The sequence below is a fragment of the Streptomyces lydicamycinicus genome, from assembly GCF_000829715.2.
Classification (GTDB): Bacteria; Actinomycetota; Actinomycetes; order Streptomycetales; family Streptomycetaceae; genus Streptomyces; species Streptomyces lydicamycinicus.
The window spans coordinates 1-230,686 of the sequence record NZ_BBNO01000003.1; the positions used below are offsets into that span (position 1 = coordinate 1).

The following is a 230,686-nucleotide window of genomic DNA, read 5'->3' on the forward strand; positions in this document are numbered from 1 at the left end:
CAGTTGTCCTGCCAAGGGCATGGCTGGTTGGCTACGTTCGGAAAGGATAACCGCTGAAAGCATCTAAGCGGGAAGCCTGCTTCGAGATGAGGGCTCCCACCAACTTGATTGGTTAAGGCTCCCAGTAGACGACTGGGTTGATAGGCCAGATATGGAAGCCCGGTAACGGGTGGAGTTGACTGGTACTAATAGGCCGAGGGCTTGTCCTCAGTTGCTCGCGTCCACTGTGTAGGTTCTGAAGTAACGACCTGTGATTATGCCGGGTTGTCATCTTCATAGTGTTTCGGTGGTCATTGCGTTAGGGAAACGCCCGGTTACATTCCGAACCCGGAAGCTAAGCCTTTCAGCGCCGATGGTACTGCAGGGGGGACCCTGTGGGAGAGTAGGACGCCGCCGAACAATTTTTGAGAGAGCCCCTCGGGAACGAAAGTTCCCGGGGGGCTTTTTCGCGTTTCCGGTGATCTTGGGACCCGCGGCACGGCGCCGCCGGCGAGGCAGGTAAGGTCAGGGGGCATCGTTGGTACATTTCCCCCAGGAGGCTTCCGCGTGGAGGTCCAGGAGACGCGGGTTCAGACGGATCGCGTCCTCACCATCCCGAATATCCTGAGCATGGCTCGCCTCCTCGGCGTGCCGTTGTTCCTGTGGCTGATCCTGTGGCCGGTATTCGGCGGCCCCAAGGCCGATGGCTGGGCGCTGCTGGTGCTCGCGCTGAGCGGTGTGAGTGACTATCTGGACGGCAAGCTTGCCCGGCGCTGGAACCAGATCAGCAGCCTGGGCCGGATCCTCGACCCGGCCGCCGACCGCCTCTACATCCTCTCCACCCTCGTCGGTCTGACCTGGCGCGAGATCCTGCCGGTCTGGCTGACCGCGGCGCTGCTGGCACGGGAACTGATGCTGCTCATCGCGGTCGGATTCCTCGGACGCCACGGTTACGGGCCTCCCCAGGTGAACTTCCTGGGGAAAGCGGCTACGTTCAACTTGATGTACGCCTTCCCGTTGCTCCTCCTGAGCGACGGAGGCGGCTGGCTTCACACCCCCGCTACTGTTTTCGGATGGGCGTTCGCGGGATGGGGTACGGCGCTCTACTGGTGGGCAGGAGTCACCTACGTGGTCCAGGTCCGCCGACTCATCAAAGCGGACACCACGGCCGACTGAGCTTTCCGGACCGGCAGCTGGTGCCAAGGCCCGGCGCCCGTACGCGATAACAGGAACAGTGGGCGCGCTGGACAGGTGAAGTCGGCAAGACCGTCGTCTCTTAGAGGAGGACGCTTCCGACATGAAGGCCGTTGTGATGGCCGGTGGCGAAGGAACACGCCTTCGCCCCATGACGTCCAGCATGCCCAAGCCCCTGCTTCCGGTCGTCAATAGGCCGATCATGGAGCATGTGCTCAGGCTGCTGAAGCGGCATGGTCTCAACGAGACCGTCGTGACCGTGCAATTCCTTGCCTCCCTCGTCAAGAACTATTTCGGCGACGGAGAAGAGCTCGGAATGGAGCTCACCTACGCCAATGAGGAAAAGCCGCTGGGCACCGCGGGCAGCGTGAAGAACGCCGAGGAAGCCCTCAAGGACGATGCCTTCCTCGTCATCTCCGGTGACGCCCTCACCGACTTCGACCTCACGGATCTGATCCGGTTCCACAAGGAAAAGGGCGCCCTCGTCACCGTCTGCCTGACGCGGGTACCCAATCCGCTCGAGTTCGGCATCACCATCGTCGACGAGGCCGGCAAGGTCGAGCGCTTCCTGGAAAAGCCCACCTGGGGTCAGGTCTTCTCGGACACCGTCAACACCGGCATCTACGTGATGGAGCCGGAGGTCTTCGACTATTTCGAGCCCGATGTGCCGGTCGACTGGTCCGGGGATGTCTTTCCGCAGCTCATGAAGGAAGGCAAGCCGATCTACGGCTATATCGCCGAGGGCTACTGGGAAGATGTCGGTACGCACGAGAGCTATGTGAAGGCCCAGGCCGATGTGCTCGAAGGCAAGGTCGATGTGGAAATCGACGGCTTCGAGATCTCGCCGGGCGTATGGGTCGCGGAGGGGGCCGACGTCCACTCCGACGCGGTGCTGCGTGGCCCGTTGTACATCGGCGACTATGCCAAGATCGAAGCCGGGGTGGAGCTGCGTGAGCACACCGTCGTCGGCTCCAATGTCGTCGTCAAGAGCGGTGCGTTCCTGCACCGGGCCGTGGTGCACGACAACGTCTACATCGGCCAGCAGAGCAATCTGCGCGGCTGCGTGATCGGCAAGAACACCGACATCATGCGAGCGGCACGGATCGAGGACGGCGCCGTCATCGGTGACGAATGCCTGATCGGTGAAGAGTCGATCGTCCAGGGGAATGTGCGGGTCTATCCGTTCAAGACCATCGAGGCCGGCGCGTTCGTCAATACGTCGGTGATCTGGGAGTCCCGCGGCCAGGCGCATCTGTTCGGTGCCCGCGGGGTTTCCGGGATCCTCAACGTCGAGATCACACCGGAACTCGCGGTGCGGCTCGCGGGCGCGTACGCCACCACCCTCAAGAAGGGCTCCACGGTTACCACGGCGCGCGACCACTCCCGTGGTGCCCGGGCGCTCAAGCGGGCCGTGATCTCCGCGCTTCAGGCCAGCGCCATCGACGTACGGGACCTGGAGAACGTCCCGCTGCCCGTCGCCCGTCAGCAGACCGCGCGGGGCAGTGCCGGCGGCATCATGATCCGTACGACGCCCGGGGTGCCGGACTCCGTGGACATCATGTTCTTCGACGAGCGGGGCGCCGACCTCTCGCAGGCCAAGCAGCGCAAGCTCGACCGGGTCTTCGCCCGCCAGGAATACCGTCGCGCCTTCCCCGGCGAGATCGGTGATCTGATCTTCCCGGCCAGCGTCTTCGACTCCTATACGGGGTCGCTGCTGCGGGCCGTGGACACCACGGGCATCGGCGAGTCCGGACTGAAGGTCGTCGTGGACGCCTCCAACGGCAGCGCGGGCCTGGTCCTGCCCAGCCTTCTGGGACGGCTCGGCGTCGACTCCCTGACCATCAACCCCGGGCTCCACGAATCCCGGCCGACCGAGACCGCCGACGCCCGGCGTGCCGGGCTCGTCCGGCTCGGCGAGATCGTGGCCTCGGCGCGGGCCGCCTTCGGCGTGCGCTTCGACCCCGTCGGCGAGCGGCTCTCCCTCGTGGACGAGCGCGGCCGGATCATCGAGGACGACCGCGCACTGCTGGTCATGCTCGATCTGGTCGCGGCCGAGCGGCGTACCGGCCGGGTGGCGCTGCCGGTGACCACCACCCGGATCGCCGAGCAGGTGGCGGCGTATCACGGGACGCAGGTGGAGTGGACGACGACTTCGCCCGACGACATGACCCGGGTGGGCCGCGCCGACGGCACGGTCTTCGGCGGGGACGGTATGGGCGGCTTCATCATCCCGGAGTTCAGCAGCGTCTTCGACGGCGCGGCCGCGTTCGTCCGGCTGATCGGCCTGGTCGCCCGTACCCAGCTCACACTCAGCCAGATCGACGCACGGATCCCGCGGGCGCATGTCCAGCGCCGCGACCTGGCCACCCCGTGGGCGGTCAAGGGCCTGGTCATGCGGCATGTCGTCGAGGCCGCCGGCGACCGGGACGTGGACACCACCGACGGCGTACGGATCGTGGAGGCCGACGGCCGCTGGGTCCTGGTGCTGCCGGACCCCGCTGAGGCGGTCACGCACCTGTGGGCGGAAGGGCCGGATGACACCTCCGCCCAGCAGCTGCTGGACGAGTGGTCCGCCGTGGTGGACAGCGCAGGACGCTGACCGGGGTCCCACCGGCGGGCCGTGAATCGGCACGCCGGTGGGGCCATTGGGAGACCGCGCGGCCGACGTGCGACGATGTGCGGCATGTCGCAGCAGCGCCCCGATCGGAGCAACCCGAACACGCCGGCCGCGCGCCCCGATGCGTCCATGTCGCTGCTGACCAACGTGATGGATCACAGTCTCGACGACGGATACGCCGAGGCCGCCGCACGGAAGTCCGAGACCGGGGTGCGGGGACTGCCACGGACCCTGCGGGCGAAGCTGGGCCTCGCGGCCGGTTTGGTGCTGGCCGCGCTCGTGGTGACCGTGGGGGCGGCGCAGGCGCGGATATCGGCACCGACGCTCGCCAAGGAGCGCGAGGAGCTGATCAACCGCATCCAGAAGGGCACCGGCGAGGCGGACCGGCAGCAGAAGCGGGTCGACGCGCTCCGGGACGACGTCAGCAGAATGCAGCGCGAGGCGCTGAAGAAGCACGGCGGTGACAAGGCCGAGCTGCTGGCCCTGCTGTCCGGCTCGACACAGATCACCGGACCCGGCGTGAAGCTCGTCGTGGACGATGCGAAGGGCGCGGCGTCCAGCGGCGGCGGTCCGCGCGAGAGCAGTGGTTTTTCGGACACCGGGCGGGTACGCGACAGGGATATGCAACGCGTCGTCAACGGCCTGTGGGCGTCCGGTGCGGAGGCCATCTCCGTCAATGGACAGCGGCTTACGTCACTCTCGGCGATCAGAGCCGCAGGAGACGCCATACTGGTCGACAACAAGCCACTGGCGCCGCCTTATACGGTGCTGGCGGTGGGGGACGGGCAGCGGCTGAGCACCGCGTTCCAGGACAGCGCCGATGGTCAGTACCTGCATGTGCTTCAGGAGAACTACGGCGTGCGCACCAGGATTTCCGCTGAGAACGAGGTCACGCTGCCGCCCGCGCCCAGCTTGATCGTACGTACCGCAAAGCCGCAGGCCGGTGCCGCCAAGGCGGACGGCGCCGACACAGGGAAGGGCACATCGTGATCGCCGTATTGGGCCTCATCGTGGGAGTCGTGGTCGGGCTTGTCGTCCGACCCGTGGTGCCGACGGTGGTCGAGCCCTACTTGCCGATCGCTGTCGTCGCGGCGCTGGATGCCGTGTTCGGCGGTCTGCGCGCGATGCTGGACGGCATCTTCGACGACAAGGTCTTCGTGGTCTCCTTCTTGTCGAACGTCGTCGTCGCCGCGCTGATCGTCTTCCTCGGCGACAAGTTGGGCGTCGGTTCCCAACTTTCCACCGGCGTCGTCGTGGTGCTGGGTATCCGGATCTTCTCCAACGCGGCCGCGATCCGCCGGCACGTCTTCAGGGCGTGAGGCGGATGACCGAGGACGCGACGCCGGAGCCGGAGAAGACCCCGGAGCCGGAGAAGAAGCCGGAACTGGAGAAGAAGCCGGAGCCGGCGGAGAAGGCGGAGCGGCCGGAGCCGGACCAGGACCGCGGGCCGGCCGACCGTCGGCCGATGCCGCCCGAGAGCCGGAGGACTCCCGAGCCGGCGGAGTCCGGTGACGGAGCCGAAGCTCAAGAATCGGACAGTGCTGGACAGAAGCAGGGCAAAGGGGCAGACTCCTCGACTCCGGACGTCGTTGACGAAGGCGACGGGAGCGCGGAACGCCCGAAGAGCGGTCGGGAACGGCTGGTGGCGAGCCTGTGGCCGCCGCGGCTGACCCGGGCTCAACTGATCGTTGCGCTGCTCCTGTTCATCCTCGGCCTCGGCCTGGCGATTCAGGTACGTTCCACAAGTGACAGCAGTGCGCTGCGAGGTGCGCGCCAGGAGGACTTGGTGCGCATTCTGGACGAGCTGGACAACCGCTCCCAGCGGTTGACCGACGAACAGCGGCGCCTGGAAGGGCAGAAGACCGAGCTGGCGAACAGCTCGGACCAGGCCGAGGAGGCCCGTAAGCAGACCGTGGAGAAGGAACAGCAGCTGGGTGTGCTGGCCGGGACCGTCGCGGCGCAAGGGCCCGGCATCAACCTGACCATCGACGACCCGACGCACTCCGTCGAGGCGGACAAGCTGCTGGACACCATCCAGGAGCTGCGGGCGGCCGGCGCGGAGGCCATCCAGGTCAACGGTGTCCGGGTCGTCGCGGACAGCTATCTCTCGGACGTCCGGGGTGGCGTGGAGATCGATGGCAAGCGCGTCATGCAGCCGTTCCGCTTCAAGGTCATCGGCAAGCCGGAGGACTTGGAACCGGCGCTGAACATCCCCGGCGGAGTGGTCCAGACGCTGGAAAAGGAGCAGGCCAAGGTGTCTGTGACCCGTGAGAGGAAGATCATTGTGGACGCCTTGCGAGAGGCGAAGCGGCCTGACTACGCTCGGTTGTCATCTCAGTGAGGCGTGCACGTATGTCGAGTGCCCGGGAAGGGCATGAGGTAGCGGGGGGTCGACGCACCGTGCGTGTGGTGTGTGGTGGAAACTGTCTGAAGGCCACGGACGTTCACAGGATGTCCGGATGGGTCGGTGTGTGCATCGAGGGTTCGTCCTGCCCCACGGGCGGGTCTATTTCGTTCAAGGGGAATCGCCCGTGAAGTTGTTTGGAAAGCTGTTCGGCAAGAGCGCACGCCAGGAGGGCGGCAGCGGCTCCGCGCGGCACCGCGCTCCGCGCCAGCCCGACGAGAGCGGCACGGCCGAGGACCGTCCGCTCTTCCGTGATGAGGTCAGCGGTCCGTCCGGGGGGTACGGCGCGGGTTCTGTTGACCCCTCCGGTGCCGGCCGCATAGGTTCCCAGGAACCATCAGCCGCACACACGGGTGGAGGGTCGGCCTTGCCGGTTTGTACGAGGTGCGGGAACCAGAACGCCGAGGCGAGCCGGTTCTGCTCCAACTGTGGTGCGCCGCTGCGTGCGGGCGCCCAGCCCGAGCGGGCGTCGGAGACGACGTCGACCATCTCCATTTCGGGGCTGGAGGCCTACGACTCGGAGACCACGGGCCAGAATCTGGCGCCGTCGCTGTCCCCCGAGGCCCAGGCGGCCGTGGACGCTCTCCCGTTGGGGTCGGCGCTGCTGGTCGTCCGCCGGGGACCGAATGCGGGCAGCCGCTTCCTGCTGGACAGCGAGCTGACCACGGCAGGCCGGCATCCGCAGGGCGACATCTTCCTCGACGATGTGACGGTCTCGCGCCGTCATGTGGAATTCCGTCGCGGCCCGGACGGTCTCTTCACGGTCGCCGACGTGGGCAGCCTGAACGGCACCTACGTCAACCGTGAGCGGATCGACTCCGTTGCCCTCGCCACCGGCGACGAGGTCCAGATCGGCAAGTTCCGCCTGGTCTTCTACGCGAGCCAGCGAGGCGCCGGTATCTGACCGGCCGGGGAAGGCATATGCGCGATACACCGAAAGGCGGCGCCGGCTCTGCCGGTGCCGCCTCCTCGGACGGCAGGCCGGTGAGCATCGGTACGGTGCTCACCCTGCTGCACGAGGAGTTTCCCGAGGTCACCATCTCCAAGATTCGCTTCCTGGAGGCCGAGGGACTGGTCGAGCCGAAGCGCACGCCTTCCGGATACCGCAAATTCACGCAGGCGGACGTCGAGCGGCTGGCCGCCGTCTTGCGGATGCAGCGGGACCACTACCTGCCGCTGAAGGTCATCCGGGAGCATCTGGACGCCCTGGAGCGCGGTGAGCAGGTACCGCTGCCGGCTCCGGCCGCACCCTCCCGGGATCTGGTCGAGGGCGTGCACGACCCGGGTACGGAGCGCCCCACGGCTGCCCGGATCGGCCGGGCCGAGCTGCTGGCCGCCGCGGAGGTGGACGAGGCGGCGCTCGCCGACTGGGAGTCGTACGGACTCATCGTCCCCCATGAGGACGGCGGATACGACATCGAGGCCGTCACGGTGGCCAAACTTGTCGCGGACCTGGGCCGTTTCGGTCTGGAGCCGCGGCATCTGCGCGCGGTGAAGGCGGCGGCCGAGCGCGAGGCGGGCCTGGTCGAGCAGGTCGTTGCACCCCTTCGGCGGCACCGTAACCCGCAGACCAGGGCGCACGCCGAAGCGACCGCCAGGGAGCTGGCAACGCTGTCCGTACGGCTGCATGCGGCCTTGGTGCAGAGCGCTCTGCGGGTCCGGCTGTAGCGAGCAAACGAGTGCCCGACTACCCAAACCGGCCGGGCACGTCCTAGGGTTGCTGTGTGAACGAGCTCGACGTCGTGGGTGTCCGGGTGGAAATGCCTTCCAGCCAACCGATCGTGCTCCTGCGGGAGGTGGGAGGCGACCGATACTTGCCCATTTGGATCGGGCCAGGGGAGGCCACCGCCATCGCCTTCGCCCAGCAGGGCATGGTCCCTGCCAGGCCGCTGACGCATGACCTCTTCAAGGACGTGCTCGAAGCGGTGGGCCAGGAGCTGACGCAGGTCCGCATCACGGATCTGCGCGAGGGGGTTTTCTATGCCGAACTTGTCTTCGCGAGCGGGGTCGAGGTCAGTGCGCGTCCGTCGGACGCCATAGCGCTGGCCTTGCGCACCGGAACGCCGATCTTCGGTACCGACGGTGTGCTGGACGACGCGGGGATCGCCATCCCGGACGAGCAGGAGGACGAGGTGGAGAAGTTCCGCGAGTTCCTCGACCAGATCTCGCCCGAGGACTTCGGGACCAACAGCCAGTAATATCGGCCAGGCGAACCGCCTGTTTCCGGCCAAACAGTGAGCCTTTCCCCGCGCGAGGTCACGAGAAACCACTCGTAGGGTGATTATCACTCGGCGTGGCGAGCGCGGCGATCGTTGACGCACCCCGAGTGACTGCATACCGTCGATGTGGCAGGTCCCGTCCGGGACGTGGAGGACGGAGGGCGGCGTGGCAATCACCGGCGACGGTATGGCGGCGGAAGGGGCGTTGCCGCTCCACTCGGGCGCAGCAGCGAACCCTGCCCCGGCACCGGCCGCGGCGGTGTCGGGGGACTGCGAGGCTCAGAACATCGGCTATCGCGGCCCGACCGCCTGTGCGGCAGCGGGCATCACTTACCGGCAGCTCGACTACTGGGCGCGTACGGGCCTGGTGGAGCCGAGCATCCGGCCGGCCTATGGCTCCGGCACCCAGCGGCTCTACAGCTTCCGGGACGTCGTGGTCCTGAAGATCGTCAAGCGGCTGCTGGACACCGGGGTGTCGCTCCAGAACATCCGCACCGCCGTCCAGCATCTGCGCTCGCGCGGGCTGGCGGATCTGACGCGGATGACGCTGATGAGCGATGGCGCGACGGTCTACGAGTGCACCTCGCCCGACCAGGTCGTGGACCTGCTCCAGGGCGGCCAGGGCGTTTTCGGGATCGCCGTGGGCGTGGTGTGGCGGGATGTGGAAGGCGCGCTGTCACAGCTCCACGGGGAGCGGGTGGACACCGGCGAGACGCTGGTCGGGAAGAACCCGCACGACGAGCTGGCGCGGCGGCGCAACCGGGCGGGCTGAGGCCCCGGCGGAGCGCGCGGCCCGGTATCGGGCCGATTGTCAGTGGCATGGGGCAGCATCGGAGATGTGAGACCTGCCCCGACGATCCTGCATCTGGACATGGATGCGTTCTTCGCGGCCGCCGAGCAGGCGGCCAAGCCCAGCCTGCGCGGTAAGCCCGTGGTGGTCGGCGGGGTCGGCGTGCGGGGCGTGGTCTCCACGGCCTCGTACGAAGCCCGGGTCTTCGGGGTCCGTTCCGCGATGCCGACGGCCCAGGCGCGTCGGCTGTGTCCCAACGCCGCCTATCTCAGTCCTCGCTTCACGCTCTACCGCCAAGTGAGTGACGTGGTGATGGAGCTGCTGCATGCGCTGTCGCCGCTGGTGGAGCCGCTGAGCCTGGATGAGGCGTTCGTCGACCTGGAGGCGGGTGGCGTCCCGGCCGAGACGGCGGCCGTGCGTGCCGTGGGGGAGCGGCTGCGGCGGGACATCCGGTCGGCGACGGGGCTGACCGGCTCGGTGGGGCTGGCCGGGGCCAAGATGCTGGCGAAGATCGCGTCCGAGGCGGCCAAGCCGAACGGGCTGGTGGTGATCGAGCCGGGCACCGAACGGGAGCTGCTGGGCCCGATGACGGTGCGGACGCTGCCCGGGGTGGGCCCCGCGACGGCCGAGACGCTGCGCCGGGCCGGGATCCACACCGTCGCGGAGACCGCGGAGGCCGGTGAGGCCGAGCTGGTGCGGCTGCTGGGCAGGGCACACGGTGCGGGGCTGTATGCGATGGCGCTGGGGCAGGACGACCGGCCGGTGGTGGCGGAGCGGGACGCGAAATCCATCTCTGTCGAGGACACCTTCGAAGTCGATCTGACCGACCGGATGCGGGTGCGGAACGAGGTGCTGCGGCTGGCGGACCGGTGCGTACAACGGCTGCGGGCCGCCGGGCGCTCCGGGCGCACGGTGGTCATCAAGGTGCGCAACTACGACTTCTCGACGCTGACCCGTTCCGAGACGCTCCGGGGGCCCACCGACGACCCGGCGGTGATACGGGAGGCCGCTGTGCGCCTGCTGGAGACGGTGGACACCACTGGCGGGGTGCGGCTGCTGGGTGTGGGGGTCAGCGGGCTGGCGGACTTCACGCAGGAGGATCTGTTCGCCCAGGCGGCGACGGAGCGGGAGGCGGCGGAAGCCGCGACCGCGGCGGCGGTGGAGCAGGCCGCCGGGGAGCGGGAGCCGCACGAGGCCGAGGAGGAGCGGCCGCGGCGCTGGTATCCGGGGCTGGACGTGGTCCACGACCAGTACGGCGCGGGCTGGGTGCAGGGGAGCGGGGTGGGAAGAGTGACCGTCCGCTTCGAAACGCCATGGTCCGCACCGGGGAGGGTGCGGACCTTTGCTGTCGAGGACCCGGCGCTGCGGCCGGGGGAGCCCCTGCCGCTGGTGGGCGGGGCGCCGGCCGACGGTCAGTCGTCCGAGCCGGCGATCTTGCCGAAGTTCTTGTCGCCGGAGCCGGGGGACACCGGATCGGTCGGGGAGGAAATATCCAGACGGTAGTGGTGATAGAGCTGAAGTTCCTGCTCAGGGGAGAGATGGCGGCCCACGCCGAAGTCCGGCGCGTCCTTGATCAGCTTGCGGTCGTAAGGGATGTGCAGGCCCTCACCGACCATTTTGCTGGGCTCCAGCGGGACGAACGCATCCCGGCTGAAGAGTCCGGTGCGTACGGCCGCCCACTCCGGTTCCCCCGTCGCATCGTCGAGGTAGACCTCGTCGATGGTCCCTATCTTCGCGCCATTACGGTCGAACGCTTTGCGGCCGATCAGGCTTCGGGGATCGATATCGGTTTGCACGGCCCCTCCAATTGGTCGCAACTGCCCTCTGACAACTACCAAACGGCACATTTCATGCCCCGGCCACTCGAAGGAGCCTTCGAGAGCCACGCTGGTAGGCTGGCGAATGGCCGCAGACCCCGTGCGGGAGAGTCCTTGTCGTTCGCGACCAGGGCGCCGAAGGAGCAAATCCTCCCCGGAATCTCTCAGGCACACGTACCGCATGGACGAGGTCACTCTGGAAAGCAGGGCGGGCCACGGAAGGCACAGCGCCGGGACCCCTCCTCACCGACGGTGAAAGCCGGACCGCCACCCGCGGGCCGGTGAAGCTCTCAGGTTGAATGACAGAGGGGGAGGCCGTCCGGGCACCCGTGCCGTGGTGCCCCTCGTAGGTCGTACCGACCAGGAGGCCCCCGCAGATGACCACCAATCGCATCTCCTTGACCGAGCTGGAACGCGGCACCCCCTTTGAGCGCCGGCACATCGGCCCCGACCACGCGGCGCAGGCGAAGATGCTCGCGCACATCGGTTTCGGGTCGCTGGACGAGCTCACCGCCACCGCCGTACCCGATGTGATCAAGAGCGCCGAGGCGCTCGGCCTGCCGCAGGCCCGTACCGAGGCCGAGGTGCTCCAGGAGCTGAAGGGCCTGGCGGACCGCAACGAGGTCCTGGCGCCCATGATCGGTCTCGGCTACTACGGCACGTTCACCCCGCCGGTGATCCTGCGCAATGTCATGGAGAACCCGGCCTGGTACACGGCGTACACGCCCTACCAGCCGGAGATCTCGCAGGGCCGCCTGGAGGCGCTGCTGAACTTCCAGACGATGGTCGCCGACCTGACCGGACTGCCCACTTCCGGCGCTTCGCTGCTGGACGAGGGCACCGCCGCCGCCGAGGCGATGGCGCTCTCCCGCCGGGTCGGCAAGGTCAAGCAGGGCGTCTTCCTGGTCGACGCCGACTGTCTGCCGCAGACCATCGCAGTGATCGAGACCCGTGCGGAGCCCACCGGCGTCGAGGTCGTGGTCGCGGATCTGTCCGACGGCATTCCGGCCGAGATCGCCGAGCGCGGAGTGTTCGGTGTGCTGCTTCAGTACCCGGGTGCCTCCGGTGCGGTGCGGGACCCCCGCGCCGTCATCGAGCAGGCGCACGAGCTGGGCGCCATCGTCACCGTCGCCGCCGATCTGCTCGCCCTGACGCTGCTCACCTCGCCCGGTGAGCTCGGCGCGGACATCGCCGTCGGCACCACCCAGCGCTTCGGCGTCCCGATGGGCTTCGGCGGACCGCACGCCGGCTTCATGGCCGTCCGTGACCAGTTCGCCCGCAGCCTTCCCGGCCGTCTGGTGGGCGTCTCCGTCGACGCCGACGGCAACAAGGCCTACCGTCTGGCGCTGCAGACCCGTGAGCAGCACATCCGCCGGGAGAAGGCCACCAGCAACATCTGCACCGCGCAGGTGCTGCTCGCCGTCATGGCCGGCATGTACGCGGTCTACCACGGCCCCGAGGGCCTGCGGACCATCGCCCGCCGCACCCACCGCTACGCCGCGATCCTCGCCGAGGGCCTGCGGGCCGGCGGGGTGGAGATCGCGCACGGCACGTACTTCGACACGCTGACCGCGCGGGTGCCCGGCCGGGCCGCCGAGGTCGCCGCCGCCGCCCGCGAGGCCGGTGTCAACCTCCGGCAGGTCGACGCGGACCTGGTCGGCATCGCCTGTGACGAGACCACCGGGCGGGCCCAGCTGGCCGGCGTCTGGGGCGCCTTCGGGGTGTCCGGCGACGTCGAGCAGCTGGACGCGGCCGCCGCCGACGCGCTGCCGCAGGGGCTGCTGCGCAACGACGACTACCTCGCCCACCCGGTCTTCCACGAGTACCGCTCCGAGACCGCGATGCTGCGCTACCTGCGCTCCCTCGCCGACAAGGACTACGCGCTGGACCGCGGCATGATCCCGCTCGGCTCCTGCACGATGAAGCTGAACGCCACCACCGAGATGGAGCCGGTCACCTGGCCCGCGTTCGGTCAGCTGCACCCGTTCGCGCCGGCCGACCAGGCCCAGGGCTACCTCACGCTGATCCAGGAGCTGGAGGAGCGGCTGGCCACGGTCACCGGCTACGACAAGGTCTCCATCCAGCCGAACGCCGGCTCGCAGGGCGAGCTGGCCGGTCTGCTGGCCGTCCGCGCCTACCACCGCGCCAACGGCGACGAGCAGCGCACGGTCTGCCTGATCCCGTCCTCGGCGCACGGCACCAACGCCGCCAGCGCCGTGATGGCCGGGATGAAGGTCGTCGTCGTCAAGACCGGTGAGGACGGCGAGGTCGACACCGACGATCTGCACGCCAAGATCGAGAAGCACCGGGACGAGCTCGCGGTCCTGATGGTGACCTACCCCTCCACCCACGGGGTCTTCGAGGAGCACATCACCCAGATCTGCGCGGCGGTGCACGAGGCCGGCGGTCAGGTCTACGTGGACGGCGCCAACCTCAATGCGCTGGTCGGGCTCGCGGAGCCGGGCAAGTTCGGCGGCGATGTCTCGCATCTGAACCTGCACAAGACCTTCTGCATCCCGCACGGCGGCGGTGGCCCCGGTGTCGGTCCGGTCGGCGTACGCGCCCACCTGGCGCCGTACCTGCCCAACCACCCGCTTCAGCCCACCGCGGGCCCCGAGACGGGCGTGGGACCGATCTCCGCGGCTCCCTGGGGCTCGGCGGGCATCCTGCCGATCTCCTGGGCGTACGTCCGGCTGATGGGCGGCGAAGGGCTCAAGCGCGCCACCCAGGTGGCGGTCCTCAGCGCCAACTACATCGCCAAGCGGCTGGAGCCGCACTACCCGGTGCTCTACACCGGCCCCGGCGGCCTGGTGGCGCACGAGTGCATCATCGACGTCCGGCCGCTGACCAAGGCGACCGGGGTGAGCATCGACGATGTGGCCAAGCGGCTGATCGACTACGGCTTCCACGCGCCGACGATGTCGTTCCCCGTGGCCGGCACGCTGATGATCGAGCCGACCGAGAGCGAGGACCTCGCCGAGCTGGACCGGTTCTGCGACGCGATGATCGCCATCCGCGCGGAGATCGAGAAGGTCGGCTCGGGGGAGTGGGACAAGGACGACAACCCGCTGCGCAACGCTCCGCACACCGCGGGCGCACTCGGCGGCGACTGGGCGCACCCGTACTCCCGTGAGGAGGCCGTCTTCCCGGCCGGTGTCGACGCCGCGGAGAAGTACTGGCCGCCGGTGCGCCGCATCGACGGTGCCTTCGGCGACCGTAACCTGGTCTGCTCCTGCCCGCCGCTGGAGGAGTACGACAACTGAGTCACGGCAGCATCAAGGGCCCTCGGCAGATCTGCCGGGGGCCCTGTGGTACGTGGCAGGCGCGGCGGGTCAGGCAGCGGCGATGACCCGGGCGCGGTGCGGGGCGATGACCTGCCCGTCGGGGAGCAGTTCACCGGTGTCCTCGAAGAGCAGGACGCCGTTGCAGAGCAGGCTCCAGCCCTGCTCCGGATGGTGCGCCACAAGGTGTGCGGCCTCCCGGTCGGTGGAGTCTGCGGACGGGCATGGCGGTTGGTGCTGACACATGGAAGTTGTCTTTCGCTGCGGTGAAGTGAACGTCGTCGTGCGGCTCGATGAGGTGTTCATGGCCGCTCCCCCGTTTCTTTCGGTCGGTCCCAGTGTTGCCCCACGGACGGGATTCCGCAGGGATTTCGCAGCAGCGGTACTCACTCGGTAGGGACGCGTCACCCATGCGGGCGGTTGCTCCCAATTGCACTCCTCCCCAAGAGGGTTGGGAGTGGTATCCCCGGACTAGGCCGCCTGGGTGAGCACGGCAGAGCGCCCCGTGACCGGACGGGGTCGCGGGGCATGCTCGGGCGGGGCGGCGGGCGCCGGAAGCGGGGAAGGGATCCGCGCCGGCCCCGGTGGATCAGGCCGGTTCGGCGAGGAGCGGGGCGGGCGTGAGCCGCAGGGTGAGCCGGGGGAGCAGATCGGCGATGCGCTGCGGACGGTGCGCGGCGATACCGGGCGGGGCGGGCGCCAGCGGGACGAGCAGGTCGCCGGGCGCGGGCAGGCCCTGGGCGCCGTCGGAGGTGAGGTCGTGATGCAGCCACAGCGTGAGCATGTACAGCTCGGGGACGGACAGCAGGCGCGGCTGGTAGGGCGTGGCGAGTGACTCGGCCTGTGCCAGTGCCTGCTCGGTCGCGGCGACGTAGGGGCCGCCGCAGAAGCGCCCGAACGTCCAGCCGTCCGCGGTGAGCACCGCCTCGGCGGTCGCCACGGCCCGCTCCCCGCCCCGGATCAGGAAGCGCCATCCGGCCAGTCGGGTGTGCGGGGTGCCGCCGGCCCGGCTGACGTCGTCCCAGACATGGACGGGCAGCGGGTGGTCGGGGCTGAGCGGACCCTGATGGACGCGCAGCGCGGAGACCGGGGCCTCGCCGACCGCGGTGGGTGAGCCGAGAGCGGTGAGAACGCTGCGCAGGGCGGGCGCGGGGGCAGGGGGGAGGTGCAGCGGCATGATGGGTCGCCTCTCACTTCGGAGACACGGTGCAGCGTGGCTCGGAGACACGGTGGAGCGTGGCGGGTGCAAACGGCGTTGTCTGCGGGCGGGGTCAGAGCGTGGCCGGCCGGGGCGGCGGCCGGGCGGGGGCAGCCGCTGAGCCCGGTGTCGGTGAGATCACCGAGACGCTGGGCGCCAAGTCTCTGCCTCGTTACCGGAGTTTATACGACGTATGTTCTGAAAGTGTTTCTGCTACCGGCCTTGTGGATTTCCGGCAAGGTGAAATCCGGACCGTTGCGGGAGGCGCTTTCCACCGCTTTGTGCGGCGTTTTACGGATGCCGCCTTGTATTGCCTTGCCGGCGTGGTAGGCCGGAACTCGTCGTCGTTTCTCACGAGTGAATTGCCGCGGGCGAGTGCCTCGCGGATATGCCTATGGGCAGTGCCGGACGCTGCATCACTTCGAGCCTATCGGCACCGGCATGCCCCCGCCGCGTTATTGATCAGATTGCCGGGGCATCATCGACCGTAGCGCGAGCCCCGGCGGTGTCGGGGACGGCCCCAAGCGGCCCGTGGCCGCGGGCTGTTCACTCGAGGAGGGATCCTTCGATGGGGGAGAAGGTCGCCGCGGACGGGATCGACCTGGCGGACCGGGAGCGATATCGAAGAAAGCTGCACGACTGTCTTGAGGGATTGCTCAGGCTCCTGGTGGAGAAGAGGTTCGACCGGCCCAGGAATCTCATGGGCCTGGAGATCGAACTCAATCTTGCCGGCGCCGACGGGCTGCCCCGCATGATGAACTCTCAAGTTCTGGAGCGCATCGCCAGCGGTGATTTCCAGACCGAACTCGCCCAGTGCAACCTTGAGGTCAACATCCTGCCGCACCGCCTGAGCGGCCGGGTGCTGGACCAGCTTGCCGAGGAACTCCGTACGGGACTCGGCTACGCCGAGAGGAAGGCCCGGGAGGTCGCCGCCAGGATCGTGATGATCGGTATTCTGCCGACGCTGCACGCCACCGACCTCACGGCCGCCAGTCTCTCCGAGAACGACCGCTATGTCCTGCTCAACGACCAGATGCGGGCCGCCCGCGGCGAGGACTTCCACCTGGACATCCGCGGTGTCGAGCACCTGGTCTCCCGCTCGCCCTCGATCGCCCCGGAAGCCGCCTGTACGTCGGTCCAGCTGCATCTCCAGGTGACACCGGGCCGCTTCGCCGCTGTCTGGAACGCGGCTCAGGCCATCGCCGCGGTGCAGGTCGCGGTCGGTGCCAACTCGCCGTTCCTGTTCGGCCGTGAGCTGTGGCGGGAGTCCCGGCCGCCGGTCTTCCAGCAGGCCACCGATACCCGCTCGCCCGAGCTGCAAGCCCAGGGAGTACGCCCCCGCACCTGGTTCGGTGAGCGCTGGATCGACTCCGCGTACGACCTGTTCGAGGAGAATGTGCGGTACTTCCCGCCGCTGCTGCCGGTGTGCGGGGCGCAGGAGCCGCTGCGGATCCTCGATGAGGGCGGGGTGCCCGACCTGGCCGAACTGGTCCTGCACAACGGCACGATCTACCGCTGGAACCGCCCCGTCTACGCGGTCGCCGACGGCGTCGCCCACCTCAGGGTCGAGAACCGGGTGCTGCCGGCCGGCCCCACCATCCCTGACGTCATCGCCAACACCGCCTTCTACTACGGCCTGGTGCGGGCGCTGGCCGAGGAGCCACGCCCCGTGTGGTCGCGGCTCCCGTTCGCCGCCGCGGCCCGCAACTTCGACACCGCCTGCCGGTACGGCATCGAGGCCGCCCTGGTGTGGCCGCGGCCCGGGCGGGCGGGCGGTACCGCCGAAATCTCGGCCGTACGACTCGTACGCAAGGAACTGCTGCCGCTGGCGGCCCGCGGGCTGGACGCCTGGGGGGTGGAACCGGCCGACCGGGACCACTACCTCGGCATCATCGACGAGCGCTGCCGGCGCCGGGTGAACGGGGCGTCCTGGCAGGCCGCGGCCTTCCACCACGCCCGGCGCCAGGGCCTGGACCGGGACGCCGCGCTCGCCGCGATGACCCGGCGCTACAGCGAGCTGATGCACACCGGGACGCCGGTGCACACCTGGCCGGTCGCCTGGCCGGTCGCCGGGCGTTCGGCCCTACCGGGGGCACGGCAGGCGGCGACGGAAGGGGCGTAGCCGGGGCCGCGAGCCGCTCAGTGGGGAACGTTGCTGCCTGCCGCCATGATGGCCTTGAGCATCACTTGGTGGATCTGCGACGGGTCGCTGACCCGGTGCGTCGAGCCGCCGGTCGGTGCCACGATGCGGTTCAGGGCGGAGGTGTCGGCCTCCGGGCCGATCGCGAGGGCGATCAGCGGCACCGGCCGCTTCGGGTCGGAGAGCTTCTTCAACTCGCCCACCAGGGCGTCGAGACCGATGCCATGGGCGTCGTCGTTGGCGCCGTCGGTGAGGACGACCAGCGCGTTGAACTTCCCGCTCGCATAGGTCGAGCGGGCCTTCTCGTACGCGGCGAGCGTGGTGTCGTACAGGCCGGTGGCGCCCCGGGGCTCCGGGGCCAGCGCACCGAAGGCGTCGGCGAGCGCTGCGCGGTGGGTGCTGCCGTCCTTGTCCCGGCCGCCGAGCCGTTCGGTGGGGGACAGCTCCACATAGTCCTTGTCGCCGTCCAGTGTGGTGGCGAACTTCCAGAGCCCGATCTCGTCCTCGGAGGTGAACGTGGTCAGGGCCTGGAGGAGGGAGTTCTTGGCGAGGTCCATACGGGACCGGCCGCCGTGCCCCGGGACCGGGGCGCCCATGGACGCCGAGGCGTCCACGACGGTGGAGAGCCGGGCGCTCTGCACCGTGATCGTCCACATGCCCATCAGGGCCTGGAGGTCCTTCGCCGTCGGCGGCTCGGCGGGGGCGGCGGAGTACGGCTGGGGGTCGCGCCCGCCGGCCGCTTTGACCAGCTTCGGTTCCGCCTCCCCGGTGGGGGCCCGGAAGCCGAGCCGGCGCAGCGCACGCTGTCCGGCGGGCTCGCTCAGCAGGGTCAGGAAGCGGTTGGCGGCGCGGGAGCGTTCCGGGTCTGTCTCGCTGTTGTCGACCAGCGTGTAGGGGTAGTCGAGCCGGGCCGTGCCGTCCTCGGGGTAGAGCAGGTCCAGCTCCGGCCCACCGTCCGCACGCGTGTTGTGGGCGAAGGCGGCCTGCTCGGACAGCAGCAGCGCCTGGTTGCGGCGCGGATTGCTCTGCTCGGCACCGGAGCCGTCGCGGGGCAGGGTGGCCATGGCCTGCCCGTCGCCGTCCGCGGCGCGCTGGTTGAGCAGCCTCGCGGTGGCGGCGGTGCGGGTGTCGGCCGTGACGCGATCCGGTGCCTTCTTGATGTTGGCTGCGCTGAGGCGGGACAGGGAGAGCAGGCCGGTGGCGCTGCGGGACGGGTTGGCGACGCCCAGGTGCAGTGCGTCGCCGGATGCCGTGGCCCGGGTCAGTTCCGTCCAGGTGTAGGTCTTCTCCGGCCAGCCCAGCGACTTGGCGGCCCGGGGGACGGCGCCCAGCGCGATCGGGGACGAGGCGATGATGCCGGCGGTGGTCAGCGGGGTGCCGCGTTCCGCGCCGACCCGGTCCACCCACAGGCTCGAATCCGGTATCCAGACCTGGAATTCGGGATCGACCGGCCGCTGGCCGAAGGCGTCGGCGATCTCGTGGGCGGACCGCGAGGTGACCCTGACGTCCAGACATCTGCCGTCGGTACGTGCCGCCTCCTCCCGCGCCGACGTGGCCACCGCTTCGACCGCCGGGGCGATATCGGGTGAGGCGGCCACATCGAGCCGGGTCACGTCGCCGCCGCACGGGCCGCCGAACGGGAGCAGACCGCTGTCCAGCGCCACGACGGTGCCGGCGGCGACGGTCAGCACGAGGCCGGTGGCGAGGACGAGTGCGCGGGGACGGGTACCTCGGCGGGCCCCCGCGCGCGCCGGTGCCGAGCCGTCGGGCAAGCTGTGTCGTCCCATTGCGGTAGCGCCTCTCCTTCTCGGAGCTCGACCGGGATGCGCCGGTAGGGGAAAACGCACCATCGCGATGGCGCCCGTCCCCGGCCTGTCGTGCGCGATCTTCGTAGCTGCTGCCGAGACCCTAGCGGGGCGGTGGTGGCGACGAGGCGGTAAATGCGGAAGCGGAGGAAGTGTGCAGTCGGATACAAGTCCCGTGGCTGATGCGGACGTTCCAGGTCAAGGGCCTGGTGACGGGCTCGTCGAGGAGTCGTCCCGGAGCATTCTGCGGAGCGAGACATGGATCGTGCTGGCCCTTTCCCTGGGGGCCAGCGGGGTATCGGCGCTGATCAGCTTCATCGGTTCGGTGACCAAGCCCGGCGGTCTCAAGGACCAGGCGGCGACGCTCAACGGCTCCCATGCGCCCGGCCGGCCCTGGCTGGATCTCGCCTGGCAGCTGTTCGGTATCGCGAGCGCGCTGGTGCCGGTGGTGCTGGTGGCGCATCTGTTGCTGCGGGAACGGGCCGGCGGTCTGCGGGCGATCGGTTTCGACCGGCGGCGGCCCGGCTTCGATCTGAGCCGCGGGGTCGCGCTGGCGGCCGTCATCGGCGGCAGCGGTCTGCTGCTGTACCTGGGCGCGCGGGCGGCCGGATTCAATCTGACGGTGGTCCCCGAGGCGCTGCCCGACGTGTGGTGGAAGATCCCGGTGCTGATCGCCTCCGCGGTGCAGAACGCCGTCCTGGAGGAGGTCATCGTCGTCGGGTATCTGCTGCGCAGACTGGGGCAATTGGGCTGGTCGCCGCTCGCGGCACTCGCGGTCAGCTCGGTGCTGCGCGGTTCCTACCACCTCTACCAGGGCATCGGCGGTTTCGTCGGCAACATGGTGATGGGCGCGCTCTTCGTCCTGCTCTACCGGCGGTGGGGGCGGGTCGGCCCGCTGGTCGCCGCTCATGCCCTGATCGACATCGTGGCGTTCGTCGGCTATGCGCTGCTCGCCGGGCGGGTGGGGTGGCTGCCGACCCCGTGAGGAGGCGGAGGCACGCGGCACCGCCGGTGCCTGCCGCGCCTCCCCAGGGGGCCGCCCGGACGGGCCGGTTCAGTCGGTGGCCAGCAGTTCCCCGTCGATCACCGTGACCGCCGACCCGGTCAGCAGCGTACGGTCGCCGCGCAGCCCGGTCCGTACGAAGCCGGTGCGGGCGGCGCCCTGCAGACCGACCAGGTCGGCACGGCCCAGGCGCGCCGACCAGAAGGGCGCGAGCGCGGTGTGCGCGCTGCCCGTTACCGGGTCCTCGTCGATGCCGATCCCGGGGAAGAAGCAGCGTGAGATGAAGTCGTAGCCGCCCTCGGGGTTTTCGGCCCGCGCGGTGGTGATCACCCCACGGCCGCTGTGCCCGGCGAGCGCCTTGAGGTCCGGGGCCAGCGCCCGTACGGACTTCTCATCGGCCAGCTCGACCAGGAGATCGCCGACATCGGGGCCGGTGTCATGCGCGGAGCGGATCTCGGCGCCCAGCGCGCCCGCGATCACCGGCGGTACCTCGACGGGGGTGAGCGGGGCGGTCGGGAAGTCCATGGTGATCGCGCCGCGGTCGTCGGCCGTCGTGGTCAGCACCCCGCTGCGGGTGCGGAAGCGGACCGTACCGGTGGCTGTCCCCGTGGTGTGCAGGACGTGTGCGGTGGCCAAAGTGGCATGCCCGCACATGTTCACCTCGGCGGCCGGGGTGAGCCAGCGCAGCGCCCAGTCGGCGTCACCGCCCGCGGGCAGCGGATGCGCGAAGGCGGTCTCGGAGAGATTGACCTCGGTGGCGACCCGCTGGAGCCAGGCCGTATCGGGAAAGGCGCCGGAGTCGAGGAGTACTACTCCCGCGGGGTTGCCGGCGAAGGGACGCTCACTGAAGGCGTCGACGATGCGAATCCTCATGGCCGCGAGCGTAGGCGTGCCACAAAGCCGCAGGCCAAGGCCAATCCGGGGAAATTGGCCGGGAAATCGAGCCGCGGTGGTCGGTGCCGGGTGCTCATGCGGCGCTGACGAGATGGGCGCAGGGCCTTGCTCGACGAACAGTCCCGATATATCGTTGAAGCATCGCGACTGATCAACGATAGAGAAATGGAGGACGCCATCATGCGTTCCCAAGGACAAGAACACGGACATGAGCACCGGCACGAGCACTGCGGACCCGGGCGCCACGGCGGCCGCGGTGACTTCGGGGGCGGCTGGGAGCGGCGGCGCTCGGCCTTCGGCCCGTTCGGCCCGCCGTTCGGTGGTCCGCCCTTCGGCGGCGGCCGGGGGCGCGGCGGACCGCGCGGCCGGGCCCGCCGCGGCGATGTGCGCGCCTCGATCCTGGCGCTGCTCAAGGACCGTCCGATGCACGGCTACGAAATGATCCAGGAGATCGCCGAGCGCAGCGGCGGGGCGTGGAAGCCCAGCCCCGGCTCGGTTTATCCGACGCTTCAGCTCCTGGAGGACGAGGGGCTGATCGCCAGCGCCAGTGAGGGCGGCAAGAAGCTGTTCTCGCTGACCGACGCCGGGCGCACCGAGGCCGACAGCGGTTCGGACGCCCCCTGGGAGGACGCCGGCCGCGGCGTCGACTGGGAGGCGATGAACGAGATCCGCAAGGCGGGCGGCGGCCTGGTCGAGGCGTTCCGGCAGGTGTGGGCCACCGGCAGTCCCGAGCAGCGGGAGAAGGCCATGGCGGTGGTCAACAAGGCGCGCAAGGAGCTGTATCTGATCCTTGCCGAGGAGGACTGAGCACGGAGTGCGCGGAGGGGAGGGCTTCGGGGGCCGGGGTGAGGGTCGGCCCCCGAAGCGTCAGGCGACCAGGCCGGCGAGCCTGCGCAGCGACTCGTTCAGCGCGGCGCTCGCCGAGTCCTTGAGTTTGCCCGCCATCAGGGAGACCGCGGCGCCGGTGAACATCCCGTCGATCCGTACGGCCGTCGCCCCGCCGTCCGGCGTGAGTGCGTAGCGCATCCCCAGGCTGACGCCCATCGGGCCCTTGCCCTCGATGTCGAGCAGTCGGCCGGGTTCCAGTTCCCGCACGGTCCAGGCGACCTCCGCCGGGAAGCCCATCAGCTTCATGTTCTCCTCGTAGCCCGCGCCCACTTCGAGCGATTCCGGGCCGCCCTTGGGGAAGGCGGTGTGGGTGGCGTTCCACTCGCCGTAGGAGTCGAAGTCGGTGAGCCGCTCCCAGACCTTCGCGGCCGGTGCCTCGATACGGGCCTGCGCGGTGACTTCGGCCATGCGACCACCCCTTCGGTGACGATCCCTGGCTGGTGCCGCGGAACGTAGCCCCGCCGGGGTGAAGGTTCAATAGCGCGGACCGCACTTTGCTGATGGATCGTCAGTTTTCGGGTGGGCGGCCCGACGGTGGTGGCGAGCGGTTACCCCGCCGCTGTATGTCCGACCTCCACGATTCCTGCACATCTCCTCCGTGAGGATGAGATCGGGTGGCGGCCTGCGCAACCAGCGTGGGAGACGCAAATGCTTCCCGCCGGTGATGTCCCGGTCCTCAGGGGCTGGTGGGGTGGGTGCTGTGCAAAACCGTACTGCGTACAGTGGTGGCGACAGCCCCGCCCCGGAGGACCTCGAGACCCGGCTCACCGTAGAGCTCGCGTCGGTCATATCCGCGGCCCGCAGGCGGGCCACCCGTGATGGCGACCGGCAGGTCGACACCGCGCACCTGCTGCACGGCCTCCTGGAATCGGACCCCGCCGTACGCGCCGCCTTCGACGGCGGACCGCAGGTCGCACGGCTGCTCGGCTACCTCGTCCAACGCAGCATCGGCTACGGACTCCAATGGCACGGCACCGTCGAGGACTCCGGCGCGGTCCCGGTGGTCGCCGAGGGTGCCGTCCCCGGGTGGTCCCCGGCTGCGGCCGCCGCCCTGGACGGTGCGCTGGACCGCGCCCATGCCCGCTACGCCACCCGCGCGGGCTGCCTGGACCTGCTCGCCGCTCTGGTGGACGACCCCGAATCGCGGGCCGTCGAGGTGCTGCGCCGGGCCTCCGTCGACACCGCCCGGCTCGCCCACCGTCTCGACGGGGAGCGCCCCGGCCAGGACTGACAGGGGTCTCGGGGGTGGCGCTGCTGACGACGGCTGCCATGATGGCCGGATGCACGCGTCTTCGGGGAGCCCGGCAGGAGCACCGTCCGGCTCGGGCCAGGGAGTCTCCGGGCCCATGGGGGCCCAGCAGTCATCGCCCGCCCTCGGGGCGCGCCTTCGTCGGGCGCCCGGCGGACGCGGCGCCGGCCTCGGTATCGCCCTGGTGTCCGCGCTCGCCTTCGGCGGTTCGGGTGTCGCCGCCAAGCCCCTGATATCCGCCGGCCTCGAACCGCTCCAGGTCACCTGGCTGCGGGTGGCCGGGGCGGCGCTGGTCATGCTGCCGATCGCCTGGCGCCACCGGAATCTGCTGCTCCGCCGGCCCGTGCTGCTCGCGGGCTACGGGCTGCTCGCCGTCGCCGGCGTCCAGGCGTGCTACTTCGCCGCGCTCTCCCGTATCCCCGTCGGGGTCGCGCTCCTCATCGAATATCTGGCGCCCGCCCTGGTACTGGGCTGGGTCCGCTTCGTTCAGAAACGGCCGGTCACCCGGGCCGCGGCGGTCGGCGTGGTGCTGGCCGTCGGCGGGCTGGCCTGTGTCGTCGAGGTCTGGTCCGGGCTGAGCTTCGATGCCCTCGGCCTCGCGCTCGCGCTCGGTGCGGCCTGCTGCCAGGTCGGCTACTTCGTGCTTTCCGATCACGGCTCCGACGGCGACGATGCGGTGGACCCGCTCGGTGTGATCGCCTACGGCCTGCTGATCGGCGCCGTCCTCCTCACCGCGATCGCCCGCCCCTGGGGCATGGACTGGGCCGTGCTCGGCGGCGGCGCGGACATGAACGGAACCCAGGTGCCCGCCGTTCTGCTGCTCGCCTGGATCGTGCTGATCGCGACGGTGGCGGCGTACCTCACCGGTGTGGTGTCGATCCGCCGGCTCTCGCCCCAGGTGGCCGGGGTGGTCGCCTGTCTGGAGGCCGTCATCGCGACGGTGCTGGCCTGGGTCCTGCTCGGTGAGCATCTCTCCGCACCGCAGATCGTGGGTGGGGTGGTGGTGCTGACCGGCGCCTTCATCGCGCAGTCGGCCAAGCCGAAGGCGACCGAGACCGTACGGGTGGCCGGAGCGGGGACGGGTGTCGGGGCGAGCGCCCCTGGGGGCAACGGATCCCCGGAGGCCCCTGGGGGCAGCGGGTCCACGGAGGCCCCGGCCACCCCGGCGTCCTCGGCCCGGACCGGGGACGACTTGTCGGCCGGCTTCCCCGCGACTTAGGCTGCCGATCATGCATTCGACTGTGCTGCCCCCTCCCGCCGCGTAACGCGGGCGGCGGCCTCCGAGGAAACCCCGGCTCGGGCTGGTTCCCGAGCCGCCAGGGTCTGTCCGATGACGCGCCGGACAGCCCCTTGTCGCTGCCTGCACACGGGACCACGCGACCACTCCACGGCGTATGACGCCGTCCTGGATTTCCCGGAGCACCTCTCCCATGCATGCCACTGTTTCCTCCGCCCTGCCCGTGGGCCGGGGGCTGCTGTACGTCACGTTCGCCGCGACCGCCTGGGGCACCGCGGGCGCGGCCGCCGCCCTCCTCTACCGCGGCAGCGGGCTGGGCCCGCTCGCCCTCACGTTCTGGCGCACCTTCGGCGGGCTGGTCCTGCTGCTCGCCGTACGAGCGCTGCTGCGCCGCCGGTCGCGCACCGCCGCCCCCGCCCCGTACGAACCGCTCGGCCGGCGCCTGGCCCGGATCGTGCTGACCGGCGTCGCCCTCGCCGTCTTCCAGGCCGCCTACTTCGCCGCCGTCGAAGCCACCGGGCTGGCCGTGGGCACCGTCGTCACCATGGGGGCGGGGCCCGTCCTCATCGCCATCGGGGCACGGGTCACGATGGGCGAACGGCTCGGCGCGGGCGGGGTCCTGGCCGTCGCCGGGGCGCTGGCCGGGCTGGCGGTCCTGGTCCTCGGCGGCGACGGCGGCGCCACCGTCCGTCCGGCCGGGGTGGGCTATGCCCTGCTGTCGGCGGCCGGCTGTGCCGCGATGACACTGATCACCCGGCGGCTGGGCAAGGGCGGCGGCAGCGATCCGTACGCCTCGACGGTCAGCGCCTTCGCGGTCGGCGCGCTGTGTCTGCTGCCGCTCGCGGCGGTCGAGGGGCTGTGGCCCCAGGCGCACGATCTGGGCCGCAGCCTGTGCCTGCTGGGCTATATCGCGGCGGTGCCGACCGCACTGGCCTACGGGCTGTACTTCGCCGGGCTGGCCGCCGTGCGCGCCGCGACCGCGTCCGTGATCTCGCTGATCGAGCCGGTGTCGGCCGCGGCCATCGCGGTGCTGTTCCTCGGGGAGCGGCTCACCATGGCGACGGCGATCGGAACGGGCGTGCTGCTGACGGCCGTTGCCGCGCTGGCGGTGACCGAGGCGCGCGGGGCGGTGTCGGCCGCGCGGTCGGCGGCGCCGGTGGCGGGCTGAGGGCGCGGGTGCCCGGCCGGCGGTGGTCGGCCGGGCGCCCCTACGCCCGGCCCGTTGCGACGGCGGGGCAGGGGGAGCCAATCAGGAAGCGGGCTTCCCCCTGGCGGCCGCGGTCAGTCTGCGCTGCTGGTGGGTGCGCGCCGCCGCGTCCCCGGGGCCGTCCCGCTCGGCGAGGCGCTCCGAGACGCGGTGTTGGACGGCCTCGCTCCGCTTGCCCCCGTACTTGAACTTGGCGCGGACTTCCCGCACTTCGAGGCGCAGCCCACGGATGCCGGACAGCAGCCGCCCGTACGGAGCCGCCCCCGCCGCGACCGGCGCCGAGCCGCCGTCCGGCTGGAAGTGCCCCATCTGACGTTGCAGCAGCGCCGCCTTCTCCTCCGGGTCGTCCACGACATGGGCGGTGCAGGTCAGCTGCACCGCGGCGTAGAAGCTGGTGGGGACGCCGTGCTCGGGCGGCTGGTCCTCGGCCGCCTGCCAGGGGCCGGGGATGAAGGTGTAGTCGTCCACCACGCTCAGCAGCACCGTCGGCCGGTCCTCCAGCGCGTTCCAGAGGGGATTGGGCCGGGCCAGATGAGTGACGGCCTCGTGGCGGGCCGGGTCGTAGGCGAAGTGCAGCGGCTGGACCATCGGCGGCTCGCCGGGCCGTCCATTGGCGGCCAGCTGGCCGAAGTCGTGTGCCGCGAGCCACTGTTGCCACTCGGCGTCTTCGGTGGGGGCGTCCCAGGGGTGGATCAGCACGGTGGCTCCTCAGCGGGCGGCGAGATATGCCGGCTCGGGCGTGCCGGGCGCGAGGTCGTCGGACGGTATGGGGGCGCCGTACGCGGGTGCCACGGGCAGGACGCCGCTCCAATACGGCAGCGCGAGATCCTCCGGCTCGTCGTTGGGGCCGCCGGTGCGGATCTTGGCGGAGACCTCGCGCAGGTCGAGACGGATCACGGAGGTGGCGGCCAGTTCCTTGGCGTTGCCCGGCCGGGAGTCCGCGGCGCGCCCGGGCAGCACATGATCGACGAGCGCGTCGAGCGCGGTGGTCTTCTCCTCCTCGTCGGTCACCTGGTGTGCGGTGCCGTGCACCACGACGCAGCGGTAGTTGATGGAGTGGTGGAACGCCGACCTGGCCAGTACCAGCCCGTCGACATGGGTGACCGTCACACACACCTCAAGGCCCGGGTCCGGTGCCGCGCCGGCCATCCGCAGTGGGCGGGATCCCGTGGAGCCGTGGAGATAGAGGCGGTCGCCGACCCGGCCATAGAGCGTCGGCAGGACGACCGGGGAACCGTCGCGGACGAAGCCCAGATGACAGACATAGCCCGCGTCGAGGATGGCGTGCACCGTGTCGTGGTCGTAGGCGGCGCGGTCACGGGCACGGGTGGGGGTCGTGCGCTCGGTCGGTTCGTACGCCTCGGCTCGAGCCATTGCGATCTCCATTGCACTAGTGCATAATCAGGTTTGTGCTAGGAGAGTATCTGATCGAAGGGCGGCGCGCATCGGAGATTGCCGCCAGCGTCGAGCGGGCCGTCGGTGCGGGCCGGCTCCAGCCCGGCGAAGTGCTGCCCCCGTTGCGGGAGTTGGCCGTCTATCTCGAGGTCAATCCGAATACGGTCGCGGCGGCATACCGCTCGCTCCGTGACCGAGGGGTGATCGAGACCGCGGGCCGGCGCGGCAGTCGGGTGCGCCCGCGCCCGGCGAGCACCTCACGTGAGGCGCTGCGGGTGGAGGTTCCGCCGGGAGTCCGGGATGTCTCCGACGGAAACCCCGATCCGTCCCTGCTGCCCCCGCTCGAACGGGCATTGGCCGAGGCCGCCGCGCGCAGCGCACGGCGCCCCGTGCTCTACGGCACACCGGCCGTGGACGACGATCTGGCTGCTCTCGCCCGTGCGGCGTTCGCCGCCGACGGGGTGCCGGAGGCCCCCGTTGCCGTCACCAGTGGCTCGCTCGACGCCATAGAGCGGGTGCTGGCCGCCCATCTGCGGCCCGGCGACGCCGTGGCGGTGGAAGACCCGGGGTGGGGCAGCCTGCTGGACCTCATCCCGGCACTCGGACTGCGCCCCGTCCCGGTCGGAGTGGACGACGAGGGCCCGCTGCCCGAGCAGTTGGCGCGCGCGATCCAGGACGGCGCCCGTGCCGTCGTCGTCACCGACCGGGCGCAGAACCCCACCGGCGCCGCCATCGACCGCGCCCGCGCCACCGAACTCCGCACCCTCCTGGCCGAATACCCCCACCTCCTCCTCATCGAGGACGACCACGGGCACGGCATCGTCGACCTCCCGCTCCATCCGCTCTCCGGGGTGACCGACCACTGGGTCCTGGTCCGTTCGACGGCCAAGGCGTACGGTCCGGATCTGCGGCTTGCCGTGCTCACCGGCGATGCGCTGACCATCGACCGGGTGAGCGGCCGTCAGCGTCTCGGACCGGGCTGGATCAGCCATCTGCTCCAGGACACGGTCGTCCACCTGTGGCGGACCTCCGCGATCGACCCGAAGGCGGTGGCCGGAGCGTACGGCCGCCGGCGGGACGGGCTGATACGGGCGCTGGCGGAGCGCGGAGTCCGGGCCCGCGGCCGCAGCGGTATGAACGTCTGGGTACCGGTCCCCGACGAGACCGGCGCGGTGGCCCGCCTCCTGCATGCCGGCTGGGCGGTGGCCCCCGGCGCACGCTTCCGCCTGCACTCACCACCCGGCATCCGCATCACCGTCTCCGGCCTCTCCGATGACGACATCGTCCCGGTGGCGGACGCCATCGCCTCGGCGACGGGGGTGGGGGAGGCGCGGCGGTATGAGTGAGGGGTGGGGGAGGCTGTCGGGCCGGGCGCCGCATAACTGACCCCGGGCCGCCGGTTCTTGAGCTCACTCAGGGGGTGGAAGGCTCTTCGCCCCGTTCGCCTCGTCCGCCCGTCCGTCCGTCCGTCCGCCCGTCCGCCTCTTCCGCCCGTCCGCGCCGCCGCTTTCGCGCTCGTCGCCCGGATTCCGGCTGGGCCCGGGGGGCGGAACTGTCGCGGTGAGCAGGTCCTTCGGAGCGCGCGGGGGGGAGCGTGCGGGAGCCCCCGAGGCGGGACTCGGGGGCTGTGGCTGGGTACGGACGGATGTCGTCAGGCAGAGGTCGCGTCGCTCCGCGGGGGTGCCGGGCGGCTCGGGCGGGGCCTGCTCTGGGTAAGGGCGGCGCCGGCCAGGACGATGAGGGCGCCGACCGGGGTGTTCCAGCTCAGCTGTTCGTGCAGGAGTGCCACGCCGGCCGCGGTGGCGATCACGGGGATGAAATAGGTGACCATCTGCGCCGTGGTGGGGCCGATCTCGGCGACCAGGCCGTACTGGATGAGGAAGGCGAGGCCCGTCCCCAGGGCGCCCAGGGCGAAGACGGCGAGCAGCGGGATGAGCGGGTAGTCGGCCGGTGCGGTGGTGAACAGGGGTGTCACCACAGCCAGTTGGGCGGTGGCCAGCAGCAGTTGGGTGCTGGACATGGACAGGTGGGAGTGCTGGACGCCCGCCAGGGTGCGGCGGACATAGATCCAGCCGACGGCGTAGCTGAGCGAGGCGCCCAGCGCCATCACGGTGCCGGTCAGATCCGTGCCGGCGAAGCCCTGCCAGGCGCCGAGCACGGTGAGCACACCCAGGAAGCCGAGGCCGAGGCCCGCCACCCGGCGGCGGGTGGGGCGGTCCTCGGAGAGCGCGACGACCGACAGCGCCATGCCCCACAGCGGCGAGGTGGCGTTGCAGATGCCGGCCAGTGTGGAGGGGATGGTCAGCTCGGCGTACGCGAAGAGGGAGAACGGCAACGCGTTGAGGAAGAACGCGGCCACGGTCAGATGGGCCCAGGTCCGGGGGGACCGGGGGAGCCGCTCGCGCTTGACGGCGAGGACGGCCAGCAGCACCAGCGCACCGAACCCGACCCGGCCCAGGGTCACCTGTAGCGGGGCGAAGCCCTGGGTGCCCACCTTGATGAAGAGGAAGCTGAAGCCCCAGACGAGGGACAGGACGGCGAACCGGAGCTGCCAGCCGCGGGCCCGGCCGTCGGGCTTCGGGGCCGCGGTCGCGGTGGTGGCGCGGAGCGAGGCGGCTGCGGTGCTCGCGGTGGTCGCGGCGTGCTTGTCGGCCGCGGCGCACGCGGTCGTGGCCGGGGGGTTGGTGGTGTCGGCGGAGGCGGTGGGTGCGCCGGTGGCGGTGCTCATGAGGTCAACGATGCGGCGTACAACTTCGTAGCACAAGCGAGAATTCGTGGCTGGTATCGCTTAGCATTGCTTATATGTTGAACCTTGATCGCCTACGGACGCTGAGTGCGGTCGCCCGCCATGGCTCGGTGAGCGCGGCCGCCGACGGGCTGCATGTCACGACCTCGGCCGTCTCGCAGCAGATCGCCAAGCTGGAGCGGGAGACCGGGCAGCAGCTGTTGGCGAAGAACGGGCGCGGGGTGCGGCTGACCGACGCCGGCCGGCTGCTCGCCGATCATGCGACGCGCATCCTTTCGCAGGTCGAGCTGGCCCAGGCCGAGCTGGAAGCGCATCGCGGCCAGGCCGTGGGCGAGCTTCGGCTGGGCGCCTTTCCCACCGCCGCCCGCGGGCTCTTCCCGGCCGCGCTCGTCACCCTCCGCGCCGAGCACCCCCAGCTGCGGGCGCGGCTGACGGAGATGGAGCCGGACGAGTCGGTCCGTGGAGTGGTGCGCGGCGACATCGATCTGGCGGTCGTCCTGGACTGGTACAACCGTCCGCTGTCCCTGCCCGACGGGCTGGCGAAGGCCCCGCTGCTGGACGATCCGGCCGATGTGGCGATGCCCTCGGCCCATCCGCTGGCCCGGCGGCGGTCCGTGGAGCTGGAGGAGTTCGCCGACGACGAGTGGATCTCCTGGCCCCAGGGGGAGTTCTGCAATGAATGGCTGATGTTCACGCTGCGCAGCAAGGGCATTGAGCCGCGGGTCGCGCACATGGCGGAGGAGCACGGCACCCAGCTCGCCCTGATCGCGGCGGGACTGGGCGTCGCGGTGGCTCCGCGCCTCGGCCGTGGGCCGGTGCCGGAGGGCGTGAGCGTGGTGCCCGTACGCCATACGATGCGCCGCCATGTCTATGCCATCTGGCGCGCGGATGCCGACCGCAGGCCCTCGATCCGGGCCGCGGTGGGCGCGCTTCGCACGGCGGGGAAGGACCTGGAGGGCTCCTGAGGCAGCCACCGTCGGCAGCCCCCGGCTCTTCTCAGGCCGGTGGGACGATGCCGCGGATGACGCCCAGGTCCAGCAAGTCCTGTGGGCGGATGCGGAGTTGGTCCGCGGTCCCGTGGATCTGGGTCTCGTCGCGTTTGAGGATGGCCGCGGCCAGTTCCGGGGCGATCACGGAGAAGTAGCTGTCCGGGGTGGCCCAGAGCCGGTCCGGTGCGGCCAGGGCCAGTGCGCCGCCCGAACCGCCCTCGCCGATGAGCAGGGAGGTGACGGGGACCCTGGTGGTGGTGAGCGCCGTGAAGGTGTCGGCGATGGCGGCCCCGGCGCCGGCACGCTCGGCCGCCGCGTCGTTGGCGGCGCCCGGCGTGTCCACGAGGGTGAGGACCGGGATGCCGAGCCGGTCGGCGAGCCGGACGAGCCGCGCGGCGGTACGGAATCCGGCCGGGCGGGTGGCCGTACCGCACTGGGCGGCGAAGGCGATGGTGCGCCCCTGGCGGCGACCGAAACCGCACCGTATCCCGGGATCGACGCCGCCGCAGCGGTCGCCGCTGATCTCCTCCCGGTCGTCGAAATAGGCACGCAGATACGCCTCGGCGCGCGGCCGCCCGGATGCGCGGGCACGGACCACCGCACCCCAGCCGGTCTCCGGCAGCTCGGGTGGGCCGAGCGCCTCCGGCGGAGCCGCCGGCTCCATCGTCGCGAACTCCCGTGGCGTTCCCAGGAGTTGCAGCCACCGCTGGAGCGTGGCCCGCAGTCGGTCAGGTGGGACGACGTCGTCAATCTGGCCGGCGGCCAGCTGCCCCTCGGCGGTGTAGGCGGAGGGGTCGGCGTCCGGGGGACGCACCCGCGAGCCCGCGAAGCCGACCTGTGCCCCGGGGAGCGCGAGGATCACATCGGCGGCCGCGCCCAGGGTGGCCCAGCCGCCGCCGGTCGTCGGATCGCGCAGCACGGCGAGCTGCGGGAGCCCCGCGGCGCGGTTCAGCGCTGACTGCCGTGCCACCCGCTGGAGTTGGGTCAGCGCGCGCATCCCTTCCTGCATCCGGCTGCCGCCCGTGGCGATCAGCGAGACGACCGGCAGACCGTGCTCACGCGCATGGGTGTAGGCGGCCTCCAGCCGGTCGCCGGTGCGCTCGCCGAGGGAGCCGCCCAGATAGCGGAACTCGAAGGAGAGCACGACTGTTTCCCGACCGCCTATCGTGGCCAGGGCGGTGACCACCGACTCGTCCTCGCCGGTCCGCTCCCGGGCGCGGGCCCGCGCGTCGTCGTAACCGCGCCAGCCGAGGGGTCCGTCCGGCGCGGACGACGCCCCGGGAGCGGTGCCACGACCGTCGGGCACGGCCGCCTCGCTGTAGGTGTCCGCCACCGCCGCGATGGCTTGACGGGCGGTCAGCCGGGCGCACGGCAACGGCGCGGCACCGGCGCTGCCGCCCGGATCCCGTTCGCGGGCCGCGGTTCCGTCGCCGTCACGGCGGCCGTCGGCCTCTCCGGCGACCGCCTCCCTGTCCCCGGCGCCGTTGCTTCCGCCGCTACGCATGGAGCTCACGCTTGAGGATCTTGCCCATGTCGTTGCGCGGCAGGGCGTCCAGGAAGTGCACGGTGCGGGGGCGTTTGTGGGGTGCGAGCTGGCGGGCGACATGGTCGGCCAGTTCCTCTGCGGAGGGTGCCGGGCCGGCGCCCGGACCGGTTTCCGCCACGATCCAGGCGACGATCCGCTCGCCGAGGTCCTCGTCCGGCGCGCCGGTGACGGCGGCCTCGGCGACACCCGGGTGGGCCAGGAGCGCATTCTCGATCTCGCCCGCGCCGATCTTGTAGCCGCCGCTCTTGATCAGATCGGTGGCCTTACGGCCCACGATGCGGTAATGACCGGCGGCGTCGCGGACCGCCATGTCGCCGGTGCGGAACCAGCCGCCGTCGAAGGCCGCAGCGGTGGCATCGGGGCGGTTGAGGTACTCGACGAAGAGGTTCGGGCCGCGGACCTGGATCTCGCCGACCGTCTCGGCGTCGTTCGCCTCGATGGCCTGGCCCGCCTCGTCGACGAGCCGGACATACACCCCGGGGAGCGGTACGCCGACCGTGCCCGCCGCATCGGGCCCGTCCGCCCGGACGCTGGTGTTCATGAGCGTCTCCGTCATCCCGTAGCGCTCGATCACCCGTCGGCCGGTGGCCGCCGTGATCCGCTCATGATCGGTCAGCGGCAGCGCGGCCGAGCCGGAGACCAGCAGCCGGGCCCGGGAGAGCGCCTTGGCGAGCGAGGGATTCTGCCCCGCCTCGGCAGCCAGGCGGTGGTACATCGTCGGTACGCCGAACAGCATCGTGCCCTCCGCGGCGAGCTCCCGGGCCACCGCCTCGGTGCTGAAGCGGCCCAGGTGGTGAACGCTGCCGCCGCGGCGCAACGGCCCGAGGATGCCAAGGATCAGTCCATGGACATGAAAGAGCGGCAGGGCGTGCACCAGCACGTCGTCGGCGGTCCACTGCCAGGCGTCCGCCAGCGCGTCGAGGGTGTGCGTCAGGGCACGCCGGGGGAGGACCACGCCCTTGGGCGGTCCGGTCGTGCCGGAGGTGTAGACGATCAGGGCCGGTGCCTCATCGCCCGGCTCGTTCGGCAGCGGGGCCGGCCCGGCCTCCTCGGACGGCGCCGTGACCTCGATGTCGATACGGGACAGCGCGGCGAGCGGGCCCGGCAGCTCGGCGCCCGGCTCGGCCAGGACGAGCGAGGGTGCGCTGTCCGCCACGATGTGCGCCAGCTCGCTCTCACCGATCTTCGGATTGACCGGCACCACGGCCACCCCGGCGAGCAGTGCCGCCACCGCACCCACCGAGGTCTCCAGCGTCGGCGTCGCCCAGAGGGCGATACGGGTCTCACCGGCGATCCGCTCGGCGAGCACGCCTGCCACCGAAGCCAACTCGCGATGGCTGAGGCTGCGATCGCCGAAGCGCAGCGCGGGTGCGGGCGAAGCGTCGCGCAGCGCGGGGAAGAGCACGTTCACCGGATCTCCTTCGTCCTCGTCGGCACCCGGCCACCTCACGGCCGGGCCGCCCCGCTCGCGCACCTGCCGGTACCGAACGGGCTGACCCGCACCACTCTCGCAGAGACCACTGACATGACGGCGTTGGTGTTGGTGTTGGCGCGGGAGTCCGCGTTGCGACTTTCCGAGACGGGCGACACCTGATCTTGGTGGTGGACACCACCCGGAGAAACGCCGAAGCCGTACCGGATTTCTGCCATGCCCGTTCCCGCGGCCCGCACAGCGCTAGCGTTGGGCCATGATCGTATGGCTTAACGGCACCCATGGTGCAGGCAAGACGACGACCAGCGCACTCGTGCAGCCGCTCCTCCCGGATTCCCGGGTGTTCGACGCCGAGAAGGTCGGCGAGGCGCTGATGGACATCACGCCTGGGCTGCCCTGGACGGACAATTTCCAGCACTGGCCGCCTTGGCGGCAGCTCGTCGTCGAGACCGCCCGCCGCGTGCTCGAATACACCGGCGGCACTCTGGTGATGCCCATGACCGTCCTGGTCGAGCCGTACTGGCGTGAGATCAGTACGGGCCTTGCCCACCATGGCATCCCCGTGAGGCACTTCGTCCTCCACGCCGACCAGGACACCCTCCGCGGGCGCATCGCGGACGACACCGTTCTTGGCCCCAACTCCCCGTTCCGTCTCAAATACCTTGAGCCCTACGCCGAGGCGGCCCGTACGTGGCTGCACGCCGAGGCCGAGGTCGTCGACACCACGCACCTCACCCCCGCCCAGGCCGCCCTACAGATCGCGGAAGCCGTCAAGGGGTGAGGTCTGTCCGCCACGCGGAGTCCGGCGAAGGCGGCACCAGAGACTGACCTTTCGGTGTCAAGCAGCGCGAACAGGGCTCGTTCACCCGGCCGCTCACTTGGCGCCGCGCGTCGCGCGTGGCCGCCGGCCGTGGCTACCGCTCCCCCCGGGTGCGCGCGCCTCACCCCTGGATCTTGCGGAAGTCCCACGACGTGACGGACTCCGGCGTCAGCCGCAGCCACGCATGCCGGCCGTCGTGCGGCATCGCGGACATCCCGAAGTACTTCGTCGCGAAGAGCCGCTCCGGGGCGTCCAGTTCGGAGCACGGCTCGCCGGTGCGCGGCGCCTCGCCGACGAACTCCGCACGGCCCGCCAACTCGGCCCCGCGCAGCTCGCCGTACGCGTGCCCGTCATCGACGACCACCGCGATCCGCGGGTCCTTGCGCAGCTGTGCCCACCGCTTGCTGCGGGTGATCGAATAGAGCCACAGCGCCGTACCGTCCCAGACGAACCACAGCGCCCCGACGTGCGGCGCACCGTCGCCACCGACCGTGGCGACCCGGCAGGTGCGCTGCGCCGCGAGGAAGTCGTCGAGCTCGCCCTGCGTCATCATGATCCGGCGCCCACGCCGCTGTGTGTCGGCCATCCGTCATCACCCTCCGCCGTGCGCCGCTCGTGCGGCACTGACCCGGTCACCTGACACTGTCCCGTTCAGGTGGCTGACTAAGCGTCAGAAAGCATGCGGGCTCTTCCCGTTGTACGCAATGGCCGCTAGCCTCGGGCGGCCTTTAAGGGGCTCGTCGGGGGAGTGCCGCCAACGGGGCGGGACGGCCGTCGGGAGGCGCGCCGTCAGAGCCCAGACCCCGTGGGAGCCCGGGCCCATCAGAGTCCGGCCCTGCCCGCCCCGGACCCGGGGGAGCCGAGATCCGACACACGGGGACCGGGCCCACCAGAGAGGTACGCGATGCCTTCGGACACTGCACGGCTCACCGGACAACTGGACCCGGCCGGGACGGTACTGCTCACCGTGGAGTGCCAGCGCGGGGTGGTCGGCCCGGACAGCGCACTGCCCGAACTGGCGGATGCGGCACGCGAGTCGGGGGCGCTGGCGAACGTCGCCCGACTGGTGGCGGCGGCCCATGACGCCGGCGTTCAGGTGCTGCACGCGGTCGCCGAACGCCGTCCCGACGGTCGCGGTGCCAGCCACAACGCCCGCCTGTTCAAGGCGGCCGAGCGACTGCCCGTCCAACAGCTCACCGGATCCGCCGCGGTCCATATCGCCGACCCGATACCCGTCTCCGGCGACGACCTGGTGGTGCGCAGACTGCACGGCCTCTCGCCCATCGCCGGCACCGACGTGGACGCATTGCTGCGCAACTTCGAGTGCCGGACCCTGGTCGTCACCGGAGTATCGGCGAACGTGGCCATCCCCAACGCCGTCTTCGACGCCGTCAACCTCGGCTACACGGCCGTAGTACCCGCCGATGCCATCGCGGGCGTACCTGCCGACTACACCCCCGCGATGATCCGCCACACCCTCGCCCTGGTCGCCACCGTCACGACCACCGACGAGGTCCTGACCGCCTGGAGCCAACCGCACCAGGGCGACTGACCGATCTGCGGAATTCGTTGCAAGCTGAGCCTAGTGCAACGAAATCAGAAAGACATCTAGCCATGTACGGATGTGATCAGTAGGCTCCGCCGAAGCTTCCCGGCCCACCCAGCAACAAAATCACGCCCGTTCCCGTACCAGTTACGGCTCAGCCCCCGGCGCCTGCACGCACCGCCACACCCAAGGACAGTCATGCCCCCACCCCCGCACGGCAGGTCGCTGCCGGAGACCGAGCGCACACGCCACCGCCGTCTCCGCGAACAGGGCAGCCTCGACCGTGCCGACCTCGACGCGATCCTGGCGGCAGGCTTCGTCTGCCACCTCGGAGTGAGCGTGGACGGCACCCTCATGGTCGTGCCCACCGTCTACGGCTCGGACGGCAGCACGCTCTACTTCCATGGCTCCGTCGCCAGCCGCAGCCTGGTCGCGTCCCCGGGGGCCGCCGTGTGCGTCACCGTCACCCATGTCGACGGACTGGTACTGGCCCGCTCGGTCTTCGAGCACGGCGTCAATTACCGCAGCGCCATGGTCTTCGGCGTCCCCCGCCCGGTCACCGACCCGGACGAGAAACTCGAAGGCCTGCGGTGCCTCACCGAGCAGGCCACACCCGGCCAGTGGGACTACGCCCGTCGCCCCAGCCGCAAGGAACTGGCCGCCACGACCCTGCTCGCACTCTCCCTGGAGGAGGCGTCGGTAAAAGTGCGCACCGGTCCCCCCGACGACGGCGAAAGCCCTGACGCGGAGCTCCCGGTGTGGGCCGGCATCCTCCCCCTGCACGCTTCCTGGGGCACCCCCGAACCGGACCCCCTGCTCGCCCCGGACATCGTCGCCCCACCCCACATCGCCCAACGCTCAGGGCCCCGGTAACCACCGGCCCCGGCCGGCCGCTCCTCGCTCTCCAGTTGGCTTGCCGAAGATTCAGACCGCTCGCAACTGGGCTACCCGAACCGCCCCACCCACCATCGTCAGGGCCGGGGCATGCGATATCGCTCGGCGCGGTGCGGTTCCCCGATGTCACCCCGCCGGCAAGAAGAAGGGCCATCACCCGCCCCAAAGCGATAAATCGCCACGGCCAATAGCGCAAACCACGTTCCGACGGAGGTCAGATGGATGCGCTGGGCCAGGCCATGGCCACCCGGGTGTCCGAAGAAGGGGCCGACCGTAAGGATTGCGGCAGTCATGGAGACCGCCAATAGCCAGGGCCCCCAGCGGCGCACGAGTTCCAGGGGCGGGTGGCCGTGTCGGGAGGCGGTGATGAAGAGAGCCATCGAGGCGAACAGGGCGAAGTGCACCATGCCGCTTGTTGTGGTGTGCCAGGGGCTGCCCTCCGGACAGCCGCGGTCCACCGAGGGCGCGCAGTGCAGTGGCATCAGCACGTCGGCGATGGAGAACACCCCGAAAGCTGCTGTGGCCACGCCCCCGGCCGAGGCCCAGGATCCGGGCAGAACGGTCCAGGCGAGGGCTCCGCCTGTCACCACCAGCGCCGCGCAAGCGATCTCTACCAGGCTGAAGAGGACCCGGTAGGGCTGGTCGGCGGCGAACAGCTCGCTGACGTAGGAGTCGCGCTGGTGCAGCCCCGTGGGCAGGAAGAACTGGAGCACCCAATCGTTGTAGACCACCGACGCCGCCGTTAACAGCCCTGCCGAAGCCGTCCCCCGCGTCGGCCGCGGCCTCACCGGTACCGAACGGAAGTGGAAGCGGACACCGCACCCTCCTCACGTATCGCGGAAACGCTGTCCGACGGCCGGCCACCACAGCGCGCAAAACCAAGGCCCATATGGTTGCTGCCCGAACCTGTGCGTACGCATCTCTGCCATAGCCACCCTTCACCCGAACAGCCGACGGCTGTCCCATTGCGGCGCCGGCCTGTTTTCGGGTGTGAAGGGGAAAGGTGTGAGGGGCGGCGAATAGAGGACTCTGCTCGGTCCGGCGCGCGGCCGGGCTCTCGCGCTTCTACGGTGAGAAAGGGTCTGTCGATCGTGCAGGGGAGAGGTCTGTGCCGGCCTCCGAGGATTCACCGTCGTGAGGAGTGCGTGATGGCCCGCTGCCGGAGAGCGCATTCTCTGTATGGGCGTGCCGCTGTGGTGACCGGGGCCGCTCGCGGGGTGGGGAATGCCCTGGCTTGGGAGCTGGCTCGGCGGGGAGTCCGTCTCGCCCTGCTCGATCATGAGGGAGAGGCTCTTCGCCGGGTGGCGTCCTCTCTGCCGACCGAGGCGCATTGCTGGAGCGTCGACATTACTCAGGACGGCGCCATGGCCCGGGTGGCGGAGGAGGTTCGCGATCGCCTGGGGGCGGCGAGTGTCGTCGTGGCGAACGCGGGAATCGCGGAAGGCGGGCCGTTCGCGGTGTCCGATCCGATGACGTGGCGCCGGGTGATCGAGGTCAATTTGATCGGCAGCGCGATTACCGCTCGCTCTTTTTTGCCGGACCTGCTGGCCACACGCGGTTACTTTCTTCAGGTGGCCTCACTGGCGTCCATCGGTGCGGCTCCGCTGATGAGTTCGTACTGTGCTTCCAAGGCCGGCGTCGAATCCTTCACACAGTCGTTGCGTGCGGAACTCGCAGGGCAGCACGTCCGGGTGGGAATCGCCTATCTGAATTGGACCGATACCGACATGGTCCGGGGTGCGGACCAGTACCCCGTGCTGCGCGAACTCCGTTCCCATATGCCGCCGCCGGCCCGAAAGGTCTACCGCCCGGACTGGGTGGCCGCCCGGTTGGCAACGGCGGTGGAACGACGCTCGACCGCCGTCTACGTACCCGCTTGGCTCCGTACCGTGCAGGTGGTTCGCGCCGCACTGCCGATCGTCATCACACACCTCGCACGCCGGGAACTCCCGCGGCTGGCGGCCCGTTCCTCCTTCGAAGCGACGGGTCTGCTGGGGGCTGGAGGACGAGCTGATGCCGCTGCCTGGCACCGGGCCGACGCCGAAGAAAGCCCGCGGTGATCGAATACGCCCGGCATTACCGTCCCATTAGGGGCGGTGCGGCGGGCCACCTTCTCGGGGGCCGAGCCATATCAGCGCGCAGCCTCCTGAGCGAGGTGTTCCCTCAGTCGGGTTGATGTGGTGAAGAGGTGACCGTGCATGCCGATCGCCTCGGCGGCCCGCACGTTGTCCTGGCGGTCGTCGATGAAGAGGATGCGGTCCGGTTCCTCGCGCAGGGCCTGCCGGCACCACCGGTACGCGTCCGGCTCGGGCTTGGCGTGGCCGATGCGGCAGGAGAAGGCACGGATCTGGAAGTGGTTGAGCCAGGTATGGCGTGCTTGGTAGTAACTCGCCAACTCCTCGGGAATGTTGGAGAGCAGGGCGAGGCGCCGGCCCTGTGCCGCGAGCTCTTCGATGAGGGCCACCATGGTGTCGTCGACGGCGCTCCAGCCGGCGATGTCGGCCTCGATCAGCTCTGCGATCCGGTGGTCGTCGAAATGAGTGCCCAGGGAGTCGGCCACCCGGCGCCAGTAGCCGGGTCCACGTATCTCACCGCGGTCGTACGGCGGGCGCAGCGCCCAGTAGGCGTCCCAGAAGGCCGGTGCGGAGACGCCCGCCGTCCGCGACAGCCGGTCCTTGCCTTCGGCGGACTGGGGGCGTGCGATGACGCCGAAGAGGTCGAAGAGCATGGTTCGCACAGTGGTTACACCTTCCGTACGGTCACGCCCGCCGCGGTCAGGTGCTCGGTCCGGTCGTCCGGTGCGGAGTCATCGGTGACGACGGCGTGCAGGGCGGGGGCGGGGGCGACGAATGCGAGGGCGGTGCGGGAGAGCTTGGCGGCTTCCGCGACGGCGATTACGCGGCGGGCAGAGGCGATCGCGGCACGTTTGACGGCGGCATCGTCCAAGTCGTAGGCGGTCAGGCCGTTTTCGGCGTTCAGCCCGCAGCAGCCGATGATCGCGGTGTCGAAGCGCAGGGCGGCCAGGGACGCTTGGGTCAGGGGGCCGGTCAGTGCCAGTTCGCCCGGCCGGGGCCGGCCGCCGGGTACCAGTAGCGTCAGCTGCGGCGCCTCTGTCAGTGCGTTCACCGCGTGCAGGGAGAGCGGCATGACCGTCAGCCGGCGGTGCGCCAGCAGACGGGCCACTTCCAGGCAGGTGGTGCCGCTGTCGAGGACCACGGACTCTCCGTCGGCCACCAGCCGGGCGGCCTCGACGGCAATGCGCCGCTTGACCTCCGTCCCCTCCTGGGCCCGCAGCGCGAACGGCGGCTCCTCGCCGCGCAGCAGCAGGCTCCTCGCACCTCCGCGGTAGCGCTCAAGTACCCCCTGGGAAGCCAGCACTTCCAGGTCACGGCGGATGGTCATCTCGGAAGCGCCGGTGAGCCCGGCCAGCTCCGCGACGCCGATGCTGCCCGCCGTCCGTACCGCCTCAGTGATCTGTCTCAGTCGATCTGTGCCAGCCATAGCCAGATTGAACATCGATTGCGTTCGAAACGCAATCTTTCGAAAGCTGAACTTATTCGCTATGTTCGAAGCGTGGAGAGATCACTGCGGCTCGGCCGCCTGGCCACCTTTGCCTACTTCGTCCTGAACGGCTTCCTGATGGGGATGTGGATCGTCCACATCCCCGATATCGAGCACCGCGCAGGGATCAGTCATGCCGTACTCGGCTGGCTTCTGCTGCTGCTCGGCGCGGGAGCTTTCGCCGGTATGCAGCTCGTCGGCCCCCTCACCGACCGCTTCGGCGCCCGTACCGTCGTGCCGCTCAGTGCGGCCCTGTGCAGCGCCGGTGTGGTCCTGCCGGGATGGGCCGCGAACGCCTGGACGCTGGGGGCGGCACTGCTGGTGCTCGGTCTCGGCAACGGCTGCCTGGATGTCAGCATGAACGCCCACGCCATCCAGGTCGAGCGCGGCTACCAACGGCCCGTCATGTCCGCCTTCCACGCCGCCTTCTCCATCGGTGGCGTCCTTGCCGCGCTGGCCGGCGCGCGCATGCTCAGCTGGGGCTGGAGCCCGGTGGCGAACCTCGGCACGGTGGCGCTCCTGGGGCTTACGGTCGCGGCGGTGGCGGCCCCCGCGCTCCTGGGGACCCGCAGCGCCGATGCCCCCGAGACCTCCGCCGGGCCTCCTGCTGCCGCGGAGGGCCGGCGCGGGACCAAAACTCCCAGGCGCATCTGGGGCCTCGCCACTCTCGCTCTGATGATCATGCTGTGCGAAGGCGTGGCCAATGACTGGAGCACGCTCCACCTGCGCAACGTCCTGGGCGCGCCGGCCGCCACCGCCGCCCTCGCCTACGGGGCCTTCTCCACCGCCATGACCATCGGCCGTCTGCTCACCGACCGGGTGGCCGCGCGTTTCGGCTCAGTGGCCGTTCTCCGCTACGGGGCGTCCGCCGCCGCACTCGGCCTGACTGCGGCGTCGCTCTCCTCCTCGATCCCCTTGACCCTGATCGGCTGGACACTGTTCGGAGCCGGACTGTCCGGTTGCGTCCCCCAGCTCTTCAGCGCCGCGGGCCATGCCGACCCGGACGCCGCCGGTACCAACGTCTCCCGCGTCGCCGGCCTCGGCTACGTCGGCATGCTCGCCGGCCCCGCGATCATCGGCCCCCTGACCCAGGTCATGCCGCTCCACCTCACGTTCTTCCTGCCCGTGGCGTTCTGCGCGGTCGCCGCGGCCACGGCCGGCATCCTGCGGCCGCGTGACGCTGCCCCCACACGCCTGGAGACCCGGGACGGTACGACCGACTCCACCGAACGCCCGGCCCACGCGGCCCCTCGTGAGACCGCACCCGGCACCCACTCCGTGGAGCGAAGGCATGAGCATTGAGGCAGAGATCATCCGAGAGGCGAGCCGGGCCCCTGCCCCTGCCCCGTTACTTACGGCGCGTCCACGATCTGGTGACGGAGATGGTCGTAGGCCCAGGCGGCGAGGGTGGTCGGGGTGGTGGTCCGGACGGTGCGGGGCTGTTCGGGCACGAAGTTCTCGCGCAGGCCGGTCGACATTCCGAGCGTGGCCTCGACCGCTTCGTCGGTCATCCCGGCCTGGCGGAGCTGGGTGCGCATGGCGTCGTCAGTGATCCGTTCAACGCCGATCCGCCGGCCGGTGGCGGCGGTGAGGATTGCGGCGACCTGTCGCCAGGTCAGGTCGGCGGGTCCGTGCACTGCTTGTACGCAGCGGCCGGACCAGGCGGGAGAAAGCAGGCGGGTGGCGGCGACCTCGGCGATGTCGCGAGGTGCCACCCAGGCCATGGGCTGGTCGAGCGGGAGGATCACCTGGAGGGTGCCGGCCCGCAGGGCGTCGCGTTGAAGTTCGAGGTTGGTGAAGAAGTAGCCGCAGCGGAGGTGGGTGACGTCGACGCCCATGGCATCCAGAGCAGTTTCGGTGTGTGCCAGGCCGTCGATGTCGCCGGCACCGTGACGTTTCTCGGCGCCGACGCTGCTTTGGAAGACGACCCGGCCGATCCCGTTGTCGGTGACGGCGCGGACGACGCTGCTGGTGGCGCGGGCGTAGGCGGCGAGGGGATCCTCGCCGGGGGCGGGCGGGTCCACCCAGAACAGTGCGTCAATATCTTCGGTGGCGGCCACCACCGCGTCGGCGTCGTACTGGTCGACCTGCACTGCATCCACCTCGTCCTGTACCTCGGGAGCCAGCCGGGCCGGCTGGCGCAGCAAGACGCGCGGGCGGACCCCGGCGCGGACCAGCGTGGCAACGACATGGCGGCCGACGTTGCCGGTCGGGGTGGTGACAGCGATGCGCATGGCTTCCTCTCATTCGGCGACTCCGCATGCAGGCTAGGAGGAGAGGCGGCCTGAACCCGTCCGCCTCTCCTGGAAGGCTGAGGCCATGGACCTTGACCTGACGACCAGGACCTTGACCTTGCTGACCCTGCTGAAGTCGGGGGGTGAGTGGACGGCCGCCGACCTGGCCGAACGGCTCGGCGCGAGCGTCCGCACCGTACGACGCGACGCCCAGCGGTTGCGCCGGCTCGGGTACACCGTCGAGGCCCGTCCCGGGCCGGGCAGCGCCTACCGGCTGAGCCCCGGAGTCAAGGTCCCGCCGCTGCTGTTCACCGCTGACGAGGTCACCGCCCTGGTGGCCGGGCTGCATCTGATCCGCGCCTGGCTCCCTGAAGACCCGGTCGCATCGAGCGCCTTGCTCAAGCTCGACCAGGTCCTGCCCCGCCCGCTGCGCCGCCGCGCGGCCGCCACCGACCTCGCGACCGAGGTGCTCCAGCAGCCCGGCGCCGTGGTCGCGGCAGCAACCGTCGGCGTGATCGCCGACGCGGTGGCCGAGGGCGGCAGGCTTCGGTTCCGCTACGTCGACCAGCACGGCCGGCCGTCCAGCCGCCTGGTCGAGCCGTACCGCCACTTCCTGCGTGCCGGCCAGTGGTACCTCGTGGCCTTCGACGCCGACCGGGACGACTGGCGCACCTTCCGTCTCGACCGGATCACCGAAATCACTCCGGTGCCGGGTACCTACCAGCCCCACGAATTCCCCGATGCGTCCATCGAACACTGGCTGACCACCGACTTCGGCCGCGCGACTGCACGCTCCTCCCGCTCCGCCGACGGGCCCGCCCGGTGACCTCGGCGTTCGCGGGCGAGCCACCCAGCTATGAACGTCTGTCGAGGTCAGAGTGCGCGAGGACGAGCAGGTGAGGTCCGGATCCACGCGCTGAACCGGCGCGTTCGCGTAGCCACCCCGCCCCGGCTACCGCTCCGCCGCCGGGATGAGACCGGGGGCGACCTTGTAGGACATGGCCTCCAGCAGCGGCTTGCGCTGGGTGTTGTGGAAGGCCGCGATGCGCCACCGGCCGTCGTTCTCGCGGATCAGGGTGTACGTCTGGACCTTGCTGAGCTTGCGGGGGAGCCGGCCCTTGTAGGTGTCGCCCCGGCCGTTGACGACCGCCACATCCGGTCCGTAGAAGCGGATGTCGAGGATCTCGTCGGCGAGTTGGGTGTCCTTGAGGAACTTCGCGAAGAGCGTGCGATGGCTCTCCACGATGTCCCGGCGGCCTTGGTAGAAGGTGCCGACGTAGGTGGTGTAGGTGGCGTCCTGGGTGAACAGCGCGCCGTACGCCTCGGCGTCGTGGCGGCCCCAGGCGGCGATGAGGTCGGCCACTACTGCCTTGACCGCCGCGATGTCCTGCTCCTGCTGACCCTGCATGGCGTATCACTCCCTCACTCATTAGAATCATGCAGATACTGAATGAAGGCAGTATCTGCATGCGTGCAGATAAATTTAGCGAGGTGATTCCGGCGATGGCAAGCCCGGCAAGTGGCGAGGACGAGCACGTGATCTTCCGTCAGTACCTGGACGCGGTGGGCCTACAGGGCCTGGCCAGCGCGGAAGCCGCAGGGCTGCATACCTCGGAGTGGTACGCCCTGAGCCTTATCGCCTTCCACGACGGTCTCGCCTCAGGCGAACTCGCCGCCAGGACCGGACTCACGACCGGTGCCACCACCCGCCTCATCGACCGCCTCGAAAAGGCCGGCTTCGCCCGCCGGGCCGCCGACGCGCACGACCGCAGGCGCGTGATCGTCGAGCCGGTGCCGGACGCGCTGGGGCGCATCGAAGAAGTGGTCGGCCCCGCCCGCCGCCACCTCGCCGAGGTGCTTGCGCACTACACCCCCGAGCAACGGGCCCTCCTCTTCGACTACTTCGCCCGCGCCGCACCCGCCTTCCGCGCGGCCACCGAGGAGATCCGGGCGGGCACCACCGCCCGACGAAGCCGGGAACGGAACGCGCGACCCTCGCGGAAATGAGTGCTCTTGCACCGCCCGGGCCGGCGCTGCTTCCGCCGTCCAGTGGCGGCCGACGCGGTCGAGGCGTACGGGAACATGGCCACCGTCCGGTCAGCTCGCTGGCCGGTAGGGCTGACGGTCTGCGGTCCGTCCTGGGATACGGAGCGTAAAAGGCGGCCGGCGCCGACCCACCACGAGGTCGGGTGCCGGGTGCCCGCTGTGCTCGGGCGCAACCCGCCCTTCGCGTGCCCAGGGACCTGCAGATCATGAGAGTGACACTCGGTTCCGGCAGGGCCCTCGGAGGGCGTGGGTGTCTTGCGCCGTCGCGGAGACAGTCCTTGCCCTCCGCCATGACCCGCACCGTACGGAGCCGGGTATCGACAGCGTCGGGAAGGTTCATGCCCGCCTCGATCCCTGAGCGCAGGTAGTGCAGCACGCGTTCGTTGAGGAGTTCGCCCGGCAGTACGGCCGGGATGCCGGGCGGGTAGGGCGTGATCATCTCGGCGGCCACGCGACCCACGGCCTCCTGCACAGGAACGTCTTCCACGGGCCCGAAGAAGGCATCGCGCGGCAGGCAGGTCTGCTGGAGCCGCAGGGTCGCCGGGGGAGGGACGTCGACCGGGGGACCGGGGGGCAGGTCCGGCCCGGCGGCGGACACCGCCCTCAGCGCCTCCAGGAGCACGGTTGCCGTCTCTTGATCGTCAGCGTGGGTGAGCTGGGTGTTGATGCGGCGGTGGTCGGCCAGATGCACATCGACATGCCGGTGCTCGCGAAGCCAGTCGGCCACCCGGTACCCCGTGGTGTGGAGGCCGGTGACGTCCACGACGACAGGAAGCGGATCGAAGTCGTCTGCCAGACCAGGACCGCAGAAGTCCGCACCGTCGTGAACGTGGAAGCCGTCGATCTCCTCGATGGCCCCGCGCACCTGAGTCGCCAGCTGGAGGGCCCTCTCCAACAGGTCATGGCCGTGCTGGGCCATCTGCCGGCGCCAGCCGTCGAGGCCGGCGTAGATCAGCACGGACGGGCTGGTGGTACCGAGCAGATCGGCCCGGGTCTTGAGCAGGGCCGGGTCGATCAGGTCGCCCTGTAGGTGGAAGACGGAACCCTGCTCCAGGCCGCTCCCCATTTTGTGGATGCTGGTGACACAGACATCCGCACCCGCGTCCATGGCCCACATCGGCAGCTCGGGGTGGAAGGGCAGGTGCGCCCCCCAGGCTTCATCAACGATGAGCGGCTCTGCCGGCGGTGGCAGGTGTCCGCGAGGGCGCGGAGGTCCGCGCAGGTGCCGTACGGGGTGGGACTGGTGACCAGTGGCCATCAGCTTCTCGGCGCGTTCGAGGATCCTCCCGCCGGTACGTCGGTCGTCCAGGCCGCCAGAGGCCAGGACATCCCCGTAGAACACCGCGTCGCCCAGCACGTCACGGACCCGCGGATCGGCACCTCGTGCCTGCTTGTGACCAGGAGGGCTGAACGACACATGCTTCGAGGAGTGATACCGGGCGAGAGCTTCCAGCACGGGCGCGTGACGGTGGTCAAGGGGCATAGCGGACGATTTCCCGACTCTCACACGGCTAATCACCTCGCATTCGCCCGGCCGGGCGCAGCTTCAGGGGCTGAGCGGCCGCCGGGGAGCCGGGCGCCCGCGTGCTACCCCAATTGCCGGGCCCAATCGATGAGTTGGCGGTCATCCAAGCCGGTGCCCAGCCAGTCGTGGTCGAGGTCGGCTCCCGGCAGGGACGGTACGACCGCGACGTGGAGCCCGGCGGCACGGGCCGCGGAGATGCCGGTGGCCGAGTCCTCGAAGGCGACGGAGCGCTGTGGCGCCGCACCGAGTGCCTCGCATGCCATGAGATAGAGGTCCGGTGCGGGCTTGGGGGAAGCCACCTCGTCGGCGGCGAACGAGTGGGTGAAGTGAGCGGCGAGGCCGGCCGATTCCAGTGCTGTGTCCAGCAGTTCCCGGGGGCTGTTGCTGGCGACGGCTATGGGCACGGCTGCCCGGCAGGCGCGTACCAGCTCCGCTGCGCCGGGGAGGGCGGCGGCGCCCCCGGCCAGCTCCGTGCGGACCCTTTCGAGGAGCTCGGCGGCGAGGTCGGCACCGGCTCCGGGCCGCCCGAAGTAGTCCGCCATGGCCTCTGCCGCGGCCTCCACGGTACGGCCGATGACCAGCGCTTTCTGTTCGGGGCCGAAGGAGTGGCCGTGCGCGGCGAAAATGGCCGTTTCCGCGACGGTCCAGCAGACCTCGGTGTTGACCAGCAAGCCGTCGCAGTCGAAGACCACGGCCTCCACGCTGGTGGGGAGCGAGCGCATGCAGGTGTCCTTTCACTTCGGGGGAGTGGTTGCCCGTTCAGAGGGTGGGGGCGGGCCGGTCAGCGGTTCATGCGCATACCGGCCTCGTGAACTGATCGTTGGTGTTCCGGAAAGCACCGAGACGCCGAACCGCGGTCGTTCGCCTGCGGTCGCCTCGGACGGTGTCTCACTCCCCGAGTGCGAGCCGGACCCCGAAGGCGGCGATGACCGTACCGGTGACGCGGTCGAGCCAGCGGCGCGCCGTGGGCTGTTGCAGGCGGTCCCGGAGCACGTGCCCGAGGGTGATCAGTACGCCGGCCCATAGGACGGCCAGCAGGATGTGGATGCCGGTCAGGAGCACGCCCGCGGCGAGGTGCGAGGTGTCGGCAGGGAGGAACTGCGGGAGCATCGCGACGTAGAAGGCGCCCATCTTCGGGTTGAGAAGGTTGGTCGTGAGCCCTTGCCGCCAGCCGCCGAGCAGCGAGTCACCGGAGCCTGCTCCCGAGGGGACTTCGGCCCTGTTCCCGGGTGTCTCCGGGGCCTCGTCCGCCGAGCGGCGCCAGGTGGACCGGAGCAGCCTGCCGCCCATCCACACCAGGTACGCGGCCCCGGCCCAGCGGAGGATCTCGTATGCGAGGTGGGACGCGGTGAGCAGCGCGGTCACACCGAGCGAGGTGAGCGTGCCCCAGATCAGGGTGCCGCTCTGGATGCCGAGAACCACGCCCCAGGCACGCCGGCGGTGCCCGAGCGCGGCAGTGCGCAGGACGAGGGCGGTGTCCAGCCCGGGAGTGAGGGTGAGGAGTCCCACCATCAAAGAGAAGGTCCACAAGGCGTCGATGGCGATCATGGGCGCTCACGATACGTCCGGGAGTTATGGAACAGCTACTTTTCTGCCCGGTATCGGGCAGGGTTTGCGCTTTTCGGCTGTCTGGTGCGTGGAAAGTGGCCCGATCGCCGTCTGTGGGCGTCTCCTCGTCGGCCTTGAGTGTCCGGTGAGGCCGGCTCGTCCCGGCGGGGCGAGGGCGGCTGCTCCGGCGGTCGTCCGTGGCACCCGCATCGCGTACGGCCAACTCCCGCGCGCAGTACGTGCGTCAGCGGGACTGGGTGCAGCGCGGCCAGCCGCATGGACGAAGATAGGTGTACCGGAAACGCACCCGAGAGGTCCCCCCATGCCCCACATAACCGTCGATTACTCCGCGCAGCTGGACGGCGTCTTCGACCGTCAGGCGTTCGTGGGGGAGCTGCATCCGATGGTGCTTGAGGGCTCCGGCTCGACGGGTGTGTGCAAGACCTTCTTCCGGCGGGCGACGGAGGTATACGTCGGCCAGGGAGGGGGTGGGCGGGTGGCGTTCCTGCATGTGGACATCGGGCTGCTGCCGGGGCGTCCGGATGAGGCCAAGGCACGGCTGTCGGAGGATGTGCTGGCTCTGCTCGGCAAACACCTGCCGGCGGATGACGGGTGCGAGGTGGTGGCGTCCGCGGAGGTGCGGGACTTGGCCGGCTCGTACCGCTTGAACCACTCGCCGCGCTAGAGACGCCTCCGCCTCCACCCCACGAACGTAAGTGGTGGAAAAGGTGCGATTCCACTGCTGCGCGACCCCTTGACGCGGCCCTGGGGGCCTCTCATACTCGGGGCCAAATCGATTTGGCCAAATCGATTTGGCTCCCCGTCCAGGGCCGGATCGTGGCCGGAACCGGAACGAGCTGGAACGGAGCTCGAACGTGTCCAGATCCCGCCCCACGCCTGCCCCCACCACCCCGACCCCCGGGGGAGCGCCTGTCCCGGACAGGACTCCTCACCCGGTGGACGAAGCCCGCCCCCTGGGCAAGATCGTCCTCTTCGGCCTCCAGCATGTGCTGGTCATGGCCGCGACCCCCATCTCGGCGGTCTTCCTGATGAGCGCGACGCTGGGGCTGAGTCCCGGCGTCACCGTCGATCTGCTGTCCGCGGCCTTCCTGGCCTCCGGAGTCGGATCGCTGATCCAGTCACTGGGCCCGTGGAAGTTCGGCCCGAAGCTGCCGTTCGTGATGCTGCCCGGCGGTGCCCCGCTCGTGCTCTTCCTGGCGATCGCGGCGCAGCACGGCCTGCGGACGGCGACCGGCGCGGTGCTGCTCACCGCCGTGTTCACCTTCGTCGTCCTCCCCCTCTTCTCCCGTCTGCTGCGGTTCTTCCCGCCCCTGGTCATCGGCACGATGATCGTGATCGTCGGCATCAACCTGGTGAAGGTCGGTGCGCTGCTGGTCACCGGACGCCCCGGCGAACCCGGTTTCGCCGCCCCGTCGCACCTCGCCCTCGCCTTCGCGACGATCGGCTTCACGGTGGCGTTCTACTGGCTCTGCACCGGAGTGCTGCGCCAACTGGCGGTGCTGCTGGGCCTGATCGCCGGCACGGTACTGGCTCTGCTGCTCTTCGGCCTGGACGGCGGTCGTATCGCCGAGGGCGGCCTCGTCGGCGTCCCGCATCTCCTTCCCTTCGGCACTCCGCAGTTCAATCTGCTGGCCGCCCTCCCCCTCATGCTGTACAGCCTGGCCTCCATGGCCGAGGCGACCGGGCAGACCGTCATCAACGCGGAGGCGGTGGGCAAGGACATCGAGCCGCGGACGGCCGTCCCCCGGACGGTGCGGGGCGATGCGGCGACCTCGCTCCTCGGCGGACTGTTCGGGCTGCCGTTGATGGTGACCAGCGGCGAGAACATCGGCATCGTCCGCGTCACAGGCGTACGCAGTCGGTTCGTGACGGCCGCCGCCGGGCTCGTCCTCATCGCGCTCGGCTTCCTGGCGCCCGTCACCCGTGCCATCAGCGTGATTCCCTCCGCCGTCATCGGGGGCACCGCCCTCGTGGTGTTCGCCGTCATCACGGTGCTGGGCGTCCAGATGCTCGGGCGGGCCGAACTCGACCGGCACACCCACACGTTCATCTGCGCGGTCGCACTGGCCCTCGGCCTGCTGCCCATCCTCGTACCCGGCGTCTACAGCGGCTTCCCGTCGACCGTACGGATCCTGTTGGAGAGCGGTGTCGGGGTGGGCGCCCTGGTCGCGGCCGTCCTCAACGTCCTTTTCCACCACCTGCGTCCACGCCGCAACGACGCGCCCGATGTCGACGCGTCCGATGTCGACGCGCCCGACGTCGATGCATCCGGCGTCGATGCACCAGACATCGGCACACCGGACGTCGGCACGCCGGACGTCGAGGCACCCGGCGTCCGCCGGCAGAGCGCGCCGTCGTCGTAAGTGCCGCGGTCCGTAAGTGGGCTTGTTCGTACGTGCCCTTGTTCGCCGGCTGCCTGGCACCGGGGTCGGCGCGGCCCCGGAGCTGCGGGAACACACCCGTCGCTCACCCCCGGCCCCCCGTCGGCCGCTTCCCGAAAAGAGAGTTGATGACCGACCTGACCCCGGACCACGTCAGCGCCGACACGCTGCTTCTGGTCCCCGATGTGACGCTGACCCCTGACGGCCCCCAGGAAGGGTACGGAGTGGTGGTGGCCCACGGGACGTTCGTGGGCGTCGGCCCCGCGGAACGCCTGGCGCGGACCCACCCGCAGCTGACTCCCGTACGGCTGCCGGGACATGTGCTGATGCCCGGTTTCATCGACGCCCACCACCACCTCACCCAGAGCTTCGGCGCGGCGCTCGCCTTCGGCGAACCGTCGGAGATCTTCCGCCGGGTGTGGGTGCCCCTGGAGGCCGCGCTGGACGAGGAGTCCGCCTTCGTGGCGACGAAGCTCGCCGCGCTGGAGTCGCTGCGCGGCGGCTTCACCACGGTTGCCGACGCCGGCACCCGCGCGTCGGTGGACGTGGACGTGGTGGCATCAGCGGCCCGGGAGGCCGGCATCCGCTGTGTCCTCGGGCTGGTCTGCAACGACGCCGACGACGAGGGGGACGCAGCAGGAGCCGTGCTCGCCAAGGCGGAGAAGCACCTCGCCCGCTACGACGGCGACGCTCTGATCCACCCGTCACTCGCCGTCTCCGTCCCGGAGGCCGCAACGCCCGGCACCCTGCGGGACACCGCCCGGCTGGCCGCCGCCGCGCAGGCCGTCGTCCAGATCCATGTGAACGAACATCTCGCGGGAGTGGAGCGATCGCTGGTCCGCTTCGGCCTGCGGCCGCTGGAATATCTGCACCACGTGGGCGCCCTCGGGCCGCAACTGGTCGCCGCCCACGCGACCCTCCTCACGCCTGCCGAAGTCGGTCTGCTCGCCGACACCGGGGCGGCGGTGAGCTACAACCCCGTGGCGAGCGCCTGGAAGGGCAACGCGGTCGCCCCGGCCACCACACTGGCCGCGCGCGGCATACGGTTCGGCCTGGGCACGGACGGCACGCGCGGCGACGCGTTCCGCCTGGTCGAGGCGGCGGAGTTCGCACAGCGTCTGATGTACGGGCTGGCCACCGGGGACTCCTCGTGCGGTGCCGGGTGGACCTGGCTGGAGCACGGTGCCGCGGGCGGCGCGGACGCGCTCGGACTGGGCACCCGTACGGGCCGGATCGCCGAAGGTGCCGCCGCCGACTTCCTGCTGGTCGACGTGACCGGCCCCGAGATGCACCCCTCCTGGGACCTGCCGTGGGAACTGGTCCGACGCGGCAACCGCGACCAGATCACCGCGGTGTTCGTGGCGGGCCGGCTGCGACTGTGGCGCGGCTGGCCACCGGACTGGGACGGCCCCGCCCTGGTCCGGCGCGCCGCCGAGCTGGGTCCCGAGGTGGTGCGGCGCGCGTCGGTGGTGCGGGCCCACCCGACCTCGGAGGCCGCGCGGACGCGGGCCGCGGCACCAGGGCCGCCCGGGGGCGCGCCGGTACGAGGTGTGCCGCGAGTGGCGGCCGATGCCCCCGGGTTCCGGAGTGCCGCGCGATGAGCGGCGAGACGCTTGCCGTCCTGGCGGTGGTGGTGGCCGCGGCCGCGTTCGTACAGGGCGCCAGCGGGCTGGGATTCGCCTTGATCGTGGCCCCTGTCGCGGGGCTCCTGGACCCCGGGTTGCTCCCGGTGTTCGTCCTCGCCTCCATGATCCCGCTGAACCTGTACGTGGCCTGGCGCGAACGGCTCAGCCTCGACCTGCGCGGCGCGGGCTGGATCACCGCGGCACGCCTGGCGGCCACCCCGGGCGGTCTGCTCCTGCTCTGGCTGACCCCGGACCGCAGCCTCGGCCTGGTCGTGGGCGCGGCGACGGTACTGGCGGCGCTCGTGAGCCTCGCCGCGCCCGCGTTCACGCCGGGGCGGGGCGCGTACGTCGGTGCCGGAGTCGTCACCGGCCTCACCGAAACGGCGACCGGTGTCGGCGGCCCACCCCTCGCCCTGGTCTACCAACACCGTCCACCGGGCGAACTGCGGTCCACGGTGGCCGTGTGTTTCCTCGTCGGCGAAGCGGCCTCGCTGGCCCTGCTGTTCGTGACGGGGGAGAGCCATCCGGCCCAACTGGGCTGGGCAGCCCTGCTGTTGCCGGCGACTGCCCTCGGTGCCTGGCTCAGCGCACGGGTCCATCACAGGGTCGATGCGTCAAAACTGCGGGTGTTTGTGCTGGCGTTCGCGTTGATTTCGGGGGTTGTGTTGATGGTGGGGGTGTGAGGGGGGCGTCGGGGGATCGGAGCCGGGCGCTTGGGGGCCGGGGGCTCGGTGGCCTTGGCGGGTGCGGGTGCGGGTGCGGGTGCGGGTGCGGGTGCGGGTGCGGGCGGGGCGGAGGATGGGGCGGTGCCCTGCGGCGCTTCGGGGCCGCCGGGCGGCGGTGCGGCTCCGGCGCCGGGGAAGCGGTCGGAGCCGTCGGAGCGGTCGGCGCACGAAGGGGGGCCGTCCCCCGGTCGCGTTCGGCCGCAGGGCGCAGGGCCCAGGGCCCAGGGCGAGCATGCTGGAAGCGCGGCGAGTGGTCGGCGAAGATACAGGTATGCCCAGTATCCGTCCCGGTTCCGGCGCCCGGCCGCCGACGATCGCCGATGTCGCCGAGGCCGCCTCGGTGTCACGGACGACCGTCTCGCACGCCCTCAACGACATCGGCAAGGTCGACCCGCGGACCCGCGCACGCATCAAGAGGGTCGCCGCCGAATTGGGGTACCGGCCGAACCTCCGCGCCCAGCGGCTGCGCCGGGGCCAGGCGAAGGCGATCGCGCTCGCCTCGTCGATGCCGTTCGCCGTGGCCGGGGGCCCGTCCCGGCTCGGCTTCTACATGGAGGTCGCCGCGGCGGCGGCCGAGCGGGCCCTCGTACACGACTACGCGCTCGTGCTCATACCGCCCGTGCAGTCCGGCTCGGCCCTCTACTCCGTGGACATCGACGGCGCGATCGTGGTCGAACCGGACGAGGACGACGCGGCGGTGGCGCAGCTGCGGGGGCGCGGGCTGCCGTATGTGACGCTCGGCCGGCCGGCGCCCGGCGACGACGCGCCGTACGTCGACCTGCACGGTGGCCGTGTCGCCGAGGTGCTCCTGGACCACCTGCGCGAGCAGGGGGCCCGGCACCCGGCGCTCCTCGTCGGAGCGGGTGCCCGGCACTCCGCGGTCGACGCCCGTGCCGCGTATCTCCGGGCCGCCGAGGAACACGGCTGGACTCCGGCCGTCGCGACCGCGCCGGAGGAGGGTGGCGAACAGGCCGGGTACGACGCCTGCGCGGCGCTCCTCGACGCCCATCCGGAAGTCGACGCACTCTGCGCCCTCGTCGATGCCTTCGCGGTCGGCGCCATCCGTGCGGTCCGCGACCGGGGCCGCCGCGTCCCCGAGGACATCATGCTCGTCACCCGGTACGACGGCCTCCGCGCCCGCACCTGCGAGCCGCCGCTGACGGCGGTCGACCTTCAACTGGAACGGGCGGCGGGGGAGGCCGTCGAGCTGCTGCTCAGCAGGCTGAGCGCCGGGGGTGACGAGGCCGCCGCCACCGGCCCGCAGTCCCCGTGGGAGCCCCGCGTCGTCGCGCGCGCCTCGTCCTTGCGTGTCCCGCCCGGGGGATAGCGCTTCGGTCGCCCGTCGCCCGGAGGGTGCGCGGTCCCCCTAGGGGGTGTGGCCTGCGGCCGGCGCCGAAGGCCGTTACTCGCGTTCCGGAGGGCGCCGCGGAACACCCACCCCACTCACCGGCCGACGAAGTCCGACGGCCGGCGCTCAACACGTACAACTGGCAAATCGGGATTTTCCGGGTTTCATGATCCTAGAGTGGCCTGGTGAATGGTGGCCGGCCAGTACGGGATGACGAGGGGAGCGCGGCCCGGCTCCTCGCGTTGGCCGACGGGGTGTTCGCCATCGCGATGACGCTGCTGGCGCTGGACATCGCGGTGCCCGACGGGCTGGACTCCGCCGGTTTCGCGCAGGCGCTGAGGGATGTGATGCCCAAGGTCTGGGCGTACGCCCTCAGTTTGGTGGTCATCGCGGCGTTCTGGCGGGGCCACTACGAGACTTTCCGGTACGTGCGGGACGTGGACGGCACGATCATCAAGCTGGTGCTGCTGGGCCTGGGGCTGATCGCCCTGATGCCGTTCCCCACCACCCTGCTGGCCGAGTACGGCGACGAGCCGCAGTCGGTGGCCGTCTACTCCGGCGCGGTCGCGGCCATGGGCGCCACGCAGCTCGCGCTGACGATCGTGCTGTGGAAGCGCCCATGGCTGGGGAGGGCGGTGCTGTCCGACCCCGTCGCGCGGAACGACGTGGTCGACCTCGCGGCGACGGTGCTGGTCTTCGCCGTCGCCATCCCGCTCGCTTTCGTCTCACCGACGGGCGCGAAGCTGTTGTGGGCGGTGCTGATCCCGATCAGGGTGGCGACGGGCAAACGGGGCAAGCGCCTGCGCGCGGACGCCCGGCGGGACAGCTCTTAGCGGGACGGCGATGCATACGCCCGCCTCACCGCGAGCCTCAGGTCATCCGACTTTGCCCCTGACGCACGTAGGCTGCCCGCGCTGGCCATTCCGCACGAAAGGGGCATCTCGTGACCTCTCGCCTCAACCCGTACATCAGCTTCTCCGGTGAAGCCAAGCAAGCCATGGAGTTCTACAAGGAGGTCCTCGGCGGCGACCTGTCCGTCCACACCTACGGCGCCTTCGGCTCCGAGGCGCCGCCCGGATACACCGACAAGATCATGCACAGCCAGCTGGAGACCGCCGGCGGATTCACCCTGATGGCTGCCGACAATCCGCCCGGGACCGAACACAAGCCCGGGAACAACTTCGCGGTGAGCCTGGCCGGCGACGACTCGGACGAACTGCGCGGCTACTGGCAGAAGCTGTCCGCGGGCGGCACCGTGGCCGTACCCCTGGAAAAGCAGATGTGGGGGGACGTGTTCGGCATGTGCACGGACAAGTTCGGTATCACGTGGATGGTCAATATCAGCGAGCGGCAGAGCTGATCCGGACGTCGGCGCGTCGGTGCCCAACGGGCGCACCGACGCGTGTCCGTGTCCGAGGCCGGCTCGGGCGGGTATCCCGTGGCGCCCGGCCGTCCCTGGCCCGGGCGCGCTTGATGCGGACTATCGACGTTGCGTCAGCGCGGTGTTGGCAGCGTCGAGGATGTTGCGGAAGGTGCCGGTGATCACCGGCCTCGCGAGGCGGCGGGTGAGGAAGGGGCCGAGCAAGGGGACCGGGATCTCGGCGCGGGTGGTCCAGCGCACGTGGGTTCCGCCGTCGACCTCGGTGAAGGTCATGCGGCCGAGTTCGTGCCGGGACGGCGGCAGACTGCGTTCGACGATGTACTCGGTGGCGTACGGCGGGTCGTACTGGGTGATGCGCTCCCGGAACCAGCCGATCAGCCAGAGGTGGTTGCGCACCGCGCCGACGCCATACGGCGCGGACTCGCCGTGCCGGGTCAGACGGCAGCGCAGAATCAGGGGCGAGGCCGTGTAGTTGGTGGTCGTGGTGAGCCAGCTGAACACGTCCTTGATCGGGGCGGCGATGACGCGTTCCACGGTCATGGTTTCCACAGCGGGTGACCTCCTTGGTCGAGTGGGAGCACCGTCTCGGCGCGGTGCAGCTTGTCCGGGTTGCGGACGCCGTAGAGGCCGGTGATCCGTCCGTCGTGAATCTCGAACGCGACCAGCCAGTCGAGTGCCTCACCGGTGACGAACCGTGCCGCGGGCATGCCGTTATAGGTGGCGTGCTCGATGCGGGTCGCCGCGGTGGTGGTGCGGAGCACGCCGAGGACGAACCGGGCGACTTCGGCACGGCCGGTGATCGGGCGGCGGGCCGCGACAACCTTCCCGCCGCCGTCGGATATCTGCACGGCATCGGGCGCCAGCGATGCTCGGTGAAGGCGTCCTCAGCCATGGCCTGACCCCACCACAAGCATGTGTCGGTACCCCGGCAGCACACGCGGCCCCTTTCTTCGGCTGCCCATCGAGACACCGCACATCAGCGATCTGTGACAGCCCCGCCGTTGTGATTCGCTGCACAACGGGCGTGCAAGGCCGCTGCGTTGCGTTGCTGAGCCGCAGGTCATGGCCATGACTCGCCGGAGCTGACGTGCGGGAGCCGCAACCCCTCTGGGCAGGGTTGCGGCTCCGGCTCACCGGTATGGCAGGGGACGTACCGGTGGGATCAGCAGGCGGTCGTGGTCTCCCAGGCGTAGAAGGTGGTTCCGCCGACCTCGTAGCAGGTGTCCTGGTTCGCGGGAGCCTTCCTGGTGTTGATGGTGGACCAGTTCGGTCCGCCTTCCTCAGCCGTCCGCCAGAATCCGGTCCACCAGAAGCCGGTGTATTTGGACATCGTCACATCGACTTCTCCGGTGGTCCCCGGTTCGATCTTGGTGGTCTTGCGCTGTCCGACGGGGAAGGCGCTGACCGGCCAACCGCAGAACGGCTAGGGCTAGATGCTGGAGCTTCTGATGAACACCTCGTCCAGCGATTCGGCCACAAGTGGTTTGAGGCGATGTGGACTTCGGCCTGTCTCTATAGTCGCGCCCATGGATGAGAGAAACAGCGAAGAGCCTCAAGGCCCTCGTACCGTGCGGGTCGCACTGTCTGTGGGCTGCACCTTATTGATTCTGGGACTGTTATGGGTCGCGGCGTGGAAGGTGGGGTGGTGGACTCCCGGCCTCGGGCTCCTGTCGGTAAAGGCGGCCGTCATGCTGTCGATGGGGCCCGCGGCCCTGGTCGCCTGGTTCGCCCGGCGGCGGTAGGCGTTTCGCGCCGGTGCGGGTACCCGTGTCCATCCGCCACCACAGCCATCCATGCGTCACTATGTGCGGAAACATCCCTTTTGCCTGGAGGTCGCGCATGAGCCGTGATGATCTTCCATATCCAGAAGCCGGGCTGCTCCTGACCCACTTCCTGACGGTGGCCGACGTAGCCCGGTCCCGCGCCTTCTACAGCGACGTTCTGGGCGGTGAAGTGGTCCTCGCCGAGAACCCCTGCATCGTCAAGCTCGCCAATGGATGGATCATCATGAACCCCGGCGGCGGGCCGACCCCCGACAAGCCGGACGTCACCCTGCGCCCGCCCACTGACCCGAACACGGTCAGCAGCTTTCTCAATATCCGCGTCGCCGACATCGAGGAATGCCACCGGCGGTGGAGCGCCAAGGGAGCCGAATTCCTCACGCCTCCGCTCGACCGCAAAGCCGAACTGCGCTGCTATCTGCGGGACCCCGACGGCTACCTCATCGAAGTAGGACAAGCCACCGGCATGCAGAAGGGCGTCTTCGCCGACCCACCCGCCGGCAACAACTGACACCGACGAGCCGCGACCGCGACCGATCGCTGCGAAACCCGCGGCGAAACGGTGCAGCAACAAGCTCAGGCAGTGGCGCGGCCTTGCCGGGTGCTACGACAAGACCGCCGCCATTTGCCTCGCTGCCCTTCACCTCGCCGGCATGTTCCTCTGGTCGGCAAGGAGATCCAGAAGAAGTGCCTAGCCTTTCGAGTCCGGCTTCCAGTCCTGGACGAGGAGCCCGAGCAGCACCTCATCCAGGAACTCGCCCATCACCCAGGCCGAGGAGCGCATCAGGCCCTCGCGGACGAAGCCGTTGCGCTCGGCGGAGCGCAGCATCGCCTCGTTGTCCGACAGCGTCTCGATCTGTAGCCGCTGTAGGCCGCGCACGATGAAACCGTAGTGGCAGAGCACCGCGACCACGTCGGTGCCGTAGCCCTTGCCGCGCGATGACGGCAGCAGACCCAACCCGATGTGCGCGGACCGGTGGTGATCGTCGATGCCCCACAGCGTCGCGGTGCCGACCAGCGTGCCGCCCGCCAGCTCCACCACGGAGAACGGGACGTGCCCCTGCTCCGTGTCGTCCACCACGAACTGCGAGTGTTTCGAGCCGGGCGTGAGCGGCCGCCACGGCCTGCCCTGGGCCCGCGCGGCGTTGGCCACGTCGTCGTGGAGCTCGGACTGAAGGATCGGGATGTCGTCCTCGTGCCGAGCCCTGAGCCCGACCTTGTTGCCCTTTAGCATGCAGGCTTCCTATCCGACCGGGCTCGTTTGCGGCAAGCGAATAGCAGGCCGGCGCTGCGTCAGCCGAGGGTGACCGAGCCGCCCTTGACCGTCACCTTGGCGGGGGCCAGGCCCTTTGTGGCGGGGCCGGTCTTGACGCTGCCGTCGGTGATGTCGAACTTGCTGCCGTGGCACATGCAGTTGATGGTGCCGCCGGAGACCTCGCCGACCACGCAGCCCGCGTGGGTGCAGATCGCGGAGAACGCCTTGATGTCGCCGTCCTGGGGCTGGGTGACGACGACCTTCTCGCCCTTGAAGATCTTGCCGCCGCCCTTGGGGATCTCCGACGTCTTGGCGAGGGTGGGGCCGCTGTCCCCACCGGCGGAACCGTCGGCCCCGCTCCCGCCGGTGCCGCCCGAACCGCCGTCGCCGCCTCCGCCGCTCGTCTCCGGGGCGGCCTGATCGTCACCCGCGGCCTTGGAGCCCCCGCTCCCCGCGTCCGACATGCTGCCGCCGCAGGCCGCCAGCGCTGCCGTGAGGCCGGCCGCGCCGACCGCCGCGACGACCGCCCGCCGCCCCGTCCCACGTCCCGCCGGCGCCGGGCCGGCCTCCTCCGCTGCGGTCACCGCTGCGGTCTCCGTCCGCTCCGACGCTGCCTGTCGAGCCATGGTGTGCCTCCGGTTCTTGGTGGTGCTTCGGTGCGCGATGTGCTCCATGGACGTTGCACAAGGTCCATACGGAGCCACCGCCCGGAGCGTTCAATGCGGGGTGTGCCATCCGTGGGAGCGGGCCACGGTCGGCGGACCGTGGCCCCACCCCCGTCAGTCCTTGCCGGTGCCCTCCTCCAACGCGCCCATCAGGAAGTCCCGCTGGAAATACAGCAGTTGTGCGTTGACAGCGTCGTCGGCCGGGAGATGGGTGGCGCCGGGCAGCGGCAGGACACTGTGGGGTTTGCCCGCTGCGAGCAGTTCCGCCGAGAAGCGGAGGGTGTGCGCGGCCGCCACATTGTCGTCCGCGAGGCCGTGGACCAGCAGCAGCGGGCGGCTCAGCAGATGGCCGTGGCCGATCAGGGAGGTGCGCTCGTAGTTTTCCGGCTGCTCCTCCGGGTGGCCCAGGTAGCGCTCCTTCCAGTGGGTGTCGTACATCCGCATGTCGGTGGGCGGGGCACCGGCGACCGCCGCGTGGAAGATCTCGGGGTGGTACAGCACCGCGGCCGCGGCCAGGAACCCGCCGAAGGACCAGCCGCGGATCGCCACCCGCGTCAGATCCAGGTCGCCGCAGTGCGCCGCGGCCGCCCGCAGCGCGTCCACCTGGTCCTCCAGCGCCGGGCCGAGCTGGTCGCCGTGAATGGTCTTCTCCCAGGCCGGGCCGCGGTTCGGGGTCCCGCGTCCGTCGACCACCAGCACCGCGAACCCCTGCTCGGCGAACCACTGCGACACACAGGTGAACCATCCCCGGGCCCGTCCCACGAGTTGCATGCCCGGCCCCCCGTACGGGTCGAGGAGGACCGGGAGCTTTCCGGTGCCCTCCTCGTGCCACGACGGCAGGTAGAGGGCGCCGCGCAACTTCCGTTCGCCGAGCGTGAGATGGACCGGTCGCGGGGTGATCAACGGCTCCTCGGCGAGCGAGGTGAGGGTCTGGTACGGCGGGTCCCCGGCAGCCCCGGCACCCCGCAGTACGCCCGCCTCGTTGCCCCGTGGGGTCAGGCCCGCCAGGACGACCGTGCCGCCCCGCGCCGCCCCCGTGAACCTGCCGGGCTCCCGGCTCAGCCGGCGGAGGCCGTGGCCGGGCTCATGGCACCACACATGGGTCTCCAGCGGGTCGTCGCTCGCGGTGAAGAGCACCCGCTCGCCCTCGACCCCGAGGACCGCGCACAGCTGTAGCCCCTCCGGGGTGACCCGTTGGCCGCCGACGGTCAGATAGCGGGTGTCGCCCTCGTCCTCGGGGAGCACCAGGGCGCCCGATGCCGTACGGGCCGGGGTGCCCTCGGTGATCTCCACCCAGGCCGGGTCGGTCCGCTCATGGAGCACTTCGGTGGCACCGGTCTCCGGATCGACCGCGAGCGTGCGGACTATGCGCTGGTCGCGGCTCTGCACGGTGACGAACGGACCGTGCGCGTCCCAGCCTGCCGCCACGACGTACTCGTACGCCTTACGGTCCCACTCCACCTCGACCCGGTCGCCCTCCAGAGCGCGGATCTCCAGGGTGACCTCCGCATTCGCGGTGCCGGCCGCCGGGTAGCGGATCGCCTGCGGCGGCTTCGTCGGGTCGGCCGGATCGCTGATGTAACGCCGTTCCACGGGGCTGGTGTCGACCTTGGCCACCAGGACGCGGCGGCTGTCCGGCGCCCACCAGTAGCCGCGCGACCGCTGCATGGATTCGGCAGCGGCGTACTCGGCGAGCCCGTAGGAGATCTCCGGGCCCTCCGCACGGGCCAGCTGCCGGTCGTCGCCGGTCAGATCGACGACGTGGAAGCAGCGACGGCTCACATAGGCGACGTACCGGCCGTCGGGGGAGGGGCGGGGGTCGACCACCGGACCGGCCGCGGGGACGGAGAACGGTGTGCCGCCGTCGGTACGCACCGCCCACAGGGCCCCCGACAGCGCGAACGCCACCAGACGGGCCGCATCATCCGTCGCGTACGACACCACTCCCACCGAACGCTCACGGGCGCGCTCCCGGCGCAGCCTCTCCTCCTCGGGGACCGCCCCGGAACCGGCCCCTACCAGGAGCGCCGGATCGGCCAACAGCCTTTCCGCCCCGTCCTCGTACTGCCACAGCCGGCCCACCGGATCGGTGCCCGAGACCGTACGGACGAAGAGCACCCGACGGCCATCGGGGGAGACGGTGAAATGTCTGGGCACGCCGAGGGAGAAGCGGCGGCTGCGGGCGAACTGGCGTGGAAAATCAGCGAAGTTCGTGGACTGCTCGGGTGTCAGGGTGCTGCTGTGCAAGATGCTGTCCTCCAGATGGTGAGGGCGTTCCGGTCTGCGGCGGTCCCGGGGCACGGCAAAGCCTGAGTGAAACCTAGGCATACTTCGGATTCAGGGAACAGGCCCGGCTGTGATGTGTGGATCGGTGCAGCACTGAGCGCCGGTGTCCGACCGGGCGCAGAGGGAAGAAGAGCCGGCGACGGGACGAGGCCGTTGCCGTGGTGGTGCAGAAGTTGGCCGAAGAAGTCCCGGCGCTGGGCTGTGCCGCCGTGCGTGAGGGCGGCCGCTCCCGGAGATCGTCGGATGCCGACGGTCTTGGTACTTCTATCACAGGCGGAGAGTGCTCTGTACCGCGATCAGCCCCCGTACAGCTCCGGGCGGCGGTCGCTGAGGTAGGTCGTGGTGCGGCGCGCCGAGGCCAGGGTGGTGGGGTCCACCTCGCCGAACAGCAGCTGGTCCCCGGCGGAGGCGGTGGCGGGGCCGAGGCACTCCACCGTGCCGTCGGGGGCGGCGATGGTGCTCCGGCCGCAGAAGCGGAGGCCGCCGTGCTCGCCGGTCCAGTTGGCGTAGGCGACGTAGAGCTGACTCTCGAAGGCGCGGGCGGGTACGAGGGTCCGGGCGACGAAATCCCAGGGGCTCATCAGGCCCGTGGGAACCAGCAGCAGATCCGTGCCCGCGAGCGCGTGGGCCCGTACGGCCTCGGGGAACTCGACGTCGTAGCAGATCAGCATGCCCACCGTCAGGCCCCCCAGGGATGCCTGGACCACGCCGTTGCCGCCCGGGGTGAACAGCTCGTGCTCGGCCCGGCCGTAGAGATGTGCCTTGCGGTAGACGGCCAGCGGTCGCCCGTCCCGGCCGACGAGCCGCACCGCGTTGTAGAGATGTGCACCGTCCCGCTCGGGCCAGCCGTGCGCCATCGCGATGCCGGCTTCCCGAGCGATCTCGGAGACCGCGGTGCACTGCGGCCCTTCCGCGGTGCCGGCCGACCGCGCGAGGGCCGCGTGCTGGAGTGGATAGCCGCCGATGGTCATCTCGGGAGCGAGCAGCAGCTCGGCGCCCTCGGCGGCCGCCTTTCCCGCGGCGTCCCGCAGCCTGTCGAGGGTCTGCGGGAAGTCCGTCGGGCCACAGGCGGTCTGAAGACAGGCGATCTTCACTGCGTACGTCCTCCGGGGATGACACCCGCCGGCGGTGCCGGTGCCGCCGGCGGCGACCTCACCGGCCGCGGGCTCGGGCGAGATGCTCCAACTGCCGTTTGTCCGGCTTGCCGTTGCGGTTGAGCGGGAAGTGTTCGAGCACGACGACCCGGTCGGGGTGCTCGTAGGCCGCCAGCATGCCACAGAGCCGCTCGCGCCAGTACGCGTCCTCCTGGCCCTCGTCGTCCTCCACGAAGAAGACGAGCTGGGCGCCACGCCGCTCGTCGGGCAGGGCGACGATCCTGACGGAGCAGCCCTGCGACGCCACGCTGCGTTCGATCAGTTCGGGGTAGAGGGTGTAACCCTTGCGGTGCACCGCGTACTTGCGGCCGAGGACGATGAGATTGCCGTCCGCGTCGAGCCGGCCCAGATCGCCGGTGCGCTGCCAGCCCTGGGGGGCGGGCTGGAGGGTGCCGTCCTCGGCGAGATACCCCTCCAGTGCGTCAGGGGTGTTCACCTCTACCTCGCCGGGCTCGCCCGTGGGGACCGTCCGCCCCTCGTCGTCGACGACGCGCACCTGGATACCGTCCATCGCCTGCCCGCACGCCACCGGGTTGTCCGGTGTCGCGAAGGCGATATTGCCCAGCTCCGTGCTGCCGTAGCTGTCCAGCAGCGGCCGCCCGAACTCCGCCTCGTACTGGCCGACCAGCGGATCGTCCAGCGGCGCCGCGCCGACGCAGAACATCCGCGCCCGCGCCAGCCCGGGGCGCAGACTCGGCTTCCGCGAGGCGAGGTTGAGCATGCTGCGGTAGCTGGAGGGCGTGGCGTCGATGACCGTGACCCCCGACTCCTCCGCCATCCGCAGCGCGCGGTCCAGCCGCCGGTACGGGGCGATCACCAGCGAGCACCGTTTCAGCCAGGCGATCAGCACCATGGAGAGGCCGTACTGGTGGGCGAACGGCAGCAGCGGCAGCAGGACGTCGTCCTCCCGGTGCCCGACCTGCGCGGCGTTCCGTTCGAGGTTCTTCAGGAACTTGCGGCCGGACTTGACCACGCCCTTGGGGGTGCCGGTCGAGCCGGAGGTCCACATGATCAGGCCGTCGGGGAGCTCGCACCAGGTGTCGACGGTCAGCCGCTCGTCCGCGACCTGCCGGCCGGCGGCGGACACCAGCAACTCGTAGAGGTGCACGGCCTCCTGGCTGCTGTCGAGCGGCGAGTCCTCGTCACTGAGGACCAGCTTGGTACCGGTCCGCAGGATGATCCTGCGCGTCGGCTCCGCATGCTCCTGCTGGTCGACCAGCACGATCGAGGCGCCTATGTGCATCAGCCCGAGCAGCGTGGCCACCCAGGCGGGCGAGTTGCCGGCCTTGAGCATGACCCGGTCCCCGGGGCCGACGCCCCGCTCGCCGAGCACCTGCGCGATGCGGAGTGCGTCGTGCTCGAATTCGGACAGGGTCCGCACCGAGTCAGGGGCAAAGATCTTTGCGTTCACTGGTCGCACGCTTCCTTCCTCGTGGGCAGACCTCACATGCGGCATCACTACGGAAAACCAGCGGGAGCCGCCCAGCCGACAGGGCAGGGCACGTGCCTCACCTACGGCGAGTCTGGAAGCGGGGGCGCGGGGAGGGAACCCTTATCCGCACCCCTAAGGTCCCTTCTCTTGCCGCCCCGGACTCGGGGCGTTCCGGCCGGAATTCCGTTGCGGGCCGGGCCCACCAGGGACGTTGCGCGGAGTGCAGCGGGTATCGGCGCCGCCGCGCGCCAAGGCATCCGGCGAACGAGGAGAGAGCGGCGTGCGCGCGGTCGCGTTCACCGTGGCCTGCCCGCCGTCACCGCCGCCTTCGAGGTGCCACCGCGGAGGGCGGCATGCTTGATCTTGATTTCGCGGAGCAATTCCGCCTGCCGGTTTTCCTCCGTGGTTCACCTCCCTGCCCGGCGGCCGTGATACGTCGCGCCGCGCCCCATCCGGTAATTCCTTTCGGCCATCTTCCGCCGTACCGGCTCAGGTGCCCGTGCACCGCCCCTGGCCTCCTTCGCAGCGCGATCCGTGCGGGCGTCGGGCCGGCGGGACGAGCTGACTTTTGCGGGTTACTCAGAGGTCAGTTCTGTACTTACTCTGGGTAGCGCGCCGTGTACGAGAGTCAAGCAGGGTCAAGCGCTGCCACGTCAACTCCCGTCGTCCCGCCGCGGATTGCGCCGATGGGTGGGGTGGTCAGGGGGCGACGGTGCGGAGAAGTGCCCCGCCGGTCGATGGCAGCCACGTGCTGCCGCTCATCCACCCGGGCGTTGCGGGAGTTTCGGCCTGTGGGCTGCGCTGATGGCGCGCGACTCCTATTGGTTGCTCAAGCGCACTTTTACGTGACTCATACTCAGGAGGCCTTGCGGAAGGCTCGGAAGGCCGAGAAGCGCGGTCGGTGCGTCGCGTGAACTTCTGGCGGCGTTGCGTCGTCGACCGCCGGTGGAAGCGGTAGTTCCGGTGGTCGAACGCGGTGTTCCGGATGACCCGGACGGCTCCCGTTTGCGCAGGTAGCAGCAATGGGAACTGCGGAATAATGAATTCCGTGACGGTCCGCCGGCTCCCGGAACCTGAAATTCCGTGGCGGCCGGGTCCGGTTCGGACGCCAAAATTCGCGAGAATGTCACGCCGACCGGTGGCGTACACTTAGCGCCCTCGATGTGACTGCCGTCACGTCGGACCGGCTTGAACCCTAGGGGTGTGATCGTTCATATTATGGCGGTAGTGCCTTTGCGACATGAAAACGCCGACTTTAATGTCTCTTGATGTTCTCTGGTTTTGGATTTCAAGTGCATATTTTCGGCATTCGGAGGGCTGGACTTCCTGGCGGGAATCAGCTTTCCGTGCGCTTTTGAGTTGGAATTTCCACCCTCGCGATGAGCGTCATGCGGCGTGGAATCGCACCTCCGGAGGCGGTGTCGCCTTCTTGCTTTTTGTGGTTTCTGGAATGCGATATTGACTCCTGAGTCAAGTTTTAAAACTGCGGTTGACCGACGTTTGCCGAATTTACTCGGCGGCCGGATTTCACTTGTGTGCTCGGTGTGAAATCAACACTTCTTCATTGCTGGATCCTTATGCATCGCGCGCACTCCAGGGATCCGGACTGGCGAAGTGTCCTGTTTTTCAGACGGCGGGGAAAAGTTGATAACGAGGAGCGTTCCGGTGAGCGGTGTGGTGCTCGCGCCGCCCGGCACTGACGTCGTCCAAGTGAATCGTGTGGGGAATGTGCATTGCCTCGGGCAGGAGAGGTGCGCCCGGGGTTCTTCTTCGGGGAGGAAGAGCTGCATGGGGTTAGTGGAACGAGAAGCAGTGATGTCGGAGCTACGCGCCGCATTGAGCGACAGCGCCAAAGGGTGCGGCAAGGTAGCGGTGATACGAGGGGGAATCGCCAGCGGTAAGACGGCCCTGCTCAGGGCGTTCGAGGAGCATGCGGTGGCGGCCGGCGCCACGCTGTTGCGGGCCTCGGGCGCGCCCGGTGAGCAATCGCTCCGCTTCGGTGTGATCGAGCAGTTCCTCAGCGGGGCGACCACCCCGCCGGGAGCCACCGAGTCGCTGTCCCACCTGGCCGGCCTGACCACGCCCCAGGTGGGGAGCGAGGCGCCCTCTTCTGCGCTGTCCGGGACCAGGGCCGCGCACGACCTGTGCGTCGGGCTGCTCGAACTGAGCAGGCAGGGGCCATTGGTGATCACCGTGGACGATCACCAGTTCGCTGACAGCGCCTCGCTGCAAGTGCTGACCTACCTCCAGCACCGGATCGGCACCGCACGGGTGATGCTGCTGCTCAGCCAGGGGACCGAACCGCCGTCCGAGCTGGTCGCCGAGGTGCTCAGGCAGCCGTACTCCCGGCAGTTCACGCTGTCCCCGCTGTCCCCGGAAGGGGTCGGGCAGCTTCTCGCGCAGCGGCTGGACTCCTCGGTCGCCGTTCAGCAGGCACCCGGCAGTTACGCCGTGACCGGTGGCAATCCCCTGCTGACGCACGCCCTGATCGACGACAGTCTGGCCCCCGACCAGGAAGCGGCCGCCGGAGCGGCGGTCGAACCGGTCGCCGGGCAGGCCTTCACCAGGGCCGTGCTGGCGATCCTGCGTCGCGGCGGCCCGCAACTGCTGCGGACGGCGCGAGCGGTCGCGGTGCTCGGCGAGTTCGCCGCCCCCGCGCTGCTGGCCCGATTCCTGGACGTCCGGCCGTCGGTCGTGGGCGGTGCGCTGGAAACCCTGGAACTGGCGGGGCTGACCACCGACGCCCAGTTCCGCTACCACGGCACACGGACCGCCGTACTGGACGAACTCACGCCCGAGGAGCGTTCCGCACTGAACCGCCGCGCGGCCGAGCTGCTGCACCACGACGGCGTGGCACCCTCGGACGTGGTGGGCTACCTGCTGGCCGCCGGCGAGGCCGACGAGCCCTGGGCCGCCCGGGTGCTGCATGCCGCCGCCGACCAGGCGCTGGCCCACGCGGAGCAGGCGCTGGCGGGCGGCAAGGTGGCGGAGGCCGTGCAGTACCTGGAGTTCGCCAGCCGTTCCTGCGGCGACGAGCACAAGCGCGCCATGCTCACCGCCCGGCTCGCCTGGGTGCAGTGGACGATCAGCCCCGCGGCCGCGACCCGGCACCACGGGCCCTTGCAGACGGCGCTGGAGAAGGAGTTGCTCAGCTCCCGTGAGGTGATGCGGCTGGTCCGTTCGCTGGCATGGCACGGCCGCCCCGAGGAAGCGGTGCGCGCGCTGCAAAGCCTGGGCTCCCTGCCCGAGGGCGACGGCTCCCGCGATCCGGCTGAACGGAGACTGACCCGCCAGTGGCTCGCCCGCTGGTATCCGCAGATCTTCGCCCAGGTCGAACGGCACGCCGCGATGGCCGAACCCATGAGTTCCCCGGGCCCGGTGCGCCGGCCACACCCCGCCGTCCTTCCTCGTGGCACCGCAAACGTCCCGGCCGTGGACGGACCCGAGCAGGTGCTGCAAAGGGCCCGGGTCCGGGAGACCCCGCTGGCATCCGTGCTCTCCGCGCTCCATGAACTCCTCGCTGCCGAGCGGTTCGAGCGCGCGATGTACTGGTGCAATGAGCTGCTCCAGAAGGCCGAGGGCCAGCATGCCGCCGCATGGCGCGGTGTGCTGCTGGACACCAGGGCCGCGGTCAGCCTCCGGCTCGGTGATCTCGCCGATGCGGAACGGGACGCTTCCAGCGCTTTGACGGCCCTCTCCGCACGGAGCTGGGGCGTGGCGATCGGTTCACCGCTGTCGCACGCGATACACGCCGCGACGATGCGCGGCCACTTCGACCGGGCCGAGGCATTCCTCCACCAGATGATCCCGCAGTCCATGATGGACACCCGTTACGGGCTCCAGTACCGGACGGCGCGGGGGCATTTCCATCTCGCGACGGACCGGCCGCATGCCGCGCTGGAGGATTTCGAGGCCGTGGGCGATCTCGTGGTCAAGTGGAAGCTCGATCACCCGATGACGCTGCCCTGGCGCGGGGACCTGGCCCAGGCCCTGGTGCGGGTGGGGCAGACCGACCGGGCCAGGGAGCTCATCAAGGATCAACTACGCATGATCGGGCCGGACTCCACCCGGATGCGCGGGATCTCCCTCGGCATCCTCGCCTCGGTCAGCGACCTCAAACAACGACTGCCGCTGCTCGGCGAGGTGGTCGATCTGTTGCAGGCCGGCGGGGACCGCTACCAGCTGGCCCAGGCGTTCGTCGAACTCGGTCAGGTCTGGCAGATCCTCGGCAAACTGGACCGGGCCCAGCTGATCCGGCGCCGGGCGCTGCAACTCGCCAAGAGCTGCCATGCCGAGCAGTTGTCCCATCAGCTGCTCGCCACCAGGGAGCCGCTGAACAGTGAGCCGGCCACGAGCCAGTGGGAGGACGCCGAGGGCATGGCCGTGCTGAGCGAGGCCGAGCGCCGGGTGGCCGCGCTCGCCGCGCTGGGGCGGACGAACCGGGAGATCGGCCGGAAGCTGCACATCACCGTGAGCACCGTGGAACAGCACCTGACGAGGGTGTACCGGAAGCTGAACATCAAGCGCCGGGCGGATCTGCCGGTCGGGCTCCCGGCGGATATCGCGGATATCGCCTGACCGACGGGGACGAGGCGCCAACTGGCGAGCGCAGCACGGGAGTCGAAGCCGCGTGCCGGTACGGGCGCGGCGGCCGGCTTCCTCAGACATCGGCGCGCAGACACACCGTGTCCAGCGGCACGTCCAGCGGTTTGAGCGTTCCGCAGGGCGGGGTGCCGGCGCCCCAGTCGGCCGGGTCCGGCATCGCCAGCGTGCCGTCCTCCTGGGGGCGGGCGAAGGTCACCCCGTGCGCGCCGACGGCGTCCGCCAGCTCGACCAGCCACCGGGTCGCGGCGTTCCCCGGCGGGGGCGGGATGACGCGGGTGTACAGCTGAGTGGGCAGTCCGGCCGCGACCGTGGCCCGGGTGCCGGAGATCAGGGATCTGAGGCGGCGCTCGCGCTCGTCGGGCCCTAATCGATGCCGTCGGGTGACCGCGGTGTCCACGCAGATGCGCAGCGCGTCGACGCAGTCGGCGAGCGCTTCCGCGTGGCGCTCGGCCGGGCAGCGTTCGGTGGTGAGGCTGACCGTGCAGCCGTCGTCGGTGAGATGGCCGGCGATGTCGGTGAGATCGGGGGTGGGCAGCGGATCGACCTCGTGCAGGTCCACGGTGAGCAGCCCGGCGCAGGCCAGTGCGCGTGCCGCACGGCGGTGCACGGAATTCGCGGGCACCCACGTCGGGGACGGATCGCGCTGCACCACCGGGGACCAGCGCACCCCGAGGGCCGACGATCCGCCCAGCGCCGCCAGATCGGCCACGGGGTGCGAGGCGACCTCACTCGCCCGCAGCATCGTGCGGCCCACCGTGATCAGCTGGTCCCGGTGGTGGGTCGTACCGGTCAGGGGGTCATGCACGACGAGGTGACCGGCGCAGACGCCGACACCGTAGACCCGGGCCGGTGCGACGGATGCACCGCGCGACGACCGCATCGAATACCTCCTGGCGATGAGGGAGGGGAGTCGGTATGGACCTTTGCGCATCGTGAATCGTCGTATGCAGAAAATATGCCGTGACGGTCCATTCCGTGAATCAAGCTACGGCCACACGACGGGTGGAGCTACCTCTACCCCGGTTACCCGATATCTCATTCCTTACCGCGGAGAGATGATCCGGACTCCACGGACAAAGTGCCGGCGGCGGCTTCACTTGGCCATCCTCGAAGGGCCAAGGCGCCTTTTCCAGCCAGCTGTTGGGACTTGGAGCGGAGAGCGGCGGTGATCCGGACGGCCGTGCGGAAGGGGCCGATCCGCTACGGCGCGCGGCGCGGATATGCCCCGGATCGCGGTTAGCGCGCGGGTCCCGGGAATTGAGGATCGATTCCCGGCCAGTCCCTCCCTATTGAGGCGAGGGGTGTCGGCCAAAAGAAACCGGGAACCGCTGCCTCCGGTCGGTATTGTGGCAGGCGGCGAACGCTCCCGCCGGGGGCATCGGAAACACGGGGAGAGCGATGTTCGGACGGCACCTCTGGGCGCCCCTGCGCGGCCTTGTGCTCTTCGGGCTGGGACTCACCGCCGGGCCGATGCTGGCCGCCATCGGCCTCGGCATGCTCTTCGGCATCCAGTCGCTTGCCCAGTGGTACCGCGATCCGCTCAACGTCTACCGCACCTTCGCCGGCCGGTGGTGCGGGGTGGACATCCCGGTGCCGTACCAGCCCCCGCCGCCACCACCCGAACCCGAACCCGACGGCTGGTACCGCTACAAGAACCGGCTCTACCTGACCCCGAAGAAGCTCTCCTACGAACGGCGCTGGGACTGGCTGGTCAAGGACCCGGCCACCTCCCGGGACATCCTCTGGATGCTGATCAACCCCATCGCCGGAAGCTTCACGGCGCTGCTGCCGCTCACCCTGGTCGTGGTGGGCGCCACCTCCCCGTGGTACTGGCCCGGACACCCCGGAATCACCGTCCCGGTCGCCGTGGCGACGGCACTGGCCGGCTTCGGGTTCGGGCCGGCCCTGCTCCATCTGCACGGCCGCTGGACCTGCCAACTCCTCGCGTCCGCCGCCGACTCCGGAATACGCCGTGCGCTGATCCGGATCGGCCGTGGGGGGCTCGCCACCTGGCGGCTGGCCCTGACCGCCGGGCTCGCGGTCGCCGAACTGGCCGCCGCCCTCATGCATCTGCTGGCGATGGTGCCGATCCTGCTGTGGGCCTGGCCGACCGTGCTGGTCGCCGGCCGGCAGCTCACCTCCTGGCGCCGGCAGCAGATCCAGGAGTGGACCGGCATCCGGATCGACCGGCCCTATCTGCCCGAACCGGTGCTGCCACCACCCCGGCCCGACGGCACGTACCAGATCGGCCGCACGCTGTACCGCACCCCGGAGATGGCGCTGCGGTCCCTGCGGTACCGGCAGAACGCCCGGGACCTGGCCACTTGGCGGGACCTGCTGTGGCTGCTGCTCGACCCGGTCGTGGGGGTGCTGCTCGCCGCGGTCCCCGTGCTGGTCACCGGATACTGCTTCTTCGGCCTGATCTGGTCCTGGGCCTGGGCCTCGCTGCTTCAGCTCTTCGTCGACTTCCACACCTTCGAGAGCTGGCCCCTGCTGACCCGTGGCGTCCCGGTCCTCGGCGACTACCCGATCGCCACCGCCCCCCTGATCGGTGTGGTCGGCACCCTGACCGGCAGTCTGCTCGCCATCCCGCTGCTGCGGCTGCACGGCCTGTGGAGCTGGCTCCTGCTCGGGCCCACCAAGTCGGCGCTGCTCGGCCGCCGGGTGGACCAGCTCACCGAGACCCGGATGGAGGCCCGGGAGACCCTCTCTTCGGAGCTGCGCCGGATCGAACGCGATCTGCACGACGGGGCGCAGGCGCAGTGGGTGGCCATGGGGATGAAACTCGGCGCCATCGAGGCCCTCATCGAACGGGACCCGGCTGCTGCCAAGACGATGGTCGGGACCGCCAGGGAAGCCTCCGCGAAGGCGCTCATCGAGTTACGCCATCTGATCCGCGGCATCAACCCGCCGGTGCTCGCCGAACGCGGTATCGCGGACGCCATCCGCGGACTGGCCCTGGACTCGCCGCTCTCCGTCGGTCTGCGGATCGAGCTGCCCGGCCGTCCCGAGCGCCCGGTCGAATCCGCCGCCTATTTCGCGGTGTCCGAACTGCTCACCAATGTTTCCAAACACGCCGACGCGGGCCGTGTGCACATCGATGTGCGCTACACGGCGAACCAGCTGCGGATCGCGCTCACCGACAACGGGGTCGGGGGCGCCGATCCGGCGAAGGGCAGCGGGCTGCGCGGCGTCCAGCGGCGGCTCGCTACCTTCGACGGAAGTCTCGCCGTGCACAGTCCACTCGGCGGCCCCACCACAGTCACTCTGGAGATTCCGTGCGTGTTGTCCTCGTAGAGGACCTCTACCTGCTTCGCGAAGGTCTGACCCATCTGCTCACCGCGCACGGCTTCGAGGTGGTCTCCGCCGTCGAGACCGGCCCGGAGCTGCTCACGGCCGTGGAGGAGCACCGGCCCGATGTCGCGATCGTGGATGTCCGGCTACCGCCCACGTTCACCGACGAGGGGCTCCAGGCGGCGCACGAGGCCCGTCGGCGGATCCCCGGTCTGCCCGTCCTGGTGCTGTCCCAGCACGTCGAGCAGCTCTATGCGCGCGAACTGCTGGCCGACGGGTCCGGCGCCATCGGATATCTGCTGAAGGACCGGGTGTTCAACGCCACGCAGTTCGTGGACGCGCTGCGCCGGGTCGCCGAGGGCGGCACCGCGATGGACCCGGAGGTCATCTCCAAACTGGTGGAGAGCAACGCCCATCAGGAGCCACTGGGCACCCTGACCGCCCGGGAACGGGAGGTCCTGGAGCTGATGGCCGAGGGCTGTTCCAACGCGGCGGTCTCGCACCGCCTCTACATCAGCGAAGGCGCGGTGAGCAAACACATCGCCAGCGTCTTCGGCAAGCTGAATCTGACCAACTCCAATGACACCAACCGCCGGGTGCTCGCGGTCCTCGCCTATCTGAACAGCGCGAACCTGGACTAGTGGGGCCTGCACCCTGCCCGGTAGGCCTGTCCGGTGGGCCGGTGCGGGGGACCGCACCGCCTCACCGGGCCGGCTTCAGGCGGCCCGGCTGCGGAGCTTCGGGGGCCCCGGGCGCAGGGCGTTCTTCGGGTTGACCGTGAGGACGTCGAAGGCACGGGCGGTGCAGTTCAGCCGGTGGAACATGTCATCGGCGCCGGTGACATGGAGCGTGTCCACGCCGAGGCCGGCCATCGAGGTCACCATGGCCGGCCAGTGGATCGCCCGGTCGAAGGTGTCCAGCAGCATGGTCCGCATCGCCTCGGCGGACTCCACCACCGTGCCGTCGGCGTCCGAGATGACGGGGAGCCGGGGCGCCTTGATCCGGTACTTGGTGAAGACCTCGGCCTCCGCCTTGCGGCGCAGTGCGCCGAACGCACGGGCATGCACCGGCGGGCGCATGGTGTACATCGAGTATCCGCCGAGGTCCCGCACCGCCCGGATGAAATCCTCCAGCCGCGATTCCGGCAGGGACACCATGTAGAACCCGCGGTCCAGCTCGCCGGAAATCTCGAACCAGTCGCCCCGCGCCCGCATTTCGTCCAGCAGGGCGTGGAACTCCTCGTCCGGGACGCGGTAAACGGCGTGGGTCACCACGTCCGAGTGCTCGGTGGTGAAGTACTCCTTCTCGCAGCGCGCCAGCTCCGCCGTCATCCGTACGACATCGGGGAAATCGAGCGAACCGGCGTACGCAGCCGCCGCCTTCTGGCCGAAGCTGGCCCCGGCACAGACGTCGGGCCGCATACCGAACCGGTCCTCGGCCCGGTCGGCGGCGGCGAGCGAAGCGATCAGAAAGGCCAACTGGGCGTACTCGGAGTAGTCGGCGCCGGCGTCGTGGAACCGTTCCAGCACGGAGAAGCCGAGCACCTCGTCGGCGACCGCGAGCCGGGCGCGGGCATACCGGTCGAGCACCAGGAACCGGCCGGCGCTCGCGAAATCGAACCGGCCCATGCCGGGGAACAGTACGGCGGTCCGCGACGCCCTGCCGGAGTCTCGCTCGACGGCCGGCGCGATGGGGGAGCCCCCGGCTTGCGCTTCAGTCCGACCCATGGTCAGGCACACACCTTTTTCAGTGCTTTGATGTTGGTGACGGTTCCCTTGACCCATACCGCCACCCGGCCGAAATCGCGGGCGGCCTCCGTGCGTGCCATGCCATATTGATGGGCCACCTGGCGCATGGCCTTCGCGACATCACGGTCACGTACGTCCTTCGCCAGCTCGCGTAATTCCTTGCCCTTTTTCTCGTAGTCCTCGGCCTTTTTCGGGTCCGGCACCAGATCGACGATCCGCAGTGCCTTCACACAGGCCGAGGCTTTGTCCTTGATGTCGGACGCCTTATTGGAATGCCCCTTGTCCGTGCATCCCGCGGTCAGCAGTACCACTGCTAACGCGATGACACGGACGCTGGCCGCCCCCCTGGGCATATGAATCCTCCCCATGTCTCGTGCTGTGGTCGTCAACACCGTTCCGGATGACGGTCCCAGCGGCTTCAGCGTATCCCGTCCGCTCCGCGCCTGTCACCGATGTGCTGCGCAATCGGACGCCGCTGCATGGCGCAAAATTAGGGGGTTCGGGGGTACCGGATAGGGGTAGCCGGCGCGTGGATCCCGGCTCTAACCTGACAGCCGCAAGAGAAGTGGGATTTTGTGCGCTTCGCTCGTTGCCCGGCCCTGGCGCCCAGGAGGCGCCCATGTCTCCGTTGCTGCCGTGAGCAGGGGAAATGGTCGCGCCGTCGCTGCTGAGCGGTACGGCCGTGGGGCTGCCGGCGGGCCTGGAGCGCGCGGGAGCAGCGGCCGGTATTTCGCCACCCGACCTTCCTTGCGACCCGTATCCACGCACGGAACTTCTCCGCTTCACACCCGTACACCGGGTAATTCACCGCGACCCTGACCGGGACCGCCGTATCAACCCCTGATCAGCCATCATCGCCCCACCCTTATCTCAGGGTTGCGCGATATCCCTTAGGGGAGGGCTAGGGGTTGGAGTACCCACCGGCGATTCCGTAGCGTGGCCCGCAGTGAGTCGAAGGGGGATCTGTCGAGCTTGGAATTCTTGGGAAGCCGACTGCTCGGCCTCAATGCGCGCCCTCATCAGGGCGAATGATGCGGCGCCCGGCGCGGCAGGGTCTGCCGCCGCCGTGTGCGCCGCAGCGGTGTCGTGGCGTTCGGTGTCTTTCGGTGTCATCGACGTAAAGGTCCTCCGACCGATTCAGTGGAGTGGAATACGGTGGCGAACAACGAGGGAAAGCTGCTCGAGTACCTCAAGCGGACAACGGCTGAGCTTCGGGATACCCGGGCGCGGTTGACCGAAACCGAGCGGAAAGAGTCCGAGCCGATCGCCATCGTAGGAATGGCGTGCCGCTATCCCGGTGGGGTGTCCTCGCCGGAGGAACTCTGGGACGTGGTGTCCGCCGGGACCGACGGTGTCTCGGAGTTCCCCGTCGACCGCGGCTGGGACGTGGACTCGCTGTACCACCCCGACCCCGAGCACCTCGGCACCTCGTACACCCGGGAGGGCGGATTCCTCCACGGGGCGGCGGAATTCGATCCGGGGTTCTTCGGCATATCCCCGCACGAGGCGGTGGCGATGGACCCACAGCAGCGGCTGCTGCTGGAGGTGTCCTGGGAAGCCATCGAACGTGCCGGAATCGACCCGACCTCGCTGCGGGGCAGCAAGACCGGCGTGTTCACCGGCGTGATGTACCACGACTACGGTTCCGGCGTCTCCGGCGTCTCCGAGGACATCGCGGCGTTCCAGGGCAACGGTGCCGACTCCAGTGTCGTCTCGGGCCGCGTGGCCTACCTCTTCGGCCTGGAGGGCCAGGCGGTGACGGTGGACACCGCCTGCTCCTCCTCCCTGGTGGCGCTGCACTGGGCGATTCAGGCCCTGCGGGCCGGCGAATGCAGCATGGCGCTGGCCGGCGGGGTGACCGTGATGTTCACCCCGGAGACCTTCATCGACTTCTCGCGGCAGCGCGGTCTCGCCGCGGACGGCCGCTGTAAGTCGTTCGCGGCGGCCGCGGACGGCACCGGCTGGGGCGAGGGTGCCGGAGTGCTGCTGGTGGAGCGGCTGTCCGACGCCCGGCGCAACGGGCATCCGGTCCTTGCCGTGGTGCGGGGCTCCGCGGTCAACCAGGACGGTGCGAGCAGCGGGTTGACCGCGCCGAACGGCCCCGCGCAGCAGCGGGTGATCCGGCAGGCGCTGGCCAACGCCCGGCTGTCCACGGGCGATGTGGACGCGGTGGAGGCCCACGGCACCGGCACGCGGCTGGGTGACCCGATCGAGGCGCAGGCACTGCTGGCCACGTACGGGCAGGACCGGCCGGAGGAGCAGCCGCTCTACCTGGGCTCGATCAAGTCGAACCTCGGGCACACCCAGGCCGCCGCGGGTGTGGCCGGGGTGATGAAGATGGTGCTCGCCATGCGGCACGGGATGCTGCCGAAGACCCTGCACGTGGACGAGCCCTCGCCGCATGTGGACTGGTCGGCCGGCTCGGTGGAACTGCTCACCCAGGAACGCGAGTGGCCGGACTCCGGCCACCCCCGCCGGGCGGGGGTGTCCTCCTTCGGGATCAGCGGCACCAACGCGCATGTCGTACTGGAGCAGGCACCGGAGCCGGAGCCGGACGACGCGCAGCCGGCGGACCCGGAGGACGTACCGGCGACCGCGGCGTCCGGGACCGGGCTCGTCCCCTGGGTGCTGTCCGCCCGCTCCCGGGAGGCGCTCGCCGCGCAGGCCGGGCGCCTGGCGTCCCATGTGGCGTCCCGTCCCGAACTGGACCCGGTCGACATCGGCTTCTCGCTGGTGACCACGCGCGCCGGACTGGACTATCGCGCGGCGGTGACCGGCACCGGCCGCGAAGAACTGCTCGCCGGACTCCGGGCGCTGGCCGAGGACACGGAGCAGCCGCGGGCCGTGAGCGAGGGACGGCTCGCCACGCTGTTCACCGGCCAGGGCGCACAGCGGTTGGGCATGGGCCGCGAACTCCACGCGGCGTACCCGGTGTTCGCGCGGGCCTGGGACGAGGTGTGCGCGGAGTTCGACGGTCTGCTGCCGCGCCCGCTGACCGAGGTCGTCTGGGCCGCACCCGGCGGCGGCGAGGAGGAACTCCTCCACCAGACGCAGTATGCGCAGGCGGCACTGTTCGCGCTGGAGGTCGCCCTCTTCCGGCTCGTCGAGTCCTACGGCGTGGTCCCGGACGTGCTGCTGGGCCACTCCATCGGTGAGGTCACCGCGGCCCATCTCGCGGGTGTCTGGTCGCTCGCGGACGCGGCGAAGCTGGTCGCGGCCCGCGGGCGGCTGATGCAGGCCCTGCCGAGCGGCGGCGTGATGGTGTCCGCGGCCGCCTCCGAGGACGAGGTGCGCGCGCTCCTGGAGGGCCGCGAGCGGATCGGTATCGCAGCGGTGAACGGCCCGGCATCGGTGGTGATCTCCGGCGCCGCGGAGCCGGTGGAGCAGGTGGTCGCGGTACTGGAGTCGCGCGGCCGGAAGGTGAAGGGGCTGCGGGTCAGCCATGCCTTCCACTCGCCGCTGATGGACCCGATGCTGGCGGAGTTCCGCACGGTCGTCGAGCAACTCACCTACTCCGAGCCACGGTTGCCGGTGGTCTCGAACGTGACCGGCCGTCTCGCCGACCCCGCCGAACTCCGTGACCCGGAGTACTGGGTGCGGCACGTCCGGGAAGCCGTCCGCTTCCACGACGGTATCCAGGCCGCCCACGCCGACGGCGTCACCACCTTCCTCGAACTCGGCCCCGGCGGCGTGCTCTCCGCCATGGGACGCGACTGCCTGCCCGAGGACGACACCGTCACCTTCCAGCCGAGCCTGCGCACACCGCTCGCCGACCCCGAGGCACTGCTGAAGGCGCTGACCGGGCTGTGGACCCGGGGCGTCCGCGTGGACTGCGCCGCCCTGCTGCCCGGTGGACGGCGGGTGGACCTGCCGACCTACGCCTTCCAGCGCGGCCGCTACTGGCTGGAGGGCGCCGCCGGAGGCGCGGATGTGACCTCCGCCGGGCTCGGGGCGGGAAACCATCCGCTGCTCGGCGCGGTGCTGCCGCTGCCCGGCTCCGACGGCTTCCTCCTGACCGGCCGGCTGTCCCTCGCCACCCACCCCTGGCTGGCCGACCATGTCGTCCTGGGCACCGTCGTGCTGCCCGGCTCCGCCCTCGTCGAGCTGGCCGTCCAGGCCGGTGATCAGGCCGGCTGCACGCTGATCGACGAACTGACGGTGCTCGACCCGCTGGTTCTGCCCGCCCGCGGCGGCGTGCGGATCCAGCTCACCGTGGACGCGCCGGACGAGCACGGCCGACGGGAACTTTCAGTGTTCTCGAAGCCCGAGGACGCCGAGGACACCCGGCCCTGGACCCGGCACGCCACCGGTGTCCTCGCCGCCGGGGCCACCGCGCCCGCGCCCGCCTTCCCGGAGACCGCCTGGCCCCCGGCCGACGCCGAACCCCTCATGGTGGAGGGCCTCTACGACGAGCTGGCGGCGACCGGCTTCGGCTACGGGCCGGTCTTCCAGGGCGTCCGCGCGGCCTGGCGGCGCGGCGAGGACCTGTACGCCGAGGTCGCCCTCCCCGACGAACCGGCCGCCCAGGCGGACACCTACGGGCTGCACCCCGCCCTGCTGGAAGCCGTGCTCCAGACCCTGAGCCGGGCCGAGTCCGCCGCCGACGGCCCCCGGCTGCCCGCCTCGTGGACCGGCTTCCGGCTGCACGCCGTCGGCGCCACCACTCTGCGGGTCAAGATCTCCCCGGCCGGTGCGGACGGCTTCTCCGTAGTGGCCGCCGACGCCGACAACGCCGTCGTCGCCTCCGTGGACCGGGTCACCCGCCGCGCCGTGACCACCGACGAACTCGCCACCGACGCGAACCCCTCGGACTCGCTGTACCGGCTGGACTGGACCCCCGTCCCGGTCGCCGAACGGACCGGCGGCTCCTGGGCGGTGCTCGGCGACGATCCCGCCCTCGCCGCCGCCCTGGGCGCCTCCGTCCTCGACCCGGACGACACCGACGCCCCGGTACCGGACACCGTGGTGCTGCCGGTCATCGGGGCCACGTCCGGCGCCGTGCCCGATGCCGTACGGGAAACCACCCATCAGCTGCTGGCCCGCCTCCAGTGGTGGCTGGCCGAGGAGCGGTTCGCCGGCACCCGGCTCGTGGTGCTCACCCGCGGCGCGGTCTCGGTGGCGGAGGAACCCGTCGACCTGGTGACGGCACCGGCCTGGGGCCTGGTGCACTCCACGCAGTCGGAGCATCCCGACCGGCTCGTCCTCGTCGACATCGACGACGACACCCGGTCCCTGGACGTGCTGCCCGCCGTGACCGACGCCGGTGAACCGGAGCTGGCGATCCGCGGCGGTCTCGTCTCGGCACCCCGCCTCGCCCAACTGCTCGCTCCCGAGCGGGAACCGGAGCCGGTGTGGACGGCCGACGGCACGGTGCTGGTCACCGGCGGCACGGGCAGCCTGGGCGCGATCACCGCCCGCCATCTCGTGGCCGACCTCGGCGTCCGGCATCTGCTGCTGACCAGCCGGCGCGGTATGGCCGCCGAAGGCGCCGCGGAGCTGCGCGACGAGCTGACCGCACTCGGCGCCCGGGTGACCATCGCCGCCTGTGACACCGCCGACCGGGAGGCGCTGGCCGCCCTGCTGGCGACCGTCCCGGCGGACGCCCCGCTAAGGGGGGTCGTGCACACCGCGGGTGTCCTGGACGACGGCGTCCTCGCCTCGCTGAACCCGGAGCGCATGGACAAGGTGCTGCGGCCCAAGGTGGACGCGGCCTGGAACCTCCACGAGCTGACCCGCGACCTCGACCTGTCCGCGTTCATCCTGTTCTCCGCCGCGTGCAGCGTCTTCGACGCACCCGGACAGGCGAACTACGTGGCGGCCAACGCCTTCCTCGACGCCCTGGCCGAACACCGCCACGGCCTCGGTCTGCCGTGTGTCTCGCTGGCCTGGGGCCTGTGGGCGCAGGACGGCGGCGGGATGGCCGGCGGCCTCGGTGAGAACGACCTGCGGCGGATGGCCCGTAAGGGAATCGTGGCGCAGACCCCCGACGAGGGCATGCGGATGTTCGACGGCGCCGTCCGCTCCGGCGCACCGCTGGTCGTGCCGGTCCGCCTGGACATCAACGTCCTCGCCGTCACCGGTGACTTCCCGCCGATGCTGCACGGCCTGGTCCCGTTCCGCCGGCGCACCGCCGCGGCGGCCGGGGCCGGCACCGGCGACTCCCTGCGGGAACGGCTGGCCCCGCTGCCGCAGACCGACCAGGACCGGGCCCTGATGGACCTGGTCACCGCCCAGATCGCCCTGGTCCTCGGATACGCCGGCGGCGGCGCGGTGGAAACCACCCGCGCCTTCCGGGACCTCGGCTTCGACTCCCTGACCGCGGTCGAACTGCGCAACCGTCTGGACACCGCGACCGGCCTGAGCCTCTCCGCGACCCTGGTCTTCGACTACCCCACCCCCGTCGCCCTGGTCCGGCATCTGCGGGAACAGCTGCTGGGCGCCTCGGCCGCGCCCGTCGCCGTGCGGTCCACCGCGCCGGCGACCGACGACGACCCCATCGTCATCGTCGGGATGGCCTGCCGGTTCCCCGGGCAGGTGGCCTCCCCCGAGGACCTGTGGCACCTGCTGGTCTCCGGCGGCGACGCCATCAGCGCCTTCCCGGAGAACCGCGGCTGGGACGTCGAGGGCATCTACGATCCGGACCCCGGCCGCAGCGGAAAGACCTACACCCGCGAAGGCGGATTCCTCTACGACGTCGCCGATTTCGACGCGAGCTTCTTCGAGATCAATCCCCGCGAGGCGCTGGCCACCGACCCCCAGCAGCGGATCCTGCTGGAGACCGTCTGGGAGGCCTTCGAGAACGCGGGCATCGACCCGACCACCCTGCGCGGCAGCAAAACCGGCGTGTTCGCCGGAGTGAGCTACCACGACTACGCCCCGCCGAGCGGCCAGATCCCCGAGGACCTCGAAGGGTATGTCGGGACCGGCAGCGCGGGCAGCGTCCTCTCCGGCCGGGTCTCCTACACCTTCGGATTCGAAGGCCCCGCCGTGACCGTCGACACCGCCTGCTCCTCCTCGCTGGTCGCCCTGCACTGGGCCATCCAGGCGTTGCGCACCGGGGAATGCACCCTGGCGCTGGCCGGAGGCGTATCGGTGATGTCCACTCCGGACACCTTCGTCGACTTCTCCCGGCAGCGCGGCCTGTCGGCGGACGGCCGCTGCAAGGCCTTCGCCGCGGCGGCGGACGGCACCGGCTGGGGCGAGGGCGTCGGCATGGTCCTGGTCGAGCGCCTTTCGGACGCCCGGCGCAACGGCCATACCGTCCTCGCGGTGGTCCGGGGCACGGCGGTGAACCAGGACGGCGCCTCCAACGGCCTCACCGCACCGAACGGCCCCTCGCAGCAGCGCGTCATCGAACAGGCCCTGGCCAACGCGGGAGTGACGGCCGATCAGGTCGACGCGGTGGAGGCCCACGGCACCGGCACCACCCTGGGCGACCCCATCGAGGCCCAGGCGCTGATAGCCACGTACGGCCGGGAACGGATTGCCGACCGACCCCTGTTGCTGGGGTCGATCAAGTCCAACATCGGGCACACCCAGGCCGCCGCCGGTATGGCCGGGGTGATGAAGATGGTGCTGGCCATGCGGCACGGCCTGTTGCCGAAGACCCTGCATGTCGATGAGCCCACCCCGCACGTCGACTGGTCCGCCGGCACCGTCGAGCTGCTGACCGAACTCCGGCAGTGGCCGAAGACCGGTGAACCCTGGCGGGCCGGTGTGTCCTCGTTCGGCATCAGCGGGACGAACGCGCATGTGGTGCTGGAGCAGGCGCCGGTGGCTGAGCCGGTGGCCGTGGAACCGGACACGACCGGGCCTGCCGGGGGCGCGTCTGCCGGCCTGGTGCCGTGGGTGCTGTCGGCGCGTTCGGAGCAGGCGTTGGTCGCGCAGGCAGACCGGCTGGCGTCCTTTGTGGAGGAGCGCCCGGAGCTGTCCGTGGCCGATGTCGGCTTCTCGCTGGTGGCTTCGCGGGCGGAGTTGGAGCACCGGGCCGTGGTGGTCGGCGCCGATCAGGATCAGTTGCTGAGCGGTTTGCGTGGGCTCGCCGGTGGGTTTGCCGGTGGCCTGGATGGTGCCGGTGTGGTCCAGGGCAGTGTGGCGGCTACGGCAGCTTCTGGTGCGGTGCTGGTGTTCCCTGGTCAGGGTTCGCAGTGGCTGGGTATGGCGGATGAACTGCTGGCTGCGTCGCCGGTGTTCGCGGGGCGGATGGCTGAGTGTGGTGCGGCGCTGTCGGAGTTCGTGTCCTGGAAGTTGGATGAGGTTCTGTCCGACGAGGACATGCTGACGCGCGTTGATGTGGTGCAGCCGGTGCTGTGGGCGGTGATGGTGTCGTTGGCCGCGGTCTGGGAGGACTGCGGCGTGGTGCCCGCTGCCGTGGTGGGGCACTCCCAGGGCGAGATTGCCGCGGCCTGCGTCGCCGGGATCTTGTCCCTGCGTGATGGCGCCCGGGTGGTGGCGTTGCGCAGCCAGGCCATCGGCCGAGTGTTGGCCGGACGCGGCGGTATGGTCTCCGTCGCCGGCTCCCGCGAGGCAGTCCAGGAGCGCATTGCCAAGTGGGGTGAGCAGCTCTCCGTGGCCGCCCTCAACGGGCCGTCCGCCACGGTCGTTTCGGGCGACCCCGATGCCTTGCAGGAGTTGCTGGCGGAGTGCGCCGAGCAGGACGTACGGGCCCGGAAGATTCCGGTGGACTACGCCTCGCACGGCGCGCAGGTCGAGTTGCTGCGCGAGGAGCTGGCGACCGTGCTGGCCGAGGTGCGCCCCGGTCAGGGCCGTATCCCGTTCTATTCGGCGGTGCATGCTTCGCTCATATCGGGCGAGGAGCTGGATGCTGCGTACTGGTTCGAGAACCTGCGCAACACCGTGCGGTTCGAGGAAGCGATCCAGGCCCTCCTTGCGGACGGGCACGGCGTCTTCGTCGAATGCAGCGCGCACCCCGTACTGACGCCCGGCATCGAGGACACGGCACAGGAAGCGAGCAGCCCCGTCGTGGTGACGGGCACCCTGCGCCGCGACGAAGGCGGCTGGTCCCGGTTCGCGCAATCGCTGGGCCAGCTCTGGGCGCACGGCGTCCCGGTGGACTGGAGCACCCTGCTCCCGGCCGGTCGGCGGGTCGACCTGCCCACCTATGCCTTCCAGCGACAGCGCTACTGGCTGGAGACCTCGTCCGGCGCCGGGGATGTGTCCTCGGTGGGGCTGGGCGCGGCGGACCATCCGCTGCTCGGTGCCGCGGTGGCGCTGCCGGACTCGGACGGCTTCTTGTTCACGGGACGGCTGTCGCTGGCCACGCACCGTTGGCTGGCCGATCACAGCGTGCTGGACACGGTGCTGGTGCCGGGCACCGGGCTGGTCGAACTGGCCATCCGTGCCGGGGACCAGGTGGGTTGCGATCTGCTGGAGGAACTCACTCTGGAGAGTCCGCTGATCATCGCGCCGACCGGTGGGGTGCAGCTGCGGGTCACCGTCGGTGAGCCCGACGAGAACGGGCGCCGGAACCTCGCGGTGTTCTCCCGTGACGAGGACGCAGCGGCCGGCCAGCCGTGGACCCGGCATGCCACCGGCACTCTGGCCGTCGGCACCGGCACGCCGGCCGCGCGCGGCGAGGAGTCCTGGCCGCCTGCCGGTGCGGAAGCCGTTCCGGTGGACGGGTTCTACGGGGGGCTCGCCGAGGCGGGCTACGAGTACGGCCCGGTGTTCCAGGGGCTGCGAGCGGCGTGGCGGCGCGGGGAGGACATCTTCGCGGAGGTCGCCCTGCCCGAGGAGGCCGTCGGAGAGGCGGGCCGATTTGGTCTGCATCCGGCACTCCTCGACGCCGTGCTGCACACGGTGGGCCTGGGCGAAGCCCACGGCGACGAGGGGCCGGGGCTGCCGTTCGCATGGACCGGGGTCCAGCTGCATGCGGTGGGCGCCACCGCGCTGCGCGCCAGGCTGAGCAAGGCCGGCGAGAGCGGTGTGCGGGTCGAGGTGAGCGATGCCACCGGGGTTCCCGTGGCGACCGTCGAGTCGCTGGTGATGCGTGAGGTCTCGGCCGACCAGCTGCGGGCGGCCGGCAGCGGCCGGGACGCGGTCTTCCGGCTGGACTGGACGGAGCTGCCCGGCCTCACCGGCCGAGTCATCGAGACGTCCATGGCCGTGGTCGGGCCCGCGGCCGACGAGTTCGCCGGCTCCTTGCGTGCCGCCGGTATCGAGGCCGGCACCGCGGCGGATCTGGTGGTGCTCGGCAAGCAGGACACGGTGCCGGAGTACGTGCTGCTGCCGGTCCCGGCGGCCGGCGCGGGTGCGGTGCCGGATGCCGTGCGCTCGGCGGTGCACCAGGTGCTGGGGACGGTGCAGAGCTGGCTGGCCGAGAGCCGGTTCGCCGATGCGAAACTGGTGGTTCTCACCCAAGGCGCGGTCGCCGCGTCCGGTGAGAGCCCGGATCTCGCGCTCGCCCCCGTCTGGGGTCTGGTGCGCTCCGCGCAGTCCGAGAACCCGGGCCGGATCGTGCTCGCCGACGTCGACGGCGAGGTGTCGTCGCTGCGGGCCCTGCCCGGACTGCTGGCCGAGGCGGAACCGCAACTGGCGGTGCGTGGCGGGGTCGCCGCCGCTCCCCGGCTGGCCCGGTTCGGGCCGGTGGACACCGACCGGGAACCCGTATGGGCCGGTCACGGCACGGTGCTGATCACCGGTGGCACCGGCATGCTGGCCGGTCTGGTCGCTCGGCACCTGGTCGCCGAGCACGGTGCGAAGCGGCTGATTCTGGCCGGCCGTCGGGGCCTGGCAGCCGACGGAGCCGCGCGCCTCCGGGACGAGCTGACCGCGCTCGGTGCCCACGTGGAGGTGGTCGCCTGTGACGCGGCCGACCGCGACGCGCTGGGCGCACTGCTCGCCGGGATACCGGCGGACGCGCCGCTGACCGGTGTGGTGCACACCGCCGGGGTGCTGGACGACGGACTGATCGGCGCGCTGACCCCGGAGCGGATCGAGACCGTACTGCGGCCCAAGGTCGACGCGGCCTGGAATCTGCACGAACTCACCAAGGAACGGGACCTGTCGGCGTTTGTGCTGTTCTCCTCGGCCTCCGGGGTGCTCGGCGCACCCGGACAGGCAAACTACGCGGCGGCGAGCACCTTCCTCGACGCGCTGGCCGAGCACCGGCACGCCCACGGCCTCCCCGCGCTGTCACTGGCCTGGGGGCTCTGGTCGGAGCGCAGCGACCTCACCAGGAAGCTCACCGAGACCGATCTGCGGCGGATGAACCGGGAGGGGCTGCCGCCGATGTCCTCGGAGGAGGGCGTGGCGCTCTTCGACGTGGTGGGCGCCGCCGAAACCCCGGTGGTGATCCCTGTCGCGCTGGACGCCAAGAAGGTGGCGGCGGCCGGGGAGGTGCCCGCGGTCCTGCGCGGCCTCGTCCGTGCTCCCGCACGCCGTACGGTGAGTGCCGGGCCCGCCTCGGCGAAGTCCCTGCGCGACCGGCTGGCGGAGGTGCCGCCCGCCGAACGTGCCGCCGTGGTGCTGGAGTTGGTGCGCAACCACACGGCCATGGTGCTGGGGCACTCCGGTGCCGACATGGTCAACGCGGATCAGAGCTTCAGCGAGCTGGGCTTCGATTCACTGACCGCGGTGGAGCTGCGCAACGGCCTCCATGCGGAGACCGGGCTGCGGCTGCCGGCCACGTTGGTGTTCGACTACCCGACCTCCGCGGCACTGGCGAACCACATTCTCACCGGCCTCGTCGATGACGAACCCGATGCGGTCGCCACGGCGCTGGCGACCATCACCAAGCTGGAAAACGCTCTTTTGACGCTGGAAACGGAAAGCCGTGAACGAACGACCATCACGAAACGCCTTGAGCGGGCCTTGAGCAGGTATCGCGACGGCGGCTCGGCAACGGATCAACGCGATACCCACAGCGATATCCGGGATGCCTCCGCCGATGAACTACTGGACTTCTTCGACCAGGAGTTCGGAAAGTCCTGATCGCGATTCTGTCCAAAACTTTCTTTCCAGCCTGAGGGGGCCGGTGCAGGTGACGAACAACGAGAAGCTTGTCGAGTATCTGAAGCAGGCGGCGATCGACCTGCGAGAGAGCCGCCGTCGCGTCTGGGAGCTCGAATCCGAGCCGATCGCGATCGTCGGAATGGCCTGCCGGTACCCGGGCGGGGTGTCGTCACCGGAGGATCTCTGGGACCTGGTGTCCCAGGGCGAGAACGGCATCACCGAATTCCCCGCCGACCGTGGCTGGGACATCGACTCGCTGTACAACCCGGACCCCGCAAGCCGCGGTACTTCCTACGTCCGGCAGGGCGGATTCCTGCACGAGGCCGCGGAGTTCGACCCGGCATTCTTCGGCATCTCACCGCGCGAAGCGCTGGCCATGGACCCACAGCAGCGGCTGATGCTGGAGGTCTCCTGGGAAGCCATCGAACGCGCCGGAATCGATCCCCTTTCGCTGAAGGGGAGCAAAACCGGTGTGTTCGCCGGCGTCATGTACCACGACTACGGCACCGGAGTCTCCGGCATATCGGAGGAAGTGGCCGCCTTTCTGGGCAGCGGTTCCGACGGCAGTATTTTCTCCGGCCGGGTGGCCTATCTGCTCGGCCTCGAAGGCCCGGCCGTGTCCGTGGACACCGCCTGTTCTTCCTCGCTGGTCTCCCTGCACCTCGCGATCCAGGCGCTGCGCTCCGGCGAATGCTCGATGGCGCTGGCCGGCGGCGTCACCGTGATGTCCACCCCGGTCACCTTCGTCGACTTCAGCCGCCAGCAGAACCTGGCACGCAGCGGTGAGGTCAAGGCGTTCGGCACGGGCGCCGACGGCACCGTGCTCTCCGAAGGCGCCGGAATCCTGCTGGTCGAGCGGCTGTCGGACGCCGAGCGCAACGGTCACCCGATCCTGGCGGTGGTGCGGGGTTCGGCGGTGAACCAGGACGGTGCGTCCAACGGACTGACCGCGCCCAACGGCCCCTCGCAGCAGCGCGTCATCGACCAGGCACTCGCCAACGCCGGCGTGACCGCGAGCCAGGTCGACGCGGTGGAGGCGCACGGCACGGGAACGACGCTGGGCGACCCGATCGAGGCCCAGGCGCTGCTGGCCACATACGGCCAGGACCGCCCGGAGGACCGGCCGCTGTGGCTGGGTACGGTCAAGTCGAACATCGGACACAGCCAGGCCGCGGCAGGCGCGGCCGGTGTCATCAAGATGGTCATGGCCCTGCGGCACGGTGTGCTGCCCAAGAGCCTGCACATCGACGCGCCCTCGTCACACGTGGACTGGTCCGCCGGCGCGGTGGAGCTGCTGACCGAGGCCAGGCCATGGCCCGAGAGCGACCAACCGCGTCGGGCAGGCGTCTCGTCGTTCGGTATCAGCGGGACGAATGCGCATGTGGTGCTGGAGCAGGCTCCTGAAGAGGAGCGGGTGGAGTCGGTTGCTCCGGCGGTGGTGGAGCCGGGGCCGGGGCCGGTGCCGTGGGTGTTGTCTGCTCGTTCTCCGCAGGCGTTGGTGGGGCAGGCGGAGCGTCTTGGGGCGTTTGTGGCGCGGCAGCCGGAGTTGGGGCTTGCTGATGTCGGGTTCTCGCTTGCGACGAGCCGTGCGGGGTTGGAATACCGTGCCGTGGTCACGGGTTCGGACCGCGAGTCGCTGCTTGGTGCTTTGGGGGCACTGCCTTCGGTGAGTGGGCCGGTGGCTGGTGAGGGACGGCTTGGTGTGCTGTTCACCGGCCAGGGCGCGCAGCGGCTGGGGATGGGCCGTGAGTTGTATGAGACCTATCCGGTGTTCGCGCGGGCCTGGGATGAGGTGTGTGCGGAGCTGGACGGTCTGCTGCCTCGGCCGCTGACGGAGGTGGTCTGGGGCGGGGGTGATCTGCTCGATCAGACGCAGTATGCGCAGGCGGCGCTGTTCGCGCTGGAGGTGGCGCTGTATCGGTGGGTGGAGTCGCGTGGTGTGGCTCCGGCTGTGTTGCTGGGGCATTCCATCGGTGAGGTCACGGCTGCCTATTTGGCGGGTGTGTGGTCGCTGGCGGATGCGGCGAAGCTGGTGGCGGCTCGTGGGCGGTTGATGCAGGCTCTGCCGGCCGGTGGTGTGATGGTGTCGGTGCGGGCGTCGGAGGGCGAGGTCGCGCCGCTGCTGGAGGGCCGGGAGCAGGTCGGGATCGCTGCCGTCAATGGTCCTGAGTCCGTCGTGGTCTCGGGTGCCGAGGCCGAGGTGGAGCAGATCGCTGCCGTCCTGGAGGCCGAGGGGCGTAAGGTCAAGCGGCTGCGGGTGAGCCATGCTTTCCACTCGCCGCTGATGGACCCGATGCTGGCCGACTTCCGCACGGTCCTGGACCAACTCACGTACGACGAAGTCAAGTTGCCGGTCGTGTCGAATGTGACCGGCCGTCTCGCTGAGCCCGCCGAGCTTCGTGACCCGGAGTACTGGGTGCGGCATGTCCGGGAGGCCGTCCGTTTCCACGACGGTATGCGCGCTGCCTACGACGAAGGCGTCACCACCTTCCTCGAACTTGGCCCCGATGGCGTCCTGGCGGCCATGGGGCAGGACTGCCTCCGCGAGGTCGAGGGCACTCCCGCGGCCTTCCTGCCCGGTCTGCGCAAGGACCGGTCCGAGCCGGAAGCCGTCCTCCAGGCCCTTGGCGCTGCGCACGCGCGGGGTGTCGTGGTGGACTGGGCGACGTTCTTCCCCGGCGCCCGCCAAGTGGCCCTTCCCACCTACGCGTTCCAGCGACAGCGGTACTGGCTGGACCGCACCGGCGCCGGCACCGGCGATATGACCTCGGCCGGTCTGGGCGCTGCGGATCACCCGCTGCTCAGCGCTGCCGTCGCCCTGCCGGATTCGGACGGGTTCCTCTTCACCGGCCGGCTGTCTCTGGCCACCCACCCCTGGCTGGCCGACCACGCCGTCCTCGGAACCGCTGTGCTGCCGGGTTCTGCGCTGGTGGAGCTCGCTATCCGGGCCGGGGACCAGGTCGGCTGTGACCTGCTGGAAGAACTCACCGTGCGGGCGCCGCTGATCCTGCCGGAACGCGGTGGAGTGCAGCTCCGGGTCGCGCTCGGCCAGTCCGCGGTGGACGGTCGCCGTGAGATTGCGGTGTTCGCCCGCGATGAGGAAGCGGTGGACGAGGCGTGGACCCGGCATGCCGACGGAGTGCTGGCCGCGGGGGCACCCGTCGGCAGCATCGACGCTCCGGTATGGCCGCCGGTCGGCGCGGAAGCCGTCTCCGTGGAAGGGCTGTACGGGGAGCTGGCCGCGGCCGGGTTTGAGCACGGGCCGGTGTTCGGCGGCGTGCGAGCGATGTGGCGCCGTGGCGATGAGGTCTTCGCCGAGGTCGCTCTGCCCGAGGAAATCGCCGACCGGGCGGGCGAGTTCGGCCTGCATCCGGCATTGCTGGACGCGGCCCTACAGCCGGTGACTGGTGGGCTGCGGCTGCCGGTCTCCTGGTCCGGGGTGCGGCTGCACGCGGTGGGCGCGGTGTCGTTGCGGGTGCAGCTGACCAAGGCCCGTGACGGCTATGCGCTGACTGCGACGGACGAGGCCGGCGGCCTGGTGGCGTCGGCGGACGGGGTGACGTGGGGCGCGGTCTCCGCCGAGGAGTTCGCAAACGCCGGGGTGCGGCACCGGGATTCGCTGTTCGGGGTGGAGTGGTCGGAGTTGCCGCTTCGGTCTGAGCCGGTGGCGGGTTCGTGGGCGGTCCTTGGTGAGGATGCGGGGCTGGCTGCGGCGTTGGGTGCGGACGTACTGAGCGAGCTGGTGGACGTGCCGGAGCATGTCGTGCTGGCGGTGCCTGGCACGGATGGTGCGCTGGAGGTGCCGGCCGCGGTTCGGGCCACGGTGGGCCGGGTGCTGGAGAGCGTGCAGTCGTGGCTGGCTGATGAGCGTTGCACGCGTTCGAAGCTGGTGGTGGCGACTCGTGGTGCCGTGTCGGTGGCGGGGGAGCCGCTGGATGCGGTGGGCGGCGCGGTGTGGGGTCTGTTGCGCTCCGCCCAGGCCGAGAACCCGGGCCAGTTTGTGCTGCTTGACCTTGATGAGCAGCAGTCCTCGGTGGAGGCCGTCGCTGCGGCGGTTGCTTCGGGTGAGCCGCAGTTGGCGGTTCGCGACGGGGTGGTGTCCGTGCCGCGGCTGGTGCGGACTACGCCGTCGGACAACGCGCCGGTGTGGGGCTCCGAGGGCACGGTGCTGATCACGGGTGGGACCGGAACCTTGGGTGCGTTGTTTGCCCGTCATCTGGTGTCTGAACACGGTGTCCGCAGCCTGGTGTTGACCAGTCGCCGTGGGCTTGAGGCCAATGGCGCTCAGGAGTTGCAGTCCGAGCTGACGGAGCTGGGCGCTCGGGTCGAGGTCGTGGCGTGTGACGCGGCTGACCGGGAGGCACTCGGGGAGCTGCTGGCAAGCATCCCGGCCGACGCCCCGCTGACGGGTGTGGTGCACACTGCCGGTGTTCTGGACGACGGCATCATCGGCTCGCTGACCCCGGAACGTCTCGACACTGTTCTGCGGCCGAAGGTGGACGCGGCCTGGAACCTGCACGAGCTGACCCAGGGCCTGGACCTGTCGGCATTCGTGCTGTTCTCCTCCGCTGCCGGTGTGCTCGGCAGCGCCGGACAGGGCAACTACGCGGCGGCCAACTCCTTCCTCGACGCGCTCGTTGAGCACCGTCGGCTCAGTGGTCTGCCGGGTACCTCCCTGGCCTGGGGCCTGTGGGCCGATGCCAGTGGGATGACCGGGCAGCTCAGCGAAACCGACCTGCGGCGGATGGCGGCCGACGGCGTGCTGCCGGTCTCCGCCGCCGAAGGCGTGGACCTGTTCGACGCGGCGATCGCCGTGGAATCGGCGCTGTCCGTACCGATCCATCTCGATGTGCGGGCCCTCGCCGCCGCGCCTTCGGTACCGGCCATCCTGCACGGCCTCGTACCGGTCCGGCGGCGCACTGCCGCGGCCGGCGGCGGTGCCGGCAGCACATTGCGGGACCGGCTCGTCGTGCTGACGAAGGCCGAGCAGGATCGTGCTCTGCTGGACCTTGTCACCGCCCAGGTCGCCCTGGTGCTGGGCTACTCCGACAGCAGTGGGCTCGATGCGTCCCGGGCGTTCAAGGACCTCGGGTTCGACTCGCTCACCGCCGTGGAACTGCGTAACCGGATGGACAACGCCACCGGTCTGCGGCTGCCGGCCACGCTGATTTTCGACTACCCCACTCCGTCCGCGATGGTGCGCCATCTGCGGGAGGAACTGCTCGGCGGGCAGACCGCCACCCCCGCGGTACGTGCCAAGGCGGCCGTGGACGACGAGCCCATTGCCATTGTCGGCATGGCCTGCCGGTTCCCCGGCGGGATCGACAGCCCCGAAGCGCTGTGGGAACTGCTGGCGCGTGGCGGCGATGCGATCGGTGACTTCCCGGCCGACCGTGGCTGGGACGTGGAGCGGCTGTACCACCCGGACCCGGAGCACAAGGGCACCTCGTATGTGCGCGAGGGCGGTTTCCTCGGCAACGCCGGTGACTTCGATGCCGGGTTCTTCGGCGTCTCGCCGCGTGAGGCGACCGCGATGGATCCGCAGCAGCGGATCCTGCTGGAAACCTCCTGGGAGACCCTGGAGAACGCGGGCATCGACCCGACCACCCTGCGGGGCAGCGACGCCGGTGTCTTCGTCGGCACCAATGGCCAGGATTACGGCTCGGTCCTCGCCCAGGGCACGGACAACGCGGACGGCTACCTGATCACCGGAACCTCGGCCAGCGTGGTGTCGGGCCGGGTCTCCTACTCACTCGGTTTCGAAGGCCCCGCGGTCACCGTGGACACGGCGTGCTCCGCCTCGCTGGTGGCGCTGCACTGGGCGATGCAGGCACTGCGGTCCGGTGAATGCTCGCTGGCCCTGGCCGGCGGTGTCTCGGTGATGTCCACTCCCGACACCTTCGTCGACTTCTCCCGGCAGCGCGGCCTCGCGGCGGACGGCCGCTGCAAGCCGTTCGCCGCCGCGGCGGACGGCACCGGCTGGGGCGAGGGCGTCGGCATGCTGCTCGTGGAGCGGCTCTCCGATGCCCGGCGTAACGGCCATACGGTCCTTGCGGTGGTGCGGGGTTCGGCGGTGAACCAGGACGGTGCGTCCAACGGTCTGACCGCCCCCAACGGACCCTCGCAGCAGCGGGTGATCCGGCAGGCCCTCGCCGGCGCGGGTCTGGAGCCGTCCGAGGTGGATGCGGTGGAGGCGCACGGCACGGGCACGCGGCTGGGCGACCCGATCGAGGCGCAGGCGCTGCTGGCCACGTACGGCCAGGGCCGGCCCGCCGACCAGCCCTTGTGGCTCGGTGCGATCAAGTCCAACCTCGGGCACACCCAGGCCGCGGCCGGCGTCGCCGGCGTCATGAAGATGGTCCTCGCCATGCGCCAGGGCCTTCTGCCCAAGACCCTGCACCTGGACGAGCCCACCCCGCATGTCGATTGGTCCGCGGGTGCGGTCGAGCTGCTCGCCGAGGCACAGGAGTGGCCGGACACCGGCCGCCCCCGCCGCGCCGGTGTGTCGTCGTTCGGTATCAGCGGGACGAATGCGCATGTGGTGCTGGAGCAGGCTCCTGAAGAGGAGCGGGTGGAGTCGGCTGCTCCGGCGGTGGTGGAGCCGGGGCCGGGGCCGGTGCCGTGGGTGTTGTCTGCTCGTTCTCCGCAGGCGTTGGTGGGGCAGGCGGAGCGTCTTGGGGCGTTTGTGGCGCGGCAGCCGGAGTTGGGGCTTGCTGATGTCGGGTTCTCGCTTGCGACGAGCCGTGCGGGGTTGGAATACCGTGCCGTGGTCACGGGTTGGGACCGGGAGTCGCTGCTTGGTGCTTTGGGGGCACTGCCTTCGGTGAGTGGGCCGGTGGCTGGTGAGGGACGGCTTGGTGTGCTGTTCACCGGCCAGGGCGCACAGCGGCTGGGAATGGGCCGTGAGCTGTATGAGACCTATCCGGTGTTTGCGCGGGCCTGGGATGAGGTGTGTGCGGAGCTGGACGGTCTGCTGCCGCGGCCGCTGACGGAGGTGGTCTGGGGCGAGGATGACCTGCTCGATCAGACGCAGTACGCCCAGGCGGCGCTGTTCGCCCTCGAAGTCGCGCTCTACCGGCTCGTTGAGTCGCGTGGTGTGACGCCGGCTGTGTTGCTGGGGCACTCCATCGGTGAAGTGACGGCTGCCTATTTGGCGGGTGTGTGGTCGCTGGCGGATGCGGCGACGCTGGTCGCGGCACGTGGGCGCCTGATGCAGGCCCTGCCCGCCGGCGGCGTCATGGTGTCGGTGCGGGCCTCGGAGGACGAGGTCGCCCCGCTGCTGGAGGGCCGCGAGCAGGTCGGCATCGCTGCCGTCAACGGCCCAGAGTCCGTCGTGATCTCCGGCGCCGAGGCCGAGGTGGAGCAGATCGCTGCCGCCCTGGAGCGGGAGGGCCGCAAGGCCAAGCGCCTGCGGGTGAGCCATGCCTTCCACTCGCCGCTGATGGACCCGATGCTGGCCGACTTCCGCACGGTCCTGGACCAACTCACCTACAACGACGCCCGGTTGCCGCTGATCTCGAACGTGACCGGTGAGCCGGCCGACTCGGCCGAACTCCGCAACCCCGAGTACTGGGTCCGGCACGTCCGGGAAGCCGTCCGCTTCCACGACGGCATCCAGGCCGCGCAGTCCGAAGGTGTCACCACCTTCCTGGAACTCGGCCCCGATGGTGTGCTCTGCGCCATGGGGCAGGACTGCCTGCCAGAGACCGTCACCCTTCAGCCGAGTCTGCGCAAGAAGCGGTCCGAGCCGGAAGCGGTTCTCCAGGCTCTGGGCGCCGTATACGCGCGGGGTGTCGTCGTGGACTGGGCGACGTTCTTCCCCGGCGCCCGACAAGTGGCCCTTCCCACCTACGCGTTCCAGCGGCAGCGGTACTGGCTGGACCGCACCGGCGCCGGCACCGGCGATATGACCTCGGCCGGTCTGGCCGCCGCGGATCACCCGCTGCTCAGCGCCGCGGTGCCGCTGCCCGGATCCGACGGGTTCCTCTTCACCGGCCGGCTGTCCTTGGCCACTCACCCCTGGCTGGCCGACCACGCCGTCATGGACACCGTTCTGGTGCCCGGCACCGCGCTGGTCGAACTCGCCATCCGTGCCGGGGACCAGGTCGGTTGCGATCTGCTGGAGGAGTTGACCCTTCAGGCGCCGATGATCATCCCGTCGGCCGCCGGCATACAGATCCAGATCACCGTGGATGGTCCGGACGCCCACGGCCGACGCGAGCTGTCCATGTTCTCCCGTGGCGAGGACGGTGCGGAGCCGTGGACCCAGCATGCGCTGGGCGTGCTGACCACCGCAGGTGCCACACCCGTCCTGGACCTGGGTGAAGCGGCCTGGCCGCCGGCCGGGGCGGAGGCCGTCTCCGTGGACGGCTTCTACGCGGAACTCGTCGACGCCGGATTCGGCTACGGTCCGGTGTTCCAGGGGGTAAGGGCGGCCTGGCGACGCGGCGCGGAGCTGTTCGTCGAGGTCGCGCTGCCCGAGGGCGCGGCCGAGCAGGCCGCCGAGTTCGGGCTGCACCCTGCCCTGCTCGACGCCGTACTCCAGACCTTCGGTCTCAGCGACGACCTCGGCACGGACGGCCCCGGTCTGCCCTTCGCCTGGGCCGGAGTGCGCCTGCACGCCGTCGGCGCGGCCTCCTTGCGGGCCCGGCTGACGCCGACGGGCGACGGCGGAATGCGGATCCTGGCCGTCGATGACGCGGGCGCCCCGGTGGCCACCATCGACGCCCTGACCACCCGACCGGTGCCTGCCGCCGGGCAGCTGGCGAGTGCTGGCGGCGGACGGCGGGAGGAGTTGTTCGCGGTGGAGTGGGCGCCGGTCGCGCTGCCCGCCGGGGACGTGGACGGCTCGTGGGCGGTGGCCGACGAGGATGTGGTGCTGGCGGCCGGTCTGGGCGTGGCAGTCCTGGATCCGTCGGCAGAGTCGGTGCCGGGTCATGTGGCGTGGTCCCCGGCCGTGGAGACGGGCGCGAGCGCGGTGGTTCCGGGCTCGGTGCGCGGTGCCACGGCTGAGGTGTTGCAGCGGGTACAGGTCTGGCTGGCGGATGAGCGGTGCGACGGTTCGACGCTGGTGGTGGTGACCCGGGGCGCCGTCTCGATGGCGAGCGAGCCGGTTGAGGTGGCGGCGGCCGCGGTGTGGGGGCTGGTGCGGTCCGCGCAGTCGGAGAATCCGGGCCGGCTCGTGCTGGTCGATGTGGACGGCGAGGCGAATTCGCTCCAGGCGGTCCGTGCGGCCGTGGCGTCCGGCGAGCCGCAGCTGGCGATCCGGAACGGTGTGGTCTCGGTGCCGCGGTTGGCACGGACCGTGCCGTCCGGAGTGGATGGTGCGCGGGTGTGGGACCCCGAGGGCACGGTGCTGATCACCGGTGGCACTGGAAACCTGGGTGCGTTGTTCGCCCGTCATCTGGTGTCCGAACACGGTGTCCACAGCCTGGTGTTGACCAGCCGCCGGGGCCTGGAGGCTGTCGGCGCACGGGAGTTGCAGTCCGAGCTGACGGAGCTGGGTGCCCGGGTCGAGGTCGTGGCGTGTGACGCGGCTGACCGTGACGCGCTGGCCGCCGTGCTGGCAAGCATTCCTTCCGACGTCCCGCTGACGGGTGTGGTGCACACGGCAGGTGTTCTGGACGACGGCATCATCGGCTCGCTGACCCCGGAACGTCTCGACACTGTTCTTCGGCCGAAGGTGGACGCGGCCTGGAACCTGCACGAGCTGACGCAGGGCATGGACCTGTCGGCGTTCGTGCTGTTCTCTTCGGCCGCCGGTGTGCTCGGCAGCGCCGGACAGGGCAACTACGCCGCGGCCAACTCCTTCCTCGACGCGCTCGCTGAGCACCGTCGGCTCAGTGGCCTGCCGGGTACCTCCCTGGCCTGGGGGCCGTGGGCGGCGGACACCAGCGGAATGACCGGCCAGGTCGAGGACACCCATCTGCGGCGGATGGCCGCGGACGGGTTCCTGGCGATCTCCGCGGCCGATGGCACCGCGATGTTCGACGCGGCCGTCGGCGCCGAAGAGGCCGTGATCGCACCGATCCGACTGGACGCGCGGGCCCTCGCGGCCTCCGGGGCGGTGCCGGCGATCCTGCGCGGAGTGGTGCGGGTTCCCGCACGCCGCACCGCGGCCGAGGCCACCTCGGCCGGATCGCTGGGCGACCGCCTGCTCGGCCTCCCCGTCGAGGAACGCGATGAGCTGCTGCTCGACCTGGTGACCACCCAGGTGGCGGCCGTACTGGGCTACGAGAACTCGGGTGCGGTCCGTATCGACCAGGTATTCAAGGACCTCGGATTCGACTCGCTGACGGCGGTCGAACTGCGCAACCGGCTCAACTCGGCCACCGGCCTGCGGCTGCCCGCGACCCTGGTGTTCGACTACCCGACGCCGGCCGCGCTGCTGGACCACCTGCGGGACGAGTTGGTCGGGGACCGGGATCAGCCGGCTGTCACCAGCGTTGCCACCAGTACGACGGTGGACGAACCCATCGCCATCATCGGTATGGCCTGTCACCTGCCTGGCAACGTCCACAGCCCCGAGGACCTCTGGCGCATGCTGGAAACCGGGCGGGACGGCATCTCCGCCTTCCCCGGCGACCGCGGCTGGAACCTCGATGCCCTGTACCACCCGGACCCCGACCACCACGGCACCTCCTACACGCGCGAGGGAGGTTTCCTCGACGGCGCCGCGGACTTCGACCCCACCTTCTTCGGGATCAGCCCGAACGAGGCGCTGGCCATGGACCCGCAGCAGCGGCTCCTGCTGGAAACCTCCTGGGAGGCCCTGGAGAGCGCGGGAATCGACCCCACCACCCTGCGCGGCACCCCGACCGGCGTATACGCCGGGCTCATGTACCACGACTACGTCAACCAGTTGCAGTCCGTGGGCGAGGGCGTCGAGGGCTTCATGGGCACCGGCAACTCCGGCAGCGTGACCTCCGGCCGGCTGGCCTACTCCTTCGGGTTCGAAGGGCCCGCGGTCACCGTGGACACCGCGTGCTCGTCCTCTCTGGTGGCCCTGCACTTCGCGGTGCAGGCGCTGCGGTCCGGCGAATGCTCGCTGGCCCTGGCCGGCGGTGTGACCGTGATGGCCACCCCCGATACGTTCATCGACTTCTCCCGGCAGCGCGGCCTGTCCGCGGACGGCCGCTGCAAGCCGTTCGCCGCGGCCGCGGACGGTACGGGCTGGGGCGAGGGCGTCGGGATGCTGCTCGTCGAGCGGCTCTCGGACGCCCGGCGCAACGGTCACCGGGTCCTTGCGGTGGTGCGGGGTTCGGCGGTCAACCAGGACGGTGCGTCCAACGGTCTGACCGCGCCGAACGGTCCCTCGCAGCAGCGGGTGATCCGGCAGGCGCTCGCCGGCGCACGACTGTCCCCGTCCGAGGTGGACGCGGTGGAGGCGCACGGCACCGGTACGAGACTGGGTGACCCGATCGAGGCCCAGGCGCTGCTGGCCACGTACGGCCAGGACCGCCCGGAGGACCGGCCGCTGTGGCTGGGGTCCATCAAGTCGAACATCGGTCACACTCAAGCCGCGGCCGGTGTCGCCGGCGTGATGAAGATGATCCTTGCCATGCAGCAGGGGATCCTGCCCAAGTCGCTGCACGTGGATGAGCCCTCCCCGCATGTGGACTGGGCCGCCGGCGCGGTCGAACTGCTCGCCGAGGCGCGCGAATGGCCGGACACCGGCCGTCCGCGTCGGGCGGGTGTGTCGTCCTTCGGCATCAGCGGGACGAATGCGCATGTGGTGCTGGAGCAGGCCCCTGAAGACGTCCCGGCCGAGCCGGTCGAGGAGTCCCGGCCCGGGGCCCTGCCGTGGGTGCTGTCGGCGCGTTCGGAGCAGGCGTTGGCGGCTCAGGCGGGCCGGTTGGTGTCCTTTGTGGAACAGCGCCCGGAGGTGGGCCCGGCTGATGTCGGGTTCTCCCTGCTGAGCACACGGGCGGAGCTGGAGCACCGGGCCGTGGTGGTCGGCGCCGATCAGGATCAGTTGCTGAGCGGCTTGCGTGGCCTTGCCGGTGGGTTTGCCGGTGGCCTGGATGGTGCCGGTGTGGTCCAGGGCAGTGTGGCGGCTACGGCAGCTTCTGGTGCGGTGCTGGTCTTCCCTGGTCAGGGTTCGCAGTGGCTGGGTATGGCGGATGAACTGCTGGCTACGTCGCCGGTGTTCGCGGGGCGGATGGCTGAGTGTGGTGCGGCGCTGTCGGAGTTCGTGTCCTGGGATCTGATGGCGGTGCTGTCGGATGAGGACGCGTTGGCGCGGGTTGATGTGGTGCAGCCGGTGCTGTGGGCGGTGATGGTGTCGCTGGCTGCGGTCTGGGAGGACTGCGGTGTGGTGCCGTCGGCTGTGGTGGGTCATTCTCAGGGTGAGATCGCTGCGGCTTGCGTCGCCGGGATCCTGTCGTTGCGTGATGGTGCCCGGGTGGTGGCGTTGCGCAGTCAGGCCATCGGCCATGTCCTGGCTGGTCGCGGCGGCATGGTCTCCGTCGCCGGCTCGCGCGAGGCGGTTCAGGAGCGCATCGCCAGGTGGGGCGAGCGGCTGTCCGTGGCCGCTATCAACGGGCCGTCCGCCACGGTGGTTTCCGGTGAACCGGATGCGTTGCAGGAGTTGCTGGCGGAGTGCGCTGAGCAGGAGGTGCGGGCCCGGCAGATTCCGGTGGATTATGCCTCGCACGGCGCGCAGGTTGAGGAGCTGCGCGAGGAGCTCGCGACGGTTCTGGCTGAGGTGGCGCCTGCGGAAGGCCGTATCCCGTTCTACTCGGCGGTGCATGCGTCAGCCGTCTCGGGCGAGGAGCTGGATGCTGCGTACTGGTTCGAGAACCTGCGCAATCCGGTGCGGTTCGAGGAAGCCGTCCAGGCGCTGCTGTCCGACGGCCATGGCGTCTTCGTCGAATGCAGCGCGCACCCCGTCCTGACTCCGGGCATCGAGGACACCGCGCAAAGGGCGGGCAGCCCCGTTGTGGTGACCGGGACCCTGCGTCGTGAAGAGGGTGGCTGGTCCCGGTTCGCGCAATCGCTGGGCCAGCTCTGGGCGCACGGCGTCCAGGTGGACTGGAGCACCCTGGTTCCGGCCGGTCGGCGGGTCGACCTGCCCACTTATGCCTTCCAGCACAAGCGCTACTGGCCCGCCACTGTGGTCGCGGCCGGTGACGCCACCGGCCTCGGCCAGGCGGACTCGCAGCATCCCCTGCTGGGCGCGGCCGTGGCCCTGCCCGAGTCCGACGGCTACCTGCTCACCGCGCGGCTGTCCCTGGCCACGCACCCCTGGCTGGCCGACCACTCGGTACTCGGCGCCGTGGTGCTGCCGAGTTCCGCCCTCGTGGAGCTGGCCATCCGGGCCGGTGACCAGGTCGGCTGCGATCTGCTGGAAGAACTCACCGTGCTGGTTCCGCCTGTCCTGTCGGAAGGCGCCGGGCTCCAGCTCCGAGTCACCGTCGGCGAGTCCGATGCGGACGGGCGGCGGGAGCTGGCTGTGTTCTCCCGCAATGAGGACGCCGAGGCTGATCTGCCCTGGACCCGGCACGCCACCGGTCTACTGGCCGCGGGCGCTGCACCCGTCGGATTCGGCGAAGCGGTCTGGCCCCCGGCCGGCGCCGACACCTTGACGGTGGACGGGCTCTACGACGAACTCGCCGCCGCCGGGATCACCCATGGCCCGGTCTTCGAGAACGTCCGAGCGGCCTGGCGCCGCGGTGCGGACCTGTTCGCCGAGGTCGCTCTGACGGAGGAGAACGCGGGCGAGGCGGGCCGATTCGGTCTGCACCCTGCCCTGCTCGATGCCGCGCTCCAGCCGGTGACGCGCCAGGAAGCTGCGGACGGGACACAGCTCGCCACGCAATGGACGGGTGTGACGCTGTTCGCCGACGGCGCGACCGCGCTGCGGGTCAAGCTCTCCAGCGTGGGGGACGGCTACGCCCTCGTAGTCGCCGATCACGACGGCGAAGTGGTCGCCGCGGCCGAATCCATTGCCTGGACGGCGATTTCCGAAGCGGAAGTGGCGGTCGCCGGCCCGGGGCACCGGGATTCGCTGTTCGGGGTGGAGTGGTCGGAGTTGCCGCTTCGGTCTGAGCCGGTGGCGGGTTCGTGGGCGGTCCTTGGTGAGGATGTGGGGCTGGCTGCGGTGTTGGGTGCGTCGGGTGCGGACGTGCTGAGTGAGCTGGTGGAGGTGCCGGAGTGTGTGGTGCTGGCGGTGCCTGGCGTGGATGGTGCGTTGGAGGTGCCGGCGGCGGTTCGGGCCGCGGTTGGTCGGGTGTTGGAGGGTGTGCAGTCGTGGCTGGCTGATGAGCGTTGCACGCGTTCGAAGCTGGTGGTGGCGACTCGTGGTGCCGTGTCGGTGGCGGGGGAGCCGCTGGATGCCGTGGGCGGCGCGGTGTGGGGCCTGCTGCGTTCCGCACAGACCGAGAACCCGGATCAGTTCGTGCTCATCGACCTTGACGAGTGTGAGTCGTCGGTGGAGGCCATCGCTGCGGCGGTTGCTTCGGGTGAGTCGCAGTTGGCGGTTCGCGACGGGGTGGTGTCCGTGCCGCGGCTGGTGCGGACTACGCCGTCCGACAGCGCGCCGGTGTGGGGCTCCGAGGGAACGGTGCTGATTACCGGTGGCACGGGCACATTGGGTGCACTGTTCGCTCGGCATCTGGTGTCTGAACACGCTGTCCGCAGCCTGGTGTTGACCAGTCGCCGTGGGCTTGAGGCCAATGGCGCTCAGGAGTTGCAGTCCGAGTTGACTGAGCTGGGCGCTCGGGTCGAGGTCGTGGCGTGTGACGCGGCTGACCGTGACGCGCTGGCCGCCGTGCTGGCAAGCATCCCGGCCGACGCCCCGCTGACGGGTGTGGTGCACACGGCAGGTGTTCTGGACGACGGCATCATCGGCTCGCTGACCCCGGAGCGACTGGACACCGTGCTTCGGCCGAAGGTGGACGCGGCCTGGAACCTGCATGAGCTGACGCAGGGCATGGACCTGTCGGCATTCGTGCTGTTCTCTTCGGCCGCCGGTGTGCTCGGCAGCGCCGGGCAGGGCAGTTACGCGGCGGCGAATACGTTCCTGGATGCGCTCGCTGAGCACCGTCGGCTCAGTGGTCTGCCGGGTACTTCCCTGGCCTGGGGCCTGTGGGCCGATGCCAGTGGGATGACCGGGCAGCTCAGCGAAACCGACCTGCGGCGGATGGCCCGGGGCGGGATGATCCCGCTCGGCCAGGCCGAAGGCACCGCGCTGTTCGATGCGGCCATGGCCACGGACCAGCCGGTTGCGCTGTCCGCCCATCTCGACCTGAACACCATTGCCGCCACCGGAGAGGTTCCGTCGCTGCTGCGCAGCCTGGTGCGGGTCCGGCGCCGTGCCGTGACCACCGGCAGCGCGACGGCCGACACCCTCGCCGAGCGACTGCGCCCGATGACCGAGGCGGAGCGTGAGCGGACCTTGGTGGAACTGGTCCGCCGGCAGGCCTCCGCCGTCCTCGGCTACGACGGCGGCGACGCCGTGGGGACCACACGGGCCTTCAAGGAACTCGGCTTCGATTCGCTCACCGCGGTCGAACTGCGGAACCGGCTGAACGCGGCCACCGGGCTGACCCTGCCGGCCACGCTGATCTTCGACTACCCGAACCCGGAGGCCCTCGCCCGCTACGTACGCGAGGAACTGCTGGGCACGGTGGCCGCACCGGTCGCCACGGTCCCGGTGGCCCGGCCCGTCGACGACGACCCCATCGTGATCGTCGGCATGGCCTGCCGCTACCCCGGAGGGGTGGCCTCGCCGGACGACCTCTGGCAGCTCGTGACCAGCGGTGGGGACGCCATTTCCGGCTTCCCCGTGAACCGCGGCTGGGACCTGGACAACCTGTTCGGCAGCGACTCCGCCGAAACCGGCAAGAGCATCACCCAGCAGGGCGGATTCCTTTACGACGCGGGCGAGTTCGATGCCGGCTTCTTCGGGATCAGCCCCCGGGAGGCCTTGGCGGCCGATCCGCAGCAGCGGATTCTGCTGGAGGCCGCCTGGGAGACCTTCGAGAACGCCGGTATCGACCCGTTGGCCTTGAACGGCAGCCAGACCGGGGTCTTCACCGGGATCAACTACCACGACTACGCGCCCGCCGACGGAAACGTCCCCGAGGACATCGAGGGCTACCTCACCACCGGTGGCGCGGGCAGTGTGCTCTCCGGCCGTATCTCCTACTCACTCGGTCTCGAAGGGCCCGCGGTGACCGTGGACACGGCCTGCTCCTCGTCACTGGTGGCACTGCATCTGGCGATCCAGGCGCTGCGCACCGGGGAGTGCTCGATGGCCCTGGCCGGCGGTGTCTGCGTCATGGCCACCCCCGGCAACTTCGTGGAGTTCTCCCGGCAGCGCGGTCTCGCTGCGGACGGCCGCTGCAAGCCGTTCGCCGGCGCCGCGGACGGCACCGGCTGGGCTGAAGGCGCCGGCATGGTGCTCGTCGAGCGGCTGTCGGATGCCCGGCGGAACGGCCACCCGATCCTGGCCGTCGTCCGGGGTTCGGCGGTGAACCAGGACGGTGCGTCCAACGGTCTCACCGCCCCCAACGGCCCCTCGCAGCAGCGGGTGATCCGTCAGGCCCTCGCCAACGCCGGACTCGAACCGTCAGACGTGGATGCTGTGGAGGCCCACGGCACCGGTACGACACTGGGCGACCCGATCGAGGCCCAGGCGCTGCTCGCCACGTACGGGCAGAACCGGCCCGCCGACCAGCCGCTGTGGCTCGGTGCGGTCAAGTCCAACATCGGGCACACCCAGGCCGCCGCCGGTGCGGCCGGAGTCATCAAGATGGTCTTCGCGCTCCAGCAAGGGCTGCTGCCCAAGACCCTGCACGTGGACGAGCCCACCCCGCATGTCGACTGGACCGCGGGTGCGGTGGAGCTGCTCACCGAGACGCGGAAGTGGCCGGAGACCGGCCGCCCGCGCCGGACCGGTATCTCCGCCTTCGGCATCAGCGGCACCAACGCCCACGTCATCCTTGAGCAGGCTCCCGTAGAGGAACTCGCCACTACGGAAGCCACCAAGACGGGACTCGCGAAGACGGAACTCGCGAAGACGGAACTCGCGAAGACGGAACTCGCGAAGGCGGAACCCGGCGAGGCCGCGTCCGCCGCGAGCGGGCCTGCCGATGCGCTGTCCTGGATACTCTCCGCGCGGACGCAGGAAGCCCTGTACGCGCAGGCGGCACGGCTGGTGGCCTTCGCCACCGAACACCCGGAACTGGCCCCGGCCGAGATCGGGTTCTCACTGGCCACCACCCGCGCGGCGTTGGAGCACCGCGCGGTCGTTGCCGGGGCGGACCGGGATGCCCTGCTGGCCGCGGCCGGACGACTGGCCGCGGGCGAGCACCCCACAGCGGTCGCCGGCGATGGCCGGGTCGGCGTGCTGTTCACCGGCCAGGGTGCGCAGCGACTCGGCATGGGCCGTGAGCTGTACGACGCCTACCCGGTGTTTGCGCGGGCCTGGGATGAGGTGTGTGCGGAGCTGGACGGTCTGCTGCCGCGGCCCTTGCGTGAGGCGGTCTGGGGCGAGGATGACCTGCTCGATCAGACGCAGTACGCCCAGGCGGCGCTGTTCGCCCTCGAAGTCGCCCTCTACCGCCTCGTCGAATCCCACGGTGTGACGCCGGATGTGCTGCTGGGGCACTCCATCGGTGAGGTCACGGCTGCCTACCTTGCCGGTGTGTGGTCGCTGGCGGACGCGGCGAAGCTGGTCGCCGCACGTGGGCGCCTGATGCAGGCCCTGCCCGCCGGCGGCGTCATGGCGTCGGTGCGGGCCTCGGAGGACGAGGTCGCCCCGCTGCTGGAGGGCCGGGAGCAGGTCGGGATCGCTGCCGTCAACGGCCCCGAGTCCCTCGTGGTCTCGGGTGCTGAGGCCGAGGTGGAGCAGATCGTCGCGGCCCTGGAGTCTCAGGGGCGCAAGGTCAAGCGGCTGCGGGTGAGCCATGCTTTCCACTCGCCGCTGATGGACCCGATGCTGGCCGACTTCCGCACGGTTCTGGAACAACTCACCTACAACGAAGCCGAGTTGGCGCTGATTTCGAACGTGACCGGCCGTCTCGCCGACCCCGCCGAGCTTCGTGACCCGGAGTACTGGGTGCGGCACGTCCGGGAAGCCGTCCGCTTCCACGACGGCATCCAGGCCGCCCACGCCGAGGGTGTCACCACCTTCCTCGAACTCGGTCCGGACGGCGTCTTGTCCGCCATGGGCCAGGACTGCCTACCGCAGACCGCCACTACTACCGCCCCCGTCACCCTCCAGCCGACCCTGCGCAAGGACCGCCCCGAACCCGGAGCGCTGATGGACGCACTGGGCGGGCTGTGGGCCCGTGGCGTCGCGGTGGACTGGGCCCCGCTGTTCCCGGGGGCCCGCCGGGTGGCGCTGCCCACCTACGCGTTCCAGCGGCAGAACTACTGGCTACCGGCCAACGCGGGGAGCGGCAACGTGTCCTCGATCGGGCTGGGCGCCGCGGACCATCCGCTGCTCGGCGCGGCGGTCAGCCTGCCGGATGCGGTGGTCCTCACCGGGCGGCTGTCCCTGGCCACGCATCCGTGGCTGGCCGACCACACCATCATGGACACCGTGCTGCTGCCGGGAACCGCCCTGGTCGAACTCGCCATCCAGGCCGGCGACCAGGTCGGCTGCGATCTCCTGGACGAACTCACCCTGCACGCCCCGCTGATTCTCCCGCCGCACGGCGGAATGCAGCTGCGCGTCACGGTCGGGGAGGAGTCGGCCGGGGACGGGCGCCGCGAACTCGCGGTGTATTCCCGGAACGAGAACGAACCCGAGCTGGAGTGGACCCGGAATGCCACCGGCACACTGACCGTCGCGGCGGATACACCGGAGCGCTTCAGCGAAACTGTCTGGCCACCGGCCGATGCCGAGCCCATCCCGGTGGACGGGTTCTACGAGGAACTGGTCTCGGTCGGCTTCGCGTACGGGCCGGTGTTCCAGGGGCTGCGCGCGGCCTGGCGGCGGGGTGCGGAGGTGTACGCCGAAGTGGCCCTGCCCGAGGAGCCGGGTGCCGATGCGGCGAAGTTCGCCCTGCACCCTGCGCTGCTCGATGCCGCGCTACAGACCGTGGGCCTGCTCGGGGACGCCGTATCGGGGCTGCCGTTCGCCTGGACCGGTGTCCGGCTGCACGCCGTCGGTGCGACCGCACTGCGCGTCCGGCTCGCCCCGGCCGGTGACGGCGGGGTGCAGGTCCTGGTGGCCGACGAGACCGGTGCGCCGGTGGCCACCATCGATTCCCTGGTGACCCGGCCGGTGCCGGCCGAACAGCTCGGCTCCAGCACGCGGCGCGGAGCGCTGTACGAGCTCGCCTGGACCGTCCTCGAAGAGGAAGCCGCCGAGCCGGTATCCGGTAGCTGGACCCTGGTCGGCCCGGACGCCGAGAAGATCGCCGAAACCCTGCGGCGGGCGGGCGAGGACGTCAGCACCTGCCCGGAGCCGGCGAACGCCGCGGGCCAGGACGTGGCACCGGACTTCGTGGTGCTGCCGGTAGCGGTGCCGGCGTCCGGTGCCGGGACGGAGGCGACGCCGACCGCGACACGTGCGGCGGTGCACCGTGTCCTGGGCACGGTCCAGACCTGGCTTGCCGACGAACGCCTTGCGGACACCCGGCTGATCGTCCTCACCCGGGGCGCGGTCTCACCCGACGGGGCACCGGCCGACCTGGTGTCCACGCCGGTCTGGGGCCTGCTGCGTTCCGCGCAGTCGGAGCACCCGGGGCGGATCGTGCTGGCCGACCTCGACGACGAGGACACCTCGATGGCGAGGCTGCCCGCGCTGATCGCCGCCGGTGAACCGCAGGCCGCGATCCGCCGGGGAGTCCTGTCGGTGCCCCGCCTGGCCGTGCTCGAACCGTCCGGGCAGGACAGCGTCCCGGTGTGGAACACCGGAGGCACGGTGCTGATCACCGGCGGTACCGGTGTGCTGGGCGCCGAGGTCGCGCGGCACCTGGTGACCGGACACGGCGTACGGAACCTGGTGCTGACCAGCCGCAGCGGCCCGACGGCCGAAGGCGCCGAGGAACTGCGGGCCCAACTCACCGAAGCCGGCGCCCGGGTGGAGATCCTCGCCTGCGATGCGGCCGACCGGGACGCGCTCGCCGCGGTGCTGGCGGGGATTCCGGCGGACGCTCCGCTGACCGGGGTGGTGCACACCGCCGGAGTCACCGACGACGGGGTGATCACCTCGCTGACCCCCGACCGGGTGGACCGGGTGCTGCGGCCGAAGGTGGACGCCGCCTGGAATCTTCACGAGCTGACCCAGGACCTGGACCTGTCCGCGTTCGTGCTGTTCTCCTCGGTCGCCGGCATCCTCGGCGCGCCGGGACAGGGCAACTACGCCGCCGCCAACACCTTCCTGGACGCGCTCGCCGCGCACCGGAGGGCGGCGGGTCTCCCCGCGGTCTCCTTGCCCTGGGGCCTGTGGGCGCGGAGCAGCGGGATGACCGGCAAGCTCGGCGAGGCCGACCTGCGGCGCATCGGAAGCGGCGGGCTCGTACCGCTGTCTTCCGAGGCGGGTGTGGCACTGCTCGACGCGGCCACCGTGGCCGGTCCGGCCGTGGTGCTCCCGATGGACCTGGACCCGCGGAAGCTCGCGGCGTCGGGGGACATCCCCGCGGTGCTGCGCGGAGTGGTGCGGGCACCCGCACGACGGGCGGCGGCAGCCGGTCCGGTCGTGGCGGAGGTGTCGCTGGGCGACCGGCTGGGGGCGGTACCGGCGGCCGAACGGTCCGGCATGGTGCTCGATCTGGTGCGCACCCATGTCGCTGCGGTCCTCGGACATGCGGAGACCGGGAAGATGAAGGCGGATCAGCAGTTCACCGAGCTGGGCTTCGACTCGCTGACCGCCGTGGAACTGCGCAACCGTTTGCACACCGCCACCGGTCTGCGACTGCCGGCCACCCTGATCTTCGACTATCCGACCTCCGCCGCACTCGCGGACCACATCCTCGGCGAGGTGGTGGCGAACGAGCCCGACCCCGTCGCGACGGTGCTGGCCACCATCGAAAAGCTGGAAGCCGGTCTCTCGATGCTGCGGACGGAGAGCGGTGACCGAAGGGATATCACCAAGCGGCTGGAGCGTGCGCTGAGCCAGTACCGCGACGGCGATGCTGCGGAATACGGCGACGACACGGACAGCGATATCCGGGACGCCTCCACCGATGAACTACTGGACGTCTTTGACCGGGAGTTCGGTAACTCATGATCTTCCAGAACATTTTTCGTGCCGGTCGAAGGGGCGGAACCAGGTGACCAACGACAAGAAACTTGTCGAGTATCTCAAGCAGGCCACAATCGATCTGCGGCAAAGTCGCCGCCGGATCTGGGAACTCGAATCGGAACCGATCGCCATTGTCGGCATGGCCTGCCGCTATCCCGGTGGAGTCGCCTCTCCGGAAGACCTGTGGACGCTGTTGTCCGAGGGCCGCGACGGCATGTCCGCCTTCCCGGCGGACCGGGGCTGGGATGTGGAGGGGCTTTACCACCCCGACCCGGAAAACCCCGGCACGTCCTATGTCCGGGAGGGCGGATTCCTCCAGAACGCTGCGGAGTTCGACCCGGGGTTCTTCGGAATCTCACCGCATGAGGCGCTCGCGATGGACCCGCAGCAGCGGCTGCTCCTGGAAACGTCGTGGGAGGTCTTCGAACGCGCCGGAATCGACCCGGGAACCCTGCGGGGAAGCAAGACCGGGGTTTATGCCGGGCTGATGTACCACAACTACGCCGCGCGGGTCCTCGATGTCCCCGACGACATCGCCAGCTTTATGAGCACCGGCGCGGTGAGCAGTGTGGTCTCCGGCCGTATCTCCTATCTGTTCGGCTTCGAAGGCCCCGCGATCACCGTGGACACCGCCTGCTCTTCCTCACTGGTGGCGCTGCACCAGGCGGTACTGGCGCTCCGGGCGGGGGACTGCGACCTCGCGCTGGCCGGTGGCGTGACCGTGATGGCCACCGCGGACACCTTCGTCGACTTCTCCTACCAGCGCGGTCTCGCGGCGGACGGCCGCTGCAAGCCGTTCGCCGCCGCCGCGGACGGCACCGGCTGGGGCGAGGGCGTCGGCCTGCTGCTGGTGGAGCGGCTCTCCGATGCCCAGCGCAACGGCCACCCGGTGCTCGCGGTGGTGCGGGGTTCGGCGGTGAACCAGGACGGTGCGTCCAACGGTCTGACCGCCCCCAACGGACCCTCGCAGCAGCGGGTGATCCGGCAGGCTCTCGCCAACGCTCATCTCTCGCCGTCGGATGTGGACGCGGTGGAGGCCCACGGCACCGGTACGACCCTGGGCGACCCCATCGAGGCCCAGGCGCTGCTGGCGACCTACGGGCAGGACCGCCCGGCGGACCGCCCGCTGTGGCTGGGCGGTATCAAGTCCAACCTCGGGCACACCCAGGCCGCCGCCGGAGTCGCCGGCATCATCAAGATGGTGCTCGCCATGCAGCACGGCGTGCTGCCCAAGACCCTGCATCTGGACGCCCCTTCACCCCATGTGGACTGGTCCGCCGGCGCGGTGGAACTCCTCGCCGAAGCCAGGGACTGGCCGGAGGCCGAGCGGCCCCGCCGGGCCGGGGTGTCCTCCTTCGGCATCAGCGGCACCAACGCCCATGTCGTCCTCGAACAGGCCCCCGCCGACGAACGCGCAGAGCCCGGCCCCGCCCCCGTGGCATCCGATCCGTCCGGTCTGGTGCCCTGGGTGCTGTCCGCCCGTTCCCGGCAGGCACTCACCGCACAGGCGGCCGGACTCGCCGCCTTCGTGGACGAGCAGCCGGAGCTGAACCCCGTGGACACCGGCTTCTCGCTGGTCACCACGCGTGCCGCCCTCGACCATCGCGCGGTCGCCCTGGCCACCGACCGGGCCGGACTGCGCACCGCGGTGTCCGCCCTGGCCGCCGGTGACGCCGCGCCCGGCGTGCTCACCGGACTGGTCAGCGACGGCAAACTCGGTGTGCTGTTCACCGGTCAGGGGGCGCAGCGGCTGGGGATGGGCCGTGAGTTGTATGAGACCTATCCGGTGTTCGCGCGGGCCTGGGATGAGGTGTGTGCGGAGCTGGACGGTCTGCTGCCTCGGCCGCTGACGGAGGTGGTCCGGGGCGGGGGTGATCTGCTCGATCAGACGCAGTATGCGCAGGCGGCGCTGTTCGCGCTGGAGGTGGCGCTGTATCGGTGGGTGGAGTCGCGTGGTGTGGCTCCGGCTGTGTTGCTGGGGCATTCCATCGGTGAAGTGACGGCTGCCTATTTGGCGGGTGTGTGGTCGCTGGCGGATGCGGCGAAGCTGGTGGCGGCTCGTGGGCGGCTGATGCAGGCTCTGCCGGCCGGTGGTGTCATGGCGTCGGTGCGGGCCTCGGAGGACGAGGTCGCCCCGCTGCTGGAGGGCCGGGAGCAGGTCGGGATCGCTGCCGTCAATGGCCCCGAGTCCGTCGTGGTCTCCGGTGCCGAGGCCGAGGTGGAGCAGATCGCTGCTGCCCTGGAGCGGGAGGGGCGTAAGGTCAAGCGGCTGCGGGTGAGCCATGCCTTCCACTCGCCGCTGATGGACCCGATGCTGGCCGAGTTCCGCGCGGTGCTGAGTCAACTCACGTACGCGGACGCTCAGTTGCCGCTGATCTCGAACGTGACCGGTGAGCCGGCCGACTCGGCCGAACTCCGCAACCCCGAGTACTGGGTCCGGCACGTCCGGGAAGCCGTCCGCTTCCACGACGGTATGCGCGCCGCCCACGCCGAAGGCGTCACCACCTTCCTCGAACTCGGCCCGGACGGCGTCCTGTCCGCCATGGGACAGGACTGCCTGGCGGAGGATGTGGCCTTCGTCGCCACGCTGCGCAAGGACCGTCCCGAACCCGAGGTGGCGACGGAGGCTCTCGCCGGGCTGTGGGTCCGTGGGGTCCCCGTCGACTGGCAGCCGATGCTCGCCGACGGCCGCCGGGTGGCACTGCCGACGTACGCCTTCCAGCGGCAGCACTTCTGGCTGGAAGGCGACACCGGGGCCGGCGATATGACCGCCGCGGGTCTGGGCGCTGCCGATCACCCGCTGCTCGGTGCCACCGTGACCCTGCCGGACGCCGTGATCCTGGCCGGCCGGCTGTCCCTGGCCACCCACCCCTGGCTCGCCGACCATGCCGTACTCGGCGCCGCCGTACTGCCCGGCTCCGCCCTGGTCGAACTCGCCATCCGGGCCGGGGACCAGGTCGGCTGCGACCTGATCGAAGAACTCACCGTGCGCAGGCCACTGGTGCTGCCGGAGCGTGGCGGAGTCCAGCTGCGCGTCGTCGTCGCGGAGCCCGACGAGGACGGCCGCCGGGAACTGGCGGTGTACTCGCGGCTTGAGGAGTCCCCCGAACAGTCCTGGACCGCGCACGCGACGGGTGCGCTGGCGGCGGGCGCCGGGGCGATGACGTTCGGCGAAGCGGTCTGGCCGCCGGCCGGCGCCGAGGCCCTCTCCGTGGACGGCTGCTATGACGCTCTCGGTGCCGCCGGATTCCACCACGGCCCCGTGTTCCAGGGTGTCCAGGCCGCCTGGCGGCGTGGCGACGAGATCTACGCCGAGGTCACCCTGCCGGACGAAGTCGCCGCCGATGTCGCGAAGTTCGGGCTGCATCCGGCCCTGCTGGACGCCGCGCTGCAACCAGCGCTCGACGGGCTGCGGCTCCCCGCGTCCTGGACCGGGGTGCGCCTGCACGCAGTGGGTGCCACCGCACTCCGGGTGAAGCTGAGCAGGGCAGGTGACGGGTATGCGCTCCTCGTCGCCGATGAGGCCGGCGGCGTGGTCGCCTCCGTAGACGCGGTGCGCTGGGAGCCGGTGGTTCCCGAGCAGCTGACCACGAGCGTCCCGGGCGACCACCACGACTCGCTGTTCGCGGTGGAGTGGGTGTCCCTGCCGGACCTTCCCGAGGCTTCCGACGCCGAGGGCGACGACGACCTCGTCCTCCTGCATCCGTCGGTGGCGGGCGGGGGGACGACCGTTCCCGACGATGTGCGTGCGGTGACCCACCAGGTGCTGGAACAGCTTCAGAGCTGGGTCGCCGATGACCGGAACGCCGCTGCCCGGCTCGTGGTGGTGACCCGGGGTGCCGTCTCGGTCGCCGGTGAGCCGGTGGATCTGGCCATGGCGCCGCTCTGGGGACTGGTGCGCTCGGCGCAGTCGGAGCACCCGGGCCGTTTCGTACTGATCGATATCGACGACCACGAGACGTCCTCCGCCGTGATCCATGCCGCCGTGGCCACCGGTGAAGCCGAACTGGCTCTCCGGGAAGGCGCGTTGTCGGCACCTCGGCTCGCCAGGCTCGAACCGTCCGTACCGTCCGGACCTTCCCCGTCCGGGCCGTCCGGAACGGCCTCGGTCTGGAACCCCGACGGCACCGTACTGATCACCGGCGGCACCGGAACCCTGGGCAGCCTGATCGCCCGGCACCTGGTGACCGCACACGGCGTCCGCAGCCTCCTGCTGACGAGCCGCCGCGGCCCGGACGCCGAGGGCGCAGCCGCCCTCCGCGAGGAACTCACCGCGCTGGGCGCCCAGGTGGAGATCGCCGCCTGCGATGCGGCGGATCGCGACGCCCTCGCCGAAGTGCTGGCGGGAATCCCGGCGGACGCTCCGCTGACCGGAGTCGTGCACACCGCGGGGGTCACCTCCGACGGAACCCTCGGCTCCCTCACCGGGGAAAGCCTGGACACCGTGCTGCGGCCCAAGATGGATGCCGCCTGGAACCTGCACGAACTCACCCAGGACGCCGATCTCTCCGCGTTCGTCCTCTTCTCGTCGGCCGCAGCGGTACTCGGCGCGGCCGGACAGGGCAACTACGCCACCGCCAACACCTTCCTGGACACGCTCGCCCGCCATCGCCGCAACAACGGTCTGCCGGGCACCTCCCTGGCGTGGGGGCTCTGGGCCGAGACCAGTGAGATCACCAAGCAGCTCAGTGACACCGATCTGCGACGGATGGCCCGCGGCGGACTCGTCCCGCTCACCGCGGAGGAAGGCGTGGCACTGTTCGACGCCGCGCTCACCACGGACACCGCGCTCTCCGTCCCGATACGGCTGGATCTGCGGGCGCTTGCCGCCTCCGGGGAGGTGGCGCCCGTCCTGCGGGGACTGGTGCCGGTGCGCCGGCGTGCCGCCACGGCCGGCGTCGGTGCCGGTAACGCGTTACGGGACCGTCTCGTCGGCCTGCCGCAGGCCGACCAGGACCGGGCGCTGAGGGAACTGGTCACGGCCCAGGTCGCCCTGGTACTCGGGTACGCGGGCAGCGGCGCGGTGGAGGCATCCCGTGCGTTCAAGGACCTCGGGTTCGATTCGCTGACCGCGGTGGAACTGCGCAACCGCATGGACACCGCGACCGGACTCAGCCTCCCGGCGACCCTGATCTTCGACTATCCGACCCCGGCCGCTCTCGTGCGGTTCCTGCGGGAAGAACTGCTCGGCGGGCAGACCGCCACCACCGTGGTGCGGTCCCGCGGGGCCGTGGACGACGATCCCATCGCCATCGTCGGAATGGCCTGCCGCTTCCCCGGCGGCGTCGCCTCTCCGGCGGAGCTCTGGGACCTGCTGGCCCGCGGCGAGGACGCGGTCAGCGACTTCCCCGGCGACCGCGGCTGGGACGTCGAGCGGCTCTACCACCCGGACCCCGACCACCACGGCACCTCATACGTCCGAGAAGGCGGCTTCCTGCGGGACGTGGCCGACTTTGACCCCGGGTTCTTCGGCATCTCACCGCGCGAGGCGACCGCCATGGACCCGCAGCAGCGGCTGCTGCTGGAAACCTCCTGGGAGGCCCTGGAAGACGCGGGCATCGACCCGACGACACTGCGCGGTGCCGACACCGGCGTCTTCGTCGGCACCAACGGCCAGGACTACGGCTCCTTCCTGGCCCAGAGTTCCGCCGAGGTGGACGGCCACCTCGCCACCGGCACCGCGGGCAGCGTGGTATCCGGCCGGATCTCCTACACCTTCGGCTTCGAGGGCCCCGCGGTGACGGTCGACACCGCGTGCTCGTCCTCTCTGGTGGCCCTGCACTGGGCCATCCAGGCGCTGCGGTCCGGCGAGTGCTCACTGGCCCTGGCCGGCGGTGTGACGATCATGTCCACACCGATGGAGTTCATCGAGTTCTCCCGCCAGCGCGCCCTCGCTCCGAACGGCCGCAGCAAGGCCTTCGCGGAGAGCGCGGACGGCGCGGGCTGGGGCGAGGGCGTCGGTCTGCTGCTGGTCGAGCGCCTTTCGGACGCCCGGCGCAACGGTCACCCGGTGCTAGCGGTGGTGCGGGGTTCGGCGGTGAACCAGGACGGTGCGTCCAACGGTCTGACCGCCCCCAACGGCCCCTCGCAGCAGAGGGTGATCCGTCAGGCGCTGGCGAACGCCGGTCTCGAAGCGTCGGATGTGGACGCGGTGGAGGCGCACGGCACCGGCACGACGCTGGGCGACCCGATCGAGGCCCAGGCGCTGCTGGCCACGTATGGGCAGGGACGCCCGGCGGAGCGGCCGTTGTGGCTGGGTTCGGTGAAGTCGAACATCGGGCACGCCCAGGCCGCGGCCGGGGTGGCCGGTGTGATGAAGATGGTGCTGGCCATGCGGCACGGTGTGCTGCCGAAGACGCTGCATGTGGATGAGCCGTCGTCGCATGTGGACTGGTCCGCGGGTGCGGTGGAGCTGCTGACGGAGGCCAGGGAATGGCCGGAGAGTGGTCAGCTGCGTCGGGCGGGTGTGTCGTCCTTCGGTATCAGCGGGACAAATGCGCATGTGGTACTGGAGCAGGCCCCTGTAGAGGCACCTGTAGAGGCACCGGCGGAGCCGGTCGAGGAGGCGCGGCCCGGGGTTCTGCCGTGGGTGCTCTCCGCACGCTCCGAGCGTGCGTTGGCCGCTCAGGCCGGCCGGTTGGCGTCCTTTGTCGAGGACCGCAAGGAGTCGGATCCCGTTGATGTGGGGTTCTCCCTGCTGAGTACCCGGGCGGGGTTGGAGTACCGGGCGGTGGTGCTCGGTGCTGACGGTGCGGACCTTCTTGACGGCCTTCGTGGGCTGGCTGCGGGGGTGGATCCCGCGGGTGTGGTGCGGGGTTCGACCGGTACGGGAGCCGGTGGCCGTGTGGTGCTGGTTTTCCCTGGTCAGGGCTCGCAGTGGCTGGGCATGGCGGATGAACTGCTCGCCAATTCCCCGGTGTTCGCGGGGCGGATGGCTGAGTGTGGCGAGGCGCTGTCGGAGTTCGTGTCCTGGAAGTTGGATGAGGTTCTGTCCGACGAGGACGCGTTGGCGCGGGTTGATGTGGTGCAGCCGGTGCTGTGGGCGGTGATGGTGTCGTTGGCTGCGGTCTGGGAGGACTGCGGTGTGGTGCCCGCTGCCGTGGTGGGGCATTCACAGGGTGAGATCGCCGCGGCCTGTGTCGCCGGCATCTTGTCTCTGCGTGATGGTGCCCGGGTGGTGGCGTTGCGCAGTCAGGCCATTGGTCGGGTGTTGGCTGGTCGCGGCGGTATGGTCTCCGTCGCCGGCTCGCGTGAGGCGGTTCAGGAGCGCATCGCCAGGTGGGGTGAGCGGGTGTCCGTAGCCGCCATCAACGGCCCGGCATCGACCGTGGTTTCCGGTGAACCCGAAGCGTTGCAGGAGTTGCTGGCGGAGTGCGCCGAGCAGGACGTACGGGCCCGGCAGATCCCGGTGGACTACGCCTCCCACGGCCCCCAGGTCGAGGAGCTGCGCGAGGAGCTCGCGACGGTTCTGGCCGAAGTCCGCCCTGGTCAGGGCCGTATCCCGTTCTACTCCGCGGTGAACGCCTCGCCCATATCGGGCGAGGAGCTGGACGCCGCCTACTGGTTCGAGAACCTCCGCAACCCCGTACGGTTCGAGGAAGCCGTCCAGGCCCTCCTGGCCGACGGCCATGGCGTCTTCGTCGAGTGCAGCGCACACCCCGTCCTCACCCCTGGCATCGAGGACACGGCGCAGGAGTCCGGCACCCCCGTCGTCGTCACGGGCACCCTGCGCCGCGACGAAGGCGGCTGGCCCCGCTTCGCGGAATCGCTCGCCCAACTCTGGGCGCACGGGGTCCCGGTGGACTGGAGCACCCTGCTGCCCACCGGCCGGCGGACCGACCTCCCCACCTACGCCTTCCAGCGACAGCGCTACTGGCTGTCGGCCTCCGCGGGTACTCAGGATGCGGCCGGTCTCGGGCTGCGACCGGTGGAGCATCCGCTCGTCCCGGCCGCCGTTCCCATGGCCGGTACGGACACGGTCGTCCTCACCGGGCGGATCAGTACGGCCACCCACCCGTGGATCGCCGACCACACCGTCCGGGGCGTCACCATCCTCCCCGGCACCGGCTTTGTGGACCTTGCCATCAGGGCGGGTGACCAGGTCGGCTGTCCCAGGGTCGAGGAACTCGTGCTGGAGGCCCCGCTGATCCTCTCGGATCAGGGTGGGGTGCAGCTCCAGGTCAGCGTCGGCGCTCCGGACGATCAGGGCCGCCGACCGGTCACGGTGCACTCGCGCGCCGACGACGCGCTCGACGGTGAGCCATGGACCGGGCATGCCACCGGGCTTCTCGGACCGGACACCGCCGCCGACAGTGGAACCGGCCTCGACGTGTGGCCCCCTAAGGGAGCCACCCCGGTGGACCTGGACGGCATTTACGACCAGCTGGCCGCCGCCGGAGTGGACTACGGGCCCGTGTTCCAGGGCCTGCGGGAGGTCTGGCGTCAGGGTGACGACCTCTACGCGGAGGTGACCCTTCCGCAGGACCAGCGGGACGAAGCCGAGCGGTTCGGGCTGCACCCGGCCCTGCTCGACTCCGTACTGCACGCCCTGTCGTGGTCCCCGCTCGCGGAGCAGGACGGTGGTCCCTGGATGCCCTTCACCTGGAACGGCGTCTCGCTCTTCGCGACCGGGGCGACCACCCTGCGGGCCCGCCTCAGCACCGCGCCGACCGGGGCCGTGACGCTGGATATCGCTGACGGCCTCGGTGAGCCCATCGCCTCCGTCGACGCGCTGCGGCTCCGGGCCGTCACCGCCACCGCACTGACCGGCGCCGCACCGCGCGACACCCTCTTCCGCCCCGAGTGGACGGCCCTCCACGGGCCGAAGTTCACCGGCTCCTGGGCCGTGCTCGGTGCGGAACGACGGGGCCTGACGGCCGCGTTCACGGGGAACGGCGACACCTACACCGATCTCGCCGCGCTCACCGCGGCGGTCGAGGCGGGCGCGCCCGTCCCCGAGGTCGTCCTGATCGCCGCACCGCGCAGCGACCGGGACGGATTCCTCCCGGGGGTGGTACACGGCGCCGTGCGCGACGCCCTGGAACTCATCCAGCACTGGCTGGCCGACGACCGGTTCGCCGCCTCCCGTCTGGTGCTGGTGACGAGCGGGGCCATGGCGGCCGAGGCCACCGACCCGGTGACCGACCTGCCACATGCCGCCGGCTGGGGGCTGTTCCGGTCCGCCCAGTCCGAGCATCCCGGGCGGTTCGTCCTCGTCGACCTGGACGAGGAGGACTCCTCGGCCGCCGCCCTGCCGGAGGTCATCGGCTCCGGCGAGCCACAGGCCGTCGTCCGGGCCGGCACGCCCCGCGCCGTGCGGCTCACAAGGGTCCACCTGGCCGGCGAGGCCCCGGCCTTCGACGCACAGGGCACGGTGCTGATCACCGGCGGTACGGGAATGATCGGCACCCTGGTGGCCCGTCATCTGGTGACACAGCGCGGGATACGTCATCTGGTGCTCACCAGCCGCCGTGGCGCGGCGAGCCCGGGGGCCACGGAACTGCGGGACGAGCTGGCCGGGCTCGGGGCGGAAGTCACCCTTGCCGCCTGCGACGCCGCAGACCGGACCGCGTTGGCGGAGCTGCTGGCGGCTGTTCCGCAGGCCCATCCGCTGACCGCGGTCGTGCACGCGGCAGGGGTGGTCGAGGACAGTGTGGTCACCTCGCTCACCCCGGGGCATCTGGACACCGTGCTGCGGCCCAAGGTGGACGCGGCCTGGAACCTGCATGAGCTCACCAAGGATCTGGGCCTGTCGGCGTTCATCCTGTTCTCCTCGGCGGCCGCGCACTTCGGCAACGCAGGGCAGGGCAACTACGCCGCCGCCAACGCCTTCTTGGACGCACTCGCACACCACCGGCGCGCCCAGGGCCTGCCCGCCGTCTCGATGGCCTGGAGCGTCTGGGCCGAGCGGGTCCAAGCCGCGGACCAGAGCGAGGAGATGCGGGCGGAGCGGATCTCGGCGGGAGCGATGACCGCGGAACTCGGCATGGTCCTCTTCGACCACGCCCGCCGGGCCGGCGAACCGGTGCTGGTGCCGATTCCGCTGGACATCCCGGCGATCCGGGCCCTGCCGAAGGACCGGGTACCGATCCTGCTGCACGGTCTGATGCCCGGCGACACCCGGCGGTCGGCCGGCACCGAGGGACCGGGCGAGAAGGGCTGGGCAGAGCGGCTGATCGCCATGCCGGCGGACAAACAGCGGGAGACCGTGCTGGCCCTGGTGCGTACCCAGGTCGCGTCGGTACTCGCCTACGAGTCCGCCGATCAGGTCGAGGACCACCGGCCGTTCAAGGACCTGGGGTTCGACTCGCTGACCGCGGTGAAACTGCGCAATCAGCTGGCCGCGGCCGGTGGCCTGACCCTGCCCGCCACCCTGGTCTTCGACCATCCGACCCCGGTCGCGCTCGCCGAGTTCCTGCGGGAGGAGCTGGTGCCGGCCGAGGCGGACCCCTCGGCCCGGCTGCTCGCCGAACTCGACCGGATCGCCGCCGGACTGCCGGAGATCGCCCCCGACGCCGCCGGCCGGGACAAGATCACCGCTCGGCTGCGCAGCATCTTGTGGCAGTGGGACGAGAGCAGGAACGGCGAGAGTCCGGAGAACTCCGACGAGGACTTCGACTCAGCCACCGATGACGAACTCTTCGACGCTCTCGATAACGAACTCGGAATGTCCTAACGCGTGCGGATCAAGCGCCTGACAGTGTTTTGGGGGAAGGTACCGGATGGAGAATGAAGCCAAACTCCGGGATTATCTCAAGCGAGCTACGGCTGATCTCCGCCGCACGCGCCAGAGGTTGCGCGAGGTCGAGGAGAAGCAGCACGAGCCGATCGCCATCATCGGCATGGCCTGCCGGTATCCGGGAGGAGTGAGTTCACCCGAGGAACTCTGGCAGCTGGTGGCCGACGGCCGGGACGCCGTCACCACCTTCCCGGACAACCGGGGCTGGGACCTGGAATCCCTGCACGACCCGGATTCCGGGCGCCCCTACACCTCTTATGTCCGCGAGGGCGGATTCCTGCATGACGCCCTCGAATTCGACCCCGAAATGTTCGGCATTTCCCCGCATGAGGCCTCCGCCATGGACCCCCAGCAGCGGCTGCTGCTGGAGGCGTCCTGGGAGGCGTTCGAGCATGCGGGAATCGACCCGATGGCCCTGCGCGGCAGTTCCACCGGGGTGTTCGCCGGGCTGATGTATCACGAGTACGCGTCGCGGCTGAACCATGTCGCCCCCGAAGCCGCGGGCTTCCTCGGCACCGGGAGCATCGGCAGCGTGCTGTCGGGCCGGATCTCGTACTCCTTCGGCCTGGAGGGCCCGGCGGTGACCGTGGACACCGCCTGCTCGTCCTCCCTGGTGGCCCTGCATCTGGCGATCCAGGCACTGCGGACCGGGGAGTGCTCACTGGCCCTGGCCGGCGGGGTCACCGTGATGTCCACCCCCGATACGTTCATCGACTTCTCCCGTCAGCAGAACCTGGCACGCAATGGGCGCTGCAAGGCATTCGCCTCGGGCGCGGACGGCACCACCCTCGCCGAGGGCGCCGGAATGCTGCTGGTGGAGCGGCTGTCGGACGCCGAGCGCCACGGCCATCCGATCCTCGCGGTGGTGCGGGGTTCGGCGGTGAACCAAGACGGTGCGTCCAACGGTCTCACCGCCCCCAACGGCCCCTCCCAGCAGCGCGTCGTGGAGCAGGCCCTGGCGAACGCCCGGCTCTCCGCCGATCAGGTCGACGCGGTGGAGGCACACGGCACCGGCACCGCCCTCGGCGACCCCATCGAGGCGCAGGCGCTGCTGGCCACGTACGGCCAGGGACGCCCGGCGGAGCGGCCGTTGTGGCTGGGTTCGGTGAAGTCGAACCTCGGACATACCCAGGCCGCGGCCGGGGTGGCCGGTGTGATGAAGATGGTGCTGGCCATGCGGCACGGTGTGCTGCCGAAGACGCTGCATGTGGATGAGCCGTCGTCGCATGTGAATTGGGCCGCGGGTGCGGTGGAGCTGCTGACGGAGGCCAGGGAGTGGCCCGAGAGTGGGCAGCTGCGTCGGGCGGGTGTGTCGTCCTTCGGCATCAGCGGGACGAACGCACACGTCGTGCTGGAGCAGGCACCTCCCGCCTCTGAGCCGGAGGCCGTGGAAACGGCTGACGACGAGCCGGTTGAGGCGGCGGCGCGGGCAGGGGTGGTGCCGTGGGTGCTGTCGGCGCGTTCGGAGCAGGCGTTGTCGGCTCAGGCGGAGCGCTTGGCGTCCTTCGTGGCGGAGCACCCCGAGCTGGACGCAACTGACGTGGGATTCTCCCTGCTGAGCACGCGAGCGGGGTTGGAGTACCGGGCGGTGGTCCTCGGCGCTGACCGGGAGGAGTCGCTCTCCGGAGTTCGTGGACTGGCTGGGGGGCTGGACCCGGCGGGCGTGGTGCGGGGTTCGACCGGTACGGGAGCCGGTAGCCGTGTGGCGCTGGTGTTCCCTGGTCAGGGTTCGCAGTGGCTGGGGATGGCGGACCAACTGCTGGCTACTTCCCCGGTGTTCGCGGGGCGGATGGCTGAGTGTGGTGCGGCGCTTTCGGAGTTCGTGCCCTGGAAGTTGGACGAGGTGCTGTCCGACGAGGACGCGTTGGCGCGCGTTGATGTGGTGCAGCCGGTGCTGTGGGCGGTGATGGTGTCGCTGGCTGCGGTCTGGGAGGACTGCGGTGTGGTGCCCGCTGCCGTGGTGGGTCATTCGCAGGGTGAGATCGCCGCGGCCTGCGTCGCCGGGATTCTGTCGTTGCGTGATGGTGCCCGGGTGGTGGCGTTGCGCAGTCAGGCCATCGGCCGTGTCCTGGCTGGTCGCGGCGGCATGGTGTCGGTCGCCGGCTCGCGCGAGGCCGTGCAGGAGCGCATCGCCAAGTGGGGCGAGCGGGTGTCCGTCGCCGCCATCAACGGCCCGGCATCGACCGTCGTTTCAGGTGAACCCGAGGCCTTGCGGGAGTTGCTGGCGGAGTGCGCCGAGCAGGACGTACGGGCCCGGCAGATCCCGGTGGACTACGCCTCGCACGGGGCCCAGGTCGAGGAGCTGCGCGAGGAACTCGCCACCGTCCTGGCCGAGGTGGCGCCTGCGGAAGGCCGTATCCCGTTCTACTCCGCGGTGAACGCCTCGGTCGTCTCCGGTGAGGAGCTGGACGCCGGGTACTGGTTCGAGAACCTGCGCAACACCGTGCGGTTCGAGGAAGCGATCCAGGCCCTCTTTGCGGACGGGCACGGCGTCTTCGTCGAATGCAGCGCGCACCCCGTCCTGACCCCGGGCATCGAAGACACCGCGCAGGAGGCAGGCAGCCCCGTCGTGGTGACGGGATCTCTCCGCCGCGACGAGGGCGGCTGGCCGCGGTTCGCGCAGTCCCTCGCCCAACTCTGGGCGCACGGCGTCCCGGTGGACTGGAGCACCCTGCTGCCCACCGGCCGGCGGACCGACCTCCCGACCTACGCCTTCCAGCGACAGCGCTACTGGCTGGACGACACCGGCACCGTCGGCGATGTCACCGCCGCCGGACTGAGCAGCGCCGATCATCCCCTGCTCGGTGCGGCCGTCTCGATGCCCGGCACTCAGGTGCTCACGGGGCGGCTGTCGCAGACCAGCCACCCCTGGCTGGCCGAGCGGATCGTCCTCAACACCGCGGTGGTGCCCGAGAGCGCGTTGGTCGACCTTGCCATCCGGGCCGGGGACCAGGTGGGCTGCGACCTCGTCCGCGAACTCACCGTGGAGATACCGCTGGTGCTGCCGGAGCATGCTGCCGTGCTGCTGCGGGTGCTGGTCGCGGAGCCCGACGCGGACGGCGGCCGGGAGATCAGTGTCTACTCGCGGCCGGAGGACGTCCCGGACGAGCAGGCGTGGACCCGGCATGCGACCGGTGTCCTCGCCCGAAGCGCCGAGCCGGCCGGCTTTGACGCACAGAGCTGGCCTCCCACGGATGCCGCGCCCGTCGAGCTGGCGGACTTCTACCGCGAACGGGCCGAGCTGGGGCTGGGCTACGGCCCGGTGTTCCAAGGGCTGCGCGCGGTCTGGCGGCGCGGTGGTGAGCTGTTCGCCGAGGTGGCCCTGCCCGAGGGGGACACGGGTGACACGAGCGGCTTCGGGCTGCATCCGGCACTGCTTGATGCGGCGCTGCAATGCGCCGGGCCGGACGGGGCGCAACTGCCGCTCGCCTGGACGGGGGTGAGCCTGCATGCCGTAGGGGCGACCGCACTGCGGGTGGCGCTGACCCCGGCCGGGGACGGGTACGCCGTTCGGATCGCGGACGTCGAGGGCGCTCCCGTCGCCTCCATCGCCTCCGTGACCTGGGATGACGTGCCGGCGGAACGGCTCGCCGAAGGTTCCGGCCGCCGCGGATCGCTGTACGGGGTGGACTGGGTGGCCCCGGACCCGGCCCCGGCCGCGGCGCCAGTGGACCCCGAGGGGACTTCCCTGGTGGTGCTCGGGGGCGACGGGCTAGGGGTTGGTACGGCACCGGGTGGCGACTTCCTGGACCTGGAAGCCCTGAAGGCGCTCGATCCGACCCCGGAAGTAGTGGTTCTCCCGGTACCCGACTCAGGGGTTGTCGGGGTTTCCGGTGGGGTTCGGGAGGTCGCATATGGGGTGTTGGAGACGCTGCGGGCCTGGTTGGCTGAAGAACGGTTCGCCGGGTCGCGGTTGGTGATTCTGACCCGGAGCGCGGTGTCTGTGACGGGGGAGGAAGTAGATCTGGTGACGGCACCGGTATGGGGGTTGGTGCGTTCGGCACAGTCGGAGAACCCGGATCATTTCGTGCTGGTCGACAGCGATGACCGGCAGGCGTCGCGCGCTGCGCTGATGGCGGCCGTCGCCCTGGGCGAGCCTCAAGTGGCCATCCGTGACGGCGAGTTGGCGGTGCCGCGGCTCACCACGCTGGAGCCGTTCGAGAAGGACGGCGCACCGGTGTGGAAGCCGGAGGGCACCGTGCTCATCACCGGTGGTACCGGCACCCTGGGCACGCTGGTCGCCCGGCATCTGGTCACCGAGCATCGGGTGCAAAACCTGCTGCTGACCAGCCGCCGCGGCCCGGACGCCGAGGGGGCCGACGCCCTCCGGGAGGAGCTCACCGCTCTGGGGGCCCGGGTGACCATCGCCGCCTGTGACACCGCCGACCGGGACGCGCTGGCCGGACTGCTCGCCGGTATCCCGGCGGAGGCTCCGCTGACCGGTGTCGTGCACACCGCGGGCGTGCTGGACGACGGCGTCCTCGGGTCCCTGACCCGGGAGCGGATCGACGCGGTACTGCGGCCGAAGGTGGACGCCGCCTGGAATCTGCACGAGCTCACCAAGGAGCTCGACCTGTCCGCCTTCGTGCTGTTCTCCTCGGCCGCCGGGGTGTTCGGCGCACCGGGGCAGGGCAACTACGCCACCGCCAATGCATTCCTGGACGCGCTCGCCGCATACCGTCGCGCCCAGGCGCTGCCTGCCGAGTCCCTGGCCTGGGGGCTGTGGGAGGAGAGCAGCGGGCTGACCGGCACGCTCAGCGAGGCCGACCGGCAGCGTAAGGCCCGGGACGGGCTGCGTCCGATGTCCTCGGCGGAGGCGCTGGCGCTGTTCGACGCCTCGGTCGCGGGGGAACGGGCGCTCACCGTGCCGGTCCGGTTCGATCTCACGGCGCTCGGCGTGGGCTTGCGTACCGACGAGGTTCCCCCGCTGCTGCGCCGGCTGGTCCGCGGCACCCGGCGCAGCGCCGCGGCCGGCCAGGGCGGTGCGGACGGTCTGCCGGAGCGGCTGAGGACCGCCTCCCCGGCGCAGCGGTCGCGTCTGCTGCTGAACCTGGTGCGTGGCCATGTGGTCGCCGTACTGGGTTACGCCGACGCGGACGCGGTGGAAGCGGGCAAGGCCTTCAAGGACCTGGGGTTCGATTCGCTGACCGCCGTGGAGCTGCGGAACCGGCTCAACCGGGACACCGGGCTGAAACTCCCGGCGACCACGATCTTCGACTACCCCAACTCGCGGGTGCTCGCCGAATACCTCGGCACGCACTTCGCGCCGTACGGGGACGCCGGCTCCGGTGCCGACGACAACGAGGAGACCATCCGCCGGATGCTGACCTCGATTCCGCTGAACCGTCTCGCCGAGGCCGGGCTGATGAGCTCCCTGCTGGAACTGGCCGGGATCACCGAGGAAGCGTCCGAGACCACCGAAGACGACGACCGCGAATCGCTCGACACGATGGACATGGAAGCCATGATCCAGCTCGCGCTCGACGGTTCCGGCGCCGAAGACGACATGACGCGAGGACTGTGAGTTCACGATGGCCGTGCAGAAAGACCGCGTCGCTGAGGCTCTGCGAGCATCGCTCAAGGAGACCGAACGGTTGCGTGAACAGAACCGCAAGCTCGCGGGCGCGATGCGGGAGCCGATCGCGATCGTCGCGATGGCGTGCCGGTTCCCCGGCGCGAACTCTCCCGAGGAGCTGTGGCGGATCCTGGACTCCGGTACCGACGCCATGTCCGAATTCCCGGCCGACCGCGGCTGGGATGTGGCGAGCCTGTACCACCCGGATCCCGACCACCGCGGGACCTCCTACGTCCGGGAAGGCGGCTTCCTGGACGGCGTCGGCGAGTTCGATGCCGGGTTCTTCGGGATCTCGCCGCGTGAGGCGACCGCGATGGACCCGCAGCAGCGGCTGCTGCTCGAAGCCTCCTGGGAGACCTTCGAGCGGGCCGGCATCGACGGGCTCTCGCTGCGCGGCAGCCGGACCGGCGTCTTCGTCGGGGTGAACTACCAGGACTACGCCTCGCAGCTGCGGGTGGCGCCCGAGGTGGCCGAGGGCTACGGCGTCACCGGCGCCTCGGCGAGCGTGCTGTCCGGCCGCGTTGCCTACACCTTCGGCCTCGAAGGTCCCGCGATCACCGTGGACACCGCCTGTTCCTCGTCGCTGGTGGCGCTGCACTGGGCGATGCAGGCCCTGCGCGCGGGGGAGTGCTCGCTGGCCGTGGCCGGCGGTGTGTCGGTGATGTCCACCCCCGATCTGTTCGTGGAGTTCTCCCGGCAGCGTGGTCTCGCCCAGGACGGCCGGTGCAAGGCCTTCGCCGGTGCCGCGGACGGCACCGGCTGGGGTGAGGGCGCCGGGCTGCTGCTGGTGGAGCGGCTGTCGGACGCCCAGCGCAACGGCCATCCGATCCTCGCGGTGGTGCGGGGTTCGGCGGTGAACCAGGACGGTGCATCCAACGGTCTGACCGCCCCCAACGGACCCTCGCAGCAGCGGGTGATCCGGCAGGCCCTCGCCAGCAGCCGGCTGTCGGCCGATCAGGTCGACGCGGTGGAGGCGCACGGCACCGGGACGACCCTCGGCGACCCCATCGAGGCGCAGGCGCTGCTGGCGACGTACGGGCAGGACCGGCCCGCCGACCGGCCGCTCTGGCTCGGCTCCGTGAAGTCCAACATCGGACACACCCAGGCCGCCGCGGGAGCCGCCGGGGTCATCAAGATGGTGATGGCCCTGCGGCACGGTGTGCTGCCCAAGACCCTGTACGTCGACGAGCCCACCCCGCACGTCGACTGGTCGGCCGGCGCGGTGCGGCTGCTGACCGAGGCCCGCGACTGGCCGGAGACCGGCCGCCCCCGCAGGTCCGGGGTGTCGTCCTTCGGGATCAGCGGCACCAACGCCCATGTCATCCTCGAACAGGCCCCGGAAGGCGAACCGGCCCCGGAGGAAGCCCCGGTGGCGCCGTCCGCTCCGTCGGCGGCCGCGGTGCTGCCCTGGGTGCTGTCCGCCCGTTCCCGCCAGGCCCTTGCCGCCCAGGCCCGTGAACTGATGTCCTTCGTGGCCGACCGGCCGGATCTGGACCCGGTCGACATCGGCTTCTCCCTGGCGACCAGCCGTGCCGCGCTGGAGCACCGTGCGGTCGTCTTCGGTACCGGGCGTGACGAACTCCTCGCCCATGTCGAGGAGTTGGCTGAGCGCGGGGCGGAGGCCACCGGTGCGCTGTGCGGGGTCGCGGGCGACGGCCGGGTCGGTGTGCTGTTCACCGGCCAGGGAGCGCAGCGGCTCGGGATGGGCCGTGAGCTGTACGAGACCTACCCGGTCTTCGCGCAGGCCTGGGACGAGGTGTGCGCGGAGCTCGACCCGCGGCTGCCCCGGCCCCTGCGGGAGGTCGTGTGGGGTGAGGACCAGGACCTCCTGCACCAGACCCAGTACGCCCAGGCCGCCCTGTTCACCGTCGAGGTCGCGCTCTACCGGCTCATGCGGTCCTGGGGCCTGACCCCGGACGTGCTGCTGGGCCACTCCATCGGTGAGGTCACGGCCGCGTACCTGGCGGGTGTGTGGTCGACGGCGGACGCGGCGCAGCTGGTCGCGGCGCGTGGGCGGCTGATGCAGGCGCTGCCGGCCGGCGGGGTGATGGTGTCGGTGCGGGCCTCCGAGGACGAGGTCGTGCCGCTGCTGGAAGGCCGCGAGCAGGTCGGGATCGCCGCCGTCAACGGCCCCGAGTCCGTCGTGCTCTCGGGTGCCGAGGACGCGGTGGAGCAGGTCATCGCCGCTCTGGAGGCCGACGGCCGTAAGGTCAAGCGGCTGCGGGTGAGCCATGCCTTCCACTCGCCGCTCATGGAGCCGATGCTCGCCGAGTTCCGCGCGGTCACGGAGCAACTCACCTATCAGGAACCGCAGTTCGCGGTGGTGTCCAACGTGACCGGACGCCTGGCCGAGCCCGGGGAACTGTGCGATCCGGCCTACTGGGTCCGCCACGTCCGTGAGGCCGTACGCTTCCACGACGGCATCCGGGCCGCACACCACGAAGGCGTGGACCTCTTCGTGGAACTCGGTCCCGGCGGGGTGCTCTCCGCCATGGGCCAGGACTGTCTGCCGGAGACCGTCGCGTTCCGGCCGAGCCTGCGCGCGGACCGCCCCGAACCCGAGGCCCTGCGCGACACCCTCGCCGGTGCCCACGTACACGGTGCCACCGTCGACTGGACCCCACACCTCCAGGGCGGCCGGCGCACCGCCCTGCCCACCTACGCCTTCCAGCGCCGGCGGTACTGGCTCGAAGGCTCCGCCGACGCCGGGGATGTGACGGCCGCCGGACTCGGCCCGGCCGGACACCCCCTCCTCGGCGCCGCCGTGGCGCTGCCCGACTCCGACGGCTTCCTCTTCACCGGCCGGCTGTCCCTGGCCACCCACCCCTGGCTCGCCGACCACGCGGTCTCCGGCACCGTGCTGGTACCGGGCACCGCACTGGTCGAACTCGCCATCCGCGCCGGGGACCAGGTCGGCTGCGACCTGCTGGAGGAACTCACCCTCCAGACGCCCCTGACCCTCCCCGGCCAGGGCGCGGTGCAGACCCGCGTCACCGTCGGCGAGCCGGCCGCGGACGGCCGCCGGGAGATCTCGGTGTTCTCCCGCCCCGAAGACGCCGACGGCGATGAGCCCTGGACGCAGCACGCCACCGGCTTCCTCGCCACGGCGGCCGGCACCGGCACACCCGCCGGATTCGAGGAGTCCTGGCCACCCGCCGGGGCCGAGCCCGTCGCCGTCGACGGCTTCTACGAGGAGCTGTCCGCCGCCGGATTCGCGTACGGACCGGTCTTCCAGGGCGTGCGGGCCGCGTGGCGGCGCGGCGACGAGGTGTTCGCCGAGGTCGCGCTGCCCGCGGAAGCGGCCGAACAGGCGGGGCGGTTCGGTCTGCATCCGGCTCTGCTCGACGCGGCCGTACAGACCGTGAGCCTCGGTACGTCCCTCACCAACGGCGGGCCCGGCCTGCCGTTCTCCTGGACCGGCGTCCGGCTGCACGCCGTCGGCGCGGCCACCCTGCGCGCCAGACTCTCCCCGTCCCCGGACGGCGGGGTCGCGGTCCTCGTCGCCGACGACACCGGCGCACCCGTGGCCACCATCGACTCCCTGGCGATCCGGCCCGTCTCCGGCACCCTCAAGTCCGCCGCCCGCGACCACTGGTCCTCGCTCTTCCACCTCGACTGGATCACGCTGCCCGAAGCGGGCGAGCCCGCCCGCCCGGCCACCTGGGCGGCCGTCGGCAGCGGCACCGACACCGTGGCCGGAACGCTGCGCGCCGCCGGCACCGAGGTGGTGACGGCCGAGGACTTCGCGGCCCTCGCCGCGCGGGACACCGTGCCGGACGCCGTGCTCTGGGCCCTGCCGGAGGCCGCGCCCGGCGAACTGCCGGACCGGGTACGGGAGACCACCACCCGGACGCTGGCCGCCCTGCGCGGCTGGCTGGCCGAGGAGCGGTTCGCCACGTCCCGGCTGGTCATCCTCACCCGGGGCGCGGTCTCCGTCACCGACGAGCGCAGCCCGGACCTCGCCCCCGCCCCGGTATGGGGACTGGTCCGGTCCGCGCAGACCGAGAACCCGGACCGCTTCCTGCTCATCGACCTCGACGACCAGGAAGCCTCCTGCCGCGCGCTGCCCGCCGCCCTCGCCTCCGGGGAACCGCAGCTCGCGCTGCGCGGCGGCACCCTGCACGCCACCCGTCTGATGAAGGCCGCCTCCGCCGCCCCGCTGACCCCGCCGGACGGCCGGGCCTGGCAGCTCACCAGCACCGCCAAGGGCAACCTGGACGCCCTCTCGCTGGTGGACAGCGATCGGGCCTGCGGAGCACTGGCCGGGCACCACGTCCGGATCGAGGTACGCGCCGCCGGCCTCAACTTCCGGGACGTCCTCAGTGCCCTGGACATGTACCCCGGTGACGCCGGAGCGATGGGCCTGGAAGGCGCAGGCGTCATCGTCGAGGTCGGCTCCGGCGTGACCGGCCTCGCCCCCGGCGACCGGGTGATGGGTACCTTCACCGAAGCCTTCGGCCCCCTCGCCGTCGCCGACCACCGGGCCATCGTCCGCATCCCCGAGGGCTGGTCCTTCGCCGAGGCAGCGGCCACCCCGATCGTCTTCCTCACCGCCTACTACGCCCTGGTCGATCTGGCCGGAGTGCAGCCGGGCGACACCGTGCTGGTGAACTCCGCCGCCGGCGGCGTGGGCATGGCCGCGGTCCAGCTGGCCACCCACCTCGGCGCCGAGGTCTACGGCACCGCCAGTCCCGCGAAGTGGGACGCCCTGCGGGACCTCGGCCTGGACGACGACCACATCGCCTCCTCCCGGACCCTGGACTTCGAGAACCAGTTCCTGGCCGCCACCGGGGGCCGGGGCATGGACGTCGTACTCGACTCCCTGGCCGGCGAGTTCGTGGACGCCTCCCTGCGGCTGCTGCCCTCGGGCGGCCGGTTCATCGAGATGGGCAAGGCCGATGTCCGCGACGCGGACGAGATCGCCACCGCCTACCCCGGCGTCCGCTACCGCGCCTTCGACCTCCCCGAGGCCGGGCCGGAACGCACCCGCGAGATGTTCACCGACCTGCTCGCCCTGTTCGACCGCGGCGTGCTGCGCCCGCTGCCGCTCACCACCTGGGATGTGCGCCGCGCCCCGGACGCCTTCCGGTACATCAGCCAGGCCCGCCAGGTCGGCAAGGTCGTACTCACCATCCCGCCGGCGCCGCACCCGGACGGCACGGTACTGATCACCGGGGCCAGCGGCACCCTCGCCGCCGTCATCGCCCGGCACCTGGTGGCCGAGCACCGGGTGCGCCACCTCCTGCTGGTCAGCCGGCGCGGCGCCGACGCGCCCGGCGCGACCGACCTGCGTGCCGAACTCACCGCACTCGGCGCCGAGGTCACCCTGGCCTCCTGCGACATCGCCGACCGGGCCGCGGTGGCCGCGCTGCTCGCCGCTGTCCCCACGGAGACCCCGCTGACCGGTGTCGTGCACACCGCCGGGGTGCTCTCCGACGGAGTGATCGACTCGCTCACCCCCGAGCGGCTCGACCATGTCCTGCGGCCGAAGGTGGACGGCGCCTGGCACCTCCACGAACTCACCAAGGACCTCGACCTCTCCGCCTTCGTCCTGTTCTCCTCGGTGTCCGGGATGTTCGGCGGTCCGGGGCAGGGCAACTACGCCGCCGCGAACACCTTCCTGGACGCCCTGGCCGCACACCGCCGCGCGCTCGGCCTGCCCGCGCTCTCCCTGCCGTGGGGACTGTGGGCCGAGGCCAGCGCCATGACCGGGAAGCTGGCCGAGCACGATGTGCGGCGCGCCGCCTCCGGTGGCGTCCTGCCGATGACCTCGGAAGAGGGCGTCGCGCTGTACGACGCGGCCGCCACCGTCGTCCGGGCGGTGGTCACGCCCGCCAAGCTGGAACTGAAGGGTGTCACCGCGGCGGAACTGCCGCCCGTGCTCAGCGGCCTGGTACGCACCCCGTCCCGGCGCGCCGCTGCCGCGCTCACCGCACCGGACGCCGGCAACACCCTCGTCCAGCGGCTCGCCGCACTCTCCACCGCCGACCAGGACCGGACCCTGCTCGACCTGGTACGTACGCAGGTGGCCGCGGTGCTCGGCTATCCGGGTCCCGAGGCGGTGGAGGCCGAGCGCGCCTTCTCCGAGCTCGGCTTCGACTCGCTGACCGCGGTGGAACTCCGCAACCGGATCAACAGCGGCACCGCACTGCGGCTGCCCGCGACCCTCGTCTTCGACTACCCGAACTCGCTCGCCCTGGTGAACCACCTGCGCGGCGAACTGCTCGGCCGGCAGACCGACACCCCGGCGCCCGTACAGTCCTCCGCTGCCGCCGACGACGAGCCGATCGCCATCGTCGGCATGGCCTGCCGGTACCCCGGCGGAGTGGAGTCGCCCGAGGACCTCTGGCGACTGCTCGCCGACGGCACCGATGCGCTGTCCGGCTTCCCCGCGGACCGGGGCTGGAACCTCGACGAGCTGTACCACCCGGACCCCGACCACCGCGGCACCTCCTATGCGCGCGCGGGCGGCTTCCTCGCCGACGCCACCGGCTTCGACCCCGCCTTCTTCGGGATCTCGCCGCGCGAGGCCCTGGCCATGGACCCCCAGCAGCGACTGCTGCTGGAGACCTCCTGGGAGGCCTTCGAGAGCGCCGGAATCGACCCCCAGTCGGTCCGCGGCACCAAGACCGGTGTGTTCGCCGGCGCGACCTCGGATGACTACGCGACCCAACTGGCCCCGGTGTTCGACCAGACCGAGGGGTACGCCAGCACCGGCACCGCGGGCAGCGTCGTCTCCGGCCGCATCTCGTACTCCTTCGGTCTCGAAGGCCCGGCACTGACCGTGGACACGGCCTGCTCGTCCTCCCTGGTGGCCCTGCATCTGGCCATCCAGGCGCTGCGCTCCGGCGAGTGCTCACTGGCACTGGCCGGCGGGGTCACGGTGCTGGCCACCCCGGACGTGTTCATCGAGTTCTCCCGCCAGCGCGGCCTCGCCGCGGACGGCCGCTGCAAGCCCTTCGCGGACGCGGCGGACGGCACGGGATGGGGCGAAGGCGCCGGCATGCTGCTCGTCGAGCGGCTGTCGGATGCCCGGCGCAACGGTCACCCGGTGCTTGCGGTGGTGCGGGGTTCGGCGGTGAACCAGGACGGTGCGTCCAACGGTCTGACGGCGCCGAACGGTCCCTCGCAGCAGCGGGTGATCCGCCAGGCGCTCGCCAACGCCGGACTCGAAGCGTCGGATGTGGACGCGGTGGAGGCACACGGCACGGGAACGACGCTCGGCGACCCGATCGAGGCCCAGGCGCTGCTGGCCACATACGGCCAGGACCGCCCCGAGGACCGGCCCCTGTGGCTGGGCTCGATCAAGTCCAACATCGGGCACACCCAGTCGGCGGCCGGCGCGGCCGGCGTCATCAAAATGGTCATGGCGCTGCGGCACGGTGTGCTGCCCAAGACGCTGCATGTGGACGAGCCGTCGTCGCATGTCGACTGGTCCGCGGGTGCGGTGGAGCTGCTGACGGAGGCCAGGGAGTGGCCCGAGAGCGGTCAGCTGCGTCGGGCGGGTGTGTCGTCCTTCGGTATCAGCGGGACGAACGCGCATGTGGTGCTGGAGCAGGCACCTCCCGCCTCTGAGCCGGAGGCCGTGGAACCGGCTGAGGCTGCGCCTGCCGGGGTGGTGCCGTGGGTGCTGTCGGCGCGCTCGGAGCAGGCGCTGGTTGCCCAGGCGGGCCGGTTGGCGTCCTTCGTGGCGGACCGTCCGGAGCTGGATCCTGCTGATGTGGGGTTCTCGCTCCTGAGTACCCGGGCGGGGTTGGAGTACCGGGCGGTGGTGCTCGGTGCTGACGGTGCGGACCTTCTTGAGGGCCTTCGTGGGCTGGCTGCGGGGATGGACCCTGCGGGTGTGGTGCGGGGTTCGACCGGTACGGGAGCCGGTACCCGTGTGGCGCTGGTGTTCCCTGGTCAGGGCTCGCAGTGGCTGGGTATGGCGGACCAACTGCTGGCCAATTCGCCGGTGTTCGCGGGGCGGATGGCTGAGTGTGGTGCGGCGCTGTCGGAGTTTGTGTCCTGGGATCTGATGGCGGTGCTGTCGGATGAGGACGCGTTGGCGCGGGTTGATGTGGTGCAGCCGGTGCTGTGGGCGGTGATGGTGTCGTTGGCTGCGGTCTGGGAGGACTGCGGCGTGGTGCCGTCGGCCGTGGTGGGGCACTCCCAGGGCGAGATCGCCGCGGCCTGCGTGGCCGGGATTTTGTCGTTGCGTGATGGTGCCCGGGTGGTGGCGTTGCGCAGTCAGGCCATCGGTCGGGTGCTGGCTGGTCGCGGCGGCATGGTGTCGGTTGCCGGCTCCCGCGAGGCAGTCCAGGAGCGCATTGCCAGGTGGGGCGAGCGGGTGTCCGTAGCCGCCATCAACGGCCCGGCGTCGACCGTGGTTTCCGGTGAACCCGAAGCGTTGCAGGAGTTGCTGGCGGAGTGCGCTGAGCAGGACGTACGGGCCCGGCCGATCCCGGTGGACTACGCCTCCCATGGCCCCCAGGTTGAGGAGCTGCGCGAGGAGCTCGCGACGGTTCTGGCTGAGGTGGCGCCTGCGGAAGGCCGGATCCCGTTCTACTCGGCGGTGAACGCTTCGCTCATATCGGGCGAGGAGCTTGATGCCGGGTACTGGTTCGAGAACCTGCGCAATCCGGTGCGGTTCGAGGAAGCCGTCCAGGCGCTGCTGTCCGACGGCCATGGCGTCTTCGTCGAATGCAGCGCGCACCCCGTCCTGACGCCTGGCATCGAGGACACGGCACAGGAAGCAGGCAGCCCCGTCGTGGTGACGGGCACCCTGCGCCGCGACGAAGGCGGTTGGTCCCGGTTCGCGCAATCGCTGGGCCAGCTCTGGGCGCACGGCGTCCCGGTGGACTGGAGCACCCTGGTTCCGGCCGGTCGGCGGGTCGACCTGCCCACTTATGCCTTCCAGCACAAGCGCTACTGGCCCTCCGGTGTGTTCTTCGGCGGGGACGCCTCGGGGCTCGGACTCGATGCGGCCGATCATCCGCTGCTCGGCGCCGCGATGGCGCTGCCGGACTCCGACGGCTTCCTCTTCAGTGGCCGGCTGTCGCTCGCCACGCACCCCTGGCTGGCCGATCACTCCGTACTGGACACCGTGCTGCTCCCCGGGACCGGACTGGTGGAGCTGGCCATCCGGGCTGGTGACCAGGTCGGTTGCGATCTGCTGGAGGAGCTCACCCTTGAGGCCCCGCTGATCATCCCGGCGACCGGAGGTCGGCAACTCCGTGTCACCGTCGGTGAGTCCGATGCGGACGGTCGCCGTGAACTCGCCGTGTACTCCCGTGCCGAGGAGGCTCCGGCAGACCAGCAGTGGACCCGGCACGCCACCGGCACGCTCGCGCTGGGTGCCGGTCCGGTGGACTTCGGTGAGGAGAGCTGGCCTCCCCGCGGCGCTGAGCCGGTCTCTGTGACCGGCGTGTACGACGAGTTCGCCGCGGTGGGTATGACTTACGGCCCGGTGTTCCAGGGCCTGGGCGCAGCCTGGCGGCGTGGTGAGGAGATCTTCGCCGAGGTCGCTCTGCCCGAGGACATGGCTGCCGACGCGGCGAAGTTCGGGCTGCATCCGGCCCTGCTCGACTCCGCGCTGCATGCGATCGGTCTCCACCCGGTCAACGAGGCCGGGGGACAAGCCCAGCTGCCTTTCGCCTGGAACACGGTCCGTCTGCACGCCGTGGGAGCGGCCGCACTACGGGTGAAGCTGAGCCCGGCCGGCGGCGGTTTCTCGGTCCTGGTCGCCGATGGCACGGGAACCGTGGTCGCCTCCGTCGACTCCCTGGTGACCAGGCCGGTGACCGTCGGCCAGCTCAACGAAGGCCCGGGCACGGATGCCCTGTTCACCGTGGAGTGGTCGGAGTTGCCGCTTCGGTCTGAGCCGGTGGCGGGTTCGTGGGCCGTCCTTGGTGACGATGTGGGGCTGGCTGCGGCGTTGGGTGCGTCGGGTGCGGACGTGCTGAGTGAGCTGGTGGACGTGCCGGAGTGTGTGGTGCTGGCGGTGCCTCGTTCGGATGGTGCGTTGGAGGTGCCGGCGGCGGTTCGGGCCACGCTGGGCCGGGTGCTGGAGAGCGTGCAGTCGTGGCTGGCTGATGAGCGTTGCACGCGTTCGAAGCTGGTGATCGCGACCCGCGGCGCCGTGTCGGTGGCGGGAGAACCGCTGGATGCCGTGGGCGGCGCGGTGTGGGGCCTGCTGCGTTCGGCGCAGACCGAGAACCCGGATCAGTTCGTGCTCATCGACCTTGACGAGTGTGAGTCGTCGGTGGAGGCCATCGCTGCGGCGGCTGCTTCGGGTGAGCCGCAGTTGGCGGTTCGCGACGGGGTGGTATCCGTCCCGCGTTTGGCGAGGTCCGTACCGTCGGATGCGGATAGTGCGCCGGTATGGGACCCCGAGGGCACGGTGCTGATCACGGGTGGCACGGGCACGTTGGGTGCACTCTTCGCCCGGCATCTGGTGTCTGAACATGGTGTCCGCAGCCTGGTGTTGACCAGTCGCCGTGGTTTGGAGGCCGACGGGGCTGAGGAGTTGCAGTCCGAGCTGACGGAGCTGGGCGCTCAGGTCGAGGTCGTGGCATGTGACGCGGCTGACCGTGACGCGCTGGCCGCCGTGCTGGCAAGCATTCCTGCCGACGTCCCGCTGACGGGTGTGGTGCACACGGCCGGTGTTCTGGACGACGGCATCATCGGCTCGCTGACCCCGGAACGCCTGGACACTGTGCTTCGGCCGAAGGTGGACGCGGCCTGGAACCTCCATGAGTTGACCCAGGGCCTGGACCTGTCGGCATTCGTGCTGTTCTCCTCGGCTGCCGGTGTGCTCGGCAGCGCCGGGCAGGGCAACTACGCGGCGGCGAATACGTTCCTCGACGCCCTTGCACAGCACCGTCGCCTCAGTGGACTGCCGGGTACCTCCCTGGCCTGGGGATTCTGGGCGGAGCGCAGTGCGATGACCCGGGAGGTCGGCTCCGCCGATGTCCGGCGGATGGCCCGCGGTGGTGCGCTTGCGCTCGACCAGGCCGAGGGTGTGGCCCTGTTCGACCTCGCCTGTGCCGCGCCCGGCTCCGGCCTGCTCGTGCCGATCCGGCTCGATCTGCGTGGTCTGGCCGCTTCCGGCGCGGTGCCGGCGGTGCTGCGGAACGTCGTACGGGTGCCGGTGCGGCGCGCCACCGCAGCGGCCGGTGAGGCCGCGTCCCTGCGGGAGCGGCTGGCCGGACTGCCGGCCGAGGACCGTGCGGAGCTGCTGCTCGACCTGGTGACCACTCAGGTCGCGGCCGTACTGGGCTACGAGGACTCCGGCGCGGTCCGTACGGACCAGGTGTTCAAGGATCTCGGGTTTGATTCGCTGACCGCCGTGGAGCTGCGCAACCGACTGACCGGGGCCACTGGGCTGCGGCTGCCCGCCACCTTGGTGTTCGACTATCCGACACCCCTCGCGCTCACCGACTGTCTGCGTCGCGAACTGCTGGAGGAGGAGACGGCGGTCGTACCCACCACGCGGGCCGCCGGCACGGACGAAGAGGCCATCGCGATCGTCGGTATGGCCTGCCGGTACCCCGGTGGTGTCACCTCGCCCGAGGAGCTCTGGCAGCTGCTGGCGGCCGGGACCGACGCCATCGGAGAGTTCCCCGCCGACCGTGGCTGGGACCTCGACCGGCTCTATGACCCCGAACCCGGTCTGCCCGGCAAGACCTACACCCGTGAGGGCGGATTCCTTTACGACGCGGGCGAGTTCGACCCGGCATTCTTCGGCATCTCCCCGCGCGAGGCACTGGCCATGGACCCGCAGCAGCGGCTCCTGTTGGAGATGTCCTGGGAGGCCGTCGAACGGGCCGGGATCGCCCCGGCCTCCCTGCACGGCAGCAGGACCGGTGTCTTCGCCGGCATCATGTACCACGACTACGGCTTGCAGACCGACTCCATACCGGAGGAGGTCGAAGGCCACCTCGGTACGGGGACCTCCGGCAGTGTCGCCTCCGGCCGGGTGGCATACACCTTCGGCTTTGAAGGGGCCGCGGTCACTGTGGACACGGCCTGCTCCTCTTCGCTGGTGGCGCTGCATCAGGCGATGCAGGCGCTGCGGGCGGGGGAGTGTGAACTCGCGCTGGCGGGCGGCGCCTCGGTGATGGCGACCCCGGGCACCTTCGTCGACTTCTCGCGGCAGCGGAACCTGGCGAGCGACGGCCGGGTCAAGGCCTTCGCCTCGGGCGCGGACGGCACCACCCTCGCCGAGGGCGCCGGAATGCTCCTGGTGGAGCGGCTGTCGGATGCCCGGCGTAACGGCCATCCGGTGCTTGCGGTGGTGCGGGGTTCGGCGGTGAATCAGGACGGTGCGTCCAACGGTCTGACCGCGCCGAACGGCCCCTCGCAGCAGCGGGTGATACGTCAGGCGCTCGCCAACGCCGGACTCGAAGCGTCCGAGGTGGACGCGGTGGAGGCGCACGGCACCGGTACGACGCTCGGCGACCCGATCGAGGCCCAGGCGCTGCTGGCGACCTACGGGCAGGACCGGGAAGAGCCGTTGTGGCTGGGCACGGTCAAGTCGAACATCGGGCACACCCAGGCCGCGGCCGGCGTCGCCGGCGTGATGAAGATGGTCCTTGCCATGCGGCGCGGCGTACTTCCGCGGACCCTGCATGTCGATGAACCCTCCTCGCACGTCGACTGGTCGGCCGGTGCGGTCGAACTGCTCACCGAGGCGCGCGACTGGCCGACCACCGGGCGGCCGCGCCGGGCGGGCGTGTCCTCCTTCGGGATCAGCGGCACCAACGCGCACGTCGTGCTGGAAGAGGCGCCAGGACCGGTGGCCGAGGAGCCCACAGCGACCGGTGCCGACTCGGACACCGGCGCCGGCGCCGGGGTCGTGCCCTGGGTGCTCTCGGCCCGCTCTGGGGAGTCCCTCGCCGCACAGGCCGGACGGCTGGCGTCCTTCGTGGCAGCGCAACCGGACCTGAGCCCGACCGACATCGGTTTCTCGCTGGTCACCACCCGTACCCCGCTGGACCACCGCGCGGTGGTCCTGGGCACCGACCGTACGGAACTCCTCGCCGCCCTCCGGAACGTCACCCCGGACGCGGACGTCATCGGCGACCCACGACTCGGTGTGCTGTTCACCGGTCAGGGCGCGCAGCGACTCGGCATGGGCCGTGAGCTGTACGACGCCTACCCGGTGTTTGCGCGGGCCTGGGATGAGGTGTGTGCGGAGCTGGACGGTCTGCTGCCGCGGCCCTTGCGTGAGGCGGTCTGGGGCGAGGATGACCTGCTCGATCAGACGCAGTACGCCCAGGCGGCGCTGTTCGCCCTCGAAGTCGCCCTCTACCGCCTCGTCGAATCCCACGGTGTGACGCCGGATGTGCTGCTGGGGCACTCCATCGGTGAGGTCACGGCTGCCTACCTTGCCGGTGTGTGGTCGCTGGCGGACGCGGCGAAGCTGGTCGCGGCACGTGGGCGCCTGATGCAGGCCCTGCCCGCCGGCGGCGTCATGGCGTCGGTGCGGGCCTCGGAGGACGAGGTCACGCCGCTGCTGGAGGGCCGCGAGCAGGTCGGCATCGCTGCCGTCAACGGCCCAGAGTCCCTCGTGATCTCCGGCGCCGAGGCCGAGGTGGAGCAGATCGCCGCCGCCCTGGAGGCCGAGGGCCGCAAGGTCAAGCGGCTGCGGGTGAGCCATGCCTTCCACTCGCCGCTGATGGACCCGATGCTGGCCGACTTCCGCACGGTTCTGGAACAACTCACCTACAACGAAGCCGAGTTGGCGCTGATTTCGAACGTGACCGGCCGTCTCGCCGACCCCGCCGAGCTTCGTGACCCGGAGTACTGGGTGCGGCACGTCCGGGAAGCCGTCCGCTTCCACGACGGCATCCAGGCCGCCCACGCCGAGGGTGTCACCACCTTCCTCGAACTCGGTCCGGACGGCGTCTTGTCCGCCATGGGCCAGGACTGCCTACCGCAGACCGCCACTACTACCGCCCCCGTCACCCTCCAGCCGACCCTGCGCAAGGACCGCCCCGAACCCGTCGCCCTGCTGCATGCTCTCGGCGTTGCCTACGCCCGGGGCGTCCCGGTGGACTGGACGCCGCTGTTCCCGGGCGCCCGCGCCGTGGAGCTGCCGACCTACGCGTTCCAGCGTCGGCGCTACTGGTTGGAGGGGACCGCTGGAGCCGGCGATATGACGGCCGCAGGGCTGGGGAATGCCGAGCACCCGCTGCTCGGTGCCACCGTGACGCTGCCGGACGCCGTCGTCCTGAGCGGGCGGCTGTCCCTGGCCACCCATCCGTGGCTGGCCGACCACGCCGTCATGGACACCGTGCTGCTGCCGGGAACCGCCCTGGTCGAACTGGCCCTCCAGGCCGGCGACCGGCTCGGTTGTGACCTCATCGAGGAACTGACCCTTCAGGAGCCGCTGGTTCTGCCGGAGCGGGGTGGCGTGCAGCTGCGCGTGGTCGTCGCGGAGCCCGAGGAGGACGGCCGCCGGCCACTGACCGTGTACTCCCGCCCGGAGGGGGACGCGGAGGAGGACTGGACCCGGCACGCCGTCGGTGTGCTGGCCGCCGGGAGCGCCGTGCCGGCCGGCGAGGGCGCGGAGGTCTGGCCGCCGGCCGGGGCCGAGTCCGTCTCCGTGGACGGCTTCTACGACGAACTGGCCGCCGCCGGCTTCGGCTACGGCCCCATGTTCCAGGGGGTCCAGGCCGCCTGGCGGCACGGGGACGAGGTCCATGCCGAGGTCACGCTGCCCGAGGACGCCGCTGCCGAGGCGGCGAAGTTCGCACTGCATCCGGCCCTGCTCGATGCCGCGCTCCAGACCGTCGGCCTGCTCGACGACGCCGCAGCGGGACTGCCGTTCGCCTGGCGCGGGATCCGGCTGCACGCGGTGGGCGCCGGCGCGCTGCGTACCACGCTGACCCGGGACGGCGACGGGGTGCGGGTGAAGGTCTGCGACGAGACCGGTGCGCTCGTGGCCACCATCGACGGGCTGACCGTCCGGCCGGTGCGTACCGAGCAACTGGCCGGTGGCCGCGGGGAGTCGATGCTCCAGCTGCGCTGGACTTCGCTGCCCCTACCGGGCACCGCAACGGTGTCGGCCGAGAACTGGGCCGTGCTGGACGAGAACGGGATCGGTCTGAAGGCCGTCCTCGACGCGCCCGCGTTCGACTGGTCCGCGCTCGCCGAGCAGGACGAGGTGCCGGACGTGGCGCTGTGGTCCGTGCCGGACATCGCGGGGAAGGGCCTGGCCGAGGGTGCACATGCCCTCGCGCGCCTGGTGCTGGAGCGGCTCCAGAGCTGGCTCGCCGAGGAGCGGTATCAGGATGCGCGGTTGGTGATCCTGACCCGTGGTGCGGTCCTGCTGGACGGCGACACGGTCTCCCCGGCGGCAGCGGCGGTCTGGGGGCTCGTCCGGTCCGCGCAGTCGGAGCACCCGGACCGAATCGTGCTGATCGACGCCGATGCCGACGCCCTTGGTAACGAGGGCGCCGGACATGCCCTGCGCGCCGCCGTGGCGTCCGGTGAACCGCAGCTGGCCCTGCGCGGCGGGAGTGTTCTCGTGCCCAGGCTGGCCCGGTTCGCCGCGCCCGGACAGGTGGGTGCGCCGAGGTGGAATGCCGAGGGCACCGTGCTGATCACGGGGGGAACCGGAGCCCTCGGTGCCTTGGTGGCGCGGCATCTGGCCGCCGAACACGGGGTGCGCAAGCTGCTGTTGATCAGCCGTCAGGGCCCGGCTGCCGAGGGCGCCGGGGAGCTTCGGGCGGAACTCGCCGGGCTCGGTGCGAGCGCGGAGATCGTTGCCTGCGACGCGGCCGACCGGGACGCCCTGGCCCGGGTCCTCGCCGACCTGCCCGCCGAAGCGCCGCTCACCGGAGTGGTGCACACGGCAGGTGTCCTGGACGACGGGGTGTTCGGTTCGCTCACCCCGGAGCGTCTCGACGCGGTGCTGTCGCCGAAGGTGGACGCCGCGGTGAACCTGCATGAACTCACCAAGGGCCGCGAGCTCTCCGCGTTCGTGCTGTTCTCCTCCGCGGCCGGGGTGCTCGGCGCCCCGGGGCAGGCGAACTATGCGGCGGCCAACAGCTTCCTGGACGCCCTGGCCGGCTATCGCCGTTCGCTGGACCTCCCGGCGGTCTCCCTCGCATGGGGACGCTGGGCCGACACCAGTGAGATGACCGGTGGGCTCGACCAGGCCGACCTGCGGCGGATGAGCAGTGGCGGCATCGACGCGCTGACCTCCGCGGAGGGGCTCGCCCTGTTCGACGCCGGGACCGTCTCGGCGGAGAGCCTGCTGATTCCGGTACGGCTGAACACCGCCGCGCTGCACGCCCGTGCGGCCGGAGGGATGCTGCCACCGGTCATGCGGGACCTGGTCCGGACGCGCGTGCGCCGCTCCGCCGCCGGCGGGAAGGCCATGGCCGAGGACCTGAGCCGGCGCCTCGCCGGACTCAGCGACCCCGAGCGGCAGCAACTGCTGCTCACCGTGGTGCGTACGCAGGTGGCCGCGGTGCTGGGCTACTCCGGGCCGGAAGAGGTCCCCGGCGGGCGGCCGTTCAGCGAGCTCGGGTTTGACTCACTGACCGCTGTGGAGCTGCGCAACACCCTGACCGCGGTCACCGGACTGCGGCTGCCGGCCACCCTGGTCTTCGACTATCCGACCTCGGAAGTCCTCGCCGAGAAGCTCCGCGCGGATCTGCTCGGCGAACGGGACGAACAGTCCGGCCTCCTCTCCGTCTTCGCCGGGCTCGACCGGCTGGAACTCTCGCTGCCCGAGATCGCCACGGACGAGGTCGCCCGGGACCGGCTCGCCGTCCGGCTCCAGAGCCTGCTGTCGGGGCTGGGCGGGGCGCAGGAGGACGACGGGGCGGGGACGGTCGCCGCGACGCTGGACGCGGCGAGCGACGACGAGGTCTTCGACTTCATTGAGCGAGAGTTCGGGAGTTCCTGATATGGCACGTGCACACGTCGCGGGCGTCACCTGGAGGGCCGCAGCAGATGGCGAATGAGGAGAAGCTCCGCGAGTACCTCAAGCGGATGACGGCCGATCTCTACGAGACGCGTCAACGCCTTCAGGACGCCCAGGAGAAGAGCCATGAACCGCTCGCCATCGTGGGCATGAGCTGCCGGTTCCCGGGCGGGGTGGCCTCGCCCGAGGACCTGTGGCGGCTGCTCGACGCCGGTGGCGAGGGAATCACCGGATTCCCCGTCGACCGGGGCTGGGACACGGAGGGTCTGTACGACCCGACGGGCCGGGCCGAGGGCACGTCGTACGCGAAGGAAGGCGGCTTCCTGCACGAGGCGGCCGACTTTGACCCCGCCTTCTTCGGGATCAGTCCCAAGGACGCGGCCGCGGTGGACCCGCAGCAGCGGCTGCTCCTGGAGACCTCCTGGGAGGCCCTGGAACGGGCCGGGATCGATCCGGCGAGCCTCCGTGGCAGCCGGACCGGGGTGTTCGCCGGGCTCATGTACCACGACTACTTCGGCAGCACGAGTTCCGGTTCCGCGCTCTCCGGCCGGGTCGCCTACAACTTCGGTTTCGAGGGCCCCGCGATCACCGTGGACACCGCGTGCTCGTCGTCGCTGGTGGCGCTGCATCTGGCCGGACACGCCCTCCGTAAGGGCGACTGCTCGCTGGCCCTGGTCGGCGGAGTGACCGTGATGGCCACCCCGTGGACCTTCATCGAGTTCTCCCGGCAGCGCGGGCTGGCCGCGGACGGCCGGTGCAAGTCCTTCGCGGACGCGGCCGACGGCACCGGCTGGGCCGAGGGTGCCGGTGTGCTGCTGGTGGAGAAGCTCTCCGACGCCCGGCGGAACGGACACCCGGTCCTGGCCGTGGTGCGCGGTACCGCGGTGAACTCCGACGGTGCCTCGAACGGGCTGAGCGCCCCGAACGGCCCCGCCCAGCAACGGGTCATCGAACAGGCCCTGGTCAACGCGGGACTGGCTCCCGGCCAGATCGACGCGGTCGAGGCGCATGGCACCGGTACCACCCTCGGTGACCCCATCGAGGCGCAGGCGCTGCTGGCGTCGTACGGGCAGGACCGGGAGCGGCCGCTGTGGCTCGGCTCGGTCAAGTCGAACATCGGGCACACCCAGGCCGCCGCCGGGGTCGCCGGCATCATGAAGATGGTGCTGGCCATGCGGCACGGCGTGCTGCCCAAGACGCTGCATGTGGACCGGCCCTCCACCCATGTGGACTGGACCGCCGGTGCGGTGGAGCTGCTCACCGACGCCCGGGAGTGGCCGCGGACCGGGCAGCCCCGGCGGGCCGCGGTGTCCTCCTTCGGGTTCAGCGGCACCAATGCGCATGTGGTGCTGGAGCAGGCCGAAGCGGTGGCAGCCGTCGGGACCGACGCCGCGGCCGGGGCGGAGTCCGCCGCGGAGCCGTTGCCGACCGCCGGGCCGGTGCCCTGGGTGCTGTCCGCCCGTTCCGAAGAGGCGCTCGCCGCGCAGGCCGGCCGGATCGCGTCGTTCGCCGAGGGCCGGCCGGAGACCACGCCGGCGGACATCGGCTGGTCGCTGGTCAACACCCGCTCCGCGCTGGAACACCGCGCGGTGGTCCTCGGCGCCGACCGGGACGGACTGCTGTCCGCCGCCCGCGGGCTGGCCGCCGGACGGCGCCCGGCCGGAGTGGTCGCCGATGTCGTCGCCGACGGCAAGCTCGGTGTGCTGTTCACCGGGCAGGGCTCCCAGCGGCCCGGGATGGGCCGGGAACTGTATGCGACGTACCCGGTGTTCGCCCGCGCCTTCGACGAGGTCTGTGCCGCGTTCGACGGCCGGCTGCCGAAGCCGCTGCGCGAGGTCGTGCACGGCGCGAGCGAACTCCTCGACCAGACGCAGTACACCCAGGCCGCCCTGTTCGCCCTTGAAGTCGCGCTCTACCGGCTCACCGAATCCTGGGGTCTGGCACCGGACCTCCTGATGGGCCACTCCATCGGTGAGGTCACCGCCGCCCATGTGGCCGGAGTGTGGTCACTGCCGGACGCCGCCACCCTGGTGGCGGCCCGTGGCCGGCTGATGCAGGAACTCTCCTCCGGCGGCGCCATGGTGTCGGTACGAGCCACCGAGGACGAGGTCCGCCCCCTGCTGGCGGGCGAGGACCAGGTCGGTCTCGCGGCCGTCAACGGGCCCGAGTCCGTGGTGCTGTCCGGCGCCGAGGACGCGGTCGGCCGGATCGCCGCGGAACTGTCGTCGCGCGGCCGCAAGGTGAAGCGGCTGCGGGTCAGCCATGCCTTCCACTCACCGCTGATGGAACCCATGCTCGACGCCTTCCGCGCGGTCGCGAAGGGCATCACCTACGCCGAGCCCCGGATGCCCGTGGTGTCCAACGTGACCGGACGGCTCGCCACCGCCCGGGAACTGTGCGACCCCGAGTACTGGGTGCGGCACGTCCGCGAGGCGGTGCGCTTCCACGACGGCCTGCTCGCCGGGCACGCCGACGGTGTGACCACCTTCCTCGAACTCGGGCCCGGCGGGGTGCTCTCCGCCATGGGCCAGGACTGCCTGCCCGGTCACGACACCGTCCGGTTCCTGCCCGCCCTGCGCGAGAACCGCACCGAGCCGGTGGCACTGCTGGAGGCGGTGGGCGGGGCGTATGCCCGTGGCGCCACCGTGGACTGGAACCCGCTGCTCACCGGAGCCCGGCGGGTCGATCTGCCCACCTATCCCTTCCAGCGGCGGCGGTACTGGCTGGACGAAGCGGAGGTCATGGGCGAGCCGGACCGTCCGGCCGCCGCGGACGACGCCCGGTTCTGGGACCTGGTCGCCCGCGAGGACCTCCCCGAACTGCTGCACACCCTGGAGCTGGACGAGGACCAGCCGCTCGGCGCGATCCTGCCGGCGCTGTCCGCCTGGCGCCGGCGTCAGGAGCACGAGTCCACGGTGGACAAGTGGGCCTACCGGATCTCCTGGAAGCCGGTGCCGACCGGGGCCGCCGCGCTCCACGGCACCTGGCTCCTCGCCGGACCGGACGAGGACGACCCCGTCGCGGAGGCACTCACCGCGCACGGCGCCCACGTGGTACGTCTTGCCCTCGGCGGCGGCCGCGAGGAACTCGCCACCGCCCTGGCGGCACTCGACGGCGAGATCGCCGGAGTACTGGCCCGGCCCACGGTCACCGACGCCCTGGCCCTGGTACAGGCACTGGGCGACGCGGGTATCGGCGCGCCCCTGTGGTGTGTCACCAGCGGGGCGGTGTCGACCGGCGCGGCGGACCCGCTGCGGGAGCCGGACCTCGCCCAGGTATGGGGGCTCGGCCGGACCGTCGCCCTGGAACAGTCCGACCGCTGGGGCGGACTCATCGACCTGCCCGCCGAACTGGACCGGACCGCCGCGGCCCGGCTCTGCGCCGTCCTCGGCGGCGCCGGAGACGAGGACCAGCTCGCGATCAGGCCGGCCGGGGTGTTCGCCCGCCGGCTGGTCCGCGCCCGCCTCGACCGGGACGCCGCACCCTGGAAGCCCCGCGGCACCGTGCTGATCACCGGCGGTACCGGCGCGCTGGGCGCCGCGTCCGCCCGCTGGCTCGCCGCCAACGGGGCCGAGCACCTGGTGCTCACCAGCCGCCGCGGCCCGGACGCCCCCGGCAGCACCGAACTCGCCGCGGAACTCACCGAGTTGGGTGCCCGGGTCACCCTCGCCGCCTGCGACGTGGCCGACCGGGAAAGCCTCGCCCGGCTGCTCGACGGCCTGCCCGAACCCCCCTCGGCGGTGCTGCACATCGCCGGCACCGGCGGTCCGGTCGTGCCGGTCACCGAGCTCGGCGCAGCGGACCTCGACGGGGTCCTCGCCTCCAAGGTCGCCGGTGCGGCCCATCTGGACGCCCTCCTCGGGGACCGGCAGCTGGACGCCTTTGTGCTGTTCTCCTCCGTCGCCGGGATCTGGGGCAGCGGCGGCCAGGCCGGTTACGGCGCGGCCAACGCCTACCTCGACGCCCTCGCCGAACAGCGCCGGGCCCGCGGACTCACCGCCACCTCGGTGGCCTGGGCCCCCTGGGGAGGGGGAGGCCTCGCGGAGGACGCCGCCGTACAGGACCAGCTCCGTCAGCGCGGACTGCCCGCGATGGCGCCGGAACTGGCCATCAGCGCGCTGGCCGCGGCGCTCGGCCAGGACGAGACCTGTCTGACCGTCGCCGATGTCGACTGGGACCGGTTCATCCCCGGCTTCACCTTCGCCCGGCCGAGCCCGCTGTTCGCCGGGGTGCCCGAGGCACGCGGCCTGCTGAGCGGGGGTGACGGCCCGGCGGTCGCCGATTCGGCGCTGCGCCGGGAGCTCGCCGGGCTGACCGACGCCGACCGGGACAAGGCACTGCTGGACTTCGTCCGCACCCAGATAGCGGACGTCCTCGGCTACGACAGCCCCGAACTCGTCGATCCGGCACGGGCGTTCAAGGATCTGGGCTTCGACTCGCTGAGCGCGGTGGAGTTCCGCAACCGGCTCACCACGGCGTCGGGGCTGACCCTGCCGGCCACGATGATCTTCGACTATCCGACCCCGGCGGTCCTCGTCCGCCATCTGCGGGACGAGATCACGGACTCCGCCGGCACCCCGTCGGTCACCCCGGCCACCGTCGCGGCGTCCGACGAGCCCATCGCCATCGTCGGCATGGGCTGCCGGCTGCCCGGCGGGGTACGCACCCCGGAGCAGCTGTGGCAGCTCCTGGCCGAGGGGCGGGACGGGATCACCCCGTTCCCCGCCGACCGGGGCTGGGACACCGAGGGGATGTACGACAGCGACCCCGACCAGGCCGGCGCCAGCTATGTGCGGCACGGCGGGTTCATCGACGGCCTGGCCGAATTCGACGCCGACTTCTTCGAGATCAGCCCGCGTGAGGCGATCTCGATGGACCCGCAGCAGCGGCTGCTGCTCGAAGTGGCCTGGGAGGCCATCGAGGCCGCCGGGATCGACCCGGCGACCGTGCACGGCACCGACACCGGCGTGTTCGTCGGCGCCAACGGCAACGACTACATGAGCGTCCTGGCCGGCGCCGGACAGGGGCCCGACGGGTTCCTGGGCACCGGCACCAGCTACAGCGTGATGTCCGGCCGGGTCGCCTACGCCCTCGGTCTCGAAGGCCCCACGATGACCATCGACAGCGCCTGCTCCTCCTCGCTGGTGGCGCTGCATCTCGCGGCCGCCGCCCTGCGGTCGGGGGAGTGCTCGCTGGCCTTGGCCGGCGGGGTGACGCTGATGACCACCCCCGGGTCCTTCATCGAGTTCAGCCGGCTGCGCGGACTCGCCCCCGATGGCCGGTGCAAGGCCTTCGCCGAGGGTGCCGACGGCACCAACTGGGGTGAGGGCGTCGGTGTCCTGCTCGTCGAGCGGCTCTCCGACGCGGTGCGCAACGGCCATCCGGTGCTCGCCGTGGTCCGGGGCTCCGCGATCAACCAGGACGGTGCCTCGAACGGCCTGACCGCGCCCAACGGGCCCTCCCAGGCCCGGGTGATCCGGCAGGCCCTCACCGCCGCCGGTCTCCAGGCGTCCGAGGTGGACGCGGTGGAGGCGCACGGCACCGGCACCCGCCTCGGCGACCCCATCGAGGCTCAGGCCCTGCTCAGCACGTACGGGGCGGAGCGTGACGTCGACCGGCCGCTGTGGCTCGGTTCGGTGAAGTCGAACATCGGGCACACCCAGGCCGCCGCCGGGGTCGCCGGCGTGATCAAGATGGTGCTCGCCATGCGGCACGGGCTGCTGCCGCAGACCCTGCACGTGGACGCGCCCTCGACCCATGTGGACTGGTCCAGCGGCGCGGTGGAACTGGTCACCGCGCCCCGGGCCTGGCCCGAACTGGACCGGCCCCGGCGGGCCGGGGTGTCCTCCTTCGGCTTCAGCGGCACCAACGCCCATCTGATCCTGGAGCAGGCACCGGACCTTCCGGCGCCTCCCGTGGACGACGCGGTGGCGGACGGCCCGTTGCCGTGGGTGCTCTCCGGCAAGACCCCGCAGGCGCTGGCCGCCCAGGCCGCACGGCTCGCGGAGCACCTCACGACCGTCCCGGACCCCGCGCCCGGCGACCTCGCCTGGTCGCTGCTCACCTCCCGGTCGGCTTTCGAGCACCGGGCCGCGGTGATCGGCACGGACCTCGACGACCTCCGGCGCGGACTGGCGTCGCTCGCCTCCGGTGCCGCCGGGGCCGAGGTGGTGACCGGCACGGCCACCACCGGTGCGCTCGCGGTGATGTTCACCGGCCAGGGCGCTCAGCGGGTCGGCATGGGCGCCGGACTCCACCGCCGTTACCCGGTCTTCGCGCAGGCCTTCGACGAGGCCGCCGCCGAACTGGACCGGTGGCTGCCCCGCCCGCTCCGGGAGATCGTCTGGGCCGAACCCGGCTCCCCGGACGCCGCGTTACTGGACCACACTCAGTACACCCAGGCCGCCCTGTTCGCGGTCGAGGTCGCCCTGTACCGGCTGCTGGAGTCCTGGGGCGTCCGCCCCGACCGGCTGGTCGGCCACTCCATCGGTGAAGTGGTCGCGGCCCATGTGGCCGGGGTGTGGTCGCTGCCGGACGCCTGTGCCCTGGTCGCCGCGCGCGGCCGGCTGATGCAGGAACTGCCCGCCGAGGGTGCCATGGTGTCGGTCCGCACCACCGAGGACGAGGTCACCGCACTGCTCGCCGGGCGCGAGCACGAGGTCGGTATCGCGGCCGTGAACGGCCCCGCCTCCGTGGTCATCTCGGGAGCGGAGAAGGCCGTACTGGAGGTCGCGGCAACCCTCGCCGCCGCGGGGGTCACCACCAAGCGCCTGGCCGTCAGCCATGCCTTCCACTCCCCGCTGATGGAACCGATGCTGGACGCCTTCCGGGAGACCGTGGCCGGGCTGACCTTCCGGGCACCGCGGATGGAGATCGTGTCCAACGTGACCGGCCGGCCGCTCACCGCGGAGGAGGCCTGCTCGCCGGACTACTGGGTCGGCCATGTCCGCGGTGCGGTGCGGTTCTGCGACGGGGTGCGCGCCCTGGAGGCCGCCGGGGTGCGGACCTTCCTCGAAGTCGGCCCGGACGGCGTGCTGTCCGGCATGGGCCAGGAGTGTGTGACCGGCGAGGACACCGTGCTGGTGCCGACACTGCGCCGGGACCGCGCCGAGGACGGGGCCGCGGTGACCGCGCTGGCCCGGCTGCGGCTGCGGGGCGTCCCGGTCGACTGGACGGCCTTCTTTTCCGGACGCGGTGCGCGGCGGGTGGACCTGCCCACCTACGCCTTCCAGGGCGAGCGGTACTGGCCGCGGCCGTCCGGCACGGCCGGTGATGTCACCGCCGCCGGACTGGGCGCCGCCGGCCATCCGCTGCTCGGCGCCGCCGTCGCGGTGGCCGGATCCGACGAGGTCCTGTTCACCGGGCGGATCGGCACCCACAGCCACCCCTGGCTCGCCGACCACGCCATCGGCGACCTGGTCCTGCTGCCCGGCACCGCGTTCGTCGAGATGGCGATCCGCGCCGGTGACGAGGTCGGCTGCGGTCTGCTGGAGGAACTGACGCTGGCGGCGCCCCTGGCGCTGCCCGCACGGGGCGCGGTCCGGCTCCAGGTCGTGGTCGGTGCCGCGGACGAGGACGGCCGGCGCGCGCTGAGCGTGCACTCCCAGCCGGAGTCGGACGCCGCCGGGCAGGAGGACTGGACCCAGCACGCCACCGGTGTCCTGGCTCTCGCCGGCGCCACCGGCGCGTTCGCCGAAACGGCCTGGCCCCCGGCCGGCGCCGAGCCCGTCGACACCGCGGACTACTACCCGCGGCTGGCCGAGGCCGGCATGAACTACGGCCCGGTCTTCCAGGGCCTGCGGGCGGCCTGGCGGCGTGGCCAGGAGGTCTTCGCCGAGGTCGCACTGCCCGAGGCGGCGGCCGAGGACGCCGGTTCCTTCGGGCTGCATCCCGCCCTGCTGGACGCCGCGCTGCACGCGGCCGGGCTGGGCTCCTTCTTCACCGACGAAGGGGGCGCCCGGCTCCCGTTCGCCTGGAGCGGTCTGACGCTGCACGCGGCCGGCGCCGCCACCTTGCGGGTGCGGATCGCACCGGCCGGTACGGACGCCGTCTCGGTGGCCGCAGCGGACGAGACGAACGCGCCGGTCGCCACCGTGGAGTCCCTGGTCCTGCGCAGGCAGGACCCGGCCGCCACGGTCGCGGCGCCGTCCCTGCCCGACTCGCTGTACCGGATCGACTGGCCGACGGTCGCCGCCGAGCCCGCCGGCACCACGACCTGGGCGACCCTCGGAACGCTCGACGAGGCACCGGAGAAGGCCGTTCGGTACGCCGACCTGGCCGCGCTGACCGCCGCGCTCGACAGTGGCACCCCGGCGCCTGAGGTGGTACTCGTCCCCTGCGTCGGCGACACCGGTGTCGACGAACTCTCCGATGCGGTACGGGAGTTGAGCGGCCAAATGCTGAAGCTGGCCCGGGAGTGGCTGGCCGACGACCGCCTGGAGAACACGACACTGGCCGTGGTCACCCGCGGCGCGGTCGCGGTGCACGCCGACGAGGGCATCGCGGATCTCGCCGCCGCCCCGGTCTGGGGCCTGCTCCGGTCCGCGCAGTCGGAGAACCCGGAGCGGATCGTCCTGCTCGACTCGGACGGTTCGGGCGGCCCGGACGCGCTCGCCGCGGCGCTCGGCTCCGGAGAACCCCAACTGGCCGTGCGTGCTGGCGAGTTGCGGACACCGCGACTGGCGTCGCTGGCCTCCGGCGGCACGCTGGTGCCACCGGCCCGGGGCCCGGCCTGGAAGCTGGATGTCACCAGCTCCGGTACGTTCGACAACCTCGCGCTGGTGCCCTCGGACGCGGACCGTGCCCTGGTCCCCGGCGAGGTCCGGATCGGGGTGCGCGCGGCCGGGCTGAACTTCCGCGACGTCATGATCGCCCTCGGGATGTACCCGGAGAAGGCGGCCATGGGCATCGAGGCGGCCGGCGTCGTCCTCGAAGTCGGCCCCGAGGTCACCGCCTTCGCCCCCGGTGACCGCGTGATCGGCATGTTCGCCGGCGCGTTCGGCCCGGTGGCCATCACCGACAGCCGGATGCTGGCGCGGATCCCCGACGACTGGTCCTACGTCCGGGCCGCCTCGGTGCCCATCGTCTTCTCCACCGCCTACTACGGCCTGGTGGAACTCGGCGGACTCCAGGCCGGGGAGTCGGTGCTGGTGCACAACGCGGCCGGCGGTGTCGGCATGGCCGCCGTACAGCTGGCACAGCACCTCGGCGCGGAGGTCTTCGGCACGGCCAGCACCGGAAAGTGGGACACCCTGCGCGCGAGCGGTCTCGACGAGGAGCACATCGCCTCCTCCCGTGACCTCGACTTCGAGGAGAAGTTCCGCCGCACCACCGGCGGCCGCGGAATGGATGTCGTCCTGGACGCGCTGGCCCGCGAGTTCGTGGACGCCTCGCTGCGGCTGCTGCCCCGCGGCGGCCGGTTCCTGGAAATGGGCAAGACCGATGTGCGCACCCCCGAGGAGGTCGCGGCCGCCTACCCCGGTGTGGAGTACCAGGCCTTCGACCTGATGATGGGCGCCGGTCCGCAGCGGGTCGGCGAGGTCCTGCGGGAGGTGGTGCGCCTGCTCGACACCGGTGCGCTGCGGCCGATCCCGGTCACCACCTGGGATGTGCGACGGGCTCCGGACGCCTTCCGGTACCTCGCCAAGGCCCGGCACACCGGCAAGATCGTGCTGACCATGCCGGAGACCCTCGACGAAGGGGGCACGGTCCTCGTCACCGGCGGCACCGGCACCCTCGGCGGACTGGCCGCCCGGCGCCTGGTGCGCGAACACGGCGTCCGGCACCTCCTGTTGACCAGCCGCACCGGCCGGTCGGCGGACGGCGCACCGGAGCTGGAGAGCGAACTGCGCGCACTCGGCGCCGAGGTGGAGATCGCGGCCTGCGACGCGGCCGACCGTACGGCGCTGCGCGAACTGCTCGCCGGCATCCCCGCCGACCGTCCGCTGACCGCGGTGGTGCACACCGCCGGAGTCCTGGACGACGGTGTGATCGGCTCGCTGACCCCGGAACGGCTCGACACGGTGCTGCGGCCCAAGGTGGACGCCGCGGTGAATCTGCACGAGCTCACCGCCGGCCAGGACCTCGCCGCCTTCGTCCTGTACTCCGCCGCCGCCGGCACCTTCGGCGGCGCCGGGCAGGGCAACTACGCGGCGGCGAATGTGTTCCTGGACGCGCTGGCCGCCTACCGGCGCGCCAACGGCCTGCCCGCCACCGCGCTGGCCTGGGGCCTGTGGACGGAGACCAGCGGCATCACCCGGCACCTCGGTGAGGCCGATGTCCGGCGGATGAGCCGGGCCGGAATGCCCCCGCTGTCCACGGAAGAGGGCATGACGCTCTTCGACGCGGCACTGCGGGCCGACGAACCGGCGATGCTGCCGGCCCGGCTGGACGTCTCGGTGTTCCGCGGCGCCCCCGCCGAGGCCGTACCCCCACTGCTGCGCGGGCTGGTGCGGACGCCCGCCCGGCGGACGGTGGCGGCGGCCACCCGCTCGGCGGACGACTTCGCCCAGCGGCTGACCGGCCTGACCGCCGAGGAGATCGACGGCGTCCTGCTGGACTTCGTCCGGGAACAGGCCGCGGCCGTCCTCGGCCACGGCTCGCCGGCCGCGGTGGAACCGGGCCGGGCGTTCAACGAGATGGGCTTCGACTCGCTGACCGCGGTCGAGTTCCGCAACCGGCTGAACGGGGCCGCCGGGCTCCGGCTGCCCGCCACGCTGGTGTTCGACTACCCCAACGCGGAGGTGCTGGCGGCGCATCTCAAGGAGACGCTGGCCCCCGAGGCCGCCGATCCGGCCGCCGTGGTGCTCGGCGAACTCGAACGGCTGGAGAGCGCCCTCGCCGCGCTCTCCCCGGACGAGGGCGCCGGAGCCTCCATCACCAGCCGGTTGCAGGCCCTCACCAAAGCCTGGGAGGACCGGCGGTCCACGGCCGGCCCGACCGATGTCAAGGACAGGCTCCAAGCGGCGAGCACCGACGAGGTCTTCGCGTTCATCAACGACGAACTCGGACTCTCCTGATGCACAAGCCGGAGACCGACAAGGAAGGCGCGCCTGATGGCGGATGAAGAGAAGCTGGTCGACTATCTCAAGCGGGTCGCGGCTGATCTGCACGACACCCGGCAGCGCCTGCGCGAGGCCGAGGAGAAGGGCCGGCAGCCGCTCGCGATCATCGGCATGAACTGCCGCTACCCGGGGGCGGCCAACCCGGAGCAGCTCTGGGATCTGGTCGCCGCCGGTGGGGACCCGATCTCCGACTTCCCCGCCGACCGCGGCTGGGACACCGACGAGCTGTACGACGCCGACCCGGAGAAATCCGGCAAGAGCTATGTGAAACAAGGCGGCTTCGTCTACGACGCGATCGACTTCGACGCCGCGTTCTTCGGCATCAGCCCGCGCGAGGCGCTCGCCATGGACCCCCAGCAGCGGGTGGTCCTGGAAGCCGCCTGGGCGGCCTTCGAAGACGCGCGGATCGACCCGTCCAGTGTGCGGGGCAGCGATACCGGGGTCTTCTTCGGTGCCAGCGGCGCCGAGTACGTCCCGGTGATCCAGCAGCTCCCGGACGCGTCCGAGGGCTACACGATGACCGGCGTGGCCAGCAGCGTGCTGTCCGGCCGGGTCTCGTACTCCTTCGGCTTCGAGGGCCCCGCGGTGACCGTGGACACCGCCTGTTCGTCCTCGCTGGTCGCCCTGCACATGGCGGCCCAGGCACTACGGCAGGGGGAGTGCTCCCTGGCGCTGGCCGGCGGGGTCACGGTGATGGGCACCCCCGGGGTGTTCACCAGCTTCTCCCGGCAGCGCGGACTGTCCCCGGACGGCCGCTGCAAGGCCTTCGCGGCCGGCGCCGACGGCACCGGCTGGGCGGAGGGCGTCGGGGTGGTGCTCGTCGAGCGGCTCTCCGACGCGCTCCGCAACGGGCATCCGGTGCTCGCGGTGCTGCGCGGTTCCGCGGTGAACCAGGACGGCGCCTCGAACGGCCTGACCGCGCCCAACGGGCCGTCCCAGATACGGGTCATCCGCCGGGCCCTGGAGAACGCGGGCATCACCGCGGCCCAGGTCGACGCGGTCGAGGCGCACGGCACCGGCACCACCCTCGGTGACCCCATCGAGGCGCAGGCGCTGCTCGCCACGTACGGCAAGGCACGGACCGGGGAACGGCCGCTGTGGCTCGGCTCGGTCAAGTCCAACATCGGGCACGCCCAGCAGGCCGCCGGTATCGCCGGTGTGATCAAGATGGTCATGGCGCTGCGCCACCGGGTGCTGCCGAAGACCCTGCACGTGGACGCGCCCACCCCGCATGTGGACTGGGAGTCCGGCGCGGTGGAACTGCTCACCGAGGCCAAGCCGTGGGAGAGCGCCGACCATCCGCGGCGCGCCGGGGTGTCCTCGTTCGGCATCAGCGGCACCAATGTGCACCTCATCCTGGAGGAAGCCCCCGCCGCCGAGGCCGTCCCCCCGGCCGCCGAGGAGGCCCCGGCCCGGACCCCGGGCCTGGCCGCGACCGGCACCGTGCCCTGGATCCTGTCCGGTGCGACCGCCGGGGCGCTGCGGGCACAGGCTGCCCGGCTCCGGGCCTTCGTGGCGGACCGGCCGGAGCTGGACCCGGCCACCGTCGGATACTCCCTGGCCACCACCCGGGCCGCTCTGGAACACCGGGCGGTCGTGGTCGGCGCGGACCACACGGAGCTGCTCGGCGGGCTGACCGCCCTGGAACACGGTGAACCCGCCGGGAACCTGGTGGAAGGTATCGCCGGCAGCCGGGGCAAGGTCGCCTTCCTCTTCCCCGGCCAGGGATCGCAGTGGGCCGGCATGGCCGTGGAACTGCTCGACACCGCCCCGGTGTTCGCCGCCCGGATACGGGAGTGCGAGACCGCGCTGTCGGCGTTCACCGACTGGTCGCTGACCGACGTACTGCGGGGCGCCAAGGGCGCACCGGGCTTCGACCGGGTGGATGTGGTGCAGCCCGCGCTGTGGGCGGTGATGGTCTCACTGGCCGCGCTGTGGCAGTCCTGCGGTGTCACCCCCTCCGCCGTGGTCGGGCACAGCCAGGGCGAGATCGCCGCCGCCTGTGTGGCCGGGGCGCTGTCCCTGGAGGACGCGGCCCGGGTGGTCGCCCTGCGCAGCAAGACCCTGATCGAACTGGCCGGCCACGGCGGCATGGTGTCCGTTCCGCTGCCGCTGGACCAGGTCGAGGAGCGGCTGCGGGCCTGGGGCGAGCGGCTGTCCGTCGCCGCGGTCAACGGGCCGGCCTCGGTGGTCGTCTCCGGTGAACCGCAGGCCCTGCAGGAGCTGTTGGACGGCTGCGAGGCCGACGGGGTGCGCGCCCGCCGGATCGAGGTGGACTACGCCTCGCACTCGGCCCAGGTGGAGCAGATCCGGGAACGGCTGCTGGAGGTGCTCGCACCGGTCCGCCCGCGGGCCGCCGACATCCCGGTGTACTCCACGCTCACCGGGGACTGGCTGGACACCACGACCATGGACGCGGACTACTGGTACCGCAGTCTGCGGCAGACCGTGCTGTTCGAGCCTGCCGTCCGCGGTCTGCTCGACGCCGGCTACGGCACCCTGATCGAGGTCAGCGCACACCCCGTGCTCGCGCTCGGCGTGCAGGACACCATCGAGGCGGCCGGCGGATCCGCGCTGGTCACCGGTTCGCTGCGGCGCGACGAGGGTGGCGTGGCCCGGTTCCTCACCTCGCTCGGCCAGGTGCATGCCCACGGGCAGAGCCCGGACTGGGCCGCCGTGTTCGCCGGGGCCGCGCACGGGACGGTCGCCTTGCCGACGTACGCCTTCGAGCGGCAGCGGTACTGGCCGAAGGGCACGCTGACCGCGGCCGGTGACGCCGCCGGCTTCGGGCTGAGCGCCGCCCGCCACCCGCTGCTCGGCGCCGTGGTGACCCTGGCCGATGACGAAGGTGTGCTGTTCACCGGGCGGCTGTCGCTGTCCACCCACGCCTGGCTGGCCGACCATGTGGTCGCCGGGCGGCCGGTCCTGCCCGGCACCGCGTTCGTGGAACTGGCCGTACGCGCCGGAGACGAGGTCGGCTGCGAGGTCCTGGAGGAACTCACCCTCGCGGCCCCGCTGGTACTGCCCGACCGGGGCGGCATCCGGCTCCAGCTCGCCGTCGGCGGGCCCGACGCCGCCGGCCGCCGTGAGCTGAGTGTGCGCTCCCGGCCGGAGGACGCACCCGACGAGGAGCCCTGGACCACCCACGCCACCGGCACCCTCGCCACCGGTGCGGGCGCCGTCGGCCCGCGCGCGGAGTCCTGGCCGCCCGAGGGGGCCGAACCCGTCGAGTGCGACGGCCTCTACGAACGGTTCGAGGGCACCGGACTGTCCTACGGCCCGGTGTTCCAGGGCCTGCGCGCGGTGTGGCGGCGCGGCGGCGAACTGTTCGCCGAGGTCGCGCTGCCCGAGGCGGCCGAGGACGAGGGCGCCGCGTTCGGACTGCATCCCGCGCTGCTGGACGCGGCCCTGCACCCGCTCGCCCTCGGCGGGTTCGTCGAGGACGGGAGCGGGGACCGGCCGTGGCTGCCGTTCGCCTGGTCCGGGGTGCGCCTGCACGCCGCGGGCGCCGGCACCGTGCGGGTGCGGCTGTCCCCGACGGGCCCGAACGCGCTCTCGGTGACCGTCGCGGACGCCACCGGAGCCCCGGTCGCCTCGGTGGCCTCCCTGATGCTGCGTCAGCTGACCTCCGAGACTCTCGACGGAACCGGCCCCACCTTCCACGACGCGCTCTTCCGGGTCGACTGGACCCCGGCGCCGGTCCCGGCGGAGGTCCCCGCCGGCACGGTCGCCCTGCTCGGCGCGGCCGGGCCGGACCACCGCGCGGCACTCGAAGCGGCCGGCTCCCGGGTCGACGAGTACCCGGAACTGGCCGCGCTGCTCCGTGCCATGGACGCCGGTGCGCCGGTGCCCGACGCCGTGCTCGTCTCCTGCGTTCCGCCGGAGGCGCCCGAGGTCACCGCGGCGGTCAGGGAGGCGACCGGCCGTCTGCTCCAACTCGCCCAGGACTGGCTGGCCGAGGAGCGGTTCGCCGACACCCGGCTGGTGATCGCCACCCAGGGCGCGGTGGCGACCGAGCCCGGGGCGGACCTGACGGATCTGGTGCACGCCCCGGTCTGGGGCCTGCTGCGCACCGCCCAGTCCGAACACCCAGGCCGGTTCGTCCTCCTGGACACCGACGGGCTGGAGACCTCTGCCCGCGTCCTGCCCGCCGCACTGGCCCTCGGCGCGGACCAGCTCGCCCTGCGATCCGGTGAGATCCGGCTGCCGCGACTGGCAAGGATGGCCGTATCCGCCGCCCCCGCACCCGAGTTCACCCCCGGCGGCACCGTCCTGATCACCGGCGGCACCGGAACCCTGGGCGCGCTGTTCGCCCGTCATCTGGTGACCGAGCACGGCGTCCGGCACCTCCTGCTGACCAGCCGCAGTGGCCACACCGCCAAGGGTGCGGCCGCGCTGACGGCCGAACTGCGGGAACTCGGCGCCGAGGTGGAGATCGCCGCCTGTGACGCGGCCGACCGTACGGCGCTGCGCGAACTGCTCGCCGCCATCCCCGCCGACCGCCCGCTGACCGGCGTGATCAGCGCCGCCGGCACCCTGGACGACGGGGTGCTGGAGTCGCTGAACCAGGAGCGCCTGGACGCCGTGATGCGGCCCAAGGTGGACGCCGCCTGGCATCTGCACGAGCTGACCCGGGACCTCGACCTGGCGGCCTTCGTGGTGTTCTCCTCCGCCGCCGGTGTCCTCGGCGGCTCCGGGCAGGCGAACTACGCCGCCGCCAACGCCTTCGTCGACGCCCTCGCCGCACACCGGCGGGCCGCCGGGCTTCCCGCGCTCTCCCTGGCCTGGGGCCGCTGGACGGAGACGAGCGGACTGACCGAGGCACTGGACGAGGCCGCGCTCGCCCGGATGTCCCGCTCCGGCATGACCGGACTGTCCACGGAGCAGGGCGTCGCGCTGTTCGACGCGGCGCGCGCCGCGGGGGACGCGCTGCTGGTCCCCGCGCGGCTCGACCTGGCCGCACTGCGGCAGCAGGCCGGTTCCGGGATGGTGCCCGAGCTGCTGCGCGGCCTGGTCCGGACGCCCGGCCGACGGCAGGTGGACGGCGGCGCCGCCGCCACCTCCGAACTGCGCGAGCGTCTGACCGGGATGTCCGCGGCGGAACGGGACCGCACCCTGCTCGATCTGGTCCGCGCCCAGGTCGCGGCCGTGCTCGGCTACGCCGGTCCCCAAGCCGTGGAATCCACCCGGCCGTTCAAGGAGATCGGCTTTGACTCGCTGACCGCGGTCGAGCTCCGCAACCGGCTCGGCGCGGCGGTCGGCCTCCGGCTGCCCGCGACCCTGGTGTTCGACTATCCGACCCCGCTGGAGCTCGCCGGGTTCGTCCGGGACGAACTGCTGGGCGCGGCCGCCGGCACCGCGACCGGTGCACCGGCCGCCGTCCGCGCCGATGAGCCGATCGCGATCATCGGGATGAGCTGTCGCTACCCCGGTGGCGTCGATTCACCGGAGAAGCTGTGGCAGCTGCTGACCAGCGGCACGGACGCGGTGTCCGCCTTCCCCGCGGACCGGGGCTGGGACATGGAGCGCCTCTTCGACCCGGACCCGGACCACCCGGGCACCAGTTACTGCACCGAGGGAGGATTCCTCTACGACGCGGCGCGGTTCGACGCCGGCTTCTTCGGGATCAGCCCGAAGGAGGCCCTGGCGATGGACCCGCAGCAGCGGCTGCTGCTGGAGACCTCCTGGGAGACCTTCGAACGCGCCGGGATCGACCCGGCGACGCTGAAGGGCAGTGGCACCGGGGTGTTCGCCGGGGTGATGTACAACGACTACGGCATGCTGACCGCCGCGTCCGAACAGCTCGACGGCTATGTGGGCGTCGGCGTCGCGGGTGGCGCCGTCTCCGGCCGGATCTCCTACACCTTCGGCCTGGAGGGCCCCGCGGTCACCGTGGACACGGCCTGTTCGTCCTCGCTGGTCGCCCTGCATCTCGCGGTACAGGCCCTGCGGCAGGGGGAGTGCTCCCTCGCCCTGGCCGGCGGGGTGTCGGTGATGGCGACTCCGGGCACCTTCATCGACTTCTCCCGGCAGCGCGGGCTCGCCCCGGACGGCCGGTGCAAGTCCTTCGCGGACGCGGCCGACGGCGCCGGCTGGGCCGAGGGCGCGGGCGTCCTGCTCGTCGAGCGGCTGTCCGACGCGGTGCGCAACGGGCACCCGGTCCTCGCCGTGGTGCGGGGGTCGGCGGTCAACCAGGACGGCGCCTCCAACGGGATGACCGCGCCGAACGGCCCGTCCCAGCAGCGGCTGATCCGCCAGGCCCTGGCCAACGCCCGGCTGAACGCCGACCAGATCGACGCGGTGGAGGCACACGGCACGGGCACCACCCTCGGTGACCCCATCGAGGCACAGGCCCTGCTGGCGACGTACGGACAGGACCGGCCCGAGGACCACCCGATGTGGCTCGGCTCGATCAAGTCCAACATCGGGCACACCCAGGCCGCGGCCGGTGTGGCCGGGGTGATGAAGATGGTCCTCGCCATGCAGCACGGCGTACTGCCCCGGACGCTGCATGTGGACCGGCCCTCCACCCACGTGGACTGGGAGTCCGGCGCGGTGGAGCTGCTCACCGAGGCCCGCGAGTGGCCGGAGACCGGGCAGCCCAGGCGGGCCGCGGTCTCCTCGTTCGGGATCAGCGGCACCAACGCGCATCTGATCCTGGAACAGCCCTCGGCGGCCCGTACCCCGGCCGCCGCCGGCACCGGGCCGGCTCCCGCGGTGCTGCCGTGGGTGCTCTCCGCGCACTCGGCCCAGGCCCTGCGGGCCCAGGCCGGACGGCTGGCCGCCCTCGCCGAGGGCGACCCGGACCCGGTGGACGTGGGCTTCTCCCTGGTGTCGACCCGGTCCGCGCTACGGCACCGCGCCGTGCTGGTCGGGGACCGCGCGGCACTGCTCACCGGCGCCCGGGCGCTGGCCGCGGGGACGCACCCGGCGGGTGCGGTCTCCGGGGTCGCCGGGGAGGGCCGGATCGGGATGCTCTTCACCGGTCAGGGTGCCCAGCGGCTCGGGATGGGCCGGGAACTCCACGCGGCCCACCCGGTGTTCGCCCGGGCCTGGGACGAGGTGTGCGCGGCATTCGACGCACTGCTGCCCCGGCCGTTGCGCGAGGTGGTGTGGGCCGGACCGGGTACCCCCGAGGCGGCCCTGCTGGACCAGACGCAGTACGCCCAGGCCGCGCTGTTCGCCGTCGAGGTCGCACTGTTCCGGCTGGTGGAATCCCTCGGCGTGGTCCCGGACGCCCTGCTGGGACACTCCATCGGTGAGGTCACCGCGGCCCATCTCGCGGGTGTCTGGTCGCTGGCGGACGCGGCGAAGCTGGTCGCTGCCCGCGGCAGACTCATGCAGAGCCTGCCCGCCGGCGGCGTGATGATCGCCGTACGGGCCCCTGAGGACGTGGTCCTTCCGCTGCTCTCCGGCCAGGTGAGCATCGCCGCGGTGAACGGGCCGGAGGCCGTGGTGCTCTCCGGCGCCGAGGCCGCGGTGACCGAACTCGCCGCGACCCTGGCGGACAAGGGGTACCGCACCAAACAGCTCCGGGTCAGCCATGCGTTCCACTCGCCGCTGATGGGCCCCGTGCTGGACGAGTTCCGCACCGTCGCCGAAAGCCTGACCTACGCCGAACCGGGCATCCCCGTGGTCTCCAACCTGACCGGCCGGCTCGCCGAGCCGGACCAGTTGCGCGACCCCGGTTACTGGGTCCGGCACGTCCGGGAAGCCGTGCGCTTCCACGACGGCATGCAGGCGCTGCACACCGAGGGGCTGGACACTTTCCTCGAACTCGGCCCCGGCGGCGTACTCAGCGCCATGGGCCAGGAGAGCCTGCCCGGCGGGGAGTTCCTGCCCGCGCTGCGCAAGGACCGGGCGGAGGACGAAGCGCTGCTCCAGGCCCTGGCCGGTGCCTATGTCCGCGGCGCCACGGTGGACTGGCTCCCGCTGTGCGGCGGTGGCCGCCGGGTCGCCCTCCCCACCTACGCCTTCCAGCGGCAGCGGTACTGGCCCGAGGCCGACGGCCCGTCCGGTGAAGGCCGGCCGGACGCATCGGACCCGGTCGAGTCCCGCTTCTGGGAGCTGGTGGAACGGGAGGACCTCGGCGCACTGCTGCGCACCCTGGACCTCGACGAGAACCAGCCGATCGGCGCGCTGCTGCCGGCCCTGTCCGCCCTCCGCCGCGGCGAGTCCGCGGTGGACGGCACGCGCTACCGGGCCGACTGGCACGCGGTGAGCGAACTGCCCACCGCCGAACTGTCCGGCACCTGGGCGCTGCTCGTCCCGGAGCAGCACCTGGAGGGCGACTGCGCACGGTCGGTCGCCGAGGCGCTGCGGGCGCACGGCGCCGAGGTGCGACAGCTCACCGTGACCGGTGCGGACGCCGGCCGGGAACGGCTGACCGGGCTGCTCGCCGGACTCCCGGCGGGCATCGCCGGGGTGGTCTCCCTGTGGGCGCTGGACGAGCAGCCGCATCCGGAGCACCCCTCGGTACCGTCCGGCGTGGCCGGAACCATGGCACTGAGCCAGGCGCTCGACGAGGCGGCGCCGGGAGCACCGCTGTGGTCCCTGACCCGGGGCGCGGTCTCGCTGACCCGTACGGGCCGTACGGCCGGGACGGCAGCGGCGCTGGTGTGGGGTCTCGGCCGGGCGGTCGCCGCGGCCCGGCCCGGACACCGGGGCGGCCTGATCGATCTCCCGGAGACCTTGGACGCCCGCCAAGGAGCCTGGCTGGCCCAGCTGCTGGCCGATGCCGACGGCGAGGACGAGCTCGCCCTGCGCCCCTCCGGGGTGTTCGCCCGCCGGCTCGGCCACGCGGGCCGCGGCGCCGCCCACCGGCCCTGGCGTCCCACGGGCACCGCGTTGCTCGCCGGTGAACTGGGCGCCGCCGGGGCGCCGGTCGCCCGTTGGCTGGCCCGCAACGGCGCCGCGCATCTGCTGGTGCCGCCGGCGCTCGCCGGGGAGTCCCTCGGCGTCCCGGTGACCGTCATCGACGAGGCACTGACGGACCGCGAGGCGGTGGCCCGGCTGCTGGGCCGCGTCCCCGCGGAGCATCCGCTGAGCACCGTCGTGCACGGCATCGGCAGCGCCGAGGACCAGCCGGTCGGCTCCGCCACCGTCGCGCAGTTCGGCCAGGTGCTGGAGCGGGCCGTGCACGAGTCCGAGATGCTGCACGAACTCGCCCGCGACGCCGCCGCGTTCGTGCTGCTCGCCCCGGCGGCGAGCACCTGGGGCGATCCGTCGCGGGCCGCGGTCACCGCGGCGGGCGCGTACCGCGAGGAGCTGGTGCGCCGGCGCCGGGCCGAGGGGCTCAGCGGAACCGTGCTCTGCTGGGACGGTGCGCTCTCCCCGGAGAGCGTGTTCGTCCGGGCGGTCGAGTGCGGCGAGCAGTCCGTCACCGTCGCCGAGGCGGACTGGGCGGAACTCGCCGTCACCCGGACCGGTTCGCTGCTGCGTGCTCTGCCCGAGGTGCGACGGCCCGCCCAGGAGCCCGCGGCGGAGACCGGCGACGAGGTGGACCCGGAGGCACTGCGGGCCTATCTGAAGGAGCTGGACGCGGCGGGCCGGCAGGAGACCCTGCTGGAAATCGCCCGCGGCGTGGCGGCCCGGGCACTGGGACATGAAAGCGCCGCGGCGGTCGAACCGGACCTCGATTTCCTCGATGCCGGCTTCAATTCGCTGTCCGCGGTCGAATTCCGTAATGCACTGAACCGCATCACCGGACTGTCGCTGCCCGCTGCGCTTGTCTACGATTATCCGACCCCCAACGCGGTCGTCGAGTTCCTGGAATCCGAACTCGCCTGACACCGCCCGGGTGTTGTTCAGGTCCTCGCCGGACGGGCCCGTCCCGTCCGGCGAACCGGCCTTCCCCCTGGGCCGGTTCGGGGTACTAAGGGGTTCCTTAGGGGTGTTCCGGTTGATGGGACGGCCCATACGCTGCGTGCACCGACACGCTCAGCTCGGAGAGTGAATCCACATGGCAGTTCCCGGCTCGTGGAAATCGTTGACTTCGGACGGAAAGGATCTGGTACTCGCGGTCGATTTCGCGGTGACCGGAAGGCCGCAGGCAGGCTTTCCGGAATTCGTCGCGCTCGCCCATCCGCAATTCTCGCTCTGGGAGACACTGCCGCCCGCCCCGGAGGAGGACGCCGGAATGACCGGCGCCGACTACGTCGAACGCTGGGCGGCGGACGTGCTCCGGGAGGGCCGCCCGGTCCGGGCCGTCATGGGCTACTGCGTCGGAGCGGTGTACGCGGCGGCGCTCGCCGAGCGCATCGGGCGCAGCCAGGGCGAGACGCCCGCACTCATCGGCTTCGACCCCGAGCTGCCCCGGCGTGATGTGGTCTGTCACCACTTCCTGACCACCATGGAGGGGATGTCGGGGCTGCTCACGCCGGCGGAGATCGCGCACGCCCAGCAGGCCGCGGGGCAGGCGCTGACCGACGAGGGCGACATCAAGAAGTTCGGTGAGCGGCTGCTGGAGATCTTCCGGGAGGTCGGCGGCGCGGCCTTCGCACGGGTCGGCCTGGACGCCAAGCGCAGCGAGGAATTCGTCGCCACCTTCGGCCTGTTCCTGCACTTCTTCGTACGGGGCAGTGACCTCGACCCGACGGCCGGCTGGAAGTCGCTGACCGCGATGACCTCCGCGACCCCCACCAGTGGCCTCAACCCGCTGTCCGAAGCCGACCGGGCCGACCGGGTGGCCAAGGAGATCCGCTTCCCCGTCGAGCACGCCGATCTGCTGCGCACGCCCGACGTCGCCACCACGGTCACCGGCCTGCTGAGCTGACGGCCCTCACCCCAGCACGTCGAAAGGAACTCGCGCATGCAGCCCATGAGTACGCCCCTCTCCCGGGCCAGTCAGAAAGAGGAGGCGTTGTGGCTGCTCGACAAGCTGGTCCCGGACAGCGGGGTGAACAACATCCCGGCCGCCATCCAGGTGGCGGGCCGGCTGCGGACCACGGCACTGCGCGAGGCCGCCGCCCGGCTCCTGCGCAAGCACGAGGTGCTGCGCACCGTCTTCCATGACGAGGGCGCCGGGCTGCGCAAGGCGATCCTGGCCCCGCAGGACGCCCCGATCGACATCGAGGTGAGCCGGTCGACGGCGGACGGGCTGGCGGACGATCTCACCGCGCTCGCCGCCCGCCCGTTCAAGTTCAACGGCCGGCCCATGCTGCGGATCTGCCAGGTCGAGGCGCCCGAGGGCGATGTGCTCTGCGTCGTGGCCCACCACCTGGTGTTCGATGTGGCGTCCGCGCAGATCGTGATGGGTGAGCTCACCCGGCTCTACGACGCGGTCCTCGCCGGGGAGGACCTCTCCGGCGAGGCGATCGTGCCGGTCGCGGCGGTCGCCGCCGACGAACCCCGGCCGGAGAGCTTCCAGTTCTGGCGCGACCATCTGAGCGGCTTCGACGCCGGCGCGCTGGATCTGTGGATGGACCGGCAGGGGAGTGCGGAGACCACCCTGAAGGGGGCCACCGTCGCGCACGACCTCTCCGACGAGGCCCGGGACGTCGTCCGCCGGCTGCGCAGGGAACTGCGGGCCTCCGAACCCGTCATCCTGCTCGCCGCCTACTATCTGCTGCTCGCCCAGCACGGCGCCGGGCCGGACATCGTGATCGGCTCGCCCGCCGACATCCGCGGGCAGCAGGCCGCCGGTGCCATCGGCTACTACGTGAACATCCTGGCGCTGCGCGTCCGGACCGACCCGGCACAGAGCTTCCGCGCGCTGGTGCGACAGGCCCGGGACGTGTTCCTGGAGGCGGTCTCCCATGTCGATGTGCATGTGGACCTGCTGCTGCCGGAGATCCCGCGGGTCAACTCCGCATGGAGCACCACGCTGTTCCGGCATATGTTCAACTACCTGCCGGGCGGGCTGTCCGCGGAGACGACCATCGGCGGCCTCCCGGCGCGGGCCCTGATGGTCCGCAACGGCTACAGCCGGATGAACCTCGAATTCGACATCCTCTCGGAGCCGGACCGCATCACCGTCGAGGCGCTGTACGGGGTGGAGTCCCACCGCCGCGCCGATGTCGCACTCCTTCTCCAGCGCTATGACGCACTGCTGGTCGCGGCCGGCGCCGAACCGGACCGGCCGGTCGGCGAACTGTCCTCGTGGTCGGAGCAGGACCGTACGGTCATCGCCGCGGCCAACCGCACCGCCACCGACGCGCCGACCCCCTCCGTGCTGCGCACCGTCGCCGAACGGGCGGCCGCCGCCCCGGACGCGGTCGCCGTCGTGCACGGCGACCGGAACGTGACCTACGCCGAGCTGTGGCAGGCGGCCACGGACACCCGGGCGCTGCTGACCGCCTCCGGGGTGAGCGAGGGCGATGTGGTCGCCGTGGCCGCCCGCCGCGGACCCGAACTCGCCGCCGCGGCCCTGGGCGTCTGGCTGGCCGGCGGCGCCTACCTCCCGGTCGACCCCGACCACCCCGCGGACCGGATCGCCTACCAGCTCTCGGATTCCGGCGCCCGTGCCGTACTGGCCGGCGACACGGTCACCCTGCCCGACGGCACCCCCCGCCTGGACATGGCCGGTCTCCGCACCGCGGAGGGCGGGACCACCGGCCTCCCGGCGGCCCCGGACCCCGCCTCCTGCGCGTATCTCATCTACACCTCCGGTTCCACCGGCCGCCCCAAGGGCACCAAGGTCTCGCACGGCAACCTGGCCAACCTCGTCCGGCACTTCCTCGACGAGCTCGCGCCCGGCCCCGGCGATACCACGCTCTGGATGACCACCTTCGCCTTCGACATCTCCGCGCTGGAGCTGTTCCTCCCGCTGACCTCCGGCGGACGGCTGGCCGTCGCCCCCGACGAGGCCCGGGTGAACGGCAGCGTGCTGAGGGACCTGCTGGTCCGGCACGACGTGGGCATCGTGCAGGCCACCCCCACCACCTGGCGGACCGTGCTCGATCAGGTGGGCGACCACCTGGCCGGCCGGCGGGTGCTGTGCGGCGGCGAGGCGCTCCCCGCCGACCTGGCAGCGCGACTGCTGGAGACCGCCGGTGAGGTCCGCAATGTCTACGGCCCCACCGAGACCACCATCTGGTCCACCGCGGGCCGGCTCGACGCCGGTGACGGGGCGGTGCACGCCGGCACCCCGCTGCGGAACACCACCGCCTTCGTACGGGATCCGGCCGGCCGGGAACTCCCGCTCGGTGTGCACGGCGAACTGTGCCTCGCGGGCGCCGGAGTCGCGATCGGCTACCACAACCGCCCGGAACTCACCGCCGAACGGTTCGGCGAGCACCCCGAGTACGGGCGCTTCTACCGCACCGGAGACCTGGCCCGCTGGCGGGACAACGGAACACTGGAGGTGCTCGGCCGGGTGGACCGACAGATCAAACTCCGTGGCAACCGCCTGGAACTCGCCGAGATCGAGGCGGTGTTGCGGGAGCACCCCGAGGTGACCGACGCCGCCGTGGTCACCGTCGGCGATCTCAGTGCGGACGCCGTGCTGGTGGCCTTCGTGGTGGCCCACCCCACCGAGGGCCTCGCCGAGCGGCTGTGGGAACACGCCAGGGCGAAGCTGCCCTCGTCCGCGGTGCCGCACGACTTCGTACTCACCGATGAACTCCCCACCAACGCCAACGAGAAGGTGGACTACCCTCACCTCACCCGGCTGGCCACCGCCCGCCGCGCCGCGGCCGGCCACGGTGCGGCGGCGGAACACCACGAGGACGCCCTGGTCGACGCGCTGCTCTCGCTGTTCCGCGAGCTGCTCGGCCGGGAGGACGTCACCGCCGATGCGAACTTCTTCGTCCTGGGCGGGCATTCACTGCTCGCCGCGCTGCTGGTGCAGCGGATCCAGGAGTCCTTCGGAGCGGAGATCCGACTCGCCGAGTTCTTCGCACTGCCCACCCCCCTGGGGCTCGCCGCGTTCCTGCGGTCCCGCGGGGTGGATCCCGGTACCGACTGATCCCCAGGTACCCGCGCCACCAGGCACAAGATCGGCTGACGAGGAGAGTTGAGACATGCCGGCGATGATCATGAACGGCCATTGCAAATCCTTCAACGGCGACGGAAAGCGGGATCTGCTGGTTCGCCACGACACCAGTGGTGAACTGCTGGTCTTCCCGCACAGCGGAAAGTTCGACGGCACCCGCACCTTTCTCGACCCGGTCAAGATCGGTGAGGACTTCCACTGGGAGAAGCACCTCATCATCCGGACCATCGACATCCGCGGCAACGGACTGGCCAGTGTGCTCGCCGGCAGCGAGGAATCGGTCAACACCGAGCATCCGCACGGGGTCTACCTCTACGAGAACAAGGGCGGGCTCAACGGCCTGAACACCCTGAGCGAGCCGATCCGGATGTCCGGCCGCCGCGACGACGGCCGGATCTGGGAGAGCATCGGCGTCGCCGACGTCAGCGGGGACGGCAAGGACGACACCTTCGGCCGGGAGAGCGAACTCGGTCATGTGGACTGGTTCCGCAACACCGGCAACGTGGTGGAGAACGACACCTTCGACAAGACGCCGCAGCGGCTGACCGTCACCGAGCCCACCGACTTCCCCTTCGGGATGGCCGATGTGACCGGCACCGGCCGGCTCGATCTGCTGATCCTGCGCGACAACGGCGATCTGTGCGTCTACGAGTTCCCGCCCGGACCGGACGGCTTCCTCGGCGACGGAGCCGGTCAGGGCACCTGGTACACCGTCGGCAACCTCGGCGCGGACTGGAACCCGCTGGAGGACGCGCTCGCGGTGACCGATATCGACCTGGACGGCAACCCCGATCTGTTGGTCCGGCAGCGGGACGGCGTCCTGGTGGCGTACGCGCACTCCGGCACGTTCGACCGGAAGAAGCCGATGAACACCTTCCACCCCCCGGTCGCCGTCCTCCAGGACTGCGCGGAGTACCACACGCTCACCTGATCCACAGGCCCTCGGTCGGAGTCCGCGTATGAATGCCCTCGACGAAAACCCCTCACTGATCCAGAAGTTGCACGGGCTGTCCCGGCCCGAGCAGGACCGGGCGCTGCTGGATCTGGTGTGCCACCACGCCCTCGGCGCGCTGCGCCGCGTCCGGCCGGACGACGCACCGCGGACCCTGGCCCCGGACCGCCCCTTCACCGACCTCGGATTCGACTCGCTCACCGCGGCCGATCTGCATGTCCGGCTGGTGGCGGCCACCGGACTGCCGCTTCCGGTCACCGTGGCCTTCGACCATCCGACCCCGGTACGACTGGCCCGGCAACTGCGCGCCGGACTGCTCGGTGCGGACGGCGGGGACGGCACGGAGACCACCTCCGAGCCCCCGCGGCAGGCGGCTGCGGCCGACGACGCGGACCCGATCGCCATCGTCGGGATCGGCTGCCGCTACCCCGGCGGGATCGGTAGCCCGGAACAGCTGTGGCGGCTGGTCGCCGAGGGCGGCGAGGTCATCACCGGACTGCCCGAGGACCGCGGCTGGGATCCGGAGACCCTGTACGACCCGGACCCGGACGCCCCGGGCAAGACGTACGTCCGCCGCGGCGGATTCCTCCACGACGCGGCTGACTTCGACGCGGAGTTCTTCGGGATCGGCCCGCGTGAGGCGCAGGCGATGGACCCGCAGCAGCGGCTCGTACTGGAAACCTCGTGGGAGGCGCTGGAGCGGGCCGGTATCGACCCGACCGCGCTGCGCGGCAGCCGCGCCGGGGTGTTCCTCGGCGCCGAGCCACAGGAGTACGGGCCCCGGCTGACCCGGGCCGGCGGGCTGGAGGGCTATCTCTCCACCGGCAACACCACCAGCGTCATCGCCGGCCGGGTCGCCTACGCCCTGGGCCTGGAAGGCCCCACGATGACGGTGGACACCGCCTGTTCGGGTTCCCTGGTCGCGCTGCATCTGGCCTGCCAGGCACTGCGGCAGGGGGAGTGCTCGGTGGCCCTGGCCGGCGGGGTGGCCGTCATGGCCGCGCCCGGCACCTTCCTGTCCTTCTCCCGGCAGCGCGGCCTCGCCCCGGACGGCCGGTGCAAGGCATTCTCGGCCGACGCGGACGGCACCGGCTGGTCCGAGGGCGTCGGCGTCCTGGTCGTGGAGCGCCTCTCCGACGCCCGCCGCGCCGGGCATCCCGTACTCGCCCTGGTCCGTGGCTCGGCGGTCAACTCCGACGGCGCCTCCAACGGGCTCACGGCACCCAACGGCCCCTCCCAGCAGCGGGTGATCCGCCAGGCCCTGGACGCCGCCGGACTGGACCCGCACCAGGTCGACGCGGTGGAGGCGCACGGCACCGGCACCAAGCTCGGCGACCCGATCGAGGCGCAGTCCCTGATCGCGGCCTATGGCACCGGACGAACCGAACCGCTGTGGCTGGGCTCGGTCAAATCCAACCTGGGCCACACCCAGGCCGCCGCCGGTGCCGCCGGAATCATCAAAATGATCATGGCGATGCGGCAGGAACTGCTGCCCCGCACCCTGCATGTCACCGAGCCCACCCCGCATGTCGACTGGGCGCAGGGCAAGGCCGCACTGCTCACCGAGGCACGCCCCTGGCCGCGCACCGACCGTCCGCGCCGGGCCGGTATCTCCTCGTTCGGCTTCAGCGGCACCAACGCGCACATCATCCTGGAACAGGCCCCGCCCGCCCCCGCGCCGCCGCCCGCCACCGCACACCCCCCGGTCCTCGCGCTGCCGGTCTCCGCGCGCACTCCCGACGCCCTGCGGGCGCAGGCCGCCCGGCTGAAGTCCTTCCTCGACGAGCACCCCGGGCCGGCCCTCACCGATGTCGGCCGCGCACTGGGCACCACCCGGGCACAGCTGGAACACCGCGCGGTACTGGTCGCCGCCGACCGGGAGGAGCTCACCCGCGACCTCGACGCCCTGGCCGCGGGTGCGCCGGGGCCGGGCGTCCGCCAAGGACAGGCAGGGTCCGGCGCGGTCGCCGTGCTGTTCACCGGCCAGGGCGCCCAGCGGCTCGGGATGGGCCGCGAACTGTACGCCGCCCACCCGGTGTTCGCCCGCGCCTGGGACGAGATCTGCGCCGAGCTGGACGTCCATCTGCCCGGCCCGCTGCGCGCCGTGGTGTGGGCGGAACCGGGGAGTCCCGAGGCCGCCCTGCTGGACGAGACGGTGTACGCCCAGTCGGCGCTGTTCGCCCTGGAGACCGCACTGTTCCGGCTGCTGGAGTCCTGGGGGCTGCGGCCGGACTTCCTGCTGGGCCACTCCCTCGGCGAGGTCACCGCCGCGTATGTGGCGGGGGTCTGGTCGCTGCCCGACGCGGCCGCCCTGGTCGCCGCCCGTGGCCGGCTGATGCAGGAACTCCCGGCCGGTGGCGCGATGGTGTCCGTACGGGCCACCGAGGAGGAGGTCACCGCCGAACTCGGCCGATTCGAGGGGCGGGTGGGCCTCGCCGCGGTCAACGGGCCGGCCTCGGTGGTGCTCTCCGGGGACGAGGACGCCGTCACCGAGATCGCCGCCACCCTTGCCGCGCGCGGCCACAAGACCCAGCGGCTGCGGGTGAGCCATGCCTTCCACTCCCCGCGGATGCAGCCGATGCTGGACAGCTTCCGCTGGGTGACCCGGGTGATGTCCTACAAGCCGCCGAAGATTCCGGTGGTCTCCAACCTCACCGGCCGGATCGCCACCGGCGAGGAACTGTGCGCACCGGACTACTGGGTGGACCATGTCCGCGGCGCCGTCCGGTTCGCCGACGGTATCCGCGCGCTGGCGGACCACGGGGTGCGCACCTTCCTGGAAGTGGGGCCGGACGCGGTGCTGTCCGCGATGGCACCGGACTGTGTGCCGGGCGAGGACCGGCCCGTGTTCCTGCCCACCCTCCGCCGCGACCGCGCGGAGACCCGAGAGGCCACCGGTGCCCTGGCCGCTGCCTGGGCGCACGGCGCGGAGGTGGACTGGGCCGCGTTCCACGGCGGTTCCGGCCACCCGGTGGACCTGCCCACCTATGCCTTCCAGCGGCGGCGGTTCTGGCTGGACGCGGGGGACCAGGAGCCGGACGCGGCCGCGCTCGGCCAGGCCGACGCCGGGCATCCGCTGCTCGGCGCGGTGATCGAGTCCGCGCAGGCGGACACCCGCTCGTACACCGGCCGCCTCTCGCTGCGCTCCCACCCCTGGCTGGCCGACCACGCCATCAACGGCGCCGTCCTCCTGCCGGGCACCGCCTTCGTCGACCTCGCACTGCACGCCGGTGACCACACGGGCTGCCCCGTCCTGGCCGAACTGACCCTGGAAAGCCCGCTGGTGCTGCCGGAATCCGGTGCGATACGGCTCCAGGTCGAGGTGGCCGCACCGGACGAACAGGGCGACCGCGGGGTCCTGGTGTCCTCCCGTGCCGAGGACGATCCGGACGAGGTGCCCTGGACCCGGCACGCCACCGGCCGGCTCACCGCCACCGCCCCGGACCACGACGGCCCCGACCTGCGCGTCTGGCCGCCGGCCGAGGCGGAACCGGTCGATCTCGGCGGGCTCTACGACGGTATGGCGCAGCGCGGTTACGACTACGGGCCGGAGTTCCAGGGCCTGCGCGCCGCCTGGCGCCGTGGCGCGGAGGTGTTCGCCGAGGCCGCACTGCCCGAGGGGGCCGCCGGCACGGACTTCGCGCTGTCCCCGGCGCTCCTCGACGCGGCCCTGCACGCCCTGGACCTGGGGGAGTTCGTCCCACGGGACGGACGGCCCTGGGTGCCGTTCGCCTGGGCCGGGGTGACCCTGCGGGCCGTCGGCGCGAAGGCGCTGCGGGTGCGGCTGTCCGCAGCGGGGGACCATGCGGTCGCCCTGGACCTCGCCGACTCCACGGGCGCCCCGGTCGCCTCGGTGCGCTCCCTGGTCTCCCGGCCGGTGGCCGCCGAACAGACCGCGGCGGCCCGGAAGGGCGTGGTGGCCCAGTCACTGTTCCGGCCGGAATGGAGCACCGTGGCCACCCCGGGCACACCGGCCGGCGACTGGGCGCTGCTGGGCGACGGCGACGGCCCCCTCGGCCGCGCGCTACGGTCCGCCGGGGTCCGGATGCGGTGTCACACCGAGCTGTCCGCCATGGACGTACCGGACCTCCTGGTGGTGCCCTGCGCCCCCGCCGAGGGCGCGCCGCCCGAGGCCGCCCGCCACACCGCGCACCGCGTCCTCACGCTGCTGCGGTCCTGGCTCGCCGACGACCGGTTCTCCGGCTCCCGGCTCGCCCTGGTGACCGAGGGCGACGACTTCGCGGCCTCGGTGGTCTGGGGCCTGGTGCGCTCGGCGCAGGCCGAACACCCGGACCGGATCACCGTGCTCGACGTGGATTCCTGGCCGGCCTCCGGCCCGGCCGTGGCCGGTGCACTGGCCACCATGGAGCCCCAACTGATGCTGAAGGACGGCCAGTTGCGCTTGCCGCGGCTGGCGCGGGTCACCCCGCCGGACACCGGTGCGGACTGGGACCCGGAAGGCACCGTGCTGATCACCGGCGGCACCGGCGGGCTCGGCGCTCTCGTCGCCCGGCACCTCGTCAGCGCGCACGGGGTGCGGCACCTGCTGTTGGTCAGCCGCCGGGGACCGGACGCACCGGGCGCGGCGGACCTGCGCACCGAGCTGACCGCGCTCGGCGCCACCGTGACCGTGGCCGCCTGCGATGTCTCCGACCGTGCGGCCCTGGCCGGGCTGCTCGCCGGGATCCCCGCCGCGCATCCGCTGCGCGCCGTGGTGCACGCCGCCGGGGTGCTCGACGACGGAGTCCTCACCTCGCTGACCCCGCAACGCTTCGACGACGTCTTCCGGCCCAAGGCGGAGGCGGCCTGGCTGCTGCACGAACTGACCGCGGATCGGGAACTCACCGGGTTCGTCCTGTTCTCCTCCACCGCCACCTTGCTCGACGGGGCCGGCCAGGCGAACTACGCGGCCGCCAACCTGTTCCTCGAAGCGCTCGCCCGGCACCGCCGAGCCACCGGCCGCCCGGCGACCGCGCTGGCCTGGACGCTGTGGGACGAGGCCGACGGGATGGCCGGCCGGCTCGGCGAGGCCGGTCTGCGCCGAGCCGCCCGGTCCGGTTTCCCGCCGCTCGCCCCGGCCGAAGGCCTGGCACTGTTCGACGCCGCGCTCGCCACCGCGGAGACCACCCTGGTCCCGCTGCGCATCGACCAGGCCGTGCTGCGGGCCCGTCCCGGCGGCGTCCCCGCGCTGCTGGCCGGGGTGGTCCGGGCACCGTCCCGGCCTGCCGCCGACGCCCAGGCACCGGCTCCGGCCGCGGAATCCCTGGCCACCCGGCTGGCGGCGCTCTCCGCCGAGGAGCAGCGGCGCACCCTGCTGGGCCTCGTCCGCGGGCAGGTCGCCGAGGTCCTCGGCTACGACCGCCCGGACGCGGTGGTCAGCGGCCGGGGCTTCCTCGAACTCGGCCTGGATTCGCTCGCCGCGGTCGAACTGCGCAACCGGCTGACCGCCGCCACCGGGGTGACCCTGTCCTCCACGCTGGTCTTCGACCACCCCACGCCCGAGGCGGTCGCGGAGCACTTGGCCGGCCGCCTCATCGAGAGCGAAGCGGACCGGACCGCCTCGGTGTTCGCCGGAATCCGCCGGCTGGAAGCGGAGCTGGCGGCCGTGGCGCCGGACGACGAGGAGTACGCCGGTGTCGCGGCCCGGCTGCGCGGACTGCTCACCACATGGACCGAAACGCATCGCCCCGAAGAGCGGCCGGAGGACTCCGCCCTGGGGGCCGCCACCGCCGAGGAACTCTTCGACATCCTCGACAGCGAACTGGAGGCCGGCAGATAACGACCAGTCCCCCCACGGTCACCGGCCCCGGCCCTCAGGGGGCCGGTGACGCCGGGGGAACGGCTACCAGCGGACCGGCATCGCGTGCAGTCCGAACACGAAGTTCTGGTATTTGAACGGAAGTTCATCCATCGGCTTGTCGAGCCGCAGAGCGGGAATCCGCCGCAGCAGCGTGCCCAGACCGATCTCCAACTCGGCGCGGGCCAGATTCTGCCCGATGCACTGGTGCACCCCGTACCCGAACGCGATGTGGTGCCGGGCCTTGCGGTGGATGTCGAACGTATCGGGGCGCTCGAAGACCCGCTCGTCCCGGTTGGCCGACGCGCTCAGCACGAAAATGCCCTCACCGGCCATGATTTTCCGGCCGTCGATCTCGATGTCCTCAACGGCGACCCGGTCAAAGGCCGCCCAGTCCGACACGGAGTGAAACCGCAGCAGCTCATCGACGGCGCCGGGCAGCAGCGCGGGGTTCTCGCGGAGTTCGGCCAGCTGCTGCGGATGCTCCAGCAGGGTCAGCATGCCCAGCGGAAGCATGTTCGCGGTCGCCTCGTGTCCGGCGGTCAGCAGCAGGAAGGCCATGCCCACCAGCGCCGCACGGGTCAGCTCACCGCTGCCGACCTGTTCGTTGATCAGCCGGCCGATGAGGTTGTCGCCGGGTGCCCGCACGGCCGCCTTGACCAGCTCGTCGAGGAAGTCGATGAGCCCCTCCATCGCCGCCTTGACCTGCTCGGGCTCGGCGTCCAGCTGGACCAGTGTCCTGGTCGCGGACTGGAAGTACTCGTGATCCTCGTACGGGACGCCGAGTAACCGGCAGATGACCAGCGAGGAGAGCGGCAGCCCCAGATCCTCCACGAGGTCCGCCGGGGAGCCCTTCGCCAGCATGTCGTCGACCAGCCGGTCGGTGATGCGCTGGACCTCCGGCCGCAGCTCGTTCATCCGCCGCGCACCGAACTCGGAGATGAGCATGCGCCGGTAGTGACCGTGCCGGGGCGGATCCAGGTTGATGAACTGGCCCTCGTGGAACTGGGCGATCTCCGCCAGCTCGGTGAGCTGCTCGGCGGTGAGCGGTTCCGCCCCGTCCGTGCCCTCGTCGGCCGGCGGCTCCTGGGGCGGCCGGACGCTGGGGAAGCCCGGCCGGCTCGCATCCGAGCTGACCCGTGGGTCGGTCAGCAGCTGCTGGGCCTCCGCGTGCCGGGTCACCACCCACGCGGTACCGCCGTGCGGCAGCTGCACCCGCACCAGCGGGGAGTCCGCTCGCAGCCTTTCGTACTCCGGTGGCGGGGCGAAGGGGCAGCGCCGGGACATGGGGAAGTTCAATTCCCGCACCGACCCGTTGCTGTCAATCTCCGTCATGGAATGCTCCCCTCAAGGTAATTACCAGGCGACAGGCCAGGAACTTATTAGCGAGAGGTAGCGGCGTCAAGATCCAAAAGTTTTTGCCGGGCATTTATGGAGGCGTTCGCTATTGCGCGCCAGACGTCCCGAGGAGCGGCGAGCGGCGGGCGAAGAAATGCCCTCGCATTACCCATTTCGGGCGCCGGTTCGGCGGCGGATGAATAATCCGAAAAACGTCCGCCATGCAGGGTGAAACCCCTGCTCAACTCACCGGACCCGGGTGGAATAGGGCGGCGCTATGCGGTGAATCGTCCGTGCGTATGCGACCGCGCCCCGGCGGTGGGCGAAGCGACCGCCACGGGCACCAGCGGCGACCCGTCAGGCGGCCGGGGGGTAGAGCTACCTCCACCCTTTCTTGGGACCTAGCTGGGATGTCCGAGGGACCGTCTCCGGCCACCATGGAGCATGTTGAAGAGCCTCGTGGGGAGAACGAACCGTGCACGACACCGATCTGACCAGGCCGCGTACGCGCCACCGAGCCGAGGCCGGAAAGTCCACCGGCCACCTGCCGCACCCCTGTGCCGACCACCCCCGACAGGGCAGCCGGCAGCTTCGGACCGGTGATGCCTGATGGTGACTCCTCCACTGCTCTTCCTGCGGGGCCCGGGTCCCGCACAGCCCTTCGACTCTCAACTGGGGGAGACGTGAACCACTCGGCCGAGTCGCATTCCTCGTCCGTGACCGACGCACCGGAAAAGGCTGCCAAGGACGAGCCGAAGAAGGTCCCGGAGAATTTCCAGGACCAGCTGGCCTACGCCTGGGAGTACATCGGCGGGGTCTACGGCACGATCCTGACCATCCTGCCGGTCATCACCTACATCGTGGTCAACGCGCTGACCAGCATGTGGCCGGCGATCTGGGCCTCCATCGGCACCGCGGTCCTGGTGGGAATCTTCCAGCTGCTGCGCAAGGAGAAGCTGGCCGCCGCGTTCGTCGGGCTCGGCACCGTCCTCATCACCTCCGGCGTCGCCGTGTTCGTCGGTGAGGCCAAGGGCTACTACCTGCTGGGCAACTGGATCACCGTCGGTATCGGGAGCATTCTGCTGCTGTCCGTCCTGGTGCGCCGGCCCCTGATCGGTCAGGTCTGGTCGGCGGCCAACCTCCAGGGCACGTTCTGGCGCAAGGACCGCAAGTCGCTCTTCTACTACGACGTGGCGACGCTGCTCTGGTCGTTCCTGAGCTTCTCCCGGTTCGCGGTGGAGCGGTGGCTCTACAACATGGACGAGACCACCTGGCTCGGCATCGCGCGGCTCGTCATGGGCTGGCCGCTGACCTTCTTCGCCGTCATGACCAGTATTTGGGCGGTCCGTAAGGTGGACGGGCGGCGTAAACTGCACGACCCGAATTACAAGGATCCCAAGCAGCAGGAGGAATCCGAGGAGAGCGGCCCGGTGGATACGGAGACCGCAAAAAGCCGCGGAGAATAGCGACGCCGAGCCCATGCAAGACGGTGGGCGAGGCGACCCCCGGTGAATGCCCCTCCCCCGTGTCGGTGGCGGTTCGCGAACGTCGCTGCCAGGGGTATGACACCGCCACGATTTCCGGTCCGTTGTTGCGGATCGGAAATCGTGGTTTCTGCGCCCTTACCGTAGGGGCGTCCGCGGAGGGTTAGGGGTTGCCGACGGCACGGCCGGCAAGCACTGTCGTGCGAGGGGATTCACCCGTACGGAAATCTGAGGGGACGCACACGTGAACGCGCACGCCGATGAGGATCTGTGGATCCGACGGTTCCATCCCGCGCCGGAGGCGGCGACCAGGCTGGTCTGCCTGCCCCACGCCGGCGGCTCGGCCAGTTTCTATTTCCCGGTGTCCAGGGCGCTCGCCCCGGCGATCGATGTGCTGGCGGTGCAGTACCCCGGCCGTCAGGACCGCCGGACCGAGCCCTGCCTGGACGACATCGCGGACCTCGCCGACGAGGTGACCGAGCGGCTGCTGCCCTGGACCGACCGGCCGCTGGCGATCTTCGGACACAGCATGGGCGCCACCCTCGCCTTCGAGGTGGCGCTCCGTCTCGAACAGCGCGAGATCACCCTCCAGGCCCTGTTCGCCTCCGGCCGCCGGGCACCGTCCCGGCACCGCGAGGAGACGGCGCACCTGTACGACGACGCCGCCCTGGTCCGCGAGATCAAGGCGCTCAACGGCACCGAGTCCCAGACACTGGACGACGAGGAGATGCTCCGCGCGGTGCTGCCCGCGCTCCGCAGCGACTACCGGGCCGCGGAGACCTACCGCTATCAGCCGGGGCCGCCGCTCAACTGCCCCGTCTACGCCATGATCGGGGAAAGCGACCCGAAGGTGAGCATCGACGAGGCCCGTTCCTGGGTCGACCACACCATGGGCCGCTTCGAGTTGCAGACCTACCCCGGCGGGCACTTCTACCTGAACGCCCAAGCGCCCCGCATCATCGCCGCCATCTCCCAAGCGGTGTCGGCGACTTCCGGAACCGTCTGACCGCGGAGAGATGACGAGGGCCTGCACCGCCCGGTGCAGGCCCTCCGCACGCGGCCCGAAGACCCCGCAGGCTCACTCCGGCAGCCGGACCGGCGCGATCTCGTGGAAGACATCGCCGGGACCGGGATTCTCCGGGGCCGTGCTGCCGCCGAGGTGATTGACCACGCCCCAGACCGCGTTCAGCGCCGTGGTCACGGCGCCCTCGGCGAATCCGCCGGTCCAGGAGATGTCGTCGCCGCACAGGAAGAAGCCGCGATGCCGCGGATCGAGCTCATGCTGCATGAAGTGGCTGAACAGGCGGCGCTGGTAACGGTAGTGACCGGGCAGGTTGGCCTTGAAGGCCCCCATGAACCGCGGCTCGGTCTCCCAGGTGATCGTCAGCGGTGCGCTGATGAGGTGCGAGCGGATGTCCACCCCGGGATAGATCTCGCCCAGTTTGGTCAGCAGCAGCTCCAGCCGCTGCTCCGCCGACAAGGTGGCGAACTTCAGGGAGTCGTCGTTCCAGGTGTAGGACAGGCACATCACACCCGGCCGGTCCGGGCCCGAGTCGAAGAGGTAGACACTGCGCGGCATCCGGTCCGTGAGGGTCATACCTATCGCCATCCGGCCGGTGTCCGGATCGGTGTCCAGCCAGAACGGCCGGTCCGTCAGCACGAACACCTTGGAGGAACCCATGTAATGGGTGCGTTCGACGGCGCTCCACAGGTCGGCCGGGAGTAGCTCCGGATCGCTGTCCACATGATTGAGCAGGGCCCAGACGTGCGGGCTGAACACCACGGCCGGATACCGGTCCCGGCGTCCGTCGGCGTCCGTCACCGTATAGCCCTCGGCATCGCGCCGGATGCCCACGGCCGCGGTCCGGGGAGCGCCCCCGTGCAGACCGGCCAGCGAGGTGCCGGCCGGCCAGTGCGCGAGCCGGTCGGGCCGAAGCGTCCACAGCCCACGGGGCACTTGCTGGGCGCCGCCCTCGATCGTCATCTGGTCGTCGTCCGCCGCGGTGCAGACGACACGGAGGATCTCGATAATGGAATTCGGGAAGTCCGTGTCCCAGCCGCCGGTGCCGAAACCGACCTGGCCGAAGATCTCCCGGTGCCGGAAGGACGCGAAGGCCGGACTGGTGGCGAGGAAACCGTAGAAGGACTGGTCGTCGTACTCCTTGACCAGCTGATTCCATATCGCCTTCAGTACGGGTATATCGCGGCGGCGGATCGCGTCCTGCAAGCTGGAGAGTTCGGCGCGGTCCTGCAACGCCTTGGCCCAGGCATCCGCGACTTCCTGGAACTCCGAGGGCAGATCGGCCGCCGACCGCGCCCGGTGTGTGCGTCCCTCCAGATTCACCAGAGTGGCGGGAGTGCAGGCCGCCAGGGGATTGGGGAACGGCGAGGTACGCAGCCCGAGCGCGTCGATGTAATGGAACAGCGTGGTCGCCGACAGCGGAAAGCGCATCGCGCCCATCTCGGCCCGTAACGCGGGATATTCCGGGAACGGCACCGAACGCATCCGCCCGCCGAGCTGCTCGGCTTCGTACACCACCGGCCGCAGCCCGAGCCGCATCAGCTCATAGGCCGCGGTCATCCCGGACATCCCGCCGCCGATCACCGCCACCGGAGTGCCGTGCCGATGCCGGGGTACGGCGCCGAGCCCGGCCGGATGTCGCAGCCAGTCGTCATAGGCGAAAGGGAAATCCGGCACGAACATGGTCACTCGTTCCGAACTGGCCAAGGTCATGAGGCAACCTCTCGATCGGTCGCGGTCGGAGCGGATCCCGATACCACTCGGGTCGGCGTTCCCGCAGAGCGGAGTGCCGGCACGCGCCGTACGAAGTTCCCCGTGGGCCACCGGTATTCCCCGGTGGGAACCTAATTTCTGCGCATAACGCGCGGCAACCCCTACCGACCCCGGCTTCGCAAAGCCGGACCCGCAGACCCGTGCGCACCCCCTGAAGGCGATTCAGGGGTATCTGCCCACCGCGTCCGGAGCGTATTTTGCCCGCCTCTTCGGACCGCCGGCCAAGAACTCCACATACCGGAATTCCGTGCCACCGGCCGCGCTGTTTCGCTGCGGGCGGGGCCGGCTTCCAGGCCCCGGGATTACGGTCCGGCGCCATATGGGGCGGCATCCTGGAGAGGGAAGTGCCCCCTCTATAGACTCGTCAGGTGAGCAGCGAAACCGAGGTGCCGCGTCCGGAGCAGCTGGACGAGGACGATCTGCTGCTGGCCAACGCCCTCCAGACCGCGCCCCGCGCGACATGGAGCGAGCTGGGAAAGGTGCTCGGCCAGGACGCGGTGACACTGGCCCGCCGATGGGAGCGCCTCAGCAGCAAGGGCCTGGCCTGGGTCACCCCCGCGCTGGGCCCCGGTCTCCTCTACCGGACGTGCCGGGCCTTCGTCGAAATCCACTGCGAGCCGGGCAGCGCCGCTCAGGTATCGGCCGAGCTGTCCCACCAGCCCCACGTGCTCACCCTCCAGCATGTCGCCGGCACCTATGACCTGTTCGCGATCGCCTTCACCCCGGACTTCGCCTCGATGTCCGACTACCTCCTCACGAGCCTGCCCCGGCAGGAGGGCGTCGTCCGGGTCCGTTCCCATCTGGTGACCCGCAACTTCCGCACGGGATCGCAATGGCGCCTGGGCGTGCTGAACCAGCGCCAGGAGCGGACCCTGCTCCGCACCGGGCCGGAACCGCAGGGCGCCGAGGCCACCGCGTACAGCACCTGGGAGCGCGAACTGATCGTCGCGCTGAGCAAAGACGGCCGGCTCCGCTACTCCGATATCGCCACCGAGCTGGGCGTCACACCCCGGACCGTGCAGCGCCGGCTGAACCGGCTGCTGGGCAACCGCGACCTGCTCCTGCGCTGCGATGTCGCCCGCCCCCTCGCGGGCTGGCCGACCGGCGCCCTGCTGTGGCTCAACGTCCCGGACGAGCGGCTGGAGGAGGCCGGCCGTACGCTCGGTGCCTTCCCGGAGACCCGCAGCTGCGCGGCGCTGTCCGGCGCGAACAACCTGCTGGTCACCGTCACCCTGCACTCGGTGGACGCGCTCCACGACTGGGCGGTGCAGCTGCGCCAGGCGCTGCCGTACGCGCAGATCGCGGACCGTTCCGTGGTGCTGCGCCAGGACAAGCTGTGCGGTCATCTGCTGGATGTGTGGGGACGAAGCCGTGGCGTCGTCCCCCTCGACATCTGGCGGCCGAGCGGCCTCAGCCGGTGACGCGGGCGCTGCCCGTACCGCCGCCGGTGACGCGTACGCCGTCCGTACCGCCGCCGGTGACCGGGAGCGCGACGGCCGGCCGCCGCAGCCCCGCACCGAGCGTCCGCTCGATCTGCCGGGCCAGCCGCAGCACGCCGAGGTCGTCGCCGCTGCGCCCGACGATCTGCACCCCGACCGGCAGCCCGTCCGCCGTGAAGCCGGCCGGCACCGACAGGGCGGGCACACCGAGCACCGTGAACCAGTACATGGAGCGCATGCAGTCGAGATAGTTCTCGCTCCTGGTGTGCCCGATGCGCTCCGGCCACAGCTGATCCGCGCTCCACGGCAGCACCTGGGTCGTGACCGTCACCAGATAGCGGTACTCGCGGGTGAATTCCACGAACCGCTGGAAGAGCAGCCCGCGCAGCTTGTGTGCGCGCATCAGACCGGCCGAGGTCGTCGCCAGCCCGCTCTCGATGTCCTGGCGCACCCTGATGCCGAAGGCCTCCGGGTTCGCGGCGTACCGGTCACCGTAGTTGAGCGCCCGGTACCAGCCGCGCAGTGTGCGAAACGCCTCGTCGGCGCCGGTCATGTCCGGGGCCGCGACGCCGACCTTGCGGGAGATCCCGGCCAGGGCCCCGGGCACCGGCTCCATCGCGGTGCGTACGGCGTCGTCCACCGCCAGTTGGCCGCCGAGGTCCGGACTCCACGCCACCGGTACGTCCGAGAAGTCGTCCTCCAGACCGGCATGGAACCGGGACGGATCGCCCAGGCCCCAGGGGGACCTCGGATCGGCCCGGGTCAGCACCGCCATCTGGAGCGCGACATCGTCGACGGTGCGGCCGATCGGGCCCTGGATGCTCAGCGGCGCGAACGGATCGGTGGCCGGCCACATCGGAACCGTGCCCACCGAGGGCCGCAGCCCCACCACATTGCAGAAGGCCGCCGGGTTGCGCAGCGAGCCGCCGGTGTCACCGCCGTCGGCGAGGGCCACCATGCCCGTCGCGACGGCGGCCGCCGCACCCCCGCTGCTGCCACCGGCCGTCAGGCTCAGGTCGTACGGGTTGCGGGTGGGGCCGAACAGCTCGTTGGTGCTCTGGATGCCCGCACCGAACTCGGGCACATTGGTCTTGCCCACCGTGACGGCCCCCGCGTGCACCAACTGCTCCACGACCAACGCGTCATGGTCCGGCACATGGCCGGCGTAGAGCGGAGAACCGTACGTCGTCCGGATGCCTTTGGTCGGGGCGAGGTCCTTGTGCGCGACCGGGAGGCCGTGCAGCGGGCCCAGCAGCTCGCCCCGTGCGACGGCGGCATCGGCGCGGGCGGCGAGCTCATGGGCGCGGTCCTCGGCGAGCGTGATGATCGCGTTGACCTTCGGGTTCACCGCGTCGATCTGGGCGAGGTGCGCATCAAGGATCTCGCGCGCCGACACCTCACGGCGCCGCTGGAGCTCCACCAGTTCCCGGGCCGGCAGCCACAGGAGGTCATTCTCGGTCACAAAGATCAGCAGTCCTTGCCTTGGTCGAGGGGGGATGTGCTTACGGCAGATGGATGGGGGCGCCGGGGCCCAGCGGCAGATCGAGGAAGTAGAAGCCGGTGAGGATCACGGTCCAGACCGTCGCGAAGGACAGCGCGAACGGCACCAGCCGGGAGATGACCGTGCCGAGTCTCAGCTCGGGCTGGTACTTCTGTGCCGAGACCAGCGCGAAGTACAGGAAGACCTGCATCGGTGTGATCGCCCCGGTCACGGAGTCGCCGATCCGGAAGGCCGCGTGCATGGCGGCGGGCGACAGGCCCAGCAGCATCCCGGCCGGCACCATGACGGTGCCCAGGATCGACCACAGGGCGGAGCCCGAGGTGATCAACAGATTCAGCAGCGAGGTCACCAGGACAACGGCGAGCAGAATCCCGAATCCGCCGAGCCCGACGGACTTCGCACCGTCCGCGAGTCCGATGGCGAACAGCTTGCCCAAGTTGCTCCACGTCAGCAGATTGATGGTCTGCGCGATCGCGAAGACGAGCACCACGAACCCGGACATGTCCCGCACCGCGCCGATGAGGTGCGGATAGACGGCACGCGCCTCCTTGCCGACCCCGCCGCAGCGGGCGTAGACGACACCGAAGACGAAGAACAGCCCGGACAACACGAGGGCGAGGCTGTCGACGAAGGGGGAGGGCGCCAGCACCCCGTCCGCCCCGCGCAGCGGACTGCCCGGCAGCAGCCACGCGGTGACCATCGCCGCGGCGACAGCCAGCGTCACCCCACCGCTGATCAGCAGCGCCCGGCGCTGCGCCGGGGTCGCCAGGGCCTCCGTGGCCGCACCGTCCTCGGCTCCGGAATGCGCCGGGTCGTACTCGGGGTTCCAGGGCGCCAGCCGGGGTTCGAGCACCCGGTCGATGAGGAAACCGCCGACCAGGGGCAGCAGGAGTCCGGCCGTCGCGGTGAAGAACCAGTTCATGGCGATATGAACGTGATAGCCGTCGATGCCCGGCAGCAGATCCGCCGCGCTCTTCGTGATCCCGGTCGTGGTCACATCGAGAGTGCCGAGCAGAATCCCGCCGTCATAGCCGCTCCCCACGCACACAAAGGCACCGAGCAGGCCCGCCACCGGGTTCCGTCCTACCGCCTTGAAGACGATCGCGGCCAGCGACGGCAGCAGGATGTAGGCGGAATCGGCCAGTACGTGCCCTTGACACGCGACGAAGGCGACAAGGTACGGAACCCAGCGCCGCGACACCCGCAGGAACGCGATCCGCATCAGACATTCCAAGGCGCCGGTACCCTGCGCGACCCCTATACCCATCGCGATGACCAGCACCGGCCCGAGCGCGGGGAAGGCCATGAAGGAGTCGATGGCCGTGGCGAGAAGATGACTGAGGCCCTCCGGCGTCAGCGCGCCGAGCACGGGAGTCGGGCTTTTCTCCCCCGGCACCTGAACTGTCACATCGAAGGCGGCGATCACCGTCGACACCACAGCGACCAGCCCGAAAATGCCGGCGAAGAGCACAAACGGATTGGGTAGCCGGTTGACCGATCGCTCCACTCGTCCCAGCAATCCGTCCAGCGGAGGCGCGTTCCGATCCAGTGCCTTCATTGCTGCCTGCCTCTCGTCCCGGAGCGTGTCGACGGTGTGCGTGCGCGCCACTATCGGGTGGGCGGTGCAAGACTCAGGAAAGCTGAAGGAGAATGTCTATCGAAGCCTCGATTTCGCAGAAAAACGGCCATCGAGGCCTCGTCCGTTGGCTCGACTCGACTCGACTTGGCTCGGCTCGACGCGACTTGGGTCGGCTCGGCCGGTCGGATCCGCGGCGCCGCTTGACGGTTACGGCCGACGGCCCGCCCTCAGCAGCCGACGGGTCAAGTGACGGTGCGTCCTTGACCTGGCCTTCCGCTTACCATGTCCCGGTCAACTGATCACGGCGGGGGAGCGGGGGAGAGAGCCGAGGGCTTTCTTCACCCTCGCAGCCGAGGCACCGCCCGCCGTAACCGGTGAGCGCGCGCTCGGCCCAAAGCCACAACTGCAAAGGGACGTCATGCGTTTCCACCGAATACTTGCCACTGCCGGAACCGTCTGCGCCTTGGCGTCGGTCTCCGCTTGCGGCCTGCCCTCCGTGGGTTCGCCCCAGGACGCCGGGGACTTCCTCCGGTCGACGCTCCACTGCGAGAGCGTCGACATCGCCTCGCCTCCCGAGGTGCAGCGGGTGGAAGCCATGGGGATGACGGGCATCAACGGCGGCGGCGAGTGCGAGGACCCGGCGGGCGGCGGCGGTGACGTCGACTTCCTCACCGTCGAGGACATGGAGGCGTTCCAGACCGCCGTCAAGGGAGACGAGGACGAACAGGACGACCTCATGATCGGCGACGACTTCGCCGTCGACCCGAGCAGCGACGACCAGCGGCGCCAACTCCTCAAGGCCGGACTGCTGTTCCTCAACTGCACCCCGGACTTCAAGGCCCCTTCCGGCAATTCGACGGACGACGGCGAGATCGACGGCTGCTTCACCACCGACTACTCGGACGACCTCGACTGACCTTCGCTGACGGATCTGCGCGGTGTCCCGAGTCGGCCTCGTCCGCGCAGATCCGGGCTTCCCCCGGCCACGTACGTGCCGCGCCGCCTGCGACCGGCGGGACCGCGGAGCCCCGGAAGGAACAAGCGCGGAGACCGCGGGAGCCCCGGAAGGAGCAAGCGCCGAGACTGCGGAGCCCGCGGAAGCAACAAGCGCAGTCCCGCAAACCGGCCGGGACGAGACGAGGCCACGCCCGCAGCCACATGCCCTTGCACCCGAACCAGCCCTACCCATCGGCGAACGCGGCACGCAACTCCTTGCCATTGACGCTCACGACCACCCCGGCCAGCAGTAGACCGCACACGCCCTGCTGCATCTTCAGCCACAGCGGAAAAGCTCCGGGTACCACGATGATGACCGCAATGGCCACGAGCATGATGCCGGAGGCCCATCGCAGCCGGAGGTAGGAGCGACGGTGGCCTCGGGCCGCCCGAGCGGCGAAAGATGCCATGAGCAGGGAAGTGGCTACGACGATGCTCGCGCGGACCCAGACGGCATCGGTCACGAGGTCAGGGTGGTTGCGCAGCAGGATGATGGCGAGGAGCGTCAGCGCACTGAAGCCGGCATAGCAGCCGACGAGCAACTTGGCGCTGCGGAACGCCTGCTGTACGCGTGGCCGGCTCAGCCTGTCCTCGGAAACCCCGGCGGGGCGCGACCTGCGGGTGTTCATCATGTCCCTTCCGTTTTCGTGCACCGCCCTCCAGGCGGTCGTCTCCAGGATCCGGCCCACCCGCCGCCAGTTCCTCGTCCACCCGGACGAAGCGCGCTCCCGCCGCTGTCAGGGGCTCGCCGGGGCTGCCCCGTAATGGATGCCCGTCAGTGCTCTAAGGGTTGCGGCGAGAGGCCTGGTCAGGGGCCGCCCGGGTAGCCGCCGTCGGCGATCGTCATGGTGTTTCCGACGGCCCGCCTTCGCCCCGGATTCCTCCCACGTCTTGCAGTCGTTGCGGCTGCCCGGCAGGGGGCGACGACGACCATGGCCGGACTGGTGTCGGCGTCGATGGCGACCTGGTGGTTGGTGGAGTAGCGGTCGTTCCAGAGGCGCGCGCGTTGCCATTACGGCAACAATAGTTGCCGTCCGGGCGTGGTGGTCGCAGCCTGACGCTCGACCAAAGGCCGTCGACAACAATCAGGAGGCCACACCATGACCACCCGCGAAGGCGTTGGATCCGCACTGAGCGCGGACGGCAACGGGCCGCTGGGCAACCGCGTCCACCATGTTCGGGCTGGTGAGCTGGAGGGCCATGCCGCCATCAGCGGCGGCACGGTCGGCTCGAAGAGGCTCTGGATGGGCCTGGTGGAGAATGCGCCGTTGAGCGCAACGGACAACCACCATCACGGCGAGTCCGAGGCGGGGATCTACGTGGTCAGCGGTCACCCCGTGTTCGTCTTCCACGACGGCATACAGGAGGTACGGATCTCCGCCGATCCTGGCGACTTCCTGCTTGTCCCCCCGTTCGTCCCGCATCGCGAAGAGAATCCCGACCCGAACGAGCCCGTGGTCGTCGTGATCGCACGGACCACGCAAGAGCCGATCAAGGTCTCCGTACCCGAGCTGTACCAAGTCAAGGAGACAGGCACGCGATAGGAAGGAGACGTGGACCAGTTGATCGGGTGAAGCACCCGCGCCCCGTTCCAGACAGTCCGGTCGAACTCCTGCCGTGTGGATGATCGGTGCCGGCCGCACCGTCACTCACGGAGGAGCCGGACGCGACGACCCCGGAAGCGCGCTCGTGCGACCGGGGTCAAGCGAACTCCCGCCGGAGACCGCACAGCCCGGACGGGCTGTCGCGTCCCCCATCCCGCCTGGAGATCATTTATGGGGCGGCCCTTAGGGCGAACACACCGATTTCCGCAGCTTCCCGGACCGGCGCCGGCTGGCCGGCCCCGGGACCCTAGCCGGCTTCTGGTTCGGTCGAAGCGAAGTCGTACACGGCCCACTCCGCGATCGGGAGGTATCCGAGGCGCTGGTAGAGGGCGTTGCTGGTGGGGTTGGCCGGGTCGGCGTACAGCACGACGTCCGTGGCGCCTGCGGTCAGCGCGGCCTGGCTCACCGCGGCCGTCACGGCGCCCGCGTAGCCGCGACCCCGGAGGTGAGCCGGGGTGTAGACGGGATCCACCCGGACCATGCCGCCGACCATCGACGTCGCGCCTGCCACGGAGACCGGAGTGCCGTCCGGGGTCTCCCAGAAGGTGAAGTGTTTGTCGGCGAAGCGTGTGCCGGCCCAGGAGGCCGCGTCTATGGTGACGGCCTCCCTGACGTCCGTGGTGAACTCGCGCAGGAAGAGCATGAGTTGCTCACGGTCCCGCTCGCCTACGAGTCGGGCCCGGCCCTCTGGGACCGGCGTTGGTGGGGCGAGGGCGCCGAGGCGGTACAGGCGGATCCGGTCGCGCAGTGTGGGTGTTGCGCCGGTGCGCCGCTGCCACGCCTCGGCGAAAGCAGTGGCGGTGCCGTGGTCCGCGCTGACGAAGGGAAGGGAGTGCCCGAGGGTGGCCAGGTGGGCGGCGAGGGTGTCGGCGTGCTCGGGGGCGAGGTGGGTGAGGCTCAGGCCGCGGATGAGGCAGAAGGTGGCGTGGACCTTGCCCGCTCGCTCCAGTCGGCCTAAGACGGGGGCTGGGGTGCCGAATGCGTCCGTTCCGCGTGTGCGCAGTCTCTCGATCGTTGTCAGCGGTGTGGTGTGCAGGGCGGGGCGCGAGCGCAGGAATTCGCCGGCTCGGGCGAGGAAGTCGTCGACGTCTTCGGTGAGGTGCCAGTCATCCGGGCGCATGCTTCATGATCCCGGATGGACTCGGCTGCGGGGAAGGGAATGCCCGGAGACCAGTCATCGTCATGCCTGAAACATGCTGCCCACCGCGGAGTGTGCGGTGCCCCGGGCCCCCGCTCACTCCCTTCACTCCCTGGTCAACGGGGTGAGCCGGTAGGAGTCGCCGTGTGCGTGCACCAGGCCGCCGGTGGGGGCGGGGAAGTGGGTGCCGAGCAGCAGGGTGTCGGTGTCCGCGAGGGAGGCGAGCAGATGGCGGCGGGTGGCGGTGGCCTGGTCGGGGTCGGTGTCCACGCAGCTTCCCATGGTGGGGTCGAGCAGTTGGACGGGGTGGTGGATGCAGTCGCCGGTGATCAGAGCGGTGGAGGTGCGGCCGCGGAGCTCGACGGCGAGGTGGCCGGGGGTGTGGCCGGGGGTGGGGATCAGACGGATGCTCGGCGCGATGTCGGTGCCGTCCGCCGGGATGTCGATGAGGTCGAGAAGGCCGGCGTCCTTGATGGGGTGGACGGAGTCCCGGAACATCTGCTGCCGGGCTTCGTCCATGTCCACCGCCGCCCAGTGGTTCCACTCCGTGCGGGATGTCAGATAGCGGGCGTTGCGGAAGGTGGGCTTCCAAGTGGCGCCCTCGGCGTATGTGTTCCACCCGACGTGGTCGGTGTGGAGGTGGGTGAGGATCACGAGGTCGATGCTCTGGGGCGGGAAGCCGGCGGCGTCGAGGCGTGCGAGGTAGTCGGTGTCGAGGTTGTTCCAGGCGGGGTTGGCGCGCGGCTTGCCGTTGCCGATACCGGTATCGACGAGGACGCGCAGGCCGTCCACGGAGAACGCGAAGCTGTGGCTGCTCAGCCGCAGGACGCCGGCCTCATCGGCGAAGTCGGGCCGTAGCCAGGGTGCTTGGGCCACCACGTCAGGGGTGGCCGCCGGGAGCAGCCAGGGGCCGGTCTGCGGGGGCAGGGCGACCTCGTCGATGCGGTGGATGGTGAGGTCGCCCAGGTCCCAGGTCGCGGGCGTGCTGCCGGCGGAGGGTGTCGAGTGGTGGTGCATCGGCGTTCTTTTCCGTTCCTTCGCTCGCGCTTCGGAGAGGGGCGGGGCGAGGCGGTGCGGCCCGGCGACGCCCGGTCGGTGCAAGCGGCGGAGGGGGCCAGGGCGGGCGGTGGGCTCCTGCTGTCGGGAGATGCGGGAGCTGACGCCGCTCGTGACGGACCCTCAGCCACAAACGCTATTTATTTGCTTTAGATGACGCTAGCCCCTACCGTCGACTAAGGCAAATCTTTTGCTTTTGCTGGAGACGGCCGGCGATGGTCGCTGGGTGGCCGCTCCACAACGCGCCCTGTATGCAGAGAAAGGGGATCCATGAGCGACGTTGAACTCACCGCTACGGAGGCCGCCCGATGGGCGCTCCGTGCCGGGCTCCCGCTGGAGAGCGAGCGCCACGCCGAGGTGGCCGCCACCGCGAACCACATCCACTCCGTGGTGCGCACCTTGCGCGAACTGGACTTCGGGGAGACACCGCCCGCCACCCACACCATCGAAGGGGCGGCCACCGATGGCTCTCTTTGAACTGACCCTCGCCGAGGCGGCCGACGCCGTGGCGCAGGGGGAGCTGTCCCCGGTGGAGCTGACCCATTCCGTGCTCGAACGACTCGACGCCGTCGAAGAGCGGCTCGGGGCGTACGTCGCCGTGGCGAGTGAAGCGGCGCGAGAGTCGGCCGTATTGGCGGAGCGCGAGATCACGGCCGGCCGGTATCGGGGCCCGCTGCACGGCATCCCGTTCGGGCTGAAGGACCTCATCGATGTCGCCGGTCTGCCGACCACCGCCAGTTCCCGGGTGCGCGCGGGGCATGTCGCGCAGGCCGACAGCGCGGTGGCCCGGCGCCTGTTCGACGCCGGCGCGGTCCTCCTGGGGAAGACGCACACACATGAATTCGCTTACGGGCTGACGACGCCGCAGACGCGCAATGCCTGGGACCAGGGCCGCATCGCGGGCGGATCGAGCGGTGGTTCCGCGGTCGCGGTGGCCGCCGGAGCGGCCACCTTCGCCCTGGGGACCGACACCGGAGGTTCCATCCGCGTACCCGCGGCGCTGAACGGAGTCGTTGGGCTGAAGCCGACCTACGACCTCCTCTCCCGGCACGGTGTGACCTCGCTGTCCTGGTCCCTGGACCATGTCGGCCCCCTCACCCGTACGGTGCGGGACGCGGCGCTCGTGCTCTCCGCGCTGACGGGCAACGACTCCGAGGGCCCGGCCGACTCCGGTGTGGCGCGGCCCGGCTACCCGCTCCCTGGGGAAGGGGACTTGACGGGCCTGCGGATCGGAGTGCCGGTCAACTACTACTTCGAGCGGGTCAGCCCCGCCGTCGAGACCGCTGTACGGGGCGCCCTCGCCCAGATGTCGGACCTCGGGGCCGAGCTCGTCGAGGTCGAGATTCCGCTGGCCCGCTACGTCCAGGCGACCCAATGGGGTCTGATGGTCCCGGAGGCCACCGCCTACCACGAACGTGCCCTGCGGTCGGTCCCCGAGCTGTACGCCCCGGACGTCCGGGTGCTGCTGGAGGCCGGCGAACTCCTTTCGGCCGGTGACTACCTGCGGGCCCAGCGGGCCCGCACGCTCATGCGCCAGGCGTGGGGGCGCGTGCTCGAACAGGTCGATGTGATCGCTGCGCCCGCGGTGCCGATGACGGCCGCCGAGGTGGGCCAGGACACCGTGGAATGGCCGGACGGTACGACGGAGAGTGTCTCCGACGCCTATGTCCGCCTGTCCGCCCCCGCGAACATCACCGGGATCCCGGCACTGACACTGCCGGTCGGCCGCGATCACGCGGGCCTGCCCATCGGAATGCAGCTGATGGGGCCGCCCAAGGGGGAGGCCCTCGTGCTGCGTGCCGGTCATGCCTACGAATCCGTCCAGGACGGGCACGGTGAACTGGCCCCGGGGACGGCCTGAGAACGCGGGACAGGCAGGTGCGCGACAGCCGGTTCAGCCGTGGATGCCGGTGCGCCTCGCCGGAGGCCGGCCGGGCTCCTCGCGGGTGAGGGCTGCTGCTGAGCGACGGACGTCAGAGAGGAAGGACCCACTCCAGATGCAACGATTTTGCTTTAAGGTGGTGGCATGAGTCCCAAGGCCATGGCTCGCCCCGGGGGGCGCAGCGCGCGCGTCCAGGAGGCAGTGCACGCCGCGGTGCGGGAACTCGAAGCCGAAGCCGGCCGGGCCGCGCTGACCGTGCCGGCGGTCGCGGCCCGCGCGGGTGTCACCCCGTCGACGATCTACCGCCGCTGGGGCGACCTCCATGAGCTGCTCTCCGACGTGGCGGTCGAACGGCTGCGTCCCGAGGAGCCGCCCGCCGACCACGGGAGCCTCCACACCGATCTGGAGGCCTGGGCCAGGCAGTTCCTCGACGAGATGGCCTCTCCGTCGGGCCGCGCCTATATACGCGACGCGCTCCTCGGCGACCCCGACGGCAGCAATGCCGGCCAGTGCTCGGCCTACGCCGCCGACCAGATCGAGGTCATCCTCGGTCGCGCGACGGGACGCGGCGAAGCCGCTCCCGACGTCGAAGCGGTCATGGACCATGTCGTGGCGCCGATGATGTACCGCATCCTGTTCCAGCCGGGCCGGCTCACGGCTTCCTACGCGGATCAGCTCGTCCAGGCCGCCCTTACCACACCCGTCCCGCCCGACTGACGGAGCGAGCCGTCGGCCTCGCCACCACCGTCGTGGGACTTTCGTTGCTGCACGTCGCGACGAAAGGTGGTGTCGTCGACGCGTGGGGCTGCTTAACGTGGCTGCGTGACAGGTGTGGAAGGTATGGAGCGTGCACAGCGCGCTCGGCCGACGCCCGCGGTAAGGGTGCGTGCGGGGCTGCGGCGGCTGGCCGAGCCGGGCAGGGCTCTCTTCGGTCCCGGGATGTGGCCGCCCAGGCGCATGGTGCTGGAATCGCTGCTCAGCGTGGTGCTGGCGACGCTGGTGGCGGGAACCGAGGCCCTGCGCGACGGGGGCGCGGTACAGATCGTCGCCGTCGCGCTGGCTGCCGGACTGCTGGTGCCGCTGCGCCGGGTGCTGCCCGGGACCGTCCTGCTGGTGGCCATCGCGGCGTCGTTCCCGTTCGGCGGTTTCGCGCTGCTGGTCCCCGTCGCCAGCTGGTCCGCCGGGCGCCGGATCGACGGGGCGGGCAGGGCGACCGGCACCTTCGCCTTCGCCTACGTCCTCAGCTTCTGCCTGGATCTCTCGCGGGAGTTGCCCCGCGTCTCGCCGGCGCTCCTGGTCGTAGGCGCCCTGGTGACGCTGGTCGCGACCGTCGTTCCCGGCCTCGCCGGCCGCTACTGGTCGCAGCGCCGCACGCTGCTGGACACCCTGCGCGAGTACAACGCCCAACTGCTGCGCGAGCGCGCGATGATCGCCGGACAGGCCCGGATGCGCGAACGCCAGCGCATCGCGCAGGACATGCACGACAGCCTCGGCCATCAGCTCGCTCTCATCTCGGTGCACACCGGCGCGCTGGAGGTGGACCGCGAGCTGACCGGACGACAGCGGGAAGCCGTGGGGGTGCTGCGGGAGGCCTCGGTCGGCGCGATGCGCGAGCTGCGCGAGGTGGTGGGGCTGCTGCGGGACGGCACCCACGCCCCTGGTGACGGGACCACTCCCTCGGCTGTCGCGGGCGGCACGCCCACCCCCGCTCTGGAGGCGATGGGAGAGGAGGACGCCAAGGCGCCGTCGCGCGGAGTGGCAGGCATAGAGCGCTTGGTGGAGGTGTCCCGGAGCGCGGGTACGGCAGTGGAGCTGCGGCGCTCGGGCGAGATGCGTCCGCTCGCCCCGACCGCCGACCACGCCGCGTACCGGATAGCTCAGGAGGGCCTGACCAACGCCCATAAGCACGCCCCGGGCGCCTCGATCACCATTGAACTGCGCTATGAGCCGGACTCGTTGGTCGTGGAGGTCGCGAACGGCCCCGTACCCGAGACCGCGGACGACGGCCGGAGTGTGGTGAGCGGCGGCCAGGGGCTGACCGGGCTCCAGGAGCGGGCCCGGCTCGTCGGCGGCATGGTGCATGTGGGCTCCACGGCGGACGGCGGCTTCCGGCTGGCGGGTGTGCTGCCGTACACCACGCCGGAACGCGGTGCCACCAGCTCCTCGCCCGGCGACGAGACGGCGACGTTCGTTGACCTCACAGGCGACTTTCGACAGCAGATCGCGGCGGGTTCGCTCGGCGAAGATCCGGTCATCGACTGGAACGGATCGCCGAAGGAGCTGGCCAAGGCCATGAGTACGCAGAAGAGAAGCAGCGGTATAGCCATCGGTTGCGGGGTGGCGGCACTGCTCGCCCTGCTGCTGGTGGCCGGCGTCGTCGTCGGTGGGGCCTTCCTCATGACCGAGGCGAACAAGGGCATGATCGAGCCGAAGGAGTACGCAGCGGTGAAGGTGGGCCAGTCCGAGACCGCGGTGCGCAAGCGGTTGCCCGACGGCTCCTCCTTCCTGTCCAACGGCCTGGACAAGGGCGCGCCGCCGGTGCCCAAGGGCGCGAAGTGCCTCAGCCTGAATTCCTCGGAGTTCGGCAGCAGCTGGGAGAAGGATCCGGTCTTCCGGTTCTGCTTCAAGGGCGGCAAGTTGATCGAGAAGAAGTCCTTCGAGGTCAAGACGTAAGGGCGGAACGCTCGTTGTGAGGTCCGGGCGGGCGGCGTGTTCGGGGATGATGGTGAGCGGCCGCAGCTATGACCGTTCAAGAGGGCGCAGGAGACTCGTGATCAAGGTTCTCGTCACGGATGACGAGCCGCTCATTCGGGCGGGTATCAGGATGATTCTCACCTCGGCCGACGACATCGACGTCGTCGCGGAGGCGGCGAACGGTCGCGAGGCGATCGAACTGGCCCGCGCCCAGCGGGTGGACGTCGTGCTGCTCGACATCCAGATGCCGGTCATGGACGGGCTGACGGCCCTCGCCGAACTCCGCCGGGTCGCCCCCGATGCGCGGGTGCTGATCCTCACCACCTTCGGGGAGCAGCAGAACGTGTTGCGCGCCCTGGCGGACGGCAGTGCGGGCTTTCTGCTCAAGGACTCGGCGCCGGCGGAGCTGATGCGCGCGGTACGGGCCGCCGCGGCCGGGGACGCGTATCTGTCCCCGGGGGCCACCCGCCATGTCGTGGACTCGCTGGCGTCCGGCCAGAGCGTGCGCCGCGCCGAGCAGGCCCGCCGTCGGCTGGAGACCTTGTCGGACCGCGAGCTGGAAGTCCTGGCGCTGCTGGGCGAGGGCTTGTCCAATGCGGACGCCGGCCAGCGGATCCATATGAGCGAGGCCACGGTCAAGACGTATGTGAGCCGCATCCTCGCCAAGCTGGGCTGCGAAAACCGGGTACAGGCCGCACTCCTGGCACGAGACGCCGGCCTGGGCACCTGAGCAAGCCTCCCCGGCCCCGCGGAACGAGTCCCTCACGAGCGGCTGCCCTGGCACCGCTCCACCCCCGCAAGTCACCGCCTCAGTGAAGTCGAGGCCCGGTCGGCGTAGCTCCAGTCGCTGCACGCACATCTCCCGACGAGGCCGTGGCGGCACGCCCGCGCCAAGGGCCCCGGCCCGACGCAAGCAACTGCCCCGGCCCGGGTTGCCCCTGGACAATCCAAGCACCCAACTCGCCCTGGGCGCCCAGCACATCACTCTGGGTGCCCAGCACATCCTCCTCTTCCACTCAGCAACAGAAAGACAGCCATGTCCAGATTTCCGACGCTCCGCACCACCTCGCTGCTCTGCGCCTCCCTCCTGCTCACCCTCGGCGCCACCGCCTGCGGCCCGGACAAGGACGCCACCGGCCGTCTGAACTCCTCGCCCGCGGGGGCCGCCGCCCTCCCCGCGTCCCTCGCCTCCCAGAAGCTCAACTGGCAGCCCTGTACGGCGCCGTCCACCGCTCAGGGCGGTGGCGCCGCGCCCGGCAAGCTGCCGGACGGCACGGCGTGGGAATGCGCGACCATGAAGGCGCCCCTGGACTACGCCAAGCCCGCCGGCGACACCATCGATCTCGCGTTGATCCGCGCCAGGGCCGAGGGCGGCGGCAAGCGGACCGGCTCGCTGGTCTTCAACTTCGGCGGGCCGGGCGCCTCAGGCGTGGCCACCCTGCCGGGCTTCGCCCCGGCCCGTACCCTGCGCTCGCACTACGACCTGGTCAGCTTCGACCCGCGCGGCGTCGGCAACAGCGCGGGCATGCGGTGCCTGAGCGACAAGGAGATCGACGCGCAGCGCGCCGAGGACCACGATCTGGCGGGGACGGCCGAGCAGAACAAGCGGACCGCGGCGGCCTGCGCGAAGCACTCCGGGAAGGTGCTGCCACACGTCGGTACCGAGAGCGCCGCCCGCGACATGGATCTGATGCGCCAGGTACTGGGCGATGCCAAGCTCAACTACTTCGGCATGTCCTACGGGACCGAACTGGGCGGCGTCTACGCCCACCTGTTCCCGAAGCACGTCGGCCGCACCGTCCTGGACGCCGTGGTCGACCCGACCCAGAACGCCGTGCAGGAGTCCCTGGGCCAGGCGAAGGGCTTCCAGCTGGCGCTGGACAACTACCTCGCGCACTGCGTCAAAACGCCCGGCACCTGCCCGTACCGGAGCCCCGAGGACGGGCGCCGGCGGATCGCCGGCCTCCTGGCGAAGACCGCAAAGCAGCCGCTGCCGACGAAGAGCGGGCGCAAGCTCACCAAGGAGCAGGCGATCATAGGCATCGTCGCGACGCTCTACTCCAAGGAGGCCTGGCCGGCCCTGTCGGTCTCGCTCGCCCAAGCGGAGCAGGGGAGCGGCGACAACCTCATGATGCTGGCCGACGGCTACATAGGCCGGGACGACAAGGGGCACTACAACACCATGCAGTCCGCCAACACCGCGGTGAACTGCGCCGACACCAAGCAGCGCCGCACCCCCAAGGAGGTGCAGGCCAGACTGCCGGAGTTCCGCAAGGCGTCCCCCGTCTTCGGTGAGCTGACCGCGACGGGCCTGCTGGGCTGCCACGGCTGGCCGGTCACCGGCACCAGCGACACCCCGGAGGTCTCGGCGCCCGGCGCCGCCCCCATCGTCGTCATAGGCAACGCGGGCGACCCGGCGACTCCCGTCGCGGGCGCCCGGAAGATGGCGGAGAAGCTCGGGAAGGGCGTGGGGGTGCTGCTCACCGTCAAGGGCGAGGGCCATGGCACCTACGGCGTCAACCCGTGCGCCACCAAGGCCGTGAACGGACATCTGCTGGACGGCAAGGTCCCGGCGGACGGCACCGTCTGTTCGTGACCATCGCGTAGCGCGCCGATGCGCACGCTCCCGTTGTCGGGGCGTGCGCATCGGCTGACTTACTGCGGTCCTGCGGCACTGCCTGCCGCAGGACCGCGCGGGGGCCGCAGCGATCAGCAGGTGCTCGCTACCAGCCCCTGGCCGGCGCCGCCCTCAGAAAACGCTGGATGTCAGGTACCTGTCATCCATAAGTGTAGAACTTGGTGTGATCCAGCAGGTCCGCCGGAGTGACGTCGTTCCACGGCTTCATGGTGTCGTGGAGGCCGACGACGTTGGGTGTGCTGCCGGTCGGCAGATACCCCGACTTGGGGTGCATCCGCTGCCAGTCGGCCCAGAGCTTGTCGATGAAGCAGTGGTGCAGCCAGAAGACCGGGTCGTTGGGCGAGGCGCCGGTGGTCATCTGTCCGCCGACCCAGACGTGCACCCGATTGTGCAGATTCGGGCCGCGCCAGCCCTCGACGTTGTTGCGGAAGCTGTCGGACGAGCTGTTCCAGGGGGCGGCGTCGTAGACCGTCAGGGCGAGTACCCGGTCCACCTCGGCCCTGGTCGGCAGTTCGCGGACCCCGGCGCCGAGCGAGCGGCGCAGGAACGTCCGGCCGTCCACCCGGATGTTCATCGGCCACTTGCCGCTGGTGAAGGCGAACGGCCCCGAGGTCACCCGGCCGTCGCCGCTCCGCCCGTCACCGCCGAGGAAGTCGTCGGCCCACAGGGAGCTGCGGGGTGTGCGATCGACGGTCCAGTCCCAGTAGGGGAGCATGACCGACGGCGTGATGCTCTGGAGGGCTTGTTCGAACTGGAGCAGGAACCTGCGGTGCCAGGGCAGGAACGACGGTGACCGGTGGCCGGTCCGCTCTCCGTCGTCGGTGTCACCGATGATGAAGGCGTTGTGGGTGCTGATGAACTCGTCGTAGCGGCCGCTGCGCTTGAGCTCCAGCACCGCATCGACGAAGTTCCGCTTCTCGGTGGCGGTGAGGTCCGCCTGGTTCTTCCGGACTGCCATGTCGAGGACTCCTCGGTGGGGGGACGGGCAGGGTCGGGTCTCAGCCGGTGACGACGGGGACCAGGTCGGCGCCCTGGAGTTCGCGGACGGCGGCGCGCGCCAAGGCACGTGGCGTGGTGAAGGTCTCGTAGTGGTTCACCAGGCTTATCCAGGTGCCGTCGGCATTCCGCATCACATGGAGGTCGTCGTTGTCGATGCGGACGACGAAGTCCATCCCTTCGTGGGGGCCGGCGGCCCGGCCGGCGTGGTGACCCCCGTGGCCTCCGTCATCGGCGGGCCAGCCCTCGATATGGCGGCCCTGGTACACCTCGTCGAACGGCTCCGCCATCTGGTGCCCGCCGGACGGCCCATGCCCGGCTGAGTGCCCGTGACCGGCTGAGTCTCCGCGGCCTGCGGCGGGGCGGGCAGTGGCGGTTTCGGCGAAGGCGGCCGGTGCGGCGAGCACCGCACCGGTCACGGCCGCGGCGCTGCCGTACAGCACCTGGCGTCGGGTGGGACGCGACATGTTCCACTCCTCTGTTCGTCTCGGCTCCTCCTCCGGGTCAGGCCCGCAGGGGAGGTTCTTCGAGCCGGCGGACCGACGGTCGGTCCGCGCCGCCACATGCTGGCAGGGACGAACGGATCATCAAGTTGTCCCGGTGAGTGAGGCAAGGAACGAGACAACACCTGTACAGAGGTGCAGGATTCAACGGCGCCGATCGTCTTCCCGTCCCTGTACGGCTCGCCGCGGAACCGGATATTCCGCGATGTCGGCCGCCCTTCGCCGCAGATCCTCCTCTCGCTCGATCGAAACCATGAGCCCCCGCACGGCCGGAACTCGGCGCGAATGCAGGGGGCTCCGGGGTTGGGGGGTTTGCGGCCCCGGGCCGGCCGCGTCGAGCCGCCCTACGGGCACTGGGAGACGGTGCCGGACGACCCGACGCTTCCGGTACGAACGCCAACATCGTTGCCACGGCGAGGGGTTGGCCTGGTAGCTCCCGGCTCAGTGGTGCTGCTCACATGTGCGTGGCGTGCGCTCGTGTGCTGGGCGATCCGGGACAATGAGAGAGATCCGGAACTCTGAAACAGGTGCTGACCTGGGGAAACGATGCCCCCTGCGAGGCCGTTCCGGAATGCCGGAACGAGCAGAGGATCAGGGTGGGGACGGAAACAGACGAGTTCGCACGGCAGTTACGCCGGCTGAAGGAGCGCTCCGGACGCAGTTATGGCGTACTCGCCGGGCAGCTGCACATGAGCGTGTCCACGCTGCACCGGTACTGCAACGGCGATGCCGTGCCGATGGACTTCGCACCCGCCGACCGTCTCGCCAGGCGGTGCGGGGCGACACCGGACGAACTGGTGGAGCTGCACCGGCGCTGGATCCTCGCCGACGAGGCCCGCAGGCGGAGCCGCGCAGGTTCCGCGGCGGCCACCGCGTCCGCCCCGGCCGCCTCCTCGACCGATCAGCCGGCCCCCACGTCGGCCGAGCAGGCAGACACGTCCGCCAATACGGCCGCGGGGACAGCCGCGGCCTCCGCCCCTGCGCCACCCGCCGCCTCGCACCCCCACACCACCGCGGAAAAGCCGGACTCACCGCGCGCCTCGGACGCACCAGCCACCCCGGACCCGCCGGCGCCCGAGCGTGCCCCCTCCCGGCGCCTCACCTATCTCCGTATCGCCCTCGCGGTCGCCGTCGCGGCCGGCCTCGCCATACCGGCGGCCATAGCCGTGGACGCACCCGAGGCGGGCGATGCCGAGCGGCGGAGCGCGCGCAGCGCCGACCCGCGACCGGATGCCGGCGGCGCTCCCGCGCGGCCGCCGAAGAGCCCTGCACCGGGCCGCAGCACAGCGGACCGAAAGCCCACGTCAAGTGGAAAAGCGCGGCACGACGCCACACCGGGCCCGGAACGGTCCGAGGGCTCCGGCGCGAGCGCGGCCCCGGAAGACGAACGGGGAGGAACGGCTCCGCGCGTGGGCGTCAGCTCGTACAACTGGGATCAGCCCTGTGGCGTCAACTATCTGTTCCAGAAGACCCCGGACCATGTGCCGCCACCGCCCCCACCCCAGGACTCCCGTGGCTGGGCACGTGCCGAGGGGGGCATCGACGGCGGCCATCTGCGGCTCCAGCTCACCGCGACGGGCCGTACGGATGACGCGGTCGTGCTGACCTCCCTGCATGTACGGGTGGTGGGCAGACATACCGCGCTGCCGTGGACCGCCTATGGGATGGGCAACGGCTGTGGCGGCGGTGTCACCCCGCAGACCTTCGACATCGACCTGGACGATGCCCAGCCGCTGGCGAAGCCCATGGCCGGGCAGGACGGCGACATCGTGGTGCCCGCGAAGAACTTCCCCTTCAAGGTCTCCACCCAGGACCCGCAGGTCCTGAATCTCGACCTGCACACCGAGGGGCATGACGTCAGCTGGTACCTGGAGGTCGGCTGGAGCAGTGGCGGCCGGCGCGGGACGATCCGCGTGGACGACGGAGGAAGGCCGTTCCGCACGAGCGCGATCGAGGGCCGCAAGCACTATTCCTACCGATGGGACACGAAGCGCTGGGTTTCCGAATGATCCGACGGCCCCGGAGCCGCAGGGCGCCTGACGCATAGTCAGTTCCTCGGCCGGATACGGGGAACGACGACCGGTGCGTTGTGTGAGGGTCGGGACCGGCATGGGCCGTCAGCCCCTGCAAGCGGGCGTGCAGCGGGCCCGCCCCGCACCGGGCAGGGCACCGGGCGAGATATCGGCGGCCAGTCGGTAGGAGCCCAGGCGGTCATGATGGTGCACGCGGCGGGATTCCGCCTCGCGCGGTGGCTTCCAGGCACCCGCGAGGGCGACTCGCGAGACCGATGCCGGCACGTTCGATGTCACGCGAGCGGGGCTGACGTACGGTGACTGTGGCCTGGACGTGGCTGTGGCCCCTGGCGGTGCCCTGGGCCCAGCCGTGCTCTTCCCCTTGCCCTTGCCCTGCCGTGGCCGTGTCCGAGGAGGTGGCTGGTGATGGTGAGGTGGTCCCACCACCGCGACGCCCTGCGTGGCCGTGTCGCTCTGGTGGCCGGAGCGACGCGGGGAGCCGGCCGCGGAATCGCTGCCGCACTGGGGGAAGCCGGTGCCACCGTGATCTGTACGGGGCGCAGCAGTAGCACCGGCACCGCCGCAATCCAGTCGGATTACGCCCGCACCGAAACCATCGAGCAGACGGCCGGGCTGGTGAACGGCCTGGGCGGGGTGGGGATCGCGGTCCAGGTGGATCACCTGGATTCCGCGCAGGTCACACGCCTGGCGGAGCGCGTGCGCGACGAACACGGTCACCTCGATGTGCTGGTGAACGACATCTGGGGCGGCGAGATCCTCAAGGGGCCGCCACCGGAGTGGAACACCCCCGTCTGGGAACACGACCTGGACAAGGGCCTGCGCATCCTGCGACTGGCGGTCGAGACCCACCTGGTCACCTCGCACCACCTTCTGCCCCTGGTGATCAACCGACCCGGCGGCCTGCTCGTCGAGGTCACCGACGGCACCACGGCCTTCAACGCGGAGCACTACCGGATCTCGGTGTACTACGACTTGGCGAAGGTCGCCGTGAACCGCCTGGCGTACTCCCAGGGCCACGAACTCGAACCCCACGGCGCGACCGCGGTGGCCCTGACCCCAGGATGGCTGCGCTCGGAAATGATGCTCGACAATTTCGGGGTGACCGAGGCCAATTGGCGGGACGCCCTGCACGGCACCGTGGAGGGATACCCTGCCGCCCCCGCCGGATTCGCGCACTCCGAGTCACCCCGATACATCGGCCGCGCCATCGCAGCACTGGCCACGGACCCCGCCCGGGCCCGCTGGAACCAGCACTCACTGACCTCCGCCGAACTCGCCCGCGCATACGGCTTCACCGACATCGACGGCTCCCAGCCCGACAGTTGGGCCCACCAGGCGTTCTAGGATCACGCCGAAGGCACTTCCTGGGGGACGCGCATGGCTTTCGAGATGGACTTGCCGCTCGGCGAAGACGCCGACGCGGCCCGGCTCGCCGCTGACCTCGCAGAACTCGGCAACGAGCGCTTCCTGCGGGCGGTACTCTGCGACCAGACGCGTATCCACCACCGCAGCACCGACCGCCTCCTCGGCTGGACCACCGACGCGCCCGGGACCGCCGAGCCCACATCCAGCCTGCTGCTGCGCGCCCTCCACCTGTGCTTCACGGCTCATCTGCCCTTGAGCCTCTCGCCCGATGTGCTGTGGTACGCCGTCGTGCACGAGGTGGCCGTGCACGTCCGGCTCAACTCCGCCACGTACGAGGGACTCTTCACCGAGACAGCCGGGCACCGGCAGACCATCGCCGTACGCGACGACCTGGCCCCGTGCGACTGGGAACACTCGATCAATCTGGTCCAGCAGCCCCTGCGCGCCCGGATCGGCGACGAGGTGGCCGACCTGTTCCAGCCGGCCTTCTCCACCACCACCCCCACCGACGCCACGGCCACGCTGGTGGCGCTGATGGACGTGGTCAGCCCGTACTACCGCTTCCGGTGGCAGACGCTCTGCGGCATTCCCCGGATCCGGCTCGAGGGCACGGACCGGGACTGGCGCCTGCTGACGGCCCGGGTGCGGGAGCTGGCGGAGTGGTTCGACGGGCTGCGGCCGTGGTTTGCCGCCCTGCACCCGGTGCTGGAAAAGATCAACGCGACCGCTTCGGGGTGGGGTGTCGACCACGCCTTCTGGCGTTCGCTCTACAAATGGGAATCGGCCTCCGGCGGTGACCGCGTCACGGGGTGGATCACCGCCTTCTTCGCCCACCGGTACACCGACGACGGCCCGCTTCCCAAGAAGTCCTTCGGCCCGGGCACCCTCGCCGAGGAGGACTTCCCCTCCCACGTTTCCCGTGTCCCGTTCCGCTGGGAGACCCTCGGCGGAACCTCCGAGATGGCATTCCTCGGCGGCGTGCTCGGCATCGACCGCGACGGCGAGTGGGTACGGCCCCGACTCGGCCACGCCGTGGTCGAACTTCTCCCCGAAGCCGGCTCGTGGACCGCGAACCAGCGGATGCCGGGCCGGCCCAGCCGACAGGACGGCGCAGACACCGCCTAGGCGCAAGCCGCGTTGAGATCGTCGTCCTGTAGATGGTGCAGGAGCGAGGCCCGGTGCAGGTCGGCTATGGGGGCGGGGAGGTCCGGGTGGCGCAGCAGTGTCGCCGCCCGGCGGTCGCGAGCGTCGGGACTGGTCAGCCGGCGGAAGTCGAGGGGCAAGTCGGCCAGGTGCTCAGTCTTCGTGAGGGCCGCCACCGCAGTGTCGGCGAGGACCGGCACGGTGAGCAGGCAGGCGGCCCAGCTCGCCACGACCTCATCGACCCAGCTCCGCCACGCCTCCTCGGGCTCGGTGGCGTCCACCGCCTCGGCACCGGTGAGCCAGTCCAGCCGCTCCGAGCCACCCGGGCCGACAAGGGCGAGCAGAGCGGCATCCGCAGCCGTCGGATACCGCAGCCACGCGGCGACCGTTGCCGCCTGCTGAGCCTGGGCCTGGGCCAGAGCTGTGTCCAGGGCGCCGCCTGTGGCGGGGTAGGCGCGCAGCAGCCACTGTGCGGTGGAGGCGATGACGGGGGAGAGATCGGCGGACATCGGCACGGTGTCGTGTCCTTTCTCTGGCGCAGCGGGAAACGGCCCGTAAAGGTGTGGAGGTGCGAATAGGCCTTCGGGGGAGCCTAGGCCCAAGACATTTCCGGCGAAATGATCCAGGTCACGTGGGTGGGAGGGCCGCAAGGGGGGACGCGGCGGCCTGGTCGCGGGTCTCGCGGGCTTCGTTCCGCAGGCTCTCGACTTCCGTGGTGACGGCGTCCAGCCCCCCCCGCGGGGCGAGTCGTCCAGCGCTGCCCTTCAGTTCGGCCGGAACGCCCCGAACAGCAGCTCCCCAACTCACCTAGCCCGAGTCAAGCGCCCTCGTCCCTTCCGAGCCGGCGTTGGCGGGGCCGACCGACAGCAGCGGCCGCGGTGTCGTCGTAGACGAGCAGGCCGTCGGGGCGTAGCCGCAGCCCCGGCGTCGGTGGGTGGGGCATGAGCCGGTTGTCGTGCATCAGGTGGTGGACGGTGACGTGTCTGGACACGGTGGCGAAGTCGGCGATCAGGCGTCGGTGACAGCGCCACCAGACCGCCTCACTGCACATCACCGTCGTGCGGGAATGAGCGGCTTCGTCGAGCAGTCGGTCCATCGCTGCCACGAACGCAGGCTCACGCATATAGGCGGCATAGCCCCTGAACGAGGCATTGCGCCAGATGACGTCCGGGGAGTCGGCCGGTGTTTTGCGGAAGCCACCCAGGTCCGGCTCCCAGCGGTAGCTGATGCCGGCCTGTGGCATCCAGTGGGCGAGGCTGCTGCGGAACAGGTGGGGGTTGCGACGGCTGCCGGGCCCGATCCGTACGTCGACGATCGACTGCACGCCCGCTCCGCGCAGCAGCTCGATCACCTGCTGTTGCTCCGCGGTGCTGTGACCGAAGGTGATCAGCTCCGCATCACGCATCGGGCCCCGGACCGTCGCCGTGCCGGCTGGTCCCCACGTCCGGTCGCCGCTCTGCCAGGACCATGGTTCCGCATGGCTCCAGACTGCCTCCGTACACCGGCTCCCGCACCTGCACCCGCACTCGCCACACGACGCCGGAGGGCCCCACCGTAGGGGTGCCGAAGCCTGGCCGTTTCCGGATACCGTGCGCCGGCCTCGGCCGCTACGGCAGCGGGGTGCCGCCCGTCGCGTTCACGATCTCCGCCGTGATGTAGCTCGCCTGCGGAGAGGCGAGGAAGACATACGCCGGGGCCATTTCCGCGGGCTGTGCCGGGCGGCCCAGCGGTGCTTGTTTGCCGAACTCGACGGTGTCGGGCAGCGTCGCCGGGATGAGGGGCGTCCAGACCGGGCCGGGCGCGACCGCGTTGACGCGGATGCCGTCCGAGGCGAGCATCTGCGCGAGGCCCTGGGTGAAGGTGACGATGGCGCCCTTCGTCATGGCGTAGTCGAGCAGGTGCGGGCTCGGCTTGTAGGCCTGGACGGAGGCGGAGTTGATGATGCAGCCGCCCTTGGGCATGTGGGGCAGTGCCATCTTCGACAGCCAGAACATGCCGTACAGGTTCGTCCGCACCACTCGGTCGAACTGCTCGGTCGTGATGGCGCCGATGCCGTCCGGCTGGGACATCTGGTAGGCGGCGTTGTTGACGAGGATGTCGATCCGCCCGAGTTCGTCGACCGCGCGCTCCACCAGCGCACGGCACTGCTCCTCTTCACGGATGTCGCAGGAGACCGCGACGGCCTTCCGCCCCGCCTCCTCGACCAGCCGCACCGTCTCCCGCGCCTCGTTCTCCTCCGACTCCAGATGGGTGAAGACCACATCGGCCCCCTCCCGCGCGTACGCCAGCGCCACCGCCCGTCCGATCCCGGAATCGCCGCCGGTCAGCAGCGCCTTGCGGTCGGTCAGCAGACCGCGGCCGCGGTAGCTCTCCTCGCCGTGGTCGGGCGGCGGGTCCATCGGCCCGGTCCACCCCGGGTGCGGCTGGTCCTGCTGCGGGAATTCCGGCTGCGGGTGCTTGGTCACCGGGTCCTGCGGGCCGTGGTTCGCTGCCATGGAGACCTCCTGTGCGCATCTGCTCGGCGGGCATCGGGTGCCCTGTCGCCGCCCAATGAATCACTGGCCCGCCGGCCGGCCGGCGCTCGACGCGGCGGGGAGTCCGAAGCTACGCAGGACAGAGCACAGGATCCCGGGGGCCGGGCCCGACGGTGGCAGGCACTGTGCTGCGGCCGGCAGCCGGCGCTTGGCCCCGGGTGCTCAGGCTGCCTGGATCAGTTCGGCGCGGCCGAACAGGAGCGCGTAGCCCGGTGGGAGCTGCGTGAGGATGCGGGTGAGGAGTTCTTCGCCGGCGAGCTGGGCGACCGTGGCGAGGACCGCGCCGGTGTCCCACCGTGCGGTGGCGGGGGAGCCGCCGGTGCGCGCGGCGAGGTTCTTCACGAAGCCCCAGCCGGTGAGCTGTTCCGTGGCGGGGATCTGAGCGGTGAAGACCAGAGCGGCCTCCACGGGCAGGCGGGCGGCGAGGTCGACGCGTTCCTCGCCGGTGAGCTGCCGGCCCAGGTCCGCCAGAACGGCGCGTACGACTTCTTCGGCGCGTTCGCGGGTGGGGTACGCGCCTTCATAACGCACGCGCTCCAGCATCTGCTTGAACGTCATCTCTGGTGCCGGCCGAGTCGGTTCAGGCTGGGTGAACACGGGAGGAGTTGCCTTTCTCGGTTCATGGGAGAGCCCGGGACCGCGGCGTCAGGGTCCCGGTCTCCCGAGGGTCGATTCAGTGGTGGAGGGCCGAAGCGGAGTACGTCACCGGTGGGCGCCGGAGCACCGGGGAGCTCGGAGGGCGGGCGCAGGTGTCAGGGCCCGCCCTCCGTCATGGGGCGGTCTCGCTCAACCCGCGATCTGCTTGTGCGACGCGTCCCCGCCGATAGCGATCTTGCGTGGCTTGGCGCGTTCGGCGATCGGGATGCGAAGGGTCAGCACGCCTGCGTCGTAGTCGGCCCTGATGTGCTCGGTGTCGAGGGTGTCGGCCAGCATGAGCTGGCGGGAGAACGCGCCCAGGGGGCGCTCGGAGAGCTCCATCTGGGCGGTGTCCGCCTTGGCGATCGGCCGACGCTCGGCCTTGACGGTCAGCATGTTCCGCTCGACATCGATATCGATCGCGTCCGTGGAGACGCCGGGCAGATCGAGGGCGATCACATACTCCTCACCCTCGCGATAGGCGTCCATCGGCATCGGGGACGGCCTCGACCAGGTACCGGAGGTCCCCATCAACTGCTGGGTGAGCCGGTCCAGCTCGCGGAACGGGTCAGTGCGCATCAACATTGCGAAACACCTCCAAGGGGATTGGGCAGAAACTGCCAATGCGCTTCACCTGACACCGTTGTAGCATGTCATCCAAACGATGACAACCTCGATGTCGTCTAGGTGACGACAGAACGGAGCGTGCGATGCCCCCAGAGCAACCGCCCCTCGCACCCACCGGCCCCGCCTCCTTTCTTGCCGCCGCCGCGGCCCTCAGGGCGATCGACCAGGCCATGCGCGGCGCCCACACACAGCAAACAGCCGATCCCCTGCGCTCCGAGACGGAGCCCGAGCAGGCCCTGGCCTCCCTCCTGCTGCTGCGCGAGGTCCGCGAGGAGCTCGCGACATGGGAGACGGGCCTGGTCGAAGCCGCCCGCCGGGCCGGCGCCAGCTGGGCCGATCTCGCCGCCCCCCTCGGTGTCGCCAGCCGCCAGGCAGCCGAACGCCGCTATCTCCGCCAGCGCCCCGGCGCGGCCGGCACCACCGGGGAACAACGCGTCCAGGCCACCCGTAACGATCGAGCCGCCGACCGCACCGTCACCACATGGGCCCGCCACCACACCGCCGAACTCCGCGGGCTGGCCGGCCAGATCCTCGCCCTGCCCAACCTGCCCGCCGCGGCCCGTACCCCCCTCGGCCACCTCAACGACGCGCTCGCCGGCAACGACCCCGCCACCCTGATAGAGCCCCTCATCGCCACTCAGCCGCACCTACAGGAAGGCCATCCCGACCTCGCCACCCGCATCAACACCATCAGCCGGCACACGGCCCAGCTACGGCAGGCGAGCCACGACAAGCGCCGTGCCTGATGGGGCGGCCCCCGGCGGTTCGTGGTGATCATGGACCGCGGATCAGTCGGTGACCAGCAGGGCCTGGGCGACCCGGCCGAGCATGATCCATTGACGGTAACGCTCTGTAACGCGCGTCGGCCGGCACCGACCATGAGCTGATGTCCCAGCTGATGCCCCGGATCCCGGGGGAGAGGGTGAGGGGCGGTGCCGGCCCCCCTGACGTGCTGCCGCACCGCCAGTCCTGGTGGTTTTTCCGGCCCGGGAGGACGCTTCGGGCACCCGGCGAAGGAGTGACCGGGTCGGCGCGCAGGGGACGGGAGCCGTTCGATGAGCCCCGGGGCGTGTCCGGCGTAAGGGCGAGGGGCGGGCATGAGTGTCCCCGGCTACCGGGAACCGGCCTTGGCGCGACACCGGCGCTCGCCGCGTGCCCAGGGCAGCTTCAGCCGGGCCCCGGCGGTCCGGTGGGCAGGGCGCCAGGTGGCGACCAGGGCGGCGGCCAGCAGGAGTTCGGCGATATCGCCGCCGTAGTACATGATCTCCGCTGCGCCCTGGACCTGGTCGATGGGGGCGTCGATCTCGACCCAGAAGCCGCCGTACATGAGCTGAGAGAGCACCGCGTGCGCCGCGATCGCGACACCGAGGTAGACCAGCCGGGACCGTACTCCCGGCCGTGACGGCGTGGGGTCGGGGCCGGCGATGACGTACGCGAACAGGTACCCGGACAGCAGGAAGTGGGCGTGCAGCAGCCAGTGGCCCACCGGGCTTCCCGCGGTCGCGTGGTACAGGGGGGTGAAGTACAGCGGCGCCAGGCTTCCGGTCGACAGCAGCAGTGCGAGGGCCGGGTGGGCCAACACCTGTGCGCGCCGGCTGTTCAGCACGGTGGTCAGCTGTCGGCCTCGGGCGGTCGGCAGCGTGCGCAGCAGCAGGGTGGCCGGGGCGCCGAGGACCAGGGCGAGGGGCGCGTACATGCCGATCAGCAGGTGCTGGGCCATGTGGGCGCGGAAGTCGGTGTGCGCCTGGGGCGCGAGCGGAGGCAGCAGTGCGAGGGCGAGCAGAAAGCACCCGGACAGGAAGCTCGCCGTCCGCCACCGCCGCCACCGCCGGGCGGGGTTGCGACGGCCGGCTCGGCGGACGAGCAGCAGGTAGGCGCCGGCGGTGAGCAGCAGCCCGAGTGCGGGGGCCACCGTTTCAGGCCAGCCGCTGGGGGAGGCGTGGGCGTCGTGCGGGGGCATGGCGTGGCCCATCAGGCGCTCCGGGATTCACGGCCGGTGACGGGGGCGTCGGGATCGAAGGGCCGGCCGCTGCGCTGAAGCAGGTAGCCGCCGACGAGCAACAAGCCGCCCAGGACGAGGAATCCGGTGTCCCACCACGCTTGGTAGGGGCCGCCGTGGACGTGGTGGATGCCCAGGAGCTGGTGGTCCAGCAGGCCCTCGACGAGGTTGAACAGGCCCCAGCCGGCCAGGGCCCAGCCCCACAGCACCCGGGAGGCCCACACGCGGCGCCGGTGGTGGGTGACCCGTGAATAGAGGAGGGCCAGGCCCAGCAGTACGGAGATCCAGCACACGGTGTGGAAGACGCCGTCCCACACGGTGTTCATCTCCAGACCGGACACGGTCCGGGGGTTGTAGTACTTCACCCCGATGCGGTCGCGGTGGGTGCTGGTGAGCATGTGGTGCCACTGGAGGAGCTGGTGCAGCAGGATGCCGTCGACGAAGCCGCCGAGCCCCACCCCCAACACGATCCCCGGTAACTGGATGCTGCGTGATGCCACCGCGCCGTCGCGGGCCTCGCCCCCGGGGGTCGCCATCGTTGCCTCCGCCGCTATTGCCCAACTGGTGCTTATTTCCTTCAGAATCCGCAGAACAGCTGCCCGGCGGGAAGTCACGAACCCGCAGACAGCGAAAGCACGCCGGCCCCGATAATTCCCGCATCGGGGCCGACGTGCCGGTGGTCGGCGCACTCACCTCGGTGACACTCGCGCCCTTGGGCTGAGCGGAACCCACATTCCTGGCTCCGCCGCCCGTACCTAACGCCATGTGGTCACTCCTTGACCGCGTCCTTGGCCTTTTCCTTGGCCTCGCGCAGATCGCCCTTGGCCTCCTTGGAAGACCCTTCAGCCGCCATCCGTTCGTTGCCCACGGCGCGTCCCACCGACTTCTCCGCCTTACCGGTGATCTGCTCGGTCTTGGCCTTTGCCTTTTCGTTGCCGCTCACGGTGAAATCCTTTCGTCGATTCATGAAGGGTCGATTCATGAAGGGGGTGGGGGACGGAAACCAGTCGTATGGGTCAGCTCGCGAGCTGGAGGGACGCCGGGAGGGGGCGTCCGTGGGCCGCTTCTGCCAGATCCGCGTCGAGCTGCCGAGCCGCGAAGGCCAGGGCCGCTTCGACGGTCCGAGTGCCGGTGGAGACGCAGAGCGTGTAGGAGAGGTCCGCCAATTGCCGCCGGGTCTCGTAGGAACTCCGCTCCGACTCCCGGGCGCGGAATTCCTCGTACTGCTTCACAAGGTCCCGCAGTATCACCGGATGGGGCTTCAGCACGGTACGTCCTCTCTCGGGGAACTCGACACCGATGTGCCGCTTATCGCCGATAATTGATTCAACACCACGTCTCATCCACCCTTTCATGCCCGGTGATTTCTACGGTCACCAGCGGTACCAGCGGCCTCGCTTGCCGCTGGGGCCCACCGAACGCAGCACAAAGCCCAGCAGCCATGCGGCAAGCACGATCACCGCTACGACCCAGAGCGCCTTGAGCGCGAATCCGGCACCGAAAAGGATCAGGGCGAGAAGAAGAACGAGAAGCAGGGGAACCATAGTTATCAACCTCCGACCACCGTGTGCCCTCACGCCCTTCCGCCACACCATGCATTCATGTGTTTCTTCCACGGCGGGCGGGGCATCCGTAACGGCTTCTCCCGCGTCGAATTCACCGCCGCACTGGGCCTCTTGGCGGGCGGGACCGCTCGTGAAGGGGGCGCGGGCAGTGCCGCCCACCCGCCTGACGCAGGAGTTCCAGCACACCTGCGACGTACTCCGCCGCCATGTCGACCCCTGACGGTGCGGGGGCGGGCGTCAAACGGCGTGCATACCTCTCTCGGGTGCGGGTACCGGACCTCGCGACCGGGGAAGACACAGGAGGGAGCACCACTATGCGTGCCGGCCTTGCGACATCCGCAGTCCACGCCCAGGATTCCGCTGCTGACGTTCGCACGGCTCCGGCTTCGTCGCCGGAAGACCTGCCGCACATCGAAGACCCGCAGGACATCGCGCCCCGGGACGCCCGGGAGCTGACACAGGTGTTCTTCCAGCGGCTGGAGACGCTCGAAGAGGGCACCCACGCGTACCAGTACGCGCGCAACACCCTCATCGAGATGAACCTCTCCCTGGTCCGCTACGCGGCCCGGCGCTTCCGCAATCGCGGCGACGACATGGACGACATCCTCCAGGTCGGCACGATCGGCCTGATCAAGGCCATCGACCGCTACGACGTCTCCCGTGACGTCGAGTTCACCACCCTCGCCATCCCCTACATCACCGGGGAGATGAGGCGCTTCTTCCGCGACACCACCTGGGACGTACGGGTGCCGCGCCGTCTCCAGGAACTACGCGTCGACCTCGCCCGGGCCAACGAGAAGCTCTCCGGCCGGCTCGGCCGGGACCCGAAGGTCAGTGAACTCGCGGCCGAATTGGGCATCAGCGAGGACGAGGTCGTCGAAGGGCAGGTGGCCGCCAACGGCTACAACGCCTCCTCCATCGACGCCACCTTCAACGACGACGGCAACGACACACCGCTCGCCGACCTGATCGGCGAACGCGACGCGGAGATGGACCTCATCGAGGATCTGCACGCTCTCGCGCCCCTCCTGGACCAGCTCGAAGAGCGTGACCGGCACATCCTCGAAATGCGCTTCGGCCAGGAGATGACCCAGGCGCAGATCGGCAAGGAACTGGGCGTCTCACAGATGCACATCTCCCGCCTCCTGACCCGCGCCCTGACCCAACTACGCGCCGGCCTGCTCACCGAGGAGTAACACCTCTGGTGGCGTGCGCGAGTGCCGCTCTGTCTTGCAGGGCACGGGTGCCCTTGCGGGGGCCGAGCCGCCTGCGGTGGTCGCGCAGCTGATGGAGATGATGTCGTCCCATCCAAGTGGAATGACGGGGGATTCATCGCATGATATACAGGCGTAATGCCTTTACAGCGCCCGTTCCGCTTCGGTGTCAACATGTTCGTTCCCGGTTCGCGACGCGAGTGGAGCGCGAAGTGCCGCAGAGCCGAGGAACTCGGGTTTGATGTAGTCGGAGTGGCCGACCACTTGGGATTCCCCGCACCGTTTCCCGCAATGGTGCTCGCAGCCGAAGCGACCGAACGGGTACGGCTGACCACATTCGTGTTGAACACGCCTTTCTACAACCCCGCCCTTCTCGCGCGTGACGTGGCGAGCACCGACCAATTCGTTGACGGGCGTATGGAACTCGGGCTCGGCGCAGGCTATGTGAAGGCCGAGTTCGACACCGCGGAGATACCGTTCCCCAGCGGCGGAAAGCGGGTCGAACAGCTGGAACGGACTGTCACCACGTTGCGCCGTCTGTTTGCGGACACCGAATATCGGCCGCGTCCAGCCCAACCATCCGGGCCACCACTGCTGATTGCGGGCTGGGGCGACCGGCTGCTGCGGCTGGCCGCCACGCACGCCGACATCATCGCCTTCCCCGGAGGCTGGGCCAGCACCACCGGTGATGAACTCCATCTGGCCGGAGTCGCGCAGATGGAAGAACGGGTCGCCTACGTGCGCGGCCTGCTCGGTGACCGCGCCGACGCTGTGGAGCTCAATATCCTGGTGCAGCAGGTGATTCCGCCCGCCGAACGCAGCGCGATACCTGACAGGTTCGCGCCGCTGCCGCCCGATGCCGCGCACAGTCCCGAGGAACTGCCCAGTGTATTGATCGGAACCCCGGCGGAGATGGCGCAACAACTCAAGGAACGCCGCGAACGCTACGGCTTCACCTATTTCACGGTGATGGAATACAACATGGAGAACTTCGCGCCGGTCATCGACGCGCTGCGCTGAACTAGACACTTCGCCACAATGCCGCCGACGACGGGGGCTGTGATGGAAAGGGGTGACCCGATGAGCATCGGCGCCGGAACCAGTCGTGGCACGGCCGGCATGAATATCGCGCTCGCCGACCAGGGAAGCCCCACGACCCTTGTGCTGCTACGCCACGGTGAGACGGCATTGACACCGGAGAAGCGGTTGTCGGGCAGCGGCGGCTCCGATCCGGCGTTGTCGGAGACCGGGCGACGGCAGGCCGAAGCCGCCGCGAGGATGCTCGTGGCACGCGGCGCGGTGCAGGCGGTGGTGTCCTCACCGCTGCGCCGGGCCCACCAGACGGCCGAGACGGCGGCACGACTGCTGGGCCTGGAAGTCCAAGTCGACGAAGGGCTCACCGAGGCGGATTTTGGTGTCTGGGAGGGACTTACGTTCGCCGAGGTGCGCGAGCGCTACCCGGACGAGCTGGCAGCGTGGCGCGCCTCCCCGGCGGCGGTGCCGGGCGGAACCGGGGAGACATTCACCGCGGTGGCGCGCCGGGCCGCGCTCTCGCGGGACCGGCTCCTGGCGCGGTACCAGGGGCAGACGGTGTTGGTCGTTTCGCATGTCGGGGTGTTGCGGACGCTGGTTCGGCTGGCGCTGGGCGCGCCGCCCGAGTCGCTGTTCCGGATGGAGCTGTCGGCGGCCTCGCTGTCGGCCGTGGCCTATGACGGGGAGGGGAATGCGTCGGTGCAACTGCTGAACGACACATCGCACCTGGCGGACCACCACTGACCTCGGCGGCCAATGGGGCGGTGCTCGGTACGGCACCCTCGTCGGTCAGCATCGAATCGTCTTGGTGCGCATGAGGAATTCAGCGAGGTAGCCGTCGTGCGGCAGTCCGTGTTCCATCCACGGCGTCGGATGGTCACCGACGTAGACGTTGGCGATGGTCGGCTCGGCCACCAATGCGTCGATCAGGCTCGCGTCGGTGGTGACGGCAGTGAGGACGAGGGTGTCGCGCAGTGGCCGGATCCCGGCGTCACGGTCCCACGGTGCAACCCACGCACAGGGGAAGCCCAATTCCATCCCGAGCTGTTCCGCGAACGGGCTGTCCAGCTGGTGCACCGCCGGCCGGAGCACCGCTGAACCATCGCCGAGATCGTCGACGATCCCGTCACCGCCGAGCCACGCCTTGGTGCCCGCTGCCCGCTGCCGCAGATACTCCTCCCACCGACGGGCGGGACCGACGGGCATCACGGGCAGGACTGCGCGTTCGTCCGTCGCGGGCAGGCTGGGCAGCGCGGCGAGGCGTTCGGCGATCGCCGCGGCCACGGGGGAGGGGTCGCCCTCGACCAGTACGCCGGTGGCGTTGACGCAACCGACGCCCCCACCACTGCTGATCGACTCCACGAGGGTGTCGACGATCGGCTCCCACTCGGTTTCAGCGGTGATGAGTATCTTGGAGCGCCCGGGACCCTGCGGCAGAATGCGTCCATCGCCCGCGTATTTGCCCACGACATCCGCACCGCCGTAGACCATTCCGAAGTCGGCGTACCGGAGGATGTCGTCGGCCACGTGGTGGTCGGTGGGCAGCAACGCGATTCCCTCGTCGCCGAAACCGGCGTCGCGCAGGGCAGTGATGAGCCGATGCGGGGTGAACGGCTCACGACGGGAGGGACGCACGGCAACGCGATAGCCGAGCGCGAGAGCATCGAACCAACCCTGGTGCACCGCGGGGTGATTGCCCGCCGCATGGACGGCGAACACCTCACCGCGCCGGGTCCACACCGCCGCACCGCCCCGGGCCCGGGGATCGCGCCATGAGCCGACCGCGGCGGCCGGCCGAGCGTTCTCCACGCTGTGGTGAATCCGCTCGGTGGCCCGCGCGATATCGTCGGTGGCATTGCGCACCACCGTGATCGGTATCCCGGTGACCGCGCTGACGGTGTGCTGGTATTCCTCCGGCGTCAGTCCCGCGATCGATTGCGTGGCGAATGCCCGGCCCGCCTGTGCGAACGCCGCGATCCGTGTGTCGACGGATAGCGCCGGCGCTCGGCGCAGGGCCTTTATCGCGCGGGTGATGTAGAGCGAGGGTGCGAGACTCAGTGCCGCGACCGGGTTTCCGGCGAGATCGCGAATGGTCTCCTGGCGCCGGGACCGGTAGGGGCCGCCGGGGCCGAGAACGTCCAGGGACAACATCAGTACACGCCCTCGATCACCTTCGTATCGCCGAAGGACGCCACGGGTGCGACGTCCGCGACCGCATCGCCGAAGCCGCCGTCCACCGGTGCGATCCGGGTTGCGTAGTCCCGCTCGATATTGTTGACCAGCAAGGCAGTTCGGCTCATGTGATGCACCACTATCTGCCCGCGCTCGCCGTACGGAACAACCCGGCCGGTGTCGGCGTCGACCACCCGGAACGTGGTGTACGGAGCGAAGGAGTCGAACACGCACGGCTCGTCGTCACCGAGGCCGGGCCGCTCCACCGATGTCCCCAGCATCATCGTGCCGCCGTACCCGCCGACGAACTTGGCGCTTCCGAATACCTCGTCGCGCAGCAGATCTCGGGTGTCAGCGTCCAGATGTGTACCGCCCCAGATGATTGCGCGAACCTTCCGGTTCACCAGCGCGACCAGATCATCGTGCTGCGCGAGGCGCTCCAGCATCGGCGGGGTGGCGAAGAGGACGCCCACATCCTGGCCGGCCAGAATGTAGCCGACCTGTTCGATGAGGTGATCGGTGTAGGCGTCGGCCACGTCCGTCCGCCCCTGCGCGAGCAGCTTCTTCACCCATCGCGGGTCCAGATCGATGCTGAAGTTCAGCCCACCCCGAGACATCGCGGTGTCGACCGCCATTGCTCCGACATTGTGCGGCCCGGTGGGAACCGCACTGAGCCAGTCGACATTTCGAGGTACGCCGTGAGCATCCAGTCGCTCACTGAACCATTCGACGTTGCGCCGCTGCCACTCCGCGGCGTACGGCACTCGCTTGGGCTGCCCTGTGGTACCGCCGCTTTCGTAGACGGCCGCCCCGTGCTCGTCACCGTAGCCACGGGGGATCAGCTCACGGACGCCGACATCGCGCAGCTCGTCCACCACATTGGGAAACAATCCGAGATCGTCAAAATCCCGCACATCCGTCAGCGGATCAAAGGCGAGGGTCTCGGCCCGTTTCAGCCAGAACGACGACCCGGTCTCCGGGCTGAAGTGCCACCGCATCATCTCCCGAACGAACTCTCCGCCAGTGTGCTCGACCATGGATTTCCCTCCCGAAAGAATTGAACAAATGCCTGGCAACTGCTACGTCGATGACGAAAATGCAGCCTTCGTCCGCCGCCTGGTGGACCGTCCTACCCGGCCTCGGCCGAACCACTGAGGCAGCGAGCGGTGGAGAGGCCTGCCGTGTCGATCCAGGATTTCTTGTCGAGCACGAGGTCTCGGATGATCTCTCCGGCGGCAGGCGCTTGGCACAGTCCCTGACCGGAGAATCCAGCCGCGTACAGGAACGGGCGGGAGCCATCGCGGCCGATGAAAGCCATCCCGTCCGGACTGACATCGAGGTCTCCGCTCCACCCGTTCTCGAGGCCGCTGTCGGCGAGGGTCGGGAAGGTCGTGCCGAGGTGGTGTGACACCCGTTGAAGCCAGGCCTGTCGGGTTTCGTTCGGAGCGGGGCGGCCCATCCCGACGAGAATGCGGTCTCCCCAGCTTCGAATGCGCAGGCTGGAGGGGTGCATGGTCATCGGCAGCGCGTTGCGCGGGGCACTACCGGGGGTGTCGGTCAGGAGCATTTCGACGGGGTATGTGGTCACAGGAAGGCGCACGCCGGCCATGGCGGCGACCGTTCCCGCCCAGGGGCCTGCCGCGCAGACGATGGTGTCGGCGCGGATGCTGCCCGCAGGCGTGTGGACCCGCCCGTCTGGCTCGATGCCGGTGACGGGTGTTTCCGTGCGCAGGAGGGCGCCGGCCTGCTGGGCGGCTATGGCATAGCCGCGCACGATCGCGGCGGGATCGCAGGCGTAGGCCTCGGGCGACCAGGCTGCCGCCAGGATGGTCCGCTCGTCGACCAGCGGGTTGAGCCGCGCTGCTTCAGCAGCGGTCACGAGTGCGACATCCACGCCAGCTGCCTGCTGGGCAGCTTGGGTGTGCCGGAAGTCCTGCACCTGGTGTTCGTCGGTGAACAGCACGAGTAAGCCGATGCGCTTCAAGCCGAGGTCGATTCCGGTCCGTTCGGTGAAGGCGTGGTAAGCCGTCAGGCTCCGGACGGCAAGACTGCTGATGAGAGCGTTGCCGGGAAAGTAGGTACGCACCACGCCCGCAGTGGTCCCGGACGATCCCGATCCGAGCGCGCCACGCTCCAGCAGGACGGTACCGATGCCTGCCTCGGCGAGCCGGCACGCTATGGAGTTGCCGATGACGCCCCCGCCGATGACGACGGCCTCCGTGCGTTCGGGGAGTTGGCTCATGACTGGACCGATTCCTTGGGGCGCAGTTGGCGCAGGTGATCTCCGGCGTCCCACGGGTACAGGTGCAGATTCCAGCCGCCCAAACAGTTGACGTAGAGGGCCAGTTGGCCCACCACACTCAGGAAATCGTCGCGATCGAGCTGGTCGAGGCAGGTCAGGAAGCGCTGGGTGAAACTCCACAGCTGTTCCAGGCCGCAGTAACCCAGAAACTCGGCCGGAATGCCGACCAGCAGGCGCGCCATGTGACGCAATGAATCCATCGGCATGCCCTGGACCGCGGCCCGGACCAGACCACCGTAGGTGGCATACCCCAGCGGGCGGGTCTCACCGTTGACGAACAACAGAGTGGGTAACACCGTCTCAAAACTCCCTGCCCCGGACGGGATCACCCCCTCGTGGAGATCAGCGAGCTCCTGTGGTGCCGACAGCCAAGCCCGCTCGGTCGCGGTGTACACGTCGTGGATGAGACGGCTCGCGTCGGGATCTGCGGCGGTCAATTGCGGAATACGGTGGCCGCCTTCGGTACCCGCCTTGCGGACCTCCGCCAGGATCGGCTTCTTCGTCGAATAGACCGAATCCCAGATCGCCTTCCCGGCCTCCAGCAGTGCGGGCATATCCTCCTGCCGGATCCGGCCCACCGGGGACGCCGGCATCGGTTCGGTCAACGTGCCGTACTTGATGCCTAAATGCTGTAGCGCGGAGCAGAATACGGTCCCGTCGGGCGCCTCGCGTCGATCTGCGATCCGCGTAGACGCGGACAGATGCAGCAGCGACGGTATCGGCGCCGCGTGATATAGATGCTGTCCCGCCACCAGTGCGTGACCCTGGAGACTCTGGTAGGGCAACGCCTCCCACAGTGCGTCGGCGAGTTCAGTGTTGCGACCGTCGAGTTCCGCGGTCACGGTGATACCCAGGTCGGGCCAGGCGATCTCGATATGCCGACCGGAAAACGTTTCAGTCAAGACTTTCCCCTTCGTTCAGTGAGATGTCGCCGCTGACTCATAGGGCTCAGTGAGCAGATCTCATCTACGTCCTTGCGAGTGAGGGCTGTTGCTGTTGCGGGTTGATGGCGAGGAGCGCATGCAGCAGGGCGGTGACCCGTCCGGGACTGATGCGGATTTTGTGCAGCACGCGGCCAGCTCTTGAGCTGGGTGAAGGACCGCTTTTTTTTGCGGGAACTCGCAGGCGTGCGAGGGCGGTATTGTCCGGCTTCTCCCAGCCGTTGCGGGGCTGCCTCGGTGGCCAGGCTGGTGCAGCGTCAGGCGGACATCACGGCGCCGTCCAGCAGCAGGCGCCGCGTTTCCCCGAGGCGGCGAGGGCGTCGGCCAGGCACGGGGGCCGGCGCGGCGAGGGCATCGATGCCCTCATTGACGTAGCGGTTGCGGCGGGCGGTCTCACGAGCACCTGGCCCCACGGCGCCAGGGCCCGCCCCAGATACCGCCCGCGTCATCCCTTCGGGCGGCGGTCATGTTCTTTCGTCGGGAACGATGAGATTCGCTCAGTCGCATGCCGGGAATTCAGCTGGTCAGCGACACGCTTCATTAGCCATTTATGCTGCTCGGGAATGGGCGTGAAAATTTTTCTAGCCCTGCATAAATGGCAGGCTCTACGCAATTTTTAGCAAAACTTTCAAGGATATTGTCGCGCATGCCGGCATCACAAGTCATGCCGAAATGCCGTACCCCAGATTGCCTGGGGATATCTTTACGTGATCACCTCTTCGGTGCGTCGAGGGAAGAGTAAGCACTTCAACGGCTATGCGGTGATGCGCAGGCCCGCTGATGAAACCGTGTACCCCGTGAAGGTAAGCCTCGTTTGTTATAGAGATATCCACTAACAGTAACTGGATTACTAACTTGCAGCTGCCAACCGAACCGGTCTAACAAGCATCCCCCAAGCTGCCGAGGTCTTTTTAAGTGATGCCGTGTCGCAATTAGAGAATACATGTCAGGATCAACTGGTCAACCCTTCGCATCGAATTCGACTCAAGGTGGCTCATGCAGCGCTGGTGGATGTGTGGCAGCCGTCCGGCAGGCCGATGCCGGTGACCGGGTAGGTGCACTCCAATAGCGGGACCAGCATGTGCGGCCCGTAGTGCTCCAGGACGCGGTGGCGGTAGGTCCGCCAGGCGGGGGCGCCGTGGAACATCTCCAGCGCCGCTCCTATCCGCACGCTCGCGGCCGGAAACCCCTCGCCCCCACCGGCGAACAGGCCGGCATCGTAGCGCCGAGGTGACGGCAGCCCCAGGCTGCTGGGGTTGGGGTCGCGTGAGTACGGAAGGCCGACCCTGGTTCCCGTGGAGCCGCTACTTGGCGGAGCTGTGTTCATGGACGGCGTCGACGGGGCCACCACCTGGCAGGACATATGTCATCCCCAGGAGGCGACTCATGGCCCTGCCGGGCGGCCGCCGCCCCTCGTAGGCTTCGCATCATGTTCAAATCTCGCAAAGTTGGACGAGATGACTCCTGGGAAGGCATCGTCATCAAGAGATCCCGGGGCATGCTCGACGGCTCGAATATGTACCACTTCGTCGAGGTCCGCCTTGCCGACGGCGAAGCGGTGAAGGTCCGGATCAGCCGCCGGCTCTGGAAGGCGATCGCGGTCGACGATCGGATCGTCAAGCGGCCGGGCGCCGACCCGGTCAGGGGGTAGCGATGACCTGAATCATCGGCTGCTCGTGGGGTACGGCGGCGCGTCGGACCTCGACAGGCTGAACCCGGCCCGGGTGCGCCGGGCTGCTGCGGGTGCGGTCGCTCACCGCTACCGACTCGGGCGGGATCTCATCGGCGACAGTCGACAGCGCCCTCAAGACCCGGCACAGTGGCTGCCCGTGACGAGCAGTGAGCTGTGGACCCGTGCGACCGCCGACCGCTATGACGCCGAGGAGAGCGAGATGTCCTCGGCCGCCGTTCTCGAACCGACCCTCACCTTCCTCGCCGAGCTCGCCGGAGAGGGCCGGGCACTGGAGTTCGCCATCGGAACCGGACGAGTGGGCGTTCCGCTCCGGGAACGCGGCGTACCGGTGGTGGGCATCGAGCTGTCCGAGCACATGGCAGCGGTCCTGCGGCGCAAGATCGACGAGGACGCGCTCCCGGTGGCCATCGGGGACATGGCCACCACTGTCGTCCCCGGCGAGTTCACCCTGGTCTATCTCGTCTACAACACCATCACCAACCTGCTCACGCAGGACGAGCAGGTCGAGTGCTTCCGCAACGCGGCACGTCATCTGGGGCCCGGCGGCCGATTCGTCATCGAGCTGGGCGTGCCGCCGCTGCGGTGGCTGCCGCCCGGCCAGGTCGCGGTGCCGTTCGACGTCTCGGAGCAACATCTCGGCTTTGACACCTTCGACCTGGTAGAGCAGATTCTCGTCTCGCACCACTTCACCCGCGACGGCGACGATGGCCACTACCGCCGCGGCAACTCCCGGCACCGGTATGCCTGGCCGGCGGAGCTCGACCTGATGGCCCGGATCGCCGGGCTCGAGCTGGAGCGTCGCGTCGCGGGCTGGGACGGGGCGCCGTTCACCCAGGACTCCGCGAAGCACGTCTCCGTATGGCGCAAGCCCACCTGAGGCCGACCACCGGGCCGAGGGTCCCTGGAACATCAGGTCCGGATGCCGCTTGCGTCCGGGATGCCGGGCCCGGCGCTCGGCCTCGGGGAGCAGCGGCTCCAATAATGCCGTGGCCGCGCACACGCGGAATGCGCATACTGGGAAACCGTGGCGTTGGCCGGGGCCGGCATCATCCCGCCGCGCGCCAAGGGGCAAGACCCTGGCAGTGGGAGGCGGCTCCGGGGGACGGTTTTCACGTGCTGCGGCACACCTCCGTGGTGATCGTGCTGGAGGCGGGGGAGTCGGTGGTGACGCCGGCGCGATGGCTCGGGCGCTTCTCGCCGACTGTCACGCTTAGTCACTATGCTCACTTCAGGCCCGGAGGCAGGAAGCAAGGGCCGCACGGTCATTGACGGACTGCTGGGGAGGCAGGGAGACGAGCGTGCCGGTCGAAACTCCCCAGAACCTCCCCCAGGGCTGATCGAGGCCGACTTTCTCCCTCGCGCTTGCCCGCCATTAGTCATCGATTGCAAGGTTCACGACTCGGATTGCCTGGGAATATGCTGCCAGAAGTCACCGCGACTCGTTATGTCACGCCCTTGCGTGAGGGCGGGTCGCTGCCGGGGATCGTCGAGGGCGACGATCTCGGCACCTACATCATGAAGTTCACCGGTGCCGGGCAGGGGCGCAAGACGCTCGTGGCCGAGATCATTTGCGGGCAGCTGGGGCGCCGGCTCGGGCTGCGGGTGCCGGAGCTGGTGCAGATGCAGCTCGACCCCGTCATCGGGCTGAGCGAGCCCGACCAGGAGGTTCAGGAGCTGCTGAAGAGCAGTGGTGGGCTCAATCTGGGGATGGATTACCTTCCCGGATCGCTGGGTTTCGACCCGCTGGCCTTCGAGGTGAGTGCCCGCGAGGCGGGGCGTGTGGTGTGGTTCGACGCGCTGATCAACAACGTCGACCGGTCCTGGCGCAACCCCAACCTGCTGGTGTGGCACGGCGAATTGTGGCTGATCGACCATGGTGCGGCGATGATCTGGCACCACAACTGGCCCACCGCGGAGAAGGCTTCGGCGCGCCCGTACAACGCCTCGGATCATGTGCTCGCCACCTTCGGGCCGGACGTCGCCGCGGCCGGCGAGGAGTTCGCGCCACAGATCACCGAAGAGCTGCTGACCGAGATCGCGGCGGATGTCCCGGACGAATGGCTGGCCGACGAGCCGGGCTTTGACTCCCCGGACGTGCTGCGCCAGGCGTATGTGCGCACGCTGCTGGCCCGGGCCCGGACGGTCAGTGAGCACATCACCCTCGGGGAGCCCTCCGGGGACAAGCCCTCGCAAGCACCGGAATGGCTGGCGGCGAAGCTGCCGCGGAGGGCAGTGAAGTGACCGGACTGCACAACGGCCGCGACGTCTTCGAGTACGCCCTGCTGAAGGTCGTACCCCGGGTGGAGCGCGGCGAGATGATCAATGCCGGGGTGGTCGTGTACTGCAGTGCCCGGCGCTTCGTCGAGGCCAGGACCTATCTGGACGAGGCCCGGCTGCTGGCCCTTGACCCCACGGTCGATGTGGCCGGTGTACGGGCCGCGCTCGGCGCCGTCGAGGGGATCTGTGAGGGGGGCGAGCGGGCCGGACAGGCCGCGGGGGATGACGCGGGACGCCGTTTCCGCTGGCTGATCGCCCCGCGCAGCACCATCGTGCAGCCGGGCCCGGTGCACACCGGTCTGACCGCCGATCCCGCCGCCGAGGCCGAGCGGCTGGTGGAGCTGCTGGTGCGCTGAGGAGCACCGGATCGCTGTTCGGGCGCCCGGCACCGCCTTCCGGCGGGCCGGGCGCTTCGTCATGGAGTGCCCGGGCCCGGCCCGGTCTCACAGGTGGGGTGGGCAACGGCGCGGTGGTGGGGCGTTGACAGCGGGTGGCCGGGCTTCTAGCGTCAGCCCTGCTCAGGCTACTAAGCGGTTGCTCACCCACGGGATCGGTGCGGCGGACCGCTTGTCGAGGTTTCGAGGGTGAGGAGAACCCGCATGTCCACCACCGAGCAGCGCGTCGCCATCGTCACGGGCGCGGCCCGCGGTATCGGCGCGGCCACCGCCGTACGCCTGGCCGCCGAGGGCCGTGCCGTCGCCGTACTCGACCTCGACGAGGCGGCCTGCAAGGACACCGTCGAGAAGATCACCGCGGCCGGTGGCAAGGCCATCGCGGTCGGCTGTGACGTCTCGGACGCCGAGCAGGTCGAGACGGCGGTCGCCCGGGTCGTCTCCGAGCTCGGTGCGCCGACCGTCCTCGTCAACAACGCCGGTGTGCTCCGCGACAACCTGCTGTTCAAGATGAGCGAGAGTGACTGGGACACGGTCATGAACGTGCATCTGCGCGGCGCGTTCCTGATGTCCCGCGCCTGCCAGAAGCACATGGTGGACGCCAAGTTCGGGCGGATCGTCAACCTCTCCTCCAGTTCGGCGCTCGGCAACCGCGGACAGGTCAACTACTCGGCGGCCAAGGCCGGTCTCCAGGGCTTCACCAAGACCCTCGCCTTCGAACTCGGCAAGTTCGGCGTCACCGCCAACGCCGTCGCCCCCGGCTTCATCGTCACCGACATGACGGCCGCCACCGCCGAGCGCGTCGGTATGGGCTTCGAGGAGTTCCAGGCCGCGGCCGCCACCCAGATCCCCGTGCAGCGCGTGGGCCGGCCGGACGACATCGCCAACGCGATCGCCTTCTTCACCGGCGACGCGGCCGGCTTCGTCTCCGGCCAGGTCATGTACGTCGCCGGCGGCCCGCTCAACTGACCGCCCCACCGACCTCAGGAGTTTCGGACATGACCGAGCAGGACAGCGGGCTCCCCGAGCCCACCGGCAAGGTGGCACTGGTCACCGGCGCCAGCCGCGGTATCGGCTACGGCATCGCCGAGGCCCTGGTGGCCCGCGGCGACCGGGTCGTCATCACCGGCCGCAACGAGGACGCCCTCAAGGAGGCTGCCGAGAAGCTGGGCGCCGACCGGGTGCTCGGTGTCGCCGGCAAGGCACACGACGAGGCCCATCAGGCCGTGGCCGTCGAGCGCGCCATGGAGACCTTCGGCCGCGTGGACTACCTCGTCAACAACGCCGGGACGAACCCGGTGTTCGGCCCCATCGCCGACCTCGACCTGGGCGTCGCCCGCAAGGTGTTCGAGACCAACGTCGTCTCGGCGCTCGGCTTCGCGCAGCGCACCTGGCACGCCTGGCAGAAGGACAACGGCGGCGCGATCGTCAACATCGCCTCGATCGCCGGCCTCGCCCCCTCGCCCTTCATCGGCGCGTACGGGATCAGCAAGGCCGCGATGGTGAACCTGACGATGCAACTCGCCCACGAGTTCGCGCCGGGCGTGCGGGTCAACTCCATCGCGCCCGCGGTGGTCAAGACCAAGTTCGCGGCGGCGCTCTACGAGAACCGCGAGGAGGAGGCGGCGGCCGGCTACCCCTTGGCGCGGCTCGGCGTCCCGGAGGACATCGGTGGGGCCGCGGCCTTCCTGCTGTCCGACGCCTCGGGCTGGATCACCGGCCAGACGCTGGTCGTCGACGGCGGTCTGTTCCTCAACGCCGGGGCCTGACGGCACCGGGCGGGCCCGCGCGGCTTGCCTTGGTGTGCGCTCCAAGAGGCAGAGTCCGTGGTGCCGGTCCTCATCAGGGCCGGCACCACGCGCGTCAGCCGACCTGTCAGGGAGACATGCCATGCACTACCGCACGCTCGGCGGCGACCAGGGCCCCCGCATCAGCGCGATGTGTCTCGGGACGCTGCCGTTCGGCACCACCGTCGACGAGCCGACCGCTTTCGCCGTCCTGGACCGCTTCGCCGAGGCCGGCGGCACCTTCGTCGACACCGCGAACCACTACGGCTGCTGGATCCCCGGCGCCACCGGCGACGAGAGCGAGCTGCTGCTCGGCCGCTGGCTGCGCAGCCGGGGCGCGGCCGGCCGTACGGTCGTGGCCACCAAGGTCGGCGCCCGGCCCGACCCGGCCCGCGGCAGCGCATGGCCCGCCAATGCCGAGGGCCTGGGCCGGGCGGCCGTCCGTGCCGGGATCGACGGCAGTCTGCGCCGTCTGGGCACCGACCGGGTGGATCTCTACTACGCGCACCCGGAGGACCGCCACGTCCCCCTGGACGAGACCGTCGAGGCGCTGGCCGGCCTCGTCCAGGACGGCACCGTGGGGGCCCTCGGGGCCGGCGGTCACCGGACCTGGCGGCTCGCCGAGGCCCGGCACACCGCCGCCGGCCGCGGGCTGCCCGGCTTCCGCGCCGTACAGCAGCGGCACACCTATCTGCGGCCGCGCCGGGGCCTGCCGCCCGACATGCAGGGTGAGGCCGACGAGGAGCTCCTCGACTACGCGGCGGCACACCCCGGTCTGACGCTGACCGGCTATGGGACGCTGATGGCGGGTGCCTACTCCCGTACGGACAGACCGCTGCCGGAGCGCTACGACCATCCCGGCTCGGTGGCACGGCTGCGGGTGCTGGCGGAGGTCGCCGCGGAGTGCGGGGCCACGGTGAACCAGGTGGTGCTGGCGTGGCTGATGGGCGACGCGGTTCCCGTGGTGCCGGTGGTCGGCGTGAGCTCTGTGGCGCAGCTGGACGAATGTCTGGCGGCGCTCGATCTGCGGCTGGACGCCGTCCAGCGCGCCCGTCTCGACACCGCCTGAGGGGGTGGACCGCGGCTTCCGGGCCGTCCCGCCCGGCCCGCGGACGGCGTTGTCAGTGGTCGCCGGTAGGTTCGGGGACTGAGAACGCAACGCACACCGGAGGTTGTTGACGTGGTGACCGACATGCTGCCCGAGTCCTGGCGCGGGGTCCTCGGCGAGGAGTTGGAGAAGCCCTATTTCAAGGAGCTGACCGACTTCGTCGAGCAGGAGCGGGCCAATGGCCCGGTCTATCCGCCCCGCGAGCAGGTCTTCGCGGCGCTGGAGGCGACGCCTTACGACCAGGTGAAGGTGCTCATCCTGGGCCAGGACCCGTATCACGGTGCGGGGCAGGGCCATGGCCTGTGCTTCTCCGTGCAGCCCGGCGTGAAGACGCCGCCGTCGCTGCGGAACATCTACAAGGAGATGAAGGAGGAGCTGGGCCACCCGGTCCCGGACAACGGCTATCTGATGCCGTGGGCCCAGCAGGGTGTGCTGCTGCTGAACGCCGTCCTGACGGTCCGCGAGGCCGAGGCCAATTCCCACAAGGGCAAGGGGTGGGAGAAGGTCACCGACGCGGTGATCCGTGCGGTGGCCTCCCGGCCGGACCCGGCGGTCTTCGTGCTGTGGGGGAATTACGCCAAGAAGAAGCTGCCGCTGATCGACGAGGAGCGGCACGCCGTGGTGCAGGGCGCACACCCCTCCCCGCTGTCGGCGAAGAAGTTCTTCGGCTCCCGCCCCTTCACCCAGATCAACGCGGCGGTCGCCGCGCAGGGCCATGCCCCGATCGACTGGCGCATCCCTGACCTGGGCTGAGTCGGCGGGCCCGGGTGGCGGGTCGGACCACCCGGTGCGTCGCACACACCGCGCGCAGCTCCCGTCCGGCGGTTAGCGTCGAGGGAACGGGCCACCGATGGTGTGAGCGGATACGGGAGTGCAGTGGTGGAAGCGCGGCGGGAGGCGACGCCCGAGGACGGGGTGCTGACCCGGATCGGCCAGGCGATCATGCTGCATCGCGGCGGCGACCGGGAAGAGGCACGCAACCGTCTCTCGGCGCTGTGGCACGAGATCGGGCCGCACGGAGACGCCTTCCACCGCTGCACCCTCGCCCACTACATGGCCGACACCCAGGACGACCCCCGGGACGAACTCGACTGGGATCTCCGGGCCCTGGAGGCGGCCGAGGGCTTTGTCACCGAGCGGCCCGCGGGCTCCGCCGCCACGCCGGGGGAGTCCCGGGTGGCCGACGGCCCCGGCCCCCGCCACCCCCTCGTCGCGCTCCGCGCGTTCTTCCCCTCCCTGCATCTCAATATCGCGGCCGATTACGCCGCGCTCGACCGGCCGGCCGACGCCCGTGCCCAGCTGCGGCGCGCGAGGGCCTCGGTCAACGCCCTCGCCGACGGCGAATACCGCCAGGGCCTCCGGGACGCGATCGAACGGCTCCAGCTGCGGATCGACCGGGCGGCGGGGCACACGCCGTAGGGCGTGGCGCCGAGGGGCTCGGCCACCGCGGAGGCACCTCACCCCCGCAGCATCCCGTCGAGCAGCTCCGCGCAGGAGGTGCGCAGTGCGGCGCGGGTGGGGACGGCCGCGTGGAACTGCCCCGCGGTGCAGGAGAACAGGATCCCGTCGCACCAGGCCACCATGTTCATCGCATGCCGCTCGGGATCGGCGGACCCCGCCGCCGCCAGCATCGCCGCCATCGGCTCCCGGAAGGCCCGGCCGGCCCGGTCGTAGACCGCCCGCAGCTCGGGCCGGCGGGTGGCCTCCAGGGCCAGTTCGTACCGGGCGAGGAGCAGCTCACGGTGCCGGGAGAGGTAGCGGTGCAGCGCCAGCGAGAGCGCCTCGGCGACCGCCGCCCCGGTGTCCTCGGCCCCGGAGCCCGCCTCGGCCCGCGCCGCCGCGGGTCGCTCCCGCGCCGTCAGCACCGCCATCTCCCGCTCCGCCAGCCGCCGCACCGCGGCCTCCAGCAGGGCCGCCCGGGTGCGCGCGACATTCGAGGTGGAGCCCTGCGGCAGCCCGGCCTCCTCGTCCACGGCCCGGTGGGTCAGCCCGCGCATCCCGCGCTCGGCGAGCAGCGTCAGCGCCGCGTCGGCGATCAGCTCATGGCGGGGGACGGCGGCGGGTGCCGGGGTGCGGTCACTGCGGGCGTTCATACCGGGAGCCTAGCCGCCGACTACAGGTGTAGTCTCGCCGGCAAGGGCAACTACATATGTAGTTGAACCGCGACACGGGAGGCCGTATGCGGCAGCACACCGCGCTCGTCATCGGCGGCGGAATCGGCGGACTCACCGCCGCGCTGGCACTGGACCGCCGCGGCTGGTCGGTCACCGTCCTGGAGCGCGCCGCCGCCCTGGAACCCGTAGGTGCGGGCATCGGACTCGCCCCCAACGCCCAGCGCGCCCTGGACACCCTGGGCGCGGGCGACGGCATCCGCGCCCTGGCCCCCGCGCAGACCGCGGCGGAACTCCGGCTGCCCGGGGGGCGCCGGCTGGCCCGTATGGATCAGGCCGCGGCCGTCCGACGCTACGGCGGCCCGGTGGTGGTCGCCCACCGCGCCGAAGTGGTCGCACTGCTCGCCGGCCGGCTGCCCGAGGGCGCGGTACGCAATGCCGCCGCGGCCACCCTGGCCGACCCGGGTGATGCCCGGCCGGACGGCCGTCCGGCGCGGGTGCGGATCCACGGGGCGGCAGGTGTCGAGGAGCTCACCGCGGACCTCGTCGTCGCCGCCGACGGCATCCACTCCGCCGTCCGCCGCGCCCTCTTCCCGGGCCACCCCGAACCCCGCTACGCCGGCTTCACCGCCTGGCGCCTCATCGCCCCCGCGCCCGACCGCCCCTTCGCCGCGCATGAGACCTGGGGCCCCGGCGGCGTATGGGGCACCCAGCCGCTGCACGACGGACGGGTCTACGCCTACGCCACCGCGGCCGTGCCGCCCGGCGGCCGGGCCCCCGACGGCGAACGGGCCGAACTGCTGCGCCGCTTCGGCTCCTGGCACCACCCCATCCCTGACCTCCTGGCCGCCGTCGACCCCGCCGCGGTGCTCCGCAACGATGTGTACACCGCGGCCGCCGCACCGCCCGCCTTCCACCGGGGCCGGGTCGCCCTGCTCGGCGACGCCGTCCATCCGATGACCCCCAACCTCGGCCAGGGCGGCTGCCAGGCCATCGAGGACGCCGTCGTGCTGGCCCACCTGGCCGCGCCGGACGCCGGGCTCGCCGCCGCGCTCACCGCGTACACCCGCCAGCGGCTGCCGCGCACCATGGACGTGGTCCGCCGGGCCGAGCGGATCGGCCGGCTGACCACCTGGCGCTCCCGGCCGGCCTGCGCCCTGCGCGCCGCCCTGATGGCCGTCCCCGCACGCCTGGCACCGGATCTGGCGCTGCGGACCATGGACGGGATCGCCGACTGGCGGCCGCCGACCGACACGTATGCTTCCGGCACGCAGGCCACCCCCAACGCGGCACAACCCAAGGAGCATGAGTGAAGGTCGGCTGCATCGGACTCGGCGACATCGCCCAGAAGGCGTACCTCCCCGTCCTGGGCACACAACCGGGGCTCGAACTGCATCTGCACACCCGCACCCCGGCCACCCTGCAACGCGTCGGCGCCACCCACCGGCTGCCCGCGGCCCAGCTCCACCCGGACCTGGACTCGCTGCTCGCCGCCGGCCTGGACGCCGCCTTCGTGCACGCCGCCACCTCCGCCCACCCCGAGATCGTGACCCGGCTGATCGAGGCCGGCGTACCGACCTATGTCGACAAGCCGATCGCCTACGAGCTGGCCGAGTCCCGGCGCATCGTCTCGCTCGCCGAGGAGCGCGGGGTGGGCCTCACCGTCGGCTTCAACCGCCGCTTCGCGCCCGCCTACGCCCAGTGCCGTGAGCACGCCCGCGATCTGATCCTGATGCAGAAGAACCGCATCGGCCTGCCCGAGGACCCCCGCACCCTGGTGCTAGACGACTTCATCCATGTCGTCGACACCCTGCGGTTCCTCGTCCCCGGGGAGGTCGACCACATCGATGTGCGGGCCAGGATCCGCGAGGGGCTGATGCAGCATGTCGTGCTTCAGCTGTCCGGCGACGGCTTCACCGCGATCGGCACCATGAATCGCCTCAGTGGCTCCACGGAGGAGATCCTCGACGTCTCCGGGCAGGACACCAAGCGCCAGGTCGTCAATCTCGCCGAGGTCATCGACCACAAGGGGCAGCCGAGCGTCCGGCGCCGCGGCGACTGGGTGCCGGTCGCCCGCCAGCGCGGTATCGAGCAGATCGTCCTGGCGTTCCTGGACGAGGTACGGGCCGGCCGGCAGCCGTCCGCCCAGGACGCGCTGCGCACCCACGAACTGTGCGAACGGGTCGTCACCGAGGCGCTCGCGCAGACCGACTGCTGAGCGCCCGCAGCCCCGCGTACCCGCCGGCGAGCACCAGCGCGCCGACCGCCCCGTACACCGCCCAGTCGCCGAACCGGGTGTACGGGGTGGTGCCCTCGGCCAGCGGCAGGTCGTAGACGGCCGCCGCGCTGCGGTCGGTGCCGAGCCGCTCGCCGATCTGCTCGCCCCGTGGGCCGTAGACGGCACTGATGCCGGTGAGGGTGGCGTGCACCATCGGCCGCCCGTTCTCCGCGGCGCGCAGCGCGGCCAGCGAGGCGTGCTGCGCGGGCGCCCAGCTCTCCTGGAAGGTCGAGGTCGAGGACTGGGCGATCAGCACCTGCGCACCGTCGCGCACCAGATGGCGGCTCATGTCGGGGAAGGCGCTCTCGAAGCACACCAGCGGCCCCACGCGCAGTCCGCCCGCGGAGGCGACCGGCATCACCACCGTGGCGGTGCCGCGCAGCCGGTCGGTCGGGGCGGCCTTGCCCACCCGGGTCGCCCAGCCGAGCACGGACCGGAACGGGATGTACTCGCCGAAGGGCACCAGCCGCATCTTGGCGTAGCGCTCCCCGGTCGGTCCGTCCGGCCCGATCAGGACCGCGCTCTTGGAGATGCCCGGCCGCTCGGCGTGCGCGGAGTCGGCGTTGATCAGCAGCTCGGCGCCGGTCTGCCGGGAGAGGGCGGCGAGGCGTTCGGCGAGCGCCGGGCGGTCCGCCGGGTCCTGGGTGAGGCTGCTCTCGCCCCAGACGACCAGGCGCACCCCGCGGCCCGCCAGCGACCGGGTGAGTGCCTCGCTCCGGGCCAGCCGTTCCGCCGGGGTGCCGGTCAGGTTGGGCTGGACGACGGCGATCCGTACCGTACCGGCGGGGCGGGGGAGCGGTGCCCACAACCAGGCCGCGGTGACCGCCAGCGCGCACACCAGCAGCCCGGCGACGGCGGGCAGCCGGGCCGCCGGGCGGGCGATCAGCTCGGCCAGTGCGGTGTTCACCGCCACGATCAGCAGGCTGACCAGCCACACCCCGCCGACCGAGGCCAGCCGCAGCGCGGGCGGCACCTGCCACTGGCTGGCGCCCAGCAGCCCCCACGGGCCACCCAAGTACTCCCAGGACCGCACCAGTTCGACCATCAGCCAGCCCGAGGGCACCAGCACCAGCGCGGCGGCGCACCGGCCCGCGCCGGGTGCACCGCCCAGCAGCGCCCGCACCAGCAGCCCCCAGGGCGCCCAGAGCGCACCGAGCAGCAGGGCGAGCACGAGGATGAAGACATGCAGGCTCGGCAGCAGCCACTGGTGAACGGCGAGTATGAAGCCGGTGCCGCCCAACCAGCCGTCCAGCGCCGCCCGCCCGTACGTCGGGGCCGTCCGCACCAGCAGCAGCCAGGGCACCAGGGCGGCATACGCCAGCCACCACCAGGACGGGACGGGAAAGGTCAGGGCCGGTACCGCTCCGGCGAGCGCGGCGGCGACGCCCCGTGACCAGGGGGAGCCCAGCCACCGCGGCTGCCCGCCGAGCGGTCTGTCCATGCCGGGCTCCCTGGTGCCGGTTTCGCCGGTCGGACGGCCAGTGTGCGCGGGTGTGCCGATCAAGGAAAGGGGTTGTCGCCGCAACGGCCGATACCGGATCGCGACGGACGGTGCGGCCCTCAGTCCGCCACCGGCTGCACCTGCCGCCACTTCTCGTGGACGACGACCCCGGTCAGCCGCCAGCCGTCGGTGGTGCGGCGGGCGGCGAATTCATAGCGGCCGGCACAGGTGTAGTTGGGGGCGGTCGGCCCGCCCCCGGCGTCCGAAGCGGGGCCGGCGAGCCGCATCGGATTGAGGTAGTCGGCCTGGACGGTGGCCGTGTCGCCGGGGGCCCCGTCCCGCCGGGCGAGGGTGACCCGGCGGTTGACGATCAGATGCTGCCGTATCGCGAAGTGCCGCAGCATCTCGGCGAGCCAGGCCGCCATCTCCTCGGCACCGCCCTCGATGCCGCCCGCGGAGCGGTAGTCGGCCCGGCCGTCCGGGGTGAACAGGGCCAGATAGCCGGGCCAGTCGCCGTCGTCCACGGCGATGGCGTACCCGGTGATCAGATCGTCGATGGCGAGGCGGTCCATGAGCGTGGAGTGTTCCGCGCGCTGCGTCATCGCCTCAGTTTTCGGCATACCGCGGCCCCCGCCAAGAGGCGGGGGTCCACCGGCGCGGCGTCAGTTCACCAGCGCCGACTCCGGCAGCAGATCCGGGCCGGCGTCCGCGCGCCCGGCTTCCGCGGCGGCGGTGTGCCGGTCCTCCGAGTCGGTGAACTGGGTCCGGTACAGCTCCGCGTAGCGCCCGTCGGCCGCCAGCAGCGTCTCGTGCGTCCCGCGCTCGACGATCCGCCCGCCCTCGACCACCAGGATCAGATCCGCGGCCCGTACGGTCGACAGCCGGTGGGCGATGACCAGTGCGGTACGGCCCTCCAGCGCCTCGGTGAGCGCCTCCTGCACCGCCGCCTCGGAGGTGTTGTCCAGGTGGGCGGTGGCCTCGTCCAGGATCACCACCCGGGGGTGGGCGAGCAGCAGCCGGGCGATCGTCAGCCGCTGGCGCTCGCCGCCCGACAGGCGGTATCCGCGCTCGCCGACGACGGTGTCCAGCCCGTCGGGAAGTCCGGCGATCAGCTCCTCCAGACGGGACCGGCGCAGCGCGTCCCACAGCTCCGCCTCGGTCGCCTCCGGCTTGGCCAGCAGCAGATTCTCGCGGATCGAGTCATGGAAGAGATGCCCGTCCTGGGTGACCATCCCGAGGACGTCGCGCAGCGAGGCCGCGGTCAGATCGCGGACGTCCACCCCGGAGAGCCGGATCGCCCCCGTGTCGGTGTCGTAGAGCCGCGGCAGCAGCTGGGCCACCGTCGACTTCCCGGCACCCGACGAGCCGACCAGGGCGACCATCTGGCCCGGTTCGGCGCGGAAGGAGATGCCGTGCAGGACCTCTTCGCCGCCGCGGGTGTCGAGGGTGGCGACCTCCTCCAGGGAGGCCAGCGAGACCTTGTCGGCGGACGGATAACCGAAGCGTACGGAGTCGAACTCCACGGACACCGGGCCCTCGGGGACCGCCCGGGCGTCCGGCTTCTCGGTGATCAGCGGCTTGAGGTCGAGCACCTCGAAGACCCGCTCGAAGCTGACCAGCGCGCTCATCACCTCGATATGGGCGCCGGACAGCGCGGTCAGCGGGGCGTAGAGCCGGGTGAGCAGCAGGGCGAGCGAGACGATCGCGCCGGGCTCCAGCTGTCCGCGCAGGGCGAGGAAGCCGCCCAGACCATAGACGACGGCCAGCGCCAGGGCGGAGACCAGGGTGAGGGCGGTGACGAAGTACGTCTGGACCATGGCCGAACGGACCCCGATGTCGCGCACCCGGCGGGCACGGGTGGCGAACTCGGCGGACTCCCGGGCCGGACGGCCCATCAGTTTGACGAGGGTGGCACCCGGCGCGGAGAACCGCTCGGTCATCTGGGTGCCCATCGCCGCGTTGTGGTCGGCGCCCTCCCGGCGCAGATCCGCCAGCCGCCGGCCGACCCGGCGGGCGGGCAGCACGAACACCGGCAGCAGCACCAGCGCGATCAGGGTGATCTGCCAGGACAGGCCGATCATCACCCCGAGGGTGAGCAGCAGCGTCACGATATTGCTGACGACCCCGGACAGGGTGTCGCTGAACGCCCGCTGCGCGCCGATCACATCGTTGTTGAGCCGGCTGACCAGCGCTCCGGTGCGGGTGCGGGTGAAGAAGGCGATCGGCATCCGCTGGACGTGGTCGTACACCGCGGTGCGCAGATCCAGGATCAGCCCCTCGCCGATGCTCGCCGACAGCCAGCGGGTCACCAGCCCCAGGCCCGCCTCGGCGACCG

Annotated in this window: 133 protein-coding genes, 2 rRNA genes, 4 pseudogenes and 1 riboswitch (1 of these 140 cut by a window edge); of the genes and pseudogenes, 79 read left to right on the forward strand and 60 right to left on the reverse strand. The window is 70.9% G+C overall.

All coding sequences use genetic code 11. The features are described 5' to 3' along the window. The 12 genes from TU31_RS09255 to TU31_RS09310 all read left to right on the forward strand — a co-directional run. Nucleotides 1–209 (forward strand): 23S ribosomal RNA (locus TU31_RS09255); the annotation flags it as partial. A gap of 73 nt (nt 210–282) precedes the next feature. Beyond that, nucleotides 283–399 (forward strand): 5S ribosomal RNA (rrf, locus tag TU31_RS09260). 147 nt (nt 400–546) lie between these two features. Next, nucleotides 547–1,155 (forward strand): cardiolipin synthase ClsA, encoded by a 609-nt coding sequence (gene clsA, locus TU31_RS09265; RefSeq protein ID WP_042152031.1) that lies wholly within the window; start codon nt 547–549, stop codon nt 1,153–1,155. A gap of 121 nt (nt 1,156–1,276) precedes the next feature. Continuing rightward, entirely contained in the window at nt 1,277–3,772 is a 2,496-nt protein-coding gene (locus tag TU31_RS09270; RefSeq protein ID WP_042152034.1) for a mannose-1-phosphate guanyltransferase, read from the forward strand. Between the two features lie 75 nt (nt 3,773–3,847). Then, a complete protein-coding gene (locus TU31_RS09275) occupies nt 3,848–4,780 on the forward strand; it encodes a DUF881 domain-containing protein (RefSeq protein WP_181018576.1) in 933 nt (310 codons plus the stop codon). Then, complete coding sequence (locus TU31_RS09280; RefSeq protein ID WP_042152041.1) at nt 4,777–5,109, forward strand: small basic family protein; 333 nt, start codon at nt 4,777–4,779, stop codon at nt 5,107–5,109. Before TU31_RS09275 ends, TU31_RS09280 begins: the two co-directional genes overlap by 4 nt. A 5-nt stretch (nt 5,110–5,114) precedes the next feature. Then, complete coding sequence (locus tag TU31_RS09285) at nt 5,115–6,131, forward strand: DUF881 domain-containing protein (RefSeq protein ID WP_181018577.1); 1,017 nt, start codon at nt 5,115–5,117, stop codon at nt 6,129–6,131. A 118-nt stretch (nt 6,132–6,249) separates the two neighbouring features. Beyond that, entirely contained in the window at nt 6,250–7,098 is an 849-nt protein-coding gene (locus TU31_RS36655; RefSeq protein WP_078885656.1) for an FHA domain-containing protein, read from the forward strand. A 17-nt stretch (nt 7,099–7,115) separates the two neighbouring features. After that, nucleotides 7,116–7,862, forward strand: coding sequence for a transcriptional regulator FtsR (ftsR, locus tag TU31_RS09295; RefSeq protein WP_042152048.1), 747 nt, complete (start codon nt 7,116–7,118; stop codon nt 7,860–7,862). A 56-nt stretch (nt 7,863–7,918) separates the two neighbouring features. Beyond that, nucleotides 7,919–8,392, forward strand: coding sequence for a bifunctional nuclease family protein (locus TU31_RS09300; RefSeq protein WP_006606439.1), 474 nt, complete (start codon nt 7,919–7,921; stop codon nt 8,390–8,392). A gap of 187 nt (nt 8,393–8,579) precedes the next feature. Continuing rightward, a complete protein-coding gene (locus TU31_RS09305) occupies nt 8,580–9,185 on the forward strand; it encodes a MerR family transcriptional regulator (protein WP_018093277.1) in 606 nt (201 codons plus the stop codon). A 66-nt stretch (nt 9,186–9,251) separates the two neighbouring features. Beyond that, nucleotides 9,252–10,706: a DNA polymerase IV gene (locus TU31_RS09310; protein WP_078885657.1), complete on the forward strand. Its 1,455-nt coding sequence runs from the start codon at nt 9,252–9,254 to the stop codon at nt 10,704–10,706. Here TU31_RS09310 and TU31_RS09315 read toward each other — a convergent pair. Further along, a complete protein-coding gene (locus TU31_RS09315; protein WP_026170300.1) occupies nt 10,616–10,999 on the reverse strand; it encodes a PRC-barrel domain-containing protein in 384 nt (127 codons plus the stop codon). The genes TU31_RS09310 and TU31_RS09315 overlap by 91 nt on opposite strands. A gap of 114 nt (nt 11,000–11,113) precedes the next feature. Further along, a riboswitch (glycine riboswitch) is annotated at nt 11,114–11,210 on the forward strand. Nucleotides 11,211–11,397: 187 nt separating this feature from the next. On the opposite strand from TU31_RS09315, the gene gcvP reads away from it, so the two are divergent. Next, nucleotides 11,398–14,283, forward strand: coding sequence for an aminomethyl-transferring glycine dehydrogenase (gcvP, locus tag TU31_RS09320; RefSeq protein WP_042152058.1), 2,886 nt, complete (start codon nt 11,398–11,400; stop codon nt 14,281–14,283). A 69-nt stretch (nt 14,284–14,352) separates the two neighbouring features. Here gcvP and TU31_RS09325 read toward each other — a convergent pair whose 3' ends face one another. Both TU31_RS09325 and TU31_RS09330 read right to left on the reverse strand, forming a co-directional pair. Continuing rightward, nucleotides 14,353–14,547, reverse strand: coding sequence for a DUF5999 family protein (locus tag TU31_RS09325; protein WP_042152060.1), 195 nt, complete (start codon nt 14,545–14,547; stop codon nt 14,353–14,355). A gap of 343 nt (nt 14,548–14,890) precedes the next feature. Further along, nucleotides 14,891–15,478 (reverse strand): hypothetical protein, encoded by a 588-nt coding sequence (locus TU31_RS09330; protein WP_042152062.1) that lies wholly within the window; start codon nt 15,476–15,478, stop codon nt 14,891–14,893. A 589-nt stretch (nt 15,479–16,067) separates the two neighbouring features. Between TU31_RS09330 and TU31_RS09335 the strand changes: the two genes are divergently transcribed. Beyond that, nucleotides 16,068–17,621 carry a glutamate-cysteine ligase family protein gene (locus TU31_RS09335; protein WP_042152065.1) on the forward strand — a complete coding sequence of 518 codons (1,554 nt, stop codon included), beginning with the start codon at nt 16,068–16,070 and terminating at the stop codon, nt 17,619–17,621. Nucleotides 17,622–17,638: 17 nt separating this feature from the next. Here the strand turns inward: TU31_RS09335 and TU31_RS09340 are convergent, their stop codons facing one another. Continuing rightward, on the reverse strand, nt 17,639–19,426 hold the full coding sequence (locus TU31_RS09340) for a substrate-binding domain-containing protein (RefSeq protein WP_078885660.1): 1,788 nt from the start codon (nt 19,424–19,426) through the stop codon (nt 17,639–17,641). A 193-nt stretch (nt 19,427–19,619) separates the two neighbouring features. On the opposite strand from TU31_RS09340, the gene TU31_RS09345 reads away from it, so the two are divergent. Beyond that, complete coding sequence (locus TU31_RS09345) at nt 19,620–20,429, forward strand: CPBP family intramembrane glutamic endopeptidase (protein WP_042152072.1); 810 nt, start codon at nt 19,620–19,622, stop codon at nt 20,427–20,429. Between the two features lie 69 nt (nt 20,430–20,498). Here TU31_RS09345 and TU31_RS09350 read toward each other — a convergent pair whose 3' ends face one another. Then, nucleotides 20,499–21,320, reverse strand: coding sequence for a PhzF family phenazine biosynthesis protein (locus tag TU31_RS09350; protein WP_042152075.1), 822 nt, complete (start codon nt 21,318–21,320; stop codon nt 20,499–20,501). Nucleotides 21,321–21,506: 186 nt separating this feature from the next. Between TU31_RS09350 and TU31_RS09355 the strand changes: the two genes are divergently transcribed. Next, nucleotides 21,507–22,148: a PadR family transcriptional regulator gene (locus tag TU31_RS09355; protein ID WP_245698473.1), complete on the forward strand. Its 642-nt coding sequence runs from the start codon at nt 21,507–21,509 to the stop codon at nt 22,146–22,148. 60 nt (nt 22,149–22,208) lie between these two features. On the opposite strand, the gene TU31_RS09360 is transcribed toward TU31_RS09355, so the two are convergent. After that, nucleotides 22,209–22,637 (reverse strand): type II toxin-antitoxin system Rv0910 family toxin, encoded by a 429-nt coding sequence (locus tag TU31_RS09360; protein WP_042152078.1) that lies wholly within the window; start codon nt 22,635–22,637, stop codon nt 22,209–22,211. A 292-nt stretch (nt 22,638–22,929) separates the two neighbouring features. Between TU31_RS09360 and TU31_RS09365 the strand changes: the two genes are divergently transcribed. The 3 genes from TU31_RS09365 (at nt 22,930) to TU31_RS09375 (ending at nt 25,883) form a co-directional block, all read left to right on the forward strand. Beyond that, nucleotides 22,930–23,460 (forward strand): Clp protease N-terminal domain-containing protein, encoded by a 531-nt coding sequence (locus TU31_RS09365; RefSeq protein WP_042152081.1) that lies wholly within the window; start codon nt 22,930–22,932, stop codon nt 23,458–23,460. Between the two features lie 115 nt (nt 23,461–23,575). Further along, nucleotides 23,576–24,697, forward strand: coding sequence for an EamA family transporter (locus TU31_RS09370; protein WP_042152084.1), 1,122 nt, complete (start codon nt 23,576–23,578; stop codon nt 24,695–24,697). A 211-nt stretch (nt 24,698–24,908) separates the two neighbouring features. Next, the gene (locus TU31_RS09375; RefSeq protein ID WP_042152088.1) at nt 24,909–25,883 is read left to right on the forward strand and encodes a DMT family transporter; all 975 of its coding nucleotides are present in this window, start codon (nt 24,909–24,911) and stop codon (nt 25,881–25,883) included. 81 nt (nt 25,884–25,964) lie between these two features. Here TU31_RS09375 and TU31_RS09380 read toward each other — a convergent pair whose 3' ends face one another. Next, nucleotides 25,965–26,621, reverse strand: coding sequence for an FMN-binding negative transcriptional regulator (locus TU31_RS09380; RefSeq protein WP_042152089.1), 657 nt, complete (start codon nt 26,619–26,621; stop codon nt 25,965–25,967). Nucleotides 26,622–26,630: 9 nt separating this feature from the next. Continuing rightward, nucleotides 26,631–27,296: a pyridoxamine 5'-phosphate oxidase family protein gene (locus tag TU31_RS09385; RefSeq protein WP_042152091.1), complete on the reverse strand. Its 666-nt coding sequence runs from the start codon at nt 27,294–27,296 to the stop codon at nt 26,631–26,633. Nucleotides 27,297–27,331: 35 nt separating this feature from the next. Between TU31_RS09385 and TU31_RS09390 the strand changes: the two genes are divergently transcribed. Further along, entirely contained in the window at nt 27,332–28,663 is a 1,332-nt protein-coding gene (locus TU31_RS09390; protein WP_042152095.1) for an aminotransferase class I/II-fold pyridoxal phosphate-dependent enzyme, read from the forward strand. A 305-nt stretch (nt 28,664–28,968) separates the two neighbouring features. Here TU31_RS09390 and TU31_RS09395 read toward each other — a convergent pair whose 3' ends face one another. After that, complete coding sequence (locus TU31_RS09395; protein ID WP_042152100.1) at nt 28,969–30,045, reverse strand: DMT family transporter; 1,077 nt, start codon at nt 30,043–30,045, stop codon at nt 28,969–28,971. Nucleotides 30,046–30,119: 74 nt separating this feature from the next. Here TU31_RS09395 and TU31_RS09400 point away from each other — a divergent pair, with 74 nt between their 5' ends. After that, the gene (locus TU31_RS09400) at nt 30,120–31,028 is read left to right on the forward strand and encodes a LysR family transcriptional regulator (RefSeq protein ID WP_042152102.1); all 909 of its coding nucleotides are present in this window, start codon (nt 30,120–30,122) and stop codon (nt 31,026–31,028) included. A gap of 31 nt (nt 31,029–31,059) precedes the next feature. Here the strand turns inward: TU31_RS09400 and TU31_RS09405 are convergent, their stop codons facing one another. Further along, a complete protein-coding gene (locus TU31_RS09405; protein WP_370682717.1) occupies nt 31,060–32,556 on the reverse strand; it encodes a carboxyl transferase domain-containing protein in 1,497 nt (498 codons plus the stop codon). Beyond that, the gene (locus TU31_RS09410; RefSeq protein WP_042152105.1) at nt 32,549–34,009 is read right to left on the reverse strand and encodes an acyl-CoA synthetase; all 1,461 of its coding nucleotides are present in this window, start codon (nt 34,007–34,009) and stop codon (nt 32,549–32,551) included. Before TU31_RS09410 ends, TU31_RS09405 begins: the two co-directional genes overlap by 8 nt. Nucleotides 34,010–34,286: 277 nt before the next feature. On the opposite strand from TU31_RS09410, the gene TU31_RS09415 reads away from it, so the two are divergent. Continuing rightward, nucleotides 34,287–34,811 (forward strand): AAA family ATPase, encoded by a 525-nt coding sequence (locus TU31_RS09415; RefSeq protein ID WP_042152106.1) that lies wholly within the window; start codon nt 34,287–34,289, stop codon nt 34,809–34,811. 160 nt (nt 34,812–34,971) lie between these two features. Here the strand turns inward: TU31_RS09415 and TU31_RS09420 are convergent, their stop codons facing one another. Beyond that, nucleotides 34,972–35,436 (reverse strand): pyridoxamine 5'-phosphate oxidase family protein, encoded by a 465-nt coding sequence (locus TU31_RS09420; RefSeq protein WP_042152108.1) that lies wholly within the window; start codon nt 35,434–35,436, stop codon nt 34,972–34,974. 318 nt (nt 35,437–35,754) lie between these two features. Between TU31_RS09420 and TU31_RS09425 the strand changes: the two genes are divergently transcribed. Next, nucleotides 35,755–36,402 (forward strand): cysteine hydrolase family protein, encoded by a 648-nt coding sequence (locus TU31_RS09425; RefSeq protein WP_042152110.1) that lies wholly within the window; start codon nt 35,755–35,757, stop codon nt 36,400–36,402. A gap of 192 nt (nt 36,403–36,594) precedes the next feature. After that, complete coding sequence (locus TU31_RS09430) at nt 36,595–37,269, forward strand: pyridoxamine 5'-phosphate oxidase family protein (RefSeq protein WP_042152113.1); 675 nt, start codon at nt 36,595–36,597, stop codon at nt 37,267–37,269. 98 nt (nt 37,270–37,367) lie between these two features. Here the strand turns inward: TU31_RS09430 and TU31_RS09435 are convergent, their stop codons facing one another. Further along, on the reverse strand, nt 37,368–38,021 hold the full coding sequence (locus TU31_RS09435; protein ID WP_063770786.1) for a DUF998 domain-containing protein: 654 nt from the start codon (nt 38,019–38,021) through the stop codon (nt 37,368–37,370). 417 nt (nt 38,022–38,438) lie between these two features. On the opposite strand from TU31_RS09435, the gene TU31_RS09440 reads away from it, so the two are divergent. Further along, a complete protein-coding gene (locus tag TU31_RS09440; protein ID WP_042152116.1) occupies nt 38,439–39,350 on the forward strand; it encodes an SDR family oxidoreductase in 912 nt (303 codons plus the stop codon). A gap of 71 nt (nt 39,351–39,421) precedes the next feature. Here TU31_RS09440 and TU31_RS09445 read toward each other — a convergent pair whose 3' ends face one another. Together TU31_RS09445 and TU31_RS09450 are read right to left on the reverse strand one after the other, a co-directional pair. Continuing rightward, nucleotides 39,422–40,018: an HAD family hydrolase gene (locus TU31_RS09445; protein WP_042152118.1), complete on the reverse strand. Its 597-nt coding sequence runs from the start codon at nt 40,016–40,018 to the stop codon at nt 39,422–39,424. A 14-nt stretch (nt 40,019–40,032) separates the two neighbouring features. Further along, a complete protein-coding gene (locus tag TU31_RS09450) occupies nt 40,033–40,791 on the reverse strand; it encodes a DeoR/GlpR family DNA-binding transcription regulator (protein ID WP_042153616.1) in 759 nt (252 codons plus the stop codon). Nucleotides 40,792–40,863: 72 nt separating this feature from the next. Here TU31_RS09450 and TU31_RS09455 point away from each other — a divergent pair, with 72 nt between their 5' ends. Continuing rightward, entirely contained in the window at nt 40,864–42,153 is a 1,290-nt protein-coding gene (locus TU31_RS09455) for an MFS transporter (protein ID WP_107070657.1), read from the forward strand. A 50-nt stretch (nt 42,154–42,203) separates the two neighbouring features. On the opposite strand, the gene TU31_RS09460 is transcribed toward TU31_RS09455, so the two are convergent. Beyond that, the gene (locus TU31_RS09460; protein WP_042152121.1) at nt 42,204–43,085 is read right to left on the reverse strand and encodes an NAD(P)H-binding protein; all 882 of its coding nucleotides are present in this window, start codon (nt 43,083–43,085) and stop codon (nt 42,204–42,206) included. 85 nt (nt 43,086–43,170) lie between these two features. Between TU31_RS09460 and TU31_RS09465 the strand changes: the two genes are divergently transcribed. Beyond that, nucleotides 43,171–43,911, forward strand: a complete 741-nt coding sequence (locus TU31_RS09465; protein ID WP_042152123.1) for a helix-turn-helix transcriptional regulator — start codon at nt 43,171–43,173, stop codon at nt 43,909–43,911. 126 nt (nt 43,912–44,037) lie between these two features. On the opposite strand, the gene TU31_RS09470 is transcribed toward TU31_RS09465, so the two are convergent. Continuing rightward, nucleotides 44,038–44,493 carry an SgcJ/EcaC family oxidoreductase gene (locus tag TU31_RS09470; RefSeq protein ID WP_042152125.1) on the reverse strand — a complete coding sequence of 152 codons (456 nt, stop codon included), beginning with the start codon at nt 44,491–44,493 and terminating at the stop codon, nt 44,038–44,040. A 29-nt stretch (nt 44,494–44,522) separates the two neighbouring features. Here TU31_RS09470 and TU31_RS09475 point away from each other — a divergent pair, with 29 nt between their 5' ends. Beyond that, nucleotides 44,523–45,092 carry a MarR family winged helix-turn-helix transcriptional regulator gene (locus tag TU31_RS09475; RefSeq protein ID WP_245698474.1) on the forward strand — a complete coding sequence of 190 codons (570 nt, stop codon included), beginning with the start codon at nt 44,523–44,525 and terminating at the stop codon, nt 45,090–45,092. A gap of 322 nt (nt 45,093–45,414) precedes the next feature. On the opposite strand, the pseudogene TU31_RS36660 reads toward TU31_RS09475, so the two are convergent. The 3 genes and pseudogenes from TU31_RS36660 to TU31_RS09490 form a co-directional block, all read right to left on the reverse strand. Then, nucleotides 45,415–46,614: pseudogene (locus TU31_RS36660) on the reverse strand (aminotransferase class I/II-fold pyridoxal phosphate-dependent enzyme); the annotation flags it as partial. 104 nt (nt 46,615–46,718) lie between these two features. Further along, on the reverse strand, nt 46,719–47,378 hold the full coding sequence (locus TU31_RS09485; protein WP_042152133.1) for an HAD family hydrolase: 660 nt from the start codon (nt 47,376–47,378) through the stop codon (nt 46,719–46,721). A gap of 166 nt (nt 47,379–47,544) precedes the next feature. Continuing rightward, nucleotides 47,545–48,204: a LysE family translocator gene (locus TU31_RS09490; RefSeq protein WP_042152136.1), complete on the reverse strand. Its 660-nt coding sequence runs from the start codon at nt 48,202–48,204 to the stop codon at nt 47,545–47,547. Nucleotides 48,205–48,526: 322 nt separating this feature from the next. Here TU31_RS09490 and TU31_RS09495 point away from each other — a divergent pair, with 322 nt between their 5' ends. The 7 genes from TU31_RS09495 to TU31_RS09525 all read left to right on the forward strand — a co-directional run bounded on the left by TU31_RS09495 (nt 48,527) and on the right by TU31_RS09525 (nt 55,664). Then, nucleotides 48,527–48,889 (forward strand): 5-carboxymethyl-2-hydroxymuconate Delta-isomerase, encoded by a 363-nt coding sequence (locus TU31_RS09495; protein WP_042152138.1) that lies wholly within the window; start codon nt 48,527–48,529, stop codon nt 48,887–48,889. Between the two features lie 271 nt (nt 48,890–49,160). Continuing rightward, nucleotides 49,161–50,588: a uracil-xanthine permease family protein gene (locus TU31_RS09500; RefSeq protein ID WP_078885664.1), complete on the forward strand. Its 1,428-nt coding sequence runs from the start codon at nt 49,161–49,163 to the stop codon at nt 50,586–50,588. 146 nt (nt 50,589–50,734) lie between these two features. After that, nucleotides 50,735–52,207, forward strand: coding sequence for an amidohydrolase family protein (locus TU31_RS09505; RefSeq protein WP_078885665.1), 1,473 nt, complete (start codon nt 50,735–50,737; stop codon nt 52,205–52,207). Next, nucleotides 52,204–52,914: a sulfite exporter TauE/SafE family protein gene (locus TU31_RS09510; RefSeq protein ID WP_042152142.1), complete on the forward strand. Its 711-nt coding sequence runs from the start codon at nt 52,204–52,206 to the stop codon at nt 52,912–52,914. Before TU31_RS09505 ends, TU31_RS09510 begins: the two co-directional genes overlap by 4 nt. A 313-nt stretch (nt 52,915–53,227) precedes the next feature. Beyond that, the gene (locus tag TU31_RS09515) at nt 53,228–54,283 is read left to right on the forward strand and encodes a LacI family DNA-binding transcriptional regulator (protein ID WP_042152144.1); all 1,056 of its coding nucleotides are present in this window, start codon (nt 53,228–53,230) and stop codon (nt 54,281–54,283) included. A gap of 203 nt (nt 54,284–54,486) precedes the next feature. Further along, nucleotides 54,487–55,137: a TMEM175 family protein gene (locus TU31_RS09520; protein ID WP_078885666.1), complete on the forward strand. Its 651-nt coding sequence runs from the start codon at nt 54,487–54,489 to the stop codon at nt 55,135–55,137. 110 nt (nt 55,138–55,247) lie between these two features. Then, entirely contained in the window at nt 55,248–55,664 is a 417-nt protein-coding gene (locus TU31_RS09525; RefSeq protein WP_042152147.1) for a VOC family protein, read from the forward strand. 120 nt (nt 55,665–55,784) lie between these two features. Here the strand turns inward: TU31_RS09525 and TU31_RS09530 are convergent, their stop codons facing one another. The 3 genes from TU31_RS09530 to TU31_RS38505 form a co-directional block, all read right to left on the reverse strand. After that, the gene (locus TU31_RS09530) at nt 55,785–56,234 is read right to left on the reverse strand and encodes an SRPBCC family protein (RefSeq protein ID WP_042152149.1); all 450 of its coding nucleotides are present in this window, start codon (nt 56,232–56,234) and stop codon (nt 55,785–55,787) included. Beyond that, nucleotides 56,222–56,533: a sigma-70 family RNA polymerase sigma factor family protein gene (locus TU31_RS09535; RefSeq protein WP_245698475.1), complete on the reverse strand. Its 312-nt coding sequence runs from the start codon at nt 56,531–56,533 to the stop codon at nt 56,222–56,224. The genes TU31_RS09530 and TU31_RS09535 overlap by 13 nt, the downstream gene beginning before the upstream one ends. A gap of 314 nt (nt 56,534–56,847) precedes the next feature. Further along, nucleotides 56,848–57,015: a hypothetical protein gene (locus TU31_RS38505; protein ID WP_158894319.1), complete on the reverse strand. Its 168-nt coding sequence runs from the start codon at nt 57,013–57,015 to the stop codon at nt 56,848–56,850. 509 nt (nt 57,016–57,524) lie between these two features. On the opposite strand from TU31_RS38505, the gene TU31_RS09540 reads away from it, so the two are divergent. Further along, nucleotides 57,525–57,977: a VOC family protein gene (locus TU31_RS09540; protein WP_042152152.1), complete on the forward strand. Its 453-nt coding sequence runs from the start codon at nt 57,525–57,527 to the stop codon at nt 57,975–57,977. A gap of 180 nt (nt 57,978–58,157) precedes the next feature. On the opposite strand, the gene TU31_RS09545 is transcribed toward TU31_RS09540, so the two are convergent. The 5 genes from TU31_RS09545 to TU31_RS09565 all read right to left on the reverse strand — a co-directional run bounded on the left by TU31_RS09545 (nt 58,158) and on the right by TU31_RS09565 (nt 64,237). Next, complete coding sequence (locus TU31_RS09545; RefSeq protein WP_042152155.1) at nt 58,158–58,700, reverse strand: GNAT family N-acetyltransferase; 543 nt, start codon at nt 58,698–58,700, stop codon at nt 58,158–58,160. 59 nt (nt 58,701–58,759) lie between these two features. Then, nucleotides 58,760–59,347 carry a Rieske (2Fe-2S) protein gene (locus TU31_RS09550; RefSeq protein WP_042153632.1) on the reverse strand — a complete coding sequence of 196 codons (588 nt, stop codon included), beginning with the start codon at nt 59,345–59,347 and terminating at the stop codon, nt 58,760–58,762. A gap of 153 nt (nt 59,348–59,500) precedes the next feature. Beyond that, complete coding sequence (locus tag TU31_RS09555; RefSeq protein ID WP_078885667.1) at nt 59,501–61,633, reverse strand: S9 family peptidase; 2,133 nt, start codon at nt 61,631–61,633, stop codon at nt 59,501–59,503. Nucleotides 61,634–61,968: 335 nt separating this feature from the next. Then, entirely contained in the window at nt 61,969–62,766 is a 798-nt protein-coding gene (locus tag TU31_RS09560; protein ID WP_042152159.1) for a carbon-nitrogen hydrolase family protein, read from the reverse strand. A gap of 58 nt (nt 62,767–62,824) precedes the next feature. Then, nucleotides 62,825–64,237 (reverse strand): class I adenylate-forming enzyme family protein, encoded by a 1,413-nt coding sequence (locus tag TU31_RS09565; protein ID WP_042152161.1) that lies wholly within the window; start codon nt 64,235–64,237, stop codon nt 62,825–62,827. A gap of 1,809 nt (nt 64,238–66,046) precedes the next feature. Here TU31_RS09565 and TU31_RS09570 point away from each other — a divergent pair. Next, on the forward strand, nt 66,047–68,836 hold the full coding sequence (locus tag TU31_RS09570; protein WP_042152164.1) for an AAA family ATPase: 2,790 nt from the start codon (nt 66,047–66,049) through the stop codon (nt 68,834–68,836). Nucleotides 68,837–68,918: 82 nt separating this feature from the next. Here the strand turns inward: TU31_RS09570 and TU31_RS09575 are convergent, their stop codons facing one another. After that, nucleotides 68,919–69,743, reverse strand: a complete 825-nt coding sequence (locus tag TU31_RS09575; RefSeq protein ID WP_042152166.1) for a hypothetical protein — start codon at nt 69,741–69,743, stop codon at nt 68,919–68,921. Between the two features lie 518 nt (nt 69,744–70,261). Between TU31_RS09575 and TU31_RS09580 the strand changes: the two genes are divergently transcribed. Next, nucleotides 70,262–72,160 carry a sensor histidine kinase gene (locus TU31_RS09580; RefSeq protein WP_052718866.1) on the forward strand — a complete coding sequence of 633 codons (1,899 nt, stop codon included), beginning with the start codon at nt 70,262–70,264 and terminating at the stop codon, nt 72,158–72,160. Further along, nucleotides 72,142–72,798 (forward strand): response regulator transcription factor, encoded by a 657-nt coding sequence (locus tag TU31_RS09585; RefSeq protein ID WP_042152169.1) that lies wholly within the window; start codon nt 72,142–72,144, stop codon nt 72,796–72,798. Before TU31_RS09580 ends, TU31_RS09585 begins: the two co-directional genes overlap by 19 nt. Nucleotides 72,799–72,873: 75 nt before the next feature. Here the strand turns inward: TU31_RS09585 and TU31_RS09590 are convergent, their stop codons facing one another. Together TU31_RS09590 and TU31_RS09595 are read right to left on the reverse strand one after the other, a co-directional pair. Continuing rightward, the gene (locus TU31_RS09590) at nt 72,874–73,785 is read right to left on the reverse strand and encodes an ACP S-malonyltransferase (protein ID WP_042153643.1); all 912 of its coding nucleotides are present in this window, start codon (nt 73,783–73,785) and stop codon (nt 72,874–72,876) included. A gap of 101 nt (nt 73,786–73,886) precedes the next feature. Further along, nucleotides 73,887–74,216 (reverse strand): DUF8711 family protein, encoded by a 330-nt coding sequence (locus TU31_RS09595; protein ID WP_052718867.1) that lies wholly within the window; start codon nt 74,214–74,216, stop codon nt 73,887–73,889. Between the two features lie 775 nt (nt 74,217–74,991). Between TU31_RS09595 and TU31_RS09600 the strand changes: the two genes are divergently transcribed. The 11 genes and pseudogenes from TU31_RS09600 to TU31_RS09650 all read left to right on the forward strand — a co-directional run. Continuing rightward, complete coding sequence (locus tag TU31_RS09600) at nt 74,992–85,857, forward strand: SDR family NAD(P)-dependent oxidoreductase (protein WP_370682724.1); 10,866 nt, start codon at nt 74,992–74,994, stop codon at nt 85,855–85,857. A gap of 49 nt (nt 85,858–85,906) precedes the next feature. Further along, nucleotides 85,907–107,065, forward strand: a complete 21,159-nt coding sequence (locus TU31_RS09605; protein ID WP_042153645.1) for a type I polyketide synthase — start codon at nt 85,907–85,909, stop codon at nt 107,063–107,065. Between the two features lie 43 nt (nt 107,066–107,108). Next, entirely contained in the window at nt 107,109–117,755 is a 10,647-nt protein-coding gene (locus tag TU31_RS09610; RefSeq protein ID WP_042152176.1) for a type I polyketide synthase, read from the forward strand. Between the two features lie 46 nt (nt 117,756–117,801). After that, nucleotides 117,802–123,342, forward strand: coding sequence for a type I polyketide synthase (locus TU31_RS09615; RefSeq protein ID WP_045867302.1), 5,541 nt, complete (start codon nt 117,802–117,804; stop codon nt 123,340–123,342). A 13-nt stretch (nt 123,343–123,355) separates the two neighbouring features. Beyond that, nucleotides 123,356–140,296 (forward strand): SDR family NAD(P)-dependent oxidoreductase, encoded by a 16,941-nt coding sequence (locus TU31_RS09620; RefSeq protein WP_370682725.1) that lies wholly within the window; start codon nt 123,356–123,358, stop codon nt 140,294–140,296. A 47-nt stretch (nt 140,297–140,343) separates the two neighbouring features. Beyond that, complete coding sequence (locus TU31_RS09625) at nt 140,344–151,332, forward strand: type I polyketide synthase (protein ID WP_042152179.1); 10,989 nt, start codon at nt 140,344–140,346, stop codon at nt 151,330–151,332. Nucleotides 151,333–151,365: 33 nt separating this feature from the next. Beyond that, nucleotides 151,366–161,166: a type I polyketide synthase gene (locus tag TU31_RS09630; protein WP_442267807.1), complete on the forward strand. Its 9,801-nt coding sequence runs from the start codon at nt 151,366–151,368 to the stop codon at nt 161,164–161,166. A 199-nt stretch (nt 161,167–161,365) separates the two neighbouring features. Next, nucleotides 161,366–162,151, forward strand: coding sequence for a hypothetical protein (locus TU31_RS09635; RefSeq protein ID WP_042152185.1), 786 nt, complete (start codon nt 161,366–161,368; stop codon nt 162,149–162,151). A 36-nt stretch (nt 162,152–162,187) separates the two neighbouring features. Next, nucleotides 162,188–165,283, forward strand: coding sequence for a non-ribosomal peptide synthetase (locus TU31_RS09640; protein WP_045867304.1), 3,096 nt, complete (start codon nt 162,188–162,190; stop codon nt 165,281–165,283). A gap of 55 nt (nt 165,284–165,338) precedes the next feature. Beyond that, the gene (locus TU31_RS09645; RefSeq protein ID WP_042152192.1) at nt 165,339–166,241 is read left to right on the forward strand and encodes an FG-GAP repeat domain-containing protein; all 903 of its coding nucleotides are present in this window, start codon (nt 165,339–165,341) and stop codon (nt 166,239–166,241) included. 28 nt (nt 166,242–166,269) lie between these two features. Continuing rightward, nucleotides 166,270–172,041 (forward strand): annotated as a pseudogene (locus TU31_RS09650) (type I polyketide synthase); the annotation flags it as partial. Nucleotides 172,042–172,104: 63 nt separating this feature from the next. Here the strand turns inward: TU31_RS09650 and TU31_RS09655 are convergent. After that, entirely contained in the window at nt 172,105–173,394 is a 1,290-nt protein-coding gene (locus TU31_RS09655; protein WP_042152198.1) for a cytochrome P450, read from the reverse strand. Between the two features lie 719 nt (nt 173,395–174,113). On the opposite strand from TU31_RS09655, the gene TU31_RS09660 reads away from it, so the two are divergent. Then, nucleotides 174,114–174,863 (forward strand): DUF3159 domain-containing protein, encoded by a 750-nt coding sequence (locus tag TU31_RS09660; protein WP_158894322.1) that lies wholly within the window; start codon nt 174,114–174,116, stop codon nt 174,861–174,863. A gap of 262 nt (nt 174,864–175,125) precedes the next feature. Continuing rightward, a complete protein-coding gene (locus TU31_RS09665) occupies nt 175,126–175,887 on the forward strand; it encodes a thioesterase II family protein (RefSeq protein ID WP_042152201.1) in 762 nt (253 codons plus the stop codon). A 72-nt stretch (nt 175,888–175,959) separates the two neighbouring features. Here TU31_RS09665 and TU31_RS09670 read toward each other — a convergent pair whose 3' ends face one another. Next, the gene (locus TU31_RS09670; RefSeq protein WP_042152206.1) at nt 175,960–177,615 is read right to left on the reverse strand and encodes a flavin monoamine oxidase family protein; all 1,656 of its coding nucleotides are present in this window, start codon (nt 177,613–177,615) and stop codon (nt 175,960–175,962) included. 428 nt (nt 177,616–178,043) lie between these two features. On the opposite strand from TU31_RS09670, the gene TU31_RS09675 reads away from it, so the two are divergent. Then, nucleotides 178,044–179,096, forward strand: coding sequence for an Lrp/AsnC family transcriptional regulator (locus TU31_RS09675; RefSeq protein ID WP_042152209.1), 1,053 nt, complete (start codon nt 178,044–178,046; stop codon nt 179,094–179,096). On the opposite strand, the gene TU31_RS09680 is transcribed toward TU31_RS09675, so the two are convergent. Together TU31_RS09680 and TU31_RS09685 are read right to left on the reverse strand one after the other, a co-directional pair. Next, on the reverse strand, nt 179,086–180,576 hold the full coding sequence (locus TU31_RS09680) for an amidase (protein WP_042152211.1): 1,491 nt from the start codon (nt 180,574–180,576) through the stop codon (nt 179,086–179,088). The two genes, TU31_RS09675 and TU31_RS09680, sit on opposite strands and share 11 nt — an antisense overlap. Nucleotides 180,577–180,616: 40 nt before the next feature. Then, nucleotides 180,617–182,173 (reverse strand): AbgT family transporter, encoded by a 1,557-nt coding sequence (locus tag TU31_RS09685; RefSeq protein WP_042152212.1) that lies wholly within the window; start codon nt 182,171–182,173, stop codon nt 180,617–180,619. A 517-nt stretch (nt 182,174–182,690) separates the two neighbouring features. On the opposite strand from TU31_RS09685, the gene TU31_RS35840 reads away from it, so the two are divergent. Continuing rightward, on the forward strand, nt 182,691–183,110 hold the full coding sequence (locus tag TU31_RS35840; protein WP_158894328.1) for a hypothetical protein: 420 nt from the start codon (nt 182,691–182,693) through the stop codon (nt 183,108–183,110). A gap of 265 nt (nt 183,111–183,375) precedes the next feature. On the opposite strand, the gene TU31_RS09695 is transcribed toward TU31_RS35840, so the two are convergent. Next, the gene (locus tag TU31_RS09695) at nt 183,376–183,822 is read right to left on the reverse strand and encodes a hypothetical protein (RefSeq protein WP_245698478.1); all 447 of its coding nucleotides are present in this window, start codon (nt 183,820–183,822) and stop codon (nt 183,376–183,378) included. A gap of 185 nt (nt 183,823–184,007) precedes the next feature. Then, a pseudogene (locus TU31_RS36670) lies at nt 184,008–184,181 on the reverse strand (IS5/IS1182 family transposase); the annotation flags it as partial. A 109-nt stretch (nt 184,182–184,290) separates the two neighbouring features. On the opposite strand from TU31_RS36670, the gene TU31_RS09700 reads away from it, so the two are divergent. After that, a complete protein-coding gene (locus TU31_RS09700; protein ID WP_042152215.1) occupies nt 184,291–184,734 on the forward strand; it encodes a cupin domain-containing protein in 444 nt (147 codons plus the stop codon). Between the two features lie 307 nt (nt 184,735–185,041). Here the strand turns inward: TU31_RS09700 and TU31_RS09705 are convergent, their stop codons facing one another. Together TU31_RS09705 and TU31_RS09710 are read right to left on the reverse strand one after the other, a co-directional pair. Further along, nucleotides 185,042–185,914 carry a GNAT family N-acetyltransferase gene (locus TU31_RS09705; protein ID WP_042152217.1) on the reverse strand — a complete coding sequence of 291 codons (873 nt, stop codon included), beginning with the start codon at nt 185,912–185,914 and terminating at the stop codon, nt 185,042–185,044. 123 nt (nt 185,915–186,037) lie between these two features. Continuing rightward, nucleotides 186,038–186,949, reverse strand: a complete 912-nt coding sequence (locus TU31_RS09710; RefSeq protein ID WP_042152220.1) for an MBL fold metallo-hydrolase — start codon at nt 186,947–186,949, stop codon at nt 186,038–186,040. 309 nt (nt 186,950–187,258) lie between these two features. Between TU31_RS09710 and TU31_RS09715 the strand changes: the two genes are divergently transcribed. The 6 genes from TU31_RS09715 to TU31_RS09740 all read left to right on the forward strand — a co-directional run bounded on the left by TU31_RS09715 (nt 187,259) and on the right by TU31_RS09740 (nt 194,160). Further along, on the forward strand, nt 187,259–187,465 hold the full coding sequence (locus tag TU31_RS09715) for a hypothetical protein (protein WP_042152222.1): 207 nt from the start codon (nt 187,259–187,261) through the stop codon (nt 187,463–187,465). Continuing rightward, complete coding sequence (locus tag TU31_RS09720; RefSeq protein WP_042152224.1) at nt 187,452–188,849, forward strand: Asp-tRNA(Asn)/Glu-tRNA(Gln) amidotransferase GatCAB subunit A; 1,398 nt, start codon at nt 187,452–187,454, stop codon at nt 188,847–188,849. The genes TU31_RS09715 and TU31_RS09720 overlap by 14 nt, the downstream gene beginning before the upstream one ends. Nucleotides 188,850–189,014: 165 nt before the next feature. Next, nucleotides 189,015–189,587, forward strand: coding sequence for a TetR/AcrR family transcriptional regulator (locus tag TU31_RS09725; protein ID WP_042152225.1), 573 nt, complete (start codon nt 189,015–189,017; stop codon nt 189,585–189,587). Nucleotides 189,588–189,809: 222 nt separating this feature from the next. Next, on the forward strand, nt 189,810–191,543 hold the full coding sequence (locus TU31_RS09730; protein WP_042152226.1) for a sensor histidine kinase: 1,734 nt from the start codon (nt 189,810–189,812) through the stop codon (nt 191,541–191,543). Nucleotides 191,544–191,640: 97 nt separating this feature from the next. After that, nucleotides 191,641–192,294 (forward strand): response regulator transcription factor, encoded by a 654-nt coding sequence (locus TU31_RS09735; protein WP_042152229.1) that lies wholly within the window; start codon nt 191,641–191,643, stop codon nt 192,292–192,294. 306 nt (nt 192,295–192,600) lie between these two features. Continuing rightward, a complete protein-coding gene (locus tag TU31_RS09740) occupies nt 192,601–194,160 on the forward strand; it encodes an alpha/beta hydrolase (RefSeq protein ID WP_042152232.1) in 1,560 nt (519 codons plus the stop codon). Between the two features lie 181 nt (nt 194,161–194,341). On the opposite strand, the gene melC2 is transcribed toward TU31_RS09740, so the two are convergent. Both melC2 and melC1 read right to left on the reverse strand, forming a co-directional pair. Then, on the reverse strand, nt 194,342–195,160 hold the full coding sequence (melC2, locus tag TU31_RS09745) for a tyrosinase MelC2 (RefSeq protein ID WP_042152238.1): 819 nt from the start codon (nt 195,158–195,160) through the stop codon (nt 194,342–194,344). A 40-nt stretch (nt 195,161–195,200) separates the two neighbouring features. Continuing rightward, complete coding sequence (gene melC1 / locus TU31_RS09750) at nt 195,201–195,665, reverse strand: apotyrosinase chaperone MelC1 (RefSeq protein WP_042152241.1); 465 nt, start codon at nt 195,663–195,665, stop codon at nt 195,201–195,203. Nucleotides 195,666–196,297: 632 nt separating this feature from the next. Between melC1 and TU31_RS09755 the strand changes: the two genes are divergently transcribed. From TU31_RS09755 to TU31_RS09765, 3 genes are all read left to right on the forward strand, one after another. Next, a complete protein-coding gene (locus TU31_RS09755) occupies nt 196,298–197,710 on the forward strand; it encodes a helix-turn-helix domain-containing protein (protein ID WP_042153657.1) in 1,413 nt (470 codons plus the stop codon). A 429-nt stretch (nt 197,711–198,139) separates the two neighbouring features. After that, nucleotides 198,140–199,078: an SDR family oxidoreductase gene (locus tag TU31_RS09760; protein WP_181018578.1), complete on the forward strand. Its 939-nt coding sequence runs from the start codon at nt 198,140–198,142 to the stop codon at nt 199,076–199,078. Between the two features lie 33 nt (nt 199,079–199,111). Next, complete coding sequence (locus TU31_RS09765; RefSeq protein WP_245698479.1) at nt 199,112–200,224, forward strand: DUF4419 domain-containing protein; 1,113 nt, start codon at nt 199,112–199,114, stop codon at nt 200,222–200,224. Here the strand turns inward: TU31_RS09765 and TU31_RS09770 are convergent. From TU31_RS09770 to TU31_RS09790, 5 genes are all read right to left on the reverse strand, one after another. Next, nucleotides 200,221–200,751: a hypothetical protein gene (locus TU31_RS09770; RefSeq protein ID WP_042152243.1), complete on the reverse strand. Its 531-nt coding sequence runs from the start codon at nt 200,749–200,751 to the stop codon at nt 200,221–200,223. The genes TU31_RS09765 and TU31_RS09770 overlap by 4 nt on opposite strands. Before the next feature lie 308 nt (nt 200,752–201,059). Continuing rightward, entirely contained in the window at nt 201,060–201,647 is a 588-nt protein-coding gene (locus TU31_RS09775; protein WP_042152246.1) for a DUF488 domain-containing protein, read from the reverse strand. A 202-nt stretch (nt 201,648–201,849) separates the two neighbouring features. Next, nucleotides 201,850–202,737: an SDR family oxidoreductase gene (locus TU31_RS09780; RefSeq protein WP_042152249.1), complete on the reverse strand. Its 888-nt coding sequence runs from the start codon at nt 202,735–202,737 to the stop codon at nt 201,850–201,852. A 201-nt stretch (nt 202,738–202,938) separates the two neighbouring features. Further along, nucleotides 202,939–203,334, reverse strand: coding sequence for a DUF2267 domain-containing protein (locus TU31_RS09785; RefSeq protein ID WP_181018579.1), 396 nt, complete (start codon nt 203,332–203,334; stop codon nt 202,939–202,941). Between the two features lie 228 nt (nt 203,335–203,562). Continuing rightward, complete coding sequence (locus TU31_RS09790) at nt 203,563–203,997, reverse strand: Hsp20/alpha crystallin family protein (protein ID WP_042152256.1); 435 nt, start codon at nt 203,995–203,997, stop codon at nt 203,563–203,565. 125 nt (nt 203,998–204,122) lie between these two features. On the opposite strand from TU31_RS09790, the gene TU31_RS09795 reads away from it, so the two are divergent. After that, nucleotides 204,123–204,785 carry a hypothetical protein gene (locus TU31_RS09795; protein WP_042152259.1) on the forward strand — a complete coding sequence of 221 codons (663 nt, stop codon included), beginning with the start codon at nt 204,123–204,125 and terminating at the stop codon, nt 204,783–204,785. Between the two features lie 365 nt (nt 204,786–205,150). Here the strand turns inward: TU31_RS09795 and TU31_RS09800 are convergent, their stop codons facing one another. From TU31_RS09800 to TU31_RS09815, 5 genes are all read right to left on the reverse strand, one after another. Then, entirely contained in the window at nt 205,151–206,011 is an 861-nt protein-coding gene (locus TU31_RS09800; protein WP_042152262.1) for a cytochrome c oxidase assembly protein, read from the reverse strand. Next, the gene (locus tag TU31_RS09805; RefSeq protein WP_042152266.1) at nt 206,011–206,574 is read right to left on the reverse strand and encodes a DUF2243 domain-containing protein; all 564 of its coding nucleotides are present in this window, start codon (nt 206,572–206,574) and stop codon (nt 206,011–206,013) included. Before TU31_RS09805 ends, TU31_RS09800 begins: the two co-directional genes overlap by 1 nt. 233 nt (nt 206,575–206,807) lie before the next feature. Then, the gene (locus TU31_RS36675; protein ID WP_078885671.1) at nt 206,808–206,981 is read right to left on the reverse strand and encodes a CsbD family protein; all 174 of its coding nucleotides are present in this window, start codon (nt 206,979–206,981) and stop codon (nt 206,808–206,810) included. 73 nt (nt 206,982–207,054) lie between these two features. Then, nucleotides 207,055–207,306: a DUF5133 domain-containing protein gene (locus TU31_RS09810; RefSeq protein WP_042152268.1), complete on the reverse strand. Its 252-nt coding sequence runs from the start codon at nt 207,304–207,306 to the stop codon at nt 207,055–207,057. Nucleotides 207,307–207,411: 105 nt separating this feature from the next. Beyond that, entirely contained in the window at nt 207,412–207,582 is a 171-nt protein-coding gene (locus TU31_RS09815; RefSeq protein WP_042152270.1) for a hypothetical protein, read from the reverse strand. A gap of 335 nt (nt 207,583–207,917) precedes the next feature. Between TU31_RS09815 and TU31_RS09820 the strand changes: the two genes are divergently transcribed. The 3 genes and pseudogenes from TU31_RS09820 to TU31_RS09830 form a co-directional block, all read left to right on the forward strand. Further along, nucleotides 207,918–208,799: a SigB/SigF/SigG family RNA polymerase sigma factor gene (locus TU31_RS09820; protein WP_078885672.1), complete on the forward strand. Its 882-nt coding sequence runs from the start codon at nt 207,918–207,920 to the stop codon at nt 208,797–208,799. 156 nt (nt 208,800–208,955) lie between these two features. Further along, nucleotides 208,956–209,837: an LLM class F420-dependent oxidoreductase gene (locus TU31_RS09825; protein ID WP_042152273.1), complete on the forward strand. Its 882-nt coding sequence runs from the start codon at nt 208,956–208,958 to the stop codon at nt 209,835–209,837. A 117-nt stretch (nt 209,838–209,954) separates the two neighbouring features. Beyond that, a pseudogene (locus TU31_RS09830) lies at nt 209,955–210,593 on the forward strand (histidine phosphatase family protein); the annotation flags it as partial. A gap of 45 nt (nt 210,594–210,638) precedes the next feature. Here the strand turns inward: TU31_RS09830 and TU31_RS09835 are convergent. The 5 genes from TU31_RS09835 to TU31_RS37925 form a co-directional block, all read right to left on the reverse strand. Continuing rightward, the gene (locus tag TU31_RS09835) at nt 210,639–212,000 is read right to left on the reverse strand and encodes an aldehyde dehydrogenase family protein (protein WP_042152276.1); all 1,362 of its coding nucleotides are present in this window, start codon (nt 211,998–212,000) and stop codon (nt 210,639–210,641) included. Then, a complete protein-coding gene (locus tag TU31_RS09840; protein ID WP_042152278.1) occupies nt 212,000–213,058 on the reverse strand; it encodes an AMP-binding protein in 1,059 nt (352 codons plus the stop codon). Before TU31_RS09840 ends, TU31_RS09835 begins: the two co-directional genes overlap by 1 nt. 92 nt (nt 213,059–213,150) lie before the next feature. Next, on the reverse strand, nt 213,151–214,263 hold the full coding sequence (locus TU31_RS09845; RefSeq protein ID WP_042152281.1) for an NAD(P)/FAD-dependent oxidoreductase: 1,113 nt from the start codon (nt 214,261–214,263) through the stop codon (nt 213,151–213,153). Further along, nucleotides 214,260–215,225 (reverse strand): cucumopine synthase-related protein, encoded by a 966-nt coding sequence (locus tag TU31_RS09850; RefSeq protein WP_042152284.1) that lies wholly within the window; start codon nt 215,223–215,225, stop codon nt 214,260–214,262. The genes TU31_RS09845 and TU31_RS09850 overlap by 4 nt, the downstream gene beginning before the upstream one ends. A gap of 1,033 nt (nt 215,226–216,258) precedes the next feature. After that, nucleotides 216,259–216,627, reverse strand: a complete 369-nt coding sequence (locus tag TU31_RS37925) for a lantibiotic dehydratase (RefSeq protein ID WP_107070659.1) — start codon at nt 216,625–216,627, stop codon at nt 216,259–216,261. 66 nt (nt 216,628–216,693) lie between these two features. On the opposite strand from TU31_RS37925, the gene TU31_RS38510 reads away from it, so the two are divergent. From TU31_RS38510 to TU31_RS09895, 9 genes are all read left to right on the forward strand, one after another. Then, on the forward strand, nt 216,694–216,915 hold the full coding sequence (locus TU31_RS38510; protein WP_042152287.1) for a DUF7489 domain-containing protein: 222 nt from the start codon (nt 216,694–216,696) through the stop codon (nt 216,913–216,915). A 178-nt stretch (nt 216,916–217,093) separates the two neighbouring features. Continuing rightward, nucleotides 217,094–217,834, forward strand: a complete 741-nt coding sequence (locus TU31_RS09860) for a class I SAM-dependent DNA methyltransferase (RefSeq protein ID WP_042152289.1) — start codon at nt 217,094–217,096, stop codon at nt 217,832–217,834. A gap of 539 nt (nt 217,835–218,373) precedes the next feature. Continuing rightward, the gene (locus tag TU31_RS09865) at nt 218,374–219,198 is read left to right on the forward strand and encodes a HipA family kinase (RefSeq protein WP_042152292.1); all 825 of its coding nucleotides are present in this window, start codon (nt 218,374–218,376) and stop codon (nt 219,196–219,198) included. After that, on the forward strand, nt 219,159–219,590 hold the full coding sequence (locus tag TU31_RS09870; protein ID WP_042153671.1) for a DUF3037 domain-containing protein: 432 nt from the start codon (nt 219,159–219,161) through the stop codon (nt 219,588–219,590). The genes TU31_RS09865 and TU31_RS09870 overlap by 40 nt, the downstream gene beginning before the upstream one ends. A 243-nt stretch (nt 219,591–219,833) precedes the next feature. Then, entirely contained in the window at nt 219,834–220,595 is a 762-nt protein-coding gene (gene fabG, locus TU31_RS09875; protein WP_042152294.1) for a 3-oxoacyl-ACP reductase FabG, read from the forward strand. Between the two features lie 29 nt (nt 220,596–220,624). Then, complete coding sequence (locus TU31_RS09880; protein ID WP_042152297.1) at nt 220,625–221,395, forward strand: SDR family oxidoreductase; 771 nt, start codon at nt 220,625–220,627, stop codon at nt 221,393–221,395. 121 nt (nt 221,396–221,516) lie between these two features. After that, nucleotides 221,517–222,482: an aldo/keto reductase gene (locus TU31_RS09885; protein WP_042152300.1), complete on the forward strand. Its 966-nt coding sequence runs from the start codon at nt 221,517–221,519 to the stop codon at nt 222,480–222,482. Between the two features lie 123 nt (nt 222,483–222,605). Further along, nucleotides 222,606–223,274: a uracil-DNA glycosylase gene (locus TU31_RS09890; protein ID WP_042153675.1), complete on the forward strand. Its 669-nt coding sequence runs from the start codon at nt 222,606–222,608 to the stop codon at nt 223,272–223,274. 126 nt (nt 223,275–223,400) lie between these two features. Next, nucleotides 223,401–223,940, forward strand: a complete 540-nt coding sequence (locus TU31_RS09895; protein WP_078885673.1) for a hypothetical protein — start codon at nt 223,401–223,403, stop codon at nt 223,938–223,940. A 38-nt stretch (nt 223,941–223,978) separates the two neighbouring features. Here the strand turns inward: TU31_RS09895 and TU31_RS09900 are convergent, their stop codons facing one another. Next, on the reverse strand, nt 223,979–224,614 hold the full coding sequence (locus tag TU31_RS09900) for a TetR/AcrR family transcriptional regulator (RefSeq protein WP_042152306.1): 636 nt from the start codon (nt 224,612–224,614) through the stop codon (nt 223,979–223,981). An 86-nt stretch (nt 224,615–224,700) separates the two neighbouring features. Between TU31_RS09900 and TU31_RS09905 the strand changes: the two genes are divergently transcribed. Beyond that, on the forward strand, nt 224,701–225,945 hold the full coding sequence (locus TU31_RS09905; RefSeq protein WP_042152310.1) for an FAD-dependent monooxygenase: 1,245 nt from the start codon (nt 224,701–224,703) through the stop codon (nt 225,943–225,945). Further along, on the forward strand, nt 225,942–226,850 hold the full coding sequence (locus tag TU31_RS09910) for a Gfo/Idh/MocA family protein (protein ID WP_042152313.1): 909 nt from the start codon (nt 225,942–225,944) through the stop codon (nt 226,848–226,850). The genes TU31_RS09905 and TU31_RS09910 overlap by 4 nt, the downstream gene beginning before the upstream one ends. Here the strand turns inward: TU31_RS09910 and lnt are convergent. The 3 genes from lnt to TU31_RS09925 form a co-directional block, all read right to left on the reverse strand. Next, nucleotides 226,819–228,351 carry an apolipoprotein N-acyltransferase gene (lnt, locus tag TU31_RS09915; protein WP_042152316.1) on the reverse strand — a complete coding sequence of 511 codons (1,533 nt, stop codon included), beginning with the start codon at nt 228,349–228,351 and terminating at the stop codon, nt 226,819–226,821. The two genes, TU31_RS09910 and lnt, sit on opposite strands and share 32 nt — an antisense overlap. 119 nt (nt 228,352–228,470) lie before the next feature. Next, nucleotides 228,471–228,953 (reverse strand): nuclear transport factor 2 family protein, encoded by a 483-nt coding sequence (locus TU31_RS09920; protein ID WP_042152319.1) that lies wholly within the window; start codon nt 228,951–228,953, stop codon nt 228,471–228,473. Between the two features lie 60 nt (nt 228,954–229,013). After that, on the reverse strand, nt 229,014–230,686 hold the 3' portion of the coding sequence (locus TU31_RS09925) for an ABC transporter ATP-binding protein (protein WP_042152321.1). 271 nt of this gene lie beyond the right edge of the window; 1,673 of the gene's 1,944 nt are visible here — the last part of the coding sequence; its start codon lies off the right edge, out of view — the gene reads right to left on this strand; the stop codon is at nt 229,014–229,016.

What these genes read in the sequence shown, in the direction of transcription:
- TU31_RS09270 (WP_042152034.1), top strand. Translation starts at nt 1,277, where the DNA reads ATGAAGGCCGTTGTGATGGCCGGTGGCGAAGGAACACGCCTTCGCCCC.
- TU31_RS09275 (WP_181018576.1), top strand. Translation starts at nt 3,848, where the DNA reads ATGTGCGGCATGTCGCAGCAGCGCCCCGATCGGAGCAACCCGAACACG.
- TU31_RS09285 (WP_181018577.1), top strand. Translation starts at nt 5,115, where the DNA reads ATGACCGAGGACGCGACGCCGGAGCCGGAGAAGACCCCGGAGCCGGAG.
- TU31_RS36655 (WP_078885656.1), top strand. Translation starts at nt 6,250, where the DNA reads ATGGGTCGGTGTGTGCATCGAGGGTTCGTCCTGCCCCACGGGCGGGTC.
- ftsR (WP_042152048.1), top strand. Translation starts at nt 7,116, where the DNA reads ATGCGCGATACACCGAAAGGCGGCGCCGGCTCTGCCGGTGCCGCCTCC.
- gcvP (WP_042152058.1), top strand. Translation starts at nt 11,398, where the DNA reads ATGACCACCAATCGCATCTCCTTGACCGAGCTGGAACGCGGCACCCCC.
- TU31_RS09325 (WP_042152060.1), bottom strand. Translation starts at nt 14,547, where the DNA reads ATGTGTCAGCACCAACCGCCATGCCCGTCCGCAGACTCCACCGACCGG.
- TU31_RS09330 (WP_042152062.1), bottom strand. Translation starts at nt 15,478, where the DNA reads ATGCCGCTGCACCTCCCCCCTGCCCCCGCGCCCGCCCTGCGCAGCGTT.
- TU31_RS09335 (WP_042152065.1), top strand. Translation starts at nt 16,068, where the DNA reads ATGGGGGAGAAGGTCGCCGCGGACGGGATCGACCTGGCGGACCGGGAG.
- TU31_RS09340 (WP_078885660.1), bottom strand. Translation starts at nt 19,426, where the DNA reads ATGGGACGACACAGCTTGCCCGACGGCTCGGCACCGGCGCGCGCGGGG.
- TU31_RS09350 (WP_042152075.1), bottom strand. Translation starts at nt 21,320, where the DNA reads ATGAGGATTCGCATCGTCGACGCCTTCAGTGAGCGTCCCTTCGCCGGC.
- TU31_RS09355 (WP_245698473.1), top strand. Translation starts at nt 21,507, where the DNA reads ATGGAGGACGCCATCATGCGTTCCCAAGGACAAGAACACGGACATGAG.
- TU31_RS09360 (WP_042152078.1), bottom strand. Translation starts at nt 22,637, where the DNA reads ATGGCCGAAGTCACCGCGCAGGCCCGTATCGAGGCACCGGCCGCGAAG.
- TU31_RS09370 (WP_042152084.1), top strand. Translation starts at nt 23,576, where the DNA reads ATGGGGGCCCAGCAGTCATCGCCCGCCCTCGGGGCGCGCCTTCGTCGG.
- TU31_RS09375 (WP_042152088.1), top strand. Translation starts at nt 24,909, where the DNA reads ATGCATGCCACTGTTTCCTCCGCCCTGCCCGTGGGCCGGGGGCTGCTG.
- TU31_RS09385 (WP_042152091.1), bottom strand. Translation starts at nt 27,296, where the DNA reads ATGGCTCGAGCCGAGGCGTACGAACCGACCGAGCGCACGACCCCCACC.
- TU31_RS09395 (WP_042152100.1), bottom strand. Translation starts at nt 30,045, where the DNA reads ATGAGCACCGCCACCGGCGCACCCACCGCCTCCGCCGACACCACCAAC.
- TU31_RS09400 (WP_042152102.1), top strand. Translation starts at nt 30,120, where the DNA reads ATGTTGAACCTTGATCGCCTACGGACGCTGAGTGCGGTCGCCCGCCAT.
- TU31_RS09405 (WP_370682717.1), bottom strand. Translation starts at nt 32,556, where the DNA reads ATGCGTAGCGGCGGAAGCAACGGCGCCGGGGACAGGGAGGCGGTCGCC.
- TU31_RS09415 (WP_042152106.1), top strand. Translation starts at nt 34,287, where the DNA reads ATGATCGTATGGCTTAACGGCACCCATGGTGCAGGCAAGACGACGACC.
- TU31_RS09420 (WP_042152108.1), bottom strand. Translation starts at nt 35,436, where the DNA reads ATGGCCGACACACAGCGGCGTGGGCGCCGGATCATGATGACGCAGGGC.
- TU31_RS09425 (WP_042152110.1), top strand. Translation starts at nt 35,755, where the DNA reads ATGCCTTCGGACACTGCACGGCTCACCGGACAACTGGACCCGGCCGGG.
- TU31_RS09430 (WP_042152113.1), top strand. Translation starts at nt 36,595, where the DNA reads ATGCCCCCACCCCCGCACGGCAGGTCGCTGCCGGAGACCGAGCGCACA.
- TU31_RS09440 (WP_042152116.1), top strand. Translation starts at nt 38,439, where the DNA reads ATGGCCCGCTGCCGGAGAGCGCATTCTCTGTATGGGCGTGCCGCTGTG.
- TU31_RS09445 (WP_042152118.1), bottom strand. Translation starts at nt 40,018, where the DNA reads ATGCTCTTCGACCTCTTCGGCGTCATCGCACGCCCCCAGTCCGCCGAA.
- TU31_RS09450 (WP_042153616.1), bottom strand. Translation starts at nt 40,791, where the DNA reads ATGGCTGGCACAGATCGACTGAGACAGATCACTGAGGCGGTACGGACG.
- TU31_RS09460 (WP_042152121.1), bottom strand. Translation starts at nt 43,085, where the DNA reads ATGCGCATCGCTGTCACCACCCCGACCGGCAACGTCGGCCGCCATGTC.
- TU31_RS09465 (WP_042152123.1), top strand. Translation starts at nt 43,171, where the DNA reads ATGGACCTTGACCTGACGACCAGGACCTTGACCTTGCTGACCCTGCTG.
- TU31_RS09470 (WP_042152125.1), bottom strand. Translation starts at nt 44,493, where the DNA reads ATGCAGGGTCAGCAGGAGCAGGACATCGCGGCGGTCAAGGCAGTAGTG.
- TU31_RS09475 (WP_245698474.1), top strand. Translation starts at nt 44,523, where the DNA reads ATGCAGATACTGAATGAAGGCAGTATCTGCATGCGTGCAGATAAATTT.
- TU31_RS09485 (WP_042152133.1), bottom strand. Translation starts at nt 47,378, where the DNA reads ATGCGCTCGCTCCCCACCAGCGTGGAGGCCGTGGTCTTCGACTGCGAC.
- TU31_RS09490 (WP_042152136.1), bottom strand. Translation starts at nt 48,204, where the DNA reads ATGATCGCCATCGACGCCTTGTGGACCTTCTCTTTGATGGTGGGACTC.
- TU31_RS09495 (WP_042152138.1), top strand. Translation starts at nt 48,527, where the DNA reads ATGCCCCACATAACCGTCGATTACTCCGCGCAGCTGGACGGCGTCTTC.
- TU31_RS09505 (WP_078885665.1), top strand. Translation starts at nt 50,735, where the DNA reads ATGACCGACCTGACCCCGGACCACGTCAGCGCCGACACGCTGCTTCTG.
- TU31_RS09510 (WP_042152142.1), top strand. Translation starts at nt 52,204, where the DNA reads ATGAGCGGCGAGACGCTTGCCGTCCTGGCGGTGGTGGTGGCCGCGGCC.
- TU31_RS09515 (WP_042152144.1), top strand. Translation starts at nt 53,228, where the DNA reads ATGCCCAGTATCCGTCCCGGTTCCGGCGCCCGGCCGCCGACGATCGCC.
- TU31_RS38505 (WP_158894319.1), bottom strand. Translation starts at nt 57,015, where the DNA reads ATGTCCAAATACACCGGCTTCTGGTGGACCGGATTCTGGCGGACGGCT.
- TU31_RS09540 (WP_042152152.1), top strand. Translation starts at nt 57,525, where the DNA reads ATGAGCCGTGATGATCTTCCATATCCAGAAGCCGGGCTGCTCCTGACC.
- TU31_RS09545 (WP_042152155.1), bottom strand. Translation starts at nt 58,700, where the DNA reads ATGCTAAAGGGCAACAAGGTCGGGCTCAGGGCTCGGCACGAGGACGAC.
- TU31_RS09550 (WP_042153632.1), bottom strand. Translation starts at nt 59,347, where the DNA reads ATGGCTCGACAGGCAGCGTCGGAGCGGACGGAGACCGCAGCGGTGACC.
- TU31_RS09570 (WP_042152164.1), top strand. Translation starts at nt 66,047, where the DNA reads ATGGGGTTAGTGGAACGAGAAGCAGTGATGTCGGAGCTACGCGCCGCA.
- TU31_RS09575 (WP_042152166.1), bottom strand. Translation starts at nt 69,743, where the DNA reads ATGCGGTCGTCGCGCGGTGCATCCGTCGCACCGGCCCGGGTCTACGGT.
- TU31_RS09580 (WP_052718866.1), top strand. Translation starts at nt 70,262, where the DNA reads ATGTTCGGACGGCACCTCTGGGCGCCCCTGCGCGGCCTTGTGCTCTTC.
- TU31_RS09590 (WP_042153643.1), bottom strand. Translation starts at nt 73,785, where the DNA reads ATGGGCCGGTTCGATTTCGCGAGCGCCGGCCGGTTCCTGGTGCTCGAC.
- TU31_RS09615 (WP_045867302.1), top strand. Translation starts at nt 117,802, where the DNA reads ATGGAGAATGAAGCCAAACTCCGGGATTATCTCAAGCGAGCTACGGCT.
- TU31_RS09625 (WP_042152179.1), top strand. Translation starts at nt 140,344, where the DNA reads ATGGCGAATGAGGAGAAGCTCCGCGAGTACCTCAAGCGGATGACGGCC.
- TU31_RS09640 (WP_045867304.1), top strand. Translation starts at nt 162,188, where the DNA reads ATGCAGCCCATGAGTACGCCCCTCTCCCGGGCCAGTCAGAAAGAGGAG.
- TU31_RS09645 (WP_042152192.1), top strand. Translation starts at nt 165,339, where the DNA reads ATGCCGGCGATGATCATGAACGGCCATTGCAAATCCTTCAACGGCGAC.
- TU31_RS09655 (WP_042152198.1), bottom strand. Translation starts at nt 173,394, where the DNA reads ATGACGGAGATTGACAGCAACGGGTCGGTGCGGGAATTGAACTTCCCC.
- TU31_RS09670 (WP_042152206.1), bottom strand. Translation starts at nt 177,615, where the DNA reads ATGACCTTGGCCAGTTCGGAACGAGTGACCATGTTCGTGCCGGATTTC.
- TU31_RS09685 (WP_042152212.1), bottom strand. Translation starts at nt 182,173, where the DNA reads ATGAAGGCACTGGATCGGAACGCGCCTCCGCTGGACGGATTGCTGGGA.
- TU31_RS09695 (WP_245698478.1), bottom strand. Translation starts at nt 183,822, where the DNA reads ATGATGAACACCCGCAGGTCGCGCCCCGCCGGGGTTTCCGAGGACAGG.
- TU31_RS09700 (WP_042152215.1), top strand. Translation starts at nt 184,291, where the DNA reads ATGACCACCCGCGAAGGCGTTGGATCCGCACTGAGCGCGGACGGCAAC.
- TU31_RS09705 (WP_042152217.1), bottom strand. Translation starts at nt 185,914, where the DNA reads ATGCGCCCGGATGACTGGCACCTCACCGAAGACGTCGACGACTTCCTC.
- TU31_RS09710 (WP_042152220.1), bottom strand. Translation starts at nt 186,949, where the DNA reads ATGCACCACCACTCGACACCCTCCGCCGGCAGCACGCCCGCGACCTGG.
- TU31_RS09715 (WP_042152222.1), top strand. Translation starts at nt 187,259, where the DNA reads ATGAGCGACGTTGAACTCACCGCTACGGAGGCCGCCCGATGGGCGCTC.
- TU31_RS09720 (WP_042152224.1), top strand. Translation starts at nt 187,452, where the DNA reads ATGGCTCTCTTTGAACTGACCCTCGCCGAGGCGGCCGACGCCGTGGCG.
- TU31_RS09725 (WP_042152225.1), top strand. Translation starts at nt 189,015, where the DNA reads ATGAGTCCCAAGGCCATGGCTCGCCCCGGGGGGCGCAGCGCGCGCGTC.
- TU31_RS09730 (WP_042152226.1), top strand. Translation starts at nt 189,810, where the DNA reads ATGTGGCCGCCCAGGCGCATGGTGCTGGAATCGCTGCTCAGCGTGGTG.
- TU31_RS09740 (WP_042152232.1), top strand. Translation starts at nt 192,601, where the DNA reads ATGTCCAGATTTCCGACGCTCCGCACCACCTCGCTGCTCTGCGCCTCC.
- melC2 (WP_042152238.1), bottom strand. Translation starts at nt 195,160, where the DNA reads ATGGCAGTCCGGAAGAACCAGGCGGACCTCACCGCCACCGAGAAGCGG.
- melC1 (WP_042152241.1), bottom strand. Translation starts at nt 195,665, where the DNA reads ATGTCGCGTCCCACCCGACGCCAGGTGCTGTACGGCAGCGCCGCGGCC.
- TU31_RS09760 (WP_181018578.1), top strand. Translation starts at nt 198,140, where the DNA reads ATGGTGAGGTGGTCCCACCACCGCGACGCCCTGCGTGGCCGTGTCGCT.
- TU31_RS09765 (WP_245698479.1), top strand. Translation starts at nt 199,112, where the DNA reads ATGGCTTTCGAGATGGACTTGCCGCTCGGCGAAGACGCCGACGCGGCC.
- TU31_RS09770 (WP_042152243.1), bottom strand. Translation starts at nt 200,751, where the DNA reads ATGTCCGCCGATCTCTCCCCCGTCATCGCCTCCACCGCACAGTGGCTG.
- TU31_RS09775 (WP_042152246.1), bottom strand. Translation starts at nt 201,647, where the DNA reads ATGCGTGATGCGGAGCTGATCACCTTCGGTCACAGCACCGCGGAGCAA.
- TU31_RS09780 (WP_042152249.1), bottom strand. Translation starts at nt 202,737, where the DNA reads ATGGCAGCGAACCACGGCCCGCAGGACCCGGTGACCAAGCACCCGCAG.
- TU31_RS09785 (WP_181018579.1), bottom strand. Translation starts at nt 203,334, where the DNA reads ATGACGTTCAAGCAGATGCTGGAGCGCGTGCGTTATGAAGGCGCGTAC.
- TU31_RS09790 (WP_042152256.1), bottom strand. Translation starts at nt 203,997, where the DNA reads ATGTTGATGCGCACTGACCCGTTCCGCGAGCTGGACCGGCTCACCCAG.
- TU31_RS09795 (WP_042152259.1), top strand. Translation starts at nt 204,123, where the DNA reads ATGCCCCCAGAGCAACCGCCCCTCGCACCCACCGGCCCCGCCTCCTTT.
- TU31_RS09800 (WP_042152262.1), bottom strand. Translation starts at nt 206,011, where the DNA reads ATGGGCCACGCCATGCCCCCGCACGACGCCCACGCCTCCCCCAGCGGC.
- TU31_RS09805 (WP_042152266.1), bottom strand. Translation starts at nt 206,574, where the DNA reads ATGGCGACCCCCGGGGGCGAGGCCCGCGACGGCGCGGTGGCATCACGC.
- TU31_RS09815 (WP_042152270.1), bottom strand. Translation starts at nt 207,582, where the DNA reads ATGGTTCCCCTGCTTCTCGTTCTTCTTCTCGCCCTGATCCTTTTCGGT.
- TU31_RS09820 (WP_078885672.1), top strand. Translation starts at nt 207,918, where the DNA reads ATGCGTGCCGGCCTTGCGACATCCGCAGTCCACGCCCAGGATTCCGCT.
- TU31_RS09825 (WP_042152273.1), top strand. Translation starts at nt 208,956, where the DNA reads ATGCCTTTACAGCGCCCGTTCCGCTTCGGTGTCAACATGTTCGTTCCC.
- TU31_RS09835 (WP_042152276.1), bottom strand. Translation starts at nt 212,000, where the DNA reads ATGTTGTCCCTGGACGTTCTCGGCCCCGGCGGCCCCTACCGGTCCCGG.
- TU31_RS09840 (WP_042152278.1), bottom strand. Translation starts at nt 213,058, where the DNA reads ATGGTCGAGCACACTGGCGGAGAGTTCGTTCGGGAGATGATGCGGTGG.
- TU31_RS09845 (WP_042152281.1), bottom strand. Translation starts at nt 214,263, where the DNA reads ATGAGCCAACTCCCCGAACGCACGGAGGCCGTCGTCATCGGCGGGGGC.
- TU31_RS37925 (WP_107070659.1), bottom strand. Translation starts at nt 216,627, where the DNA reads ATGTCCTGCCAGGTGGTGGCCCCGTCGACGCCGTCCATGAACACAGCT.
- TU31_RS38510 (WP_042152287.1), top strand. Translation starts at nt 216,694, where the DNA reads ATGTTCAAATCTCGCAAAGTTGGACGAGATGACTCCTGGGAAGGCATC.
- TU31_RS09865 (WP_042152292.1), top strand. Translation starts at nt 218,374, where the DNA reads ATGCTGCCAGAAGTCACCGCGACTCGTTATGTCACGCCCTTGCGTGAG.
- TU31_RS09870 (WP_042153671.1), top strand. Translation starts at nt 219,159, where the DNA reads ATGGCTGGCGGCGAAGCTGCCGCGGAGGGCAGTGAAGTGACCGGACTG.
- fabG (WP_042152294.1), top strand. Translation starts at nt 219,834, where the DNA reads ATGTCCACCACCGAGCAGCGCGTCGCCATCGTCACGGGCGCGGCCCGC.
- TU31_RS09880 (WP_042152297.1), top strand. Translation starts at nt 220,625, where the DNA reads ATGACCGAGCAGGACAGCGGGCTCCCCGAGCCCACCGGCAAGGTGGCA.
- TU31_RS09885 (WP_042152300.1), top strand. Translation starts at nt 221,517, where the DNA reads ATGCACTACCGCACGCTCGGCGGCGACCAGGGCCCCCGCATCAGCGCG.
- TU31_RS09890 (WP_042153675.1), top strand. Translation starts at nt 222,606, where the DNA reads ATGCTGCCCGAGTCCTGGCGCGGGGTCCTCGGCGAGGAGTTGGAGAAG.
- TU31_RS09900 (WP_042152306.1), bottom strand. Translation starts at nt 224,614, where the DNA reads ATGAACGCCCGCAGTGACCGCACCCCGGCACCCGCCGCCGTCCCCCGC.
- TU31_RS09905 (WP_042152310.1), top strand. Translation starts at nt 224,701, where the DNA reads ATGCGGCAGCACACCGCGCTCGTCATCGGCGGCGGAATCGGCGGACTC.
- lnt (WP_042152316.1), bottom strand. Translation starts at nt 228,351, where the DNA reads ATGGACAGACCGCTCGGCGGGCAGCCGCGGTGGCTGGGCTCCCCCTGG.
- TU31_RS09920 (WP_042152319.1), bottom strand. Translation starts at nt 228,953, where the DNA reads ATGACGCAGCGCGCGGAACACTCCACGCTCATGGACCGCCTCGCCATC.